The 230686-nt window shown below is 73.9% G+C and carries 152 protein-coding genes, 3 rRNA genes and 3 pseudogenes (2 of these 158 cut by a window edge); 66 read left to right on the top strand and 92 right to left on the bottom strand.

The features are described from left to right. Nucleotides 1–536 carry the 5' portion of an FMN reductase gene (locus Sdia_RS07395; protein ID WP_100452118.1) on the bottom strand. It extends 187 nt beyond the left edge of the window, so only the first 536 of its 723 coding nucleotides appear in the window; the start codon lies at nt 534–536; the stop codon falls past the left edge of the window. Then, nucleotides 533–1636 carry an LLM class flavin-dependent oxidoreductase gene (locus Sdia_RS07390; protein ID WP_100452117.1) on the bottom strand — a complete coding sequence of 368 codons (1104 nt, stop codon included), beginning with the start codon at nt 1634–1636 and terminating at the stop codon, nt 533–535. Before Sdia_RS07390 ends, Sdia_RS07395 begins: the two co-directional genes overlap by 4 nt. Nucleotides 1637–1865: 229 nt before the next feature. On the opposite strand from Sdia_RS07390, the gene Sdia_RS07385 reads away from it, so the two are divergent. The 3 genes from Sdia_RS07385 (at nt 1866) to Sdia_RS07375 (ending at nt 3434) form a co-directional block, all read left to right on the top strand. Further along, on the top strand, nt 1866–2297 hold the full coding sequence (locus Sdia_RS07385) for a GNAT family N-acetyltransferase (protein ID WP_100452116.1): 432 nt from the start codon (nt 1866–1868) through the stop codon (nt 2295–2297). Nucleotides 2298–2407: 110 nt separating this feature from the next. After that, nucleotides 2408–3181, top strand: a complete 774-nt coding sequence (locus Sdia_RS07380) for an SDR family NAD(P)-dependent oxidoreductase (protein ID WP_100452115.1) — start codon at nt 2408–2410, stop codon at nt 3179–3181. 7 nt (nt 3182–3188) lie between these two features. Further along, nucleotides 3189–3434 (top strand): hypothetical protein, encoded by a 246-nt coding sequence (locus tag Sdia_RS07375; protein ID WP_100452114.1) that lies wholly within the window; start codon nt 3189–3191, stop codon nt 3432–3434. Between the two features lie 27 nt (nt 3435–3461). On the opposite strand, the gene Sdia_RS07370 is transcribed toward Sdia_RS07375, so the two are convergent. Further along, entirely contained in the window at nt 3462–4895 is a 1434-nt protein-coding gene (locus Sdia_RS07370) for a SulP family inorganic anion transporter (RefSeq protein ID WP_100452113.1), read from the bottom strand. Nucleotides 4896–5275: 380 nt separating this feature from the next. Then, entirely contained in the window at nt 5276–6469 is a 1194-nt protein-coding gene (locus tag Sdia_RS07365) for an RtcB family protein (RefSeq protein ID WP_100452112.1), read from the bottom strand. Between the two features lie 271 nt (nt 6470–6740). On the opposite strand from Sdia_RS07365, the gene Sdia_RS07360 reads away from it, so the two are divergent. The 3 genes from Sdia_RS07360 (at nt 6741) to Sdia_RS07350 (ending at nt 10373) form a co-directional block, all read left to right on the top strand. Beyond that, nucleotides 6741–7679, top strand: a complete 939-nt coding sequence (locus Sdia_RS07360) for a hypothetical protein (RefSeq protein WP_189500174.1) — start codon at nt 6741–6743, stop codon at nt 7677–7679. 125 nt (nt 7680–7804) lie between these two features. Beyond that, the gene (locus tag Sdia_RS07355) at nt 7805–8614 is read left to right on the top strand and encodes a DUF3558 family protein (protein ID WP_100452110.1); all 810 of its coding nucleotides are present in this window, start codon (nt 7805–7807) and stop codon (nt 8612–8614) included. A gap of 304 nt (nt 8615–8918) precedes the next feature. Next, the gene (locus tag Sdia_RS07350) at nt 8919–10373 is read left to right on the top strand and encodes a DUF2637 domain-containing protein (protein WP_115068765.1); all 1455 of its coding nucleotides are present in this window, start codon (nt 8919–8921) and stop codon (nt 10371–10373) included. A gap of 87 nt (nt 10374–10460) precedes the next feature. Here the strand turns inward: Sdia_RS07350 and lysS are convergent, their stop codons facing one another. Beyond that, the gene (lysS, locus tag Sdia_RS07345; protein WP_100452108.1) at nt 10461–12233 is read right to left on the bottom strand and encodes a lysine--tRNA ligase; all 1773 of its coding nucleotides are present in this window, start codon (nt 12231–12233) and stop codon (nt 10461–10463) included. Between the two features lie 270 nt (nt 12234–12503). Here lysS and argS point away from each other — a divergent pair, with 270 nt between their 5' ends. After that, entirely contained in the window at nt 12504–14303 is a 1800-nt protein-coding gene (argS, locus tag Sdia_RS07340) for an arginine--tRNA ligase (RefSeq protein ID WP_115068767.1), read from the top strand. 29 nt (nt 14304–14332) lie between these two features. Here the strand turns inward: argS and Sdia_RS29975 are convergent. Both Sdia_RS29975 and Sdia_RS07335 read right to left on the bottom strand, forming a co-directional pair. Then, nucleotides 14333–14568 (bottom strand): annotated as a pseudogene (locus Sdia_RS29975) (PLP-dependent aminotransferase family protein); the annotation flags it as partial. A gap of 77 nt (nt 14569–14645) precedes the next feature. Beyond that, nucleotides 14646–16061, bottom strand: a complete 1416-nt coding sequence (locus tag Sdia_RS07335) for a transcriptional regulator (protein WP_189501130.1) — start codon at nt 16059–16061, stop codon at nt 14646–14648. A gap of 167 nt (nt 16062–16228) precedes the next feature. Between Sdia_RS07335 and Sdia_RS07330 the strand changes: the two genes are divergently transcribed. Then, nucleotides 16229–16930 carry a DUF4232 domain-containing protein gene (locus tag Sdia_RS07330; RefSeq protein ID WP_100452105.1) on the top strand — a complete coding sequence of 234 codons (702 nt, stop codon included), beginning with the start codon at nt 16229–16231 and terminating at the stop codon, nt 16928–16930. 128 nt (nt 16931–17058) lie between these two features. Here Sdia_RS07330 and hemB read toward each other — a convergent pair whose 3' ends face one another. The 6 genes from hemB to Sdia_RS07300 all read right to left on the bottom strand — a co-directional run bounded on the left by hemB (nt 17059) and on the right by Sdia_RS07300 (nt 23592). After that, nucleotides 17059–18051: a porphobilinogen synthase gene (hemB, locus tag Sdia_RS07325; protein WP_100453282.1), complete on the bottom strand. Its 993-nt coding sequence runs from the start codon at nt 18049–18051 to the stop codon at nt 17059–17061. 164 nt (nt 18052–18215) lie between these two features. Further along, nucleotides 18216–19880, bottom strand: coding sequence for a bifunctional uroporphyrinogen-III C-methyltransferase/uroporphyrinogen-III synthase (locus tag Sdia_RS07320; RefSeq protein ID WP_115068769.1), 1665 nt, complete (start codon nt 19878–19880; stop codon nt 18216–18218). After that, on the bottom strand, nt 19877–20848 hold the full coding sequence (gene hemC, locus Sdia_RS07315) for a hydroxymethylbilane synthase (RefSeq protein ID WP_100452103.1): 972 nt from the start codon (nt 20846–20848) through the stop codon (nt 19877–19879). The genes Sdia_RS07320 and hemC overlap by 4 nt, the downstream gene beginning before the upstream one ends. After that, nucleotides 20845–22251, bottom strand: coding sequence for a glutamyl-tRNA reductase (locus tag Sdia_RS07310; protein WP_189501129.1), 1407 nt, complete (start codon nt 22249–22251; stop codon nt 20845–20847). The genes hemC and Sdia_RS07310 overlap by 4 nt, the downstream gene beginning before the upstream one ends. Further along, nucleotides 22248–23006, bottom strand: coding sequence for a redox-sensing transcriptional repressor Rex (locus tag Sdia_RS07305; protein ID WP_100452101.1), 759 nt, complete (start codon nt 23004–23006; stop codon nt 22248–22250). Before Sdia_RS07305 ends, Sdia_RS07310 begins: the two co-directional genes overlap by 4 nt. Before the next feature lie 304 nt (nt 23007–23310). Continuing rightward, the gene (locus Sdia_RS07300) at nt 23311–23592 is read right to left on the bottom strand and encodes a glutaredoxin family protein (RefSeq protein WP_100452100.1); all 282 of its coding nucleotides are present in this window, start codon (nt 23590–23592) and stop codon (nt 23311–23313) included. Between the two features lie 194 nt (nt 23593–23786). Between Sdia_RS07300 and Sdia_RS07295 the strand changes: the two genes are divergently transcribed. From Sdia_RS07295 to Sdia_RS07285, 3 genes are all read left to right on the top strand, one after another. After that, nucleotides 23787–24752, top strand: coding sequence for an HAD family hydrolase (locus Sdia_RS07295; protein WP_100453281.1), 966 nt, complete (start codon nt 23787–23789; stop codon nt 24750–24752). 399 nt (nt 24753–25151) lie between these two features. Beyond that, nucleotides 25152–25958 carry an ECF subfamily RNA polymerase sigma factor, BldN family gene (locus Sdia_RS07290; RefSeq protein WP_100452099.1) on the top strand — a complete coding sequence of 269 codons (807 nt, stop codon included), beginning with the start codon at nt 25152–25154 and terminating at the stop codon, nt 25956–25958. Nucleotides 25959–26352: 394 nt separating this feature from the next. Further along, the gene (locus tag Sdia_RS07285) at nt 26353–27591 is read left to right on the top strand and encodes a DUF5667 domain-containing protein (RefSeq protein WP_100452098.1); all 1239 of its coding nucleotides are present in this window, start codon (nt 26353–26355) and stop codon (nt 27589–27591) included. 90 nt (nt 27592–27681) lie between these two features. On the opposite strand, the gene Sdia_RS07280 is transcribed toward Sdia_RS07285, so the two are convergent. The 12 genes from Sdia_RS07280 to Sdia_RS07225 form a co-directional block, all read right to left on the bottom strand. Next, the gene (locus tag Sdia_RS07280; RefSeq protein ID WP_100452097.1) at nt 27682–28668 is read right to left on the bottom strand and encodes a lysophospholipid acyltransferase family protein; all 987 of its coding nucleotides are present in this window, start codon (nt 28666–28668) and stop codon (nt 27682–27684) included. 13 nt (nt 28669–28681) lie between these two features. Continuing rightward, nucleotides 28682–29743, bottom strand: coding sequence for an NAD-dependent epimerase/dehydratase family protein (locus tag Sdia_RS07275; RefSeq protein ID WP_100452096.1), 1062 nt, complete (start codon nt 29741–29743; stop codon nt 28682–28684). 295 nt (nt 29744–30038) lie between these two features. Further along, complete coding sequence (locus tag Sdia_RS07270; RefSeq protein WP_003948845.1) at nt 30039–30137, bottom strand: 30S ribosomal protein bS22; 99 nt, start codon at nt 30135–30137, stop codon at nt 30039–30041. A 143-nt stretch (nt 30138–30280) separates the two neighbouring features. Further along, nucleotides 30281–30490 (bottom strand): helix-turn-helix domain-containing protein, encoded by a 210-nt coding sequence (locus tag Sdia_RS07265; protein ID WP_161499790.1) that lies wholly within the window; start codon nt 30488–30490, stop codon nt 30281–30283. Between the two features lie 128 nt (nt 30491–30618). Beyond that, nucleotides 30619–31470: a phosphatase gene (locus Sdia_RS07260; protein ID WP_100452094.1), complete on the bottom strand. Its 852-nt coding sequence runs from the start codon at nt 31468–31470 to the stop codon at nt 30619–30621. Between the two features lie 121 nt (nt 31471–31591). Beyond that, a complete protein-coding gene (locus Sdia_RS07255; protein WP_100452093.1) occupies nt 31592–32764 on the bottom strand; it encodes an acetoin utilization protein AcuC in 1173 nt (390 codons plus the stop codon). Beyond that, on the bottom strand, nt 32715–33953 hold the full coding sequence (locus Sdia_RS07250) for an MFS transporter (RefSeq protein WP_100452092.1): 1239 nt from the start codon (nt 33951–33953) through the stop codon (nt 32715–32717). The genes Sdia_RS07255 and Sdia_RS07250 overlap by 50 nt, the downstream gene beginning before the upstream one ends. A gap of 51 nt (nt 33954–34004) precedes the next feature. After that, nucleotides 34005–34658, bottom strand: a complete 654-nt coding sequence (locus Sdia_RS07245) for an HAD family hydrolase (protein ID WP_100452091.1) — start codon at nt 34656–34658, stop codon at nt 34005–34007. A 10-nt stretch (nt 34659–34668) separates the two neighbouring features. Further along, nucleotides 34669–35964 (bottom strand): hypothetical protein, encoded by a 1296-nt coding sequence (locus Sdia_RS07240; RefSeq protein ID WP_189501127.1) that lies wholly within the window; start codon nt 35962–35964, stop codon nt 34669–34671. Between the two features lie 322 nt (nt 35965–36286). Then, nucleotides 36287–36403, bottom strand: a 5S ribosomal RNA gene (gene rrf, locus Sdia_RS07235). A gap of 96 nt (nt 36404–36499) precedes the next feature. Beyond that, a 23S ribosomal RNA gene (locus tag Sdia_RS07230) occupies nt 36500–39621 on the bottom strand. 321 nt (nt 39622–39942) lie between these two features. Further along, nucleotides 39943–41469, bottom strand: a 16S ribosomal RNA gene (locus Sdia_RS07225). Together the 16S, 23S and 5S rRNA genes form the textbook arrangement of a ribosomal RNA operon. 829 nt (nt 41470–42298) lie before the next feature. Here Sdia_RS07225 and trpS point away from each other — a divergent pair. Then, the gene (gene trpS / locus Sdia_RS07220; protein ID WP_124287312.1) at nt 42299–43294 is read left to right on the top strand and encodes a tryptophan--tRNA ligase; all 996 of its coding nucleotides are present in this window, start codon (nt 42299–42301) and stop codon (nt 43292–43294) included. A gap of 51 nt (nt 43295–43345) precedes the next feature. On the opposite strand, the gene proC is transcribed toward trpS, so the two are convergent. From proC to Sdia_RS07200, 4 genes and pseudogenes are all read right to left on the bottom strand, one after another. Beyond that, nucleotides 43346–44155 carry a pyrroline-5-carboxylate reductase gene (gene proC / locus Sdia_RS07215; protein WP_003948858.1) on the bottom strand — a complete coding sequence of 270 codons (810 nt, stop codon included), beginning with the start codon at nt 44153–44155 and terminating at the stop codon, nt 43346–43348. Between the two features lie 98 nt (nt 44156–44253). After that, a complete protein-coding gene (locus tag Sdia_RS07210; RefSeq protein WP_189500724.1) occupies nt 44254–45027 on the bottom strand; it encodes an ABC transporter permease in 774 nt (257 codons plus the stop codon). Next, a complete protein-coding gene (locus Sdia_RS07205) occupies nt 45024–45824 on the bottom strand; it encodes an ABC transporter ATP-binding protein (RefSeq protein WP_100458076.1) in 801 nt (266 codons plus the stop codon). Before Sdia_RS07205 ends, Sdia_RS07210 begins: the two co-directional genes overlap by 4 nt. A gap of 119 nt (nt 45825–45943) precedes the next feature. Continuing rightward, nucleotides 45944–46796 (bottom strand): annotated as a pseudogene (locus tag Sdia_RS07200) (class I SAM-dependent methyltransferase). 189 nt (nt 46797–46985) lie between these two features. On the opposite strand from Sdia_RS07200, the gene Sdia_RS07195 reads away from it, so the two are divergent. Further along, on the top strand, nt 46986–47204 hold the full coding sequence (locus tag Sdia_RS07195) for a DUF4287 domain-containing protein (protein ID WP_100458074.1): 219 nt from the start codon (nt 46986–46988) through the stop codon (nt 47202–47204). Nucleotide 47205: 1 nt separating this feature from the next. Here the strand turns inward: Sdia_RS07195 and Sdia_RS07190 are convergent, their stop codons facing one another. The 6 genes from Sdia_RS07190 to Sdia_RS07165 all read right to left on the bottom strand — a co-directional run bounded on the left by Sdia_RS07190 (nt 47206) and on the right by Sdia_RS07165 (nt 54250). Continuing rightward, complete coding sequence (locus Sdia_RS07190) at nt 47206–47691, bottom strand: hypothetical protein (protein WP_100458073.1); 486 nt, start codon at nt 47689–47691, stop codon at nt 47206–47208. A gap of 333 nt (nt 47692–48024) precedes the next feature. Next, entirely contained in the window at nt 48025–49875 is a 1851-nt protein-coding gene (gene ilvD, locus Sdia_RS07185) for a dihydroxy-acid dehydratase (protein WP_100458072.1), read from the bottom strand. Nucleotides 49876–49994: 119 nt separating this feature from the next. Continuing rightward, entirely contained in the window at nt 49995–50633 is a 639-nt protein-coding gene (locus Sdia_RS07180) for a TetR/AcrR family transcriptional regulator (protein ID WP_100458071.1), read from the bottom strand. Then, entirely contained in the window at nt 50630–51466 is an 837-nt protein-coding gene (locus Sdia_RS07175) for a sugar phosphate isomerase/epimerase family protein (protein ID WP_100458070.1), read from the bottom strand. The genes Sdia_RS07180 and Sdia_RS07175 overlap by 4 nt, the downstream gene beginning before the upstream one ends. Nucleotides 51467–51593: 127 nt before the next feature. Next, nucleotides 51594–52445 carry an NmrA/HSCARG family protein gene (locus Sdia_RS07170; protein WP_189401436.1) on the bottom strand — a complete coding sequence of 284 codons (852 nt, stop codon included), beginning with the start codon at nt 52443–52445 and terminating at the stop codon, nt 51594–51596. An 872-nt stretch (nt 52446–53317) separates the two neighbouring features. Beyond that, entirely contained in the window at nt 53318–54250 is a 933-nt protein-coding gene (locus Sdia_RS07165) for a Ppx/GppA family phosphatase (RefSeq protein ID WP_100458068.1), read from the bottom strand. Between the two features lie 71 nt (nt 54251–54321). Between Sdia_RS07165 and Sdia_RS07160 the strand changes: the two genes are divergently transcribed. Next, nucleotides 54322–55185, top strand: a complete 864-nt coding sequence (locus tag Sdia_RS07160) for a DUF3109 family protein (protein WP_100458067.1) — start codon at nt 54322–54324, stop codon at nt 55183–55185. A gap of 347 nt (nt 55186–55532) precedes the next feature. On the opposite strand, the gene Sdia_RS07155 is transcribed toward Sdia_RS07160, so the two are convergent. Continuing rightward, entirely contained in the window at nt 55533–57269 is a 1737-nt protein-coding gene (locus tag Sdia_RS07155; RefSeq protein WP_189500726.1) for a sigma factor-like helix-turn-helix DNA-binding protein, read from the bottom strand. 267 nt (nt 57270–57536) lie between these two features. Here Sdia_RS07155 and Sdia_RS07150 point away from each other — a divergent pair, with 267 nt between their 5' ends. The 3 genes from Sdia_RS07150 to disA all read left to right on the top strand — a co-directional run bounded on the left by Sdia_RS07150 (nt 57537) and on the right by disA (nt 60865). Continuing rightward, nucleotides 57537–58112, top strand: a complete 576-nt coding sequence (locus tag Sdia_RS07150; RefSeq protein ID WP_100458065.1) for a dihydrofolate reductase family protein — start codon at nt 57537–57539, stop codon at nt 58110–58112. 43 nt (nt 58113–58155) lie between these two features. After that, entirely contained in the window at nt 58156–59574 is a 1419-nt protein-coding gene (radA, locus tag Sdia_RS07145; RefSeq protein ID WP_100458064.1) for a DNA repair protein RadA, read from the top strand. Between the two features lie 169 nt (nt 59575–59743). Then, on the top strand, nt 59744–60865 hold the full coding sequence (gene disA / locus Sdia_RS07140) for a DNA integrity scanning diadenylate cyclase DisA (RefSeq protein ID WP_010645237.1): 1122 nt from the start codon (nt 59744–59746) through the stop codon (nt 60863–60865). Between the two features lie 83 nt (nt 60866–60948). Here disA and Sdia_RS07135 read toward each other — a convergent pair whose 3' ends face one another. Next, nucleotides 60949–61743, bottom strand: a complete 795-nt coding sequence (locus Sdia_RS07135) for a DUF4232 domain-containing protein (protein ID WP_189500727.1) — start codon at nt 61741–61743, stop codon at nt 60949–60951. Between the two features lie 356 nt (nt 61744–62099). Here Sdia_RS07135 and Sdia_RS07130 point away from each other — a divergent pair, with 356 nt between their 5' ends. From Sdia_RS07130 to cseC, 6 genes are all read left to right on the top strand, one after another. Continuing rightward, on the top strand, nt 62100–62852 hold the full coding sequence (locus Sdia_RS07130) for a phosphatase PAP2 family protein (protein WP_100458063.1): 753 nt from the start codon (nt 62100–62102) through the stop codon (nt 62850–62852). Nucleotides 62853–62971: 119 nt separating this feature from the next. Further along, nucleotides 62972–64003 carry an HhH-GPD family protein gene (locus tag Sdia_RS07125; protein WP_371874237.1) on the top strand — a complete coding sequence of 344 codons (1032 nt, stop codon included), beginning with the start codon at nt 62972–62974 and terminating at the stop codon, nt 64001–64003. Nucleotides 64004–64262: 259 nt separating this feature from the next. Further along, nucleotides 64263–64802, top strand: a complete 540-nt coding sequence (locus tag Sdia_RS07120) for a SigE family RNA polymerase sigma factor (protein WP_189500728.1) — start codon at nt 64263–64265, stop codon at nt 64800–64802. Between the two features lie 36 nt (nt 64803–64838). Further along, nucleotides 64839–65513: a hypothetical protein gene (locus Sdia_RS07115; protein ID WP_100458081.1), complete on the top strand. Its 675-nt coding sequence runs from the start codon at nt 64839–64841 to the stop codon at nt 65511–65513. A gap of 133 nt (nt 65514–65646) precedes the next feature. Continuing rightward, complete coding sequence (gene cseB / locus Sdia_RS07110; protein ID WP_100458060.1) at nt 65647–66375, top strand: two-component system response regulator CseB; 729 nt, start codon at nt 65647–65649, stop codon at nt 66373–66375. A gap of 1 nt (nt 66376) precedes the next feature. After that, nucleotides 66377–67888 (top strand): two-component system sensor histidine kinase CseC, encoded by a 1512-nt coding sequence (gene cseC, locus Sdia_RS07105; protein ID WP_100458059.1) that lies wholly within the window; start codon nt 66377–66379, stop codon nt 67886–67888. Between the two features lie 60 nt (nt 67889–67948). On the opposite strand, the gene Sdia_RS07100 is transcribed toward cseC, so the two are convergent. Beyond that, the gene (locus Sdia_RS07100; protein ID WP_100458058.1) at nt 67949–68653 is read right to left on the bottom strand and encodes a M23 family metallopeptidase; all 705 of its coding nucleotides are present in this window, start codon (nt 68651–68653) and stop codon (nt 67949–67951) included. A 1170-nt stretch (nt 68654–69823) separates the two neighbouring features. Here Sdia_RS07100 and Sdia_RS07095 point away from each other — a divergent pair. After that, complete coding sequence (locus Sdia_RS07095) at nt 69824–70276, top strand: NlpC/P60 family protein (protein ID WP_100458057.1); 453 nt, start codon at nt 69824–69826, stop codon at nt 70274–70276. Nucleotides 70277–70368: 92 nt separating this feature from the next. On the opposite strand, the gene Sdia_RS07090 is transcribed toward Sdia_RS07095, so the two are convergent. Beyond that, nucleotides 70369–72891, bottom strand: coding sequence for an ATP-dependent Clp protease ATP-binding subunit (locus Sdia_RS07090; protein WP_100458056.1), 2523 nt, complete (start codon nt 72889–72891; stop codon nt 70369–70371). A gap of 431 nt (nt 72892–73322) precedes the next feature. On the opposite strand from Sdia_RS07090, the gene Sdia_RS07085 reads away from it, so the two are divergent. Continuing rightward, complete coding sequence (locus tag Sdia_RS07085) at nt 73323–73964, top strand: SCO3374 family protein (protein ID WP_219732205.1); 642 nt, start codon at nt 73323–73325, stop codon at nt 73962–73964. Here Sdia_RS07085 and Sdia_RS07080 read toward each other — a convergent pair. The 10 genes from Sdia_RS07080 to Sdia_RS07035 all read right to left on the bottom strand — a co-directional run bounded on the left by Sdia_RS07080 (nt 73895) and on the right by Sdia_RS07035 (nt 82883). Then, nucleotides 73895–74236 carry a histone-like nucleoid-structuring protein Lsr2 gene (locus Sdia_RS07080; protein WP_100458054.1) on the bottom strand — a complete coding sequence of 114 codons (342 nt, stop codon included), beginning with the start codon at nt 74234–74236 and terminating at the stop codon, nt 73895–73897. The genes Sdia_RS07085 and Sdia_RS07080 overlap by 70 nt on opposite strands. 246 nt (nt 74237–74482) lie before the next feature. Beyond that, complete coding sequence (locus Sdia_RS07075; protein WP_100458053.1) at nt 74483–75040, bottom strand: amino-acid N-acetyltransferase; 558 nt, start codon at nt 75038–75040, stop codon at nt 74483–74485. 99 nt (nt 75041–75139) lie between these two features. After that, on the bottom strand, nt 75140–75697 hold the full coding sequence (locus tag Sdia_RS07070) for a BlaI/MecI/CopY family transcriptional regulator (RefSeq protein ID WP_229831649.1): 558 nt from the start codon (nt 75695–75697) through the stop codon (nt 75140–75142). A gap of 290 nt (nt 75698–75987) precedes the next feature. Further along, a complete protein-coding gene (locus Sdia_RS07065) occupies nt 75988–76170 on the bottom strand; it encodes a hypothetical protein (RefSeq protein WP_100458051.1) in 183 nt (60 codons plus the stop codon). 196 nt (nt 76171–76366) lie between these two features. Then, on the bottom strand, nt 76367–76975 hold the full coding sequence (locus Sdia_RS07060) for a hypothetical protein (protein ID WP_189500732.1): 609 nt from the start codon (nt 76973–76975) through the stop codon (nt 76367–76369). Between the two features lie 186 nt (nt 76976–77161). Beyond that, nucleotides 77162–77959 (bottom strand): type III pantothenate kinase, encoded by a 798-nt coding sequence (locus Sdia_RS07055; RefSeq protein ID WP_100458049.1) that lies wholly within the window; start codon nt 77957–77959, stop codon nt 77162–77164. After that, nucleotides 77959–78978, bottom strand: coding sequence for a carboxylating nicotinate-nucleotide diphosphorylase (gene nadC, locus Sdia_RS07050; RefSeq protein WP_100458048.1), 1020 nt, complete (start codon nt 78976–78978; stop codon nt 77959–77961). Before nadC ends, Sdia_RS07055 begins: the two co-directional genes overlap by 1 nt. Before the next feature lie 106 nt (nt 78979–79084). Further along, nucleotides 79085–80833 carry an L-aspartate oxidase gene (locus tag Sdia_RS07045; RefSeq protein WP_124287322.1) on the bottom strand — a complete coding sequence of 583 codons (1749 nt, stop codon included), beginning with the start codon at nt 80831–80833 and terminating at the stop codon, nt 79085–79087. Then, nucleotides 80830–81867, bottom strand: coding sequence for a pantoate--beta-alanine ligase (gene panC, locus Sdia_RS07040; protein ID WP_100458047.1), 1038 nt, complete (start codon nt 81865–81867; stop codon nt 80830–80832). The genes Sdia_RS07045 and panC overlap by 4 nt, the downstream gene beginning before the upstream one ends. Then, a complete protein-coding gene (locus Sdia_RS07035) occupies nt 81864–82883 on the bottom strand; it encodes a Rossmann-like and DUF2520 domain-containing protein (RefSeq protein WP_189500730.1) in 1020 nt (339 codons plus the stop codon). The genes panC and Sdia_RS07035 overlap by 4 nt, the downstream gene beginning before the upstream one ends. Nucleotides 82884–83142: 259 nt before the next feature. On the opposite strand from Sdia_RS07035, the gene Sdia_RS07030 reads away from it, so the two are divergent. Next, nucleotides 83143–84381: a threonine aldolase family protein gene (locus tag Sdia_RS07030; protein WP_115068781.1), complete on the top strand. Its 1239-nt coding sequence runs from the start codon at nt 83143–83145 to the stop codon at nt 84379–84381. A 13-nt stretch (nt 84382–84394) separates the two neighbouring features. On the opposite strand, the gene Sdia_RS07025 is transcribed toward Sdia_RS07030, so the two are convergent. After that, complete coding sequence (locus Sdia_RS07025; RefSeq protein WP_100458044.1) at nt 84395–85084, bottom strand: response regulator; 690 nt, start codon at nt 85082–85084, stop codon at nt 84395–84397. A 166-nt stretch (nt 85085–85250) separates the two neighbouring features. Then, nucleotides 85251–86456: a sensor histidine kinase gene (locus Sdia_RS07020; protein ID WP_100458043.1), complete on the bottom strand. Its 1206-nt coding sequence runs from the start codon at nt 86454–86456 to the stop codon at nt 85251–85253. A 189-nt stretch (nt 86457–86645) separates the two neighbouring features. Between Sdia_RS07020 and Sdia_RS07015 the strand changes: the two genes are divergently transcribed. Continuing rightward, nucleotides 86646–87737: an SAM-dependent methyltransferase gene (locus Sdia_RS07015; protein WP_100458042.1), complete on the top strand. Its 1092-nt coding sequence runs from the start codon at nt 86646–86648 to the stop codon at nt 87735–87737. A gap of 113 nt (nt 87738–87850) precedes the next feature. Here the strand turns inward: Sdia_RS07015 and Sdia_RS07010 are convergent, their stop codons facing one another. After that, the gene (locus tag Sdia_RS07010) at nt 87851–88993 is read right to left on the bottom strand and encodes an NADH-quinone oxidoreductase subunit D (protein ID WP_100458041.1); all 1143 of its coding nucleotides are present in this window, start codon (nt 88991–88993) and stop codon (nt 87851–87853) included. A gap of 31 nt (nt 88994–89024) precedes the next feature. Here Sdia_RS07010 and Sdia_RS07005 point away from each other — a divergent pair, with 31 nt between their 5' ends. The 3 genes from Sdia_RS07005 to Sdia_RS06995 all read left to right on the top strand — a co-directional run bounded on the left by Sdia_RS07005 (nt 89025) and on the right by Sdia_RS06995 (nt 91885). Then, nucleotides 89025–89558 carry a PH domain-containing protein gene (locus Sdia_RS07005; protein WP_100458040.1) on the top strand — a complete coding sequence of 178 codons (534 nt, stop codon included), beginning with the start codon at nt 89025–89027 and terminating at the stop codon, nt 89556–89558. Next, on the top strand, nt 89555–91033 hold the full coding sequence (locus Sdia_RS07000) for a PH domain-containing protein (protein ID WP_371874232.1): 1479 nt from the start codon (nt 89555–89557) through the stop codon (nt 91031–91033). Before Sdia_RS07005 ends, Sdia_RS07000 begins: the two co-directional genes overlap by 4 nt. A 171-nt stretch (nt 91034–91204) precedes the next feature. Next, nucleotides 91205–91885, top strand: coding sequence for an NADH oxidase (locus Sdia_RS06995; RefSeq protein ID WP_100458039.1), 681 nt, complete (start codon nt 91205–91207; stop codon nt 91883–91885). A 32-nt stretch (nt 91886–91917) separates the two neighbouring features. Here Sdia_RS06995 and Sdia_RS06990 read toward each other — a convergent pair whose 3' ends face one another. The 5 genes from Sdia_RS06990 to Sdia_RS06970 form a co-directional block, all read right to left on the bottom strand. Then, the gene (locus Sdia_RS06990; RefSeq protein ID WP_100458038.1) at nt 91918–92529 is read right to left on the bottom strand and encodes a response regulator transcription factor; all 612 of its coding nucleotides are present in this window, start codon (nt 92527–92529) and stop codon (nt 91918–91920) included. 41 nt (nt 92530–92570) lie between these two features. Continuing rightward, nucleotides 92571–93836, bottom strand: coding sequence for a sensor histidine kinase (locus Sdia_RS06985; RefSeq protein WP_115068784.1), 1266 nt, complete (start codon nt 93834–93836; stop codon nt 92571–92573). Nucleotides 93837–93983: 147 nt separating this feature from the next. Beyond that, nucleotides 93984–96275 (bottom strand): TOMM precursor leader peptide-binding protein, encoded by a 2292-nt coding sequence (locus tag Sdia_RS06980; protein WP_100458036.1) that lies wholly within the window; start codon nt 96273–96275, stop codon nt 93984–93986. Further along, the gene (locus Sdia_RS06975; RefSeq protein WP_164494931.1) at nt 96272–96448 is read right to left on the bottom strand and encodes a hypothetical protein; all 177 of its coding nucleotides are present in this window, start codon (nt 96446–96448) and stop codon (nt 96272–96274) included. Before Sdia_RS06975 ends, Sdia_RS06980 begins: the two co-directional genes overlap by 4 nt. Nucleotides 96449–96690: 242 nt before the next feature. Then, nucleotides 96691–97638 (bottom strand): ArsR/SmtB family transcription factor, encoded by a 948-nt coding sequence (locus tag Sdia_RS06970; RefSeq protein WP_100458035.1) that lies wholly within the window; start codon nt 97636–97638, stop codon nt 96691–96693. A gap of 919 nt (nt 97639–98557) precedes the next feature. Here Sdia_RS06970 and Sdia_RS06965 point away from each other — a divergent pair. From Sdia_RS06965 to Sdia_RS06955, 3 genes are all read left to right on the top strand, one after another. Next, nucleotides 98558–99976, top strand: a complete 1419-nt coding sequence (locus tag Sdia_RS06965) for an aldehyde dehydrogenase family protein (RefSeq protein WP_100458034.1) — start codon at nt 98558–98560, stop codon at nt 99974–99976. Between the two features lie 30 nt (nt 99977–100006). Next, entirely contained in the window at nt 100007–100816 is an 810-nt protein-coding gene (locus Sdia_RS06960) for an alpha/beta fold hydrolase (RefSeq protein WP_100458033.1), read from the top strand. A 175-nt stretch (nt 100817–100991) separates the two neighbouring features. Beyond that, complete coding sequence (locus tag Sdia_RS06955) at nt 100992–101246, top strand: MbtH family protein (RefSeq protein WP_100458032.1); 255 nt, start codon at nt 100992–100994, stop codon at nt 101244–101246. A 63-nt stretch (nt 101247–101309) separates the two neighbouring features. Here Sdia_RS06955 and Sdia_RS06950 read toward each other — a convergent pair whose 3' ends face one another. Genes Sdia_RS06950 through Sdia_RS06940 form a run of 3 tightly spaced genes read right to left on the bottom strand, consistent with a single transcriptional unit; the run spans nt 101310 to nt 103491 of the window. After that, nucleotides 101310–102107 carry an ABC-2 transporter permease family protein gene (locus tag Sdia_RS06950; RefSeq protein WP_124287324.1) on the bottom strand — a complete coding sequence of 266 codons (798 nt, stop codon included), beginning with the start codon at nt 102105–102107 and terminating at the stop codon, nt 101310–101312. After that, the gene (locus Sdia_RS06945) at nt 102104–103123 is read right to left on the bottom strand and encodes an ABC transporter ATP-binding protein (RefSeq protein WP_100458030.1); all 1020 of its coding nucleotides are present in this window, start codon (nt 103121–103123) and stop codon (nt 102104–102106) included. The genes Sdia_RS06950 and Sdia_RS06945 overlap by 4 nt, the downstream gene beginning before the upstream one ends. After that, the gene (locus tag Sdia_RS06940; protein WP_100458029.1) at nt 103120–103491 is read right to left on the bottom strand and encodes a hypothetical protein; all 372 of its coding nucleotides are present in this window, start codon (nt 103489–103491) and stop codon (nt 103120–103122) included. The genes Sdia_RS06945 and Sdia_RS06940 overlap by 4 nt, the downstream gene beginning before the upstream one ends. A gap of 97 nt (nt 103492–103588) precedes the next feature. Between Sdia_RS06940 and Sdia_RS06935 the strand changes: the two genes are divergently transcribed. The 7 genes and pseudogenes from Sdia_RS06935 to Sdia_RS06905 all read left to right on the top strand — a co-directional run bounded on the left by Sdia_RS06935 (nt 103589) and on the right by Sdia_RS06905 (nt 172919). Further along, entirely contained in the window at nt 103589–104002 is a 414-nt protein-coding gene (locus tag Sdia_RS06935; protein ID WP_100458028.1) for a GntR family transcriptional regulator, read from the top strand. A 210-nt stretch (nt 104003–104212) separates the two neighbouring features. Further along, a complete protein-coding gene (locus tag Sdia_RS06930; RefSeq protein WP_229831648.1) occupies nt 104213–105316 on the top strand; it encodes a DUF1648 domain-containing protein in 1104 nt (367 codons plus the stop codon). A 232-nt stretch (nt 105317–105548) separates the two neighbouring features. Beyond that, entirely contained in the window at nt 105549–106925 is a 1377-nt protein-coding gene (locus Sdia_RS06925) for a serine hydrolase domain-containing protein (RefSeq protein WP_115068786.1), read from the top strand. A gap of 114 nt (nt 106926–107039) precedes the next feature. Continuing rightward, nucleotides 107040–124229, top strand: a pseudogene (locus Sdia_RS06920) (non-ribosomal peptide synthase/polyketide synthase); the annotation flags it as partial. Between the two features lie 85 nt (nt 124230–124314). Next, the gene (locus Sdia_RS06915) at nt 124315–137154 is read left to right on the top strand and encodes a non-ribosomal peptide synthetase (protein WP_191835339.1); all 12840 of its coding nucleotides are present in this window, start codon (nt 124315–124317) and stop codon (nt 137152–137154) included. Nucleotides 137155–137307: 153 nt separating this feature from the next. Next, entirely contained in the window at nt 137308–160479 is a 23172-nt protein-coding gene (locus Sdia_RS06910) for a non-ribosomal peptide synthase/polyketide synthase (protein ID WP_191835338.1), read from the top strand. A gap of 95 nt (nt 160480–160574) precedes the next feature. Next, nucleotides 160575–172919: a non-ribosomal peptide synthetase gene (locus tag Sdia_RS06905; protein ID WP_191835337.1), complete on the top strand. Its 12345-nt coding sequence runs from the start codon at nt 160575–160577 to the stop codon at nt 172917–172919. Between the two features lie 708 nt (nt 172920–173627). On the opposite strand, the gene Sdia_RS06900 is transcribed toward Sdia_RS06905, so the two are convergent. From Sdia_RS06900 to Sdia_RS06880, 5 genes are all read right to left on the bottom strand, one after another. Continuing rightward, nucleotides 173628–175217 (bottom strand): MFS transporter, encoded by a 1590-nt coding sequence (locus Sdia_RS06900; RefSeq protein ID WP_100455471.1) that lies wholly within the window; start codon nt 175215–175217, stop codon nt 173628–173630. A 269-nt stretch (nt 175218–175486) separates the two neighbouring features. Further along, complete coding sequence (locus tag Sdia_RS06895; protein ID WP_115068790.1) at nt 175487–176668, bottom strand: coiled-coil domain-containing protein; 1182 nt, start codon at nt 176666–176668, stop codon at nt 175487–175489. Nucleotides 176669–177076: 408 nt separating this feature from the next. Beyond that, nucleotides 177077–178066: an ABC transporter substrate-binding protein gene (locus tag Sdia_RS06890; protein WP_185393104.1), complete on the bottom strand. Its 990-nt coding sequence runs from the start codon at nt 178064–178066 to the stop codon at nt 177077–177079. Nucleotides 178067–178171: 105 nt separating this feature from the next. Then, nucleotides 178172–178936 carry an ABC transporter permease gene (locus tag Sdia_RS06885; protein ID WP_100455468.1) on the bottom strand — a complete coding sequence of 255 codons (765 nt, stop codon included), beginning with the start codon at nt 178934–178936 and terminating at the stop codon, nt 178172–178174. Continuing rightward, a complete protein-coding gene (locus Sdia_RS06880) occupies nt 178933–179649 on the bottom strand; it encodes an ABC transporter permease (RefSeq protein ID WP_100455467.1) in 717 nt (238 codons plus the stop codon). Before Sdia_RS06880 ends, Sdia_RS06885 begins: the two co-directional genes overlap by 4 nt. 254 nt (nt 179650–179903) lie before the next feature. Here Sdia_RS06880 and Sdia_RS06875 point away from each other — a divergent pair, with 254 nt between their 5' ends. The 6 genes from Sdia_RS06875 to Sdia_RS06850 all read left to right on the top strand — a co-directional run bounded on the left by Sdia_RS06875 (nt 179904) and on the right by Sdia_RS06850 (nt 184440). After that, a complete protein-coding gene (locus Sdia_RS06875; RefSeq protein WP_100455466.1) occupies nt 179904–181070 on the top strand; it encodes an ABC transporter ATP-binding protein in 1167 nt (388 codons plus the stop codon). Between the two features lie 115 nt (nt 181071–181185). Then, nucleotides 181186–182046, top strand: coding sequence for a dihydropteroate synthase (gene folP / locus Sdia_RS06870; RefSeq protein ID WP_115068791.1), 861 nt, complete (start codon nt 181186–181188; stop codon nt 182044–182046). A 69-nt stretch (nt 182047–182115) separates the two neighbouring features. Continuing rightward, the gene (locus Sdia_RS06865; protein ID WP_100455464.1) at nt 182116–182586 is read left to right on the top strand and encodes a nuclear transport factor 2 family protein; all 471 of its coding nucleotides are present in this window, start codon (nt 182116–182118) and stop codon (nt 182584–182586) included. A 243-nt stretch (nt 182587–182829) separates the two neighbouring features. Beyond that, nucleotides 182830–183189, top strand: coding sequence for a dihydroneopterin aldolase (gene folB, locus Sdia_RS06860; protein WP_229831562.1), 360 nt, complete (start codon nt 182830–182832; stop codon nt 183187–183189). Next, nucleotides 183186–183785, top strand: coding sequence for a 2-amino-4-hydroxy-6-hydroxymethyldihydropteridine diphosphokinase (folK, locus tag Sdia_RS06855; protein ID WP_100455462.1), 600 nt, complete (start codon nt 183186–183188; stop codon nt 183783–183785). The genes folB and folK overlap by 4 nt, the downstream gene beginning before the upstream one ends. Before the next feature lie 166 nt (nt 183786–183951). Next, entirely contained in the window at nt 183952–184440 is a 489-nt protein-coding gene (locus Sdia_RS06850) for a DUF3180 domain-containing protein (RefSeq protein WP_100455503.1), read from the top strand. 77 nt (nt 184441–184517) lie between these two features. On the opposite strand, the gene folE is transcribed toward Sdia_RS06850, so the two are convergent. From folE to dacB, 6 genes are all read right to left on the bottom strand, one after another. Further along, nucleotides 184518–185123, bottom strand: a complete 606-nt coding sequence (gene folE / locus Sdia_RS06845) for a GTP cyclohydrolase I FolE (protein WP_100455461.1) — start codon at nt 185121–185123, stop codon at nt 184518–184520. A 143-nt stretch (nt 185124–185266) separates the two neighbouring features. Then, nucleotides 185267–187291: an ATP-dependent zinc metalloprotease FtsH gene (gene ftsH, locus Sdia_RS06840; protein WP_100455460.1), complete on the bottom strand. Its 2025-nt coding sequence runs from the start codon at nt 187289–187291 to the stop codon at nt 185267–185269. Nucleotides 187292–187605: 314 nt separating this feature from the next. Then, complete coding sequence (gene hpt / locus Sdia_RS06835; RefSeq protein WP_100455459.1) at nt 187606–188145, bottom strand: hypoxanthine phosphoribosyltransferase; 540 nt, start codon at nt 188143–188145, stop codon at nt 187606–187608. Between the two features lie 111 nt (nt 188146–188256). Then, the gene (gene tilS, locus Sdia_RS06830; protein WP_100455458.1) at nt 188257–189462 is read right to left on the bottom strand and encodes a tRNA lysidine(34) synthetase TilS; all 1206 of its coding nucleotides are present in this window, start codon (nt 189460–189462) and stop codon (nt 188257–188259) included. 174 nt (nt 189463–189636) lie between these two features. Beyond that, nucleotides 189637–190839: an Rv3626c family coenzyme F420 biosynthesis-associated protein gene (locus Sdia_RS06825; RefSeq protein WP_115068793.1), complete on the bottom strand. Its 1203-nt coding sequence runs from the start codon at nt 190837–190839 to the stop codon at nt 189637–189639. 365 nt (nt 190840–191204) lie between these two features. Then, the gene (gene dacB, locus Sdia_RS06820; RefSeq protein WP_100455456.1) at nt 191205–192734 is read right to left on the bottom strand and encodes a D-alanyl-D-alanine carboxypeptidase/D-alanyl-D-alanine endopeptidase; all 1530 of its coding nucleotides are present in this window, start codon (nt 192732–192734) and stop codon (nt 191205–191207) included. A gap of 136 nt (nt 192735–192870) precedes the next feature. Here dacB and Sdia_RS06815 point away from each other — a divergent pair, with 136 nt between their 5' ends. Continuing rightward, complete coding sequence (locus tag Sdia_RS06815) at nt 192871–193359, top strand: inorganic diphosphatase (RefSeq protein WP_100455455.1); 489 nt, start codon at nt 192871–192873, stop codon at nt 193357–193359. A 229-nt stretch (nt 193360–193588) separates the two neighbouring features. After that, nucleotides 193589–195238, top strand: coding sequence for a threonine/serine exporter family protein (locus tag Sdia_RS06810; RefSeq protein WP_100455454.1), 1650 nt, complete (start codon nt 193589–193591; stop codon nt 195236–195238). 63 nt (nt 195239–195301) lie between these two features. On the opposite strand, the gene Sdia_RS06805 is transcribed toward Sdia_RS06810, so the two are convergent. Together Sdia_RS06805 and Sdia_RS06800 are read right to left on the bottom strand one after the other, a co-directional pair. Beyond that, nucleotides 195302–196003 (bottom strand): DedA family protein, encoded by a 702-nt coding sequence (locus Sdia_RS06805; RefSeq protein WP_100455453.1) that lies wholly within the window; start codon nt 196001–196003, stop codon nt 195302–195304. 84 nt (nt 196004–196087) lie between these two features. After that, on the bottom strand, nt 196088–196870 hold the full coding sequence (locus Sdia_RS06800; protein WP_189500434.1) for a MerR family transcriptional regulator: 783 nt from the start codon (nt 196868–196870) through the stop codon (nt 196088–196090). Between the two features lie 266 nt (nt 196871–197136). Between Sdia_RS06800 and wrbA the strand changes: the two genes are divergently transcribed. Next, nucleotides 197137–197763, top strand: coding sequence for an NAD(P)H:quinone oxidoreductase (wrbA, locus tag Sdia_RS06795; RefSeq protein WP_189500435.1), 627 nt, complete (start codon nt 197137–197139; stop codon nt 197761–197763). 18 nt (nt 197764–197781) lie between these two features. Here the strand turns inward: wrbA and Sdia_RS06790 are convergent, their stop codons facing one another. The 4 genes from Sdia_RS06790 to Sdia_RS06775 all read right to left on the bottom strand — a co-directional run bounded on the left by Sdia_RS06790 (nt 197782) and on the right by Sdia_RS06775 (nt 201768). Continuing rightward, on the bottom strand, nt 197782–198444 hold the full coding sequence (locus Sdia_RS06790) for a PadR family transcriptional regulator (RefSeq protein ID WP_100455450.1): 663 nt from the start codon (nt 198442–198444) through the stop codon (nt 197782–197784). Nucleotides 198445–198546: 102 nt separating this feature from the next. Beyond that, nucleotides 198547–199104 carry a DinB family protein gene (locus Sdia_RS06785; RefSeq protein WP_115068796.1) on the bottom strand — a complete coding sequence of 186 codons (558 nt, stop codon included), beginning with the start codon at nt 199102–199104 and terminating at the stop codon, nt 198547–198549. 162 nt (nt 199105–199266) lie between these two features. Further along, a complete protein-coding gene (locus tag Sdia_RS06780) occupies nt 199267–200778 on the bottom strand; it encodes an aldehyde dehydrogenase family protein (protein ID WP_100455448.1) in 1512 nt (503 codons plus the stop codon). Nucleotides 200779–200904: 126 nt separating this feature from the next. Then, entirely contained in the window at nt 200905–201768 is an 864-nt protein-coding gene (locus Sdia_RS06775) for a Sco1979 family transcriptional regulator (protein ID WP_100455447.1), read from the bottom strand. 273 nt (nt 201769–202041) lie between these two features. Here Sdia_RS06775 and Sdia_RS06770 point away from each other — a divergent pair, with 273 nt between their 5' ends. Further along, nucleotides 202042–202521 carry an ATP-binding protein gene (locus Sdia_RS06770; protein WP_100455446.1) on the top strand — a complete coding sequence of 160 codons (480 nt, stop codon included), beginning with the start codon at nt 202042–202044 and terminating at the stop codon, nt 202519–202521. 61 nt (nt 202522–202582) lie between these two features. Here the strand turns inward: Sdia_RS06770 and Sdia_RS06765 are convergent, their stop codons facing one another. Then, nucleotides 202583–202825 carry a DUF397 domain-containing protein gene (locus Sdia_RS06765; protein ID WP_100455445.1) on the bottom strand — a complete coding sequence of 81 codons (243 nt, stop codon included), beginning with the start codon at nt 202823–202825 and terminating at the stop codon, nt 202583–202585. Nucleotides 202826–203193: 368 nt separating this feature from the next. On the opposite strand from Sdia_RS06765, the gene Sdia_RS06760 reads away from it, so the two are divergent. Next, complete coding sequence (locus tag Sdia_RS06760; RefSeq protein ID WP_115068797.1) at nt 203194–203709, top strand: hypothetical protein; 516 nt, start codon at nt 203194–203196, stop codon at nt 203707–203709. Here the strand turns inward: Sdia_RS06760 and Sdia_RS06755 are convergent. Together Sdia_RS06755 and Sdia_RS06750 are read right to left on the bottom strand one after the other, a co-directional pair. Then, nucleotides 203696–205999 carry an FUSC family protein gene (locus tag Sdia_RS06755; RefSeq protein ID WP_189500436.1) on the bottom strand — a complete coding sequence of 768 codons (2304 nt, stop codon included), beginning with the start codon at nt 205997–205999 and terminating at the stop codon, nt 203696–203698. The genes Sdia_RS06760 and Sdia_RS06755 overlap by 14 nt on opposite strands. Before the next feature lie 125 nt (nt 206000–206124). Continuing rightward, nucleotides 206125–207381, bottom strand: a complete 1257-nt coding sequence (locus Sdia_RS06750) for a DUF2786 domain-containing protein (RefSeq protein ID WP_100455442.1) — start codon at nt 207379–207381, stop codon at nt 206125–206127. A 317-nt stretch (nt 207382–207698) separates the two neighbouring features. On the opposite strand from Sdia_RS06750, the gene Sdia_RS06745 reads away from it, so the two are divergent. Further along, complete coding sequence (locus Sdia_RS06745; RefSeq protein ID WP_100455441.1) at nt 207699–208958, top strand: esterase/lipase family protein; 1260 nt, start codon at nt 207699–207701, stop codon at nt 208956–208958. A 129-nt stretch (nt 208959–209087) separates the two neighbouring features. Here Sdia_RS06745 and Sdia_RS06740 read toward each other — a convergent pair whose 3' ends face one another. Further along, a complete protein-coding gene (locus Sdia_RS06740) occupies nt 209088–210272 on the bottom strand; it encodes a PP2C family protein-serine/threonine phosphatase (RefSeq protein ID WP_189500437.1) in 1185 nt (394 codons plus the stop codon). A 131-nt stretch (nt 210273–210403) separates the two neighbouring features. Between Sdia_RS06740 and Sdia_RS06735 the strand changes: the two genes are divergently transcribed. Then, a complete protein-coding gene (locus tag Sdia_RS06735) occupies nt 210404–212089 on the top strand; it encodes a bifunctional 3'-5' exonuclease/DNA polymerase (RefSeq protein WP_115068802.1) in 1686 nt (561 codons plus the stop codon). Nucleotides 212090–212267: 178 nt separating this feature from the next. Here Sdia_RS06735 and Sdia_RS06730 read toward each other — a convergent pair whose 3' ends face one another. Together Sdia_RS06730 and Sdia_RS06725 are read right to left on the bottom strand one after the other, a co-directional pair. Continuing rightward, nucleotides 212268–213200, bottom strand: a complete 933-nt coding sequence (locus tag Sdia_RS06730; protein ID WP_100455438.1) for a M56 family metallopeptidase — start codon at nt 213198–213200, stop codon at nt 212268–212270. Nucleotide 213201: 1 nt separating this feature from the next. Beyond that, the gene (locus tag Sdia_RS06725; RefSeq protein WP_100455437.1) at nt 213202–213597 is read right to left on the bottom strand and encodes a BlaI/MecI/CopY family transcriptional regulator; all 396 of its coding nucleotides are present in this window, start codon (nt 213595–213597) and stop codon (nt 213202–213204) included. A gap of 358 nt (nt 213598–213955) precedes the next feature. Between Sdia_RS06725 and Sdia_RS06720 the strand changes: the two genes are divergently transcribed. Further along, nucleotides 213956–214636, top strand: a complete 681-nt coding sequence (locus tag Sdia_RS06720) for a DUF4232 domain-containing protein (protein WP_100455436.1) — start codon at nt 213956–213958, stop codon at nt 214634–214636. A 411-nt stretch (nt 214637–215047) separates the two neighbouring features. Further along, entirely contained in the window at nt 215048–215461 is a 414-nt protein-coding gene (locus Sdia_RS06715) for a GNAT family N-acetyltransferase (protein ID WP_100455435.1), read from the top strand. 375 nt (nt 215462–215836) lie between these two features. On the opposite strand, the gene Sdia_RS06710 is transcribed toward Sdia_RS06715, so the two are convergent. Continuing rightward, on the bottom strand, nt 215837–216163 hold the full coding sequence (locus tag Sdia_RS06710; protein WP_124287331.1) for a hypothetical protein: 327 nt from the start codon (nt 216161–216163) through the stop codon (nt 215837–215839). 14 nt (nt 216164–216177) lie between these two features. Beyond that, nucleotides 216178–218298, bottom strand: a complete 2121-nt coding sequence (locus Sdia_RS06705) for a hypothetical protein (protein ID WP_189500438.1) — start codon at nt 218296–218298, stop codon at nt 216178–216180. A 385-nt stretch (nt 218299–218683) separates the two neighbouring features. Here Sdia_RS06705 and Sdia_RS06700 point away from each other — a divergent pair, with 385 nt between their 5' ends. From Sdia_RS06700 to Sdia_RS06685, 4 genes are all read left to right on the top strand, one after another. After that, nucleotides 218684–219349, top strand: coding sequence for a class I SAM-dependent methyltransferase (locus tag Sdia_RS06700; RefSeq protein WP_185393109.1), 666 nt, complete (start codon nt 218684–218686; stop codon nt 219347–219349). A 346-nt stretch (nt 219350–219695) separates the two neighbouring features. After that, nucleotides 219696–220091, top strand: coding sequence for a peptidase inhibitor family I36 protein (locus tag Sdia_RS06695; RefSeq protein WP_100455431.1), 396 nt, complete (start codon nt 219696–219698; stop codon nt 220089–220091). Beyond that, nucleotides 220085–221002 (top strand): hypothetical protein, encoded by a 918-nt coding sequence (locus tag Sdia_RS06690; protein ID WP_189400896.1) that lies wholly within the window; start codon nt 220085–220087, stop codon nt 221000–221002. The genes Sdia_RS06695 and Sdia_RS06690 overlap by 7 nt, the downstream gene beginning before the upstream one ends. Nucleotides 221003–221067: 65 nt before the next feature. Further along, entirely contained in the window at nt 221068–221580 is a 513-nt protein-coding gene (locus Sdia_RS06685; RefSeq protein ID WP_100455429.1) for a DinB family protein, read from the top strand. 203 nt (nt 221581–221783) lie between these two features. Here the strand turns inward: Sdia_RS06685 and Sdia_RS06680 are convergent, their stop codons facing one another. The 3 genes from Sdia_RS06680 to Sdia_RS06670 all read right to left on the bottom strand — a co-directional run bounded on the left by Sdia_RS06680 (nt 221784) and on the right by Sdia_RS06670 (nt 223196). Beyond that, nucleotides 221784–221993 (bottom strand): DUF397 domain-containing protein, encoded by a 210-nt coding sequence (locus Sdia_RS06680; RefSeq protein WP_189500439.1) that lies wholly within the window; start codon nt 221991–221993, stop codon nt 221784–221786. Nucleotides 221994–222153: 160 nt separating this feature from the next. Beyond that, nucleotides 222154–222363 carry a DUF397 domain-containing protein gene (locus Sdia_RS06675; protein ID WP_100455427.1) on the bottom strand — a complete coding sequence of 70 codons (210 nt, stop codon included), beginning with the start codon at nt 222361–222363 and terminating at the stop codon, nt 222154–222156. Continuing rightward, entirely contained in the window at nt 222360–223196 is an 837-nt protein-coding gene (locus tag Sdia_RS06670; protein ID WP_189500440.1) for a helix-turn-helix domain-containing protein, read from the bottom strand. The genes Sdia_RS06675 and Sdia_RS06670 overlap by 4 nt, the downstream gene beginning before the upstream one ends. Before the next feature lie 106 nt (nt 223197–223302). Between Sdia_RS06670 and Sdia_RS29970 the strand changes: the two genes are divergently transcribed. From Sdia_RS29970 to Sdia_RS06665, 3 genes are read left to right on the top strand one after another with little or no spacing between them, the layout of a single operon-like run. After that, nucleotides 223303–223494, top strand: coding sequence for a hypothetical protein (locus Sdia_RS29970; RefSeq protein ID WP_100455425.1), 192 nt, complete (start codon nt 223303–223305; stop codon nt 223492–223494). Then, nucleotides 223491–223613 carry a hypothetical protein gene (locus tag Sdia_RS29965; RefSeq protein WP_262417661.1) on the top strand — a complete coding sequence of 41 codons (123 nt, stop codon included), beginning with the start codon at nt 223491–223493 and terminating at the stop codon, nt 223611–223613. Before Sdia_RS29970 ends, Sdia_RS29965 begins: the two co-directional genes overlap by 4 nt. Then, complete coding sequence (locus Sdia_RS06665) at nt 223610–224077, top strand: hypothetical protein (protein WP_229831563.1); 468 nt, start codon at nt 223610–223612, stop codon at nt 224075–224077. The genes Sdia_RS29965 and Sdia_RS06665 overlap by 4 nt, the downstream gene beginning before the upstream one ends. Nucleotides 224078–224386: 309 nt before the next feature. Here the strand turns inward: Sdia_RS06665 and Sdia_RS06660 are convergent, their stop codons facing one another. The 3 genes from Sdia_RS06660 to Sdia_RS06650 all read right to left on the bottom strand — a co-directional run bounded on the left by Sdia_RS06660 (nt 224387) and on the right by Sdia_RS06650 (nt 226418). Then, nucleotides 224387–224782 carry a VOC family protein gene (locus Sdia_RS06660; protein WP_100455424.1) on the bottom strand — a complete coding sequence of 132 codons (396 nt, stop codon included), beginning with the start codon at nt 224780–224782 and terminating at the stop codon, nt 224387–224389. A 9-nt stretch (nt 224783–224791) separates the two neighbouring features. Next, a complete protein-coding gene (locus Sdia_RS06655; RefSeq protein ID WP_124287337.1) occupies nt 224792–225076 on the bottom strand; it encodes a hypothetical protein in 285 nt (94 codons plus the stop codon). Nucleotides 225077–225572: 496 nt separating this feature from the next. Further along, a complete protein-coding gene (locus Sdia_RS06650) occupies nt 225573–226418 on the bottom strand; it encodes a DUF4231 domain-containing protein (protein ID WP_238156428.1) in 846 nt (281 codons plus the stop codon). A gap of 98 nt (nt 226419–226516) precedes the next feature. Between Sdia_RS06650 and Sdia_RS06645 the strand changes: the two genes are divergently transcribed. Next, nucleotides 226517–227920: a hypothetical protein gene (locus Sdia_RS06645; RefSeq protein WP_147289603.1), complete on the top strand. Its 1404-nt coding sequence runs from the start codon at nt 226517–226519 to the stop codon at nt 227918–227920. 87 nt (nt 227921–228007) lie between these two features. Here the strand turns inward: Sdia_RS06645 and Sdia_RS06640 are convergent, their stop codons facing one another. Further along, nucleotides 228008–228994: a peptidoglycan-binding protein gene (locus Sdia_RS06640; protein ID WP_100455420.1), complete on the bottom strand. Its 987-nt coding sequence runs from the start codon at nt 228992–228994 to the stop codon at nt 228008–228010. A gap of 339 nt (nt 228995–229333) precedes the next feature. On the opposite strand from Sdia_RS06640, the gene Sdia_RS06635 reads away from it, so the two are divergent. The 3 genes from Sdia_RS06635 to Sdia_RS06625 all read left to right on the top strand — a co-directional run. Continuing rightward, complete coding sequence (locus Sdia_RS06635; RefSeq protein WP_100455419.1) at nt 229334–229981, top strand: DUF4232 domain-containing protein; 648 nt, start codon at nt 229334–229336, stop codon at nt 229979–229981. 145 nt (nt 229982–230126) lie between these two features. Further along, nucleotides 230127–230537: a DUF3224 domain-containing protein gene (locus tag Sdia_RS06630; protein ID WP_100455418.1), complete on the top strand. Its 411-nt coding sequence runs from the start codon at nt 230127–230129 to the stop codon at nt 230535–230537. A gap of 138 nt (nt 230538–230675) precedes the next feature. Then, a protein-coding gene (locus Sdia_RS06625; RefSeq protein WP_229831564.1) for a DUF5133 domain-containing protein crosses the window boundary here: on the top strand, nt 230676–230686 show its start. 271 nt of this gene lie beyond the right edge of the window; 11 of the gene's 282 nt are visible here — the first part of the coding sequence; the start codon lies at nt 230676–230678; its stop codon lies off the right edge, out of view.

Below are 230686 nucleotides of genomic sequence, written 5' to 3'. Positions count from 1 at the left end.
GGGACGACCACGGCCCGCAGGTAGGCGAAGAGCGGGCGCAGGGCGTGTTCGAGGGCGAGGGAGTGGCGGGCGGTGCCGCCGGTGGCGGCGATCAGCACCGGCTTGCCGGTCAGCGCGTCCTGGTCGACCACGTCGAAGAACGACTTGAACAGGCCGCTGTAGGAGGCGGTGAAGATCGGCGTGACGGCGATGACCGCGTCGGCGCCGGTGACCTGGTCGAGCGCCGCCGTCAGCTTCTCACCGGGGAATCCGGAGGTGAAGTGGTGGGCGATGTCGGTGGCCAGGTCCCGGAGTTCGACCGTGTCGACCCGCACCGGGAGTCCGCCCTCCCCCAGGTCGCGGGCGACGGCCTCGCCGAGGCGGTCGGCGAGCAGCCGGGTGGAGGAGGGCACGCTCAGCCCGGCCGAGACCACCGCGATCCGCAGCGGGGCGGACGGGGCGGCGGACCCGTCGGCACGGCGGCCCGGGTCGTCGGCCAGGTCGTCGGGGGCTTCGGCGGCGGGGCGCTCGCCGGACTGGACGGGGAACTCGGTCACTTGGTCACCGCCTCGGAATCGGCGCTCTCCCCCGCGCGGGCGCGCAGGGAGGCGTGGGTGGGGGCGTCGGGGACGTCGGCCGGGCGGCCCTTGGCGAACTCCTCGCGCAGGACGGGGACGACCTCCTCGCCGAGGATGTCGAGCTGCTCCAGGACCGTCTTGAGCGGGAGCCCGGCGTGGTCCATCAGGAACAGCTGGCGCTGGTAGTCGCCGACGTCCTTGCGGAAGCTGAGGGTCCGTTCGATCACCTGCTGGGGCGAGCCGACGGTCAGCGGGGTCTGGCTGGTGAACTCCTCCAGGCTCGGCCCGTGCCCGTAGACCGGGGCGTTGTCGAAGTAGGGGCGGAACTCGCGGACCGCCTCCTGGGAGTTCTTCCGCATGAACACCTGGCCGCCGAGGCCGACGACGGCCTGCTCGGGAGTGCCGTGTCCGTAGTGTGCGTACCGGTTGCGGTAGAGGCGCACCATGCGCTTGGTGTGCTCCATGGGCCAGAAGATGTTGTTGTGGAAGAAGCCGTCGCCGTAGTACGCGGCCTGCTCGGCGATCTCCGGGGAGCGGATCGAGCCGTGCCAGACGAACGGGGGCACGCCGTCGAGCGGGCGCGGAGTGGCGGTGAAGGACTGGAGCGGCGTGCGGAACTTGCCCTCCCAGTCGACCACGTCCTCGCGCCACAGCTTGTGCAGCAGGGCGTAGTTCTCGATGGCCAGCGGGATGCCCTCACGGATGTCCTTGCCGAACCAGGGGTAGACCGGGCCGGTGTTGCCGCGGCCGAGCATCAGGTCCACCCGGCCGTCCGCGATGTGCTGGAGCATCGCGAAGTCCTCGGCGATCTTCACCGGGTCGTTGGTGGTGATGAGCGTGGTCGCGGTGGAGAGGACGAGGTTCTCGGTGCGGGCGGCGACCCAGCCGAGCATGGTGGTGGGCGAGGACGGGACGAAGGGCGGGTTGTGGTGCTCGCCGGTGGCGAAGACGTCGAGGCCGACCTCTTCCGCCTTCTGGGCGATCCGCAGGATCGCCTTGATCCGCTCGGCCTCCGTCGGGGTCCGGCCGGTGGTGGGGTCCGGCGTGACGTCGCCGACGCTGAAGATCCCGAACTGCATGGCTGGTCACCTTCCGCAGGGTTGTTGATTGTTCAACTATACCTGTCCAACGGGAGGTGGGGCTGAGGTATTCCCCGGAACCCGAACACCCGCATACCCGCCCATTCCGACCCTCGTTCCAGTGTGCCAGGATCGCCCGTTCCCCACCTGGGGAGCCACCGCCCCACCGGCCCGTGCGGGGCCCGGGCCCGCACCCGGCCGCTCCCGTCCCAGCACTTACCGTGCTGCCATGAACATCATCGACCTGGACCCCGGCGACCCCCGCCTCACCACCGACGCCCTCCCGGTGCTGACCGAGCTGCGCCCCCACCTCACCGCCCGCCTGCTGGAGGAGATCTACGCCGCCGGCCACCCGCAGGGTCTGCGCTTCAGCGCCCTCTACGACGTCGAGGGCGGCTGCGCCGGTGTCGCGGGCTGGCGGGTGATCACCAACACCAGCGCCGTGCGCAAGCTCTACGTGGACGACCTGGTCACCGCCGAGGCGACCCGCTCCACCGGCGTCGGCCGGGAACTGCTCGCGTACCTGGAGGACCGGGCCCGCGAGCTGGACTGCCGGGTCCTGGACCTCGACTCGGGCACCCGGCGCACCGACGCGCACCGCTTCTACCTGCGCGAGCGGTTCTCGATCCGCTCGTTCCACTTCAGCAAGCCGCTGCGCTGAGGACCGCCTCGGCCGCCGCCCGGGCAGGGGCGGTGCCTATGCTGGCGGGAGGTTTCGGGGTCGTCCGGCCTCCGGAGCCGCCCCGCCGACCTTGACCGAGGAGCACCGTCATGAGCGCCGCGCCCACGCCCGGTAACCGGATCGCCGTCGTCACCGGTGCGAGCGGCGGCATCGGCGCCGCCACCGCACGCAAACTGGCCGAGGCCGGATACCGGGTGGTGCTGACCGCCCGGCGCAAGGACCGCGTCGAGGCGCTCGCGGCCGAGCTGACCGAGGCGGGCCACCGCGTCACCGCGTACCCGCTGGACGTGACCGACCGGGCGGCGGTGGACGAGTTCGCCACCGCCTTCCAGAAGATCGCGGTGCTGGTGAACAACGCGGGCGGCGCGCTCGGCGCCGACCCGGTGGCCTCCAGCGCGCCGGACGACTGGCGCCGGATGTACGAGACCAACGTCATCGGCACCCTCAACATCACCCAGGCCCTGCTGCCCGCCCTGACCGCGAGCGGTGACGGCACCGTCGTGGTCATCTCCTCCACGGCCGGCCTCGCCACCTACGAGGGCGGTGCCGGGTACGTCGCGGCCAAGCACGGCGAGCACGTCCTCGCCGAGACGCTGCGGCTGGAGATCGTCGGGACGCCGGTGCGGGTCATCGAGATCGCCCCGGGCATGGTCAAGACCGACGAGTTCGCGCTGACCCGCTTCCGGGGCGACGCCGAGAAGGCCGCCAAGGTCTACGCGGGCGTCGCCGAACCGCTGACCGCCGACGACGTCGCCGACACCGTCTCCTGGGCCGTGACCCGCCCCAGCCACGTCAACGTCGACCTGCTGGTGCTGCGACCCCGCGCCCAGGCGTCCAACTCCAAGGTCCACCGGGAGCTGTGATCCGCCCATGACCGCCTCCGCCACCGAGCCGGACACCCCGGAACCCGGCCCCCGGACCGACTCCGCCGCCGAGCCGCCCCCCGGACCGGTGCCGGCGCCACCCGAGCGCCCCACCGCCACCCCGCAGGAGCGGCGCCGGCTGGCGGAGGAGGCCAGGACCGAGAAGTACGTGTGGTGGTCGCTGGCCTACTTCTTCTTCGGCATCCACATCGTCGCCTTCGTGATGATCTACGCCGTCACCCACGCGCGCTGAGCGGGCCCGCCCCGCGGCCGGGCGGGCTCACCCGCGCTCACTGAGCCGGGTGTGCAGCTCGGCACCCGGGCCGGTCAGTCCGCTCACCTCGGCGTGCTTGCCGCGCTGCGCGTACTTGGCCGCGATCGCGTCGAGCACGGCGACCGCCGAGGCGTCCCAGAGCCGCGCCCCGCCGAGGTCCACGACGACCCGGTCCGGGTCCCCGGCGTAGTCGAAGCGGTCGGCGAGGCCGTTGGCGGAGGCGAAGAAGAGGTCGCCGGTGACCGCGTACCGCACGGCGGAGCCGTCCTCGGCGCGCGAGACGGCCAGCTCCGCCCGGCCCGCGACCCGGCGTGCGAAGACCCCGAGCGCCGCGAGGCACCCGGCGATCACCCCGACGGCCAGGTTGTGGGTGGCGACCACGCAGACCACGGTGACCGCCATGACCCCGGTCTCCCCCAGCGGCATACGGCGCAGCGTCGCCGGGGTGATCGAGCGCCAGTCGAAGGTGGTGAGGGAGACCATCACCATCACCGCCACCAGCGCCGCCATCGGGATCGCCGAGACGGCCGGGCCGAGGGTGAGGCAGAGCAGCAGCAGGAAGACCCCGGCGAGGAAGGTGGAGAGGCGGGTGCGGGCCCCGGCCGTCTTCACGTTGACCATGGTCTGGCCGATCATCGCGCAGCCGCCCAGCCCGCCGAAGAAGCCGGTGACGACGTTGGCGACGCCCTGCCCGACCGACTCGCGCCGCTTGTCGGAACGGGTGTCGGTGAGGTCGTCGACGAGCTGCGCGGTGAGCAGCGACTCCATCAGCCCGACCAGCGCCAGCGCGAAGGCGTACGGGGCGATCAGCGTCAGGGTGTCCAGGGTGAACGGCACGTCGGGCAGGCCGGGGGTGGGCAGCGAGGCCGGCAGCGCCCCCCGGTCGCCGACGGTCGGCACGGCGAGCCCGGCACCGACGGTGATCAGGGTGAGCACCACGATGGAGACGAGCGGCGCGGGCACCGCGGTCGTCACCTTCGGGAAGAGCACCATGAGCGCCAGCCCGCCGAGGATCAGCGGGTGGACCGCCCACGGCACGTCGCGCATCTCCGGGACCTGGGCGAGGAAGATCAGCACGGCGAGCGCGTTGACGAAGCCGACCATGACCGCCCGCGGGACGAACCGCATGAGCCGGGCCACCCCGAGCGCCCCCAGCACGATCTGGATCACCCCGCCGAGGATCACCGCGGCGATCAGGTACCCGAGGCCGTGCTCGCGGTTGAGCGGGGCGATGACCAGGGCGACGGCACCGGCCGCCGCAGAGATCATCGCGGGCCGCCCGCCGACCACCGAGATCACCACGGCCGTGGTGAACGAGGCGAAGAGGCCGACGGCCGGCTCCACACCGGCGATCACCGAGAAGGAGATGACCTCCGGGATCAGCGCCAGCGCGACGACCAGGCCCGCCAGCACCTCGGTCCACAGCCGCCGCGGCGGCATCCGGAAGGCTCCGCGGAGGCGTCGGCGGGCGCCGGGCGCGGCCACGGGCACAGGGGCGAGCAGGGAGGCGGGCGAAAGGGACAAGGGAACGCGGGACCTGTCGTACTAGGGCGCGCCCCGCACGAAGCGGACGGCACACATCTCGGCGAACACCCCCGCGAACACGCGACCGGGCACTCCCCCGACTGTACCGACCCCCAGCCCCCACGACCGCCGCCGCACACCGCCGGGCGACACCGGCCACCGCGTGAACCCTGAGCCCGGCCGGCGCCTGGGACCACGTCCCCAGCCCGGCCGGCGCCTGAGGCCACCCGGCCGAGGCGGAGCGGCGGGCCCGCCCCCCGCCGGAGGCGATCCCCTCGTCGGCCCGGCCGCAGGCGTCACCCCTTGACGCAGACCACCTGCTTGAGCTGAGCCACGACGGCGACCAGATCCCGCTGCTGGTCGATGACCTGCTCGATGGGCTTGTAGGCCCCGGGGATCTCGTCCACGACCCCGGAGTCCTTCCGGCACTCGACCCCGTGCGTCTGCTCGGCCAGATCGCGCACGGAGAACCTCCGCTTCGCCGCGTTCCGGCTCATCCGCCGCCCGGCGCCGTGCGAGGCGGAGTTGAAGGAGGCGTCGTTCCCGAGCCCCTTCACGATGTACGAGCCGGTGCCCATGGACCCGGGGATGATCCCGTAGTCCCCGCTGCCCGCGCGGATCGCCCCCTTGCGGGTGACGAGCAGGTCCATCCCGTCGTACCGCTCCTCGCTCACGTAGTTGTGGTGGCAGGAGATCTCCGGCTCGTAGGCGACCCGCGCCTTCTTGAACTCGCGGGAGACCACCCGCTTGAGCAGGTCCATCATCAGCGTCCGGTTGTACCTGGCGTACTCCTGCGCCCAGAACAGGTCGTTCCGGTACGCCGCCATCTGCGGGGTGCCCGCGACGAAGACGGCGAGGTCGCGGTCGACGAGGCCCTGGTTGTGCGGCAGGTCGCGGGCGACGCCGATGTGGTGGTCGGCCAGTTCCTTGCCGATGTTGCGCGACCCGGAGTGCAGCATCAGCCAGACGGCGCCCTCGGTGTCGGTGCAGACCTCGACGAAGTGGTTGCCGGAGCCGAGCGTGCCCATCTGGTGGGCGGCCCGCTCCCGCCGGAAGTGGACGGACGCGGCGACGGTGTCGAAGCGGTCCCAGAAGGCGTCCCAGCGGTGGGTGCCGAAGCCGTGCGTACGTGTCGGGTCGACCGGCCGCTCGTGCATCCCGCGCCCGACCGGGATGGCCTCCTCGATCTTGGAGCGCAGCCGGGAGAGGTCGCCGGGCAGGTCGTCGGCGGTGAGCGAGGTACGCACCGCCGACATGCCGCAGCCGATGTCGACGCCGACGGCGGCCGGGCAGACCGCGTCGCGCATGGCGATGACGGAGCCGACGGTGGCGCCCTTGCCGTAGTGCACGTCGGGCATGACGGCGAGGCCCTTGATCCACGGCAGCGTGGCGACGTTCTGGAGCTGGCGCATCGCCGCCTCCTCGACCCCCGCCGGGTCGGCCCACATGCGGATGGGCACCCGCGCACCCGGAATCTCCTGGTAAGCCATGTTCGTCTCGTTCCCCCGGTACGTCGGCCCCGCACCTCTCGGCGATGGCGGGCCGCTGGACGTCCACGCGCGAAATACCCGGCCGAATAACGGGACCGACGCCCGCATAAAGGGCGGCCGACCGGCGACCCCGGCGGCGCGTGCGATAGACATTGTGTCCATCGGCCGCCTGAGGGCGGCAACTGGATTTCCGGCGCGTCGCCGGTTCCGGCCGAGGGCCGGGCCCGCTCCCGGCGGCGGGCGACGAAGCCGTACGAGAGGAGCCCCGACCGTGGCGCGTAAGGCGTATTCCCGCAGGGCGCGGGTGACCGGCGCACTGGTGCTGCTGCTGGCCCTCGGCGCGGCGGGCTGCACCGGCGACCCGGCCGCCGACGACTCCCCCGACGCCAAACCGGCCGGCGAGGCGACCACCGCCCAGGCCGAGCCCGGCAGGTACCGGACGCTGCCGCAGCCGTGCCGCGCGGTGGAGACCGGCACGCTCGACACGATGCTGCCGGGGATCGCCGACCTCGACGAGGAGCAGCGGCAGAAGGCGTACGAGGGGACCTCCTCGGTCACCTACGACTCGGACCGGCGTACCGGGTGCCGCTGGAAGGTGGACTCGGCGGACGCCGGGCATCTGCTGCGGATCGACTTCGAGCGGGTCGTCTCCTACTCGGCCTCGCTCAGCGACGACGCCCGCGCGCAGGCGGTCTACGGGGACCGGATGAAGGAGGCGGACCTGCCGCTGCCCGTCGATCCCCGCGAGGAGCCCGTCGACAGCCGCACCGACGACGAGCCGAAGGCCGACCGCGACGAGACACGCGCCACGGCCCCGGCGGAGGACGCCGGCAAGGACGGCAAGGACGACGAGGGCGGTAAGGACGGCAAGGACGACGAGGGCGGGAAGGGAGGGAAGCCCGAGAAGTCCGGCAGGAGCGAGGAGCCCGGCGACGAGACGACCGACCCGTCCACTCCCGCCGAGGGCCTGGAGCCGCGCCTGCTGGACGAGCTGGCCGACGACGCCTTCATCGACGATCAGCTCACCACCTCCTCCTCCGGCACCGGACAGCGCACCGTCACTGTGGTGTTCCGCACGTCCAACGTGATCGTCACCGTCGAGTACGAGGCCCAGCCGAGGCAGGTCAGCGAGGTCCCCGACAGCGCGTCCATGCAGGAAAAGGCGCGTGAGTTGGCGGCCAGGCTGGCCGAGCGGCTGAGCGACGTGTGACCCCGCACGTCCTCGCGCGCACCCTCGGGACGGGTGGGTCGCACCGCCCCTTCGGCGTACGGTGACCCCTCGGACCACCCGGTCCGTCCGGTTCGGCCCGACCGCACGACTTGAGCGAAGGAACCATGCACCGACCAGCACAGCGACTGACCCGCATTCTCGCCTGCGCCGCCGTCCCGGTGATCCTCGTCGCCTCCGGCTGCTCCTCGGACGACTCCTCCGGGGCCGAGGACGCGCAGAAGGACAGGTCGGCCTCCTCGGCCGCGGCCTCCGCCCCGGCCGTGGAGAAGGCCGCGTACGGCACGCTTCCGGAGGCCTGCGACACGCTCTCCGAGAAGACGCTGAAGGACCTGGTCCCCGAGGCGAAGAGCCTCAAGGGCAAGACCGGCAAGTCCGACGACACCTCCTCGCGCGCCACCTGCTCGTGGAACAGCCTGGACAACAAGGGCGTCGACGGCTCGCAGTTCCGCTGGCTGCACGTCTCCCTGATGCGGTTCGACTCCGACGAGGCACTCGGCTCGGGCGAGCAGCGCGCCGAGAAGTACTACGCGAAGCAGCTCGCCGACGCCAAGGCCACCGAGGACGCCAAGGAGGTCGCCGCCGAGCCGGTCGCCGGGACGGGCGACACCGCGACGATGGTCTCGTACGAGCTGAAGAAGAAGGAAGGCACCTTCAGGCAGCAGTCGCTGGTGACCCGCGTGGAGAACGTCGTGGTGACCGTCGACTACAACGGCGCCGGCCTCGCCGGCCAGAGCTCCCCCAAGACCAAGACCCTGGTCGAGGGCGCCACCAAGGCCGGCCAGGAGGCCGTCGAGGCGGTCACCGAGGCCAACGCCGAGGGCGCGAAGGACTCCGGCAAGAAGTCCGGGAAGGACGCGGACGGCAAGGACTCCGGCGACAACGACGGCCAGGGCGCCGACCCGGGCAAGTCCTGACGGGCCGCCACCCCGCCCCGCGCCACTGCGCCGCGAAGCCCGGTCTCCCCGCGAGGCCGGGCTTCGGGCGTACCGGGAGGCCGGAAGCCGCCCGGTGAGACGGCCACGTCCCCGCCGTCCAGTCCCGCCGGCCACCGGATCGTCCCCGTCCCACCCCGCTCCGCGGAGCCCGGCCGGCCCCGGTGGGCCGCGCTCCCGCCCCACCCCGGCACAGCCGTCCGCACACATGTGCCAGTCTGTTGGGCGCAACAGAACGCGATCCGCAGGGCCGACGGACCCGCAGGACCAGGGAGAGGGAGCGCCAGTGGCGGCGACAGAGCTGACACGGACTCACCGCATACTCATCGGGGTGGTCGTGGCCGGTGCGGTGGTCATCGCGGCCATCGGCTTCGCCGGGTCGTACACGGCGGTGCGCGAACTCGCCCTCCAGAAGGGGTTCGGCACCTTCTCGTACTTCTTCCCGATCGGCATCGACGCGGGCATCTGCGTGCTGCTCGCGCTCGACCTGCTGCTGACCTGGATGCGCATCCCGTTCCCGATGCTGCGTCAGACGGCGTGGCTGCTCACGGCGGCCACCATCGCGTTCAACGGCGCCGCCGCCTGGCCCGACCCGCTCGGCGTGGGGATGCACGCGGTGATCCCGGTGCTGTTCGTCGTCGCGGTGGAGGCCGCCCGGCACGCCATCGGCCGGATCGCGGACATCACCGCCGACAAGCACATGGAGGGCGTGCGGATCACCCGCTGGCTGCTCTCCCCGCTGCCGACCTTCCTGCTGTGGCGCCGGATGAAGCTGTGGGAGCTGCGCTCCTACGAACAGGTCATCAAGCTGGAGCAGGAACGTCTCGTCTACCAGGCCCGGCTGCGTTCCCGCTTCGGCCGGGCCTGGCGCCGCAAGGCCCCGGTGGAGTCGCTGATGCCGCTGCGGCTGGCCCGGTACGGCGTCCCGCTCGCCGAGACCGCCCCGGCCGGCCTCGCCGCCGCCGGCATCGAACCGGCCCTGCTGCCCCCGGCCCCCGCGACCCCCGCCCGGCAGGAACTGGAGCGCGCGGGCGGGCCGGCCCCGGAGACGGCCCCGTCCCCCGCGCCCGCCACCTCCCTGGAGAAGCCCCGCGCGGACCGCCCCGCCGCCGAGGCGCCGCAGGAGCGGCAGGCGCCCCCGCCGGAGGGCAGCCCGTGGTTCGCGGGGCAGCCGGGCCCGGTGCAGTACGAGGGCACATACGACCCGCAGTACGAGCCGGACCCGCAGACGTTCGCGGAGTACCGGCGGTTCCAGCGGTTCGCCGCGCACGAGGCCCAGGCGGCACAGGCGGCCGAGGCCCAGCAGCAGGCCGCCGAGGAGGAGCGGAGGGACGGCGTGCAGGTCCCGTCGGGGCCGGGCCGTACTCGTCCGCTCGGCGGCGCCCCGGCGATCCCGGCCCAGCGCGAGGGCGGCCTGCCTGCCGAGGGCGAGGAGCCCGAGGAGTCGCGGCCGGCACCTCCGGAGAACCTTCCGGAGGACGAGGTCCCGCAGGTCCCCGGCGGCGGCGCGATCGACGAGGAGACCTTCTACGCGGCCTTCCGGCGGAACCTGGAGATCGACGGGAACTACCCGAACGCGCGCCGGTTCGGCCTCTACCTCCTCGACCATCACCAGGTCGGCAACGAGGCGGGCGGCCCGCTCCCCGAAGCGGAGCTGCGGCCGTACCTGCACCAGTGCCGCCGTCGCTACGAGCAGGAGCAGGCCCAGGCCGCTCCCGAGCCCGACTTCACCAGCGCTTGACCGCCCGGGGCACCGCCGTACGGCGAAGGCCGCCCTTCCCCGGTTCTCGGGGAGGGCGGCCTTCGCCGTACGTACGCCGTGGAGCGGTCAGGCGCCGAGCAGGCGGCGGACCCGGTCCTCGCCGACGGCGAGGAGGAGGGTGGGCAGGCGCGGCCCGGTGTCACGGCCGACCAGGAGCTGGTAGAGCAGGGCGAAGAAGCCGCGCTGGGCCGCCTTCAGCTCGGGGGTCGGCTTGGCGTCGGCGGGGAAACCGGCCTGGATCTTCGGCACGCCGTAGACCAGGGTGGTGAGCCCGTCGAGGGACCAGTGGCTGTCGAGGCCGTCGAGGAGGAGCCGCAGCGACTCGCGCGACTCGTCGCCGAGGGCGGCCAGCGCCTCGGTGTCGGGCTCGGCGCGCACGACGGTGCGGGCCTCGGCGTCGACGTAGGTGTTGATCCACGACTCGGCGCGGTCGAGCCGGGGGCGCACCTCGTCGAGCGAGGTGATCGGGCGGGCCGGGTCCAGCTCGCTGAGGATGCGCAGGGTCTGGTCCTCGGCGCCGGCGGTGATGTCGGCGACCGAGGCGAGGGTGCGGTACGGCAGCGGGCGCGGGGTGCGCGGCAGTTCCCCGGCAGCGGTGGCGGCGGCCCTGCTGTGGGCGGCGGCGTCGGCGGGGAGCGCGGTGCCCTCGGCGACCTTGGCCTCCAGCTTGTCCCACTCGTCGTAGAGCCGCTGGATCTCCTGGTCGAAGGCGATCTTGAAGGACTGGTTGGGGCGGCGGCGGGCGTAGAGCCAGCGCAGGAGCTGCGGCTCCATGATCTTCAGGGCGTCGGCGGGGGTGGGCACGCCGCCCTTGGAGGAGGACATCTTCGCCATGCCGGAGATGCCGACGAAGGCGTACATCGGGCCGATCGGCTGGACGCCGTCGAAGATCTCCACGATCTCGCCGCCCACCTGGAAGGAGGAGCCGGGCGAGGAGTGGTCGACGCCGGAGGGCTCGAAGACGACGCCCTCGTAGGCCCAGCGCATCGGCCAGTCGACCTTCCAGACCAGCTTGCCGTGGTCGAAGGTGGAGAGCTCGACCGTCTCGCCGTGGCCGCAGGCGCAGGTGTAGGTCAGCTCCGTCGTCTCGTCGTCGTAGGCGGTGACGGTGGTGAGGTCCTTGTTGCAGACCGTGCAGTACGGCTTGTACGGGTGGTAGCCGCCGGCGGCGGTCGAGCCGTCGTCCTCGGCGGCGGCGCCGGAGCCCTCGGCGGCCTCCAGTTCCGCCTCGTCCACCGGCTTCTGCGACTTCTTCCCGGGCGCCTTCCTGGTGCGGTACTGGGCGAGGATCGCGTCGATGTCGCCGCGGTGGCGCATGGCGTGCAGGATCTGCTCGCGGTAGGCGCCCGAGGTGTACTGCGCGGTCTGGCTGATCCCGTCGTACTCCACACCGAGCGCGGCCAGTGCCTCGGTCATGGCGGCCTTGAAGTGCTCGGCCCAGTTCGGGTGGGCGGAGCCGGCCGGGGCGGGGACGGCGGTGAGCGGCTTGCCGATGTGCTCGGCCCAGCTCTCGTCGATGCCCGCGACGCCGGCGGGGACCTTGCGGTACCGGTCGTAGTCGTCCCAGGAGATGAGGTGGCGCACGGTGTGGCCGCGGCGGCGGACCTCGTCGGCGACCAGGTGCGGGGTCATGACCTCGCGGAGGTTGCCCAGGTGGATGGGGCCGGAAGGGGAGAGTCCGGAGGCCACGACGACCGTGAGGGCGTCTTCGCCGGGTGCCTCGTCCGCCGTGCCGTCGGCCTTTTTCGCACCGGCTCGTCGCTCCGCCTCGGCGATGACCTCGTCCGCGTAACGGGAGACCCAGTCGGCGGTCTCTGTGCTCTGAGCCACGATCGGCACGTCCTTCTTTCTCATTCACCTACGGTGGCCGCCCGGGACTTCGGTCGCGGCCCACCGCCCATTGTCCCAGCTCGCCGCCCTACCACGAAAACCGCTTTTCACGGCGGTCGCGCCGAGTGGGATACTTGCCGGGACCTCAGGGGGTGCCTGGGGAATCCCGCGCGGCACCTGGGGCGCCCGGCACGCACTCCGCCGCACCGGACACCCCAGACACCGCACGGGATTCCCCAGGAACCCCCTAGCACCCCAAGGAGAACGGCACCCCACCCCATGGCCTCGGTCACCTCGCTCACCGCTTCCGTCCACCAGCGTCTCGCGGACGCCCTCGCGGCTGCCCTGCCGGAGGCCGGCGCCGCCGACCCGCTGCTGCGACGTAGCGACCGGGCCGACTACCAGGCCAACGGCATCCTGGCCCTCGCCAAGAAGCTCAAGGGCAACCCGCGCGAGCTGGCCACGAAGGTCGTCGACGCCATCGGCGCCGACGAGGTGATCCAGGACATCGAGGTCTCCGGCCCCGGCTTCCTCAACCTCACCCTCTCCGACGCCGCCATCACCCGGAACCTCGCGGCCCGCGCCGCCGACCCGGCGCGCCTCGGGGTGCCGCTCGCCGAGGCGCCCGGCACCACGGTGATCGACTACGCCCAGCCGAACGTCGCCAAGGAGATGCACGTCGGCCACCTGCGCTCCGCCGTGATCGGCGACGCGGTGGTGCGGATGCTGGAGTTCACCGGCGAGCAGGTGGTCCGCCGCCACCACATCGGCGACTGGGGCACCCAGTTCGGCATGCTCATCCAGTACCTGATCGAGCACCCGGGCGAGCTGGCCGCCACCGCCGAGAGCGTCGCCGTCGAGGCCGGGCAGGCCAGCGAGGAGGCCGGTGAGCGGGCCATGTCGAGCCTCAACCGGCTCTACAAGGCGAGCCGCGCCCTCTTCGACTCCGACGAGGAGTTCAAGACCCGCGCCCGGCGCCGGGTGGTCGACCTCCAGGCGGGCGACCCGGAGACGCTGGCGATGTGGCAGCGGTTCGTGGACGAGTCGAAGGTCTACTTCTACTCCGTCTTCAACAAGCTCGACATGGAGATCCACGACGCCGACGTGGTCGGCGAGTCCGGGTACAACGCCATGCTCGCGGAGACCTGCCGCCTGCTGGAGGAGTCCGGCGTCGCGGTCCGCTCCGAGGGCGCCCTCTGCGTCTTCTTCGACGACGTCAAGGGCCCCGACGGCCAGCCCGTCCCGCTGATCGTGAGGAAGTCCGACGGCGGCTTCGGCTACGCCGCCACCGACCTCTCCGCCATCCGCGACCGCGTCTTCCACCTCAAGGCCGACACCCTGCTGTACGTGGTGGACGCCCGGCAGTCGCTGCACTTCAAGATGGTCTTCGAGACGGCCCGGCGGGCGGGCTGGCTCGGCGAGGACGTGAAGGCGGTGCAGCTCGCCTTCGGCACGGTCCTCGGCAAGGACGGCAAGCCCTTCAAGACCCGCGAGGGCGAGACGGTCCGCCTGGTCGACCTGCTCGACGAGGCCGTGGAGCGCGCCACCGCCGTGGTCCGCGAGAAGGACGTCAAGGAGCAGCTCACCGAGGGGCAGATCGCCGAGCGCGGCGCCGAGGTGGGCATCGGCGCGGTCAAGTACGCCGACCTGTCGACCTCGGCCGCCCGCGACTACAAGTTCGACCTGGACCAGATGGTCTCGCTCAACGGCGACACCTCCGTCTACCTCCAGTACGCCTACGCCCGCATCCGGTCGATCCTGCGCCGGGCGGGCGAGGCGCGTCCGGCGGCCCACCCGGAGCTGGCGCTGGCCCCGGCCGAGCGGGCACTCGGGCTGCACCTGGACCAGTTCGGCGAGGTCGCCTCGGACGCCGCCGCCGAGTACGCCCCGCACAAGCTGGCCGCGTACCTCTACCAGACGGCGTCGCTGTACACGACCTTCTACGACCAGTGCCACGTGCTCTCCGCCGACAACGCGCCGGAGGTCGTGGAGAACCGCCTCTTCCTCTGCGACCTCACCGGCCGCACCCTTGACCGGGGCATGGCGCTGCTGGGCATCCGGACACCCGAGCAGCTGTAGGCGGTAGGCACCCGACGAGGGGGCGGGGCTCAGACGCTCGCCGCCGCGAAGCCCTTGTCCAGCCGCCGCAGCCCCTCGGCGTTCCCGTCCGGGGTCTGCGTCGCGAAGCAGAGCCGCAGCGTGCCGTGGTCGGGGCCGGTCCGCGAAGAACGGCGCGCCGGGGACCTACGCCACCGAAGCCGGCCACGGTACGCACCAGCGCGGCCGTGTCGTACCCCTCGGGCAGCCGCGCCCAGCCGAACACGCCGCCCTCCGGCCCGGTCCACGGCGCGTACTCCGTCCGCGCGGGGGCGGCCTCCCCCGTACTCCAGGAGCCCGGCATGTGGACACCCGGCCGGGGCGCTAACCCGGTTGGTGCGCGCCCCACTGGGAAGCACCGGGCGGGTAGTCGTACGCCGGACGGCCCACCGAGGCGCTGGTCCGGAACGGCCGCCCCCGGTCGTCCACCCGGAAGACGCCCTGCCGTCCCCCGCTCGACCACTCCACCTCCAGGTACCAGCTCACGTCCCGCCCCCCGGTGTGCGCGGTCACCCGGAACACCTCCGGATCGCTCTCACTGACCTTGTACGGGAACGGGCGCTGGCCGTCGGCCGGGCGGGCGGCGGGCCGGCCCTGGTCGAGGTCGACGTCGAAGGACCGCAGCGAGACCCCGCCGCCGCAGCCGACGCCCGTCCCGTAGTCGGTCCACGGCAGCGGCTCCCCGGTCCGCACCGTCCGGACGTGCAGCGCCTGGAGGACGACCGTCTCGCTCCCCGTCCCCTGCAGCGTCACCTCGACCACCTGCTCCCCCGCGGAGACCGCCCCCATCGCCGCCACCCACGCGGGCGCGTCCTGCTCGGCGGGCGGCGGCCGCACCTCGGCGGGCTCCCGGTCGACCAGATACCGCTGACTGCACGGGTCCTCCCAGGCGTGCGCCCTGACGGAGGCGTGGAAGGGGACGCCGGTCGGCGCGGGGCCGAGGGGTTTCCCGTCCGCCGGACTCCCGGAGGCGGCGCCCGGGTCCGCCGACGTGGATGCGGACGGGGACGGGGACGGCTTCTTCGAGGCGGAGCCGGTAGGGCTCGGAGCCGGGGACCCGGCCGCCTCCGGGGGTGCCTCCGGTCCGCGCGCGGCACCCGTCTTCTGCCCGGCGCCCGTCCCCGCGTCCTCGCCACCGAGCCGGCCGACCAGCAGGGCTCCGGTGACGGCCACCGCGACCACGCCGGCGGTCGCGGCGAGGACCAGGCGGCGCCGGGGGCGGGAGCCCGAGGCGGGCGGTGCCGGGGCCTGCGCCCCGGAGGAGACGGGGGCGGCCGGAATCTTCGGAGCCTGCGGGGTCTTCGAGGTCGCCGGGTCTTCCGGGGCCTCCCGGTCCTCCGAGGTCTTCAGGGTCTCCGGGCCCTCGGATGCGGGCGGGGCCCCGGGTGCGGCCGGAGCGCCGGACGTACCGGAGTCGAGGGTGTGCGTCCCGCTGCCGGCGGCCGGTGCCGTGCCCGGGCCGCCGCCCTTGCCCCGCTGCTCCCGGGCCGCGTCCGCGAGGATCCACCGCCGGTGGACCTCGACCAGCTCCTGCGGAGTGGCGCGGCAGAGGCGGGCGAAGCGGTTGAGGGGCGCGAAGTCGGCCGGGACGGCGTCCCCGTTGCAGTACCGGTGCAGTGTCGAGGTCGACAGATGCAGCCGCTTGGCGAGCGCCCCGTAACTGAGCCCCGACCGCTCCTTGAGCGTGCTCAGCAGCGCGGCAAGCCGTGCCGCCTCCCCTGTGGATTCTGCGGTCCCCACCCGTTCCCCATCCCGTGCAGCCGTTCCAGGGCACCCGCGTCCCCGCAGGTCATCCCCCGTTTCACCGTTCCAGCGTCCCGCCCCGGCGGCATTCTGTGGCGGCCGGGACGAAGTGCGCCGCAAGCTTCGGTCATCCAAGCACGCCGCACCGCTGAAAGGACGTCACCATGACCGCCACGCCCCGCTCCCGCCGCCTGCGCACCCTCGCCGCCGCCCTCCTCGCCACCGCCGCCCTCTCCCTCACGGCCTGCCAGACCGGCACCGCCGGCGCGACCGGAGCGGTCGACTCCACCCAGGCGCCGGCCCCCGGCACGGAGACCACCGGAACCCCCGCCTCGGACGAGCCCGCCGGGGAGCAGCCGTCCGCCGGGAAGGAGACGGGCGCCTCCGGGTCGTCCGGCGCCTCCGGGAAGGAAGCCACCAAGGCCGCCGACCGCAAGGTGGCCAGGACCGCCTCCTGCACCGCCGAGGACACCGAGGTGACGGTCGCCGAGGCCCCCCGCCCGATCAACCACCTCCTGATCACCGCCACCAACACCGGCGACACCGCCTGCCACCTCTACTACGCCCCCTACCTCCGCTTCGACCAGGCCCAGGCGGCCGTCCCCTTCATCGAGGACAGCAAGCCCCAGGCCGTCGTCACCCTCGCCCCCGGCGAGTCCGGATACGCCGGCGTCCTCACCTCCACCCCCGACGGCGCCCACCCCTACGACGCCACCTCGCTGACCCTCCACTTCGCCGCCCGTTCCGGCGAGGGCTCCACGGGCGCCCCGTCCCGCCCGGCCCTCCCCGGCGACTCGGTCCGCGTCGACAGCAGCAACGCCGTCACCTACTGGCAGACCACCGCGGCGGACGCCCTGATGTGGTGACACCGGCCCATGGCGGCACCCGAACGGCCCCGGCCCCCGCGGAGGGGGAGCCGGGGCCGTCGGGCCCGGAGAGCGGGCTCAGCCGCCACGCCGTACGTACGCCCCGGGTGCCGACCGGGCGTCGGGCCTCACCCCAGCTTCCGCGCCACCTCGGTCGCCCAGTACGTCAGGATGATCTGCGCCCCGGCCCGCTTGATCCCGGTCAGGGACTCCAGGACGGCCGGGTCGCGGTCGATCCAGCCGCGTTGGGCGGCGGCCTCGATCATCGCGTACTCGCCACTGATCTGGTACGCGGCGACGGGGACGTCGGAGGCCTCGGCGACCTTGGCGAGGATGTCGAGGTAGGGGCCGGCGGGCTTGACCATGACCATGTCGGCGCCCTCCGAGAGGTCGAGGGCGAGCTCGCGGAGGGATTCGCGGGCGTTGGCGGCGTCCTGCTGGTAGGTCTTGCGGTCGCCCTTCAGGGAGGAGCCGACGGCCTCGCGGAAGGGGCCGTAGAAGGCCGAGGAGTACTTGGCGGTGTAGGCGAGGACGGCGACGTCCTCGTGGCCCGTCCGGTCGAGGGCGTCGCGGACGACGCCGATCTGGCCGTCCATCATGCCGCTGGGGCCGACCACGTGGGCACCGGCGTCGGCCTGGACCTGGGCCATCTCGGCGTAACGCTCCAGGGTGGCGTCGTTGTCGACGCGGCCGTCGGCGGTGAGGACGCCGCAGTGCCCGTGGTCGGTGAACTCGTCGAGGCAGAGGTCGGACATGACCAGCAGGTCGTCGCCGACCTCGGAGCGGACGTCGCGCAGCGCCTGCTGGAGGATGCCGTCGGGGTCGGTGCCGGCCGTGCCGAGCGCGTCCTTCTTGGCCTCCTCGGGCACGCCGAAGAGCATGATCCCGGAGATGCCGGCGGCCACGGCCTCGGCGGCGGCCTTGCGGAGGGTGTCACGGGTGTGCTGGTACACGCCGGGCATGGAGCCGATCTCGACCGGCTCGGAGATGTCCTCGCGGACGAAGGCGGGCAGGACCAGGTCGGCCGGGTGGAGCCGGGTCTCGGCGACCATCCGGCGCATCACCGCACTGCTCCGCAGCCTGCGGGGGCGGCTCCCGGGGAACGTTCCGTACGCACTCACGACCACAACACCTACTCCGACGAATCCTGCGACCAACCGAGAACGGGACCGGCGACGCACGCGGGCGGGGCCGGGCGGGCGCGCGCGTCGGGCGTGGAACGCGGGAGCGGGCCCACCCCAAAGGGTAGGCCCGCTCCGTCACGTCCTGGTTCAGCGCCCCCGCCTCACGAGGAGGAGGCGGCCCTGCGGCGCCGGGCGCCGGGGCGCCGCTCGCTGGGCCTCGCGACGCTCTCCCCGGCCTCCAGCGCGGCCATCCGGCGCTCCGCGCCGAAGGCGGCCAGTGCCTCGGCCAGCTTGTGCACGGAGGGCTCGGGCGCCATCACGTCCACTCTCAGGCCGTGCTCCTCCGCCGTCTTGGCGGTGGCGGGCCCGATACAGGCGATGACCGTGACGTTGTGCGGCTTGCCGGCGATGCCGACCAGGTTGCGGACGGTCGAGGACGAGGTGAACATGACCGCGTCGAAGCCGCCGCCCTTGATCGCCTCGCGGGTGTCGGCCGGCGGCGGCGAGGCGCGCACCGTCCGGTAGGCGGTGACGTCGTCCACCTCCCAGCCCAGCTCGATCAGCCCGGCCACCAGGGTCTCGGTGGCGATGTCGGCGCGCGGCAGGAACACCCGGTCGATCGGGTCGAAGACCGGGTCGTACGGCGGCCAGTCGTCCAGGAGCCCGGCCGCGGACTGCTCGCCCGAGGGGACGAGGTCGGGCTTGACGCCGAAGGCGATCAGCGCGTCCGCGGTCTGCTCGCCGACGGCGGCGACCTTGATGCCCGCGAAGGCCCGCGCGTCGAGCCCGTACTCCTCGAACTTCTCCCGGACCGCCTTGACGGCGTTGACGCTGGTGAAGGCGATCCACTCGTAGCGTCCGGTGACCAGGCCCTTGACGGCCCGCTCCATCTGCTGCGGGGTGCGCGGCGGCTCCACGGCGATGGTCGGCACCTCGTGCGGCACCGCGCCGTAGGAACGGAGCTGGTCGGAGAGCGAGGCCGCCTGCTCCTTGGTGCGCGGCACCAGGACCTTCCAGCCGAACAGCGGCTTCGACTCGAACCAGGAGAGCTGGTCGCGGCGGGCCGGGGCACAGTGCTCACCGACCACGGCTATGACCGGACGGCCGCCTTCCGGCGAGGGCAGCACCTTGGCCTGCTTGAGGACCTGCGCGACGGTGCCGAGCGTGGCGTCCCAGGTCCGCTGGCGGGTGGTGGTCCCGGCGACGGTGAGCGTCATCGGGGTGTCGGGCTTGCGCCCGGCCGCCACCAGTTCGCCCGCGGTGGCCGCGGCCTGGTCGAGGCTGGTGGAGACGACGACGGTGCCGTCGCTCGCGCCCAACTCGGTCCAGCAGCGGTCGGTGGCGGTGCGGGCGTCGACGAAGCGCACGTCGGCGCCGACCTCGTCGCGCAGCGGGACACCGGCGTACGCGGGTACGCCGACCGCCTCCGCGATGCCCGGGACCACCTCGAAGGTGACGCCCTCGGCGGCGCAGGCGAGCATCTCGCGGACGGCCTCGGAGTCGAGCCCCGGGTCGCCCTGGACGGCGCGCACGACCCGCTTTCCGGCGCGCGCGGCCCCCATGACAAGATTGGCGGCGTCGCCGATTCGGCGGGTCTCCACGGGGGTTGACGCCTCGTCAGTGGACAGCTGCGGCATGTCCGCGCCCGCCCTGGCGTGCGCCCTGACGACGTCGAGCACCCGCTCCTCCGCGACCAGGACGTCGGCCGCGGCCAGCGCCTCGACGGCACGCAGAGTGAGAAGCCCCGGGTCGCCGGGACCGGCACCCAGGAAGGTGACGTGCCCATGGTCGGAGAACATTGAATTTACAGCGGTGGTGGGGCTCAAAGTGCTCGCTCCCCCATCAGACCGGCCGCACCCTTGGCCAGCATCTCGGCAGCGAGTTCGGTGCCGAGCGCGGCCGCCTCGTCATGCGTCGTGGGCACGGGACCGGTGGTGGACAGCTGCACCAGCGCGGAGCCGTCGGGCGAACCGACGACGCCCCGCAGGCGCATTTCCTTGACAATCTGCCCGTCGGCCAGAAGGTCGGCCAGCCCACCCACGGGTGCGCTGCAACCGGCCTCCAGGGCAGCGAGCAGGGCACGCTCGGCGGTCACGGCGGCCCGGGTGACCGGGTCGTCGAGTTCCGCGAGCACGGCGGCGACCTGCAGCCCGTCGGCCTCGTGGCCGGCGGCGCACTCGATCGCCAGTGCCCCCTGGCCGGGGGCGGGCAGGATCGTGTCGAACGGGAGGTACTGGGTCACCTCGTCGCTCCTGCCGACACGGTGCAGCCCGGCCGCGGCGAGAACCACCGCGTCCAGCTCACCGCTGCGCACGAACCCGATGCGGGTGTCGATGTTCCCCCGGATCGGCACGGTCTCGATCGCCATCCGGCGGCCGCGGGCGTACGCGTTGAGCTGCGCCATGCGCCGAGGCGAACCGGTGCCCACGCGCGCGCCCTCGGGCAGCTCCTCGAAGCGGAGCCCGTCGCGGGCGATCAGCACGTCCCGCGGGTCCTCGCGGGTCGGTACGGCGGCCAGCACCAGCTCGTCCGGCTGGGCCGTCGGCAGATCCTTGAGCGAGTGCACCGCGAAGTCCACCTCCCCACGTACCAGCACCTCGCGCAGGGCGGCGACGAAGACGCCGGTGCCCCCGATCTGCGAAAGGTGCTCGCGGGAGGTGTCGCCGTACGTCGTGATCTCCACCAGCTCGACGGGTCGCCCCGTGAGCCGGCGGACGGCGTCGGCCACCTGTCCGGACTGGGCCATGGCGAGCTTGCTGCGCCTGGTCCCGAGTCGCAATGCCTTCTCGGTCATGACCGGTCTCGATTCAGGTCGTCCGTGTGGATGCGGGTACTCGCGGCACTGTCGCCGCGCGCCCCTTGGTCGGCCCGGCTGACGGCCGCGACCGTCTGCGGGTCCAGGTCGAAGAGGGTCCGCAGGGCGTCGGCGTATCCGGCGCCCCCCGGCTCTCCGGCCAACTGCTTGACCCGCACGGTCGGAGCGTGCAGGAGTTTGTCGACGACGCGGCGGACGGTCTGGGTGATCTCCGCCTGCTCGCGTTCGCCGAGGTCGGGGAGGCGGCCGCGCAGCCGCCCCATCTCGCCGGCCACCACGTCGGCGGCCATGGTGCGCAGCGCGACCACGGTCGGCGTGATGTGGGCGGCGCGCTGGGCCGCGCCGAAGGCGGCCACCTCCTCGGAGACGAGGGTGCGGACCGCCTCCACGTCGGCGGCCATCGGGGCGTCGGCGGACGCCTCGGCGAGGGATTCGATGTCGACCAGGCGGGCGCCGGCGACGCGGTGCACGGCGGCGTCCACGTCGCGCGGCATGGCCAGGTCGAGCAGGGTCAGGGGGTCGCCCTCGGTGCGTCCGGCGACGGCGGCGGCGACCGCTTCGGCGGTGAGGACCAGGCCGGTGGCGCCGGTGCAGGAGACGGCGATGTCGGCGCGGGCCAGCTCGCCGCCGACCGAGGCCATCGGCACCGCGCGCGCGGCGAAGCCCTCGGCGGCGCCGGCCCCGCCGGGCTGGGCGAGGATCTCGGCGAGCCGCTCGGCGCGCTCCAGGGTGCGGTTGGCGACCACGACCTCCTGGACCCCGGCGCGGGCCAGGGTGGCGGCGGCCAGCGAGGACATCGACCCGGCGCCGATGATCAGCGCGCGCTTCTTGGCGGCCCAGTCGGCGACCTGCTCGTCCCCGGCCAGCTGCTCCAGGCCGAAGGTGACGAGGGACTGCCCGGCGCGGTCGATGCCGGTCTCGCTGTGGGCGCGCTTGCCGACCCGCAGGGACTGCTGGAACAGGTCGTTCAGCAGCCGACCGGCGGTGTGCAGCCGCTGCGCGGTGGCGAGGGAGTCCTTGATCTGCCCGAGGATCTGCCCCTCGCCGACGACCATCGAGTCCAGCCCGCAGGCCACCGAGAAGAGGTGGTGGACGGCGCGGTCCTCGTAGTGCACGTAGAGGTACGGCGTGAGCTCGTCGAGGCCGACCCCGCTGTGCCGGGCGAGCAGGGTGGAGACCTCGGCGACACCGGCGTGGAACTTGTCGACGTCGGCGTACAGCTCGATGCGGTTGCAGGTGGCGAGGACGGACGCCTCGGCGACGGGCTCGACGGCGAGCGCGTCCTGGAGGAGCTTGGCCTGCGCGTCGGCGCTCAGCGCGGCGCGTTCCAGGATGCTCACCGGCGCGCTGCGGTGGCTCAGCCCCACGACGAGAAGACTCATGCCGGCATCACGGCGGGAACGTCCCCGTCGGGTCCCTTGCGGGGGGTGGTGTGCGGCGGCACGGGCAGGTCGGCGGCGGGCGTGACGGCGTCCTCACCGGCCTTGCGCTGCTCGTGGAAGGCGAGGATCTGCAACTCGATGGAGAGGTCGACCTTGCGCACGTCGACGCCCTCGGGCACCGAGAGGACGGTCGGCGCGAAGTTCAGGATGGAGGTGACCCCGGCGGCCACGAGCCGGTCGCAGACCTGCTGGGCCCCGCCCGCGGGGATCGTGATGACGCCGATGGAGACGCCGTTCTCGGTGACGATCCGCTCCAGGTCGTCGGTGTGCGAGACGGCCATGCCCGCGACGGTGCGCCCGGTCAGCGCGGGGTCCTGGTCGAGCAGGGCCGCGACCCGGAAGCCGCGCGAGGCGAAGCCGCCGTAGTTGGCGAGGGCCGCGCCGAGGTTGCCGACGCCGACGATGACGACGGGCCAGTCCTGGGTCAGGCCCAGCTCACGGGAGATCTGGTACACGAGGTACTCGACGTCGTAACCGACACCGCGCGTCCCGTAGGAGCCGAGGTAGGAGAAGTCCTTGCGCAGCTTCGCCGAGTTGACGCCCGCCGCCGTCGCCAGCTCCTCGGAGGAGACCGTGGGGACGGAGCGCTCCGACAGCGCGGTGAGAGCTCGCAGGTAGAGCGGAAGCCTGGCGACCGTGGCCTCGGGAATTCCTCGGCTGCGGGTCGCCGGTCGGTGAGTTCGGCCAGTTGCCACGGTGCTCCTGCGGGTAGAGCGAGGCTGTGGGCGGCCGCGCCTGCGCAGACCGCCCCGTCCCGTGCAGGCTATGCCTTTGTGAACGCGTGCACAAAGATGGTGTCCTATTTGTCCACCCAAAGTGACCGGGGTCACGCGCACTTACCAGCCGGTCCGGGAACCGCCCGCACCGCCCCGCACGTCCCTGGAAAACCGCCGCGGACCTGCGCCTACGCGGCCCCGGAGCCGTTCACCGGGCCGTCACCGCCCGTCCGCGGCCCGGCCACCGGGCCGAAACACCCCTCCCGCACGATCACCCGCGCGCTCAGCTCAGCGCCTTGCGCAGCCGCTCCGGACTGACCCGCCAGAAGTCGTGCTGCTCGCCGTCGACGAGCACGACCGGGATCTGCTCCCAGTAGGCGTCGTGCAGCGCCTGGTCCTGGAGGATGTCCTTCTCCTCCCAGGCCGCGCCCACCTCGGCGCAGACGGCCGCGATCACCTCGCGGGCGTCGTCGCAGAGATGGCACCCGGGCTTGCCCACCAGGGTGACGACCCGCTCGGCGGGAGCCTTCTTCGCACGACGGAACACCGGACTCATACCGGCCATTGTGACCCCGTCCCTCCCGCGCCCCGCGCGCCGGGGCCCCCGTCGGCGCCTCCGGGCCGCACTCGTCACACCGCGGCCCCGAGGTGTTCACCGCTCCGCACCCTCCAGGGTCCGGGCGCGCTCCGGGGACTGACTATGCTCTCGACATGCCCCTCCCCACGCCCGACGGCAAGTCCGGCCGGAACCCGCTGAGGATGCGCCTCTCCTGGGAATGGCTGACCCCCCGCAGACGAGCCGCCACCGCGCGCAGCGTGCTGGCGGGCGAGGCGAGCGCCGAGGCCGCCCGCAAGACCTCCCGGGCGCCGGAGGAGGCACTGGGGGCCGGGGCCGCCGAGGTCGCCGCCCCCGCCGGGGAGGAGCCGGCCGAGCCGGAGTTCCCGGTCGCCGGGGACGAGCGCGCCGCCGCCTTCTTCGACCTGGACAACACGGTGATGCAGGGCGCCGCCCTCTTCCACTTCGGCCGCGGCCTGTACAAGCGGAAGTTCTTCGAGCGCCGCGAACTGACCCGCTTCGCCTGGCAGCAGGCGTACTTCCGGATCGCGGGCACCGAGGACCCGGCGCACATGCAGGACGCCCGCGAGTCCGCCCTCTCCATCGTCAAGGGCCACCGCGTCGCCGAACTCATGTCGATCGGCGAGGAGATCTACGACGAGTACCTCGCCGGCCGCATCTGGTCCGGCACCCGCGCCCTCGCCCAGGCCCACCTCGACGCGGGGCAGCGGGTGTGGCTGGTGACGGCGGCGCCGGTGGAGACCGCGACCATCATCGCCCGCAGGCTCGGCCTCACCGGCGCGCTCGGCACCGTCGCCGAGTCGGTCGGCGGGGTCTACACCGGCCGCCTGGTCGGCGAGCCGCTGCACGGCCCGGCCAAGGCCGAGGCGGTCCGGGCACTGGCCGCCGCCGAGGAACTGGACCTCGACCGCTGCGCCGCCTACAGCGACTCGCACAACGACATCCCGATGCTCTCGCTGGTCGGCCACCCCTACGCCATCAACCCGGACACCAAGCTCCGCAAGCACGCCCGCGAACACGACTGGCGGCTGCGCGACTACCGGACCGGGCGCAAGGCCGCCAAGATCGGCATTCCGGCCGCCGCCGGGGTCGGCGCGCTGGCCGGCGGTACCGCCGCCGCCGTCGCGATCCACCGCCGCCGCTCCTGACCCGACGTACACGGGGCCGCCCGCCCCCGGACCGGGGGGAGCGCCCCGTCGGCGCGCCGTTCGCGCCACCGCGCGCACCGGGCCGGGCCGACTACCCGACAAAACGGCGTTCTTACCCCGCCACGCCCCACGGCACGCACGTTCACCCGGGACGACCACAACCCGTCCCCCACACGGCCGGAAAACGGACTCTTCCGATCAGCCGTCGATCACTCTGTGCCAAGCGAACAGACTGATAAGGGCCACGGATCCGTCGCAATCGGTGATTTGAGCAACTCGGTGTAGCGCCGCCTTTACGAAGCGTTATTCTCCTCAGACGCAATTCCGGTGCCTCACACCGCCACATCGAGTGAACGGCGACGCACCGTACGTGATGGAAGCTCTGCCTCTGGGAGTCCCGTGTACCCACACGTCGGGGTTGACGCCTCGGGCCTGGCTACGCTGCGCGCGACGGTCGTCGACCGCCTGCGCAGCTTCGTCCCCACCGTTTACGCCGTCCCCGCCCTCGCCGCCCCCGCGCTCCCCTCACCCGGGTCCGCCGGCTCCGCCTACGCCCTCGCGGAAAGCGGCGCCGCCGTCGGCAGACGGGGCCGCGCCGGCTCCGCCCGCCGGGCCGGCGCGGGCACCGCCACGGCCCGCCGTCCCGCGGCCGACAGCGACAGCGCCCGCATGATGGAACTGGTCGAACGCGCCCAGAACGGGGAGGCCGAGGCCTTCGGCAAGCTGTACGACCAGTACAGCGACACCGTCTACCGCTACATCTACTACCGGGTGGGCGGGAAGGCCACCGCCGAGGACCTGACCAGCGAGACCTTCCTGCGCGCCCTGCGCAGGATCGGCACCTTCACCTGGCAGGGCCGCGACTTCGGCGCCTGGCTGGTCACCATCGCCCGCAACCTGGTCGCCGACCACTTCAAGTCGAGCCGCTTCCGGCTGGAGGTGACCACCGGCGAGATGCTCGACGCCAACGAGGTCGAACGCAGCCCCGAGGACTCGGTCCTGGAGTCCCTCTCCAACGCCGCCCTCCTCGACGCCGTCCGACGTCTCAACCCGCAGCAGCAGGAATGCGTCACGCTCCGGTTCCTCCAGGGCCTGTCGGTCGCCGAGACCGCCCGCGTCATGGGGAAGAACGAGGGGGCGATCAAGACCCTCCAGTACCGGGCGGTCCGCACCCTGGCCCGTCTCCTCCCGGACGACGCCCGCTGACCCCCCGCCGCACCACCGGCATCCGTCGCCACCCGTCCCACCGGTGCCGGCCATCCCTTCCCGGCCGGCCCCGACCGTCCCCCGCAAGCCCCGTCCCCTCCGGCCGGGAGCCGCCCCGCCCGCGTCCCACCGGAACCGCCAGGTCCGCCGCGTCCCGCCGACCGCCACGCACCGTGCCCGACAACTGGCCGTGCGTGGCTGTTCGCTGGGTTCCGCAGACCGATCGCGGCAGTTCCGTAACCAGGGGGCCGGGCCAGTCGTTGGGGGGATTGCAGACTTCCCCCGGATGCGCTTCAGCAGCCCCGCCCTCACTCGATCGGGTGGACGCCGCCGCGGTGCGGAACTCCCGGATCGCGCGGGAAGTCGACCGTCATGACGAGAGGAGGTGCCGCCCGTGATCGCGAATGTATCGGCACACCGGCGGGCGAACGCCTTCGCCCAGGCCCTGGAGGAGCAGACGCCCCCGGGCCAGGCGGCCGAGGACCGGCCACCGGCGGCGTCCGGCGAGCAGCCCGGCGCGGCTGACGCGGAGCACGCCGAGAAGAGCAGGATGCTCTCGCTGGCAGCCGAGCTCGGCGAGGTGCCCAGACCCGAACTGGACCCCGAGGTGCGAACCGTCCAGCGCGCCCAGTTGGTCGCCGCCATGGAGGCGATGGCCGGCTCCGCACCGGACCCTTCGGTGCCCGAGCAGCGCTCAGGCCGGGGCGCGCACCGGGCCAGCCCCTTGCGGAAACTCCGCCCCCGTTCCCGCCTCACCAAGGGCCTCGCCGCGGGCGGCCTCACGGTGGGCGTCGCGGCGGGAGCCTTCGGCGGCGTGGCCGCGGCCAGTTCCGACGCCCTCCCCGGTGACTCCCTGTACGGGCTGAAGCGCGGCATGGAGGACATCAAGCTCGGCATGGCCGGTGACGCGGCCGACCGCGGCGGGATCTACCTCGACCACGCCTCGACCCGGCTGAACGAGGCCCGCCGGCTGATGGAGCGCGGCCGCTCGGGCTCCCTGGACCACGAGTCGCTCGCCGAGATCCGCCGGGCGCTGGGCGGCGTGCAGCACGACGCCGCCCAGGGTCACCGGCTGCTCAGTGCCGCGTACCAGGAGGGCGGTTCGCTCAAGCCCATCCAGGAGCTGGCCGCCTTCTCCCGCTCGCACCGGGCCACCTGGACCTCGCTGCGCGAGCAGCTCCCGCCCACCCTGTTCGACGTGAGCGACCAGGTGAGCGAGGTCTTCGACGCCATGGAGCAGGAGATCGAGCCGCTGCGTGCCCTGCTGCCCGGCGCCCCTGCCCAGGACGACCGGCCGGGCGGTTCCCCGGCCCCGGGCCCGGGTTCGCCCACCGGTCCCGGCGCCGCCTCCCCCGGCGAGCCCGATCCGTCCGGCTCTGCCGAGCGCGAGGGCGGCGGCCAGGGCGGCACCGGCGAGAAGGACAGCCCGAAGCCGTCCACCGGCGAGCAGCCGGGCGAGGGTCTCCTCGGCGGCTCGACGGGCGGCCTGCTCGACCCGCCCCGGACCGGCCCGGGCACGCCGGCCCCCTCCCAGGAGCAGCGGGAGCCCGGCGCCGAGCCGGACGTCACCCTCCCGCCCCTCCTCCCGGGCCTCCTGCCCGGGCTGGGCATCGACACGGGCGAGCGGGACTGACCACACCGTTCCCCGTACGGCCGGAGGGCCCTCACCGTGCGCGGTGGGGGCCCTCCGGCCTGCTGGGGGTTCGTCTCCGGGGTTGTCTCCTCAGAAGAAGACCGACCGCCGCTGCACCAGCAGCTTGTACAGGGTGTGCTGGATCTGCTCGCGGACCTGGTCGGTGAGGTTGAACATCAGCATCGGGTCCTCGGCCGCCTCCGGCGGGTGTCCCTCGGTGGGGATCGGCTCGCCGAACTGGATGGTCCACTTGGTCGGCAGCGGCAGCGCGCCGAGCGGCCCGAGCCACGGGAAGGTCGGCGTCAGGGGGAAGTACGGCAGCCCCAGCACCCGGGCGAGGGTGCGGGCGTTGCCGACCATCGGGTAGATCTCCTCGGCGCCGACGATCGAGCAGGGCACGATCGGGACGCCCGCGCGCAGCGCCGTCGAGACGAAGCCGCCCCGCCCGAACCGCTGGAGCTTGTACCGCTCGCTGAACGGCTTGCCGATGCCCTTGAACCCCTCGGGCATCACCCCGACGATCTCGCCCGCCCCCAGCAGCCGTTCGGCGTCCTCGGCGCAGGCCAGGGTGTGACCGGCCTTGCGGGCCACCTCGTTGACGACCGGCAGCCGGAAGACAAGGTCGGCGGCGAGCAGCCGCAGGTGGCGCCGGGCGGGGTGCCGGTCGTGCACGGCGACCTGGAGCATCAGCCCGTCCAGGGGCAGCGTCCCCGAGTGGTTGGCGACGATCAGGGCGCCGCCGTCGGCGGGGATGTTCTCGATGCCCTTCACCTCGACCCGGAAGTACTTCTCGTACACCGGGCGCAGCAGCGACATCAGGACCTGGTCGGTGAGTTCCTCGTCGTAGCCGAACTCGTCGACCTCGTACTCGCCGGTGAGGCGGCGCCGCAGGAAGGCGAGGCCGCCCGCGATCCGCCGTTCCCAGCCGCTCGCGTCTCCGCCGGCCCCGAGGTCCGGCGCCCCGGCCTCCCCGGGCCGCGGCTGCGGCTGCTCCGGGAGCGGGCGTACGGGGGCGGGGGTGCGGGGGCGGCGACGGCGCGGCCCGTCGTCGAAGGGGAGGACCTTGGCGTCCGCCATGGTGCGGGGCTCCTTAGTCGGCGCTCGGTACGGGGTGGGCGGTACTCGGTGTCCGCAGGGCCTCGGCGGCCCGGTCCACGGCGTGGGCCACGGCCCGCGGCGGGAGGAGTCCGCTGCCCCGGGCGCGGGCGAAGTCGGCGAAGGTCTGCGCGGTGGTCCAGGCGGGGTGGAAGCCGAGGGTTTCGCGCATCTGGACGGTGGACACGACCCGGCCGTGGGTGAGCAGCCGGATCTGCTCCCGCGAGAAGTCGGTCACGCCCACGGTGCGCAGCGCCGCCCCGACCCAGGTGACCGCCGGCAGCAGCACGGGCACGGTGGGGCTGCCGAGCCGCCGGGCGCACTGGGAGAGCAGGACCACGCCGTCCCCGGCGATGTTGAAGGTGCCGCTGTTGAGCGTCCCGCGGGCGGGCTCGCCCGCGGCGACGCGCAGCACGTCCAGGCAGTCCTCCTCGTGGACGAACTGGAGGCGCGGGTCGTAGCCGAGGACGGTCGGCAGCACCGGCAGCGAGAAGTACTCGGCGAGCGGGGTGCCGGCGCCGGGCCCGAGGATGTTGGCGAACCGCAGCACGCAGACGGCCACGTCCGGCCGCCGCCGCGCGAAGCCGCGCACGTACCCCTCGACCTCGACGGCGTCCTTGGCGAAGCCGCCGCTGGGCAGCGCCTTGGCGGGGGTGGTCTCGGTGAAGACGGCCGGGTCGCGGGAGGCGGAACCGTAGACGTTGGTGGAGGACTTCACGACGAGGCGGCGCACGCGCGGTGCCTTCTGGCACGCGCCGAGCAGCTGGAGCGTCCCGATGACGTTGGTCTCCTTGACGGACGACCGCCCCCCGCCGCCGAGCGGCGTCCCGGAGACGTCGAGGTGGACGACGGTGTCGACGCGGTGCTCGGCCAGCAGCCGCGCGACGGCGGGCCGGCCGATGTCGGCCTGGACGAACTCGGCGTCCCCGAGCTGGTGCGCGGGCTCCACCGAGTCGACGGCCACGACCTTGTCGACGTCTTCGTCCCGCTGAATCCGCCGCACGAACCGCCCGCTCAACGGACGCGCGACTCCCGTGACGAGCACGACCCTGCCCAAGTCAGCGCCTGCCTTCCCCAGTCAGCTGTGCCCCGGCAACCCTTGCCACCTCACGGTAACGGCTCGGCATTGCCCCCCCGATGACACCGTGCCGCTTCCTCCACCCCTCCCAGCCAGGCCGACCAGAATCAGCCCGGCCGGCGCCTGAGGCCATCTCGTGCGCGCGCCTACGACCCGAAGCCAGCCGGACTCAGCCCGGCCGGCGCTTGAGGCCACCCACCGAGTGGCCGGGGACAAAGAACGAGGCCCTCCCGCCGACAGGCAGAAGGACCTCGTAAAGCACGCCGCTAGGCGCTTACTTCTTGTTGCGACGCTGCACACGCGTCCGCTTCAGCAGCTTGCGGTGCTTCTTCTTGGCCATCCGCTTACGCCGCTTCTTGATAACAGAGCCCACGACAACCCTCGCTCACTTCTCGGACAACCCCCGTGTTCACCGGGGGTCATTGGTGCGGGGCTGCATGGGCCCACACGACCTACGTCGGCTTAGCCTACCCGTCATGAGCCCGAGCCCGTAATCGAGGTCCCGCGGCCCGGCCGTCAGGCCGTCTCCACCCCCACGTAGGACTCGCGAAGGTACTCGTGAACCGCCTGTTCCGGGACGCGGAAGGACCTTCCGACCCGGATGGCGGGCAGATGACCGCTGTGCACCAGGCGGTACACGGTCATCTTGGACACGCGCATCACCGAGGCGACTTCCGCCACGGTCAGAAACTGGACCTCGTTGAGAGGCCGGTCAGCAGCAGCCATGTCACACCTGAACCTTCCGCACATGACGGGCACCGGCTTCCCCTCCGGTGACTCCTCGTCTCTGTGCGCTCACTCCCCAATGTAGGGGCGGGTGATGCGAGTGGGGAAGAGGAGCCCCTGCCGGGTCCCTACGGTGACAGACACGCCCGATTGAGTACATAGCGCGTCAGCGGCTCGTAGCAGGCCGACCGCACCGCGTCATCGAGCGGCACCGCCACCGCCACCCGCCCCTCGGCCTCACCGACGAACGGCGCGGGGTCGTCGGTGTCGGCCGGCCCGATCACCTCGAACCCGAGCTGACCTGCCCCGCAGGCCCAGCCGTGGTCGCCCACGACGAGCCCGGGCAGCGGCCCGCCGCGCTCCGCCGCCGCCTGGAGCACCACGCGTACGGGCAGCGGCGAATGGCAGTGTGCGCCCGGCTCACAAGCAGCTCCCCGGCCCGCGTCCGCTCTCACCAACGCGACGCCCTGTACGTAGTCGATCCGATGCGTGCGTAGACCGAACCGGGTCGTTATGTCGACACTTCGACCCTGCGCCGGGGTGAGGACGTGCCCTCCCGCCGCCGAGACGGCCCGCGCCAAGGCGGCGTAGAAACCGAGGAGACGGTGGGGGTGCCCGGTGCCGAAGAGGACCGGACGGCGTTCGGCCACCGCCTGTCCGAGCCGAGCGGCGAACCGGTCGAGGGCCCGCAGGGTCCGGTCCGGGTCGACGGTGTCGGCGCCCTCTCTCCGGCGCGGGTCGGCCGAGACGCCGCACCGCCGCGCCATCAGCGCCAGCACCTCGTCCTCGCGCCAGGTACCGACCGGGTCGAGGCCGAGCAGCACCCGGGGGTCGCGGGCGGCGAAGAGGCGGTAACTGCGCAGGCCGGCCTCCCGGGTGGTCGCCACCGGTCCGGCGATCCCGGTGGCGAGCAGATGGGCGCGCAGGGCCTCGCGGGAGGGCGCAGGGGCGCAGGAGCGGTCGGGCGGCGGGATGGACACGTGGCGATGCTGGCGCACCGTGGGCCCCGGCAGCCGGGTTCCCCGGAAATCCCCCCGGTCGGCCGAGCGTCCGCCAGGGCGCCGGGCGCCCCCGTCCAGCTCCCGACGCGGGCCGGGCCCCCTACGGCAGCAGCCCCCGCTGCGGGAACGCCGCCTTCCGGGTGGCCAGCACGGCCTGGTCGAGCCGGTCCGCCGGGTCGTATCCGCCCTGCCAGTCGCGGAAGCTGACCGGCCAGCGGCCGTCCGTCATCCGCATCGGGCCCAGCTGGCGGGTACGGGCGTAGACGAGCTGCTTCCACTCCTCCGGGATCATCGACTCCGGCGGGATGGGCCGGCCGGCGGCGACCGCCGCGAGGTGCGTCCAGGCGCGCGGGACGACGTCCACGACGGCGTACCCGCCACCACCGAGCGCCACCCAGCGGCCCTCGGAGTGGTCGTGCGCCAGGCCGTGGCAGGCGAGCTGCACGGCGCGCTGGGCGTCCAGGGAGATGGCGAAGTGCGCGAGCGGGTCCTCGAAGTGCGTGTCGGCGCCGTGCTGGGTCACCAGCACCTGCGGCCGGAACTCCGCCAGCAGTTCGGGCACGACGGCGTGGAAGGCCCGCAGCCACCCGGCGTCGCCGGTACCGGCCGGCAGCGGCAGGTTGACGGCGGTGCCCTCGGCGCCCGGTCCGCCGGTCTCCTCGGGCCAGCCGGTGTGCGGGAAGAGGGTGCGGGGGTGCTCGTGCAGCGAGATGGTGAGCACCCGCGGGTCCTCCCAGAAGGCCGCCTCGACGCCGTCCCCGTGATGCACGTCGGTGTCGACGTACGCGACGCGCTCGGCGCCCAGCTCCAGCAGCCGGGCGATGGCGAGGGCCGCGTCGTTGTAGACGCAGAAGCCGGAGGCGGCGCCGGGCATGGCGTGGTGCAGGCCGCCGGAGAAGTTCACGGCGTGCTCGGCCTCCCCGCTCCAGACCGCCTCGGCGGCGCCGACGGAGAGACCGGCGATGGCCGCCGACACCTCGTGCATGCCGGCGAACGCCGGGTCGTCCTCGGTCCCCAGGCCGTACGACCCGTCCGCCGACCCCGGGTCGGCGGAGACGGCCTTGACCGCGTCCACGTAGTCCTGCCGGTGGACCAGCCGCAGCGTGGAGTCCCCGGCGGGCTTCGCCCCGGTGACCCTGAGCTGCCGGTCCACGCCGTACGCCGAGATCAGGCCCCGGGTCAGCGCGAGCCGCACCGGGTCCATCGGATGGTGCGGCCCGAAGTCATAGCCGGTGACCGCCTCGTCCCACATCAGCTGCGCGCGCCCGCTCATGCCCGTCACCGTACCGGCCACCGGTTCCCCCGAACGAGCGGGCATACCCGACGGTCACCAGGACGAGCGCCATCGGCACCAGCATGGCCCCCCGGTAGCTCCACGCGTCACCGATGACCCCGACCAGGGGGGAGCCGATGAGGAAGCCGACGTAGTTGAAGGCGTTGAGCCGGGCCACGGCCGCGTCCGACCCGGCCGGCCCGCCCCTCTCGTAACCGATCCGGCCGGCCGCCGCGAAGGTCTGGGGCACCAGCACGCAGAGCCCGAGGCCGAGCAGGATGAAGCCGGCCATTCCGGCGGGCACCCCGGGCGCGCCCGCCACCAGCCCGAACCCCGCGGCCGCCAGCACCGCACCCGCCCGCACCACGGCCGCCGCCCCGAACCGCCGTACCCCGAGGTCCCCGAGCGTCCGCCCGAGCAGGGTCGTCACCATGTACACGTTGTAGGGGACGGTCGCCGTCCGCTCCGAGCTTCCCAGCACGTCCTGGAGGTACTTGGCGCTCCAGTTGGAGACCGTCGAGTCCCCGATGTACGCGAAGCTCATGACGAGGCAGAACGGCAGCAGCACGGCGAACGCCACCCCGCGCCCGCTGCCCGTTCCACCCGTCCCGGTGCCGGCGGGCCCGGCGTCCGCGTCCACGTACCAGCGGCCGGCGATCAGCACGAGTGGCAGCAGCACTGCGACGACCGGGGCGTACGACACCCCGAGCGTCCACCCGCCGTGCGCCCCGAGCCACGCCAGTGAGGCCCCGGCGATCCCGCCGAGACTGTACGCGGCGTGGAAACCGAGCATGATCGACCGCCCGTACGCCCGTTGGAGACTGACGCCGAGCATGTTCATCGAGGCGTCGAGCGCGCCCACCGACAGACCGAAGACGGCCAGCGCGAGAGCGACCTGGATCATTCCCCGACCGGCTCCGACCGCCAGCAGTGCGAGGAGGACCACCGGCTGGGCCCACCGCAGGACGAAGCTGGGTGCGGTCCGCCGGACGAGCCGCTCGGTGGTCACGCTGCCGACCCCCGCGAGGACCGGCACGGCGGCGAGGAAGGCCGGCAGCAGGGCGTCGGAGATCCCGTACCGGTCCTGGACCGCCGGGATGCGGGTGACGAGCAGCGCGAACGCCACCCCTTGCACGAGGAAGCTGAACGCCAGGGCAGCCCGCCCCCGCCGCACACGCGTGTCGGTCATGGCCGCAGAGCGTACGACCGCCCGCTACCCGCCGGTATCCCTTTGACCGGATCAGGTGGAACCCATGACCAGTCGCGGCAACTCGGCCATGGCCGCGAAGAGTTCGTCGGCGCCGGCCAGCCGCTCGGCGGGGGTCGTGGCGGTGAATCCGTACACGTCCATCCCGGCCGCCCGCGCCGCCTCCACGCCGAGTGGGCTGTCCTCGACCACGGCACACCGCTCGGGTGCCACCCCCATGCGCTCGGCCGCCCGCAGGAACAGGTCCGGCGCGGGCTTGCCCCGGCCGACGTCGTCAGCGCTGAAGACGTGCTCCTCGGGAAACCACGCGTGCATCCCGGTCCTGCGGTGCCCCACCCGGATGCGCTCGTGGCTCCCGGACGAGGCGACGCAGTACGGGACGCCCGCGGCCCGCAGCGCCCCCAGCACGTCGACGACGCCCGGCACGGGCTCCAGCTCCTGCCGGAACGCCTCGAAGACGCGCCTGTGGAACTCCTCGTCGAACGTGGCCGGGAGCCGCCGGCCCGACCTCTCCAGCACCAGGTCGTGGACGCGGTGCACCGCCCCGCCCATGTAGTCCCGCAAGGAGTCCTCGTAGCTGGTGGGGTGCCCCAGCTCGGTCAGATAGCCGGCGAGGATGGTGTTGGAGAGGGGCTCGCTGTCCACGAGCACCCCGTCGTTGTCGAAGACGACCAGGTCGTAGCGCATGGGCCCCACCCTATTGACCCGAAACAGCTTGGGTTTCGGGTCGTTGGTGGGGAGTTGGCACCTTCACGTTCATCTCGCCGCAGCCGACGCGTTTCGCTTCCGCCTTGACGTACGACGGCAGAACGGCAAGGGCGAGTGACCTGTCGTTGTGCGACTCGCTTTCCTCCCCCGGCTCATACGCCACAAACGCCACCCACCCGGACCGGCAGTCCGCCACGTAGACGCTCAGGCCGCCCGCGTAGGCGCCCTGCCCCTCACCACCCAGACGCGTGGCCCGGTTGCCGAGCACCTGGGAGACAACGCCGGCCAGCTCCGGGTCCGCCACGGTCATCAGCCGGAGCCTGCTCGGGCCGAAGGGCTGGCGCACGTCGCACGCCCAGATTCTGTCCGCAGAGGACGCGCCCGGCTTTGTGCCCGGCGTGGTGCCCACGACCTCCGCCTCGGGCCCTTCAGCCCATCCGGGCAGTCGCACGCCCTGGATCCCGCAGAGCCGGTCGGCCTCGACATCCGGCAGCTCGTCGCCCTCCGGGGCGCGGCGGAGCGTCGGCGGGTCGGAGTACGGGCCGTCGCAGCCGTATCGTTCCATGACCCCGTTGGCCAACCGCACGACCGCGCGGGACATCGCGTCGAGGCCCCGCCGCGCGTCGACCTCGTTCTGGCCCTCGGGGTCAGCCGCGTCCGAGGCGAGGGTGACCACCCGCAACGGCGGCTCCTCGCCCGACTCGTACGGCCATTCCTCACAGCTCGCGGGGAGCGCCACCCAAGCCCGGGTGGAGGAAGCCATGCCGGTGATTCCCTCGCCAAGCGGCGTCATACGGGAGGAGAGGTACTCCTCGATCCAGCTCCATGCCTGCGCGCCCCGCAACTCGCCCAGCGTCCGCACTGACGCTATGACCTCAGACTCCAGTTCGTCGGCCCCGAACGCCTGCATGCTGCACTCGGTCTGCATGTGGTCCTCCGTGGCCCGGCGCAGCGGCAGCTCACGGCTGCGGACGTCCGTGTCCGAGAACAGAGCGTGCACGACATCGGACGAGAGTGAACCCCAGCACACGTCCCGCGCCACGAGGGGAAGTTCATTGGAGCGCCATGCCATGACGCCAGCCCCCAGCAGCGCCCCGACGAGCGCGCCGATGATGGCGATGCCGCTCCGGCTACGGGACAACCGGTGCATCCGGCCCGGGCGCTCCGGCGCGGAAGGGCGAGGGGCGGGGGCCTTCCGTAAGGGCCCGTCCACCTCCGTGGTCTTCGGCCCGGAGTTGACCATCTTGGAGCTCTCCGGCCCCGTGCTCTCCGGTTCGTCCGGCATCTCGTCCTTCCTCTCAGGGGCTGTCCTGGCGATCCGCGCGGCCCAGCGGCCGGGCAACCGAGTCGTCGGGTGACGGTGGCGGGCCGCCTCCCCGCTCGCCACCGACGGTCCGAGGAGGTTACCTGCCGGGTAGACGCGTTCGGGGAGCAGGGCGGCCTCGCGGAGAGGGAGCGATGGCGATGCCCTGGACGAGAACCCCATCAGTTCTGATCAACAATTGCCCGACGTCTTCCGCTCACCGGGCCGAAAGGGTCATGAACGCAGAAATGCCTCGGGCCCGGAAAACCTTTGATCAGGTTTTCCGGGCCCGAGGCCACAAAGAGTTCGGCGGCGACCTACTCTCCCACAGGGTCCCCCCTGCAGTACCATCGGCGCTGTAAGGCTTAGCTTCCGGGTTCGGAATGTAACCGGGCGTTTCCCTCACGCTATGACCACCGAAACACTACGAAACACACCAGCAACCACAACCCACCAGAAGATGAGTGTGCGGTTGGTGTTCGTGGTTTCAGAACCAACACAGTGGACGCGAGCAACTGAGGACAAGCCCTCGGCCTATTAGTACCGGTCAACTCCACCCCTTACAGGGCTTCCATATCCGGCCTATCAACCCAGTCGTCTACTGGGAGCCTTACCCTCTCAAGGAGGTGGGAACACTCATCTCGAAGCAGGCTTCCCGCTTAGATGCTTTCAGCGGTTATCCCTCCCGAACGTAGCCAACCAGCCATGCCCTTGGCAGAACAACTGGCACACCAGAGGTTCGTCCGTCCCGGTCCTCTCGTACTAGGGACAGCCCTTCTCAATATTCCTACGCGCACAGCGGATAGGGACCGAACTGTCTCACGACGTTCTAAACCCAGCTCGCGTACCGCTTTAATGGGCGAACAGCCCAACCCTTGGGACCGACTCCAGCCCCAGGATGCGACGAGCCGACATCGAGGTGCCAAACCATCCCGTCGATATGGACTCTTGGGGAAGATCAGCCTGTTATCCCCGGGGTACCTTTTATCCGTTGAGCGACGGCGCTTCCACAAGCCACCGCCGGATCACTAGTCCCGACTTTCGTCCCTGCTCGACCCGTCGGTCTCACAGTCAAGCTCCCTTGTGCACTTACACTCAACACCTGATTACCAACCAGGCTGAGGGAACCTTTGGGCGCCTCCGTTACACTTTAGGAGGCAACCGCCCCAGTTAAACTACCCATCAGACACTGTCCCTGATCCGGATCACGGACCCAGGTTAGACATCCAGCACGACCAGAGTGGTATTTCAACGACGACTCCACACACACTGGCGTGCATGCTTCACAGTCTCCCACCTATCCTACACAAGCCGAACCGAACACCAATATCAAACTGTAGTAAAGGTCCCGGGGTCTTTCCGTCCTGCTGCGCGAAACGAGCATCTTTACTCGTAATGCAATTTCACCGGGCCTATGGTTGAGACAGTCGAGAAGTCGTTACGCCATTCGTGCAGGTCGGAACTTACCCGACAAGGAATTTCGCTACCTTAGGATGGTTATAGTTACCACCGCCGTTTACTGGCGCTTAAGTTCTCAGCTTCGCCACACCGAAATGTGACTAACCGGTCCCCTTAACGTTCCAGCACCGGGCAGGCGTCAGTCCGTATACATCGCCTTACGGCTTCGCACGGACCTGTGTTTTTAGTAAACAGTCGCTTCTCGCTGGTCTCTGCGGCCACACCCAGCTCAGAGTGCAAGACTCATCACCAGACATGGCCCCCCTTCTCCCGAAGTTACGGGGGCATTTTGCCGAGTTCCTTAACCATAGTTCACCCGAACGCCTCGGTATTCTCTACCTGACCACCTGAGTCGGTTTAGGGTACGGGCCGCAATGAAACTCGCTAGAGGCTTTTCTCGACAGCATAGGATCATCCACTTCACCACAATCGGCTCGGCATCAGGTCTCAGACTATTGCCAGGCGGATTTACCTACCTGACGTCCTACACCCTTACCCCGGGACAACCACCGCCCGGGATGGACTACCTTCCTGCGTCACCCCATCACTCACCTACTACCAGCTCGGGTCACCGGCTCCACCACTTTCCATTCCCCGAAGGGTCCGGAACGGCTTCACGGGCTTAGCATCACTGGATTCAATGTTTGACGCTTCACAGCGGGTACCGGAATATCAACCGGTTATCCATCGACTACGCCTGTCGGCCTCGCCTTAGGTCCCGACTTACCCTGGGCAGATCAGCTTGACCCAGGAACCCTTAGTCAATCGGCGCACACGTTTCTCACGTGTGAATCGCTACTCATGCCTGCATTCTCACTCGTGAACCGTCCACAACTCGTTTCCACGGCTGCTTCACCCGGCACACGACGCTCCCCTACCCATCACAGCGGGCGTTGGCCCTCATGCTGCAATGACACGACTTCGGCGGTACGCTTGAGCCCCGCTACATTGTCGGCGCGGAATCACTAGACCAGTGAGCTATTACGCACTCTTTCAAGGGTGGCTGCTTCTAAGCCAACCTCCTGGTTGTCTCTGCGACTCCACATCCTTTCCCACTTAGCGTACGCTTAGGGGCCTTAGTCGATGCTCTGGGCTGTTTCCCTCTCGACCATGGAGCTTATCCCCCACAGTCTCACTGCCGCGCTCTCACTTACCGGCATTCGGAGTTTGGCTAAGGTCAGTAACCCGGTAGGGCCCATCGCCTATCCAGTGCTCTACCTCCGGCAAGAAACACACGACGCTGCACCTAAATGCATTTCGGGGAGAACCAGCTATCACGGAGTTTGATTGGCCTTTCACCCCTAACCACAGGTCATCCCCCAGGTTTTCAACCCTGGTGGGTTCGGTCCTCCACGACCTCTTACAGCCGCTTCAACCTGCCCATGGCTAGATCACTCCGCTTCGGGTCTAGAGCGTGCAACTCAAACGCCCTCTTAGGACTCGCTTTCGCTACGGCTTCCCCACACGGGTTAACCTCGCTACACACCGCTAACTCGCAGGCTCATTCTTCAAAAGGCACGCAGTCACGACGCACCGAGCAAACTCGATGCGCGACGCTCCCACGGCTTGTAGGCACACGGTTTCAGGTACTATTTCACTCCGCTCCCGCGGTACTTTTCACCATTCCCTCACGGTACTATCCGCTATCGGTCACCAGGGAATATTTAGGCTTAGCGGGTGGTCCCGCCAGATTCACACGGGATTTCTCGGGCCCCGTGCTACTTGGGTGTCTCTCAAACGAGCCGCTGACGTTTCGACTACGGGGGTCTTACCCTCTACGCCGGACCTTTCGCATGTCCTTCGCCTACATCAACGGTTTATGACTCGTCCCACGGCCGGCAGACCGTGGAAGAGAGATCCCACAACCCCGCATGCGCAACCCCTGCCGGGTCTCACACACATACGGTTTAGCCTCATCCAGTTTCGCTCGCCACTACTCCCGGAATCACGGTTGTTTTCTCTTCCTGCGGGTACTGAGATGTTTCACTTCCCCGCGTTCCCTCCACACTGCCTATGAGTTCAGCAGCGGGTGACAGCCCATGACGACTGCCGGGTTTCCCCATTCGGAAACCCCCGGATCAAAGCCTGGTTGACGACTCCCCGGGGACTATCGTGGCCTCCCACGTCCTTCATCGGTTCCTGGTGCCAAGGCATCCACCGTGCGCCCTTAAAAACTTGGCCACAGATGCTCGCGTCCACTGTGCAGTTCTCAAACAACGACCAACCACCCACCACCCCGAGACCAAACATCCCGAGTTCACTGGGGCCGGCAACCGAAGAAACAGCCACAACATGGCCGCTCCCTCAGACACCCAACAGCGTGCCCGACCCAGCCGACCCATGACCCTGCGTTCCACGCCGAAGCAGTACTAGCAAAACCATCGAATCCACTGTGCCGAATAGTCAACGTTCCACCCATGAGCAACCAGCACCAGACGTTCGCTGATGAACTGGCCCCTGGACCACCAACCCGAAAGCTGGCAGCCAAGAAGTGCTCCTTAGAAAGGAGGTGATCCAGCCGCACCTTCCGGTACGGCTACCTTGTTACGACTTCGTCCCAATCGCCAGTCCCACCTTCGACAGCTCCCTCCCCACAAGGGGGTTGGGCCACCGGCTTCGGGTGTTACCGACTTTCGTGACGTGACGGGCGGTGTGTACAAGGCCCGGGAACGTATTCACCGCAGCAATGCTGATCTGCGATTACTAGCGACTCCGACTTCATGGGGTCGAGTTGCAGACCCCAATCCGAACTGAGACCGGCTTTTTGAGATTCGCTCCACCTCACGGTATCGCAGCTCATTGTACCGGCCATTGTAGCACGTGTGCAGCCCAAGACATAAGGGGCATGATGACTTGACGTCGTCCCCACCTTCCTCCGAGTTGACCCCGGCGGTCTCCCGTGAGTCCCCAGCACCACAAGGGCCTGCTGGCAACACGGGACAAGGGTTGCGCTCGTTGCGGGACTTAACCCAACATCTCACGACACGAGCTGACGACAGCCATGCACCACCTGTACACCGACCACAAGGGGGGCACCATCTCTGATGCTTTCCGGTGTATGTCAAGCCTTGGTAAGGTTCTTCGCGTTGCGTCGAATTAAGCCACATGCTCCGCCGCTTGTGCGGGCCCCCGTCAATTCCTTTGAGTTTTAGCCTTGCGGCCGTACTCCCCAGGCGGGGCACTTAATGCGTTAGCTGCGGCACGGACAACGTGGAATGTTGCCCACACCTAGTGCCCACCGTTTACGGCGTGGACTACCAGGGTATCTAATCCTGTTCGCTCCCCACGCTTTCGCTCCTCAGCGTCAGTATCGGCCCAGAGATCCGCCTTCGCCACCGGTGTTCCTCCTGATATCTGCGCATTTCACCGCTACACCAGGAATTCCGATCTCCCCTACCGAACTCTAGCCTGCCCGTATCGACTGCAGACCCGGGGTTAAGCCCCGGGCTTTCACAACCGACGTGACAAGCCGCCTACGAGCTCTTTACGCCCAATAATTCCGGACAACGCTTGCGCCCTACGTATTACCGCGGCTGCTGGCACGTAGTTAGCCGGCGCTTCTTCTGCAGGTACCGTCACTTTCGCTTCTTCCCTGCTGAAAGAGGTTTACAACCCGAAGGCCGTCATCCCTCACGCGGCGTCGCTGCATCAGGCTTTCGCCCATTGTGCAATATTCCCCACTGCTGCCTCCCGTAGGAGTCTGGGCCGTGTCTCAGTCCCAGTGTGGCCGGTCGCCCTCTCAGGCCGGCTACCCGTCGTCGCCTTGGTGAGCCACTACCTCACCAACTAGCTGATAGGCCGCGGGCTCATCCTGCACCGCCGGAGCTTTACACCATCCACCATGCGATGGACGGTCATATCCGGTATTAGACCCCGTTTCCAGGGCTTGTCCCAGAGTGCAGGGCAGATTGCCCACGTGTTACTCACCCGTTCGCCACTAATCCACCCCGAAGGGCTTCATCGTTCGACTTGCATGTGTTAAGCACGCCGCCAGCGTTCGTCCTGAGCCAGGATCAAACTCTCCGTGAATGTGTACCGGTAATCCGGTCAACAAGCACAAGAGCGGTACGACAAGGAGGAATAGTCCCTGCCGTACACAGCGTCCTCGCTGTTGTATTTCAAAGGAACCTCAACCAGCCAGAAACCTGGATGGTCGGGGTATCAACATATCTGGCGTTGACTTTTAGCACGCTGTTGAGTTCTCAAGGAACGGACGCTTCCTTCGTACTCACCCTCTCGGGCTTTCCTCCGGGCGCTTCCCTTCGGTATTTCGTGTTCCGACTCTATCAGACTCTTTCGCGTCCGATTTCCTCGGTGCCTTTCCGGTTCGAGCGCCGCGTTTCCGCTTCGCTTTTCCCTTTCGGCGGTTCCGACTCTATCAGATCCTTTCGGGCCTGATTCCCAGTCAGCGGGTTTCGCCTTCCCGGCCGTTGAGCCGTTCCGACGGGTGAGACTTTAGCGGATTCCCTTTCCCCGAGCTAATCGGGGGCGGCCCTGCCGGGACGCGGATTCCTCTTTCCGCAATACGCAACGGAACGAGCAGCGGAGACCGCTGTGCGTTCTGAAGAGGTCCTGCGGATCGGCTGCCCGGGGTCCGGTGGGAACCGGCGCTCACGTCGGGCAACTCGGTGGACCTTACGGAGAGGTCCCAGGGACTGTCAACTCGGTGCCGTTCGGGTCTAAGCTCCCCCCGTGACCACGCGTATGTACGACGGGCTCTGGTGGGCCGCCTGACGGCGGCCAGCCCTGACGTGCGCATTCAACGGCCGCCGCATCCGGCGGCCGTTGGTGTTTCTCTCCCCTGACGAGGAGCTGCCGGCCGGAGGGTGCGGGGCCCTCGGAGAGAGGCAGGAGAGCGATGACACGGGTATTCAGCGGGATCAAGCCGACCGGGCATCTGACCCTCGGGAACTACCTGGGAGCGGTCCGGCAGTGGGTGGAGCGTGACCAGCACCAGGCGGACGCGCTGTTCTGCGTGGTGGATCTGCACGCACTGACCGTCGAACACGACCCGGCGCGGGTGCGCAGACTCAGCCGGCAGGCGGCCACGCTGCTGCTGGCGGCCGGGCTCGACCCGGAGCGGTGCACGGTGTTCGTGCAGAGTCACGTCGACGAGCACGCACGCCTCTCCTATCTCCTGGAATGCGTCGCCACCGACGGGGAGATGCGCCGGATGATCCAGTACAAGGAGAAGTCGGTGCGGGAGCGGGAGCGCGGGGAGGGCGTGCGACTGTCGCTGCTGACGTATCCGGTGCTCATGGCGGCCGACATCCTGGCGTACCGGACGGACGAGGTGCCGGTGGGTGAGGACCAGACGCAGCACGTCGAGTTGACGCGCGACCTCGCGGAGCGGTTCAACCAGCGGTACGGGCAGGCGTTCGTGGTGCCGCGGGCGACCCATCCCCCCGTGGCGGCACGCGTCATGGACCTTCAGGTACCGGGCGCGAAGATGGGGAAGTCGCACGAGTCGGGTGCGGGCATCGTCTATCTGCTGGACGAGCCGGAAGCGGTGCGGCGGAAGGTGATGCGGGCGCTGACCGACAGCGGCCGCGAGGTGCGTCACGACCGGGAGCGGATGCCCGGGGTCACCAACCTGCTGGAGATCCTGGGGGCGAGCACGGGCGCCGATCCCCGGAAGCTGGCGTCGCGGTACTCCTCGTACGGCGCGTTGAAGAAGGACACGGCCGAGGCGGTGGAGGAGCTGCTGCGACCGGTGCGGGAGCGCCACGCCGCGCTGGTGGCCGATCCGGGCGAGGTGGACGCGGTACTGCGGCGCGGGGCCGAGCGGGCGCGGGCGATGGCGCGGCCGGTGGTGGACGAGGCCTACCGGGCGGTGGGGCTGCTGCCGGCCTGAGGGCGTGCGGGGCGGGGCGCGCCCGTGCGGGTGCCCCGCCCCGGGGACCGGTCAGCCCTTGCCGGAGGCCAGTTCGCGGCTGCGGTCGCGGGCGGCCTCCAGAGCGGCGATCAGGGCGGCGCGGACGCCGTGGTTCTCCAGTTCGCGGATGGCGTTGATGGTGGTGCCGGCCGGGGAGGTCACGGCCTCGCGGAGCTTCACGGGGTGTTCGCCGCTGTCGCGGAGCATCACGGCGGCGCCGATCGCGGCCTGCACGATGAGGTCGTGGGCCTGGGAGCGGGGCAGTCCGAGCAGGATGCCGGCATCGGTCATCGCCTCGACCAGGAAGTAGAAGTAGGCGGGGCCGGAGCCGGAGAGGGCGGTGGCGGCGTCCTGCTGGGACTCGGGGACGCGCAGGGTCTTGCCGACGCCGCCGAAGATCTCCTGGGCGATGGCGAGGTGCGCCGGGTTGGCGTGCGTACCGCCGGAGATCACCGACATCGCCTCGTCCACCAGGGCGGGCGTGTTGGTCATGACGCGGACCACGGGTGTGCCTGCGGCGAGGCGCTCCTCGAAGTACGCGGTGGGGATGCCGGCGGCGCCGCTGATGACGAGTCGGTCGGCGGGGACGTGCGGGGCCAGCTCCTCGACGAGGGCGCCCATGTCCTGCGGCTTGACGGTGAGGATCAGGGTGTCGGCGGTCTTGGCCGCCTCGGCGTTGGTGACCGGAGTGACGCCGTAGCGCTCGCGGAGGGTGTCGGCGCGCTCGGGGCGGCGGGCGGTGACGAGGAGGTCGGCGGGAGACCAGCCGGCGCGGATCATTCCGCTGAGCAGGGCCTCGCCGATCTTGCCGGTGCCGAGCACTGCGACTTTCTGGGTCATGTCGGGGTTCGCCCTCCGCGTGGTGCCGTACGTGCCGTTCCGCTCGTCATCCTCGCACCGGGGGGCCGTCGGGTGCGGGGGTGTCCGCAGGGCGGTCGTCAGGTGGTGCGGCGGCGCAGGGTGGCGGCGCCGAGGGCCAGGACGAGCAGGGCGCAGCCGGCGACGACGCCGATGTCGCGGACGAAGGTCGCGGTGACGCCCGTACGGGTGAGGACCTCGTTCATCGCGTCGACGGCGTACGACATCGGCAGGACGTCGGAGACGGCTTCCAGGGCGGGGTGCATGCGCTCGCGCGGGGTGAACAGGCCGCAGAGCAGCAGCTGCGGGAAGATCACCGCCGGCATGAACTGGACGGCCTGGAACTCGGAGGCGGCGAAGGCCGAGACGAAGAGGCCCAGAGCGGTGCCGAGCAGCGCGTCGAGGACGGCGACCAGGAGCAGGACCCAGGGGGAGCCGGTGACGTCCAGACCGAGGAGCCAGACGGAGAGCGCGGTGGCGAGGGCGGACTGGACGACGGCGAGGGCTCCGAAGGCGAGGGCGTAGCCGGCGATGAGGTCGGCCTTGCCGAGCGGCAGGGCGAGCAGGCGTTCCAGGGTGCCCGAGGTCCGTTCGCGCAGGGTGGCGATGGAGGTGACCAGGAACATCGTGATGAGCGGGAAGATTCCGAGCAGGGAGGCGCCGATGGCGTCGAAGGTGCGCGGGCTGCCGTCGAAGACGTAGCGGAGCAGCGCGGTCATCACGCAGGGCACCAGGAGCAGCAGGGCGATGGTGCGTGGGTCGTGGCGGAGCTGGCGCAGGACGCGGGCGGCGGTGGCGAGGGTGCGGGCAGCGGAGAAGGCGGTGGGGCGCGCCGGGGTGGCGGTGGATGTCACGGGGTGTGCTCCTCGGGGGTCGTCGCCGGGTGGCCGGCGGCGTCGACCAGGTGCAGGAAGGCTTCCTCGACCGTGTCGCGGCGGGTGCGGGTGCGCAGGGCCTCGGGGGTGCCCTCGGCGAGGACGCGGCCCTCGCGCATGAGGAGGAGGCGGTGGCAGCGTTCGGCCTCGTCCATGACGTGGGAGGAGACGAGGAGGGTGGTGCCGCGGTCGGCGGCGAGGCGGTGGAAGAGGTTCCAGAGGTCACGGCGGAGCACGGGGTCGAGGCCGACGGTCGGTTCGTCGAGGACGAGGAGTTCGGGTGCGCCGAGCAGGGCGACGGCGAGGGAGACCCGGCTGCGCTGGCCGCCGGAGAGCTGCCCGGCGAGGGCGTCGGCGTGCGAGGTGAGGTCCACGTCGGCGACGGCGCGGGTGACGGTCTCGGCGCGGCGGGCGGTGGCGCGGCGGCCCGGATCGAGGACGGCGGCGAAGTAGTCGAGGTTCTGCCGGACGGTCAGGTCGTCGTAGACGGAGGGTGCCTGGGTGACGTAGCCGATGCGGTGGCGCAGGCGGGGGTCGCCGGCCGGGTGGCCGAGGACGTCGAGGGTGCCGGTGGCCTTGGCCTGGGTGCCGACGACGGCGCGCATGAGGGTGGTCTTGCCGCAGCCGGAGGGACCGAGGAGGCCGGTGACCTGGCCGCGTTCCACGGTGAAGTGGAGGTCGTCCAGGACGGTGCGGGAGCCTCGGGCGACGGTGAGGGCGGTGGCGGTGACGGCCGGGGCGGGGGCGTCGCGGGGTGGAGGCTCCTTTTTATTCATCACTCGTTGAATACTCCTCCTGGTGCTGATCCGGGTCAAGGGACCAGGGGGAGGAGTACGCGAACGGCGCGCCGCCCGGCCCGGTGGGGTCCGGAAGGGCGGCGCGCCGGGCGGGGTGGTCAGGCGGAGGCCGGGCGGGTGGTCAGGACCAGGTCCACCACGTACCGCTCCTCGACGTGGCCGTCGGGGAAGAGCCGGAGCAGTCCGGCGCGCTCGCGATCCAGGAAGTCCTGGGCCAGGGCGGCGTCGGCGACCAGGAAGAGGGAGTGGCTGGCGAGGTTGGCCAGGTGGTCGTCGACGGTGAGCCGGCGGGACCAGGGAATCCGGTGGCTGAGCGGGGCGTCGGCCACCGGCTCGGGGTCGGGGGTGCCCGGTTGGGAGGGGGTCTTGGCCGGCGCCCCCACGGCCGGGTCCCCGACGGCGGGGGCGGCGTCGGCGCGGCCCGGGATGTGCGCGCCGTGGGCGGCGCCCTCCGGGCCGAAGTGGGCCCGCAGGCGGTCGGCCTGGTCCGCGACCCAGGTGTGCGAGGAGTCGGAGATGTTCCACCAGCGGGCGAGGACGCCGCCGGGGCGCAGCACGCGGTACGCCTCCGGCAGGGCGCGCTCGGGGTCGGTCCAGTGGAAGGACTGGGCGAAGATGACGAGGTCGGCGGTGGCGTCGGCGGGGGGGGAGGGCGTTGCCGTCGCCGCGGACCAGGGGGGTGCCGGGCAGGGTGCGGCGGAGTTCGGCCGCCATGCCTCCGCCGGGCTCGACGGCCAGGACGCGGGCGCCGCGTTCGTGGAGCTGGGCGGTGGCGATGCCGGTTCCGGCGCCGATGTCGGCGACGCGGGCTCCGGCGAGGGGACGGCCGAGCGCTTCCTCCAGGGCCTCGTACAGGGCCGGCGGGTAGGAGGGGCGGTACTCGGCGTAGTGGGCCGGGGCGGTGTTGAAGGAGGCGGCTCGGCGGGTGCGGTCGGCCAGGGGGTCGGGCATACGGGCTCCTGCGGGGTGGGCGGTGTTCAGGTCGTGGCTGTCACCTGGGGTGTTGTGGGGGGCCAGGATTGTCCGTGCCGGGCCGGGAAGTGCGCGCCCGGGGCGATGAGTTCGCGCGGGCCGGAGGGTCGTAGGGGTGACAGGTGGTGCGGTGCGCACGAGAAGTCGTCTCAGAAGGAGTGGTCCGTCATGGCGGAGAGCGTGAAGGGTCCGGCCAGTTACTTCCCGTCGATCGAGAAGAGGTACGGGCGTCCGGTGGCCCAGTGGCAGGAGATGATCCGTGCCTCGCCGCTGACCCGGCACCTGGAGCTGGTCGCCTGGCTCAAGGCCGAGCACGGGCTGGGGCACGGTCATGCCAACGCGCTCGTCGCGCACACCCTCGCCGAGGGGCGCGCCGCGCGGAGGTGAGTCAGCGCCCGGCCCGGCGCCCCGGGTGGCCGGTGCGCCGTGCGCGGCGGCGGGTCGCCCGGGCGACGGCCTCCTCGTACTCGGCGCGGTGCAGCCCCTCCCCCGGGGCCTCGCGCAGGCTGCGCACGGACCAGGCGACCAGGACCCCGAGGAAGCCGATGGCCATGAGGCCCCGCAGGGACTGACGGCGTTCGGGGTCCTCGCGCTTGGTGAAACTGCGCAGGGTGCGGCCGAAGGCGATGGCGGTGCAGATCGCGAACATGCCGACGACCAGGACGTTGATCAGCCGGCCGACCTCGGCGAGGGCCATGCCCTGGTAGCCGATGCGCAGCAGCACGGCACAGGCGACGGCGAGCGCGAGGGAGCCGGCCGCGACACCGGCGCGACGCAGGCCGTAGTGGCCGGAGTGGTCGAGCCAGGTGGTGCCGAAGAACCGGATCGGCTCGGGGTGGGGGCCGGGGGCGGTGGGGCGGGTCGAGTCGGTCACGGGGGCGATTGTCCCCTGTCCGGGGCAGGGGGGCGGGAAGGGCCCGGCGAGCGGGGTCGTCAGGCAGGCCGGGGCGGGGACGGCGGTCGCCCGTGGAGGCTGCGGATCAGGGCGGTCGGCTGGGTGTGCGGAGGGGGCGAGGGAGGCGCCCTCCTGGCGGCCGGCGAGTTCGGCCTCCCGGGCGTGGAGGACGCGGCCGGCGGCGGCCAGGTGGGCGAGGGCGGCGCCGGTCAGGACGAGGAGCTCGCGGCCGCCGCCCGCCGGGAGGCCGGGTACGCCTCGGCCCCGGCGCCCGCTGGTGGGGCGGCCGGGGCCGAGGGGTGCGTACGGGTGTCAGCCCAGCTTCGTCACGTCGCGGACCGCGCCCTTGTCGGCGCTGGTCGCCATCGCGGCGTAGGCGCGCAGGGCGGCGGAGACCTTGCGCTCCCGGGCGACGGGCTCGTAGCGGCCGCCCAGGGCCTCGCGGCGGGCGTCGAGGGTGGCGTCGTCCACCAGCAGTTCGATGGAGCGCTGCGGGATGTCGATGCGGATGCGGTCGCCGTCCTCGACCAGGGCGATGGCACCGCCGGAGGCCGCCTCCGGGGAGGCGTGGCCGATGGAGAGGCCCGAGGTGCCGCCGGAGAAGCGGCCGTCGGTGACGAGCGCGCAGGTCTTGCCGAGCCCCCGGCCCTTCAGGAAGGAGGTCGGGTAGAGCATCTCCTGCATGCCGGGGCCGCCCTTGGGGCCCTCGTAGCGGATGACGACCACGTCGCCGTGGGTGATCTCCTTGCGGAGGATCTTGTCGACGGCCTCCTCCTGCGACTCGCAGACGACGGCCGGGCCCTCGAAGGTCCAGATCGACTCGTCGACGCCGGCGGTCTTGACGACGCAGCCGTCGGCCGCGATGTTGCCGCGCAGCACGGCGAGGCCGCCGTCCTCGGAGTAGGCGTGCTCGACGGAGCGGATGCAGCCGCCGGCCGCGTCCGTGTCGAGCGAGTCCCACCGCTCGGACTGGGAGAACGCCTCGGCGGAGCGTCGGCAGCCGGGGGCGGCGTACCAGAGGTCCAGGGCCTCGGCGGACGGGGAGCCGCCGCGCACGTCCCAGGTCTTCAGCCACTCGTCCATGGTGGCGGAGTGGACGGTGTGGACGTTCTCGTTGAGCAGCCCGCCGCGGTACAGCTCGCCGAGGAGAGCGGGGATGCCGCCGGCGCGGTGCACGTCCTCCATGTAGTACGTGCCGCCGGGGGCGACGTTCGGGGCGACCTTGGCGAGACAGGGGATGCGGCGCGAGACGGCGTCGATGTCGGTCAGGTCGTAGCCGAGCTCGGCCTCCTGGGCGGCGGCCAGCAGGTGGAGGATGGTGTTGGTGGAGCCGCCCATGGCGATGTCGAGCGCCATGGCGTTCTCGAAGGCCTCGCGGGTGGCGATGTTGCGCGGCAGGACCGAGGCGTCGTCGTCCTGGTAGTACCGCTTGGCCAGCTCGACCACGGTGGCGCCGGCCCGCTCGTAGAGCGCCTTGCGGGCGGTGTGGGTGGCGAGGACCGAGCCGTTGCCCGGGAGGGAGAGGCCGATGGCCTCGGTGAGGCAGTTCATCGAGTTGGCGGTGAACATGCCGGAACACGAACCGCAGGTCGGGCAGGCGTTCTCCTCGATGCGGAGGATGTCCTCGTCGGAGACGGACTCGTCGACCGCGTCGCTGATCGCGTTGACCAGGTCGAGTTTGCGGACGGTGCCGTCGACGAGGGTGGCCTGGCCGGCCTCCATGGGGCCGCCGGAGACGAAGATCGTCGGGATGTCGAGCCGCAGGGCGGCCATCAGCATGCCCGGGGTGATCTTGTCGCAGTTGGAGATGCAGATCAGCGCGTCGGCGCAGTGCGCCTCGACCATGTACTCCACCGAGTCCGCGATGAGGTCGCGGGAGGGCAGGGAGTACAGCATGCCGCCGTGCCCCATGGCGATGCCGTCGTCCACCGCGATGGTGTTGAACTCGCGGGGCACCGCGCCCGCCGCCTTGATCGCCTCGGAGACGATCCGGCCGACCGGCTGGAGGTGGGTGTGCCCGGGGACGAACTCGGTGAAGGAGTTGGCCACGGCGATGATCGGCTTGCCGATGTCCTCGCTCGCTACCCCGGAGGCCCGCATGAGGGCGCGGGCGCCCGCCATGTTGCGGCCGTGGGTGACTGTGCGGGACCTCAGCTCGGGCATCGTCGCTCGCTCCTTCTGCGGGTGGGACTTGTTCGAGCGTACGCCTTCGGTGCCGGTTCGTGGACAGTTCGTCCACGCCGTGGGACGGGCGGGGCGGACGCGGCGCGCGACCCGGCGGGTCAGGCGCCGGCGGCCGGGACGGCGTCCGGGTCGGTCAGGTACCGCTGGAGGGTCGGGGCGACCGTGGCGATGACGGTCTCGACGTCGGCGGAGGCGAGCGGCTCCAGCTCCAGCACGTACCGGAGCATGGCGACGCCGATGAGCTGGGAGGCGGCCAGTTCGGCGCGGAGCGTGGGGCCGGGGACGGGGACCTGGGCGGCGACGTGCTCCAGCAGGTTGCGCAGGACGAAGCGGCGCATGATGTCGCGGGCCGCCTCGTGGGTGAGGGCGGAGCGGACCACCGCCAGCACGGGCCCGCGGGTCGCCGGGTCCTCCCAGAAGCCCAGGAAGAGGCGGGCGACGCGTTCGCCGACGCCGTCGGGGCCGTCGGCGAGGAGGGCGGGGAGGGCCTTGGCGGGGAGTTCCAGGGAGAGGTCGACGGCGGCGGCGAAGATCTCGTCCTTGGTGCCGAAGTAGTGGTGGACGAGGGCCGGGTCGACGCCCGCGGCCTGGGCGATCCGACGGATCGGGGTCCTGTCGTAGCCGCGGGCGGAGAACTCCTCGCGGGCGGCGGCCAGGATGCGGTCACGGGCGGCCGGAGTCCCGTCGGCCGTACGGCGGGAGGGGCGTCCCCGGCGGCGGGGGGCGTCCGGTGTCACCGGCCGGGGCCGGGGGTGCGCGGCGACGGGGTGGCGGCCAGGTGGAGGCGGGTGAAGGCCAGGGCCTCGGCGAGGTCGGCCTCGCGTTCGGCGCTGGACATGGCGCGCCGGGTGTTGACCTCGATGACGACGTGGCCGTCGAAGCCACGGGCGGCGAGCCGTTCCAGGGTCTCGGCGCAGGGCTGGGTGCCGCGTCCGGGGACGAGGTGCTCGTCCTTGTTGGACCCGGCGCCGTCGGCGAGGTGGAGATGGGCGAGGCGGTCGCCCATCCGGTCGACCATGTCGAGGGCGTCGGTGCGGGCGGTCGCGGTGTGCGACAGGTCGACGGTGAAGTGCCGGTAGTCGTCCTTGGTGACGTCCCAGTCGGGCGCGTAGGCGAGCATCTCGCGGTCGCGGTAACGCCAGGGATACATGTTCTCGACGGCGAAGCGGACGTCCGTCTCGTTCGCCATCCGCCAGATCCCGGAGACGAAGTCCTTGGCGTACTGGCGCTGCCAGCGGAACGGCGGGTGGACGACGACGGTGGACGCGCCAAGGCGCTCGGCGGCGGACTTGGCCCGCTGGAGCTTGGTCCAGGGGTCGGTGGACCAGACCCGCTGGGTGATCAGCAGGCAGGGGGCGTGGACGGCGAGGATCGGTATCCGGTGGTAGTCGGAGAGCCGGCGCAGCGCGTCGATGTCCTGGCTGACCGGGTCGGTCCAGACCATCACCTCGACACCGTCGTAGCCCAGGCGCGCGGCGATCTCGAAGGCCGTCGCCGTCGACTCCGGGTAGACCGAGGCCGTCGACAGGGCGACCTTCGCATCGGGGATGCGCACCGCTGGTTCTGCCACGTGGAACAGCGTAACGGGGCAGCCGGGGAGCGGCCCGGGGCCGGAGGGTGCGAAGGCTCACTCCCGGACCCGGGGCGGGAGGGCGTGCGCGGGGTACGGGATCCGGGCGCGGCCCGGCGGCGCACGGTCAGCGCTCCTCGGGCCAGTGCTGGGCCGCGGCCCAGTCGGCGTAGGTGGTCCACGGCACCCCGGGGAAGCGGGCGTGCAGGGCGGGGATGTCGACGTCGTAGCCGTGCTCGGCGAGGAAGCCCCACATGGCGCCCATGTCCGGGTCGGCCTCGCGGACCGCCTCCAGGGACGTGGAGCGGAACTCCAGCTCGCGGCCGGTGGCGGCGCCGATCGCGGCGGCCATCTGCGGCCCCGTGGGATCGTCTCCCGCCAGCTCGATCCGCTCTCCGGCCCAGGCGTCCGGGGCGGCGACGATCGCGGCGACGACATGGCCGAGGTCGTGGCGGGCGACCTGCTGGAGCCGGGTCTCCGGGCCGAGGGGCAGCGCCACGGAACCTGCCGCGACCCCGCCGCCGGGGCCGAGGGCGTTCTCGTAGAAGTAGGTGGGGGCGACGACGGTGGAGGGCACGTCGGCGACGGCGAGGAGGCGCTCGGTGTGCGCCTTGGTCTCGAAGTGCGGGACACCGGTGTGCTGGTCGGCCCCGGCGACGGAGGAGAGGACGAGGTGCGGCAGCCCCGCCCGCTCGGCGGCCCGGACCACGGCGGCGCCCTGCTCCTTCTCGGCCTCCAGGCCGTCCTGGAAGGGGGTGGTGACGGCGAAGGCGGCGCGGGTGGAGCGGAAGAGCGTGGTCAGCGCCTCGACATCGGTGAGGTCGCCCTCGACGAGGGAGACGCCCGCCCCGGCGAGGACCTGGGCGCGGACGCTGCCCGGGTCCCGCACCATGGCCCTGACCTGGTGACCTGTCCGCAGCAGGGCGGCGGTGACCGCACCGCCCTGACCGCCGGTGGCGCCGAGTACCGCGATGGTCATGAGTCGCCTCCTGGGCTGGGGTCGTGCCGGCACTGCGCCGGACCGGGATGCGGGGAGGGCAGTGCGGGCGAGGAGTGGGCCGCGGGGCGGACCTGGCGTTGCGCCCCGTATGTCCGTTCTCTTCTACTGCGTTCCCGTTGCGCGGCCCGCCAACCTTGCCGGGCGGGGGCGACTCGGCGCCCGGGCGGGACGGGCGTGTGGGGCGCGCGGGGCTCACGGGGCCCGTGGGGGCGCACACCACTTCATGATTCGCACATCTGTACGCCTGGGTGAGGCGGGTGCGGCCGGGCATGACCTCCTCGAACCGCCTGATCAGGGCGGGCGGGGCCAGACGACACCCGGCGGGGCGAGGCCGGCTGAGGACGAACGGGGGCGGGGCGGTGGTGGCGGTCGGCGTGGCGGTGGGAGTGCTGGGGACGTCTGGGGTGACGGCTGGGGGTGACCGGATGGGGGTGACGGATGGGGGGTGACGGATGGGGGGGGTGACGGATGGGGGGGTGCTGGTGGCTGGGCTGCCGACGAGGGTGGTCGGCCGGGCACGGGCGGTACGCGGCCGGCGGGGGCGCGCGGGGCCGGGGCCGGTTACGCCGGCCCGCTGCCGCGACCGGAGCGCCCCGGGCCCGCTCCGTCCCTCACCTCGCCCCTGACCGGGCCCGCGCCCGCCCGGAGCCCCGCCATGGCTGGGGGGGCCTTCAAGGTCCTGGGCGGTGTCCGCGGTGTCTGCGGTGTCCGCTGCGTGCTCTCGGCACGCCTGGCACAAGCTCTCGTACCGGACGTACTCGGGCTTTCGCCGGTGCGGCGAGCGTGCGTGCCGGGCGCCGTGGGCGCCGTGCGGGACTTGAGGAGGACCTCTCCTCCTCCTGCCCTCGGCCTCACTCCGCCGGCAGGTGGTCCAGATGCCGCAGGATGACGCCCTCGCGGAGTGCCCACGGGCAGATCTCCAGCGTCTCCACGCCGAAGAGGTCCATCGCCGCCTCGGCGACCAGGGCGCCCGCGGGGAGCTGGGCCGCCCTGCCCTCCGAGACGCCGGGCAGCAGCGCCCGCTCGGCGGCCGGCATGGCCACCAGCCGGGGCACCCACTCCTCCAGCGACTTCCGCTTCAGCTCGCGCTGGACGTACAGCCCGTCGGCGGAGCGTGCCGCGCCGGCCAGCCGCGCCAGTTGCTTGAAGGTCTTCGAGGTGGCGACGACGTGGTCAGGGGTGCCGAAGCGGCTGAACTCACCGACCACCCGCGCGATCTGCGTCCGTATGTCCTTGCGCAGCGCTCGTACGTCCTCGGCCTGCGGCGGATCCCCGGGCAGCCGTCCGGCCGTGAGCCGCCCGGCGCCGAGCGGCAGGGACGCGCAGACGTCCGGCTCCTCGTCCGTGCCGTAGGCGATCTCCAGGGAGCCGCCGCCGATGTCGAGGACGAGCAGCCGCCCGGCCGACCAGCCGTACCAGCGACGGGCGGCGAGAAAGGTGAGGCGGGCCTCGTCCTCGCCGGAGATGACCCGCAGCACGACGCCGGTCTCCTCGTGGACGCGGGCCAGCACCTCCTCGCCGTTGGCCGCCTCCCGGACCGCCGAGGTGGCGAACGGCAGCAGTTCCTCGACACCCTTGTCCTCGGCGGCGGCCAGGGCGTCACGGACGCCGGCGACCAGCCGCTCGACCCCCTCCGGCGCGATCGCGCCGGTCGCGTCCAGGAGCTGGGCGAGGCGCAGATCGACCTTGTGGGAGTGCGCGGGCAGCGGGCGCGCGCCGGGGTGGGCGTCGACCACCAGCAGATGCACCGTGTTCGATCCCACGTCGAGGACACCGAGTCTCATACGGGAAACGCTACTGCCCGCCCGACGTCGCACGGTCCTCGGCCGGCCCGGCTCCCGCTTAGGCTGGAAACGTGCCAAAGACGAAGAAGGCGAAGGACGGCCGCCCCGCCGAGGCGGCGGAAGCACAGGTCCGGGGGAAGAAGGGCAAGGTGAAGCCGGCGAAGGGTGCGCGGGAGGCGCGGGTCCCGGACGAGCAGGGACTGGACTTCGCCCGCGCCTGGGTGGAGTTCCCCGACCCGGCCGACGACGAACAGGTCTTCCGCTGCGACCTGACCTGGCTGACCTCACGCTGGAGCTGTGTCTTCGGCAGCGGCTGCCAGGGCATCCAGGCCGGCCGGGCCGACGACGGCTGCTGCACCCTGGGCGCCCACTTCTCCGACGAGGAGGACGAGGAGCGGGTGGCCGGCCATGTGGCGAGGCTCACGCCCGACATCTGGCAGCACCACGACGTGGGCACCGACTCCGGCTGGACCCAGGAGGACCAGGACGGCGACCGGCAGACCCGCCGTTGGCAGGGCTCCTGCATCTTCCAGAACCGCCCGGGCTTCGCCGGCGGCGCCGGCTGCTCGCTGCACATCCTGGCGCTGCGCGAGGGCCGCGAGCCGCTGGAGACCAAGCCGGACGTCTGCTGGCAGCTCCCGGTCCGCCGGACCTACGAGTGGATCGACCGCCCCGACGACACCCGCGTCCTCCAGGTCTCCATCGGCGAGTACGACCGCCGTGGCTGGGGCCCCGGCGGCCACGACCTGCACTGGTGGTGCACCTCCGCGACCTCGGCCCACGGTGCCGGCGACCCGGTCTACGTGAGCTACGCCCCGGAGCTGCGCGAACTCATGGGCAAGGACGGCTACGACCGCCTGGCCGAACTCTGCGAGGCACGCCTGGCCTCCCAGTTGCCGATGGTCGCGCCGCATCCGGCGGACCCCGAGGCGTAACAGCCGTAGCGGGCTCCCGGTGCCTGTCGGGGCCGGGAGCCCGCTACGGCCCGGTCGACCGCCGGGCGACCGTCCCCGGCCCGACAGGCACCGAGGCGTGCCGGAACTCGCGCCTCCGCCGTCGTCCCCGAGCGCTCATCCCCGTTCCTCGCCCGGGTGCCCGGGCGCTCACGCCCGCCCCCTCCTTCTCGGGGCCGACGACCATCATGTTGGCTGCCCACCCAGGCGCTCGTGCCCGCCCCCACCGCCCCGCTCATCGAGAACAACGAGCCGAAGGCGTCGCCTTCCACCCGCACACGGACTCCGGCCCGACGTACCGGCCCCGGTCAGGCTCGCGGACAGGCCCCCTACCCTCCCGTCTCTCCGTCCCCGGGGTCGGTCGGCCCCGGGTCCGGCGGGTCGGGCTCGGTCGGGTCCGGTGCGGAAGGGATCGGCCCCGGGTCGGAGGGCTCGGGGTCGGTCGGGCCGGGGTCGGTCGGGCCCGGGTCCGAGGGACCGGGGTCGGTGGGCCTCGGGGTGCCCGGGTCGGTCGGGCCGGGGGCGCCGGTGCCCGGTGGGGCGGTACCCGGCGGGCCGGGGCGGCCGGGGGTGCCGCCGTGGCCCCGGACGGTGACCACCGCTCCGTGCGGGCCGATGGCGATACGGGCGCTCCAGTGGCCGCGGGGCTCGCGCTCGGCGTGGACGAAGACCCGGAGAGTGACCGTTTCGCCAGGAGCCAGGGTGCCGGAGGTCCGGCTCAGCCCGAGCCAGGCCGAGCCCGCCCGTGCGGACCAGTCCACGGAGGTCCCGCCGGTGGCGGTGAGAGTGACGAGGGTGCCGCCGCGTGTGTGCCGGGCGTCGACGGTCAGGGCCCCCTGGTCCGGCCCTTCGGGCGGTACTCCGGGGACGGTGACCTCGACGGAGACGTCGGGGCGGTCGGTGGGACGGGTACTGCCGGTGTTCTCGTAGTGGCCGTCGGCACCGGGGCCGTGCGTCACGTCCGGGTCGCCGCTCTCACTGGCAGCCACCGGCCTCCCGTCCTGCACCTCGCCGGTGAGCGGCGCACCCCGGTAGGCCGCCCAGAGGGCGAGCACCGGCGCGGCGACGACCGTGGCGACCAGGGTGGTGGTGACCGCTCGGGCCCGCATCCGCTCGCGGCGGGCGGCGCGGTCCCTGGGATCCATCGGGAAGCCCGCGCGGTTGAAGCGGGGAGAGGTACGCACCACGCGGTACGGCCGGGCACCGGCGGGGAACGCGGCGGCCAGCGCGGACCGGTCGGGGGCGACCAACGGGAGCGGCCCCGGCACCGGCCGGGCGGTGCCGGGCCAGGGGGCGGCGGCCTCGGCGCGCTCGGCGGCCCGGCGGCACCGCGGGCAGTCGTCGACGTGGCGGACCAGTTCCGTGCGCAGGGCCGCGCTGAGCAGGACCCGGCGGTCGCCGGTGAGGCGGGCGACACTGGGGCAGGTGCCGCGCTCGACGACGCTGAGCGCGGCCCTGGTGCGCTCGACCTCGCAGAAGGCGGCGGCGAGCAGGGCGCGGGTGGCGCCCGGGTCGGCGCCGAGCACGGCGGCGATCTCCTCGGTGGTCAGGCCGTGGCGGACGGAGAGCTCCAGGGCCTCGCGCTGCTCGGGGCTGGTCCCGGCGGCCTCGGGCCAGGCCAGCCGCGCCAGTTCGGCGGCGCGCCGCCGGTCGGGGTCGCGGTGGTGCCCGCCCGGGCCCGCCGCGTCGGGCCCCCCCGCCGGGGTCGTGTGCCCGGCGGCGTGCGCCGGGGCGCGGCCGGCCTCCGCCTCGGCCAGTTCGCGACGGCACACCCAGCGGGCCAGGGCGTAGAGCCAGGCGCGGCGGCCGGCCGGGCCGCGGGCGGGGCGGGAGCCGTGCCGGGTGGCGAGGGCGACCACCTCCGCCAGGGCGGCGTGGGCGAGGTCGTGGTCGTGGAGGATGGCGAGGCAGTAGGTGAACAGGCCGTCCAGATGGGCGGCGTCGCCCTTCTCCTCGGCGGCGGTGACGGCGGCCGGGGCCTGCGTTCCGGCCTTCCGGAAAGCGGGGGCGCGGTGCGCCCTGGGCCCGCCGGCGGGGTGGGTGGGGCGATCGGTCCTGCTGCTCATCACCTGGATGACCGTAGGCGCGTTCGGCGAAACCCTCCGCCAGCTTGAACGCTTTTCATCCTTACGGGTGAACAGATCCCTCATAAGGGGACAGCAGATGAGGTTTCGACCCGCTGAACGCCTCATTCCCGGCGCCCCCGAACGCGCCCCCGGGGCACACTCCGCCGCCGCCTCGGCATGGCCGGATCCGTACGGCCCCGGCCGGTGCCCGGGAGAAAGTTCCGGCGGGGCCGATGAGCTTCGGGGCCCGCCCGGGTCGGGAGAGTCATGGGATACATCGCCTCAGGCATCTCCATGTCACTCGACGGCTTCGTCACCGGCCCCGGACCCACCCGCGACCGCCCGCTCGGCGAGCGCGGGGAGGTGCTGCACCGCTGGCTGGACGAGCCGATGGCGCCGAGCGACCGCGTCCACCTCGCGGGGATGCGCGGCCGGACCGGCGCCGTCGTCATGGGCCGCAACGGCTACGCCCCGTACGAGGGGACGGCCGCGGGCCCGCTCGGCACCACCCCCTGCGTCGTCCTCACCCACAGCCCGCCCAAGCCCGACGAGGTCGGCGCGCCCGAGCTGTTCACCTTCGTCACCGGCGGCATCGCCGAGGCGCTGGAGCGGGCCGGGGAGCTGGCGGGCGGCAAGGACGTCGTGCTGCACGGCGCCTCCCCGGTCCAGCAGGCGCTGCGCGCGGGCCTCGTCGACGAGCTGTACGTGAGCCTCACCCCGGTGATCCTCGGTTCGGGGACCCGCCTCTTCGACAACCTGGAGGGGGTCCACGTCCAGCTGGAGCGGCTCCAGGTGGTGATGTCGCCGGGCGTGACGCACCTGCGCTTCCAGGTCCGCCGGTAGCGGCCGGGCGGGGAGTGTCGGTGGGCGCCGCTACGGTGGGCCCATGGCTGCCCGTACGAAATCCGCCAAGGAACGGCCGTCCTACCGGTGCACCGAGTGCGGCTGGCAGACGGCGAAGTGGCTCGGCCGCTGCCCCGAGTGCCAGGCGTGGGGCACGGTCGAGGAGTACGGCGCGCCCGCCGTCCGTACCACCGCCCCGGGGCGGGTGACCAGCTCCGCGCTGCCCATCGCGCAGGTCGACGGCAGGCAGGCGACGGCCCGCCCGACCGGCGTGCCCGAGCTGGACCGGGTGCTCGGCGGCGGCCTGGTGCCCGGCGCCGTGGTGCTGGTCGCGGGCGAGCCGGGCGTCGGCAAGTCCACGCTGCTGCTCGACGTGGCCGCCAAGGCCGCCTCGGACGAGCACCGCACGCTGTACGTCACGGGCGAGGAGTCGGCCAGCCAGGTCCGGCTGCGCGCGGACCGGATCGGCGCGCTCAGCGACCACCTCTACCTCACCGCCGAGACGGACCTCTCCGCCGTCCTCGGCCATCTCGACGCGGTCAAGCCCTCGCTGCTGGTCCTGGACTCCGTGCAGACCGTCGCCTCCCCCGAGATCGACGGCGCGCCCGGCGGCATGGCGCAGGTCAGGGAGGTCGCCGGGGCGCTCATCCGGGCCTCCAAGGAGCGCGGCATGTCCACGCTCCTGGTCGGCCACGTCACCAAGGACGGCGCGATCGCCGGCCCCCGTCTGCTGGAGCACCTGGTCGACGTGGTGCTCCACTTCGAGGGCGACCGGCACGCCCGGCTCCGCCTGGTCCGCGGCGTCAAGAACCGCTACGGCACCACCGACGAGGTCGGCTGCTTCGAGCTGCACGACGAGGGCATCACCGGCCTCACCGACCCCAGCGGCCTCTTCCTGACCCGCCGCGCCGAGCCGGTCCCCGGCACCTGCCTGACGGTGACGCTGGAGGGCCGCCGCCCGCTGGTCGCCGAGGTGCAGGCGCTCACGGTCGATTCTCAGATCCCCTCCCCGCGCCGGACCACCTCGGGTCTGGAGACCTCCCGGGTCTCGATGATGCTGGCGGTGCTGGAGCAGCGAGGCCGCATCACCGCCCTCGGCAAGCGGGACATCTACTCCGCGACGGTCGGCGGCGTGAAGCTCTCCGAGCCCGCCGCCGACCTGGCGGTGGCGTTGGCGCTGGCCAGCGCGGCGAGCGACACCCCGCTGCCGAAGAACCTGGTGGCGATCGGCGAGGTGGGCCTGGCGGGCGAGGTCCGGCGGGTGACGGGCGTGCAGCGGCGGCTCTCGGAGGCGGCCCGGCTGGGTTTCACGCACGCCCTGGTACCGGCCGATCCGGGGAAGGTGCCGCCGGGGATGAAGGTGGTCGAAGTGGCGGACATGGGGGACGCGTTGCGTGTTCTGCCGCGGCGCCGCCGGGCCCAGAGCCCGGCAAGCCCCCAGGACGCGGAGGAGCGCCGGTAGACTTTTGCCAGGTCTCGCCGGTCCGGCAGGAGTCGTCGTACGGTCCGGACGCGCCGTGACCTGGTCGGCCGCGCCGGTGAGCCGCGGCCTCGGGGGCCGTGGCCCCCCGGCCCGACGGGCCGCGACCAGGGCGGTGCGGCAGAGGCAAACCCGCGACCGGAGGAGTGCAGTGGCAGCCAACGACCGGGCAACGGCCCCCGGCAAGTCCGGCGGGCCCGGTGCCGACGGGCTGATGCGTGCCTCGCTGAGCGCAGTCGCCCCCGGCACCCAGCTGCGGGACGGGCTGGAGCGGATTCTGCGGGGGAACACCGGCGGGCTCATCGTGCTCGGCTGGGACAAGACCGTCGAGTCGATGTGCACCGGCGGTTTCGTGCTGGACGTCGAGTTCTCCGCGACCCGCCTGCGGGAGCTGTGCAAGCTCGACGGCGGCATCGTCCTCGACAAGGACCTCACCAAGATCCTGCGCGCCGGAGTCCAGCTCGTCCCCGACCCGACCATCCCCACCGACGAGACCGGCACCCGGCACCGCACCGCCGACCGGGTCTCCAAGCAGGTCAACTTCCCCGTGGTCTCGGTGAGCCAGTCGATGCGGCTGATCGCGCTCTACGTGGACGGGCAGCGGCGGGTCCTGGAGGACTCCGCGGCCATCCTCTCCCGCGCCAACCAGGCCCTGGCCACGCTGGAGCGGTACAAGCTCCGGCTGGACGAGGTGGCCGGCACGCTGTCGGCACTGGAGATCGAGGACCTGGTGACGGTCCGCGACGTCACGGCCGTCTCGCAGCGGCTGGAGATGGTCCGCCGGATCGCCGCCGAGATCGCCGAGTACGTGGTGGAGCTGGGCACCGACGGACGCCTGCTGGCACTCCAGCTCGACGAGCTGATCGCGGGTGTCGAGCCCGAACGCGAGCTGGTCGTACGGGACTACGTGCCCGAGCCCACGGCGAAGCGTTCCCGCACGGTGGACGAGGCGCTGGCGGAGCTGGGCAAGCTCAGCCACACCGAGTTGCTCGAACTGCCCGTGGTGGCGCGGGCGCTCGGCTACACCGGCTCGCCGGAGGCGCTGGACTCGGCGGTGTCGCCGCGCGGGTTCCGGCTCCTCGCGAAGGTGCCGAGGCTGCCCGGGGCCATCATCGACCGGCTGGTGGAGCACTTCGGGGGCCTCCAGAAGCTGCTGGCGGCCAGCGTGGACGATCTCCAGACGGTGGACGGCGTCGGCGAGGCCCGCGCGCGCAGCGTCCGCGAGGGCCTCTCGCGGCTGGCCGAGTCCTCGATCCTGGAGCGCTACGTCTGACCCGGGAGCACCCTGCACAGGGGGAGCGCCGCCGCACAAGGTCCGTGCGGCGGCGCTCTCTCGTCCTCGTACCGGTGCGCGGGTCAGTCCTTGGCGAGGACGAAGGAGGTCTTGGCCGTGGCGCCGGGGGCCTTGGCCTCGGCGAGGTAGGTGCCGGGGCCCGCGCTGCCGGCCGGCGGGGTGGCGCACTTGTCGGCGCTGGCGCGGCGGTCCCAGGTGACGGTGTGGGTGGCGCTGCCCTGGGCCGGCAGCTTCAGCAGCAGGCTCCCGGCGGCGGGGCAGTGCTCGGAGGACCAGAGGGGCTTGTCGTCACCGGTCGCAGTGATCGTCAGCACGGCCGCCTCCGGCCCGAGATCGACCTTGCAGTCGGCCTTGGAGGTGTTCTCGGCCGTCAGGACGAGCTTGGGGTGCTGGCCGGGCTCGTAGGTGTTCCTGGTGGAGCGCAGGCTCATCTCCAGGGCGGACGCGGGGCAGTTGGGAAGTGCCGACCCCGCCGGGAGCTGCTCGCCGGTGGTCTCGCCGCCGCCCGGGCCGGAGCCGGGCCCCGCCCCTCCGCCGCCGGGCGCGTCCTCGTCGGAGCCGTCGTCCTCGCCGCCGGAGCCGCCCGTACCGCCCTCGTCGTCCTCGCCCGACTCGTCGCGTCCGCCCGGGTGTTCGCTGATCGCGGGACCGGAGGGGGAGTCACCGGGAGTGATGGAGGGAGCGGGGCTGTGGCCACCCGGACCGGAGGCCCCGCTCTTCTCCCCGCCTCCGCCGAGTGACACCACCGCCCAGGTGACGAGGAGGGCGAGCACCGCCAGGACGGACAGCAGGACGACCCTCCGTCGCCAGTAGATGGAGGAGGGAAGCGGCCCGATCGGATTGCGCAGAGATCCCACGCCCAAACCTTACGAGAGATCAGACGCGTCTCCGGCCCTACCCGCCGCTCGGAGCACATCTTTTCCGGATCATCATTCCACCGGACACCTGATCGACCCCGGCGGCTGCCCGCACCCGCCCACCACCTCCACGGAACGTCACCCGACGGTGACACGCGGTCAGTTCCGTGATCGCCGTGCGGCGGATGAGACGCACGCCGCACGGACGGCCGGGTTACGGCGGAACCACCGGTGTCGGTAAACCGTATGTACGGCGAGAGAATCATCTGCGCGGGGCGGCGCCGGCAGGCCGGGCACCGCCTCCCGACAACCGCAACCGCCCAGGACGGCCTGGACCGCTCGACAGCTTGGACGGCATGAACAGCATCTTGGAACCGGATCTCGTGACCGCCGCCGCGGCGGCGCACGCCGCCCCGCTCCCCGGCGAGAGCTCGGGGGAGGCCACGGGCGAGACCCTCGCCGCAGCGGGCGACCTGGGAGGGACCTCCGGTCTCTACCGGGACATCCTCGACTTCGCCCACTCCACCCCGACCTGGACCAAGGACGTCGCCGAGCTGTGGACGGAGCTGGGCCTGCTGGTCTTCGCGGCGCTGTTCCTGGCCGGCTGGTGGCGCTCGCGCCGGTTCAGCCCGCAGGCGACCGCCGTGGCGGTGCTCGCCCCGCTGGTCACCGGCGTCGCCTACGTACTGAGCGAGTCCTTCAAGTCGCTCATCCAGGAGGAGCGCCCCTGCCGCGCGGTGGCCGACGCCGCCGCCTCGCTGGTGCCCTGCCCGCCGTACGGCGACTGGTCGTTCCCCAGCAACCACTCGACCATCGCCGGGGCCGCGGCGATCGGCCTGGCGCTGGCCTGGCGCCGCCTGTGGCGGCTCACGGTACCGATGGCGGTCCTGATGGGGTTCTCGCGGATCTTCGTCGGCGTGCACTACCCGCACGACGTCGCGGTCGGCCTGGTCTTCGGCGGGCTGGTCGCCTGGGGCCTGGTCCGGTTGTGCACCAAGCCGCTCACCAGACTGGTGGTGACGATGCGCGGTTCGGGCTCCGAGGCCGTGGTGTGGCTGGCCGGACCGGGCGCGCCCCGGCACTCGGCCGGGGGCGACCAGGTGAGGTGACCGGCCGGCCGGCCCGACTCCAGCGGTGCGGTGCCCCGGCGGGGCGCCGCACCGCTGCGCGTGTCGCACGGGGTCCTCGTGGCAGGATCGAGAACGCCATGACTGCGTCGATGAAGCCCATGCCGAACACGCCCGCCCCCGACCGGCCGGAAGCCGTCCGCACCGCCACTCCGCCCACCACCCCACCGGCCCGCACCCCGCGGACGAACCACGAGCCGGCCGCCGAGCCCGCGCCCGGCGCCACCGTGCCGCGCCCGGCCGCCGGCGAGCCGCAGGCCGGGACCGATCTGCACACCCCGGTCATCGCCTGGTTCGAGCAGCACGCCCGCGACCTGCCCTGGCGCGATCCGGACGCGGGCGCCTGGGCCGTGATGGTCAGCGAGTTCATGCTCCAGCAGACCCCGGTCAACCGGGTCCTGCCGGTCTACGAGCAGTGGATGGCCCGCTGGCCGCGCCCCGCCGACCTGGCCGCCGAGGCCCCCGGCGAGGCGGTCCGCGCCTGGGGCCGCCTCGGTTACCCGCGCCGCGCGCTGCGCCTGCACGGCGCGGCCGTCGCCATAGCGGAACGCCACGGCGGCGACGTCCCGGCCGAGCACGCGCAACTGCTCGCCCTGCCCGGCATCGGGGAGTACACGGCGGCGGCCGTCGCCTCGTTCGCCTACGGGCAGCGTCACGCGGTGCTCGACACCAATGTGCGCCGCGTGCTGGCGCGGGCGGTGAGCGGCGTGCAGTACCCGCCGAACGCGACCACCGCGGCCGAGCGCCGCCTCGCCCGGGAGCTGCTGCCGGAGCGGGACGAGACGGCCGCCCGGTGGGCCGCCGCCTCGATGGAGCTGGGCGCGCTGGTCTGCACCGCGCGCAACGAGAGCTGCGCCCGCTGCCCGCTCGCCGCCCGGTGCGCCTGGAAGGCCGCGGGCAAGCCGCCGCACAGCGGCCCGGCCCGCCGCGGCCAGAGCTACGCGGGCACCGACCGCCAGGTCCGCGGCAAACTCCTCGCGGTGCTGCGGGAAGCGGTGGCGCCGGTTCCGCAGGCGGTGCTCGACCGCGAGTGGGACGACGCCGTGCAGCGGGCCCGCGCGCTGGACGGCCTGGTCGCCGACGGCCTGGTCGAACCGCTGCCCGACGGGCTGTACCGGCTGCCGCTGACCTGACCGAAACCGGCCGGCCCCCGCCACCCGGCAGCCCGGCAGCCCGGCAGCCCGCGTACGGAACCGGACGTCAGCCCTCCGCGCGCCCCGCTCAGGGCGCGCGGAGGGCTGTTACACAACCGACGTACATCTGTGCGCCCACCGCCGTCCCACGCGCCGAACGCCGTTACACCCCCGCCGTAGGTTCCTGTCCGTACCACCCCGCCGCTCCCGGGCGGTGTGCGGCGGAGCAGGGGATTCACGGGGTCGAGCGGAGGCGGACATGGCGCAGAACGAGGTGCTGGAGTTCGAGGAGTACGTCCGCACGCGGCAGGACGCGCTCCTGCGCAGCGCGCGCCGGCTGGTCCCCGACCCCGTCGACGCGCAGGACCTGCTCCAGACGGCGCTGGTGCGCACGTACCGGCGGTGGGAGCTGATAGCGGACAAGCGGCTGGCCGACGCCTACCTGCGGCGTGTCATGATCAACACGCGTACGGAGTGGTGGCGCTCGCGCAAGCTCCAGGAGGTCCCGACCGAGGAGCTGCCCGAGCCCGCGGTCACCGACGGCACCGAGCAGCACGCCGACCGCGCCCTGCTCATCGACGTACTGAAGATGCTGGCTCCCAAGCAGCGCAGTGTCGTGGTGCTGCGACACTGGGAGCAGATGTCCACTGAGGAGACCGCCGCCGCCCTCGGCATGTCGGCCGGTACGGTCAAGAGCACGCTGCACCGGGCGCTCGCCCGGCTCCGCCAGGAGCTGGAGAGCCGTGAACTGGAGAGCCGCGCGCCCGAGCATGAGGAGCAGGAGCGTTGCGCGGCCTGAGAGGTGAGGGGCTCCTGAGGCAGCCCCGGGGGGGCGGTGGTCTGCGCCGCCGTGGTCTCGCTCCTCCTCGTCGCCGCCCTCATGGCCTGTACCGCCACCAGCACCGGCACCCGCGACGAGGGGCCGGCCCGCAGCGAGCCGGTCGCCTCCTCCCCCACCGGCGCCGCCAGCCCCACGCCCCGGGTGCGGCGGGCCGACGCGGTCGAGCTGCTCAAGGCCGACCCCGAGGTCGACCCGGGCGTCAAGCGCGACCTGAAGCCCTGCGTGGGCGACGAGTACCCGGTCGACGTCAGCTACGGCGACCTGACCGGCGCCAAGGTCTCCGACATCGTGGTCAACGTGCTGACCTGCGGCGACGCCGTCGGGGTCGGCGCCTACGTGTACCGCGCCGCCTCCCAGGAGAAGGACGCCGGCCAGGCCACCCAGGGCTACGTCAACGTCTTCCGCAACGAGACGCCCCCGGTCTACGCCGAGATCGACCGGGGCGACCTCGTCGTGACCCGGCAGATGTACGACAAGGGCGACGCGGTCGCCTATCCCTCGGGCGAGGAGGTCGTCACGTACCACTGGAAGGACGGCACCTTCGCCGAGCTGTACCGGATGCACAACGACTACAGCAACACGGTCACCTCCGAGCCGCCGCAGGCGCTGGGCGGGAGCCCGGCGGCGGTCGGGGACGGGACCGGGAGCGGAGCCGCCCCCGGCGCCTGACACCATCGTCGGGGCGGTGCCCGCGCCACCCGCCCCGTGACCGCCCGCAGACCGGGCAGCCGCCCGCCGGGAGCCCCGCGCCCCGGACGCCCCCGCGGCAGCCCCGAGAACTGGAGAACAGAGGATCCGCCCGATGGCCGACCCCACCCATGTCCTGTTCGTGGAGGACGACGACGTGATCCGGGAGGCGACCCAGCTCGCCCTGGAGCGGGTCGGCTTCCGGGTGACCGCCATGCCGGACGGGCTCTCGGGGCTGGAGGCGTTCCGCGCGGACCAGCCGGACATCGCCCTGCTCGACGTGATGGTGCCCGGAATGGACGGGGTCAGCCTGTGCCGCCGCATCCGTGACGAGTCGACCGTGCCGGTGATCATGCTCTCGGCGCGCGCCGACTCCATCGACGTGGTCCTCGGCCTGGAGGCGGGCGCCGACGACTACGTCACCAAACCCTTCGACGGCGCGGTCCTGGTCGCCCGCATCCGCGCCGTGCTGCGCCGCTTCGGCCACGCGGCCGGCGCCGGAGCCGGGGCCGGCCGGGCAGAGGAGGAGCCCTCGGGCGGCCCGGCGGGGGCGGACGACGGGCTGCTCCGCTTCGGCGACCTGGACCTGGACACCGAGGGCATGGTGGTGCGGCGCGCCGGCACCCCGGTCGCGCTGACGCCGACCGAGATGCGGCTGCTGCTGGAGTTCTCGGCCGCGCCGGGCACCGTCCTCTCCCGCGACAAGCTGCTGGAACGCGTCTGGGACTACGGCTGGGGCGGCGACACCCGGGTGGTCGACGTGCACGTGCAGCGGCTGCGCGCCAAGATCGGCCAGGAGCGGATAGAGACCGTCCGCGGCTTCGGCTACAAACTGAGGGCCTGACGTGCTCGGGCCCTCGCGCCGCCGGCCGGCCCCCGACGGGCCCGCGGCGGCCCCCCGTACCAGCCCCGGCGGCGCGTCCCCAGCCGCCGGGGCCCACCCGGGTGGCTGGTGGACGCGGCTGCGCGACCGGCTGCGCGGGCATCTGCACACCGGGCTGCGCTGGAAGCTGAGCGCGGCCATCACCCTGGTCGGGGCGCTCGTCGCGCTCGCCCTCAGCCTCGTGGTGCACAACGCCGCCCGGATCTCGATGCTCGACAACGCCCGCGACCTCCAGGACGAGCGGGTCCAGTTCGCCCAGCGGATCTACGCGGGGACCGGCCGGCTCCAGTTCGGCGCCGAGATCGACGACCCGGAGATCCCCGACGAGTTGCGCGAGCGCGCCGAGGCGGGCCGCCGCGCCACCTTCATCCAGGAGTTCCGCGAGGGCGTCCCCGACATCTGGGGCGCCGTGCCCCTCGGTGACGGCCGCATCCTCTCCGTGCACACCCGGTTCAACGACCGCAGCTCCACGATCATGCGCGACCTCGACCGGGCCCTGCTGGCCGGCTCGGGCGCGGTCATCCTGGGCGGCTGCGCGCTCGGCGTGCTCATCGGCGGCCAGCTCTCGCACCGGCTGCGCAAGGCGGCGACCGCCGCGGGCCAGGTGGCCGAGGGCCGCACCGACGTCCGGGTGCGTTCGGCGATCGGCGGGGTGGTCCGCGACGAGACCGACGACCTGGCCCGGGCCGTGGACGCGATGGCCGACGCGCTGAAGCAGCGGCTGGAGGCGGAGCGCCGGGTCACCGCCGACATCGCCCACGAACTGCGCACCCCGGTCACCGGCCTGCTGACCGCCGCCGAGCTGCTGCCGCCCGGCCGCCCCACCGAGCTGGTGCGGGACCGGGCCCAGGCCATGCGGACCCTCGTCGAGGACGTGCTGGAGGTCTCCCGCCTGGACACGGCGGCCGAACGCGCCGAGCTCCAGGACATCGCGCTGGGTGAGTTCGTCACCCGCCGCGTCGGTGCCCTCGGCCCGGACGTGGAGGTACGCGTCCTCTACGACGCCGACGTGTCGACCGACCCGCGCCGCCTGGAGCGGATCCTCGGCAACCTGCTGGCCAACGCCGCCAAGCACGGCAGGCCCCCGGTCGAGGTCACCGTCGAGGGCCGGGTCATCCGGGTACGGGACCACGGGCCCGGTTTCCCGGAGACGCTGCTGGCCGACGGGCCGAGCCGGTTCCGCACCGGCAGCGCCGACCGGGCGGGCCGGGGCCACGGGCTGGGACTGACCATCGCGGCGGGCCAGGCGCGGGTCCTGGGGGCGCGGCTCACCTTCCGCAACGTCCGCACGCCCGGCGCCGCGCCCGAGGCCCCGCCCGAGGGCGCGGTCGCGGTGCTCTGGCTGCCGGACCACGCGCCGACCAGCACGGGGAGCTTTCCCGTGGTGCGGCTCCCGGACGAGAAGAGGGGCACCGGGGGCGGCCGCCGCTCGGGCCCGTGGTGGCGCGGCACGCCGAACGGCGGTGCGGGCTGAGAGCCCGCACCGCCGTCCAGGGGTGCCGTCCGCGCCGGGGCGCGCGGTGCTGTGACCGGGTCACAGACCCTTGCTGTGCAGGAACGCGGCGGGGTCGATGGCGGAACCGTAGTTGGGGCCGGTGCGGACCTCGAAGTGCAGGTGGGGGCCGCTGGAGTTACCCGTGTTGCCGGAGAGGGCGATCTTCTGGCCCTCCTTGACGGTCTGGCCGGGGCTCACGTTGATCTGCGACAGGTGGGCGTACTGGGTGTACGTCTTGTCGGCGTGCTTGACCACGACGGCGTTGCCGTAGGCCGGGCCGTCGCCGGCGCCGTTGCCGCCGGTCTTGACGACCGTGCCGCTGTGGGCGGCGTGGACGTCGGTGCCGACCGACACCGCGTAGTCCTGGCCGGAGTGCTTGTTGGTCCAGCGGTCACCGCCGGTGCCGTAGGTGGCGGAGATGGTGGCGTCGTTCACCGGGACGGTCCAGGAGGACTTCTTCTTCGCCGGCTTCTCGGCCTTCTTCTCCGCGGCCTTCTTGCTGTCCTGCTTGGCCTCGGGGGCTTCCTTCTTCGACTGCTCGACGGCCTGGGCGGCCTTCGACTGCGCGTCGGCCTGGGCGGCGACCGCACCGGCGGCAGCACCAGGAGCGGCATCCGCACCGGTCGCGGCGGACGCGACCCCGACCCCGAGCATCGCCGAGGCGCCGACACCGGCGGCCAGGACGGCGACCCGAGTACGGAGCTGGGGCGAGGCGAGGTTGAGGTTCATGGCGCGCTTCGACATACGGGGTGGACCTCCGTGAGGGGGAACGAGGGAGCCCGACGTTTCGCCGGTGCCTCACCTTGGTAACCCGCCACCCCAGCCCAGGACAAAGGGCTCATCTACTACCGGATCTCGTATATCGGAAGGGGGTAACCCACACCCTTGACAGTTCAAACGAACCCCCTCGAAACCAGCCGAATCACCCCACCGGAGCGGCCGAGGCCCCACATCGGGCCCGAAAGGAAGTGACCGCGCCGTCGAAGTGAAGCCGTTCACACGACGAACGATCCGCCCTGGTCGACAAACCGCCGCGTAAACATCCAAACCGGACGCGAATGCTCCTAGGGGGCGTAGTAGGGGCGAAACCCCCTGTGCCGCTTGTCACCCGGCACCCCTCTCGAAGCCCCCTCGAAAGTGGCCTGGGCCACCCCGTCGAGGCGTCCGACTCGCCCTTCCGGACGGCAGGACGAGGCCCTTCGGAGTGGCCCGGGCCACTCCGTGGAGGGGGTACTCGGGCCGAAAACGCCCGGCGACCCGCGGCACGGGGTGCGCACCGGCGTGTCTGAGGCTTCCGCAAGGGTCTTTGGAGCAGCCTCGGAGAGCCGGGAAGCGGGGCCCGCCGTGTGCGAGGAGGGAGCCCGGAACCTCGCCGATCGCCGCCCCGCAACCGCCGCCCGCCGACCGGCCGCCCCCGCTCCCACCCCGAGACCCGGCGCCCCGCTTGGCCGGAGGCTCGCCCGCGGCCTCCAAGCTTTTCCCTGAGCGCAACGGGGGGACGGAGGCGGGGCCGGGGCCCTCGGAGCACAGGCGAGAGCGCGGACGGCGCCGGTCTGCCCCCGCTGCACCGGCCTCGCCTGCCCTCGGAGCACAGGCGAGAGCGCGGACGGCGCCGGTCTGCCCCCGCTGCACCGGCCTCGCCCACGTGGCGCCGTCCTGGCAGCCGATTGCCCGGACCGGCCACAGCGCCGGGCGCGGAGCGGTGGTCCGCCGTTCGTCCTCACCCCGGTGCGGCAGACGGCACCGGCCCCACCAGGCCCTGGACGGGCCCTCCGGCCCCGCGCGACACCGGGAACCGGTTCCCGTCGAGCCCGCGTCCTCGCCCGCCCGCCCGGCCGTCGCCCACGCCCACGCCCACGCCCACGCCCACGCCCACGCCCACGCCCACGCCCACGCCCACGGCAGGATGGCCCCATGGACGGACTCCTGGCCGACCTCCCGGCCGACCTTTGGACGGTCCCGTACGTGGGCGCCCGCCACCCGGGCTCCCCCGCGACGGCCGCCCGCCCCGCGGCCGCCCACGGCGCCAACTGCCAGCTCTACGCCTACGAGGTGCTGCGCCGGTTCGGCCGCCGGGTGCCCCCGCTGCGCTCGGCCGAGCTGTGGGCCGACCGGACCGCCACGTTCCCCGTCCCGCACCCGGAACCGCTCGACCTGCTCCTCTTCAGCCCCGACGGCTCGGCGTACGGGGCGCACGTGGGCCTCTGGATGGCCGAGGACACGATCCTGCACCTCTGCCGGGAGGTGGGCAGGCCCGCCGTCTGGAGCAGGGCCGACTTCGCGGCCAGGGCCCGCTACCGGGAGCTGGTCGGGATCAAACGGGTACGGACGGCCGAGAGGGAGCCGGGCAGCCCCGCCCCGCCGTGAGACGCGAAAAGGCCGCCTCCCCGGCTCCGTTCCGTGGAACGGGCCCGGGGAGGCGGCCCAGCCTGGCGGCGCCCCGAGGGGACGCGCCGGCATTACTCCTTGCTCAGGTTCGGTCCGCCACCGGCGGCCGACTCGACCGGCGGGGCGTCGGGCAGCGCCGACTTCTCCTCACCCCGGAAGGTGAAGGTCCGGTCGTCGCCCTCGCCCTCGGTGCCGACGACCACGATGTGGCCGGGGCGGAGGTCGCCGAACAGGATCTTCTCGGACAGGGTGTCCTCGATCTCCCGCTGGATGGTGCGACGCAGGGGACGCGCGCCCAGAACCGGGTCGTAGCCCTTCTTGGCGAGCAGTTCCTTGGCCTCCTGGCTGAGCTCCAGGCCCATGTCCCGGTCCTTCAGACGCTCGTCCACGCGGCCGATCATGAGGTCGACGATCTGGAGGATGTCGTCCTGGCTGAGCTGCGGGAAGACGATGACGTCGTCGACACGGTTGAGGAACTCGGGGCGGAAGTGCTGCTTCAGCTCGTCGCTGACCTTCGCCTTCATCCGCTCGTAGTTGCTCTTGGTGTCGCCCTGGGCGGCGAAGCCCAGGTTGAAGCCCTTGGAGATGTCCCGGGTGCCGAGGTTGGTCGTCATGATGATGACCGTGTTCTTGAAGTCGACGACCCGGCCCTGGGAGTCGGTCAGGCGACCGTCCTCCAGGATCTGGAGCAGCGAGTTGAAGATGTCCGGGTGGGCCTTCTCCACCTCGTCGAAGAGGACGACGGAGAACGGCTTGCGGCGCACCTTCTCGGTCAGCTGACCACCCTCCTCGTACCCCACGTAGCCGGGGGGCGAGCCGAAGAGGCGGGAGACCGTGTGCTTCTCGCTGAACTCCGACATGTCGAGGGAGATCAGCGCCTCCTCGTCACCGAAGAGGAACTCGGCGAGCGCCTTGGACAGCTCGGTCTTACCGACACCCGACGGGCCGGCGAAGATGAACGAGCCACCGGGACGCTTCGGGTCCTTGAGCCCGGCCCGCGTGCGCCGGATCGCCCGGGAGAGCGCCTTGACGGCGTCCTTCTGGCCGATGACGCGCTTGTGCAGCTCGTCCTCCATGCGCAGCAGACGCGAGGACTCCTCCTCGGTCAGCTTGAAGACCGGGATGCCCGTGGCCGTGGCCAGGACCTCGGCGATCAGGTCCTCGTCGACCTCGGCGACGACGTCCATGTCGCCGGCCTTCCACTCCTTCTCCCGCTTGGCCTTGGCGGCCAGGAGCTGCTTCTCCTTGTCGCGGAGGGAGGCGGCCTTCTCGAAGTCCTGCGAGTCGATCGCGGACTCCTTGTCCCGGCGGACGCCGGCGATCTTCTCGTCGAACTCGCGGAGGTCCGGCGGCGCGGTCATCCGGCGGATGCGCATGCGTGAGCCGGCCTCGTCGATCAGGTCGATCGCCTTGTCCGGCAGGAAGCGGTCCGAGATGTACCGGTCGGCGAGGGTCGCGGCGGCCACCAGCGCGGAGTCGGTGATGGAGACCCGGTGGTGGGCCTCGTACCGGTCCCGCAGACCCTTCAGGATCTCGATGGTGTGCGGCAGCGACGGCTCCGCGACCTGGATCGGCTGGAAGCGGCGCTCCAGCGCGGCGTCCTTCTCCAGGTGCTTGCGGTACTCGTCGAGGGTGGTCGCACCGATCGTCTGGAGCTCACCGCGGGCGAGCATCGGCTTGAGGATCGAGGCGGCGTCGATCGCGCCCTCGGCGGCACCCGCGCCGACGAGCGTGTGCAGCTCGTCGATGAACAGGACGATGTCGCCTCGGGTGCGGATCTCCTTGAGGACCTTCTTCAGGCGCTCCTCGAAGTCACCGCGGTACCGGGAGCCCGCGACCAGCGCGCCGAGGTCCAGGGTGTAGAGGTGCTTGTCCTTGAGGGTCTCGGGCACCTCGCCCTTGACGATGGCCTGCGCCAGCCCCTCGACGACGGCGGTCTTGCCGACGCCGGGCTCGCCGATGAGGACCGGGTTGTTCTTGGTGCGGCGCGAGAGCACCTGCATGACCCGCTCGATCTCCTTCTCGCGCCCGATGACCGGGTCGAGCTTGGATTCGCGGGCGGCCTGCGTGAGGTTGCGGCCGAACTGGTCGAGGACCAGGGAGGTCGAGGGCGTGCCCTCGGCCGGACCGCCTGCCGTGGCGGCCTCCTTGCCCCCCGAGTAACCGGAGAGCAGCTGGATGACCTGCTGCCGCACCCGGTTCAGATCGGCGCCCAGCTTCACGAGGACCTGGGCGGCGACGCCCTCGCCCTCGCGGATCAGGCCGAGCAGGATGTGCTCCGTGCCGATGTAGTTGTGGCCGAGCTGGAGGGCCTCGCGGAGCGACAGCTCCAGGACCTTCTTGGCGCGAGGGGTGAAGGGGATGTGGCCGGACGGGGCCTGCTGGCCCTGGCCGATGATCTCCTCCACCTGCTGGCGGACCGCCTCGAGCGAAATCCCGAGGCTCTCCAGGGCCTTAGCGGCGACACCCTCACCCTCGTGGATCAGTCCCAGGAGAATGTGCTCGGTGCCGATGTAGTTGTGGTTGAGCATCCGGGCTTCTTCCTGAGCCAGGACGACAACCCGCCGCGCGCGGTCGGTGAACCTCTCGAACATCGTTAATCGCTCCTCAGAGCGGTCAGGCAGTAAGGGGTCGGTCCCCTCCCTGTCCTTCCGCAGCTTAGTCCCGCAAGCGGGGACCGCTCATTCCAACTGCCGACACCCGTCGATGGCCTCCTGACCCCGAACGCCGACAACTGCTCCAACCCGATGGTGCGAGACGATGTTCCCGCAGGCCAAGCTGTTACCCGCACTGCCACTACGCCGATGGCGAACGCGGGACGGCCGGACGAGGCGCTCGCCCCTCCCCACTAGGCATCTCTTACCCGCGACCACCGGCACTCCATGCCGATCCCCCCCTGTCCCTCAGCTACGGGCGAACAGCCTTGCGCCGCCGAATGCCGCGCAGACCCCGTACCGTGCGAACGCTTCGCACATCTTCCAGAACGCTCCGTGACCTCGGGAGGGTTCCCGGGGTTCTCCCCCACATGACACTTCCCGGCCACCACGGCACCCCGCCCGCCGCACCGGTACCGCGCCCGAGCCGACCGCGCCCGGCGGACGGGAGGTACGAGGCGTGGCGCGACTGGTACGCGCGGGTGCCGGGCTGGCAGGTGACGGACGGGGTGCCGCCACTGCTGCCGGCCGGGACCGCCTTCGACGCGCTCTCGCTCCCCGCGGCGGCGGGCCGGGAGGTACTGGACCGGTTGTCCCCGGCGACGCCCGTGGCGGTCGACGGACAGACCATGCACGTGCTGGTGGCGCCCGGCTCCGCGGAGGAGCTCCCGGGCCTGCTCGACTGGCTGGAGTGGGGCGCTCTCGTGCCGGAGCTGCGCGGGGTCGGGGAGGGCGGCCTGCTGGCGGCGCCCGCGCCACCGGGGCTGCGGACGCGGGGTGTGGCCGCGCGGTGGGTGCGGCCACCGCTGGCCGGCGGGCCGGGGCGCGCACCCGTCCTGCCCGGTCTGACGCGGCTGGGCGACGGCGGCGCCCCCGACCTCGTGCGGCTGGTGAGCGCGGCGGCGACGGCCTGCCACCGGCTCGGGCTGGGGCGGTGCGGAGATCAGCCGTTGGCCTTCTCGTACTCGGCGCGGATGTTGGCCGGGACGCGGCCACGGTCGTTGATGTCGTAGCCGTTCTCCTTGGCCCAGGCGCGGATGACCGCGGTCTCCGGGCCGGAACCGGCGGAGGTGGCGCGGGTCGCGCGGCCACGGCCGCCGGAGCTGCGGCCGCCGGTGCGCCGGCCGCCCTTCACGTACCGCTCCAGGAGCGAGCGCAGCTCCTCGGCGTGCTCGGCCTTGAGGTCGATCTCGTAGGACTTGCCGTCGAGCGCGAACGTCACGGTCTCGTCCGCCTCGCCGCCGTCGAGGTCATCGACAAGAAGGACCTGAACCTTCTGTGCCACGGTGATTTCCTTTCATCGATAACTTCAGGGCCGAGGCCGCAGCGGAGCCCGCTGATTCGCCATCCCTGTTATATGCAGTACGCCGGAAAGCAAACCGCTTTTCACCGGAAAACACAAACCCCCGGGGCGGACCGATGTGCGCAAGAGTCCGGGAAGAGGTCCGGAAACGTGCGCGTTTCGGACATAGCGAACCACAGCTGGGCCGTGTTCCGGAAATGGCGGCCGATCACCACGCGGGCACGCGTCCTAGAGATGCAGAAGCATGCGGCTGTTGCCGAGGGTGTTCGGTTTCACCCGTTCGAGCCCGAGGAACTCCGCGACACCCTCGTCATAGGAACGCAGCAGCTCGCTGTAGACGTCGTGGTCCACCGGCGTCTCACCGATCTCGACGAAGCCGTGGCGGGCGAAGAAGTCGACCTCGAAGGTGAGGCAGAAAACCCGCCGCACTCCCAGCCAGCGTGCGGTCTGAAGGAGCTTGCCGAGCACTTGATGGCCCACTCCCGCTCCCCTGACCTCGGGATTCACCGCGAGAGTACGGACTTCGGCGAGATCTTCCCACATCACGTGAAGGGCGCCGCAACCGACGACCTCGGCGTTGTCGTCGCGTTCGGCGACCCAGAACTCCTGGATGTCCTCGTAAAGGGTCACCGTCGCTTTGTCGAGCAGGATGCCCTTGCGTACGTAGGAGTCGAGCAGAGAGCGGACCGCGGGGATGTCGCTGGTGCGGGCGCGGCGGACACTGAGGGCTTTCGCGGGGGGTCCGCCTTTGGCGTCGGCCGCGTTCTCGGCGGCCCCTTCCGGCATCGCCGTACGGCCCGGTACGGACGCCTCCGGGGCGGCCGTGTGTTCTGACGCTGCTTCTGCGGAGTCGTCCGCCGACCCTGATGAGGACATACCGCGACGCTATCGCCCGGCACCGGCCTCCGGGGCACCGCCCTCCGATTCCGGGAGTTCGGACGCCGCCTCGGGCGTGGTGGGTCCGCCGCGGCCTTGTACGGGTTCTCGCGGGTCTTGCGCGTCTTCGGCTTCTTCCGGGGCTTCGGCCCGTTCCGCGTCTTCCGTGTCTTCCGCGCCTTCGGTGTCCTCCGCGCCTTCCGCGCCTTCTGACGGCCCGGGGACTTCTCGGGGTGCCTCGGAGGGGAGTTGGATGACGCGCATCGCGTCGCCGAGGGCTTCGCGTTGTTCGGGCGACATCATGCCGAAGAAGGCGACGAGTGCGGCGGCCTGGTTGTCGCTGCGCTGCCACGCCTCGTTCATCAGTGCGGCGGCGTACGCGGCCCGCGTGGAGACGGCCGTATATCGATAGGCCCGCCCTTCCGCTTCCCTTCGTACCCAGCCCTTCTGATAGAGATTGTCCATTACCGTCATCACGGTGGTGTAAGCGATCGACCGCTCCTGCTGGAGATCCTCCAGCACTTCCCGAACGGTCACCGGGCGGTTCCACTTCCACACGCGTGTCATGACGGCGTCTTCGAGTTCTCCCAAGGGCCGAGGCACAGGTGCACCTTAGTGCGGGAACAGGCGCATTCCCCGGCGGACATGGCGCGGCGCCCGAAAGGGGATCGTTCCCGGCCCCGCCGCCCACCGCCCCGGGACCCGGGAGGCCCCCGGAAACGCGGAAACCCCGCTCCGGCCGTGCGGGAGCACTGGCGGGCGGGGTGCGCGTCGGACAGGTCCAGCAGCCCCGGCACGGCGTACGGCGGGCGTACGGCGAGGGGCGCGGGCGTGCGGCGGGCCGTGACCGGGGCCGGTCAGGCCTCCTTCGCCGGAGCGGCGGCCTGGCGGGTGTGCTCGGCGCGGGAGAGGGCGGCGTCGACGGCCGCGTCCTCCTTGGCCTTGTTGGCACCTCCCTGGGTCTTCACGATGACCGTGATGAGCGCACCGAAGAAGATGGCCATCACCGTGGGAGGCAGAAGCGCGGAGACGTAGTCCATGGGACCAGGGTAGCCACCGGCCTCCCCGGCCCGCGCCCGGCCCCGGCCGTGTCGCCGCCGTGTGGAGGCCGCCTGCGGGCGGCCGGGAGGCGGCGGGTGGCGCCGGAGCCCGGGGACGCGTCGGCGCCGGGCGGAGGAGGCTCCGCCCGGCGCCGGGCTGTCCGGCCGGGACGCGAAGCGACGCTTCGCGTCCCGGTCAGCCTGCCGCGAGTTTCCTCGGGGGCTCCGGCGGGGCCGGTTTGCGCTTGGGCGGGAACACCTCGGCCGGGGTCGGCACCGGACGCTCGCGCTCCGGCTCGGGCGTGGCGGGCCGCCGGTCGGGGCCGGGACCGGGCGCCGCCGGCCGCTCGGCCGTGTCGCCGCCGCCGGGCAGCGCGTGCAGGCGGGCGCGGGAGGCGGGCACCGTGGCACGTGCGGCCTCGACGGGAGCCGGGCGGCCGGCCAGTTTCGCCCGGACCGCGCGCTCGACGAGGACCCGGCAGCGGGCGAGCAGATCGGCGGCGACGGCGTTGCCGCGCAGCGCCCTGAGGGCGGCGAGATCGTCGGGGACCGGCTGGTATCCGGCGCCGAGGGCTTCCTCCAGCAGGGGGAGGTACCCCGCGACCGTGCCCGGCAGAGCCGCCCGGTAGCGGGCGAGGTCGGCGAGGAGGAAGTCACGGAGCCGGGCACTCTCGTGGACCGCCTCGTCGACCGAGTGGGCCAGGCGCAGGCAGTCGGGGACGTCTGCGTCGTCGGCGGTGCTGGGATGGAGGGCGATGGCGAGGGCGCGTCGGAGCACACGCAGCTCGTCTGCGCTGAACGCCATGCCGCCGCGGAATCCGTATGGCGTGGGCATGGGCCGACGATACGCACAAACCAGACAAAATCCGCTTAACGTAAATGGGGTGGCGTGGTTCCGCACGTCAGGGCCCACCGAACGGCCCCGCCCGCTGCGCCGGAAGGGGCGGGCGGACGGGGCCGGGCGCCCCGGGGCGGCCACGAGGCGGCGCGGTCAGAGGCGCGGGCGGTTCCGCTCGTAGACCAGGCGGAGGCCGATGAGGGTGAGCCAGGGCTCGTGCTCGTCGATGACGGTGGCTTCCTTGAGGACCAGCGGGGCGAGGCCGCCGGTGGCGATGACCGTGACGTCCTCGGGGTCGTCGGCCAGCTCGCGGGACATCCGGGCGACCACACCGTCGACCTGGCCGGCGAAGCCGTAGATGATGCCGGACTGCATCGCCTCCACGGTGTTCTTGCCGATCACGCTGCGCGGCCTGGCCACCTCGAACTTGCGGAGCTGGGCGCCCTTCGCGCCCAGCGCCTCCACCGAGATCTCGATACCGGGGGCGATGACGCCGCCCACGTACTCACCACGGGCCGAGACGGCGTCGAAGGTGGTGGCGGTGCCGAAGTCGACGACGATCGCGGGGCCGTCGAACAGCTCGATGGCGGCGGCCGCGTTGATGATGCGGTCGGCGCCGACCTCCTTCGGGTGGTCCATCAGGATCGGCACGCCGGTCTTGATGCCCGGCTCGACCAGCACGGCGGGCACGTCGCCGTAGTACCGCCGGGTCACCTCGCGCAGCTCGTGCAGGACCGAGGGGACCGTCGAGCAGATGGCGATGCCCTCGACGCCGTCGCCCAGCTCCTCGCCGAGCAGCGGGTGGGTGCCCATCAGGCCCTGGAGCAGGACGGCCAGCTCGTCCGCGGTGCGCCTCGGGTCGGTGGAGATCCGCCAGTGCTCGACGATCTCGTCGCCGTCGAAGAGGCCGAGGACGGTGTGGGTGTTGCCGACGTCGATGGTGAGCAGCATCAGGCGCCCGCTCCCTCGACGGCGCCGAGGCGGGCCTCGCGCAGGTCCAGGCCGATGTCGAGGATGGGCGCCGAGTGGGTGAGGGCGCCCACCGCGAGGTAGTCGACGCCGGTCTCCGCGTAGGCGCGGGCGTTGTCCAGGGTGAGGCGGCCGGAGGACTCCAGCAGGGCGCGGCCGTCGGCCAGGGTGACGGCCTCCTCGGTCTCGACGGTGGTGAAGTTGTCCAGCAGGACCAGGTCGGCGCCGGCCTCCACCACCTCGCGGAGCTGGTGCAGGGTGTCCACCTCCACCTCGATGGGCACCTCGGGGAACCGCTCGCGCACCGCGCGGAAGGCGGCGGCGACGCCCCCGGCCGCCACCACGTGGTTGTCCTTGACGAGGGCGGCGTCGGAGAGCGACATGCGGTGGTTGACGCCGCCGCCGCAGCGGACCGCGTACTTCTCCAGGGCGCGCAGGCCCGGGGTGGTCTTGCGGGTGTCGCGCACCTTCGCCTTCGTCCCCTCCAGGGCGTCGGCCCAGGCGCGGGTGGCGGTGGCGATGCCGGAGAGGCGGCAGAGGATGTTGAGGGCGCTGCGCTCGGCGGTCAGCAGGTCGCGGGTGCGGGCGGTGACGGTCAGCAGCGGCTCGCCCGCGATGATCCGGTCGCCGTCCTCGGCGTGCCGCTCCACCTCGAACTCCTCGGTGGCCACGATCGACAACACCGCCTCCGCGATCCGGAGCCCGGCGACCGTGCCGTTCTCCCGCGCGGTGAAGTCGGCGGTGGCGACCGCGGCCTCGGGGATGGTGGCGACGGTGGTGACGTCCTCGCCGTCGGCGAGGTCCTCGGCGAGCGCCAGCAGGGCGACCTGCTCGACGTCGAACGGGTCGATCCCGGCGGCGGCGAACCCGGCGGCCAGCGCCGGGTCGATGGTCAGCTCGGTCTCCTCGGCCGAGTGCCCGCAGCCGCAGGAGTCACCGCAGCCGCCGCCCTCGTCCTGGGCGCCGATCCGGTGGAGGGGGAGGTCGGGGGTGCTGCTCACGGTCGGTGCTCCTGGGGAGGGTGGGGTCCGGGTGGTGGGAGGTGGTGCGCGCGGTCGGGCCGGGCGGCGGGGCGGTGGGCGGCCGGGAGGCGGCCGCCGGTACGGCTCAGGGTGTCCCACCGGGCGGGGCGGTGGCCGGGAGGCCCGGCCCGGCGGTGGTGTGCACGCTGAGCGTACGGTCCTGCGCCAGCCGCGTGACGAGATGGCGGCGCCAGTGGGCGTCGTCGCGGTCGGGGTGGTCCTCGCGCCAGTGGCAACCGCGGGTCTCGGTGCGGCGCCGGGCCGAGTCGACGAGGACCCGGGCGACGCAGAGGAGGTTGGTCGCCTCCCAGCTCTCGACGCCCGGCTCGGCCGGCTTGGCCTCGACGGGCGCGCCGTCGTCGGCCCGGTCCCCGGACTGCGCGCGGAGCGCCGACAGTGCCTCGGCCGCCTGGGCCAGCGAGGCTTCGGAACGCAGCACTCCGGCGCCGCGCGTCATGGTCCGCTGGAGCGCGAACCGCTGCTCGGGGGCGAGCAGCGGGACCGTCTCGGCCCGGGCGGGCTCCGCCGGTACGGGCGCCGGTCCGCCCGCCGGGTGGGCCGCGACGACGGCGTCCGCGATCCGCTCGGCGTAGACCAGGCCCTCCAGGAGGGAGTTGGAGGCGAGGCGGTTGGCGCCGTGGACGCCGGTGCAGGCGGCCTCGCCGCAGGCGTAGAGGCCGGGCAGTGTGGTGCGGCCCCAGCGGTCGGTGCGGATGCCGCCGGAGGCGTAGTGGGCGGCGGGGGCGACCGGGATCGGCTCGGTGACCGGGTCGATGGAGTGGGCGCGGCAGGCGGCGAGGATGGTGGGGAAGCGCTCGGCCCACATCCGGGCGCCGAAGTGGCGGGCGTCGAGGTACATGTGCTCGGTGTCCCGCTCCTGCATCCGGCGGGTGATCGCCTTGGCGACGATGTCGCGCGGGGCCAGCTCGGCCAGCTCGTGCAGGCCCACCATGAACCGGGTGCCGTCGGCGTCGACCAGGTGCGCCCCCTCGCCCCGGACCGCCTCGGAGACCAGCGGCTGCTGTCCCTCGGCGTCGGCGCCGAGGAAGAGGACGGTCGGGTGGAACTGGACGAATTCCAGGTCGGCGACCTCCGCCCCGGCGCGCAGCGCGAGGGCCACGCCGTCGCCGGTGGAGACCGCCGGATTGGTGGTGGCGGAGAAGACCTGGCCCATGCCGCCGGTGGCGAGGACCACGGCGGGGGCGTGCACGGCGCCGACGCCGTCGTGCCGCCCCTCGCCCATGACGTGCAGGGTGACACCGGCCGTGCGGCCCTCGGCGTCGGTGAGCAGGTCGAGGACGAGGGCGTTCTCGACGGTGCGGATCCCCTCGGCGCGCACGGCGGCGACCAGCGCGCGGGAGATCTCCGCCCCGGTCGCGTCGCCGCCCGCGTGGGCGATCCTGCGCCGGTGGTGGCCGCCCTCGCGGGTGAGCGCGAGGGTGCCGGCCGTGTCGGCGGTGTCGAAGACGGCGCCCGCGCCGATGAGGCGGCGCACGGCGTCGGGTCCCTCGGTGACCAGCAGGCGTACGGCCTCCTCGTCGCAGAGTCCGGCGCCGGCGACGAGCGTGTCGTCGAGGTGCTGCCCCGGGGTGTCGCCCTCACCGAGCGCGGCGGCGATCCCGCCCTGCGCCCACCGCGTCGACCCGTCGTCCAGCCGCGCCTTGGTGACGACGACCGCGCGCAGTCCGGCCGCCGCGCAGCGCAGGGCGGCGGTCAGTCCGGCCACGCCGCTGCCGACCACCACGACGTCGGCGGGCTCGGCCCAGCCCGGGGCGGGCGCGGGCAGCCGTATCGCCGTGCGGGCAGTGGTCTGCTCGGGGGGCTGGCCGGTCACGAGGCGGCTCCGTGCGGTGCGAAGTGGAGGGGGATGTTGTCGATGAGGCGGGTGGCGCCGGCTTTGGCGGCGACGGCGAGGAGGGCCTCCCCCTCGTGGTCCTCGGTGATCTCGGTGAAGGTGGCCGGGTCGACGAGGGCGAGGTAGTCGAGGACGAGCGGCGGCTCGGCGCGGCCCGCCTCCTCCAGCACCGCGCGGGCGGACTCGCGGACGGCGGCGGGGCCGGGCAGCCGGGCGTGGGCCAGGGCATGGGCGTCGGCGGCGAGCCGGGACTCGCCGAGCGCGTCGAGCGCCCCGGCGCGGGCGGCGTCACCGCCGGCGGCGTCGGCGCGCTCGCGCAGGGCCTCCTGGGCACCGAGCCGGTCGCGTCCGGCGAACAGGGCGCGCGAGAGGGCGAGGGCGGTGCGGCGCTCGGCCGGACTCAGGTAGCGGTTCCGGCTGGAGCGGGCCAGGCCGTCGTCCTCGCGGACGGTGGGGACGGCGACGATCTCGACGCCGAAGTCGAGGTCCTTGACCATGCGGCGGATCAGCGCGAGCTGCTGGGCGTCCTTCTGGCCGTAGAGGGCGAGGTCGGGCCGGGTGAGGTGGAGGAGCTTGGCGACGACGGTGAGCATGCCGTCGAAGTGGCCGGGCCGGGTGGCGCCCTCCAGCAGGCCGCCCATGGCGCCCGCGGTGATCCTGACCTGGGGTTCGCCGCCCGGGTAGACCTCGTCGACGGAGGGGGCGAAGACCAGGTCGGCGCCGGCCGCGCGGGCGGTCGCCAGGTCGGCGTCGAGGGTGCGCGGATAGCGGTCGAGGTCCTCCCCCGCGCCGAACTGGAGCGGGTTGACGAAGACGGTGACGACGACCTGCCCGTCCGGGCCCGCCAGCTCGCGGGCGGCGCGGACGAGCTGGGCGTGGCCCTCGTGGAGCGCGCCCATCGTCATGACCACGGCCCGCCGTCCGGGGAGCGGCGCCGCGCGCAGTTCGGCGGCGGTGCGCACGAGGGTGACGCCCGGGGTGCCGGTGGGCGCGGGCGGGGTGGGGTCGGTCATCGGTCCGTTCCGTCCTGGCCCTCGCCGTCGGGGCGCTCGTCGTCGGGGTGGTCGTCGTCGGGGTGGTCGTCGTCGGTGGGGGTGCCGGATGCCCGGCCGGGTACGGAGTCCTCGGCACGGTCGGCGAGCACCGCGAGGAGGGCAGCAGCGAGATCGGGCTTGAGCAGGCCCTGGTCGAGGGCGCGGTCGGCGGTGGCGCGGGCCATCGCGAGGTACCCGGGGACGGTACGCGGGGCGTGCGCGCGCAACTGCTCGACGTGGGCCGCGACCGTGCCGGCGTCGCCGCGGGCGACCGGGCCGGTGAGGGCGGCGCCGCCGGAGCGCAGGGCGTTGTCCAGGGCGGCGCCGAGGAGCGGGCCGAGCATCCGGTCGGGGGCGCCGACACCGGCCTCGCCCAGCAGTTCCATGGCCTCGGCGACCAGGGTGACCAGGTGGTTGGCGCCGAGCGCGAGGGCCGCGTGGTAGAGGGGGCGGGCCTCCTCGGCGATCCATTCCGGCTCGCCGCCCATCTCGATGACCAGGGCCTCGGCGGCCAGCCGCAGTTCCTCGGGGGCGGTGACGCCGAAGGAGCAGCCGGCCAGGCGCTGCACGTCGACGGCGGTTCCGGTGAAGGTCATCGCGGGGTGCAGGGCGAGCGGCAGCGCCCCCGCCCGGCGGGCGGGGCCGAGCACGCCGACGCCGTACCGGCCGGAGGTGTGCACCAGCAACTGGCCCGGGCGGACGGCGCCGGTGGCGGCGAGCCCCTCGACCAGCTCGGGCAGGGCGTCGTCGGGGACGGTGAGCAGGACGAGGTCCGCGGCGGCCAGCACCTCGGCGGGGGTGACCAGGGGGACGCCGGGCAGCAGGGCGTCGGCGCGGCGCCGGGAGGCGTCGGAGACCCCGGAGACGGCGACGGGGCGGTGCCCGGCGAGCTGGAGCGCCGCGGCCAGAGCGGGGCCGACGCGACCCGCGCCGACCACACCGACGGTGAGGCGGGCGGGGCGGGCGTGCGGGTCGGGCAGGGAGGGTGTGTTCACTCGGCTGGGGCCTTCCGTTCCAGTCCGCTGGGGGTACCGGACGATTTCCGTCATGCTAACGCGGCCCGTTCGGGCCGGTCCCGGGGTTGTCCACAGGCTGTGCATATTCGTACGACTGGCGGACCGAGTCCTTCCGTTTGATCTTTCCGCAAGCCGCGTCGGCGTGGCGGGCACCTCGGCAGAGAACCGGAGTTGACGCCTCCGCAGCCGTAGCCGAAGCACCGGCCACGCTGCTGGACGGCTGGGACATCATCGGGGCATGAACGAGAACGAGCGGGACCGACAGACGGTGACGGACCCGGCGGAGCCGACCGCGGACACGGCCCGGCCCCCGGAGGAGAGGCCACGGGGCGAAGGACCCGGCGGGGATGACCCGCACGCCCGCCGCGCGGCGGCCCTGCGGAGTGCGGAGCGGGTGCTCGCGCGCCACAGCACGGACGCCACCCTTCAGGAGCGCCTCGCCGCACTCTCCACGCAGGCCGCCTCCGTCCACGACCTCGCGGAGCCGGTGGACGTGTACGGCAACGGCGTGGTCGAGGCCCTGGAGGACCGGGTGGCCGACGTGCTCGGCACCGAGGCGGCCGCCTTCTTCCCCACCGGGACGATGGCGCAGCAGGTCGCCCTGCGCTGCTGGGCAGGGCGCTCGGGCAACCACACGGTGGCGCTCCACCCGCTCTCCCATCCCGAGGTGCACGAGGGCGGCGCGCTGGGCGCGGTGAGCGGGCTGCGCACGGTCCACCCGACGCGTGAGCGCCGGCTGCCCACGGCCGCCGAGGTCGCGGAGTTCCCCGAGCCGTTCGGCACCCTCATGCTGGAGCTGCCGCTGCGGGACGCCGGTTTCGTCCTGCCGGACTGGGCGGAGCTGACGGAGGTGGTGGCCGCCGCCCGCGAGCGGGACGCCGTGGTGCACCTGGACGGCGCCCGGCTCTGGGAGTGCGCCGCACACTTCGGCCGGGCCCTGCCGGAGATCGCCTCCCTCGCCGACAGTGTCTACGTCTCCTTCTACAAGTCGCTGGAGGGCATCGGCGGCGCCGCCCTGGCGGGCCCGGCCGACCTGGTGGACGAGGCCAGGGTCTGGCGCCACCGGTACGGGGGCCAGCTCTTCCAGCAGTTCCCCACCGCCCTCGCGGCCCTGCACGGCCTGGAGACGGTCCTGCCGCTGCTCCCCTCGTACGTGGCCAAGGCCCGAGAGGTCGCCGAGGCGATCGGCGAGGGGTTCGCGGCGGCCGGGGCACCCTGGTTCCGGATCCACCCGCGCCCGGTCCACACGCACCAGTTCCAGGTCTGGCTGCCCTACGAGGCCCAGGTGCTGGACGCGGCCGTCACGGAGCTGGCCGAGGAGACGGGCACGGCTCTGTTCCGCCGCTGGATGCCGGGGGACGCGCCCGGCGTCTCGGTGGCCGAGGTGACGGTGGCGGGGCCGGGACTGGCGTGGACGCCCACGGAGGTCGCCGAGGCCGCCGAGACGTTCGCCCGGCGGGTGGCGGCGGCCGGGTGAGCAGGCCGCCGCCTCAGCGGGCGGGTCCGCTCCCCCCGGAGCCGGCGCGGACCAGGCCCGTCTCGTAGGCGAGGACGACGACCTGGACGCGGTCGCGCAGACCGAGCTTGGTGAGGATGCGGCCGACGTGGGTCTTGACGGTGGCCTCGGAGAGGACGAGGTGGGCGGCGATCTCGCCGTTGGAGAGGCCCTGGGCGACGAGGATCATCACCTCGCGCTCCCGGCCGGTGAGCCGGTCCAGTCCGGCGTGCCGGGGGGCGGCGGCCGCGTCGGGGAGCATCGGCGCGAACCGGTCGAGGAGGCGGCGCGTGGTCGACGGCGCGACCACGGCGTCACCGCTGTGCACGGAACGGATCGCGGTGAGCAGTTCGGAAGGAGGAACGTCCTTGAGCATGAACCCGCTGGCACCGGCCCGGAGGCCGGTGAAGGCGTACTCGTCCAGGTCGAAGGTGGTCAGGATCAGCACCTTCGGCGGGTTCTCGGCGGCGCAGATCCGCCGGGTGGCCTCCACCCCGTCCAGGCGCGGCATCCGCACGTCCATCAGCACCACGTCGACGGCGGTGGACCGCAGCACCTCGATCGCCTCGGCGCCGTCGCTCGCCTCCCCGACCACCTCCATGTCCGGCTGGGCCGTGAGCACCATGCGGAAGCCGGTGCGCAGAAGCGTCTGGTCGTCCACGAGCATCACGCGGATCGGCGCCATGCGAATCCCTTCCCTGTCCTGTTCGGGTCCTGCGTCGTACTGCTGTCCCGCGCCGTACTTCCGGGACGGTGCCTGGCGGAGCCAGGCCGGGACCGGTCCTTCCCGGTGCCGGCGAGGGGCGGCCTCGCGGGCGGGGGCCGCTCGTCCGGGCGGTCCGCCGAGGATGTCACCCCGCCGGTTTCAGCGGGAGCAGGACGCTGATGCGGAAGCCGCCGCCCGGGCGCGGGCCCGCGTCCAGCGTGCCGCCGACCATGCCGACGCGTTCCCGCATCCCGATCAGCCCCTGGCCCTGACCGTCGGCGCCGCCCTCCCCGTACAGCTCGCGGGGGGCTCCGGCGCCGTCGTCCTCGACCAGGACACCGACGCCGTCGTCGAAGTAGACGAGCCGGACGCTGGCGCCCACGTCGGGACCGGCGTGCTTGCGGGTGTTGGTCAGGGCTTCCTGGACGATGCGGTAGGCGGTGAGGCCGACGCCGCTGGGCAGGGGGCGGGGCGAGCCCTCGACGCGGTAGTCGACGGTGAGCCCGGAGGCGCGAACCTGCTCGATCAGCTCGCCGAGCTGGTCGGCGTCGGGCTGCGGTACGTACTCGCCGGTGTCCGGCTGGCCGTCGCTGCGCAGCACGCCGAGCAGCCGTCGCATCTCGGCGAGCGCCTGCCGGCCGGTGGTGGAGATGGTCTCCAGGGCGGTCTTGGCCTGGTCGGGGGCGGCGTCGATGACGTACGCGGCACCGTCGGCCTGGACCACCATGACGGAGACGTTGTGGGCGACCACGTCGTGCAGCTCCCGGGCGATGCGGGCCCGCTCGGCGGCGACGACGATCTTGGCCTGCGCCTCGCGTTCCCGCTCCAGCCGGTCGGCCCGCTCCTCCAGCTGCGCGAAGTAGGCCCGGCGGGTGCGCAGCGAGTCGCCCAGCACCCACGCGAGGACGAACGGCACCGTCATCACGGCCGCCCAGAACAGCCGGGCCGCCGTACCCCCGCTCTCCAGCGGCCAGCGGGCCTGGGCGAGCGGCGCCGCGAGCAGCCCGCCGGCGAGCGCCAGCCGCGAGGACCACTTCGCGCCGTGCGCCGCGGCGGTGTGGATGACCACCAGCATCGCGAAGTCGGCCGGGATCACCGGCACGTTCAGCACGAGTTGGGCCACGCCTCCGGCGACGGCGAGGAGCAGCGTCCGCTCGGGCGCCTTCCGGCGCAGCGCGAGCGTCACGCAGAAGACACCGACGATCACGGCGTGCGGGACGAGGGGAATCCGTCGCGGGTGGTCCGGGTCGGCCGGCAGCAGCTCCATCGAGCTGACACCGAGCAGGACGACGGCCCAGAAGCAGTCGACCCACGTGGGGTGTCGGCGGATGAGATCGTAGAGACGCTGCACGTGACCCAGCGTAGGCAGGTCGCCGAAGCGCCCGGGTCAACCGGAGGTCCGATCCGTGTCCGCCGGGCGTACTCCCCTAGGTGGATGCCCGCCGCACACACCCCCTGGCCACGCCGCACGTCCCCGCCTTCCGCCCCCGGAGCGGAACCGCGGGCGGGGTGGGCCGCGGGAGTCTCTAGCCTTGGCCGGATGACGGGCGAGGACGAGTGGCGCGGGTGGCGGTCGGCGACGGAAGAGGCGCTGTACGGGCCGGGCGGGTTCTACGGGTGCGCGGCCGGTCCGGCCGGGCACTTCCGGACGTCGGTGCACGCCTCTGCGCTGTTCGCCCGGGCGGTGACCCGGCTGCTCGGCGCGGTCGACCGGTCGCTCGGCGGACCGCCGGAACTGGCCTTCGTCGACATGGGCGCGGGCCGGGGTGAGCTGTGCGCCGGGGTGCTTCGCGCGTTGCCTCCGGAGCTGGCGGACCGGACCAGGGTGGTCGCGGTGGAACGGGCCGTGGGCCGGCCGCGGGGCCTCGACCCGCGGGTCGAGTGGCGGGCCGCCCCGCCCGACGGCGTGACGGGGCTGCTCTTCGCCAACGAGTGGCTGGACAACGTTCCCGCCGAGGTCGCCGAGGTCGCTCCCGACGGGAGGGTACGCCTGGTGGAGGTCGCGCCGGACGGCACGGAGCGCCTGGGACCCGAACCGTCGGCCGGGGAGCGGGACTGGCTGCGGCGGTGGTGGCCGCTGGCCGGTGCCGCTCCCGGGACGCGCGCGGAGATCGGCGCGCCTCGGGACGCCGCCTGGGCCGCGGCCACCGGGACGGTGCGCCGCGGTGTCGCCGTGGCCGTGGACTACGCCCACGAGCGCGCGGCCCGGCCGCCCTTCGGGACGCTCTCCGGTTTCCGGGAGGGCCGCGAGACCCGCCCGGTGCCGGACGGTTCCTGCGACCTCACCGCACATGTGGCCCTGGACGCCTGTGCGGCGGCGTTCACCGCCACCCCCGGGGCCGCCGCCGGCCCCGGCCCCGCCCTGCTCACCCAGCGCGAGGCCCTCCAGGGCCTCGGCGTCCACGGCGGTCGCCCCCCGCTCTCGCTTGCCTCCACCGACCCGGCCGCGTACGTCCGGGCGCTGAGCGGCGCCGGTGAGGCGGCCGAGCTGACGGCCCGCGGCGGCCTCGGCGACTTCGGCTGGCTGCTCTGTCCCGTCGGCACGGAACTGCCGCCCCTCGGCTCGGAACCGCCGCCGCGCACCACGGAACCGCCGCCCCCCGGCACCGACCCGGGAGGCGGGGGCGGATGAGGCGGCTCCGGGCCCGGTGGCTGGACCGGGCACGGCGGGCCGCACGGGCCGCGCGGCGGTCGTCGGTCCGGTGGTGGAGGCGGGCCCGGAGTCTCCCGCGCGCCCTGTCCCGCCTACTTGTCGATGTCCCCGACCACGAAGAAGAGCGAGCCCAGGATGGAGACCATGTCGGCGACGAGGGTGCCCGGCAACAGGACGGCCAGCGCCTGGATGTTGTTGTACGAGGCGGAACGGAGCTTGAGCCGGTAGGGCGTCTTCTCCCCCTTGCTGACCAGGTAGTAGCCGTTGATGCCGAGCGGGTTCTCGGTCCAGGCGTAGGTGTGGCCCTCGGGGGCCTTCAGCACCTTGGGCAGCCGCTGGTTGACGGGGCCGGGCGGCAGCTCGGCGTACCGGTCGAGGCAGGCGTCGGCGAGGTCGAGGGAGTTGTAGGTCTGCTCCAGCAGGCACTCGAAGCGGGCCAGGCAGTCGCCCTCCTCCCGGGTGACGACCTCCAGGACGTCGGCGAGCTCCCCGTAGGCGAGGTAGGGCTCGTCGCGGCGCAGGTCGAAGTCGACGCCGGAGGCACGGGCGATGGGGCCGCTGACCCCGTAGGCGTGGACGTGCTCCTGGCTGAGGACTCCGATGCCCCGGGTACGGCCGCGGAAGATCTCGTTGCCGAGGACGAGCCGGTCGAAGACGTCCATGCGGGCCCGGACGCCGGCGACGGCGGCACGGGCACGCCCGGGCCAGCCCGCCGGCAGGTCCTCCTTGAGGCCACCGACCCGGTTGAACATGTAGTGCATCCGGCCGCCGGAGAGTTCCTCCATGACGGCCTGGAGCTCCTCGCGCTCGGTGAAGGCGTGGAACATCGGCGTGATGCCGCCGAGTTCGAGGGGGTACGAGCCGAGGAACATCAGGTGGTTCAGCACCCGGTTCAGCTCGGCCAGCAGCGTCCGCAGCCAGACGGCCCGCTCGGGCACCTCCATGCCGAGCATCCGCTCGACCGCGATGACCACACCCAGCTCGTTGCAGAAAGCCGACAGCCAGTCGTGGCGGTTGGCGAGCATGACGATCTGCCGGTAGTCACGCGCCTCGAAGAGTTTCTCGGCACCCCGGTGCATGTAGCCGACGACCGGTTCGGCCGAGACGACCCGTTCCCCGTCGAGCACGATGCGCAGCCTGAGCACACCATGGGTGGAGGGGTGCTGGGGGCCGATGTTGAGCACCATGTCGGTGCTCTCCGCGCCGCCGCCGATGCCGATCATCGTCTCCGTCATGGAGTCAGTCTCTCGCATCTAGGCTGGGGCCATGGAGACGGGGAGCGGGACTGCGGCGGGCGGAGCGGCGGCCGGCGGCACAGCACCGGAGGGCCCCTGCGGCGACCCGGCGTGGACCGCGCTGCCGCCGGGACTGCTGGTGATGCGCCGGCTGCTGCTGGTCGCCTGGTCGGTGGGGCTCGCCCTGGTGGCCGGGGTGGCGCTCGGCCTGCTGGCCGGTCCCGGCTGGGCCCTGTTCGCGCTGGTTCCCCTCTCGGTCCTGCCGTGGGGCTGGCCCCTGCTGGCCCGGAACTGGCGCTCGTGGCGGTACGCCGAGCGCGCCGACGACCTGCTGATCAGCCGGGGCGTGCTCTGGCACGAACAGACGGTGGTGCCGTACGGCCGGATGCAACTGGTCGAGGTGACCTCCGGCCCGCTGGAACGCCGGTTCGGCCTGGCCGGGGTGCAGCTGCACACGGCGGCCGCCGCGACCGACGCCCGCATCCCCGGCCTGCACCCGTCCGAGGCGGAACGCCTCCGCGACCGCCTCACCGAACTGGGCGAGGCCCGCTCGGCGGGCCTGTGAACGAGGCGTCGGGCCCGCCCCACGACGAGGCCGCCGAGGACGGGCCCCGGCGCACCGGGCCGGCCCGCGCCGCCGGGCCCGTGGGCGACGCCTCCGGCCAGGCACCCGTCTCCGCCGGCCGGCCCGGTTCCGGCGAGCGTCGTCTGCACCCCGTCACGCCGTTGCGGCGGGCCTGGGCGCCGGTGGCGCTCCTGGCGGGGTGGGCACTGCACGATCCGGGCAGCGCGTACCGGCATGTCAGTGATCTGGCGACCAGCACCTTGCTGCTAGGGCTCGGCGTGTTGTTGCCGGCCGCCGCGCTGTACGGCTTCCTCTCCTGGTGGGTGACCCACTTCTCGGTGACCGACACGGAGTTGCGCATCCGGACGGGAGTGCTGTTCCGGCGTACCGCGCACATCCGGCTCGACCGGCTGCAGGCGGTCGACGTGACGCAGCCGCTGCTCGCCCGCTTCCTCGGGGTGGCCAAGCTGAAGATGGACGTCATCGGCACCAGCAGCAAGGACGAACTGGCCTACCTCGGTGAGCCGGACGCGCGCGCCCTGCGGGCCGAACTGCTGGCGCGCGCGGCCGGGTTCGCCCCGGAGACGGCGGGCGAGGTCGGAGAGGCGCCGGTACGGCGACTGGTCCGGGTGGCGCCGCGTATGCTCGCCGTCTCCCTGCTGCTGACGGCGACCACCTGGCTGTCGCTGGTCGGCGCGTTGATCGTGCCGGGGTTCCTCTGGTTCGCCACCCACAACCTGTGGACGGTACTGGCCGCCGGCCTCCCGCTGCTGGGCGCCGCCGGGGCCACCAGCGCGGGGCGCTTCGTCCGCGAGTACGACTGGACGCTCGGTGAGTCCCCCGACGGGCTGCGGCTGGACCACGGGCTGCTCGACCGCTCGCACGAGACGGTGCCGCCCGGCCGGGTGCAGACGGTACGGGTCGTCGAGCCGTGGCTGTGGCGGCGGCTCGGCTGGGTACGCGTGGAGCTGGACGTCGCCGGTTCGCAGAACGGGGTGCTGCTGCCGGTGGCCGACCGCGCGACGGCGCGGGAGATCATCTCGCGGGTTCTCGCGGGCGCCGAGGTGCCCGAGGAGTTCCTCCCGCCGCCGGGCCGCGCGGCCTGGTGCGTACCGGCCTGGTGGCGGGGGTACGGCCTCGCGGTCACCGACCGCCTCTTCGCCGCCCGGCACGGCCTGTTCCACCGCACCGTCGCTCTCGTCCCGCACGCCAAGGTGCAGAGTGTCCGGCTGGAACAGGGGCCGTGGCAGCGCCACCAGGGCGTCGCCGACCTGCACGTCGACACCGGCGCATCCAAGACGGTCACCGCCCACCTCCGCGACGCCACCGAGGCGGCCGCGCTCCTCCGCGAGCAGGCCGACCGCTCCCGCACCAGCCGCCGCACGGCACACCCCGACCGGTGGATGACGGGTCCGGGAGCGGGAGCGGAAGAGGGGAACGGCGGCGGGACGGGCGCCGTCCCGTCTCCCGGGTGACGGCTCCGCCGGCGCGGCATATGCCGTGCGCGTGCTCCGATCAATCCGGCGCGCGGTGGCGCGGCCATGAAATCCGCATGTCTGATTGGTGATTCCCTCGCTGCCCGGCACAGCGGGCGACCCGGGATACTGGCGAGTAAACAGCTTGCACGCAACGGACCGAGGGGCAGCGTGAGAAAGGCGGACGGGCACAGCGCGATGCACCTCTGGTCCCTCGGTGAGGACATCGGCATCGAGGACGACGCCTCCGGTGACGGAATCGTCCTGACCGGGCCGAACGGCACCGACCGGGTGGCCGAGGCGTCCCCGCTGGTACGGGAGGCGCTGCGGCGGATGCAGCTCGGGCCCGTGCTGCTCGCCAACCTCGCCCCGGGGCGCCGCGAAGCGTCCGCGCCGCGGGGAGCGCTCCCGGTCGGCAGCGACGACCCCGCGCTGGCCCGGGCTCTGGGCGGCATCTCCCACCTCGTGGTGCGCACCCTGGCCATCGACGATCTGGGCGGACCGCTGCTTTCGGCCGTTCCCGTGGTCCGGCCCGCCCCGTTCGTCCCGGTCCGGCCGCCGCCCCGGCAGGCGATGCGGCTGATGGACGAGGTCTCACTGACCCCGGAGAGCGGCGGCTTCGCGCTGAGTTCGGCGGCCGCCTCGCACCGTGTCCTGCTGCACCGGCCGGAGGCGGCGTTGGTCGCCTCGCTGCTGGGCTGGCCCGTGACCCCGGAGGCCGCCGCCGACGTGCTGCCGGTACCCGGCGTGGTGCCCACGGGGGTGATCGGCTATCTGACCGCCGCCGGGATGGCCGCGCCGGTCCACGGGCCGCGCCCCGCCCCGGCGGGGGAGCCGCCGGCGGTCTCCTGACCCCAAAGCCCCCCGGCCGCCGCCGGGCGGCCTCACAGCAACCAGTCGGAGGCCTGCGCGATCCTGATCGCGTCCACCCGGTTGCGGGCGTTGAGCTTGGAGACCACCGTGGTCAGGTAGTTGCGGACCGTCCCGGCCGAAAGGTGCAGCTCCTTGGCGATCTCGCCCGGCTCCCAGCCCTGCGCGACCAGCCGCAGCACTTCCGTCTCCCGCTCGGTGAGCGGGCTGTCGGCGCCGTCCCACGCCGAGAGGGCGAGCTGGGGGTCGATGACCCGGTGGCCGGCCACCACCCGCCGTACGGCGGTGGCCAGTTCGTGCGGCGGGGCGTCCTTGAGCAGGTAGCCGGAGACGTGCGCCGAGAGGGCACGGCGCAGGGTGCCGGGACGCCCGAGATTGGTCAGGATCAACGTCCGGCACTCGGGCAGCGACTCGCGCAGCCGCGCCGCCGCGGTGAGCCCGTCGATCCCGGGCAGGTCGATGTCGATGATCGCGATGTCCGGCCGGTGTTCCAGCGCACTCGGCACGATGTCGTCGCCGCGGCCGACCTCGCAGACGACCTCCAGGTCGTTCTCCAGGTTCAGCAGGGCGACCAGGGCGCCGCGGACCATGTGCATGTCCTCGGCCAGCAGGATGCGTATCGCCATGGAGGCCGCTCCTCAGGTTCGTTCGGGGGTTGCTGGTGCGGTCAGGCGGTGGGGCCCTGGGCGTACGCCTCGGCCCTCCGGGCGGGGGCCCCGGGGGCCGGGTGCGCGGGTACCTCCGCGATGAGGGTGAAGGTCTCGTCCCCCGCCCGGGAGACGGAGAGCCGGCCGGAGACCGCCCCCAGCCGCGTCTCCAGGTTGCCCAGACCGCTGCCGCTGTGCGGCGAGACGTCGCGGTAGGAGGGGTCGACCCCGTCGTTGGAGATACGGAGCCGGACCACGCCGTCGTCCTGGACGGACGTGATGGCGCAGACCGAGGCCCGCGAGTGGCGCAGCAGGTTGGTGATCGCCTCTCGGGCGACCGCCGCCAGCACCGTGTCAACCTGCGGATCGATCTCGCCGAGCCGGATGTCGCTGTGGACCGTGACATCCGCGGACCGCAGCAGCGACTCGGCCGAGGCCAGCTCCTGCTCCAGCGACATCCCGCGCAGGCCGGCGGCGACCGAACGCACGTCGGCGAGGGATTTCCGGGAGACGGCGAGGACCTCGCCGACCTCCTCCATGGCCCGCTCGGGGTGGCTGGGCACCAGGCGGTGGATCAGCTCGCTCTTCAGAGTGATCACGGAGAGGCTGTAGCCGAGCAGGTCGTGCAGGTCTCGGGCGAAGCGCAGCCGTTCCTGCGTGACCGCCATCCGGGTCAGCTCGATCCGGGTGTCGTGCAGCGCCTTGACCAGTTCCGCCAGGCGCGAGAGCCCGTAGACCACCAGCCCGGTCAGCAGGCTGGACTGCGCCAGGTAGAACGCGTCGCGCAGCGGCAGGCCCTCCAGCAGCGGCGGGATCGCCATGGTCGAGCCGACGAGGCCGTAGGCGGGCCAGGCACGCCGCGGCGGCAGCAGGAGCAGCAGCGACCCGGCGAGGAAGCCGGCCATCGAGCCCCACTGGGACCGGAAGAAGATCAGCGGTACGTAGGTCAGCGCCGCCTGGCAGCCGAGGGTGACGCACCGCCCCCACAGCGGCGCGTGCCGGGCACCCGCGCCCGAATGGCGGATCTGGAGCAGGAAGACCCCGGCCTGGCAGACGAAGGAGAGCACCAGCGAGAACCGGGTGTGCGGAGCCGCGGCGAGGTTGATCGCGGTGACGCTGAGGTAGCCGAGCAGCACCACGACCAGGATGATCCGGGCCAGTCTCGGCGCCGGGAGGTACAGGTGGTCGGCCCGTGCTCCCGGTGTGGCGGCTTCCTCCTCGGTGTCCGGTCTCGCCTTCCCGGTCGACCCGGAATCCTCCAGTGGTTCGTCATCGCCCCGTCTCATCCGTACGCAGCCTTTCCCCCGTCGAACCTCCGTGCTACGCAAGGAGCGTAAGTGATCTGCGGGGAGACTGTGCCGGGATCATGGCGAGGCGTCGGCGCGCGGTGTCCGGGCGCCGGTGAGGCGGCACGCGTTCCGGGCCAACCGGAATCAGACGAAGAGGGGCGTCGGGTTCAGCTCCTCCAGCCTGCACGGCTCGGTCCGCAACCCCAGCTCCACCGGCGTGTCGTACAGCCTGCCGGGGGCGTACCGGGGCCAGAAGTGACGGAGTCCGGGTACCAGGACCTTGACAACCGGAAGTTCCAGGTCCGGTCTGGTCTGGTCCAGGACCAGCAGCTCCAGGCCGCGTGATCGCAATAGTTCCGTAATGGACCTGACGTCCTGGAGAAGATCACCGGCGGGGGTGTAGGACCAGTGGTCCGGGGTGCGGGCAGGGGCCGCCCGGTCCGGTCGTACGTAGGGGCGGTTGGCGGCGGTGGCGTGGCGCCACCAGTCGAGGGGTTCGGGGTCGGTGACCCGGTAGCCGCCTCCGTCGGCGGTCACCTCGCCGACCAGCGGCAGCAGTTGGCCCATCTCGGTCAGGGCCCGGCGCAGCGCCACCCGGGGGTCGAAGTGGGCGCCGAAGCCGAAGACGATGTCCTCGGCCGGTTTGTCGGTGCGCCGGGAGAGCGCGGCGACCACCGGGATGCCGAGGTCGCTGGTGAGGTCCAGCGCCCACACCTCGCGGCCCACCGACCGGTACCCGGCGCGCAGCCGCTCGATGTACGACTCGCCGAACGCGTCGAGGTCCACGGCGGGATGACGGGTGCGGTTGTACCACCACAGGGCGACGGCGTCCCGCTCGACCAGTTCCAGGAACCCCTGGACCAGCGCGTCCTCGGGGCTGCTGCCGGCGGCGTTGCCGTTGGAATCGGCCCACAGCCCGTCCGGCGCCTCGTGCTCGCCGAAGAAGAGCAACGAGGTCGGCAGCAGCCGGCGGCGCCGGTGGGTCAGCGACCAGACCGGGGTCCACTCGGTGGGGCTCTCCTCGTCGAACCGGCGCGGCACGTGGTGGAGGTGTGAGCCGCCTGAGTTCCAGCGGTCGCGGTCGGCGAACTGCCGCTCGTGGAAGAGCTGGCACGCGTTCGGGTGGACGGCCTCGTCGCCGAGCGCGCGGTAGGTCTCCCGCACCACCGGCTCGTCGCCCTGCCGGGTCCCGCTGTACCGCTCGACGGCCTCGCAGAGCGCGCTGGTCCGCGCCTCGGTGTCGCTGAGCCCCTTGCCACCGCTGAGCGAACGCAGCCCCGCCCGCAGTCCGGCGAGGGTGCCGCTGCGCATGGCGAGGTTCTGCCCGGAGAGATACGCGCTGATGAAGCCGGGGCTGCCCGGCGCCCGGCGGATCTCCTTGACGACGCCGGTGACGGGCCCGACCAGGTGGCCGTACCGCTCCAGCATCTGGGCGGGGGTCAGCGCCCGGTGGCCGTTGAGGTCTCCGGCGGCCTTGGGGCGGGAGGCGGGCACGAACGGCGCCTCGATCCGGCGGGCCGTCAGCCTCGGGTCGCCGCAGACCGCGCACTGCGGCAGCCGGGCGGTGGGGTGGGTGGTGGTGGCCAGCGTCACCGTGTCCAGGGTGGTCAGCCCGTCGTGGCTCGCGCCGCGGGCACCGGCCAGCCACTTGGCCGCCTCCAGGACGGCCAGGTGGGTGGCGACGGCGCGGCCGGCCGGGAGTGTGGCGTGCGGGCGGCGCACGGGGCCGTCCTGCCCCAGCGCGCGCTGGAGCGGCCACTCGGCGTGCCGGTGGCCGCGCAGCCGGGTGGCGAGGCAGTGCCAGCACGGGCCGTCGTGCGGACGCAGCACGGGTCCGAGCCAGAGCGCGGCCGACCCCAGCCGGACCGGCAGCCAGGGGGTGCCCGCGGTGCGCTGCCGGGCGTCGACCCCGGCGAGTTCCGGGTCGAGGTAGTCGTCGCACAGGACGAGGGAGAGGTCGGCCTCCTCGGCCGTGCCGGCCACCGTCAGGCCCGAGGCGCGGCACGCCTCGGCGACCCCGGCGGGGTCGGTGCCGGCGAGCGGGACGAGCGCCACCGCCGTCCCGGCCAGGGCGGCCAGGGCGTCGGGGGCGCCGGGTCCGGCGAGGTCCCAGTAGGCCTCGGTGGCCGGGTCGGCCGTCTCGGGGGTACGCACGCGGAGCAGGCCCGCCGCGTCGAGTGCGCGCAGCGAGCCGGCCGCCTCCTCGGCGGTCAGCTCGGGCCCGGCGTCGTTGATCACCGCGGCCTGGTCGCGGGTCCCGTCGAGCAGGGGGACCAGCACCTCGGCCGGGGTCCCGCGCAGCGCGGTGACCCCGCGCTGGGAGACCAGGTACGCCGCTTCGCCCGGTACCACGGTCGCCCGCAGATGACTCTTCAGGCCGATCGGCCCGACGCGGCCACCGGCGGGCTCACGGCCGCGTCCCCCGAGGACGGTCATGCCTGGTGCTGCTCGCGGGTGGCCGGGCCCGGCGCGGCCGGGGAGGCGGCGATGCAGATGGTGAAGAGGGCGGTGCCGTGCTCGGGCAGGGTCTCCAGGTCCTCGATGATCAGGGTGCGCGAGGAGGTGGCCGCGCCGTCGGAGCGCGGGGCGGAGAGCGTGGCAGAGCTCATGGTGGTGGTGTCCCTTTCATCCGTGGGGTGCGCCGGTTGTGTGCGGCGCCTCCCCCGATACCCCCGGATCGGGGTTCCGTTGCAGCGATTCTGTGCGACTCCGGTGAACGCCGGACAGCCCCGCGGGTCACCAAGGGGCCATGAAAATCTCATGGCGCGGTCACCCGCTTTCGGCAGGGCCCGAAACAACTGGCCGGTGGCGCACCGGGCCTGGAGGGTACCCGTACGGCGGCCGGAGTGGTTCAGGCGGCCGGGCTCGTGACGTGCAGCGGGGCCGGCGCGGGTGTGCGCAGCCGGCCGCCGAGGAGCGCCATGCCCAGCGGGGTCACCGAGTGGAGCGCGCAGTTGCGGACCCGGCGAGTGGTGATGAGCCCCGACTCCCGCAGTACCGAGGCGTGCTGGCTGGCGCTGCCCGGCGAGACACCGAGCCGCGCGGCGAGCTGGCTGGTGGTGCAGGTGCTGGTCAGCGCGCGCAGGGCGGCGGCGCGGGTCTGGCCGACCAGTGCCCGCAGGGCCTCCCCGCTGATCGCGTCCACCTCGTCGGTCGGGGCGAACAGCCGGGAGACGTCGGAGGGGACGGCGAAGACCAGCGCGGGCTGACCGCTGTCGCGTTCGGCGTGCAGCGCGCGGCCCACCAGACCCGGCAGGAAGGCGGAGGGGCTCAGCAGCAGGCCGCGCCCCTTGAGGTGGATGTCGCGCTCCGGGCCGTCGTGGATCTCCAGCACCGGCGGGTTCCACACGATCCTCGGGTGGAGGGTGGCGAGGAAGCGCTCCACACCGCCGGTCATCACGATCCGGCCGTGCTCGGCGCACTCGTGGTCGAGGTGCTCCAGGACGCGGTCCCAGTAGGGGGCGCCGCCCGCCCGCCACATGTCCACGGCCAGCCGGGTCACCTCAGTCCGGCTCAGGTGGAGCGCGGAGAGCGCCGAGGTGTCGGCCTGCGGCGAGGAGTCCAGGAGGAAGAGCAGGTCGTCGGGGGCGCGCAGCGAGCGGAGCAGGGGCAGCAGAGGACGGTTGAGGGAGTAGGTGTCGCGGAGCCTCGCCAGGGTCTCACCACGCCATCGGGCGTACTCCGCGTTACGTGAGTGGGCCAGCGCGCCGAGCGCGAAGATCCCCTCGGCGACCGGCCCGAGCGTGCTCTGTAGACGCGTGCGGGCCAGGTCAGCCGCTGAGAAGTGAATCCTCTGCATGTGTTTCCCCCGTTGATGAGTGGTGGACCCGAGCGCCAGGCGCGCGGCCGGTCCGCCTCCACCGGTTCACGGTGGAGCGCCGTACCGCTGCCCGCCCGGCCGGACGGTCTCCGGGGGAGGGCAGGTGCCGTGCGCGCGGATACCTCGCGGTGTTGGTGCCAGGGGCGCCCGCGTGCGGCCGCTCCTGTCCAGACTCATGCCAGACGGTGCCACGGCGGGTGGCGCGCGGACAGTGCCGCGTTCCTTGAGGCGCCATGGCCGATTCACCACGCCGATCATGAATTCTTCAGGTGCGGACCTCGTGAGGGACCGGGAAAGATCCCAGCCTCGTTCCCGGCTTTCCGTTTCAGCCGGGCGCGGCCGGGGACGGGGGCACCGGCACCCGGTGGCGTGGTGGCGCCATCACTACGTGTGACGAGGTTGGGCGCGTGGACCGGGGTCTCGGTGGAGCCTCCGCCCACTTCGCCCGGAGAGGGACTCGGCGGGCACGGGCCCGCCCGGAGGGGGCTGCCGGGGGGCGTGTCCCGGCCATCGCGGCGGTCCCGGACCGGTCGGGCCCCGGCGCCCGGCGGGGCCGTTCCGGTCGCTGCGGAAGGCTGCCCGTGGCTGGTTCTCACCGTTCCGTCGCCCCGCCCACGCGGTCGGCACGCGTGGCCTCGCACGCCGTCGGGGCCGGCGGCGGCCCCGTCCCGGCCCCGTCGGCAGCGGACCGGCCGGGCCGCCGCGTCCCCGCTCCCGACGGGGTTTGCCGAGGACCGAAACTGTGGCGGGGGGTGAATCGGCGGACCTACGCTGCGCCGGCAGGAACGTGAAGTTCTCTGCGGGAGCCCCGGGAGCCCCCCGGCGCCCCGAGACGAAGGCGCGTCCCCCGTGCACTCCAGGGAGACCGCTTCCCAGCGAGCGCCCTTGGGGGAGAGTCGTGATCAGGGAATCCGTGGAGGACGTGGTCCACCGGGCCAGAGCCGCCCAGGCCGAGATCGCCTCGTGGTCGCAGGCGGAGACCGACCGGGCCGTCGCGGCCGTCGGCTGGCACTGCTACCAGGAGGAGACGGCCGGCCGCCTGGCCCGGCTGAGTCACCGGGAGACCCGCCTCGGGGACGCCGAGGACCTGTACGCCCTCCAGCGCAGGCGGGTGCTGGGCATCCTGCACGACCTGCACGGCGCCCGCACCGTCGGCGTGGTCGAGTCGGACCCGGCACTGGGCCTGCTCAGGATCGCCAAGCCGCTCGGCGTGATCGCGGTGGCGAGCCCCGCGACGGCTCCGGCCCCCGGCATCATCTGCAACGCCCTGCCGATGCTGAAGACCCGCAACGCCGCCGTCTTCAGCCCCAACCCCCGGGCCCACCGCAGCGCGCGGGCCACGGTCGACGTGATGCGGGCCGCCCTCGCCTCGGTGGGCGCTCCCCCGGACCTGCTGATCTGCCTGCCCGAGGCGGGCCGGGAGGCGGGGTCGCTGCTGATGGCCGAGGCGGACTCGGTGGTCGCCATCGGCGGCTCGGGCACCGTACGCCGCGCCTACCGCAGTGGTACGCCCGCGATCGGAGCCGGGGTGGGCAACCCGACGGTCGTCGTGGACGAGACGGCGGACCTCGCGGCGGCGGTGGCGGCGGTGCACCACGGGGCCGGGTTCAACCACGGCACCTCGTGCTCCTCGGAGAGCAACGTCCTGGTCCACCACTCGGTGGCGGCGGCCTTCGAGCGCGGCCTGGTGGAGGCCGGCTCGCACCTCTGCGACGAGGCGGAGGCGGAGCGGCTGACCCGGGTCCTGTGGCCGGACGGCACCACCCTCGACCGGTCCCTGGTCGGCCGTCCGGCCGCCGAGCTGGCCGAGGCCGCCGGGATCGACCTGCACGGTCGGCGCGTCTCCGTCCTCGCCGTACGCTGCGCCGACCCGTCCCAGGACCAGCCGGTGCTGCGGGAGAAGATCTCGCCGTTGCTGACCCTCTGCGCCTACCGGGACTTCGGTGAGGCGGTCCGTCTGGTGCAGGCCATCGCGGAGCGGTGCGGCCTCGGCCACAGCTGCGCGGTGCACACCGCGCGCGAGGACCGGGTGCTGCGGCTGGCCGAGGCGGTCACCCACTGCCGGGTCGTCGTCAACCAGTCGACGATGACCAACACCGGCAGCCTCAGCGCCGGCGTCCCCTTCACCACCACGCTCTCCAGCGGCAGCTGGGGCGGCTCCAGCGTCGCGGGCAACGTCACCTGGCGCCACTTCCTCAACCACACGACGGTCTCCCGGCCGATCCCCGCCCGGGTCCCCGACGAGGCGGCACTCTTCGCCCCGTACCGCGCGGACCCTCCGGCACCGCGGCCCGCCCAGGTCCTGGGGCGTGTCTGACGGACCACGGAAGACGAAAGAAGGGCAGTTGTGCCGATCGCACACGTCAACGGAATCAGTCTCCACTACCAGGAGAGCGGCGACGGCGAGCCGGTGGTGATGGTGATGGGCTCCGGCGCCGGCGGCCGCTCCTGGCACCTGCACCAGGTGCCGGCGCTGCGCGCGGCCGGGTACCGGGTCGTCACCTTCGACAACCGGGGCATACCGCCGACCGACGTCTGCGCCGACGGGTTCACCGTCGACGACATGGTCGCCGACACGGCGGGGCTCATCGAGCACCTCGGACTCGGGCCGTGCCGCGTGGTGGGCACCTCGCTGGGCGCCCACGTCGCCCAGGAACTCTGCCTGGCCCGGCCCGAACTGGTCAGCCAGGTGGCGCTGTTGGCCACCCGGGGCCGGGACGACGCCATGCGCCGGGCGCAGGCCCGCGCCGAGCGGGAGTTCCACGACCAGGGCGGGGTGATGACCCCGCTGTACTCCGCGACGGTGCGGGCCGTCCAGAACCTGTCCCCCGCCACCCTGCGCTCGGACAAGGAGATCCGGGACTGGCTGGACATCTTCGAGATGGCCCCGCTCGCCCGGACACCGGGCCACCGGGCCCAGCTCGGCATCGACATGACCACCGACCGGCTGGCCGCCTACCGGCGGATCACCACGCCCTGTCTGGTCGTCGGCTTCGCCGACGACGTGCTCCTCCCGCCCCACCTGGGCCGCGAGGTCGCCGACGCCATACCCGGCGCCCGGTACCTGGAGGTGGCGGACGCGGGGCACTACGGCTACCTGGAACGCCCCGACCAGGTCAACAACGCACTGCTCGACTTCTTCGCGCGGCGCGCCTGATCCGGCAGGGGGGCCGGGGAACGCCTCCAGCGGCGTCCCCCGGCCCCACCGGACCGCACCAGCCTGGGCCGGTTCGACCCCAGGCGAAACACTTTGAACCGGTCGACACGGCCGGGAGACCATGCCGCGGGAACCGGGATCTGACCGGAACCCCAACATGAGGAAAGGGAAACTCATGGAGAACCCGTTCGACGACGACAACGGCGTCTTCTACGTCCTGGTCAACGACGAGAACCAGCACTCGCTGTGGCCCACGTTCGCCAAGGTGCCGGACGGCTGGACGGTCGTCTTCGGCGAGGACAGCCGCCAGTCCTGCCTCGACTACGTCGAGAAGAACTGGACCGACATGCGGCCCGCCAGCCTGATACGCGAGATGGACGGGGTCCCGGCCGCGCCCCAGGGCGCGGCCCAGACCGCCGTACCCGCCTGATCCACGGGCCAGTTCCGTCGCGGGTGTCCCGGAGTGCAGTCCGGGGCACCCGCTCCCGCTTGTTCAGAGCACGTCGCGGCGCATCGGCACCAGCACCGCCACCGCCGCGGCCACCAGGGCGTAACCGGCCAGCAGGAATCCGCCGCCCACCGGGGAGAGCAGCGAGACGGGGCTGGTGGCCAGTTCGCCGGCGACGGCGTCGGCGACGTAGGTGAAGCTGGTGAGGGAAGCCGTGGCACCGCCGGGCAGCAGCGGGTAGACCAGGTTGACGCCCGGGATCATCATGAGGATCAGCTCGCCCATGTAGAGGTAGCCGATGACCACGGCGAGGGCGACGGTCATGTTGCGGATGAGCGCCCCCATCGCGACGCCGAGCAGGGTGTAGGCCGCCATCGTCAGGGCCAGCCGCAGCAGCAGCGCCCACACGGTGCCCGCCGCCAGACCGGGCGTGACGCCGCGCGCGGCCAGCGCCCCGTACAACCCGGCGCCCGCGCTCACCGCCAGGACCAGCCCGTAGACCAGTCCGGCGCCGCCGAAGGTGACCAGCTTGGCGGTGAGCACCTGCCAGCGCCGGGGCGCGAAGAGGAAGGTGTACGTGGCGGTGCGGTGGCGGTACTCCGCGGTCATCGCCAGCGTGCCGAGCGCGGCCGGGACGAAGACGGTGAAGCCGAGCATCCCGAGGACGGAGAGCACGCCCTCCTCGGTGTGCATCCCGGGCATGGGCGGCGTGAAGTTCTCCGGCCCCACGGCCGCCATCAGGCCGACCAGGCCGCCGCCGAGCAGGACGGCCGTGAGCAGCGCCCACCGCCACATCCTGGTCGCCGTCAGCCGGCGGAACTCCGCCTTGATCAACGCGTTCACCGTGCTTCCCCCTCGTCGCGCCGGTTCTGCTCCGGCTGTTCGGTGCTGTCCTGGGTCAGGTCGAGGAAGAGCTGCTCCAGGCTGGTGCTGCCGGCGCTCAGCTCGTGCACCCGCAGTCCGGCGGCCGAGGCGAGGTCGGCGATCTCGGCGGCGGTCAGCCCGCGGACCCGCAGCGAACCGTCGTCGGCCGTGACCACTTCGGCGGCCGGACCCCGGGTGCCGTCGAGGATCAGCGTCCGCAGCCGCTCGGCGTCGGGCGAGCGCACCAGGACCGTGGCGGGCCGGTAGCGCTCGATGTCCGCCAGCGGTCCGGCGGCGACCAGCCTGCCGCGCCGGATCATCACGATGTCGTCGACGATCTGCTGGACCTCGCTGAGCACGTGGCTGGAGACGAGGACGGTGCGGCCCTCGGCCGCCAGCTCGCGCAGGAAGGTGCGGAGCCAGGCGATGCCCTCGGGGTCGAGGCCGTTGCTCGGCTCGTCCAGCAGCAGGACGCGCGGATCGCCGAGGAGCGCCGTGGCGAGGCTGAGCCGCTGCTTCATGCCGGTGGAGAAGGTGCGGGTGCGCCGGTGGGCGTGCTCGGCGATGCCGAGGCGGGTCAGCAGCTCGTCCACCCGGCTGTCCGGGTGTCCGCCCATGGCGCAGTAGATCCGCAGGTGGTCGCGGGCGGAGTGGTTGGGGTGGAAGGCGGAGGTGTCGAGGACGGCGCCGACCACGTCGGAGGGCCGGTCGAGTTCCGTGTAGCGGCGGCCGCCGACGGTGGCGGTGCCCTCGGTGGGGGTGACCAGGCCGAGGATCATGCGCATGGTGGTGGTCTTGCCGGCGCCGTTCGGCCCGAGGAAGCCGGTGACGACGCCCGGCTCCACGGCGAAGCTCAGTCCGTCGACGGCGGTGACCTCGCCGAACCGCTTGGTCAGACCGGTCACCTCGATCCGGGTGCCCGGGCCCGCCACCGGCCGCGTACCGGTCTCCTCGGTGGCGGCGCCCGGGCGGTCGTGGAGCGTGTTCTCGTTCATCGGTTCTTCCCCAGGTGGTGCGAGAGTTCCTCGGCGAGGCGGTCGGCGTCGTCGGCCGAGAGCACCAGCTCGTCGAAGTCCGCGGAGGCGGCCGCGCGGTCCAGCCGGACGTGCAGTCCGGGTGAGCCCCGGTAGGCGGCGACGAGCTGGCGCGGACCCTTGACCAGGCCCCAGGTGCCGACCTTGGCGAAGCCGGAGACCTGGATGCCGCTGCGGGTGCCGTGCGCCTCGCGGAGCGGGTCACGGACGGGCTCCACACGCCGCAGCGCCGCCAGCGGGACGGTCACCTTGTCGCGCTTGAGCCACATCCGCTCCCAGCCGCTGAAGGTCACGGTGAGGTCGGTGCCGGAGATCTTCATCAGTGCCATGGGGAACTTCCCCTCCCTCGGGGACCCCGTGGGTCCCGTGCGTCTTCTCTACGCTGGCTATCTGTTCTAGTAGTTGTATATCAGATATGTTGGAGCCGTGCAGCTACTACTCGATCTCGACAGCGAGGTCCCGATCTACCAGCAGATCCGGGACCGGGTGGTGGAAGCCATCGCGGACGGCACGCTGAAACCGGGCGAGTCACTGCCCTCCACCAGGCAGTGCGCCGTCGATCTCGCGATCAACTTCCACACCGTGAACAAGGCGTACGACCTGCTGCGCCGGGAGGGGATCATCCGCATCAACCGCAAGAGCGGCGCGGTGGTCCACCCGGACGTCGGCCGGCCGACGCCCGAACTGCGGGCGGGCGACGACTGGCGGCCCCGGCTGCGCGTCCTGCTCGCCGAGGCCGTCGTGAGGGGCGTGCCCGAGGCGGAGGTCGCGGCGTACGTCCGGTCGGCCCTCGACGGGTTCGCCCTCGGCCGGGCGGGAGAGGAGGAAGGAAGTGGATAGCCGGATGGTGGCAGAACCGCCCGGCGGGCGACGCGCATTCGGCGCTCGCCGAAGACCGTTGCCGGACGGGACGGCGGTACGGGAGGCTGCCGGAGGGTGTCGCGCGCGCGTCCGCGCGGCCGCGCACCGGGCGACGCCGCTCCCGCGAGGCCGCTCCCATGACCATGACTGCCATGACCATGACTTCGTCGGACGGATCAGGTGAACCCCGTGCTCGTCAGCCTCCTCGTCAATTCCGCGGTGCTCCTGCTCCTGGGTGCCGTCTTCTACGCCGCGCCGAGCCCGCAACTGAGCCCCCGTTCGGTGCCGTTCGGCGTCCGGGTGCCCCCCGGCCGGGCGGACGCGCCGGAGGTCCACCAGGAGCGCCGGCGCTACCGCGCCCTGCTCCTGCCCGCCATCGCCGTCCTCACCGCGGTCTCGCTCGGTCTCGGCGCCCTCACCGACAGCGCCCTGGTCGGCTCGGTCGCGGCGCTGGCGCTCTGCGGGGTCGCCGCCGTGCTGTGGTTCCGCGCCCACCAGGCGCTGACCCGCGCCAAGGAGGAGGGCGACTGGTACCGGGAGCTGCGGCAGGGCGCCGCCATGGACACCTCGCTGCGCACCGACCCGGTGCGGATGCCCTGGCTCTGGGTGGTCCCCTCGCTGCTGGTGTTCGCCGTCAGCGCCACCGCCGGGGCGTTCGCCTACCCTGAGCTGCCCGACACGCTGTTGCTGCCGGAGCGCTCCCCGTCGGGCACCGTCCACCGCGAGTTCGCCACCACCTTCTGGTCGGCCTTCAGCCTGGTCCTCGTCCAGCTGGCGGTCACCCTCACCATGGTCGGCACGGTCGCCGCGGTGCTGCGTGCCCGCGCCGACGTGGACGCCTCCCGGCCCCGCGCCAGTGCCGCCGAGTACCGCCGCAGGCTCTCCCTGATCGCCCGCTCCCTGCTGGGCGTGGGCGCGCTGATCAACGTGATGCTGCTCGGCCTCTCCGCGATGATGTGGACGGGCAGCCGCTCGGGCGCGCTGCTCGCGGTGGTCGTCGGGGTGCCGACGGTGCTGGCGCTGGCCGGCGCGGCCTACCCCTTCCTCCCGATGGCCCGGGGCGCGGCGACCGCCGGCGGCGAGGAGGACACCGGGCTGGTCACACGGGACGACGACCGGTTCTGGCGCGGCGCCGGCACGGTCTACCTCAACGCCGACGACCCGGCCGTGCTGGTCCCCAAGCGCGTCGGCATGGGCTGGACGGTGAACCTCGCCAACCGCCGCTTCCTGGCCGTGTGCGCCGTCCTGCTGGTGCTCGGCGCCGCGGCGGGCGTGGTGCTGGCGCTCGGCTGACGACAGGCACCGGGCGGACCTGGCCCGGTTCCTGTCAACTCCTCTCTGACCAGCGGCTTTCCGCTGCTGTCGAAGCTGATTGCGGTGGCACCCGCCGCACGGGAGTCTGGTGAGGCAGGCGAGGCATGTCCCGCCGCCCCCGAAGTCGACGCCGCACCGCGGCGTGTTCGCGCTGTGGTCCGCGCCGGGGCACGACGATCGCGTGAAGGGTCCGGTGGGTGCAGTGGGCGCAGTGGGTGCCGAGGAAGCGGTACGGGCCGGCGAGGCGGCCGGTGACGCGGCGGTGGGCGCGCTCTTCGAGGAGCTGGTCCGCGAGCACGGGGTGACCGGCGCGCAGCTCGCCGTCCACCGCGACGGCACCCTGAGCGAGTACGCCACCGGCCTCGCCTCGGTCCGCACCGGCGAGCCGGTGACGAGCCGGACGGGTTTCCCGTTCGGCTCGGTGACCAAGTTCCTCACGGCCGAGCTGGTGATGCAGTTCGTCTCCGACGGCGACCTGGACCTCGACGAGCCGCTCGCCGGGCTCCTGCCCGACCTGAAGCGCGCCGCCGTACCGGCCCTCGGCACGGCCACCGTCCGTCACCTCCTCAGCCACACCGCCGGGGTGGTGGACAGCCTGGAGCACCCGGAGATGCGCGGCCCGTCGTACCGGCGGTTCGCCGGGGTGTGCGCGCAGCAGCCGGCGCTCTTCCCGCCGGGCCGTGCCTTCTCCTACTCCAACACCGGCTACTGCCTGCTCGGGGCGGTGGTCGAGGCGGCCTCCGGCATGGACTGGTGGACGGCGATGGACAGCTGCCTGCTGCGGCCGCTCGGCATCGAACCGGCCTTCCTGCACGACCCGCGCCCCGGCCAGAACGGTGCCGCCCGGCCGGTGGCCGAGGGCCACGCGCTGCGGGCCGGCGGTGAGCGGGCCGAGCGCGTCGACCACATGACCTCGCTCTCCCTGGCCGCCGCGGGCGGACTGGTCGGCAGCGCCACCGACCTGGTCACGGCGGCCCGCCCGCACCTGGCCGACCGGGAGACCTTCCCCCAGCGGCACCTGCTCCCCGAGGACGCGGTCCTCGCCATGCGCACCTGCGTGCCGGACGCCGAACCGTTCGGCCTCGCCGACGGCTGGGGGCTGGGCCTGATGCGCCACGGCCACGGCGACGACGCCTGGTACGGCCACGACGGGGCGGTGGGCGGCGCCTCCTGCAACCTCCGGCTGCACCCGGGCCGTTCGATCGCGCTGGCGCTCACCGCCAACTCCACCGCGGGCCCCAAGCTGTGGGAGGCGCTGATCGCGCGGCTGCCCGAGGCCGGGCTGGACGTGGGCCACTACGCGCTGCCCGTCCCCGACTCCCCGCAGGGCGCCCCGCTCGCCGACTACCTCGGCACGTACGCCAACGGCGACCTGGCGCTGATGGTGGTCCGCGACGACTCCGGCGACCTCCTGCTGACCCGCGAGAGCTACACCGACTACCGCCTCTCCCTGCACGAGGACGACCTCTTCGTGGCCCGCAGCGGCGAGCCCGGCGCGCTCCCGATCACCGGCCGCTTCGTCCGGGAGCGGGCCGACGGCCCCGTCACCCTGCTCCAGTACGGCGGCCGGGCCATGTACCGGCTCTGACCCCTCGGGGCCGGACGGGCGCCGCCGCGGTGCGGCCGCCCGCGCTCCGGCCTTCCCTTCCCAGAGCCGTTGTGTCCGTGCGCCATCAGTTTCGAGAAATCCGGAGAGTCCACGATGTCCCAGGGTGAGCGGTCGATGCCGGCGGTCCAGCACGCGACGGTCGTGGAGGGGTTCGCGGCCCGCGTGGCGGCGCGTCCGGACGCGGTGGCCGTGGTGTGCGGCGGACGCACCCTGACCTACCGCGAACTCGACCGGCGCGCCGAGGGGCTGGCGCGAGGCCTGGTCGCGCGGGGCGTGGGCGCCGAGTCCCGGGTGGGACTGCTGCTGGCGCGCTCGGCGGACGTGGTCGTCGCGATGCTCGCGGTGCTGAAGGCGGGAGCGGCGTACGTCCCGCTGCATCCGGACGACCCCGAGGAGCGCACCCGCGCCCTGCTCACCCGGAGCCGCTCCTCGCTCGTCCTCACCGACCGGGACCGCTCCACCGTGGCCGGGCTCCCGGCGCTGCCGGTGGACCCGGACACCGCGGCGGGCAGCTCCCCCCTGCCCGCCGCGGCCCCCCGCCCGGCGTCGCTCGCGTACGTCATGTTCACCTCGGGCTCGACCGGCGTGCCCAAGGGGGTGGCCGTCACCCACGAGGACATCACCGCGCTGGCCGCCGACTCGCGCTGGCGCGGCGGGGCCCACGCGCACGTGCTCTTCCACTCGCCGCACTCCTTCGACGCCGCCACCTACGAGATCTGGGTGCCGCTGCTGAACGGCGGCACCGTCACGGTCGCCGAGGAGGGGATCAGCGGGCCGGTGCTGCGCCGGGCCGTGGCGGACGGGGTGCGGGCCGTCTTCCTCACGAAGGCCCTCTTCGACCTCCTCGCGGAGGAGGACCCGGAGTGCTTCACCGGCCTCAGCGAGGTCTGGACGGGCGGCGAGGCCGCCTCGCCCGCGGCGATGGCCCGGGTCCAGGAGGCCGTCCCGCGGCTCACCCTGGTCCACGTCTACGGTCCTACCGAGACGACCACCTTCGCCGTCTGCGGCCCCCTCTCGCCCGCCGACACCCGCGACAGCCACGTCCCGCTCGGCGTCCCCATGGACGACACCGGCGCCCACATCCTGGACGCCGCCCTGGCGCCGGTGCCGGAGGGCACCCCGGGCGAGTTGTACCTGGGCGGCGCCGGCCTCGCGCGCGGCTACGACGGCCGGCCCGACCTCACCGCCACCCGGTTCGTCGCGGACCCGCACCGGCCGGGCGGGCGCCTGTACCGCACCGGTGACCTCGTGCGGCGGCGCCCCGACGGCCGGATCGACTTCCTCGGCCGCACCGACGGCCAGGTCAAGATCCGCGGCCACCGCATCGAGCCGGGCGAGATCGAGGCGGCCCTCCTCGCCGACCCGGCCGTCACCCGCGCCTGCGTCGTCGCCCGGGCGGACCTCCCCGGCGCGAAGCGGCTCACCGCCTACCTGGTGGCCGCCACCCCGCAGGACCCGGCCGCCCTGCGCGCCCGGCTCGCCCGGACGCTGCCGGAGTACATGGTCCCGGCCGCCTTCGTCACCCTCGACGCGCTGCCGCTCACCCCCAACGGAAAGATCGACCACCGGGCCCTGCCCGCCCCCGGCACCACCGCGGCGGCCGCGTACGTGGCGCCACGCGGCAGCACCGAGCGCGCCCTGTGCGACCTGTGGGCCGATCTCCTCGGGATCGAACGGGCCGGCGCCGAGGACGACTTCTTCGCGCTGGGCGGGGACTCCGTCGCCGCCCTGAAGGCGACCTCGCGGCTGCGGCGCACGCTCGGCGCCGACCTGCCCGCCCGGGCCCTCTTCGACCACCCGACCCCGGCCCGGCTGGCGGCCGTGCTGACGCGGGAGGGCGCCGGTGGGGCCGTCGAGCCCGGCGGGGTGATCCCGGCCGTGCCCCGCGACGGGGCGCGGCTGCCGCTCTCCCCCGGGCAGGAACGCCTGTGGTTCCTCGACGAGTTCACGCCCGGCGGCGTCGAGTACAACACCGGTCTCGCGCTGCGGGTCGCCGGCGGGCTGGACCTGACCGCGCTGCGCACCGCGCTGGACGCCCTCGTCGCGCGGCACGAGCCGCTCCGGACCACCTTCGCCGAGGGCGCGCAGACCGTGCACACCGCGCTCCCACTGCCCCTGCGCGCCGTCGACGCCGACGGTGAGGAGGAGCTGCGGCGGGTGCTGGCGGCGGAGCAGGCCACCCCGTTCGACCTGCGCACCGGCCCGCCCGCCCGCGTCCTGGTGGTGCGGCTCGCGTGGGAGGGCGCCACCGTGCTGGTCCTCTCGATGCACCACATCGCCACGGACGGCTGGTCGATGGGGGTGATCACCCGCGAGCTGAGCACCCTGTACGCGGGGGCGGTACGCGGCGAGCGGGCCGAACTCCCGCCGCTGCCCGTGCGATACGCGGACTTCGCCGCCTGGCAGCGCGACCGGGTGGCCGGTGACGCCTTCGACGGCCAGCTGTCCTACTGGCGGGAGAAGCTCGCCGGGACCGAGCCCCTGGAGCTGCCGGCCGACCGGCCCCGCCCGGCCGTGCGCACCTCGGCGGGCGCCCTGCACACCTTCGAGGTCCCGGCGGAGCTGACGGCCCGGCTCACCGCGGTGGCGCGGGAGGGCGGCGCCAGCCTCTTCATGGCGCTGACCGCTGTCACCCAACTGGTCCTCTCGCGGTACACCGGCCGCCGGGACATCGCCCTCGGCACGGTGGTCTCCGGGCGTGAGCGGCCCGAGCTGGAGGACCTGGTCGGCTTCTTCGTCAACACCCTGGTGCTGCGGCAGCGGGTGGAGGAGCGGGTGTCGTTCGACGCCTTCCTGCGGCAGGTCCGCGCCACGGTGCTGGAGGCGTTCGCCCATCAGGAGGCCCCGTTCGACCGGGTGGTGGAGGCGGTCGGCGCCGACCGCGACCCGAGCCGCAGTCCCCTCGTCCAGGCTCTGCTGGTCCTCCAGAACTCCCTGGGCCTCGCCCCCGACTTCGCGGGCCGTCCTGCCCGGCGGCAGCCCGTGCCCCGGTCCTCCTCGCGGTTCGACCTCATGTGGGAGTTCTTCGCGGAGCCCGACGGGCGGCTCACGGCCGAGGTCGAGTACAACTCCGACCTGTTCGACGCGGCCACCGTGGACCGGCTCTGCCACCACTGGCTGCACCTCACCGAGCAGGCCGTACGAGCACCCGGGCTGCCGCTGGCCCGGCACGACATGCTGGGGCCGGCCGAACGCGCCGCCCTCCTGCCCCCGTCCGAGGCCGTACCGGAACCGGCGGCCTTCCGCACGGTCGTGGAGCTGGTCGCCGAGCGGACGGCGGCCGCGCCGGACGCGGTCGCGCTCCGCCACGGCGACACCTCCGTCACCTACGCGGAGCTGGGCCGGCGTGCCGACCAGCTCGCCCGCCACCTGCTCGCCCTCGGCGCCGGACCCGAGAAGCGCGTGGGCATCTCCCTGCCCCGCACCCCCGACCTGGTCGTCGCCGCCCTCGCCGTCCTCAAGACCGGCGCCGCCTACGTCCCGCTCGACCCCGAGTACCCCGCCGACCGCCTGGAGCACATGCGCGGCGACAGCGGCACCCACCTCACCGTGGACGCCGCCCTCGTCGAGGCGGCCCGCACCACCGACGACAGCCCCGTGCCACACCCCGCCGTCTCCCCGCAGAACGCGGCGTACGTCATCTACACCTCGGGCTCCACCGGCAAGCCGAAGGGCGTCGTCGTCCCGCACCACGCCATGGCCCGCCTCGTCGCCTGGGCCACCACCCTCGGCGAAGACACCTTCGCCCACACCTTCTTCTCCACCAGCCTCAACTTCGACGTCTCCGTCTTCGAACTCTTCGGCACCCTCGCCACCGGCGGCACTCTGGAGATCGCCCACAACATCCTCAGCCTCACCGACCACCCCGCCTGGGACGGCACACTCGTCTCCGCCGTCCCCTCCGCCTTCCAGGCGCTGGTGGCCGAGCCGACCACCCGACTGGACCCGAAGCTGCTGATCCTGGCCGGCGAGGCCTTCCCCACCACACTCCTCGACCAGGCGCGCCGCGCCCTGCCGCACACCACCGTCGCCAACATCTACGGCCCGACCGAGGCCACCGTGTACGCCACCGGCTGGTTCTCCCACGAGAACCCGGACCCGAAGGCCACCACGGTCCCCATCGGCCGTCCCCTGGCGGGCAAGAGCGCCTACGTCCTGGACGCGACCCTCAACCCCGTCCCGGCCGGTTCCTGGGGCGAGCTGTACCTCGCGGGCAGCCTCGCCCGCGGCTACATCGGCCGGCCGCACCTGACCTCGGAACGCTTCGTCGCCCACCCCTACGACCAGGGGGCCCGCCTCTACCGCACCGGGGACCTGGTCCGCCGCCACCTCGACGGCACCCTGGAGTACGCGGGCCGCAACGACCACCAGATCAAGGTCCGCGGCCACCGCATCGAGACGGGCGAGATCGAGACGGCCCTGCTCGCCCTTCCCGGGACCGGCCAGGCCGCCGTCGTCGCCCGCGAGGACCAGCCGGGGACCAAGTACCTGGTGGCCTACCTCGTCACCACCGGCCCGGAGCCGGCCGACCCGGCCGAGGTGCGGGCGCACCTCGCCCGCACGCTCCCGGACCACATGCTCCCCGCGGCCTTCGTCACCCTCGACGCGCTACCGCTCAACGCCGCCGGCAAGCTCGACCGGGCCGCCCTGCCCGCGCCCCAGGTCGAGACCGCCCCCGCCACCCACCTCGCGCCCCGCACCGGGACGGAGCGGCTCCTCGCCGAGATCTGGGCCACGGTGCTGGGCCGCGAACGGGTGGGCGTGGAGGACAACTTCTTCGACCTCGGCGGCGACTCGATCATCAGCCTCCAGGTGGTCTCCCGCGCCCGCCGCGCCGGACTCGCCCTCACCTCCCGCGACGTCTTCCTCCACCCGACCGTCGCCGCCCTCGCACAGGCCGTCCAGCCCGCCGAGGACGCGGCCGAGACCCTCGCCGAACAGGGCCCGGTGAGCGGCGAGGTCGTCACGACACCGATCCGCGAGTGGTTCTTCGCCACGCACCCCGTCGCGCCCCACCACTTCAACATGGGCGCCGGATTCCTCCTCCCGGCCGGTACGGACCTGGCCGCTCTACGGGCCGCCGTGGCGGCCCTGCTGGCGCGGCACGACGCGCTGCGTTCCGCCTTCACCCGGCTCCCGGACGGCCGGTGGGAGGGCCGGATCAGCACCGCCGTCGATGTGGACGCGGTCTTCACCGCCGTCCCCGACGAGGGCGACGCCGCCTGGGCGGAACTGGCCGCCCGGACGCACGCGGGGCTGGATCTCGGCACGGGCCCGCTGGTGCGCGTACTGGTGGGGACGGGCGCCCCCGAGGCGCCGGTGCGGGTCCTGATCGCCGCGCACCACCTGGTGATGGACGGGGTGTCGTGGCGGGTGCTCCTGGAGGACCTGGAGTCGGCGTACCGGCGGATCGCCGGGGGCGCCGAGCCGGAGTACGACCCGAAGGGGACCTCGGTCCGGCAGTGGGCCGAGCGGCTGGCGCAGCACACCGCCAACGGCGGTTTCGACGCGGAACTCCCCTACTGGCAGGACGTCTTGGCGGACGCCGGCACCCGGCTTCCGGTGGACCTGCCGGGCGGGGCGAACACCGTGGGCAGCGAACGCTCGGTCTCGGCCGGGCTCTCCGCGGAGGAGACCGACGCGCTGCTGCGCGCCGTCCCGTCCGTCTACCGCACCCAGCCCAACGACGTGCTCCTGGCGGCCCTGGCCCGCACGCTCGGGCCGTGGGCCGGATCGGGACGGCTGGCCGTGCACCTGGAGGGGCACGGCCGCGCGGAACTCTTCGACGAGGTCGACCTGACCCGTACCGTCGGCTGGTTCACCTCCCTCCACCCCGTCGCCCTCGACCTCCCCGGCGAGGCGGCCGGGGACTGGAGCGAGCTGCTCCCGGCCGTCAAGGAGCGGCTGCGGGCCGTCCCCGGGCAGGGAGTGGGATACGGCGCGCTGCGGTACCTGCGCGCCACCCACCCGGGCCCGGCCGGAGACCGGGCCCTCGGCCTCACCGAGGCCCCCGCTCCCGAGCTGGCCTTCAACTACCTCGGGCACTTCGGCGCGGCCGACGGCTCCGGCTGGGCCCGCTCCCTCGTGCTGAACCCCGGCGGCGAGCACCACCCGGGTGAGGCGCGCGGCCACGTCCTGGAGGTGGTCGGCGCCGTCCAGGACGGACGGCTGACCTTCACCTGGACGTACTCGGAGAACCTGCACGCGCGGGCGACGGTGGCGGCGCTGGCCGAGCGGTACACGGCCGAGCTGCGCGAGCTCCTCGCGCACTGCGCCCGGCCCGGCGCGGGCCGCTGCACCCCCTCCGACTTCCCCCTGGTGCGGCTCACCCAGGACGAGGTGGACCGGATCACCCTGTCGGGCGGCGAGCGGCGGCCGGGTGACGTGGTGGACGTGTATCCGCTGACGCCGCTCCAGTCGGGGATGCTCTTCCACGCGCTGAACGAGCCCGGGCGGGGCGCCTACCTGGAGCAGTTCACCTTCGTCCTGGACGGCGTGGACGACCTGGCGGTACTGGCCGGGGCCTGGCGGCAGGTGGTCGGCGCCTCGGACGCGCTGCGGGTCTCGGTCCGCTGGGAAGGACTGCCCGAGCCGGTGCAGGTGGTGCGCCGGGAGGTCCTGCTGCCGGTGGAGGTGCTCGACTGGACGGCGCGGACCGGGACGGAGCGCGAGGCGTCGCTGGCCGCGCTGCTCGCCGGGGACCGGGCCACGGGGATGGAGCTCTCCGGGGACGGGCCGCTGACCCGTGTGACGCTGGCGGCGCTGCCCGGTGAGCGGGTACGGGTGGTGTGGACCTTCCACCACCTGCTCCTCGACGGGTGGAGCAGCGCGGCCGTCGTCGCCGACGTGGTGGCCGCGTACGCCGCGGCACGGGCCGGGAAGCCGGCCGGACTCCCCGCGCGGGGTTCCTTCCGCGACCACCTGGTCTGGCTGGCCGGCCGGGACCGGGCGGCGGGGCTGGAGTTCTGGCGGGAGCGGCTGGCGGGCTTCGCGGAGCCCACCGCCCTTCCCTACGACCGCGCCCCGGGCGACGCCCACCGCTCCGGATCCACCGGCCGGCACACCGCCCGGCTCGGCCGCGCCGCCTCGGCCGCCGTCACCGCGGCGGCCCGCCGCCACCGGGTGACGCCCGGCACGCTGGCGCAGGCCGCCTGGGCGCTGACGCTGGCCGCGCACGCCGGTACCACGGACGTCGTCTTCGGGACGACGGTCTCGGGCCGTCCCGCCGACCTGCCGGGCGCCGAGTCGACGGTGGGCCTCTTCATCAACACCGTCCCGGTACGCGTCACCACCGGCCCCGGGGAGCGCGTCGGCCCGTGGCTGCGCGCGCTCGGCGCGGCGCAGGCCGAGGCCACCGAGTACGCCCATGTACCGCTGCACGAGATCCCGGCCGGACCGGCGACGGGGGCCGCGCTCTTCGACAGCCTGCTGGTGATCGAGAACTACCCGGTGACGACCGGCGAGGGGGCCGGCCACGGGGTGGGCGTCCGCGAGCTGGACGCCGTCGAGTCCACCAACTACCCGCTGACCCTCACCGTCCGGCCCTCCGACACCCTCGATGTCACCGTCGGCCACGACCCGGCGCTCTTCGACACCGACACCGTCGAGCGGCTGGCGGACGGCTTCCTGCGGGCCCTCACCGTGCTCGCCGAGGACACCGGGGACGGGCTGCTCGCGGCGCTGCCGATGCTCGGCGAGGCGGAGCGCGGGCGCGTGCTGGGCGAGTGGAGCGGGAGCCTGGGCGCGCCGGAGCTCCACACCTCCGTGCCGGAGGCGTTCGCCCGGCGGGTGGCGGCGGCCCCGGAGGCCCCCGCCGTCCGCTGCGGCGACCTCTCCTTCACCTACCGCGAGCTGGACGCCCGCTCCGACCGGGTCGCGGCGGCGCTGCGGTCCCGCGGCGTCGGCGCCGGGGCGCGGGTGGGGCTGCTGCTGAGGCGTTCGCCCGACGTGGTGGTGGCGATGCTGGCGGTGCTGAAGACGGGGGCGGCGTACGTCCCGCTCCACCCGGCCCATCCGGTGGAGCGGATGGAGCAGATCCTCGGCGGCGCCGGTGCCCAGCTCCTGGTGGCCGACGCCGCGGCCCCGCACCTGCCCGCCGGGGTCGGTGTGCTCCAGCTCTCCGAGGCCACCCGGCGGGCGTGGGCCCCGGCGGGGGTCCCGTCACCGTCGGTGCCGGCCGACGAACCGGCATACATCATGTCCACCTCCGGGTCGACCGGTACGCCGAAGGGGGTGACCGTCACCCACCGGGCGGTGGTCGCCCTGGCGGCCGACCGCCGGTGGCGGTCGCGTGCCCACCGGCACGTGCTGTTCCACTCGCCGCACTCCTTCGACGCCGCCACCTACGAGGTGTGGGTGCCGCTGCTGGGCGGCGGCTGTGTGGAGGTGGCCGAGGAGGACCTGTCGGCCGCGGTGGTGCGGCGCGCCGCCGGACGCGGGGTGGCGGCGGTCTTCCTGACCACCGCGCTCTTCGGTGCGCTCGCCGAGGAGGACCCGGCCTGCTTCGCCGGGCTCAGCGAGGTGTGGACCGGCGGCGAGGCCGCCTCCGCCCCCGCGATGGCACGGATGGCCGCACACTGCCCGGCGACCGAACTCGTCCACGTCTACGGTCCGACCGAGGCGACCACCTTCGCCCTCTCGGGCCCCGTCACCCCGGACGACACCGCCGGCCCCGGCCCCGTCCCGCTGGGCCGCCCCATGGACGACACCCTCGCCTACGTGCTGGACGGTGCCCTGCGGCCGGTCGGCGTCGGCGTCCCCGGTGAGCTGTACCTCGGCGGTCCCGGGCTGGCCCGCGGCTACGACGGGCAGGCGCCGCTGACCTCGGCCCGGTTCGTGGCGGACCCGTTCGGCTCGGGCCGGCGCCTGTACCGCTCGGGGGACGTGGTGCGACGCGGCCCCGACGGGCGCCTCGCCTTCCTCGGCCGTGGCGACGGCCAGGTGAAGATCCGCGGCCACCGCATCGAACTGGGCGAGATCGAGGCGGCCCTGCGCGCCCGGCCCGACGTGGGCGGCGTCGCGGTGGCGGCCCGCGAGACCCGCTCGGGAGCCAAGCGGCTGGTGGCGTACGTGGTCCCGGCGAGCGGCACGACGCTGGACGTGCCGGCGCTCCGCGAGGGCCTGGCGGACCGGCTGCCCGCGTACATGGTGCCCTCGGAGCTGGTCGAGCTGGCGGCGCTGCCGCTGACCGTCAACGGCAAGGTCGACCGGCGGGCGCTGCCCGCGCCCGGCGACGGGGACGGCGGTCCCGAGGAGGGCGCCGCGGAACACACGGCGCCCCTGCCGGGCACGCAGACGGTGGTGGCCCAGGTCTGGGCGGAGGTGCTCGGCGTCGAACGGGTCGGCGCGCACCAGGACTTCTTCGCGCTGGGCGGGGACTCCATCGCGGGGCTGAAGGTGGTCTCGCGGCTGCGGACCCGGCTCGGCACGGGGCTCTCGCCGCGGACCCTCTTCGACCACCCGACCGTGGCCACGCTCGCGGAGGCGGTCGACGCCGCCTCCGCCGGGGACCGCCCGGCCTCCGGGGGCCCGATCCCCCGGGCCCCCCGCGACACCGCGCCGCCGCTCTCCTTCGCCCAGGAACGCCTCTGGTTCCTCGACCAGTTCGCGCCCGGCTCCAGCGAGTACAACGTGGTCACGACGCTCCGGCTGACCGGCACCCTCGACCTGGCGGCGCTCCGTACGGCGGTCAGCGGCCTGGTCGCCCGCCACGAGGCCCTGCGCACCACCTTCACCCCGGTGGACGGCCGCGGCACGCAGACGGTCCACGACCGTCAGGACGTGCCGGTGCGGGTGGTGGAGCCGGGTTCCGCCGAGGAGGCGCGGGACGCCCTGCGCGACGAGGCGGCCCGGCCGTTCGACCTGCGTACCGGCCCGCTGGTCCGCGTCCTGCTGGTCCAGGACGCGCCCGGTGCCCGCGCCGACGGCGCGACGCTGATGGTCACCCTGCACCACATCGTCACCGACGGCTGGTCCATGGGAATCGTCGCCCGCGAACTGAGCGAGCTGTACGCCTGCGCCGTCCGCGCCACCGAGCCCCGGCTGCCGGCGCTCCCGGCGCACTACCCGGACTACGCGGCCTGGCAGCGGGCCCGCCTCACCGACGAGGCGCTGGAGCCGCATCTCGCCTACTGGCGTGACCAGCTGCACGACCTGCCCGTGCTGGAACTGCCCGCCGACCGGCCCCGTCCGGCGGTACGCAGCGGACGCGGCGCCCTGCACTCCTTCCCGGTGCCGCGCGAGGTGGCCACCGCGCTCGGCGAGGCGGCCCGGCGGCGGGGCGCCACCCTGTCGATGGCGTTGACGGCCGTCACCCAGCTGGTGCTGGCCCGGCACAGCGGCCAGCGGGACCTGGCCGTGGGGACCGCCGTCTCCGGCCGCGACCGTACCGAGCTCGAAGGGCTGGTCGGCTTCTTCGTCAACACCCTGGTGCTGCGCTCCCGGATCGACGAGACGGCGGGCTTCGGCGCCCTCCTCGACCAGGTGCGCGAGACCACGCTGGCCGCCTTCGCCCACCAGGACGTGCCGTTCAGCCGCCTGGTGGAGGAGCTGGACCCCGAACGCGACCCGAGCCGCACCCCGCTCGTGCAGGCCGCCGTCACCCTCCAGAACGCGCCCCGGGGATCGTTCGCGCTGCCCGGGCTGCTGGTCGAGGAGACGCTGCCGCCGGTGGAGACGACCCCGTTCGACCTGAACGTCGAGTTCGAACCGAGGCCCGACGACGGGCTTCTCGCCGTCATCTCCTACAGCACGGATCTGTATGACGCGGGGACGGTGGCCCGGATGGCCACGCACTGGCGGGAACTGGCCACCGGCCTGGCCACCAGCGACCCCGACCAGCCCCTGCGGAACCTCTCGATGCTCAGCCCCGCCGAACACGCCGAAGCCCTGACCGCCGCCCACGGCCCCACCACCGACACACCCCCCACCACCGTCACCGCCGCCTTCGCCACCCACGTCGCACAAACCCCCCACACCATCGCCCTCCACACCAGCACCGGCACCCTCACCTACGCCGAACTCGACACCCGCGCCGAACACCTCGCCCGCGCCCTCGCCGAACGAGGCATCACCACCGAATCCCGCGTCGCCCTCCACCTCAACCGCTCCGCCGACCTCATCACCGCCATCCTCGCCATCCTCAAAACCGGCGGCACCTACATCCCCCTCCACCCCGCCAACCCCGAAAACCGCACCCGCGACATCCTCACCCGCAGCCACACCACCCTCATCCTCACCGACCAGAACCACACCCACCTCTGCGGCACCCCCACCCTCCACGTCACCACCCCACCCACAACAGACCACCGGCCACCAGCCACCATCCACCCCGACTCACTGGCCTACGTCATGTACACCTCGGGCTCCACCGGCAAGCCCAAAGGCGTCGCCATCACCCACCACGACATCACCGCCCTCACCGCCGACACCCACTGGAAAAACGGCGCCCACCAACACCTCCTCCTCCACTCCCCCCACTCCTTCGACGCCGCCACCCACGAAATCTGGACCCCCCTCCTCAACGGCCACACCCTCACCATCGCCGACCACGACATCACCGCACCCACCATCCGCCAAGCCATCACCAACGGCGTCACCTCACTCTTCCTCACCAAAGCCCTCTTCGACCTCCTCGCCGAAGAAGACCCCACCTGCTTCCACGGCCTCCACGAACTCTGGACCGGCGGCGAAACCGCCTCCCCCACCACCATGAACCGCGTCCAGACCACCAACCCCCACCTCACCCTCGTCCACACCTACGGCCCCACCGAAACCACCACCTTCGCCATCAGCGGCCCCCTCACCCCCCACGACACCACCCACAACCCCGTCCCCCTCGGCCGCCCCATGGACAACACCCACGCCTACATCCTCGACACCAACCTCACCCCCACCCCCACCGGCATCCCCGGCGAGCTCTACCTCGGCGGCACCGGCCTCGCCCGCGGCTACGACCACCAACCCGCCCTCACCGCCACCCGCTTCATCCCCCACCCCCACCACCCCGGACAACGCCTCTACCGCACCGGCGACCTCGCCACCCGCCACCCCGACGGCCGCATCCACTTCCACGGCCGCACCGACACCCAAATCAAAATCCGCGGCCACCGCATCGAACCCACCGAAACCGAAACCACCCTCCTCACCCACCCCCACATCACCCAAGCCCACGTCCTCGCACGAACCACCCCCACCGGCAGCCAACACCTGATCGCCTACACCGTCGGAACCACCACCGACCCAGACGAACTACGCACACACCTCGCCACCACCCTGCCGGACTACATGATCCCGACCACCTTCATCCCCCTCGACACCCTCCCCCTCACCCCCAACGGCAAAATCGACCACCGCGCCCTCCCCACACCCAACCCCACCACCAACACCCCATACACCGCCCCCACCACCCCCACCGAACACACCCTCACCCACATCTGGACCAACGTCCTCAACACCCCCCACATCGGCATCCACGACAACTTCTTCACCCTCGGCGGCGACTCCATCACCAGCCTCCAAGTCGTCTCACGAGCGCGCCGGGCGGGGCTGACGCTCTCCTCGCGGGACATCTTCCTGCGGCAGACCATCGCCCAACTGGCCGCGTCGGTCGCCGAGGCGGCGCCCGACGAGGCGTCCCACGCCCCGCAGGGTGTGGTCAGCGGGCCGGTGGGCCCGACCCCGATCCGCGAGTGGTTCTTCGCCCACCACCCGGTGGCACCCGCGCACTTCGCCATGTCGATGGCGTTCGAACTGGCCCCGGGCTTCCGCACGGACGTGATGCGCACGGCGCTCACCGCGCTGCTGGGCCACCACGACGCGCTGCGCTCCACCTTCACCCGCCGCGCCGACGGCCGCTGGGAGGGACACCTCCGGCCGGCCGTCGCCCCCGACGCCGTCCTCACCGTGCACCGGCTCGCCCCGGACGGCGAGGAGGCCGCGTGGGAGGAGCTGGCGCGGGCCGCGCAGTCCGGCATGGACCTCGCCCGGGGCCCGCTCTTCCGCGCCCTGGTGGGCGACCGGGGGCCCGGCAGGCCGGCCTGGCTCTTCGTCGCCGCCCACCACCTGCTGGTCGACGGCGTCTCCTGGCGCGTCCTGCTGGAGGACCTGGGCCGCGCCTACGAGCAGGCGGCCTCCGGCGCCCCGGTGGATCTGGGACCGAAGACCGCCTCGGTGGTCCAGTGGGCCGACCGGCTGGCCCGGCGCGCCGCCGAGGGCGGCTTCGACGGGCAGCGGGAGTACTGGCGGGCCGTCGGCGAGGCGGCCTCGACCGGACTCCCCGTCGACCTGCCGGGCGGGCGCAACACCATGGCGGACCAGGCCACCGTGGAGGTCTCACTCGACGCCGGGGAGACCGCCGCCCTGCTCCACCGGGTCCCGGAGGTCTACCGCACCCGCACCGACGACGTGCTGCTGACCGCGCTCGCCCGGACCCTGCGCACCTGGACGGGGCGCGAGCGGACCGCCGTCGCCGTGGAGGGCCACGGCCGCGAGGAACTCTTCGACGACGTCGACCTGACGCGTACCGTCGGCTGGTTCACCTCGATCTACCCGGTGGCGCTCGCCCTGCCGGACGGCGACGACCCGGGCGCCGCGCTGAAGACGGTGAAGGAGCAGTTGCGGGCGGTGCCCGAGCGCGGCATCGGCTACGGAGTCCTGCGCCACCTCGTCTCCGGCGCAGACGGCTCCTCGCCCCTCGCCGGCCTCGCCGAACCCCGGATCAGCTTCAACTACCACGGCCGGTTCGACGCCGAGGCCGCCCCGGGCGCCGGCCCGGTCCGCGCCGCTCTCCCGCCGCTCGGGCAGGACCACCACCCGGACGAGGAGCGGGCCCACCTGATCGACGTGATCGGGGTCGTCGGCGGCGACGGCGTGCTCTCCTTCACCTGGACCTACTCGGCCGGACTGCACCACGCCGCGACCGTCCAGCGGCTGGCCCGCGACTTCACGGCCGAACTGCGGGCGCTCGTACGCCACTGCGCGCTGCCGGAGGCGGGCGGGCGCACCCCCTCGGACTTCCCGCTGGCCGGGCTCGACCAGGCCGGGGTGGACGCGCTGGCCGGGACCGGGCCGGCGGCCGCCGCCGTCGAGGACGTCTATCCGCTCACCCCGATGCAGAGCGGCATGTTGTTGCACACCCTGGCCGACCCCGGGGTCTACCTCGACCAGGCGTCGTTCCTGCTGGAGGGCGCCGGGGACCCGCTCCGCCTGGCCGCCGCCTGGCAGCGGCTGGTGGACGCCACCCCGGCGCTCCGCACCCACCTGGTCTGGGAGGACGTGCCCGAACCGCTCCAGGTGGTCCGCCACCACGCCCCGCTCACCGTCCGCCACCTGGACTGGACGGGTCTTCCGGAGGGGGAACAGGCCGGCGCGCTGACCGAGCTGGCCGAGGAGGAGCGGGCCGCGGGTGTCGACCTGGCGGCCGGTCCCCTGATGCGGCTCGTCCTGGTACGCGCCCGGCCGGACGCCGTACGGGTCGTCTGGACCTTCCACCACATCGTCCTCGACGGGTGGAGCACCACCCGGATCTTCGAGGACGTCTTCGCCCAGTACGCCGCCCTCGGCACCGGCACGGCCCCGGCCCCGCTCAGCCGCCCGCCGTTCAGCGCGTACGTGGAGTGGCTGCGGCGTCAGGACGGGCGGGCGGCCCGGGCGTACTGGACGCGGGCGCTGGCCGGGTTCGACGCCCCGACGCCGCTCCCCCACGACCGGCGCCCCGCGCCCGGCCACCGCGCGCACGCCGCGGCGCGCGTCCGCGTCGGGCTGACCGAGGAGCGGGCGAGGGCGCTGTCCGCGATGGCCGCCCGCCACCACCTCACCCTCAACTCGGTGGTGCAGGGCGCCTGGGCGCTCCTGCTCGCCCGGCACGCCGGGGAGGGGGACGTCTGCTTCGGCGCCACCGTCTCCGGCCGCCCGGCGGAACTGCCCGGCATGGAGTCGACCGTCGGCAACTTCCTCAACACGCTGCCCGTCCGGGTCCGCGCCGCCGAGGAGGGCGAGACGCTGCTCGACTGGCTGCGGCGCCTCCAGCGCGAGCAGGCCGAGGCCCGCGCCTTCGAGCACCTGGCCCTGCGGGAGATCCGGGAGGTCTCCGAACTCCCGGCGGGCGCCGAGCTCTTCGAGTCGCTGGTGGTCTTCGAGAACTACCCGGACAACGAGGCCGCGGCCGCCGTCCACGGCCTGTCGATCTCCGAGGTGTCGGCGGTCGACACCACGAGTTACGCGCTGGACCTCACCGCGTACACCGACGGCGACCGGCTGGCGCTGGACCTCGCCTACGACCCGTCCCTCTTCGGGGCGGAGCGGATCGGCCACCTCGCCCGCCACCTGTCGGTGCTACTGGCCGGGATGCCCGACCACGCCCAACTGCCGCCCGCCGCGCTCCCCTCGCTCACCGGCGAGCAGGAGCGGGAGCTGCTGGCGCCGGGCGGCTGGAGCGGAGCCCCCGTGCCGTACCCGCGCGAGGCCTGCCTGCACGAGCTGATCGCCGCCCAGGCCCGCCGCGCGCCCGGCGCCGAGGCGGTGGCCTCGGGCCCGGACTCGCTGACCTACGCGGAGCTGGAGGAGCGCGCCGGCCGGCTCGCCCACCACCTGGTCGCCCACGGCGTCGGGCCGGGCGCGGTCGTCGCGATCTGCCTGGAGCGCGGAGTGGAGCTGGTCGTGGCACTGCTCGCCGTCCTCAAGGCGGGCGGCGCCTACGTCCCGCTCGACGCGGCGCACCCGGCCGACCGGCTGGAGTACGTGCTGTCCGACAGCGGGGCCGTCCTCGTCCTCACCCGTGACGCGCTCGCCGCCCGCCTGCCCGCCGCGCGCGTGCCCGTGCTCTCCCTGGACGCGGAGGCGGACCGGATCGCCACCCGGCCCGCCCGGGTGCCGGAGACCGGGGTGACCCCGCGCGACCTCGCGTACGTCATCTACACCTCCGGGTCGACCGGCCGGCCCAAGGGCGTGCAGGTCGAGCACGGCAGCGTCGTGCACGGCGCCGCCTCGTGGGACACGGCGTACGGCTTCACGCCGGAGCCGGGGCGGGCGCCGGCGCGCCAGCTCAACGTCGCCAGCTTCTCCTTCGACGTGTTCGTCTCCGACCTGGTGCACGCCCTCTGCCACGGCGGCACCCTGGTGATCGCCCCGGCCGAGACGGTCGCCGACCCCGCCCGCCTGCTCGACCTGCTGACCGAGGCCCGCGTCACCCACCTGGACACGGTCCCGGCGCTGGTCACCGCGGTGGCCGACGAGGCCGAACGGCGCGGGGCGCGCCTGCCGGAACTGCGGGTCCTGGCGGCCGGCGCCGACCTGTGGCGCACCGACGACTGCCGCAGGCTGCTGGCCCGCACCGCCGAGGGGACCACCGTCCTCAACACGTACGGCGTGACGGAGGCGACCGTCGAGTCCTGCCTGTACCCGGTGGCGCCCGACGCGCTGCCCGACACCCCGGGCGTGCCGATCGGGCGGCCCAACCCGGGGGTGCGCATGTACCTGCTGGACGCGGCGATGCGGCCGGTGCCGGCCGGGGTCACCGGTGACCTGTACATCGGCGGGCCCAGCGTGGCGCGCGGCTACCGCAACCGGCCGGGGCTGACCGCCACCCGGTTCGTCGCCGACCCGTTCGGCGCGGAGCCCGGCGGCCGCCTCTACCTCACCGGTGACCGCGCCCGGTACCTGCCGGACGGCACCGTGGAGTTCGCGGGCCGTGCCGACCAGCAGGTGAAGGTCCGCGGTTTCCGCGTGGAGCCCGGCGAGGTCGAGACGGCCCTGCGCTCCCACCCGTCGGTGACGGCCGCCGTGGTCGCGCCGGGCCGCGACGCGCGCGGCGACATCCGCCTGGTCGGCTACGCCGTGCCGCGTGCGGGCCACCCCTTCGACCCGGCGGGGCTGCGCGCGCACCTCAAGGCCCGCGTCCCGGCGTACATGGTCCCGGCCGTCCTGGTCGAGCTGGACGCCCTGCCGCTCAACGCCAACGGCAAGGTGGACCGCCGGGCACTGCCCGAGCCCGACCCGGCGGAGCGGGGCGGCACCGAGTACGTCGCACCGCGTACGCCGGGCGAGGAGGCACTCGCCGGGATCTGGCGGGAGGTCCTCGGGCAGGACCGTGTCGGCGCCGAGGACGACTTCTTCGACCTGGGCGGCAACTCCATCCAGCTCCTCCAGGTCACCTCCCGCGTCCGGGCCGCCTTCGGCGTGGCCCTCTCCGTCCGCGACTTCTACGACGCGCCGACCGTCGCCGGGCTGACCGCCGCCGTGGAGGAGCGTGTCCTCCGGGAGCTGGAGGAGGCGATGCGGCAGTGAGCGACGAGGGAGCGGCACCGCCGCAGCAGACCGAGCAGACGCCGCAACACCCAGCACCGTGCAGGTACCAGCCCCAGGGGGATTCATGACCACGGCGTCCTCGCCGCACCGCAACTCCGCGCCCGCCCAGGCCACGGGCGAGGCGGGCCCGCCCGCGCGGGACGGCTCGCCGGTCCCGCCGGCCTGGACCACCGGCCCGCGCCCGGCCCCGGCCGCCACCGTGCTGGAGGCCGTCGCGGCCCGGGCGGCCCACGCCCCGGACGCGGTCGCCGTCGAGGAGCCGGCGGCCGGCCTCACCTACCGCCGGCTCCACGAGGAGTCGGCCCGGCTGGCCGGGCTGCTGCGCGCGCGCGGCGTACGGCGCGGGGACGCGGTCGGGGTGTGCGTGGACCGCTCGGCCGCCCAGGTCACGGCCCTCCTCGCCGTGCTGCGGGCGGGCGGCGTGTACGTCCCCGTCGACCCCGGTTACCCGGCCGACCGCATCGCCTACGTCCTCGGCGACAGCGCCCCGCGGGTGCTGCTCGTCCGCGACGCGGAGCGGGTCCCGGCCGGTGCCCACCCGGCCGGCGGCGTCCTGGAACTGGACCGGCTCACCGGCGCGGACGCACCCGGGACCGGCGGCAACGCGTCACCCGCGCCCGCCCCGGACGACGCGGCGTACATGATCTACACCTCCGGTTCGACCGGTCGCCCCAAGGGCGTCGTCGTCCCGCACGCGGGCCTGCCCGGTCTCGCCGCCGCCCACGTCGACGCGCTCGGCCTGGACGCCGGCAGCCGGGTGCTCCAGTACGTCTCGCCCAGCTTCGACGTGGCGATGGCCGACATCCTCATGACGCTCACCGCCGGCGCCACCCTCGTCCTCGCCGAGGGCCAGCCGATGGGCGAGGAGCTGCTGCGGCTGCTCGCCGAGGGCCGCGTCAGCCATCTGATGGTGCCTCCGGTCGTCCTCAGCACCCTGCCCGAGGGCGACCTGCCCGACCTGCGGACCCTCGTCATCGGCGGCGAGAGCTGCCCCGACGACATCGTGGCCCGCTGGTCGGCCGGCGGGCGCCGGGTCCTCAACGCCTACGGCCCGACCGAGGCCACCGTCTGCACCACCCTCAGCGCGCCGCTGCCGCCGGGCGCGACGGGCCCGCACCCGATCGGCACCCCCCTGCCCGGAGCCCGCACCCTCGTGCTCGACGAGGCGCTGCGCCCCGTCCCGGTGGGCGCCTGGGGCGAGTTGTACCTCGGCGGACCGCTGGCCCGCGGCTACCACGGGCGGGCCGGACTGACCGCCGCCCGTTTCACCGCCGACCCCTCCGGCTCCGGGGACCGCCTCTACCGCACCGGTGACCTGGTCCGCTGGCGCGCCGACGGCACCCTGGAGTACGGCGGGCGCGGCGACCACCAGGTGAAGATCCGCGGTCTGCGCATCGAGCCGGGGGAGATCGAGGCGGTGCTCGCCGCCCACCCGGACGTCCGCAGTGCCGTCGTCACCGCCCGGGAGGACCGGCCCGGCGCCAGACGGCTGGTCGCCCACCTCGTCGCGGAGCCCGGCCGCACCCTGGACCCGCGGTCGGTCCGCGCCCACGCCGCCGCCGGACTGCCGGAGTTCATGGTCCCGGCGGCCCTGGTGGTCCTGGACGCGCTGCCGCTGACCGCCAACGGCAAGCTCGACCGGCTCGCCCTGCCCGCCCCCGGCCCGGCCGACACCGACCGCGCCGACCGGCCCCGCACCGCGCCCCGGACCGCCACCGAGCGGGTCCTCGCCCGGATCTGGTCCGAGGTGCTGCACGCCGGGGAGGTCGGCGCGGACGACGACTTCTTCGACCTCGGCGGCGATTCGATCCTCGCCCTCCAGGTCGTCACCCGGCTGCGGGCCGCCACCTCCGTGGCGCTGCCCTGGCGCGCCCTCTTCGAGCGGCCGGTCCTCGCCGACCTGGCGGCCCTGTCCGACGCGCGGGCGCAGGAGGCCGGGGCCGCCGCCCCCGCCTCCGTCCCGCGCGCCGAGCGCGGCGCCGCGGTGCCGCTCGCCCCCGCCCAGCAACGCCTGTGGATCCTCCACGAGTTCGCGCCCGACAGCAGCGAGTACAACACCTCCGCCGCGCTGCGGGTCGCCGGGGAGCTGGACACCACCGCGCTGAACCGGGCGGTGGACGCGCTGGTGGCCCGGCACGAGTCCCTGCGGACCGTGTTCACCTCCGAGGACGGCCGCCCGGTGCAGGTGGTGCGCACGCCCGCCGCCGCGCCGCGGGTCCCCGTGGCCGAGCGGGACCTCGCCGGACTCGGCGAGCAGGAGCGGGCCGCCGCCCTCGACGCGGCGCTGGGGGCCGAGCACGCCGCCCCGTTCGACCTGCGCACCGGGCCGCTGCTGCGGGTCCTGGCGGTCCGTCTCGGCCCCGCCGAGCACGTCCTGATGGCCACGCTCCACCACATCGTCACCGACGGCTGGTCGGCCGGCGTCCTCGTCCGCGACCTGGGCGCCCTCTACGCCGCCGCGCTGACCGGCGCCCCCGACGCCGGGCTCCCCGCACTCCCCGTGCAGTACGCCGACCACGCCCTGTGGCAGCGCGAGGCCACCGCCGGGGACGCGCTGGACGGCCAGGTGGCGTACTGGCGTAAGCGGCTGGCGGGGCTGGAGCCGCTGGAGCTGCCCACCGACCGGCCGCGTCCCGCCGTGCGCACCCCCGCCGGGGCCGTGCACGCCTTCGACGTGCCGGCCGAGGTGGCCCAGGGGCTGGTGGCGCTCGGGCGCGAGGAGCGGTCCAGCCTCTTCATGGTGGTCACCGCCCTCACCCAGCTCCTGCTGGCCCGCTGGAGCGGCCGGACCGACCTCGCGGTGGGCACCGTCACCTCCGGGCGTGACCAGCAGGAGACCGCCGACCTGATCGGCTTCTTCGTCAACACCCTGGTGCTGCGCACCCGGGTCGACGAGTCCCGCTCCTTCGCCGGCCTCCTGGCGGAGGTCCGCGACACCACGCTGGCCGCCTTCGCCCACCAGGACGTGCCCTTCGACCGCCTGGTGGAGGCGCTGGCGCCGGAGCGCGACCCGAGCCGCACCCCCCTCGTCCAGGCCGCCGTCGTCCTCCAGAACGCCTTCGCCGACCTCACCTCCTTCGCCGGGCTGCCCGCCGAGCGGGCCCACGTCCCGCGCGACGCGGCCCGCTTCGACCTGACCTTCGAGTTCTGGGGCCGCGCGGGCGGCCTGAGCGCCGAGGTGGAGTACAGCACCGACCTGTTCGACCGGGCGACGGTGGAGCGGCTGGGCCGGCACTGGGTGGAGCTGGCCTCCGCCGTGGTCGGCGAGGGCGCGCGGCGCCCGCTGTGCCGGGTGGAGCTGGTCACCGGCCGCGAGCGGGAGGCCCTGCTGCGCGGATGGGGCGTGTCCCGTACCGGCGTCGGACAGACCCCGGTCACCCTGGGCGCGCTGTGGCGCTCCCGCGTGGCCGCGCGGGGCACCGCCGGCACCGCCGTGGTCTGCGGCGACGAGACCCTGTCGTACGCCGAGGTGGACGCGCGGGTGGAGCGGGCGGCCCGCCGGCTGGCCGCGGTGGGCGTCGGCCCGGAGGTCCGGGTCGGCGTCGCCCTGCCCCGGTCGGTGGAGTGGCTGACCGTGCTGCTGGCGGTCACCCGGCTCGGCGGCGTGTACGTGCCGATGGACCCGGAGTGGCCCGAGGAGCGGTTCGCCTTCGTCCGGGAGGACAGCGGCGCCGCCCTCGTCGTCACCCCGCGCACCCTGTGGGAGTGGCACGAGCAGCCGGAGCCGCCCGGCCCGGCGCCGGTGGCGGAGGTGCCGCTCGACGCCGGCGCCTACATGATCTACACCTCCGGGTCGACGGGCCGTCCCAAGGGCGTGCTCGTGACCCACCGCGGCATCGCCGCCTTCACCGCCGCCCTCGCCGAACGCTTCGGCATCACCAGCGACGCCCGCGTGCTCCAACTGGCCTCGGCAGGCTTCGACGCCTCCGTCATGGAACTCCTCATGGCCCTCTCCGCCGGCGCCACCCTCGTCATCCCCGACGACGGCCGCGCCCTGGCCGGCCAAGACCTCCACGACACCCTCGCCACCCGGCGGATCACCCACACCCTCATCCCCCCCACCGTCCTCGCCAGCATCCCCACCGACGCCCCCCACCTCCCCCACCTCGCCGTCCTCGCCACCGGCGGCGAAGCCCTCACCCCCGCCCTCGTCCAACGCTGGGCACCCGGCCACCGCCTGCTCAACGCCTACGGCCCCACCGAGATCACCGTCGCCGCCAGCATCAGCACCCCCCTCGACACCCGACGCGAGGGAACCCCGCCGATCGGCCAACCGGTCGCCGAGGCCCACCTCACCGTCCGCGACCGATGGCTGCGCCTGGTCCCCGTCGGCGTCCCCGGCGAGCTCCACGTCTCCGGCCCCGGCCTCGCCCGCGGCTACCACGAGCGTCCGGCACTGACGGCCGAACGCTTCACCGCCGACCCGCACCGCCCGGGCCAACGCCTCTACCGCACCGGCGACCTCGTCCGCTGGACCCCCGAGGGCGTCCTCGAATACCTCGGCCGCACCGACGACCAGGTCAAGATCCGCGGCCTGCGCATCGAACTCGGCGAGATCGAAACCGCCCTGACCGCCCACCCCGCCGTCGCCCAGACCACCGTCACCGTCCGCGAAGACACCCCCGGCACCCCCCGGATCGTCGCCTACACCGTCCCCGCCGAGCACACCACCGGCCCCGACGCGGACACTCTGCGCACCTGGCTGGGCGAGCGGCTCCCCGCCTACATGGTCCCCGCGGCCTTCGTCACCCTCGACGCGCTGCCCCGCAACTCCAGCGGCAAGCTCGACCGCCGCGCGCTGCCCGCCCCCGCCGAGGAGACCAGCGGCTACGTGGCACCGGCCACCCCGGCCGAGCACACCCTCTGCGCGATCTGGGCCGAGGCCCTGGGCCTGGAACGCGTCGGCACCCGGGACAACTTCTTCACCCTCGGCGGCGACTCCATCCTCAGCATCCAGGTCGTCTCCCGCGCCCGCCGGGCCGGACTCGAACTGACCTCCCGCGACATCTTCACCCGCCAGACCGTCGCCGCCCTCGCCGCCCACCTCACCGCCGCCGGAGCGACCGCGCCCCCGGCCGCGCGGGCCGAGCAGGGAGCGCTCAGCGGACCCGCCGCCACCACCCCGATCCGTGAGTGGTTCTTCGCCCACCACCCCGCCACGCCGCACCACTTCAACATGGCCGTGGAGTTCACCCCGGCCCCGGGCACCACGCCCGGGACGCTGCGGGACGCCCTCGCGGCCGTCCTGGCCCAGCACGACGCGCTGCGCGCCGTCTTCCGGCCGGACGGCCACGGCGGGTGGTCCGGCGAGCTGCTCGCCGAGGCCGACCTGGACGCCGTCTTCCGGGTGCGGGAACTGGCCGGGATGGCCGAGGGCGACGAGGAGCCCGTGGACGGCTGGGCGGCGTGGCACCAGATCACCGAGGAGACCCAGGCCGGGTTCGACCTGGCCGAGGGGCCGTTGGCCCGGATGGTCGCGGCGGTCCCCGCACAGGGGAGCGTCGGCGCCGGACCCCGGGTCGTGCGGGTCCTGTTCACCCTCCACCACCTGCTGACCGACGGCGTCTCCTGGCGCGTCCTGCTGGACGACCTGGCCACCGCCCACGAGCAGCTCCGGGCGGGCCGGCCGGTCGACCTGGGGCCGAAGACCAGCTCCGAGCGGCAGTGGGCGCGGCGGCTGGCCGAGCACACCGCCGCCGGGGGCTTCGACGCGCAGGTGCCGTACTGGCGCGAGGTCGTCGAGCGGGCCGACAGCGGGCCCCTGCCGCTGGACGACCCGGACGGCGACGCGACCGTGGGCGCGCAGGAGACGGTCTCCGTGGCGCTCGACGCCGAGCAGACCCGGGCGCTGCTCCAGGAGGTCCCGCCGGTCTACCGGACGCAGGTCAACGACGTCCTGCTGACGGCGCTGGCCCGGACCCTGCGCGGCTGGACCGGGCGCGACCGGCTCGCCGTCCACCTGGAGGGCCACGGGCGCGAGGACCTCTTCGCCGACCTCGACCTGACCCGCACGGTCGGCTGGTTCACCTCGATGTACCCGGTGGCGCTCGGCCTCCCGGAGGGCGACGCCTGGGGTCCGGCCGTCATGGCGGTCAAGGAGCAACTGCGGGCGATCCCCGACCGGGGGATCGGTTACGGCGCCCTGCGCCACCTGGGCGGCGCCCTCCCCTCCCACGCCGAGCCCCGGATCAGCTTCAACTACCTGGGCCGCCTCGACGGCCTCGGCGAACGGGAGCTGTACCGCGCGACGCGGATGAATCCCGGCGGCGAGTTCGGCCCGGCCGAGACGCGGCCGCACGAACTGGACGTGATCGGGGAGGTGCGCGACGGCCGGCTCGTGCTCACCTGGTCGTACTCCGGTGCCCGCCTGCGGCGGTCCACCGTCGAGGGGCTGGCCCAGGCCATGGCGGGTGAGCTGCGGACCTTCCTGCGGCACTGTGCCGAGCCCGGCGCGGGCGGGCGCACCCCGTCCGACTTCCCGCTGGCCGGCCTCGCCCAGGCCGAGGTGGACACCCTGCTCTCCCGTGCGGACGGTGCGGGGGCGGGCCGGGGCGTGGCGGACGTGTACCCGCTGACCCCGCTCCAGACCGGCATGGTCTTCCACGCGCTGGCCGAGCCGGACTCCCCCTCGTACCTGGAGCAGTTCTCCTTCACGCTGGACGGCGCCCGGGACCTGCCGGCACTCGCCGCCGCGTGGCAGCGCGCGGTGGAGGGGGCGGACGCGCTCCGCGTCTCCGTGGCGTGGCGTGATCTCGGCCGTCCCGTGCAGGTGGTGCACGAGCGGGCCGAGCTGCCGGTCCGCACGCTCGACTGGTCGGAACTGACGGCCGCCGCCCGCGAGGCCGCGCTGCGGGACCTCCTCGCGGACGACCTGGCCCGGGGCCTGGACCTGGAGGCGCCGCCGCTGATGCGGCTCACGCTGATCAGGTGCGCCGAGGAGAGCGTCCGGGTGGTGTGGACCTTCCACCACCTGCTCCTCGACGGCTGGAGCACCGCCGCCCTGCTCTCGGACGTCCTCACCGGGTACGCCGCGCTCACCGGAGCGCGACCCGCCCCACGCGCCGAAGCGGCCCGGAGCCGGGCGCCCTTCCGGGAGTACGTCGAGTGGCTGTCCGCGCAGCCGACGGCCCCCGGACTCGCCTACTGGAAGACGCGCCTGGCCGGTTTCGAGGAGCCGACCCCGCTGCCGTACGACCGCCCCTCCACGGGACGCGCCGGCCACGGCCAGTCGTCCCGGCACGTCGTACACGATCTCTCCGAGGCCCTGTCGTCGCGGGTCACCGCCTTCACCCGGCAGAACGGCCTGACCGTCAACGCCGTCGTGCAGGGCGCCTGGGCTCTGCTCCTCGCCCAGTACGCGGGTGAGGGGGACGTGGTGTTCGGGACGACCGTCTCGGGCCGCCCGGCCGAGCTGCCGGGGGCCGAGGAGATCCTCGGCCTGTTCATCAACACCCAGCCCGTCCGGGTGGGCGTCCCCCCGCGCGCCCGTGTCGCGGGCTGGCTGGCCGGCCTCCAGGCCGCACAGGTGGAGGCCCGCCGCCACGAGCACCTGCCGCTCAGCGCCCTGGAGACGGAACTGCCGCCCGGCACCCCGCTCTTCGACAGCCTCGTCGTCTTCGAGAACTATCCGGTCGACACCGAGGAACCGGGCCGCTTCGGCCTCTCCCTGCGGGACATCGAGGTCACCGAGACCACCAACTACCCGCTGGTGCTCACCGCGTACGACGGCGCCCGGTTCCGCTTCGACCTCGGCTACGACCCCGCGCGCTTCGACGCCGCCACCGTCCGCCGCCTGGCCGCCCACCTGGCCCACCTGTTCGACGCGCTCACCGCTGACGGGGACGCGGAGCTGGCGGCCGTGCCGGTCCTGCCGGAGACCGAGCGGGCACGCGTGCTCGGCGAGTGGGGCCGGGGCGCCGAGTCCGCGGTGGGGCGGTCGGTCGTGGAGGTGTTCGCCGAGCGGGTCGCCGCGACCCCGGACGCCGTCGCCGTCTCCACCGGGGACACCGCCGTCACCTACCGCCAACTCGACCGCCGCGCCGAGCGGCTGGCGCACGCGCTGGTGGAGCGGGGGGTGACCGCCGAGTCCCGCGTCGGCCTGCTCCTGGAACGCTCCGCCGACGTGGTCGTGGCCATGCTCGCCGTCCTCAAGGCCGGCGGCGCCTACGTCCCCCTGCACGCCGGCCACCCCGAGGACCGCGTCCGCGACATCCTCGACCGCAGCGGCACCACCCTGCTCCTCACCGACCGCGACCAGCCCTCCCCGGCCGGCGTCGCCACCCTCGACCCGCGCACCCTCCCGGAGGCTCCGGCGAGCGGCCCGCTCCCGCCGGCACACCCGAGCTCCCTGGCGTACGTGATGTTCACCTCCGGCTCGACCGGCGTCCCCAAGGGCGTCGCCGTCACCCACGCCGACATCACCGCCCTCGCCGCCGACCGGCGTTTCGCGGGCGGCGCCCACGACCGGGTGCTCTTCCACTCCCCGCACTCCTTCGACGCCGCCACCTACGAGGTGTGGACACCGCTCCTGACCGGCCGCACCCTCGTCGTCGCCACCGAGGACCTCACCACCACCACCATCCGCGAAGCCGTCGCCGACGGCGTCACCGCCCTGTGGATCACCGCCGCCCTCTTCGGCGTCCTCGTCGAGGAGGACCCGGAGTGCTTCACCGGCATCCGGGAGGTGTGGACCGGCGGCGACGCCGTCCCCCACCACGCCGCCCACACCCTCCTCACCCACCACCCCGACCTCACCCTCGTCAACGGCTACGGCCCCACCGAGACCACCACCTTCGCCGTCAGCGGCCCCCTGACCGCCGGCGACGTCGCCGCCGGCCCCGCTCCACTGGGCACGCCCATGGACAACATGCGCACCTACATCCTGGACGGTGCCCTGCGCCCCGTCCCCGTGGGCGTCCCCGGCGAGCTCTACCTCGGCGGCGCCGGCGTGGCACGCGGCTACCACGACCAGCCGCGCCTCACCGCCGAGCGGTTCATCCCCGACCCGCACCACCCCGGCGGCCGCCTCTACCGCACCGGCGACCTCGCCCGCTGGCGCACCGACGGGCGCATCGACTTCCTCGGGCGGACCGACACCCAGGTCAAGATCCGCGGCTACCGCATCGAGACCGGCGAGATCGAGACCGCCCTCCTCAGCCACCCCGCCGTGGCGCGGAGCTGCGTCCTGGCCCGCGAGGACCAGCCCGGCACCAAGTACCTCGCCGCCTACGTCGTCCTGGACCCGGACGCCGGCCACGGGCCGGACCGGAGCCCCGGCACGACCGCGGACGCCCTCCGGGCCCACCTCGCCGAGAGCCTGCCGGAGTACATGGTCCCGGCCGTCTTCACCACCGTTGAGGCGATCCCGCTGACCGTCAACGGCAAGGTCGACCGGCGCGCCCTGCCCGTACCCGAGTTCACGGCGCCCGGCGCGGCGTACACCGCGCCCCGCACCGAGACCGAACGCGCCCTCTGCGCCGTCTGGGCCGAGGTACTGGGGCTGGCCCGGGTCGGTGTGGAGGACGACTTCTTCGCCCTCGGCGGCGACTCCATCTCCAGCCTGAAGATCGTCTCCCGGGTCCGCACGGCCCTCGGTACGCATCTCACCCCGCGCGCCCTCTTCGACCACCCCACGGTCGCCGGGCTGGCGGAGGCCGTCGCCCCGGCCGCGCGGGAGACGGGCGTCGTCCCCGTCGCCCGGGACGGGGCTCCGCTCCCGCTCTCCTACGCCCAGGAACGCCTCTGGTTCCTGGACGACTTCGCGCGGGGCGGCGTCGAGTACAACGTGGTCACGGCGCTGCGCCTGACCGGGCGGCTCGACCGGGCGGCCCTGTCGGCGGCCGTCGACGGCCTGGTGGCCCGGCACGAGGCGCTGCGGACCACCTTCGAGGCGGTCGACGGGCGCGGCACGCAGGTCGTGCACCCCCGGCTGGACGTGCCGGTGCGCACGGCCGAGCTGGACGAGGCACTGGACCTCGCCGCCTCCGTCCCCTTCGACCTGCGGACCGGGCCGCTGCTGCGGGTGCTGCTCGCCCGGACCGCCGAGGACGCACACGTCCTGCTTCTCGCCATGCACCACATCGTCACCGACGGCTGGTCGATGGGGATCATCACCCGGGAACTGAGCGAGCTGTACGCCGCCGCCGTACGCGGCGAGGAGGCGGTCCTGCCGGCCCTGCCCGTGCAGTACCCGGACTTCGCCGTCTGGCAGCGCGACCGGCACGCCGGCGACGCGCTGGAGGCGGACCTGGCGTACTGGCGCGGGAAGCTGGAGGGGCTGGAGCCGCTGGAGCTGCCGACCGACCGGCCGCGTCCGGCGGTGCGGGACGCGGCGGGCTCGCAGTACGCGTTCGCCGTGCCGGCCGAGCTGACCGAGCGGCTGACCCGGGCCGGGCGCGACGGGCGGGCGAGCCTCTTCATGGTGCTCACCGCCGTCACCCAGCTCCTCCTCGCCCGCTACACCGGCCGCCGGGACATCTCGCTGGGCACCGTCGTCTCGGGCCGGGAGCGGGCCGAGACCGAGGGGCTGGTCGGGTTCTTCGCCAACACGCTGGTGCTGCGGTCCACGGTCGACGAGGCGCGGAGCTTCGGGGAGTTCCTGGCGGAGGTCCGGCAGACCGTGCTCGACGCCTTCGCCCACCAGGACGTGCCGTTCAGCCGCCTCATCGAGGAACTGGCCCCCGAGCGCGACACCAGCCGCACCCAGCTGGTGCAGGCGATGCTGGTCCTGCAGAACACGCCACCTGCCGCGCTGGAGCTGCCGGGCGTTCGGGTCGAGGAGTTCCTCCCGCCCCGCGACACCGCGCAGTTCGACCTCCACCTGGAGTTCCAGCCGGACGCGCACGGGGGTCTGGAGGGGCTCGCCGTCCACAGCGACCTCTTCGACGGTGCCACCGTCGCACGGCTCGTCCGGCACTGGCTGACCCTGGCCGACCGCCTGACCGCCGACCTCGCGGAAGCCGGTGAACGCCCGCTGCTCTCCTACGACTTCCTGGAGGCGGCCGAACGCGCACGGCTCCTGGGGCCCGCCGCGGCCACGGGCGCGCAGGACCCGTCCCGCCTCTCGCCGCTCACCATGTTCGAGGAGCGGGCCCGCCGTGACCCGGCCGCCCCGGCCGTCACCTTCGAGGGCGCCACCCTCACCTACGGCGAGCTGGACGCCCGGGCCGCCCGGCTCGCCGCGCATCTCGCCGGGCGGGGCGTCGGTCCCGAGTCCCGGGTCGGCCTGGTGCTGCCCCGGTCGGCCGAGCTGGTGGTGGCGATCCTGGCGGTGCTGAAGGCGGGCGGCGCGTACGTGCCGGTCGATCCGGCCTCCCCGGCCGACCGGATCGCGTACATCCTCACCGACAGCGCGGTGGAGCTGGCGGTCACCTCGCGGGCGGCCGGGCACGCCCTGCCCGGCGGTCCGGACGGCGCCCCCGCCGTGCGGACGGTGGTGCTGGACGCGCCGGAGACGCTGCGGGTCCTGGCCGAAGGCCCCGCCCGGCCGGCGCCGGTGGCCGTGGGGGCCGACTCGGCCGCGTACGTCATCTACACCTCCGGGTCGACCGGCCGGCCCAAGGGCGTGGTGGTCACGCACGGGAACGTGGCGCGGCTGCTGCACGCGACGGAGGAGGAGTTCGCCTTCGGGCCGGCCGACGTGTGGACGATGTTCCACTCCTACGCCTTCGACTTCACCGTGTGGGAGCTGTGGGGCGCCCTCGCCCACGGCGGGCGGCTGGTCGTGGTGGGGCTGGACGTGGCCCGGGCGCCGGAGGAGTTCGCGCGGCTCCTCGCCGACGAGCGCGTCACGGTGCTCAACCAGACGCCCTCCGCCTTCTACCGGCTGGCCGAGGAACTGGCCGCCGCCCCGGCCCTGCGCGCACGACTGGCCCTGCGGGCCGTGGTGTTCGGCGGCGAGGCACTCGACTGGGGCCGCATCGCCGAGTGGGTGGAGCGGTCCGGGAAGGGCGGGCCCGTCCTCGTCAACATGTACGGGATCACCGAGACGACCGTCCACGTCACCAGCCACCACGCCGAGCCCGGCTCCCTGGCTCCCGGTGCCAACAGCGTCATCGGCCGCGCCCTGCCGCACCTGCGCGCCTACGTCCTGGACGCGGCCTGCCGCCCGGTGCCCGCCGGCGTCAGGGGCGAGCTGTACATCGCCGGCGGCGGGCTGGCCCGCGGCTACCTGGGGCGGCCGGAGCTGAGCGCCACCCGCTTCGTCGCCGACCCGTTCGGCGGGCCGGGCGACCGGATGTACCGGACCGGCGACACGGCGCGGTGGACCGGCGCGGGCACGCTCGACTACCTCGGGCGCAACGACGACCAGGTGAAGATCCGCGGCTTCCGGATCGAACTCGGCGAGATCGAGGCACTGGTGGCCGGGCACCCCTCGGTGGCGCAGGCCGCCGTGGTGGTGCGCGAGGACCAGCCCGGCGACCGGCGGCTGGTGGCGTACGCGGTGCCGGCCGCGGGCGCGCCCGGCGGCCTCGACCAGGGCGTGCTGCGGGAGTCGCTGGCGGCGGCCCTGCCGGAGTACATGGTCCCGGCCGCCTTCGTGGCGCTGGAGAGGATGCCGCTGACCAACAACGGCAAGCTCGACCGGCGGGCCCTGCCCGCACCGGAGTACGGGGACGCCCGCGCCTACGTGGCGCCGGCCACGCCGACCGAGGAGGCGGTGGCCGAGATCTGGGCGGAGGTGCTGGGTCTCGCGTGGGACCAGGTGAGCGCCGAGGAGGACTTCTTCAGCCTGGGCGGAAACTCGGTCCTGAGCCTTCGCGTGATTGCTAGGGTCCGGACCATGTTCGACATCGACCCTTCTGCCCGCGTGATGTTTGATTTCCCGACCGTTTCCCGACTCTCCGGGAAAATCGAGGAACTGATTATCGCGGAGATCGAGAACGACGGGGACATGGCGTTCTAGAAGCCTCTAGCAACGCTGTGACCTGCTGAAGGGTCGAGCAACTCCACCGTTTCATGTGCGTGGGCGTCGACGGGCCGGGTGAAGTCCCCGGCCCGTCGACGGCGTTCGCGCGCCTTTTTCACCGCCTTTCCCTCTCACGAATGGGAGCCTTCCATGGACGCCGCGTCTTCGCGTGAGGCCCGGATCAGTTCGCTGCCGGAACACGTGCAGGAGAAACTCCGGAACCGCCTCGCCGGGCGCGGGACGGGCCGCAGCCGGAACGCCATCGGCCGCGCCGACCGGGACGGCACCCTCCCCCTCTCCTTCGCCCAGCAGCGGCTGTGGTTCATGGCGGAGTACGAGCAGGGGTCGGCCGGGAACAACTCGGGGCTGAGCCTGAGACTGACCGGCGCGCTGGACGTGGCCGCGTTCCGCGCGGCGCTGGACGCGGTCGCGGCCCGGCACGAGGCGCTGCGGACCACCTTCACCTCGGTGGAGGGCGTGGCCCGGCAGGTGGTGCACCCGGCCGTGCCGGTGCCGTTCCGGTACGTGGACCTGGTGGCGGAGCACGGTGAGGAGGCGGCCGAGGCGGCGTGCGACCTGCTCTTCGCCGAGGCGATGGCGGAGCCGTACGACCTTGAGCGCGGGCCGTTGGTCCGCGCCCTGCTGGTACGCACCGGCTCCGGGGACGGAGCGGAGGGGCCGGCCGGCGGCACGCACCGCTTCCTGCTGGGGATGCACCACATCGTCACCGACGGCGCCTCGATGGAGATCGTCGTCCGGGAGCTGAGCGCGGGGTACTCGGCCGGCCTGCACCCGGAGCGGGCGGCGGACGCGCCCGAACCGCTCGCCGTGCAGTACGCCGACTTCGCGGCCTGGCAGCGCGCCCGCTACTCCGCGGACGCCCTCGACCGCCACGCGGCCTACTGGAAGGAGCAGTTGGCCGGCATCCAGCCGCTGGAGCTGCCGACCGACCGGCCCCGCACCTCCTCGCGCGGCGAAGGGGGCGGCGCCGACGACGCGGGCGCCGTGCACACCTTCACCCTCCCCGAGGAGGTGGCCGACGGACTGCGGGCCCTGGGCCGCGAGCGCGGCGCCAGCCTCTTCGTCACGCTGACCGCGCTGACCCAGCTCCTGCTGGCCCGGCGTTCGGGCCAGGACGACATCGCGGTGGGCACCGCGGTGCCGGGCCGGGAGCGGGCCGAGGTGGAGCCCCTCGTCGGCTTCTTCATCAACGTCCTCGTCCTCCGTTCCCGCCTGGACCCCGGCCTCCCCTTCTCCGCCTACCTCGACCAGGTGCGGGAGACCGTCCTGGCCGCCTTCGAGCACCAGGACGTGCCGTTCGAGCGGCTGGTGGAGCTGGTCGCGCCGGAACGCGACACCTCGCGCACGCCGCTCATCCAGTCGATGGTGGTCCTGCAGAACACGCCGGCCGAGCCCTGCGCCTTCGAGGGCCTGCGCGTGGAGCGCGGCCAGCTCGCCCGCACCGACTCCCCCTACGAGGTGAGCTGGGAGTTCGAGGAGGGCGCGGCGGCCGGTACCGGCGGTGGACCCCTGCACTGCGCGATCGAGTACCGCACCGCGCTCTTCGACGCCGCCACCGTGGAGCGGATGGGGCGGCACTTCACGGCGCTGGCCCGCGCGGTCGCCGCCGACCCCGGCGTCCGGCTGGACGAGGCCGCGCCGGTCGCCCGCGCCGAACTGGCCGGGCTGCTCGCCGACGGCAGTGGCGGGGACCACCCGGCGGCGGCCCAGGGCTCGATCCCCGGCCGGTTCGCCGAGCAGGTCGCCCGCACGCCCGGTGCGCCCGCGCTGACCAGCGGCGACGAGCTGCTGACCTACGCCGGACTCGACGCCCGCGCCAACCAGTTGGCGCACCACCTGGTGAGGGCCGGGGTGCGCCGGGAGGACCCGGTCGCGGTCTGCCTGCCGCGTACCGCCGACCTGGTGGTGGCCGCCCTCGCCGTGCTGAAGGCGGGCGGGGCCTATCTGCCCGTCGACCCGGCGCTCCCGCGCGAGCGCGTCGCCTGGATGCTGGCCGAGAGCGGCGTGCGCACCGCCGTCACCAGCGGCGCCGTCGCCGCCGTGCTCGGCGGGCCGGGCCACGCGGCGGACGCCGCCGCCCCCTCGCGCACCGTCGTCGACCTCGACCTCGTCCGGGAGCGCACGGCCGCTCTGCCGACCACCGCCCCCGACGTCGCGCTCGGCGCCGACAACGCCGCCTACGTCATCCACACCTCCGGCTCCACCGGCCGCCCCAAGGGCGTCCTCGGCCTGCACGGCGGGCTGTTGAGCCGCTGGGCGTGGTTCGCCGACCGGTACCCCGGGTCGCGGTCCGCGGTGGTCTGCGCCAAGAGCTCCGTCAGCTTCCTCGACAGCGCCACCGAACTCCTCGGCACCCTCGTCCACGGCGGCCACGTCGTCCTCGCCTCGGACGAGGCGGCCAAGGACCCGTTCGCCCTGGCCGAGCTGGTCCGGCGCCACCGCGTCCAGCGCCTGACCCTGGTCCCCAGCCTCCTGGCGGTCCTCCTGGACGAGACCGACCCCGTGGCGCTGGCCTCCTGCACCACCTGGATCAGCAGTGGCGAACCGCTCAGCCGCTCGCTGGCCGCCCGTTTCCACGCGAAGCTCCCCCACGCCCGCCTGCTCAACCTCTACGGCTCCTCCGAGATCAGCGCCGACAGCCTCGCCTGGGAGGCGGACGGCCCGGACGTGCGGATCGGCTCGCCCCTCTGGAACACCCGCGTCCGTGTCCTGGACGCCCGCCTCAACCCGGTCCCGCGCGGCGTCCCGGGCGAGCTGTACGTGGCGGGCGCCGGCCTGGCGCGCGGCTACACCAACCGGCCCGGCGGCACCGCCGAGCGGTTCGTCGCCGACCCGTCCGGCTCCGGCGACCGCCTCTTCCGCACGGGTGACCTGGTGCGCTGGGCCGCCGACGGCGACCTGGAGCACCTGGGCCGCGCCGACGACCAGGTCAAGGTGCGCGGCTTCCGCATCGAGCCCGGCGAGATCGAGGCCGCGCTGCGGCACCACCCCGATGTCGCCGACGCGGCCGCCGCCGTCCGCGAGGACGCCGAGGGCACCGCGCGCATCGCCGCGTACCTGGTCCCGGCCGAGGGCCGCGCCCTGCCCACCGGCCGCGACCTGCGCGAGGCGGTCCGGCGCCGCCTGCCCGACTACATGGTCCCGTCCGCCTTCGTCCCCCTCGACGCGCTGCCCATGACCGCCAGCGGCAAGCTGGACCGTCGCGCCCTGCCCACCCCGGTGTGGGCCGAGTCCGCCGCGTACGTGGCGCCGCGCGATGGTACCGAGGCGGCCCTCGCCGCGATCTGGGCCGAGGTGCTGGGCGTCGAACGGATCGGCGCCGAGGACGATTTCTTCGCGCTCGGCGGCCACTCCCTGCTCGCCACCCGGGTGATCAGCCGGGTCCGCGGCGGCCTCGGTGCCGAGCTGACCGTACGCGACCTCTTCGAGGCACCCCGGCTGGCCGACCTCGCCGGTGCCGTGGACCGCGCGACGGCCGCCGCCGCGACACGGGGCGGCACCCCGCAGGGCGAACCGCCCGCCCACGAGCCGCTGGCCCCGGCCTCCCGCGAGGGCCGGCTCCCGCTCTCCTTCGCGCAGGAACGCCTCTGGTTCCTGGACGACTTCGCGCCCGGCGCCACCGAGTACCACGTCGCCGGCACCCTCCGCCTGACCGGCTCCCTCGACCACGCCGCGCTCACCGCCGCCGTCGCGGGCCTGGTCGCCCGGCACGAGGCGCTGCGCACCACCTTCACCGCGGTGGACGGGCAGGGCACCCAGGTGGTGCACGCCGCGATGGACGTCCCCGTCCGCACGGCCTCCGCCGCCACCGACGAGGCCCTGGACGCGCTCCTGCGCGCGGAGACCGCCGTCCCCTTCGACCTGCGCACCGGTCCGCTGCTCCGCGTGCTGCTGGTCGCCACCGCCGAGCCCGACACCCACACCCTGCTCCTGGTGATGCACCACATCGTCACCGACGGCTGGTCGATGGGGATCATCACCCGCGAACTGAGCGCGCTCTACGCGGCGGCCGTACGCGGCGAGGACGCCGCCCTTCCCGAGCTCGCCGTGCAGTACCCGGACTACGCCGTCTGGCAGCGCCGACGCCTCGCGGAAGCCGGCCTCGACGGCCAGCTCGCCTACTGGCGCGACCGCCTGGACGGTCTGGAACCGCTGGACCTGCCGACCGACCGGCCCCGCCCGGCGGTGCGCACCTCGGCCGGGGCTCAGCACGCCTTCGAGGTCCCGGCGGAGCTGGCACGCGAACTGAACGCCCTCGGCCGCGACCGGGGAGCCAGCCTCTTCATGGTGGTCACCGCCCTCACCCAGCTCCTGCTGGCCCGCTGGAGCGGCCGCACCGACATCGCGCTGGGCACCGGTGTCTCGGGACGCGAGGAGGCGGCGCTCGAAGGGCTGGTCGGCTTCTTCGTCAACACGCTCGTCCTGCGCACCGAGGTCGACGAGTCGGTCTCCTTCGAGGAGTTGCTCGCCCGGGTCCGCTCGACGGTCCTCGACGCCTTCTCCCACCAGGACGTGCCGTTCAGCCGCCTCATCGAGGAGCTGGCCCCCGAGCGCGACCCCAGCCGGACCCCGCTGGTCCAGGCGATGATCGTGCTCCAGAACACTCCGCGTGCCGAGTTCGACCTGCCCGGCCTGCGCGCGGAGGCCGTCTCCTCGGTCCGGGACGCCGCCCAGTCCGACCTGACCTTCTCCTTCGCCGAGCAGGACGGACGGCTGCTGGCGGTCGCCGAGTACAGCACCGACCTGTTCGACCGGGCGACGGTGGAGCGGCTGAGCCGGCACTGGGTGGAGCTGGCCTCCGCCGTGGCCGGGGAGGGTGCGCGCCGTGCGCTGTGCCAGGTGGAGCTGGTCGGCGGGCGCGAGCGGGAGACGCTGGTCGAGGGGTGGGGTGTGTCCGGCGTCGGCGCCGGACAGGCCCCGGTCACCCTGGGCGCGCTGTGGCGCTCCCGCGTGGCCGAGCGGGGCACCGACGGCACCGCCGTGGTCTGCGGCGACGAGACCCTGTCGTACGCCGAGGTGGACGCGCGGGTGGAGCGGGCGGCCCGCCGGCTGGCCGCGGTGGGCGTGGGCCCGGAGGTCCGGGTCGGCGTCGCCCTGCCCCGGTCGGTGGAGTGGCTGACCGTGCTGCTCGCGATCACGCGGGCCGGCGGGGTCTACGTGCCGATGGACCCGGAGTGGCCCGAGGAGCGGTTCGCCTTCGTCCGGGAGGACAGCGGCGTCGCGACCGTCGTCACCCCGGACACGCTGGAGCGATGGCGCCGGGAGCCGGACCACGGGGAGAACTCCGTCCACTCCCACGGCCACGTCCCGGTGGCGGAGGTGCCGCTCGACGCCGCCGCCTACATGATCTACACCTCCGGGTCGACGGGTCGTCCCAAGGGCGTGCTCGTGACCCACCGCGGCATCGCCGGCTTCACCGCCGCCCTCGCCGAACGCTTCGGCATCACCAGCGACGCCCGCGTGCTCCAACTGGCCTCGGCAGGCTTCGACGCCTCCGTCATGGAACTCCTCATGGCCCTCTCCGCCGGCGCCACCCTCGTCATCCCCGACGACGGCCGCGCCCTGGCCGGCCAAGACCTCCACGACACCCTCGCCACCCGGCGGATCACCCACACCCTCATCCCCCCCACCGTCCTCGCCAGCATCCCCACCGACGCCCCCCACCTCCCCCACCTCGCCGTCCTCGCCACCGGCGGCGAAGCCCTCACCCCCGCCCTCGTCCAACGCTGGGCACCCGGCCACCGCCTGCTCAACGCCTACGGCCCCACCGAGATCACCGTCGCCGCCAGCATCAGCACCCCCCTCGACACCCGACGCGAGGGAACCCCGCCGATCGGCCAACCGGTCGCCGAGGCCCACCTCACCGTCCGCGACCGATGGCTGCGCCTGGTCCCCGTCGGCGTCCCCGGCGAACTCCACGTCTCCGGCCCCGGCCTCGCCCGCGGCTACCACGAGCGTCCGGCACTGACGGCCGAACGCTTCACCGCCGACCCGCACCGCCCGGGCCAACGCCTCTACCGCACCGGCGACCTCGTCCGCTGGACCCCCGAGGGCGTCCTCGAATACCTCGGCCGCACCGACGACCAGGTCAAGATCCGCGGCCTGCGCATCGAACTCGGCGAGATCGAAACCGCCCTGACCGCCCACCCCGCCGTCGCCCAGACCACCGTCACCGTCCGCGAAGACACCCCCGGCACCCCGCGAATCGTCGCCTACACCGTCCCCACCGACGACGACACGGCGGGCGAGGCACCGGACCTCCACACCTGGCTGGCCGACCGGCTCCCCGCCTACATGGTCCCGACCGCCTTCGTCACCCTCACCGCCCTCCCCCGCAACACCAGCGGCAAGATCGACCGCAAGGCCCTGCCCGCCCCCGACCTCGCCGCCGCGACCGCCGACCACACCGCGCCCACCAGCGAGACCGAGCACACGCTGTGCCGGATCTGGGCCGAGACCCTGGGCCTGGAACGCGTCGGCACCCAGGACAACTTCTTCACCCTCGGCGGCGACTCCATCCTCAGCATCCAGGTCGTCTCCCGCGCCCGCCGGGCCGGACTCGAACTGACCTCCCGCGACATCTTCACCCGCCAGACCGTCGCCGCCCTCGCCGCCCACCTCACCGCCGCCGGAGCGACCGCTCCGGCCACCCAGGCCGAGCAGGCCACGCTCAGCGGGGCCGTCCCCACCACCCCCGTCCGCGAGTGGTTCTTCGCCCACCACCTGACCGCGCCCGAACACTTCAACATGGCGACCGAGGCCGAGCTGCCGGCCGGCACCGACCTGGCGGCCCTCCGCGAGGCGGTACGAGGTGTGCTGCTCCACCACGACGCGCTGCGGACGACCTTCTCCCGGGGCGCCGACGGCGAGCGCACCGCGTACTACGCCCCCGACGCCGACCTCGACGCGGTCCTCTCCGTCCACGACCTCACCGACGCCGCAGCGCCCGGCTGGCAGGAGCTGAAGAACGCCGCGCAGACCGGATTCAGCCTGGACGGCGGCCCGCTGGTCCGCGTGCTGGTGGGGACGGGCGGCGCGGGCACCCCCGTACGCCTCGTCGTCATCGCCCACCATCTGCTGGTGGACGGCGTGACCTGGCGCGTCCTGCTGGAGGACCTCCGGCGCGGCTACGCCCAGGTCTCCGCGGGCACCCCCGTCGACCTGGGGCGCAAGAGCTCCTCGGTGCGCCAGTGGGCCGACCGGCTCGCCCAGCACACGGCGACCGGCGGCTTCGACGCGCAGATACCGTACTGGGACTCCGTCATGGGCGGGGCCGACGCGTCGGTCCCGCTCGACGACCCGGCGGGCGACGCCACCACCGCGACCGCCGCCGCGGTCTCCGGCGGCCTCACCCGCGCCCAGACCGACCAGCTCCTCCAGCGGGTACCGGCGGCCTACCGCACGCAGATCAACGACGCGCTCCTCACCGCCCTCGCCCGCACCCTGCGCACCTGGACCGGCCGCGACCGCGTCCCGGTCACCCTGGAGGGCCACGGGCGCGAGGAGCTCTTCGCCGACCTCGACCTGACCCGTACGGCCGGCTGGTTCACCTCCCTCCACCCCGTGGCGCTGACCCTCCCCGAGGGCGACGACTGGGGGGCCGCCGTCACCTCGGTGAAGGAGCAGCTGCGGGCCGTCCCGGACCGGGGCGTGGGCTACGGCGCCCTGCGCCACCTGGGCGGTGCCTTCGCCGGCCACGCCGAGGCCCGGATCAGCTTCAACTACCTGGGCCGCCTCGACATGGCGGGCTCCACCCCGGACTCCGCGGGTGACGGCGCGGACTCCTGGTACCTGTCCTCCACCCTCAACCCGGGCGGCGAGCACAGCCCCCGCGAGCACCGCCCCCACCTCCTCGACGTGACCGCCGGCCTTCTCGACGGCCGCCTCGTCTTCACCTGGCACTACTCGGCGGGCGTGCACCGCGAGGAGACGATCCGCACGCTGGTGGAGGAGTTCGCCGCGCAGCTCGCCGCCTTCGTCGCCCACTGCGCGGAACCGGACGCGGGCGGCTGCTCGCCCTCGGACTTCCCACTGGCCGCGCTGGACCAGACCGAGGTGGACCGGATCGTCCGCGGCCACGCCGCCGGCCCCCGGGACGTCGAGGACGTCTACCCCCTCACCCCGCTCCAGTCCGGAATGCTCTTCCACGCCCTGGCCGAGCCCGACTCCCCGGCCTACCTGGAGCAGTTCGTCCTCACCCTGGACGGCGTCGCCGACACCGCTGTGCTGGCCCGTGCCTGGCAGCGGACGGTGGACCGCTCCGACGCGCTGCGGGTCGCGCTGGTCTGGGAGGGCGTCCGCGAGCCCGTGCAGGTGGTCCGCCGCCGGGCGGAGGTGCCGTTCACCTTCCTGGACAGGTCCGCGACCGGCGCCCTCTCCGAGGGTGAACAGGACGCCTTCCTGCGGGAGTTCCTGGCCGAGGACCGCGCGCGCGGCATCGACCTGGCCACCGCCCCGCTGATGCGGGTCGCGCTGATCCGCCTGCCCGGCGAGGAGTGCGTCCAGGTGGTGTGGACCTTCCACCACCTGCTCCTCGACGGCTGGAGCACCGCCGCCTTCCTCTCCGACGTCATGGCCGAGTACGCCGTGCTGACCGGCACCGCCACCGCCTCCCCGGCGGCCCGCGGCTCCTTCGGCGACTACCTGCGCTGGCTCGCCGAGCAGGACCAGGCCGCGGGCGCCGCCCACTGGCGCCGGGCGCTGGCCGGCTTCGAGGAGCCGGTGGCACTGCCGTACGACCGCGCACCCGAGCAGGTACGGCGCGGCCAGTCCAGCGCCCGCGTGCAGGTCGCGCTGGACGCCTCCGTCGCCGAGCGCGCCGGCGCCTTCGCCCGGGACCACCGGATCACCCAGAACGCCCTGGTCCAGGGCGCGTGGGCGCTCGTGCTCAGCCAGTACGCGGGCAGGCCCGACGTGGTGTTCGGCACCACCGTCTCGGGCCGCCCGGCCGACCTGCCCGGAGCCGAGGCGCTGCTGGGCCTCTTCATCAACACCCTGCCCGTCCGGGTGAGCGCCGACCCCGGCGTACGCGCCGCCGACTGGCTGCGCGGCCTCCAGGACCAGCAGGCCGAGTCGCGCCGCTACGAGTACGTGGCGCTCTCCGACGTGGAGACGGACCTGGCGCCCGGCGCCTCGCTCTTCGACAGCCTGGTCGTCTTCGAGAACTACCCGGTGGACGAGGCCGCCGCCGCGCAGCACGGCATCGGCGTCCGCGCGGCCGAGGCCGTCGAGTCGACCAACTACGCCCTGACGCTGATCGCGGCGGCCACCGGCGACCGCCTCGGCATGACGCTCGCCTACGACCCGGCCCTCTTCGAGCGGGGCACCGCCGAACGGCTCGCGGCCCAACTGGCCACGGCGGTGACCCGCCTGGTCGAACGGGCCGACGCGCCGGTCGCCGGGATCGAGCTGCTGACCGGCGCCGAGCGGGACCGCCTGATCGGCGAGTGGGGCAGCGGAGCGCGGACCCCGGTGGGCGGTTCGGTGGTGGAGGTCTTCGCCCGCCGGGCGGCCGCGGCCCCGGACGCCGTCGCGATCACCGCCGGGGGCACCTCGCTGACCTACCGTGAACTCGACCGGCGCACCGACCTGCTGGCGTACGCCCTGGTCGAGCGGGGGGTGACCGCCGAGTCCCGGGTGGGGCTGCTGCTGGAACGCTCCGCCGACGTGGTGGTGGCGATGCTCGCCGTGCTGAAGGCGGGAGGCGCCTACGTCCCGCTGCACGCCGGCTACCCCGAGGACCGCGTCCGCGACATCCTCGGCCGCAGCGGCACCACCCTGGTCCTCACCGACCGCGACCAGCCCTCCCTGGCCGGCGTCGCCACCTTCGACCCGCGCTCCCTGCCCGCCGGGACCGGCACCGGCACGGCCCTGCCCGCCGGGGCACGCCGCGACTCACTGGCGTACGTCATGTTCACCTCCGGCTCGACCGGCGTGCCGAAGGGCGTCGGGGTCACCCACGCCGACATCGTCGCGCTCGCCGCCGACCGGCGTTTCGCGGGCGGTGCCCACGAGCGGGTGCTTTTCCACTCGCCGCACTCCTTCGACGCGGCCACCTACGAGGTGTGGGTGCCGCTGCTGAACGGCCGCACCCTCACCGTCGCCACCGAGGACCTGACCACCGCCACCATCCGGCGGGCGGTCGCCGACGGCGTCACCGCGCTGTGGATCACCGCCGCCCTCTTCGGCGTCCTCGTCGAGGAGGACCCGGAGTGCTTCGCCGGGCTGGAGGAGATCTGGACCGGCGGCGACGCCGTTCCCCACCACGCGGCTCACACCCTGCTCGCCCGCCACCCGAATCTGACCCTGGTCAACGGCTACGGCCCGACCGAGACCACCACCTTCGCCGTCAGCGGCCCGCTCACCGCCGAGGACGTGGCCTTCGGCCCGGCGCCGCTCGGCACGCCGATGGACAACATGTACACGTACATCCTGGACGGGGCGCTGCGCCCCGTCCCGGTCGGTGTCCCCGGTGAGCTCTACCTGGGGGGCAGCGGCGTGGCGCGCGGCTACCACGACCAGCCGCGGCTGACCGCCGAGCGGTTCATCCCCGACCCGCACCACGCCGGCGGCCGCCTCTACCGCACCGGCGACCTCGCCCGCTGGCGGGCCGACGGACGCATCGACTTCCTCGGGCGGGCCGACACCCAGGTGAAGATCCGCGGCTACCGCATCGAGACGGCGGAGATCGAGACCGTCCTGCTCGCCCACCCCGAGGTCACCCACGCCGCCGTCCTCGCCCGGGAGGACGGGCCGCGCACCAAGTACCTCGCCGCCTACCTCGTCACCCGCGACGGACGCCCGCTCGACCAGGAGGCGCTCCGCCGCCACCTCGCGGACTCGCTGCCCGAGTACATGGTCCCGGCCTCCTTCACGGCCGTCGAGGCGATCCCGCTGACCGTCAACGGCAAGGTCGACCGGCGCGCCCTGCCCGCCCCGGAGTTCACCCCGGCCGGCACGGCCCACACCGCGCCGCGTACCGCCACCGAGCGGGCCCTGTGCGCGATCTGGGCCGAGGTCCTGGGGGCGGACCGGATCGGTGTGGACGACGACTTCTTCGCCCTGGGCGGCGACTCGATCTCCAGCCTCAAGGTCACCTCCCGCACCCGCGCCGCCCTCGGCACGGGGCTCTCCCCGCGCGCCCTCTTCGACCATCCGACCGTGGCGCGCCTCGCCGCCGAGATCGACGGCCGCGCGGCCTCGGGCGAGGAGGGCGCGGGGGTGGTACCGGTCCCGCGCGGCGGGCGGCTGCCGATGTCGCTGCCGCAGGAACGCCTGTGGTTCCTGGAGAACTTCACGCCGGGCTCCGTCGAGTACAACGTGGTCGCCGGACTCCGCCTGACCGGCACGCTCGACGTGGCGGCGCTCCACAGCGCGGTGACGGGCCTGGTCGCCCGCCACGAGGCCCTGCGCACCACCTTCGACTCGGTCGACGGCCGAGGCGTCCAGATCGTCCACGACACCCTCGACGTCCCGGTGCGGACCGTCGACGCCGACGGCACCGCCGAGGTCGACGCGGTGCTGCGGGCCGAGGCCGTCGAGCCGTTCGACCTGCGCACCGGCCCGCTGCTGCGGGTCCTGCTGGTCCGGGCGGCCCCCGGGGAGCACGTCCTGGTCGTGGCGATGCACCACATCGTGACCGACGGCTGGTCGATGGGGATCATCACCCGCGAACTGAGCGCGCTCTACGCCGCCGCGGTACGCGGCGAGGACGCCGCGCTGCCCGCGCTCCCGGTCCAGTACCCCGACTTCGCCGTCTGGCAGCGCGCACGGCACACGGGAGACACCCTCGACGCCCAGCTCGCGCACTGGCGTGAGCGGCTGGCCGGCCTGGAGCCGCTCGACCTGCCGACGGACCGCCCGCGCCCGCAGGTCCGCACGGCGGCGGGCGGCACCCGGGTCTTCACCGTCCCGGCCGCGCTGGCCGGCCGCCTGACGGAGCTGGGCCGCACCCGCGGGGCCAGCCTCTTCATGGGTCTGACGGCGGTGACGAAGCTCGTCCTGGCCCGCTACACCGGCCGGAGCGACATCGCCCTGGGCACCGCCGTCTCCGGGCGCGAGCGGGCCGAACTGGAAGGGCTGGTCGGTTTCTTCGTCAACACCCTCGCCCTGCGCACCAGGGTGGACGCCGCCGACCGCTTCACGGATCTGCTGGACCGGGTGCGGAGCACCACGCTCGACGCCTTCGCCCACCAGGACGTGCCGTTCAGCCGGCTCATCGAGGAACTGGCCCCCGAGCGCGACCCCAGCCGCACCCCGCTGGTGCAGGCCATGATCACGCTCCAGAACACCCCGGGCGGCAGCTTCGCCCTGCCCGGCCTCACCGCCGAGGAGTACGAGATCCCCCGTGCGGCCGCCCAGTTCGACCTGGGCCTGCACTTCCAGGAGACGGGCGACGGGGCGCTGGTCGGCGTCGCGGAGTACAGCTCCGACCTGTTCGACGCGGCCACGGTGGACCGGCTCTGCCGCCACTGGCTGATCCTCGCCGAGGAGGCCGTGAGCACTCCCGCGCTGCCGGTGGCCCGGCTGACCATGCTGGAGCCCGCCGAACGCGCCGCCCTCCTGCCGCGGCACCCGGACGGGCGCGGCGCTCCCGGCCCGTTCCGCACGGTCGTGGAGCTGATCGGCGACCGGGCCGCCCGGCGACCGGAGGCCGTCGCCCTGCTCCACGGCGACACCTCCGTCACCTACGCGGAGCTGGGCCGGCGTGCCGACCAGCTCGCCCGCCACCTGCTCGCCCTCGGCGCCGGACCCGAGAAGCGCGTGGGCATCTCCCTGCCCCGCACCCCCGACCTGGTCGTCGCCGCCCTCGCCGTCCTCAAGACCGGCGCCGCCTACGTCCCGCTCGACCCCGAGTACCCCGCCGACCGCCTGGAGCACATGCGCGGCGACAGCGGCACCCACCTCACCGTGGACGCCGCCCTCGTCGAGGCGGCCCGCACCACCGACGACAGCCCTCTCCCGGCCCCGGAACTGACGGCGGCCAACGCCGCGTACGTCATCTACACCTCCGGCTCCACCGGCAAGCCCAAGGGCGTCGTCATCCCGCACCACGCCCTGACCCGCCTCATCACCTGGGCCACCACCCTCGGCGAAGACACCTTCGCCCACACCTTCTTCTCCACCAGCCTCAACTTCGACGTCTCCGTCTTCGAACTCTTCGGCACCCTCGCCACCGGCGGCACCCTCGAAATCGCCCACAACATCCTCAGCCTCACCGACCACCCCACCTGGAACGGCACACTCGTCTCCGCCGTCCCCTCCGCCGTCACCGCCGTCCTCGACGACCCCACCACCCACATCGACCCCGACCTCCTCGTCCTGGCCGGCGAAGCCTTCCCCACCTCACTCCTCCACACCGCCCGCCGCACCCTGCCCGACACCACCATCGCCAACATCTACGGCCCCACCGAAGCCACCGTCTACGCCACCGGCTGGTTCTCCGACGACAACCCCCAACCACACGGCACCTCCGTACCCATCGGCCGCCCCCTCGCCGGCAAAAACGCCTACGTCCTCGACCACTCCCTCAACCCCGTACCCACCGGCGTCCACGGCGAGCTCTACCTCGCCGGCAGCCTCGCCCGCGGCTACCACCACCAACCCGCCCTCACCGCCACCCGCTTCATCGCCCACCCCCACCACCCCGGACAACGCCTCTACCGCACCGGCGACCTCGTCCGCCGCCACCCCGACGGCACCCTCGAATACGCCGGCCGCAACGACCACCAGGTCAAGATCCGCGGCCACCGCGTGGAAACCGGCGAGATCGAGACCACCCTCCTCACCCACCCCCACATCACCCGCGCCGCCGTCACCGTCCGCGAGGACACCCCCGGCGCCCGGCACCTGGTGGGCTACGTGGTCGTCACCGCCGAGGTCCCCGACGCCGACCTGCGGGCCCACCTCGCGGCGACCCTGCCGGAGTACATGCTCCCCGCGGCCTTCGTCACCCTCGACGCGCTACCGCTCAACGCCGCCGGAAAGCTCGACCGGGCCGCCCTGCCCGCGCCCCACTTCGATCCCCGGGCCGGCGCGTACACGGCACCCGGCACCGGGACGGAGCGGCTCCTCGCCGACATCTGGAAGGAGATCCTGGGCGTCGAACGCGTCGGCACCGAGGACAACTTCTTCGACCTCGGCGGCGACTCGATCATCAGCCTCCAGGTGGTCTCCCGCGCCCGCCGCGCCGGACTCGCCCTCACCTCCCGCGACGTCTTCCTCCACCCGACCGTCGCCGCCCTCGCACAGGCCGTCCAGCCCGCCGAGGACGCGGCCGAGACCCTCGCCGAACAGGGCGCGCTCTCGGGGCCGGCGCCCCTGCTCCCGGCGCACGGCTGGTTCTTCGAGACGCACCCGGTCGCGCCCGAGCACTTCAACTTCTCGGTCGCCCTCGCCCTCGCCCCCGCCTACGACCTGGACGCGCTGCGCTCCGCCGTGGCCGCCGTCGTCGGCCACCACGACGCCCTGCGCCTCACCTTCGACACCGCGGCAGGCCCGCGGCCCTCGGCCGCCTACCGGAGCGCGACCAGCGCCGACGCGGTCCTGGACGTCCACGACCTCACCGCCCCGGACGGCACGGCGGGCACCCCGGACGCCCGCTGGCGTGCGGCCGTCCTCGCCGCGCACTCCGGCTTCGACCTGGCCGAAGGGCCGCTGATCCGCTTCGTCGTCGGCCAGGAGGGCGCCGGGCGGCCCGCGCGGCTCGCCGTCGTCGCCCACCACCTCGTGATGGACGGCGTCTCCCTGCGCGTCCTCATGGAGGACCTGGCGACCGCCTACGAGCAGATCACCGCGGGCGGCACGGCGGACCTCGGCCCGAAGGGCACCTCGGTGCGCCAGTGGGCCGAGCGGCTCGCCGGACACACCGCCGCCGGCGGCTTCGACGACCAGATCCCGTACTGGCGGGCCGTGGAGGACCAGGCCGTGACCGCGCTCCCGGTCGACCTGCCCGGGGGCCGCAACACCGTCGCCACCCAGGAGGCGGTCTCCCTCGCCCTGACCACCGAGCAGACGGAGGCCGTGCTCCAGCAGGCGTCCGCGCTGTACCGCACCCAGGCCAACGACGTCCTGCTCACCGCCCTCGCCCGCGCCCTGCGCGCCTGGACGGGGCACGACCGGGTCGCCGTCACCCTGGAGGGCCACGGCCGCGAGGAACTCTTCGACGACGTCGACCTGACCCGTACCGTCGGCTGGTTCACCTCCCTCCACCCGATCGCGCTCAGCCTGCCCGAGCAGACCGCGGGCGAGGCGGACGGCGGCTGGGGCGACGCGGTCAAGAGCGTCAAGGAGCAGTTGCGGGCGATCCCGCGACGCGGCATCGGCTACGGCGCGCTGCGCCACCTCGCCGACGCCCCGGTGGGCCGTCTCGACCCGCAGATCAGCTTCAACTACCACGGCCAGTTCGACGTCTCCGGCGACGGCACCGAGGACGCCCTGTTCGGCCCGGCCCTCGCCCCGGTCGGCGGCGAGCACGCGCCCGCCGAACGCCGCACCCACCTGCTGGACGTGGTCGGTGCCGTCCAGGACGGCCGGCTGGTCTTCTCCTGGCTCTACTCCGCCGACACCTACCGCGAGGAGACGGTGCGCGGCCTCGCCGAGGGCTTCGCCGCCGAACTGGCCGCCTTCGCCGAGCACTGCGCCCGCCCCGACGCGGGCGGCTGCACCCCCTCGGACTTCCCGCTGGTCACCCTCGGCCAGGCCGAGGTGGACCGGATCGCCGGGAACGGCCGCACGGTCGAGGACATCTACCCGCTGACCCCGCTCCAGTCCGGCATGCTCTTCCACGCCCTCGCGGACCCCGCCTCCGGCGCCTACCTGGAGCAGCTGACCTTCACCCTGGAGGGCGTCAGCGACGTCGAACGGCTCGCCGCCGCCTGGCGCCGGGTCCTGGAGCGCGCCGACGCGCTGCGCGTCTCGCTGGTCTGGGAGCGGGTGCCCGAGCCTGTCCAGGTGGTGCACCGGCGGCTGGACGTCCCCGTACACATCGCCGACTGGTCGGCGGCGGCCGAGGCGGAACGGGAACTGCTCCTCGCGGACTTCCTCGCCGAGGACCGTGCCCGGGGCGTCGACCTGGCCGAGGGCCCGCTGCTGCGGGTGGCGCTGATCAGTCTCGGCGCCGAGGACGTCCAGGTCGTGTGGACCTTCCACCACCTGCTCCTCGACGGCTGGAGCAACGCGGCCCTGCTGGGCGACGTGGTCGCCGAGTACGCCGCCCTCGGCGGTGAGCCCGCCGCGGCCCCGGCCGTACGCGGCTCCTTCGGCGACTACCTGCGCTGGCTGGCCGCCCAGGACCAGGAGGCCGGGCGCGACTACTGGCGCCGGGCGCTGGCCGGGTTCGAGGAGCCGGTGGCCCTGCCGTACGACCGGGCTCCCCGCCAGTCGCGCGACGGCGCGTCGACCGCCCGCGTCGAGATCGCGCTCGACCCGGCGGCGGCGGCCCGCGCCGGCGCCTTCGCCCGCCGGCACCGCCTGACCCTCAACGCCCTGGTCCAGGGCGCCTGGGCGCTGGTGCTCGGGCAGCAGGCGGGCGTCGCGGACGTGGTGTTCGGCACCACGGTCTCCGGCCGCCCCGCCGACCTGCCGGGCGCGGAGTCCGTCCTCGGCCTCTTCATCAACACCCTGCCGGTCCGCGTCACGGTGGACCCGGCGCGGCCCGCCGCCGACTGGCTGGCCGGCATCCAGGCGGAGCTGGCCGAGGCCCGGAGCCACGAGTACGTCGCGCTCTCCGACATCACGGCCGACATCGTCCCCGGCACCTCCCTCTTCGAGAGCCTGGTGGTCTTCGAGAACTACCCCGTCGACAAGGCGAAGACGGGCCGGCACGGTCTCGGGGTCCGCTCCGTCAGCGCCGTCGAGTCCACCAACTACGCCCTCACCCTGGTGGCGTCGGCCGCCGACGACCGCCTGGAACTGGTCCTCGCCTACGACCCCGAGCTGTTCGACGCCGCCACCGTCGAGCGGCTCGCGGAGCGGCTGCGGCAGGCGGTCACCGCGCTGGCGGGCTCCGACGGGCTGCCCGTGGGGCGCCTCCCGCTGCTCGCCGAGGAGGAGCTGCGGGCCGTCGAGGCGGCCGGCGGCACCTTCGACCCGGCCGCCGCGCCGCGCACCGTGCCCGCCGCCTTCGCCGAGCGGGTGGCGGCGACCCCGGACGCGACCGCCGTGGAATGCGGCGGACGGGCGCTCACCTACGCCGAGCTGGACGCCCGCGCCGACCGGCTGGCCCAGCTCCTCGCCGAGCACGGCGTGCGTGCGGGCGCGGAGAGCCGGGTGGCGCTGCTCCTGGACCGCTCCGCCGACGTGGTGGTGGCGATGCTCGCCGTGCTGAAGGCGGGCGGCGCGTACGTGCCGCTCTTCGCCGGCTACCCGGACGAGCGGGTCCGCCAGGTCGTCGAGTCCAGCGGGGCGACGGTGATCGTCACCGACGCGTCCCTGCGCGACCGCGCGGCCCTCTCCGCCGTGCCGGTGGTCGAGGTGGGCGCCGCGCCCGCCGGGACCGCCCCGCTCCGGGCGGCGGCCCGCCCGGACTCGCTGGCGTACGTCATGTTCACCTCGGGCTCGACCGGCGTCCCCAAGGGTGTGGACATCACCCACGCCGACATCACCGCCCTCGCCGCCGACCGGCGTTTCGCCGGCGGTGCCCACGAGCGGGTGCTGTTCCACTCGCCGCACTCCTTCGACGCGGCCACCTACGAGGTGTGGGTGCCGCTGCTGAACGGCGGTTCCCTCACGGTCGCGACCGGCGACCTGACCACCGCCGCCGTCCGGCGGGCGGTCGCCGACGGCGTCACCGCGCTGTGGATCACCGCCGCCCTCTTCGGCGTCCTCGTCGAGGAGGACCCGGAGTGCTTCGCCGGGCTCCGGGAGGTCTGGACGGGCGGCGACGCCGTTCCGCACCACGCCGCCCACGCCCTGCTCACCCGCCACCCGGGCCTCACCCTGATCAACGGCTACGGCCCGACCGAGACCACCACCTTCGCCGTCACCGGCCCGCTGACCACCGAGGACGTGGCCTTCGGCCCGGCCCCGCTGGGCACGCCGATGGACGACACCCTCGCGTACGTCCTGGACGGCGCCCTGCGCCCGGTCCCCGTCGGCGTCCCCGGTGAGCTGTACCTCGGCGGCGCCGGCCTGGCCCGCGGCTACCACGGCCGGCCCCGGCTCACCGCCGAGCGGTTCGTGGCCGACCCGCGCCACGCGGGCCGGCGCCTGTACCGCACCGGGGACCTGGTGCGGCGGCGCACGGACGGGCGGCTCGACTTCCTCGGGCGGACCGACACCCAGGTGAAGATCCGCGGCTACCGCATCGAGACGGCGGAGATCGAGACCGCGCTCCTGGCCCACCCGGCCGTCACGCACAGCTACGTCCTCGCCCGCGAGGACCGGCCCGGCACCAAGTACCTGGCCGCGTACGTCGTCCTGGACCAGGACGCGGACGGCACGCCGGACCTGACCGGTGAACTCCGCGCCCACCTGGCGTGCGGCCTGCCGGAGTACATGGTCCCGGCGGCCTTCACCGCCGTCGAGGCGATCCCGCTGACCGTCAACGGCAAGGTCGACCGGCGCGCGCTGCCCGCCCCCGCCCCGGCCGCCGGGGCGACCGGGGCGTACACCGCGCCGGGCACCCCCACCGAGCAGGCCCTGGCCGCCGTCTGGGGCGAGGTGCTCGGCTCGGACCGGGTCGGCGCGCACGACGACTTCTTCGCCCTGGGCGGCGACTCGATCTCCAGTCTCAAGGTGACCTCCCGCATCCGCACGGCGCTGCACACGCACCTGACCCCGCGCGCCCTCTTCGACCACCCGACGGTGGCCCGCCTCGCCGCCGAGATCGACGCCCGGGAGGACGCCGCCGAGGCCGCCGTCACCCCGGCACCGCGCGACGGCTACCTGCCGCTCTCCTTCACCCAGGAACGCCTGTGGTTCCTGGAGAACTTCACACCGGGCGGGGCGGAGTACACCATCACCGGCGCGCTGCGGCTGACCGGTACCGTCGACCACGGCGCGCTGCGCACGGCGGTGGCGGGTCTGGTGGACCGGCACGAGTCCCTGCGGACCACCTTCGCCTCCATCGCGGGGCGCGGCGTGCAGGTGGTGCACGACAGCATGGCCGTCCCGGTGCGCACCGCCGCCCCGGCCGACGCGGACGAGCTGTACGCGCTGCTGCGCGCCGAGGCCGCCGAACCGTTCGACCTGACGGCCGGCCCGCTGGTCCGCGTCCTGCTCGCCGAGGTTCCGGCGGCCGGGACGGCCGGGGCCGCGGAGCGGGAGCACGTCCTGGTCCTCGCGATGCACCACATCGTCACCGACGGCTGGTCCATGGGGATCATCACCCGTGAGCTGAGCGCGCTCTACGCCGCCGCGGTACGCGGGACCGAACCGGCCCTGCCGCCGCTGCCCGTGCAGTACCCGGACTTCGCCGTCTGGCAGCGCGAGCGGCTCGAAGGAGAGGGACTCGACCGTCAACTGGACTACTGGCGGCGGAAGCTGGACGGCATCGAGCCCCTGGAGCTGCCCACGGACCGGCCCCGGCCGACGGTGCGCACCTCGGCGGGCGCGGTCCATTCCTTCCAGGTGCCCCGCGCTCTCGCCGACCGCCTCGCGGAGGTCGCCCGGACCGGGGGCGCCAGCCTCTTCATGGTGCTGACGGCGGTGACCCAGCTGGTCCTCGCCCGCTACACCGGGCAGCGCGACGTCGCGGTGGGCACGGTCGTCTCCGGGCGGGAGCGCACCGAGCTGGAGAACCTGGTCGGCTTCTTCGTCAACACGCTGGTCCTGCGCACCCGGATCGAGGCCGCCGCCTCCTTCGCCGAGCTGCTGGACGACGTTCGGACGACGACGCTGGACGCCTTCGCCCACCAGGACGTGCCGTTCAGCCGCCTCATCGAGGAGCTGGCCCCCGACCGCGACACCAGCCGCACCCCGCTGGTGCAGGCGCTGGTGGCGCTCCAGAACGCGCCCGGCTCCACCTTCGACCTGCCGGGGCTGCGGGTGGCGGAGCAGCCGATACCGCGCGAGGCCGCGCAGTTCGAGCTGAGCCTGCACTTCCAGCAGACCGGGGACGGGGCGCTGGCGGCGGTCGCCGAGTTCAACACCGACCTCTTCGACGCGGCCACCGTCGAGCGGCTCTGCCGCCACTGGCTGGTCCTCGCCGAGGAGGCCGTGGCCGCGCCCTCGGTCCCGCTGGCCCAGCTCACCATGGCGGACGAGGCCGAACGCGCCGCGCTCCGGCCGGCCCTCGGCACCCCGGCGGAGCCGTTCCGGTCGGTCGTCGCGATGATCGCCGACCAGGTCGCCCGCACCCCGCGGGCGGTGGCCCTGTCGCACGACGGCACCACTCTGACCTACGCGGAGCTGGCCAGGCGCTCGGACCAGCTCGCCCACCGTCTCCTGGAGCTGGGCGCCGGACCGGAACGCCGTGTCGGCATCTCGCTGCCGCGCACCCCGGACCTGGTGATCGCCGCCCTGGCCGTCCTCAAGACCGGCGCTGCCTACGTCCCGCTCGACCCCGAGTACCCCGCCGACCGCCTGGAGCACATGGCGGCGGACAGCGGCGCCCTCCTCACCGTCGACGGCGCGCTGATCGCGGACGCCCTGACCGCCGAGGCAGGCCCCGTCCCGCACCCGCTCCTCTCCCCGGAGAACGCGGCGTACGTCATCTACACCTCGGGCTCCACCGGCAAACCCAAGGGCGTCGTCATCCCGCACCACGCCCTGACCCGCCTCATCACCTGGGCCACCACCCTCGGCGAAGACACCTTCGCCCACACCTTCTTCTCCACCAGCCTCAACTTCGACGTCTCCGTCTTCGAACTCTTCGGCACCCTCGCCACCGGCGGCACCCTCGAAATCGCCCACAACATCCTCAGCCTCACCGACCACCCCGCCTGGGACGGCACCCTCGTCTCCGCCGTCCCCTCCGCCTTCCAGGCGCTGGTGGCCGAGCCGACCACCCGACTGGACCCGAAGCTGCTGATCCTGGCCGGCGAGGCCTTCCCCACCACACTCCTCGACCAGGCGCGCCGCGCCCTGCCGCACACCACCGTCGCCAACATCTACGGCCCGACCGAGGCCACCGTGTACGCCACCGGCTGGTTCTCCCACGAGAACCCGGACCCGAAGGCCACCACGGTCCCCATCGGCCGTCCCCTGGCGGGCAAGAGCGCCTACGTCCTGGACGCGACCCTCAACCCCGTCCCGGCCGGTTCCTGGGGCGAGCTGTACCTCGCGGGCAGCCTCGCCCGCGGCTACATCGGCCGGCCGCACCTGACCTCGGAACGCTTCGTCGCCCACCCCTACGACCAGGGGGCCCGCCTCTACCGCACCGGGGACCTGGTCCGCCGCCACCTCGACGGCACCCTGGAGTACGCGGGCCGCAACGACCACCAGATCAAGGTCCGCGGCCACCGCATCGAGACGGGCGAGATCGAGACGGCCCTGCTCGCCCTTCCCGGGACCGGCCAGGCCGCCGTCGTCGCCCGCGAGGACCAGCCGGGGACCAAGTACCTGGTGGCCTACCTCGTCACCACCGGCCCGGAGCCGGCCGACCCGGCCGAGGTGCGGGCGCACCTCGCCCGCACGCTCCCGGACCACATGCTCCCCGCGGCCTTCGTCACCCTCGACGCCCTGCCGCTCAACGCCGCCGGCAAGCTCGACCGGGCCGCCCTGCCCGCGCCGGGCTTCGAGGCGCCCGACCACGTGTACACGGCGCCCCGCACCGAGACCGAACGGGTGCTGTGCGAGGTGTGGGCGGAGGTGCTGGGACTCGGGCAGGTCGGCGTCGAGGACGACTTCTTCGACCTCGGCGGCGACTCGATCATCAGCCTCCAGGTGGTCTCGCGCGCCCGCCGCGCCGGACTCGCCCTCACCTCCCGGGACGTCTTCCTCCACCCGACCGTCGCCACCCTCGCAGCCACCGTCGACGAGAACGGCCAGGTGGCCGACGACGCCAGTGCCCAACAGGGAACGGTCCTCGGCGCGGTGGCCCCCACTCCCGTGCGGGAGTGGTTCTTCGCCACGCATCCGGTGGACCCCGGGCACTACACGATGTCCACCTCCTTCGCGCTGGAGCCCGGCACCGACCTCGGTGCGCTGCGCGCCGCCGTCGAGGCCCTGCTGACCCAGCACGACGCGCTGCGCTCCACCTTCACCCGCGCCGCCGACGGCACCTGGTCCGGGCGGATCGCCGCCGCCGTCGACCTCGACGAGGTCCTCACGGTGCACGAGCTGCCCGCCGGGCCCCAGGCGGAGGGGGCCTGGGTGGAGTTGGCGACCCGTACCAAGGCCGGGCTGGACCTGGAGCGCGGCCCGCTGTTCCGCGTCGTCGTCGCCCGGCCCGCGCCGGGAGCCGGACCGGAGGCGGCCGAGTCGCCGCTGCGGCTGCTGGTCACCGCCCACCACCTGGTCATCGACGGCGTGTCCTGGCGGATCCTCCTCGCCGACCTGGGACGCGCGTACGAGCAGGCCCTCTCGGTCGGCGCGACCGACCTGGGGGCGAAGTCCAGCTCGGTGCGGTACTGGGCCGAACGGCTCGGCCGGCACGTCCAGGAGGGCGGCTTCGCCGACCAGGTGGAGTACTGGCGGTCGGTCACCGAGGCGGCCGAGTTCGCGCTGCCGCTCGACACCCCGGACGGCACCAACCTCGTCGCCGACCAGGCCGCGCTCCAGGCCCACCTGGACGCCGACGAGACGCACGCGCTGCTCCACCAGGTGCCGGGCAGGTTCCGCACCCAGATCAACGACGTGCTGCTCGCCGCGCTCGCCCGCACCCTGCGGGAGTGGACCGGGCACGACCGGGTGGCGGTCAACCTGGAGGGCCACGGCCGTGAGGAACTCTTCGAGGACGTGGACCTGACCCGCACCGTCGGCTGGTTCACCTCGATCTACCCGGTCGCCCTCACCCTCCCGGAAGCCGGGGACGGCGACGCCGGGGACTGGACCGCCACCATGCGCTCGGTGAAGCGCCAGCTCCGGGCGGTCCCGGACCGCGGTGTCGGCTACGGCGCGCTGCGCCACCTGACGGGGGAGCTGGCCGGCGACCCCGATCCGCGGATCAGCTTCAACTACCTGGGGCAGTTCGGCGGCGAGGCGGGCGAGGGCGGACTGCTCGCCGCGGCTCTGCCCCCGGCCGGACCGGAGCACGGGCTGCGCCAGGAGCGCAACCACCTGATCGACGTCGTCGCGGCCGTGGACGGCGGCAGGTTCACCGTCACCTGGTACTACTCGGCCGCCGTCCACCGCGAGTCCACCGTCGCGGCCCTCGCCGAGGGCTTCACCGCCGCGCTGCGCAGCGCCTGCCGGAGCTGACCGCCCCGCTCCCGGCCCGCACCGGCCCCGTCGTCACGGACGGGGCCGGTGCCCCCTCCCCTCCACCTCGTCCACGTCCCACAGGGAGATTCCAGATGACCACGCCCTCGTCGCGGGAGAGCCGGATCAGCGCGCTGCCGGCGGACATGCAGGCACTGCTGCGCGCCCGCATGTCCGGGCAGGCGGTGGTCGCCGACCCGCACGCCATCCGCCCGGCCGACCGCACCGGCGAACTGCCCGCCTCGTTCGCCCAGCGGCGGCTGTGGTTCCTGGCGGAGTACAACCCGGGCGGGGTGGAGTACAACTCCGGTCTCGCGCTGCGTCTGACGGGCGCGCTGGACACCGGAGCGCTGGAGCGGGCGGTGGCGCGGGTGGTGGCCCGGCACGAGGCGCTGCGGACCACCTTCGACGCGGTCGACGGCAGGGTCGTGCAGATCGTGCACCCCGTGCTGGAGGTCCCGGTGGAGCAGGCGGAACTGCCGGCGGGCGAGGACGCGGACACGTTCCTGCGCGCCCGGCTGCTGACCCCGTTCGACCTGCGGAAGGGGCCGCTCCTGCGCGTCCTGCTGCTGCGGCTCGGCGCCGACCGGCACGCCCTGCTGCTCTCGATGCACCACATCGTCAGCGACGGCCGCTCCCTGGACGTCCTCACCGGTGAACTCGCCACCTGCTACGCCGCCGAACTGGACGGCTTCGAACCTTCGCTGCCCCCGCTCCCGGTCCAGTACGCCGACTTCGCCGCCTGGCAGCGCGACCGCCTGGCCGACGACACGGGGCCGGGCGAGGGGCTGGCGTACTGGAAGGAGCGGCTGGCCGGTCTGGAGCCGCTGGAGCTGCCCTGCGACCGCCCGCGTCCCTCGGTGCGGACCGGGACCGGCGCGGTCCACACCTTCGCCGTCCCGGCCGCGACCGCCACCGGGCTGGCCCGGCTCGGCCGGGAGCACGGCGCCAGCCTCTTCATGCTGCTGACCGCCGCCACCCAGCTGCTCCTCGGCCGCTGGAGCGGGCAGCGGGACGTGGCCCTCGGCACGGTCACCGCCGGCCGCGACCGGCCCGAACTGGAGGACCTCGTAGGCTTCTTCGTCCATACGCTGGTGCTGCGCGCCGACGTGGACGGCGCGGCCACGGTCGGCGACTTCCTCGCGGCGACCAGGACCACGGTGCTGGAGGCCTTCGACCACCAGGAGGTCCCCTTCGACCGGGTGGTGGACGCGGTCGCGCCCGAACGCGACCCGGGCCGGATGCCCCTCGTCCAGGCCATGGTGGTGCTCCAGGGCGCGACGGGATCCGCGCCCGTCTTCCCCGGTCTGGAGGCCGAGCCGCTCAGCGTCTCCCGCGACTCCCTCCCCTTCGACCTCATGTTCGAGTTCGAGGAGGCGGCGGACGGCACGCTGGTCGGCGCCGTCGAGTACAGCACGGATCTGTATGACGCGGGGACGGTGGCCCGGATGGCCACGCACTGGCGGGAACTGGCCACCGGCCTGGCCACCAGCGACCCCGACCAGCCCCTGCGGAACCTCTCGATGCTCAGCCCCGCCGAACACGCCGAAGCCCTGACCGCCGCCCACGGCCCCACCACCGACACACCCCCCACCACCGTCACCGCCGCCTTCGCCACCCACGTCGCACAAACCCCCCACACCATCGCCCTCCACACCAGCACCGGCACCCTCACCTACGCCGAACTCGACACCCGCGCCGAACACCTCGCCCGCGCCCTCGCCGAACGAGGCATCACCACCGAATCCCGCGTCGCCCTCCACCTCAACCGCTCCGCCGACCTCATCACCGCCATCCTCGCCATCCTCAAAACCGGCGGCACCTACATCCCCCTCCACCCCGCCAACCCCGAAAACCGCACCCGCGACATCCTCACCCGCAGCCACACCACCCTCATCCTCACCGACCAGAACCACACCCACCTCTGCGGCACCCCCACCCTCCACGTCACCACCCCACCCACAACAGACCACCGGCCACCAGCCACCATCCACCCCGACTCACTGGCCTACGTCATGTACACCTCGGGCTCCACCGGCAAGCCCAAAGGCGTCGCCATCACCCACCACGACATCACCGCCCTCACCGCCGACACCCACTGGAAAAACGGCGCCCACCAACACCTCCTCCTCCACTCCCCCCACTCCTTCGACGCCGCCACCCACGAAATCTGGACCCCCCTCCTCAACGGCAACACCCTCACCATCGCCGACCACGACATCACCGCACCCACCATCCGCCAAGCCATCACCAACGGCGTCACCTCACTCTTCCTCACCAAAGCCCTCTTCGACCTCCTCGCCGAAGAAGACCCCACCTGCTTCCACGGCCTCCACGAACTCTGGACCGGCGGCGAAACCGCCTCCCCCACCACCATGAACCGCGTCCAGACCACCAACCCCCACCTCACCCTCGTCCACACCTACGGCCCCACCGAAACCACCACCTTCGCCATCAGCGGCCCCCTCACCCCCCACGACACCACCCACAACCCCGTCCCCCTCGGCCGCCCCATGGACAACACCCACGCCTACATCCTCGACACCAACCTCACCCCCACCCCCACCGGCATCCCCGGCGAGCTCTACCTCGGCGGCACCGGCCTCGCCCGCGGCTACGACCACCAACCCGCCCTCACCGCCACCCGCTTCATCCCCCACCCCCACCACCCCGGACAACGCCTCTACCGCACCGGCGACCTCGCCACCCGCCACCCCGACGGCCGCATCCACTTCCACGGCCGCACCGACACCCAAATCAAAATCCGCGGCCACCGCATCGAACCCACCGAAACCGAAACCACCCTCCTCACCCACCCCCACATCACCCAAGCCCACGTCCTCGCACGAACCACCCCCACCGGCAGCCAACACCTGATCGCCTACACCGTCGGAACCACCACCGACCCAGACGAACTACGCACACACCTCGCCACCACCCTGCCGGACTACATGATCCCGACCACCTTCATCCCCCTCGACACCCTCCCCCTCACCCCCAACGGCAAAATCGACCACCGCGCCCTCCCCACACCCAACCCCACCCCGGGCACCCCATACACCGCCCCCACCACCCCCACCGAACACACCCTCACCCACATCTGGACCAACGTCCTCAACACCCCCCACATCGGCATCCACGACAACTTCTTCACCCTCGGCGGCGACTCCATCACCAGCCTCCAAGTCGTCTCACGCATCCGGGCGGCCTGCGCGGTGGAGCTGTCCCCGCGCGCCCTGTTCGAGCGACCGACCATCGCCGGGCTGGCCGCCACGGTGGCGGAGGCCACCGTGCCGGCCTTCGACGCCGGGGCCATCGCCCCGGCCCCGCGCGACGGCGACCTGCCGCTCTCCTTCGCGCAGGAACGCCTCTGGTTCCTGGAGGAGTTCGCCGGTTCCACCGTCGAGTACAACGTGGTGGAGGCGCTGCGGCTGACCGGCCCGCTGGACACCGACGCGCTCCGCGCCGCCTTCGCCGCCCTCGTCGCCCGGCACGAGGCGCTGCGCACCACCTTCGACTCGGTCGAGGGCCACGGCGTCCAGGTGGTGCACGAGGCGGCCGGCCCGCCCGTGGAGTTCCGCATCGTGGAGGCGCCCACCGGCGAGGACGGCGCGGCAACGCTCGCCGAGGCCGTACGCCACGAGGCCGCCCGGCCCTTCGACCTGCGGACGGGACCGCTGCTGAGGGTGCTGCTGCTCCGCGGGTCGGCGCGGGAGCACGTCCTCGTGCTCGCGCTGCACCACATCGTCACCGACGGCTGGTCCATGGGCGTGCTCACCCGCGAACTGGGCGCCCTGTACACGGCCGCCGTGACCGGCGAGGACGCGGCTCTGCCCGGACTGCCCCTCCAGTACCCGGACTACGCCGCCTGGCAACGCGGCCGCTCGGTGGCCGAGGACGAGGTGGCGCACTGGGCGAAGACCCTGGCCGGGCTGGAGCCGCTGGCCCTGCCCACCGACCGTCCCCGCCCCGCCGTCCGCACCAGCGCCGGTGCCCTGCACACCTTCGAGATCCCCGACGCCCTCGCGGCCCGGCTCCGCGCGGCCGGGCGCGGCGAGGGCGCCAGCCTGTTCATGGTGCTGACCGCCGTCACCCAGCTCCTGCTCTCCCGGTGGACGGGGCAGCGGGACGTGGCGGTGGGCACGGCCGTCTCCGGCCGTGACCGGGCCGAACTCGAAGGACTGGTCGGCTTCTTCGTCAACACCCTGGTGCTGCGCTCCCGGATCGACGAGCGGCTGCCGTTCTCCGGCCTGCTCGCCGGGGTGCGCGGGACGGTGCTGGACGCCTTCGCCCACCAGGGCGTGCCGTTCAGCGTGCTCGTCGACCGGCTCGCCCCGGACCGCGACACCAGCCGCACCCCGCTGGTGCAGGCGATGGTGAGCCTCCAGAACACCCCGGACGAGCAGCCGCTCGCCCTGCCGGGGCTCGACGTGGCCCCCCTGGAGGTGGCGCGGGACACCGCCCAGTTCGACCTCACCTTCGGGTTCCGCGAGGAGGGCGGCGCGCTGCTGGCGGGCATCGAGTACAACACCGGCCTCTTCGACGCGGCCACCGCCGCCCGGCTCTCCCGCTGGTGGCTGCGGCTGGCCGAGGCCGCCCTCACGGCGCCCGGCACCCCGCTGCTGGCCCTGCCCGCCCTCCCCGACGAGGCGGCGCCGGCCCCCGGGCCCGCGCCGCTGCCCGAGGTGCCCACGCTCAGCGCCCCGGCCCTCTTCGCCCGCCGGGTCGAGGCCACCCCCGACGCGCCCGCCCTGGCCGTGGCCGGGGGCGCCACCCTCACCTACCGCGAGCTGGACGAGCGCGCCGACCGCCTCGCCCGCCGCCTGGTCCGGGCGGGCGTCGGCACCGAGGCGCGGGTGGCGCTGCTGCTGCCCCGCTCGGTCGACCACGTCGTCTCGGTGCTGGCGGTGCTCAAGGCGGGGGCGGCCTTCGTGCCGGTCGACCCGTCCTATCCGGCCGACCGCACCGGCTACGTCCTCGCGGACTGCGGGGCCCGCGTCCTGCTGACCCACCGGGAGCGGGCCCGGGAACTGCGCGCGGCCGGGCGCCTGCCGGACCCGGCCCGGCTCTCCGTCGTCCTCCTCGACGAGCCCGACGCCTCCGCCGGCGCCGCCTCCCCCGCCCCGGACGGCGCCGCCCTGCCGGACGTCCCGCTCACGGCGGGGGCGTACGTCATCTACACCTCCGGCTCGACCGGCCGCCCCAAGGGCGTGACCGTCACCCACGCCGGGCTCTCCGCGCTGGCCGCCACCCAGGCGGACCGTCTCGGCGCCGGCCCGGGCTCGCGGGTCCTGCAGTTCGCCTCGCCCGGTTTCGACGCCTCCTGGTGGGAGCTGTCGATGGCGCTGCTGACCGGCGCGACCCTGGTCGTCGAGGAGCCGGAGCCGGGGTCGGCCACCACCGACTGGGGCAGCAGGCTCGGCCCCGTCGTCGCCGCCGCGGGCGTCACCCACGCGACGTTGCCGCCCGCCCTGGTGGCCGCGCTGGACCCGGCGGACCTGCCACCGGTGCTGGTGGTGGCGGGCGAGGCCTGCCCGCCGGAGACGGTGCAGCGTTACGCGCCGGGCCGCACCATGGTCAACGCGTACGGCCCGACCGAGACCTCCGTCTGCGCCACCATGAGCGCACCGCTCAGCGCCGGCCCCGCTACCCCGCCCATCGGCACCCCGGTGACCGCCGCCGAGGCGCACGTCCTGGACGCCTGGCTGCGCCCGGTCCCGGTCGGGGTGCCGGGTGAGCTGTACGTGGCCGGCAGTGGGCTGGCGCGCGGCTACGCGGACCGGCCCGGGCTGACCTCGGCCGCCTTCGTCGCCGACCCCTTCGGCGGCGGCGGGCGCCTGTACCGGACCGGTGACGTGGTGCGCCGCCGCGCCGACGGCGCGCTGGAGTACGTGGCGCGCGGCGACGACCAGCTGAAGGTGCGCGGATTCCGGGTGGAGCCCCGCGAGATCGAGAACGTCCTCGCCCGGCACGCCTCCGTGGCGCAGGTCGTGGTGGACGCCCGCCCCGGCGAGGGCCCCGCCGCGGGTTCGGTGCGGCTGGTGGCGTACGTCGTCCCGGCGGCGTCCGGCGCGGCCGACCCGGCGGTGCTGCGGGAGCACGCGGCGGCGGTCCTGCCCGAGTACATGGTCCCCTCGGCCTTCGTGGCGCTGGAGCGGCTGCCGCTCAACGCCCACGGCAAGACCGACCGGGCGGCGCTGCCCGCCCCGCCCGCGGCCGACTGCGCGTACACCGCGCCCCGGCCGGGACCGGAGACCGTCCTCGCCGACGTCTGGGCCGAGGTGCTGGGCGTCGAACGGGTCGGCGCGCACGACAACTTCTTCGACCTGGGTGGCGACTCGATCCTCTCCATCCAGGTGGTGGCCAAGGCACGCCGGGCAGGGCTCGACCTCTCCTCGCGGGACGTCTTCGCCCGCCAGACCGTGGCCGCCCTCGCCGCCGTCGCCGGAGCGTCCGGCGCCGACGCGGCGACGCGGGTGGCGGCCGAGCAGTCCACGGTGACCGGGCCGGTCGGCACCACCCCGATCCGCGAGTGGTTCTTCGCCCACCACCCGGTGGCCCCGGACCACTTCGCCATGTCGATGGCGTTCGAGCTGCGCGCCGGGACCGGTCTGGGGCACCTCCGCTCGGCGGTCGGTGCCGTCCTCGCCCACCATGACGCCCTGCGCACCGTCTTCACCGCGCCGGGCCCGGACACCGCCGCCACGGCGACGATCCTCCCGGACGCCGACCTGGACGCGGTCTTCCGGACGTACGACCTGACCGGCGCCGAGGACGTGGACGCCGCCTGGCGGGAGCAGGCCGCCCGGGTCCCGGCGGGGACCGGTCCCGCCGGGCCGCTCTTCCGTGTACTGATCGGCGTGGACGGTGACGAGCGGCCGCTCCGGGCGCAGTTCACCGCGCACCACCTGGTGGTGGACGGCGTCTCCTGGCGGGTCCTCCTCGCCGATCTGGAGACGGCGTACCGGCAGCTCGCCACCGGCCGGACGCCCGACCTCGGCCCGAAGACCACCTCCGTCGTCCAGTGGGCCGACCGGCTCGCGACCCATGTCGCGGACGGCGGCTTCGACGCGCAGGCCGCCTACTGGCGTACCGCCCTGGAGGGCGCGACGACCGAGCTGCCCCTGGACACCCCCGGCGGTTCCCGGACCGTCGGCGAGGAACGGACCCTCCTCGGCTCCCTCAGCGCCGAACGGACCACCGCCCTGCTGCGCCGGGTCCCGGCGGTCTACCGCACCCGTACCGAGGAGGTCCTGCTGACCGCGCTGGCCCGCGCCCTGCGTGGCTGGACCGGGCAGGACCGGGTGGCCGTCGCCCTGGAGGGCCACGGCCGCGAGGAACTCTTCGACGACGTCGACCTGACCCGCACGGTCGGCTGGTTCACCTCGCTCTACCCGTTCGCCCCCGCGCTGCCGCCCGGCGAGGACTGGAAGGAGTCGGTGCGGGCGGTCAAGGAGCAGCTGCGGGCCGTCCCCGACCGGGGTGTCGGCCACGGCGCCCTGCGCCATCTCGGCGCCGCCGGCACCGCCGCCGACGCGGTCCGCGAACTTCCCGAGCCGCGGATCTCGTTCAACTACCACGGCCAGTTCGACGTGGTGGCGCCGTCCAGCGCCGAGGGGGCGCCGTCCGCCCCGGCCGGGCTGTACGCCGCCGAGCTGCCGGACGCGGGCGGCGACCGGAGCGGCCGCGAGCGCCGCACCCACCTCCTGGACGTCGTCGGCGGCATCGAGGACGGCCGGCTCACCTTCGCCTGGACCTACTCGCCGGGTCTGCACCGCGAGGAGACGGTCCGCGCCCTCGCCGACCGCTTCTTCGCCGAACTGGAGGCGTTCGTCGCGCACTGCGTCGAGCCCGGCGCGGGCGGCTGCTCGCCCTCCGACTTCCCGCTGGTCGGCCTCGGCCAGGCCGAGGTCGACCGGCTGGCCGGCGACGGGCGGAACGTCGCCGACCTCTGTCCGCTCACCCCCCTCCAGGCGGGCATGCTCTTCCACACCCTCGACGGGCCCGGCACCGAGGCGTACCTGGAGCAGTTCTCCTGCGTCCTCGACGGGGTGCGCGACACCGGCGCCCTGGGCCGCGCCTGGCAGCGGGTGGTGGAGCGGTCCGACGCCCTGCGCTCGTCGGTCGCCTGGGAGGCGGCCGACCAGCCGGTGCGGATCGTCCACCGCGAGGTGGTGCTGCCGCTGGAGGTGGCGGACTGGACCGGGCGCACCGAGGACGAGCGCGCCGCCGCCCTCGCGGAGGTCCTCGCCGAGGAACGGCGCCGCGGCCTCGACCTGACCACGGCACCGCTCACCCGGGTGCTGCTGGCCCGCCTCGACGAGGACCGCGTGCAGCTCGTCTGGACCTTCCACCACCTGCTCCTCGACGGCTGGAGCAGCGCCGCCCTCCTGGCCGACGTGGTCGCCGAGTACGCGGCCCTGACCGGTTCCGGGCCGGGCGCCGCCCCGCGCGGCCCGTTCCGCGACTACCTCGGCTGGCTGGCCGGACGCGACCACGCCGAGGGCCGCGCCTACTGGCGCGAACGGCTGGCCGGTTTCACCGAGCCCGTGGCCCTGCCCGCCGACCGCCCGGTGCCGCGGGGGCACCGGGGCCGTTCCACGGCACGCGTCGAGGTCCCGCTGACCCCGGAGGCGGGGACTCGCGCGACCGCCTTCGCCCGGCGCCACCGCGTCACCCCCAACGCCCTGGTGCAGGGCGCCTGGTCGCTGCTGCTCGCCCAGCACGGGGGCGCCCGTGACGTGGTGTTCGGCGCGACCGTATCCGGGCGCCCCGCCGAACTGCCCGGCGCCGAGGAGATCCTCGGCCTCTTCATCAACACCCTGCCGGTCCGCGTCGACACCGCACCCGGCCTGCGGGTCGGGGACTGGCTCGCCGCGATCCAGCGGGACGCCGCCGAGGCGGGCCGCCACGAGTACGTCGCCCTGCGCGACATCGCCACCGAACTGCCGCCGGGCACCGCACTCTTCGACACGCTGCTGGTCTTCGAGAACTACCCCGTGGACGCCGACGGCGCCGCCCGCCACGGCGTCCACCTGCGCGAGGTCGAGGCGGTCGAGGCCACCAACTACCCGCTCACGCTGATCGCGGGCGCCGGAGCCGGCGCCGGCGCCGAGGGCACCGGCCTGAGCCTGACCCTCGCCTACGACCCGGAGTTGTTCGACGCGTCCACCGCCGACCGTCTGGCGGCCGGCCTGGCCCGCCTGGTCGAGGAGGTCTGCGCGGACCCGGACCGCGTCCTCGGGGAGATCCCCGCGGTCTCCGCCGAGGAGGAGCACGACGCCCGCCGGCGCGGCACCGGGCCCGCCGCGCGGCCGCCCGTCCCGCTCGGCACCTGGTTCGCCCGGCGGGCCGCGGCCCGCCCCGACGCCCCGGCCGTCCAGGCGGGCGCCACGGTGCTGTCGTACGCCGAGGTGGACGACCGCGCCGACCGGCTGGCGCGGTTGCTGCGCGGGCGCGGGGTCGGCGCCGAGACACGGGTGGCGGTGCTGCTGCCGAAGTCGGCCGCGTGGGCACCGGCCGTCCTCGGCGTGGTCCGCGCGGGCGGCGTGTACGTCCCCGTCGACCCGGCCTGGCCCGCCGACCGGCTCCGCCACGTCCTCACCGACTGCGGCGCCGCCCTGCTGCTCACCGACAGCGCGCACGCCGCGACCCGCGCTCCCGACGGCCCGCCCGTCCTCCTCGTGGACGACCCGGCGGTCACCGGAGAGCTGGCCCGGCTCCCCTCCGGCGCCCCCGGGGTCGTCGTGCCGGCCTCGGGTGCCGCGTACCTCATCTACACCTCGGGCTCGACCGGTCGGCCGAAGGGCGTCGTCGTCCCCCACACCGGGCTGACCTCGCTGGCCGCCTCCCTGACCGGCGCGGGCGGTGCGGTGGCCGGCGCCTCGGCCCGGGTGCTCCAGCTCGCCTCGCCCGGCTTCGACGCCTCCGTCCTCGAACTCCTGCTGGCCTTCGGCAGCGGCGGCACCCTCGTCCTGCCGTCCGCCGACGGCCCGCTGGCGGGCGAGGAGCTGGCCCGGGTGGTGGAGGAGGAGCGGGTCACGCACGCCCTGATCCCGCCGACCGTCCTCGCCAGCGTCCCGCCCGGCCGGATGCCCGGCCTCAGCACCCTGTTCACCGGCGGTGAGGCGTGCGGCCCGGAGCTGGTCCGCCAGTGGGCCGACGGCCGCGTCCTGGTCAACGCCTACGGCCCCACCGAGACCACCGTGGTCGCCTCGATGAGCGGCCGCCTCACCGGCGCCACCGACGCGCCGCCGCCCATCGGCGCCCCGGTCACCGGCGCCGCCGTCCGCGTCCTCGACGCCCGGCTCCGCCCGGTCCCGGTCGGCGCCCCCGGCGAGCTGTACGTGGCCGGTGCCGTCCTCGCCCGCGGCTACCTCGGCCGGCCGGCCCTGACCGCCACCCGCTTCGTCGCGGACCCGGCGGGCGGCGGCGGCCGCCTGTACCGCACCGGCGACCTCGTCCGGTGGCGCGCCGACGGCCGGCTGGAGTACGTGGGCCGCGCCGACGACCAGGTCAAGATCCGCGGCCTGCGCATCGAACTCGGCGAGATCGAGGCGACCCTCACCCGCCACCCCGCCGTCCGCCAGGCCGCCGTCACCGTCCGCGAGGACCGCCCCGGCGTCCGCCGCATCGTCGCCTACGTGGTGCCCGAGCCCGGCGCCGCGGCGGCACCGGACGCCGAGACCCTCCGGGCGTTCGCGGGGACCTCCCTGCCGGCGTACATGCTGCCCGCCGCCTTCGTCACCCTCGCGGGGCTCCCGGTCAACGCCAGTGGCAAGACCGACCGGCGCGCCCTGCCGGCCCCCGGCGACGAGGGCGGCCGGACCGCCGCCCACGTCGCCCCCCGCACCGAGACCGAGCGTGTCCTGTGCCGGATCTGGGCGGAGGTGCTGGGCGTCGACCGGGTCGGCGTGCACGACAGCTTCTTCGCACTGGGCGGCGACTCGATCCTCTCCATCCAGGTGGTCTCCCGGGCCCGGCGCGCGGGCCTGCACATGTACACCCGGGACGTCTTCGTCGGCCAGACCGTCGCCGGGCTGGCGGCCGAGGCGGATGCCGCCCGGGCCGCCGACACCCCGGCCGGGGAGGAGTCCGAGGCGGGCCCGCTGCCGCCCGTCCCGGTCGCGGAGTGGTTCTTCGCCACCCACCCGGAGGCGCCCGCCCACTTCGACATGACGATGTCCTTCACGCTCGCCCCCGGCACCGACCCCGCCGCCCTGCGCCTCGCGGTCGGCGCCCTCCTCGCCCGCCACGGCATGTTGCGGGCCGTCTACGCCCAGGAGCCCGGCACCGGCCGCTGGACCGGCCGGGTCCTGGCGGAGCTCTCCCCCGAGGCGGTCCTCACCGTCCACGACCTCACCACCGCCCCCGACCAGGAGGCGGCCTGGGAGGCCCTGCTCACCGACGCCCAGTCCGGCTTCCGCCTCGACTCCGGCCCGCTCTTCCGCGTCCTGTACGGCGAGCGGGGCGCCTCTTCGCAACCCTGGCTCAGCCTGGTCGCCCACCACCTCGTCGTCGACGGCGTCTCCTGGCGCATCCTTCTGGACGACCTGGAGGCGGCCTACGCCCAGGCGGCCTCCGGCAGCGGCCCCGTCGCCCCGCGCGAGCGGACCTCCTCTGTCCGCCAGTGGGCCGAACTCCTCGCCCGGCACGTCGCCGAGGGCGGCTTCGACGACCAGCTCGACCACTGGCGGGAGGCGAACGAGGCGGCCTCGGACCCCCTGCCCGTGGACCACCCCGGCGCCCCCAACACCGGCGCCGAACTGACCGGCACCGCCACCACCCTCTCCGCCGAGCACACCCACGCCCTGCTCAACCTGGCCCCGGGTCACTACCGCACCCAGATCAACGACCTCCTCCTCGCCGCCCTCGCCCGAGTCCTCGCCGACTGGACCGGCCGCCCGCGCACCGCGGTCGCCCTGGAGAGCCACGGCCGCGAGGACCTCTTCGACACCGTCGACCTCTCCGGCACCGTCGGATGGTTCACCGCCATCCACCCGGTGGTCCTGGCGGCCCCGGCCGCCACCGACTGGCCCACCACCGTCCGCGCCGTCAAGCGCCACCTGCGCACCGTCCCCGACCACGGCGTCGGCTACGGCGCCCTGCGCCACCTCAGTGCCCCCGACTCCCCTGCCCGCGCCCTCCTGGACGGCCCCGGCCCCCAGCTCAGCTTCAACTACCTCGGCCGCTTCGACCTCGCCGCCGGCACCCCCGGCTCCGGCCTCATCCACGCCGAACTCGACATCGCCGGACGCGACTTCGCCCTCGGCGAGACCCGGCCGCACCTGATCGATGTGGCCGCCGTCGTCCAGCACGGCCGCCTCACCACCACCTGGTCCTACTCCCACGCCCAGTACGACGCCCCCACCATCACCCGCCTGTCCACCGCCTACACCCGGGCACTGGAGGAGATCGCGACGAGCTGCCTGCCCGGCTGAGGGACGCGGTGGCGGGCCCTGACACCGGGCCCGCCACCGCGTCCCGGTGTCAGGGCCGGCTCCGCGCGGGGCGACCGGCACACGATCAGGCCCGCCTCCGGCGCTCCTTCGGCGACCGCGTCACCGGACGGTCCCGGGGCGACAGTCACCCGGGCGGCGGCCGGACACGCCGGTGGCCTCGCCAGGGCCGCCGGTCCGGCCACGGTCGTCAGGCGACCGAGGCCCGCTGCCGGGCGGCGGGTCCCGCACCGCCCGGGCCGAGGCCGGCGGCCGTCGTTCGAGGCCCTGGCGCGTGCAGTCACGGCCGCCCCGCGGGCGTAGGCGGTCCTTCCGCCGCCTCGTCCTCGCAAGAGCGGACCCGCGGCGGCGACGGCCGCCGCTCCCCCCGCCCCCGTCGCCCGGTCCCCTTCCGGCGCGGCGGCGCACACCCCTGCCCCGCTCCGCCGGTGATCGGCGCACCGGGAACTCCCGGTCAGGCAGAAGGCCGCGAGGTCCGCTTCGGTGTCCCCCGGCACCGCCACCAACTTTTGGCCTGCCGCGCCCTCCGCGCCCTCCGCGGCCTCGCTGTCCGAGCACCGGACCCGCCGTGCCCGGAAGGCCCGACCCCACTGTCCCGAGGGTCGAGCCTTCCGGATACGGCGGCATCCGCGCGCCGAGGCTGGAGGCTCGCCCCGTGCCGGGCGGGCCCCACCACTCGGCGGGCGGGGATCACACGCCGGCGGCCTCCGGCTTCTCGTCCTTCTCCGGCTCCGGGCCACTCGCCACCGCGATGCCGGCCTGGTCGGCCACCGGCGTCTCCGGGGCGACCGCCGGTGTGGCCCGCTCCGCGCGCCACAGCAGGAAGGCGGCCAGAGCCCCGCCGAGCAGGACGGCCACCGCGCCGAAGAGCTGGCTCGTCTCCAGACCGGAGGCGAAGCCGTCGGCGATCACGCGGCGTTCGGCGGCGGTGTCGGCCTCGGCCAGGACGCTGGGCAGCGAGGCGGCACCGACCGCGCCGGGGACGAGGGCGGCGAAGCGGGAGTTGAGGACGGCGCCCAGGGTCGCGACGCCGAGCCCGTTGCCGAACTCCCCGAGCGTGCCGTTGACCGCGGCCCCCACGCCCGCCTTCTCCCGGGGGATCGCGCTCATCAGCGCGTTGGCCATGGCGGGCGTGGCCAGCGCGATGCCGATGCCCATCACGACGAGCCCGGACACCATCCCGGTGTACGACGCGCTGCCGAACACGGCGATCACGGCGAGGCCGGCCGAGAGAAGGCCCATGCCGATGGCGATGGTCAGCGGCGTACCGATCTTCGGCAGCACCCAGGCGCCGATGCCGACGAGGTTGAGGACGACGACGCTGACCGCGAGCGGGGCGATCCGCAGCCCCGCCTCCAGCGGCCCGTAGCCGAGGACGAACTGGAGGTGCTGGGTGAGCAGGAAGAGCGAGCCTCCCATGCCGAAGGCGATCAGCACCGCGCCCGCCACCGCGCCGACGAACCGCCGGTCGCGGAAGAACCGCATGTCGAGCATGGGGTGCGGGGTGTGCAGCTCCCAGAGGACGAACACGGCCAGCACCGCGAGGCCGATCGCACCGGAGGCCGCCACGTACCCGGAGAGCCAGCCGTGCTCCGGGCCGGAGATGATCGCGTACACCACGCCGGTCATGCCGACCGTGGAGAGCAGTGCGCCGAGCAGGTCGGGCCGTTCGCCGTCCTTACTCTTCGACTCGGGCACCAGCGCCACCACGGCGACCAGGCCCAGCAGGGCGACCGGGATGTTGATGAGGAAGATGACGCCCCAGGAGAAGTGGTTGAGGATGACACCGCCGACCAGCGGGCCGACCGCGACGCCGAGCGCGTTGACCGTGGCCCACAGGCCGATCGCCCGGACCCGCTCCTGCTCGTCGAAGATCTGGACGACCACGGCGAGGGTGGTGGTGATCAGCAGCGCCCCGCCGACGCCCATGCCGGCGCGGGCCACGATCAACTGGGCCGAGGACTGCGCGAGTCCGGCCACCAGCGAGCCCACGCCGAACACGGCGAGACCGACGACCAGCATCTTCTTCCGCCCGTACCGGTCGGCGGAGCTGCCCGCCGTCAGCAGCAGCCCCGACTGCACCAGCGAGTAGGCGTTGATCATCCACTGGATGTCGGAGGTCGAGGCGCCCAGCTCCCGGGTGAGGGAGGGGATCGCGACGTTCAGCACCGTGTTGTCGAGCAGTACCGTCAACTGGGCCAGGCAGATGACGCCGAGGATGAGCCAGCGCTGTGGATGGCCCGTCGGTGCGGTACCGGCGTCAGTGGTCGTGGCCGCCATGGGTTCCTGCCCTTCGTTCACTTCTGTCCTGACGGGGGACCGTCGTGTCGGCAGGACCGGAAGGCGCCGCGGTCGCCGCACTCACGGCATTCCGCTCACCCTCACGGACCCCGTGGGGACGGACAAGAAGTTTTCGCACTGCCCGAAGCCCGGGCCCCGGGGGTCCCGGGCCACCGCGCCCCCGGCACACGGCAGCCCCGCGACCGGGCCACGTTCCGGTGCGGGGCTGTGCGGATCGGCGCGGCCGACCAGGTGCGGGGTGGGGGCCGTCAGGCCCGCAGGGCGGTACGCAGGGGGGCCACGTCGAGCTGTTCGGTCTCGTCGTGCTCGGTCAGGTCGATGACGTGGCCGACCTCGTCGCCGCGGCCGTGCGCTTCGCGCCGCGGGAAGGCGGTGTCGGCCCGGTCGTCGTCGGCGTCCTCGTCGGTGCTGCCGGTGGCGGCCTGCGACGGGGAGGACGGCTCGCGCACGTGCTTCGGCCCGGCGGCCCGGCCGCCCACCACGCCCTGCGGGGCGGAGGCGGGCCGGGTGGCGTCCTGCCGGTGGGCGGCGAGCGCCTCCTCGCCGACGACGTCCGCGAGGTCCTCGCGCTCCAGCGCCTCGGTGGGCGACTGCCCGGCGGTGCCGAAGAAGTCGAAGCCGCCGACGGTGCGGGGCGCCCGGGCGCGGGCCGGGTCGACGACGGTCGCGGCGACGGGCACCGAGGGGTACCCGCTTTCGATGGTGCCGGCGACCGGTCCGTACGCAGGGCGCTGCGGGGCGGCCGCCGGGGGCTTCCCCGCCGCCGGGTCCCCCTCCGCGGTGGTGGGCTGCGGGGCCTGCCCGCGCGCGAGGAGATCCAGCGCGGCACCGGCCCGCCGGAAGAGTTCGGGGGTGGGCTGCCGCGGCACCCGGTGGGCGCCGGGGGCGGGCACCTGGGCCTGCCCGGGCGCCGGTACGGGGGCGAGGCCGGCGGCCGGGACCGGGGTGGCGGCGGGCAGGGCGCGGGCCGGCGCGGCCGCCTCGACGGCGAGCCGGCGGCGGCCTTCCAGGGCGCGGGCCCGCCCGGTCTCGGCGTTGGCGTAGCGGCGCAGCAGGGCGGCGTGCTCGCCGCGCAGCCCGGCGATCTCGGTGCGCTTGGCCCGGAGCTTCTGCTCCAGCCTCGTGCGCAGTTCCCGGGACTCCTCGAGGTCCGCCTCCAGTTCGGCGACGCGCTCCTCGTGGCGCCACTCGGCGCCGGACCGGGTCCGGGTCAGCTCGGCGACCCGCTTGCCCGCCTCACGGTCCCAGCGCCGCATGAGGACGGAGCTGACCACGGCGGCGAGGGCCGCGGCGGCCACCAGCAGCCGCAGCACCAGCGGGTCGGGGAAGGCCCAGGCCAGTGCGGCGCAGGCCAGGGCGAGCGCGGCGAGGACCGTCGGCGGCAGCAGCCGGTGCAGCGGTGGGGAATGGCGATGACGTCCACGTGGCATGGCCAGAAACTTACCGCGCGTAGGCGCGCGAATGGAGCCCCGCCCGGAAATCTCCTCCGCCGGTACGAGGAGTCGCGCGGCACCCGCCGCCCGTTCCGCGACCGCCACCACGGGAGAACTCCCCCTGTCCCCAGGGGGCCTGTGCGCCGGCCACCGGGAGAACCGCCCGGAAGAGCGGCCGAGACCGCACGCCGGGGCCCCGGAGGGAGCTGGGAGTCCGGCTCCCGCGCACCGGCGGGCCGCCCGTATTTCAAGATCGTTCACGGCCACCTGTCCGCGCTCTCCGCGAACGCCGCCGCAGTGCCGAAGCCCACCGCGAAACGCCCCGGGCCCCGGCGGGCGCGGCCCGCTCACCGCAGACCGCACGCGGTGGCGGACCCGGCCCGCCGGAGGGGGAGCACCGCGGACTCAGGAGTCCAGCAGGCCCTTCTTCTCCAGGTAGGCCCCGGCGACGTCGGCCTCCTTCCGGCGCTCCTCGTCCACCTGGCGGTTCAGCTCGGCGAGGTCCTCGGTGGTGAGGGTCTTGGTGAGCTTGCCGAGGAGGTCGGCTATCTCCTTGTCCCCGGCGTCCTCGGTGTGCACGACCGGGAGGATGTTGTCGGCGTTCTGGAGCTTCTTGTCGTCCTCCAGCAGTACCAGGTCGTAGTTGGCGAGGGTGGCGTCGGTGGTGGTGGTCAGCACGAGCTGGTCGGTGCCGTTCTTCACCGCCTGCTTGGCCTGCGGGGTGCCGACGCCCTTCGGGTCGATCCCGGTCACGTCGATGCCGTAGGTCTTCTTCAGGCCCGGGGCGCAGAACGGGCGGCTCTCGCATTCGTCGCCCGCCGCGATCCTGACCTTCTCGCCGGACTCACCGAGATCCGAAAGCGTCTTCAGGCCGTGTTCGTCGGCGAATTCCCTGCTGACCGCGAAGGCGTTCTGGTCGACGGCCTCGCCGTGCGCCAGCACGGTGAGCCCCTTCGGCCCGGCGAACTTCTTCAGCTCGGCGACGGTGGCCTCGGCGTCACTGGAGGCGACCGGCTCGGCGTCGGGACCGTTCTTCTCCAGGTTGAAGAACTCGGTGAGCGTCGCCGCGTACTCGGGAACGACGTCGATCGTCCCCTTCTCCAGCTCCCTGGCGTAGACCTCGCGGTTCTGCACCGTCTTGACGTCCGTGTCGTAGCCGCCGTCGCGCAGGATCTGGGCGTACAGCTCGCCGAGCACCTTGGCCTCGGTGAAGCGGGCGGCGCCGACGACGAGCGAGCCCTTGCCGCCCTCACCCGAACCGGCCCCGTCCCCCTTCCCCTGGTCCTCCAGGCTCTCCCCGCCGCAGGCGGCGAGGGAGACGGCGAGGGCGGCCACGGCGAGCGCGGCACCGGACCTCCGGCCGAACCGCGAAGTCCGTCGCGTGTTGCTGTTCATGGGTCAACCACCATTCGTCAGGTCAGGCCAGGTCGGGACGGGGCACGTCGGCGCGCGTCGGGCCGGGCCGGGGCCGGGCCCCGGGGCGCGGTGCGACATGCCGGATCAGTACGAGGTGTCGGACGCCGGGCCCCGGGCCGGCGCACCGGCGTCCGCGCGAAGGCCGCCGCCCGGCGGACCGGCGGCCCGGCCCCGCGCCGCCCCCGCCACGCCACGGTCGGGCGCCGTCAGCCGGGTGACCATCACCAGGACCCCTTCGACCAGCACCGCCAGCAGGGCGACGAGGAACGCCCCGGCTATCACCTGCGGGGTGTCGCTCAGCCCGAACCCGGCGGTGATGATCCGGCCGAGCCCGCCCTCCCCGGCCATCGCGGCGAGCGTGGCGGTGGCGACGACCTGGACACCGGCGGTGCGCAGCCCGGTCATCAGCAGCGGCTGCGCCAGCGGCAGTTCGACCCGGCGGAACACCTGCCAGCCGCTCATCCCCATCCCCCGGGCGGCCTCCACCACGGGCCGGTCCACCTCGCGCATCCCGAGGTAGGCGTTGGTCAGCAGGGGCGGCACCGCGAAGAGCACCAGGGCGATCAGTGTCGGCACGCCCTCGTGGGCGCCGAGCGGGGTGAGGGAGAGCAGGATGAGCACGGCGAGGGTGGGCACGGCGCGGCCGACGTTGGAGATGTTGACCGCGAGGGTGCCGCCCTTGCCGAGGTGGCCGAGCCACAGGGCGAGCGGGAGGGCGACGAGGCTGGCGATCGCCAGGCAGACACCGCTGTAGTAGAGGTGCTCGCCGAGGCGGTTGCCCACGCCCTTCTCGCCCTGCCAGTGGGCGGCGGTGGTGAGCCAGGTCCAGGCGCCGATGAGGTCGTTCACGGGGTCGGGGCCGCCTTCCTCGCGGGGGCCGGGCCCGGCGCGGCGGCTCCCGGGCGCGTCCAGGGGGTGCAGAGCCGTTGCAGGCCGAGGAGGAGCAGGTCCGCGGTGATCGCGAGGACCACGCAGAGCGCCGAGGCGGCGAGCACCTGGGCGCGGAAGTCGGTGTCGAGGCCGTCGAGGATGAGGGAGCCGAGGCCGCCGTGGTCGACGATGGCGCCGACGGTGGTGAGGGCGACCGTGGAGACCGTGGTGATGCGCACCCCGGCGAGCAGCGCGGGCAGCGCGAGCGGCACCTCGACCTCCCGGAGCAGCCGCCACGGCCCGTACCCCATGCCGGTGGCCGCCTCGCGGACCTCCTGGGGGACGGCGTCGAGCCCCGCGAGGGTGTTCCGCACCAGGATCGTCAGCGAGTAGAGCACCAGCCCGGTGATCACCAGCGCCGCCGAGAGCCCGAAGAACGGGAGCAGCAGCGAGAACATGGCGAGCGAGGGGATCGTGTAGAAGAGCGTGGTCACCGCGAGGACCGGGGCCGCGAAGGCGCGCCTGCGGTGGGCGAGGACCGCCAGCGGGAAGGCGATCAGCACGCCGATCACGACGGCGGCCGCGGTGATCCCGATGTGCTGGAGGGTCGCGTCCACCAGGTCCTGGCCGCGCGTACGGAGGTACTCACCGCAGACCCAGTCGTTGGCCACCAGGCAGTTCTCTGCGCTCACCCCGCCCGCCTCCCCCGCTTCCCGCCGTTCACACCCCTGTTCGACGGTCCTCGTGCGAAAAGGCCCGCCATGCGCGACCCTTCCGGACAGGCCCGCGGAAACCGCCGCGGAACCATCCTTACCGAACAGGTGTCCACGACATTCTGCGACCCTAGCGCCGGGCACCGACAATCGCCGGGGTTCGCCCCTTTCCGGGGCGCACCCGCAACACAGCCTTCACACGCCCACCATCCACCGCCACCACAATGGGGACCATGATCCGGTTCGAGCAAGTCAGCAAGGTGTACGCGGACGGGACGACCGCGGTCGACGACCTCACCTTCGAGGTCGCGGCGGGAGAGCTCGTCACGCTGGTCGGGCCCTCCGGGTGCGGCAAGACGACGACCATGAAGATGGTCAACCGGCTCATCGAGCCGACCTCCGGCCGGATCCTCCTGGACGGTGAGGACATATCCGCCGCCGACCCGGTCGAGCTCCGCCGCCGCATCGGCTACGTCATCCAGCAGGTCGGGCTCTTCCCGCACAAGACGGTCCTGGAGAACACCGCGACCGTCCCGCACCTGCTCGGCTGGAAGCGCGAGAAGGCCCGCGCCCGCGCCGCCGAGCTGCTGGAGCTGGTCGGCCTCGACCCCTCCACGCACGGCGCCCGCTACCCGGAGCAGCTCTCCGGCGGCCAGCGCCAGCGCGTCGGGGTGGCGCGCGCGCTCGCCGCCGACCCGCCGGTGCTGCTGATGGACGAGCCGTTCGGCGCGGTCGACCCGGTGGTCCGCGAGCACCTCCAGAACGAGTTCCTGAAACTCCAGGCAGAGGTCGACAAGACCGTGCTGTTCGTCACCCACGACATCGAGGAGGCGGTCCGCCTCGGCGACCGCATCGCCGTCTACGGGCACGGCCGCATCGAGCAGTTCGACACCCCCGCCGCCGTGCTCGGCGCCCCCGCCACCCCGTACGTCGCGGACTTCGTCGGGGCCGACCGGGGCCTGAAGCGGCTCTCGGTCACCCCGATCGAGCCCGGTGACCTGGAGCAGCCGCCGGTGGTCCACCTCGACGACCCGCTGGCCGCCGCCGGGGAGCGGCTGCGCGCCGAGGGCGCCCGCTGGGCCGTGGTGCTGGACGGCGAGGAGAGGCTGCACGGCTGGATCTCGGCGGCGCTGGCCGAGGGCGCCGAGGGGACCGTCGGCGCCGAGGCGCGCCGGATGGAGGCGTGGCTGCCGGTCGGCGCGCCCCTCAAACGCGCCTTCGCCACCATGCTCCAGCACGACGCCGGGTGGATCGCCGTCCTCGACCCCGACGCGGACCACCGCTTCCTCGGCGTCCTCACCCCGGCCGCCCTCCACGAGGCCCTGCGCCGCTCCACGGCCGCCGACTCCCGCGCCGTACCGCGCCAGGACATCGCCCTGGAGTCGGTGCACGCCGTCTGACCCGATCCCGCCGGGCCCCGCGCGTCGCGAGCCGTGGCACGGCACGTGCGGGTGCCGCCCGGCTCCGGGGGGTCCGTGGGGTGGTGGGCCCCCCGCACGCCTCTAGGCTGGAGACATGAGTACGTCGTTTGGGCGCGGGCGCGTCGCAGGGCTTCCGGAGTGGGACCGCTGCGCGGTCATGGGTGTGGTCAACGTCACGCCCGACTCGTTCTCGGACGGCGGCCGCTGGTTCGACACCGAACGGGCGGTCAAGCGCGGCCTGGACCTGGCCTCGCACGGCGCCGACCTGATCGACGTGGGCGGCGAGTCGACCCGCCCGGGCGCGCCCCGGGTGGACGAGGCCGAGGAGCTGCGCCGGGTGGTGCCCGTGGTGCGGACGCTGGCCGCCGAGGGCCTGGTGGTCTCGGTCGACACGATGCGCGCCACCGTCGCCGAGCAGTCGCTGGCCGCCGGAGCCCTGCTGGTCAACGACGTCAGTGGCGGTCTCGCCGATCCCGCGATGATCCCGGTGGTGGCGGGCGCCGGAGCCCCGTTCGTGGTGATGCACTGGCGCGGCCTCAGCGAGACGATGGCCGGCCGGGCCGTCTACACCGACGTGGTCGGCGAGGTCACCGACGAGCTGCGGACACGGGTCGACGCGGCCCTCGCCGGAGGCGTCGCCCCCGACCGGATCGTCGTCGACCCGGGCCTCGGCTTCGCCAAGGAGGCCCCGCACGACCTGGCCCTCGTCGCCCACCTGGACCGGCTGCGGGCGCTCGGCCACCCCCTGCTGGTCGCCGCCTCCCGCAAGCGTTTCCTGGGCCGGGTGCTGGCCGGCCCCGACGCCGCCCCGCCGCCCGCCCGCGAGCGGGACGCGGCCACCGCCGCCGTCTCCGCGCTCGCCGCACAGGCCGGCGCCTGGGCCGTCCGCGTCCACGACGTCCGGCCGACCGCCGACGCCGTCCGCGTGGCCCGGGCGGTCGAGGCCGCCCGCTGACCGCCGGCCCGTCCCACCCCGCAGCCTTCCCCCCGCGCGCCACGGCGCGCCCCCGACGAACGGAGCCCGGTGACCCCCACCGAGATCGAGCAGGTCGAGCGTGCCAACGCCGAGTACTACGACATCGTGGAACGCGGGGACTACGCGGAGCTGGCCGCGCTCTGGCTGGACGAGGAGTCGCTCTCCTGCGTGCACCCCGGCTGGCCGGTCCTCAGCGGCCGGGGCGAGGTGCTCCGCTCCTACGCCGTGATCATGGCGAACACCGACTACATCCAGTTCATCCTGACCGACGTGCAGACCTCGCTGCTCGGCGCGACGGCGATCGTGACCTGCACGGAGAACATCCTCAGCGGCGGCCCGCCGCCGGAGGACGGCGAGCTGGGCCCGCTGGTGGGGCAGCTCGTCGTCGCCACCAACGTCTTCCGCCGCACCACCGAGGGGTGGAAGCTCTGGTCGCACCACGCCTCCCCGGTCCTCGCCGAGCTGGACGGGGAGGACGGCGACGAGGACGACGGGCCGGGTGAGGAATCCCCTGCCTGACGGCGGGCTGATCGGCGGGCGTTGTGGGTAGGGGCCTCTCGCCGTCCCTGCCCGGGGTGGGGGGACCGGCTCCGGGGCGGGTGCGGCCGTGTGCGTCATGTGAGGTTCCCCGGTTCTTCCCCGTGCCGTCCCCACCCCGTGGGAGGGCCGTGCCGGGGGCCACCGGTAGCCTCGGCGGAGGCCGGTGGGCGGGACCGCACGCGCGCACCACCGCCGACAACGACGAGAGCAGGAGTGATTCGCGTGGATCGTGTCGCGCTGCGCGGCCTGAAGGGCCGAGGGCACCACGGTGTCTTTCCCAAGGAGCGCGAGGAAGGCCAGACCTTCATCGTCGACCTCGTCCTGAGCCTGGACACCCGGCCCGCCGCCGAGGACGACGACCTGACGAGGACCGTCCACTACGGCGTCGTCGCCGAGGAGGTCGTGGCCGTGGTCGAGGGCGAGCCGGTGAATCTCATCGAGACGCTGGCCGAGCGCATCGCCCGTACCTGTCTGAAGACCGACGCGGTCCAGGAGGTCGAGGTCACCGTCCACAAGCCGGACGCCCCGATCACCGTCCCGTTCGACGACGTGACCGTCACCATCACCCGGAGCCGTGTATGAATCAGAACAGCAGCGACCCGACCGTACAGCCGGTCCCGGCCTCCGTCGTCGAGCAGGTGGACGCCGCCGACGTGACGCTCTCCAACCCGAAGACCGCCGTGATCTCCCTCGGCAGCAACCTCGGCAACCGCCTGGAGACCCTCCAGGGCGCCGTCGACGCGCTGGAGGACACCCCCGGTCTGCGGGTCAAAGCCGTCTCCCCGGTCTACGAGACGGCGCCCTGGGGCGTCGAGCAGGACTCCCAGCCCTCCTACTTCAACGCGGTGGCGGTGATCCGTACGACGCTGCCGCCCGGCTCCCTGCTGGAGCGCGCGCAGGCCGTCGAGGAGGCGTTCCACCGGGTCCGCGACGAGCGCTGGGGTCCGCGCACCCTCGACGTCGACATCGTCGCCTACGCCGACGTCGTCTCGGCCGACCCCCAGCTCACCCTCCCCCACCCGCACGCCCACGAGCGGGCCTTCGTCCTCGCCCCCTGGCACGACGTCGACCCCGAGGCTCAGCTGCCGGGCCACGGCTCGGTGGACGAGCTGCTGTCGGGCGTCGCCGGGGACGGCGTGACCCGCCGCGAGGACCTGGAACTCCGGCTCCCCGAGTAGACGTTTCCCCGGCGGAGCGGCTGGGCGTACGCCCCGCGCCCGGGGCAAGCTGGAGGCGGGGCCCCGCCCGCCTCCGGCACCCGGCAGGATGGCCGGACGCCCACCCGGCCGCCCCCAGTGACGTCGCGGGAGCCACCCGGGACGCGTGCGAAAGGACCTCACCTCCGTGAAGCAGCTCCGCGTCAGGACACTGGCCGGCCTCCTCGTGGTCGCCGCCGTACTGTCCTGGGCGGGTGCCCGGCTCTGGGACGCCCTCGGCACCCTGCCCGCGGTCCCGCTGTTCGCCCCGATCGTGCTGGCGGCCATCGCCGCCGTACTCCTGGCGACGGCCCTGGCGTTCCGCTCACGACTGCGCGCGCAGCGCGAGCGGCGCCCGGAGGCCAAGGGCGTCGACCCGCTGGTGGCCGCCCGCGCCCTGGTCTTCGGGCAGGCGAGCGCGCTGGTGGCGTCCCTGGTCGCCGGGTTGTACGGCGGTGTGGCGGTCTTCCTCCTCGGGTACCTGGAGGTCCCCGCCCGCGCCGACCAGGCGCTCTACGCGGGCGCCTCCCTGGTCGCGGGCGTCGGCGTGATCGCCGCCGGGCTCTTCCTGGAGCGGGTCTGCAAGCTCCCCGAGGACGGCGACGACGACACCCCGGGCGCCGCGCCCACCGTCTGACCGCCGCCCTCTCCTACGAGAAGGCCGGGCGCCCCGCGCGGGGCGCCCGGCCTTCGTACGTCGTGGCCCGGCCCGGGTCAGCGGGCCATGATCAGGCTCATCGCCTCGTTGCGGGTGGCCGCGTCGCGGAGCTGGCCGCGGACCGCCGAGGTGATCGTCTTGGCGCCCGGCTTGCGGACCCCGCGCATCGTCATGCACATGTGCTCGCACTCCATGACGACGATGACGCCGCGCGGCTCCAGGATCTCCATGAGGGAGTCGGCGATCTGCGTGGTCAGCCGCTCCTGGACCTGCGGGCGGCGGGCGTAGACGTCGACCAGGCGGGCCAGCTTGGAGAGTCCGGTGATCTTGCCGTCGGCCGAGGGGATGTAGCCGACGTGGGCGACGCCGACGAACGGCACCAGGTGGTGCTCGCAGCTGCTCTGCACCTCGATGTCCTTGACCAGCACCATCTCGTCGTGGCCGAGGTCGAAGGTGGTGGTCAGCACGTCCTCGGGCCTCTGCCACAGCCCGGCGAATATCTCGCGGTAGGCGCGGGCGACCCGCGCCGGCGTCTCGCGCAGGCCCTCGCGGTCGGGGTCCTCTCCGACGGCGAGGAGCAGCTCGCGCACCGCGTGCTCGGCCCGCTTCTCGTCGAACTCGCCGATCGCGCCCACCCCGTCCAGCGTCACCGGGTCGGTCATCTCTGCCTCGTTCCTGTGCGAATTACGCGTGTCACCTGCGGGCATACGAAACGGCCGCGCCCTCCAGGCTAGAACCTGGAGGGCGCGGCCCGCATTCCAGCCCCTGCCCGCCGTCAGCGGGTGTGGGGGCCGTCACGCGTCGTTCAGTCCTCGGGACGCTCCTCGGGGGAGGCGGCGGGCTTGGTGAGGTCCGGGCCGGTGCCGAGGGCGGCCGGGGAGCCGTTGGCGCCGTTGGTGAGGCTCAGCTCCTTGGGCGAGAGCACCGGCGGCCGCGTCGAGGGCGTACGCCGGGTGGAGCCGGTCCACGCCGGGCGGGCCGGGCGCTTGACGATCGGGGCGAAGATCTCCGCGATCTCCTCCTTGCCGAGCGTCTCCTTCTCCAGCAGTTCGAGGACCAGGTTGTCGAGGACGTCGCGGTTCTCGACCAGGATCTCCCAGGCCTCGTTGTGCGCCGTCTCGATGAGCTTCTTGACCTCCTCGTCGACGAGCGCCGCGACCTCCTCGGAGTAGTCGCGCTGGTGCGCCATGTCGCGCCCGAGGAAGGGCTCGGTGTTGTCGCCGCCGAACTTGATGGCGCCGAGCCGCTCGGTCATGCCGTACTGGGTGACCATCGCGCGGGCCGTACCGGTGGCCTTCTCGATGTCGTTGGCGGCGCCGGTGGTCGGGTCGTGGAAGACCAGTTCCTCGGCGGCCCGGCCACCCAGCATGTAGGCGAGCTGGTCGAGCATCTCGTTGCGCGTGGTGGAGTACTTGTCCTCCTCCGGCAGCACCATCGTGTAACCGAGGGCGCGGCCGCGCGAGAGGATCGTGATCTTGTGCACCGGGTCGGAGTTGGGCGAGGCCGCCGCGACCAGGGCGTGTCCGCCCTCGTGGTACGCGGTGATCTTCTTCTCCTTGTCGGACATGATCCGGGTCCGCTTCTGCGGGCCGGCCACCACGCGGTCGATCGCCTCGTCCAGCATGTGGTTGTCGATCAGCTTCTGGTCGCTGCGGGCGGTCAGCAGCGCCGCCTCGTTCAGCACGTTGGCCAGGTCGGCGCCGGTGAAGCCGGGGGTGCGGCGGGCGACGGCCGAGAGGTCGACGTCCGGGGCGACCGGCTTGCCCTTCACATGGACCTTGAGGATCTCCAGGCGGCCCTGCATGTCGGGGCGGTCCACGGCGATCTGCCGGTCGAACCGGCCCGGGCGCAGCAGCGCCGGGTCCAGGATGTCCGGGCGGTTGGTGGCGGCGATGAGGATCACACCGCCCTGCACGTCGAAGCCGTCCATCTCGACCAGGAGCTGGTTGAGGGTCTGCTCGCGCTCGTCGTGCCCGCCGCCCATGCCGGCGCCGCGGTGGCGGCCGACGGCGTCGATCTCGTCGACGAAGACGATCGCCGGGGCGTTCGCCTTGGCCTGCTCGAAGAGGTCGCGGACGCGGGAGGCGCCCACACCGACGAACATCTCGACGAAGTCGGAGCCGGAGATGGAGTAGAACGGCACGCCCGCCTCACCCGCGACGGCGCGGGCCAGCAGGGTCTTACCGGTGCCGGGCGGACCGTAGAGCAGCACGCCCTTGGGGATCTTGGCGCCGACGGCCTGGAACTTGGCCGGCTCCTGGAGGAACTCCTTGATCTCGTGGAGCTCCTCGACGGCCTCGTCCGAACCGGCCACGTCGGAGAAGGTCGTCTTCGGGGTGTCCTTGGTGATCAGCTTGGCCTTGGACTTCCCGAACTGCATGACGCGGGAGCCGCCGCCCTGCATCTGGTTCATCAGGAAGAGGAAGACCAGGACGATCAGGACGAAGGGCAGCAGCGAGAGCAGGATGCTCAGGAACGGGCTCTGCTTCGACGGCGAGACCGTGTAGCCCTCGGGGATGCTCTTGTCCTCGTAGCCCACCTGGAGCTTCTGGGCGAGGTCGAAGCCCATGTCGCCGATGTAGCTGGCCTGGATCTTCGAACTGCCGTCGATCTTCTGGCCGTCCTTCAGATCGACCTTGATCATCTGGTCGTCACCGGTGGTGAGACTGGCCGACTGTACTTTCTTGTCGTTGATCGCCTGGACGACCTGGCCGGTGTCGACCGTCTTGTGCCCGCCGGACGAACCGACGACCTGCATCAACACGACCACGGCGAGGACGGCCAGCACGATCCACATGACGGGCCCACGGAAGTATCGCTTCACGTCCATCCATACGGAGCGGTGCCGCCCCGTCCCTCCTGCCATCGCGAGATTGATAAAGGCTGTACTCGGGAGTGCTCTGCGGCTCGGCCACGTGCCCGCGCCCGACACTCCCGGGACCGCGGTGATCCGCGTGTCCAGGAGCCGTGCGCCGTAGAACAGTTCTGAGAATTGTTCTTCGGACGGTACCCCAGCATTGTCACCCGCGACCGCAGGGGACGGCCCGGAAACCGTCTTCCCCTCTCCAACGGCGCGCGGCGCACGAGGGTTCCCTCGCCGCCCCGCGTCCGTACGGGCCGGTGGCCGGTGGGCCGGGGCGGGGCTCAGCCGCCGTAGACGTGCGGGGCGAGGGTCCCGACGAAGGGCAGGTTGCGGTACTTCTCGGCGAAGTCCAGGCCGTAGCCGACGACGAACTCGTTGGGGATGTCGAAACCGACCCACTCGACGTCGATGGCGACCTTGGCCGCCTCGGGCTTGCGCAGCAGCGTGCACACCTTCAGGGAGGCCGGGCCGCGCGACCCGAGGTTGGAGATCAGCCAGGACAGCGTCAGGCCGGAGTCGATGATGTCCTCGACGATCAGGACGTGCTTGCCCTGGATGTCGGTGTCGAGGTCCTTGAGGATCCGGACCACGCCGGAGGACTGGGTGCCCGCGCCGTAGGAGGAGACCGCCATCCAGTCCATGGTGACGGGGGTGGAGAGCGTCCGGGCCAGGTCGGCCATGACCATGACGGCGCCCTTGAGGACACCGACGATGAGCAGGTCCTTGCCCGCGTACTCCTGGTCGATCCGCCCCGCCAGCTCCACCAGCTTGGCGTCGATCTCTTCCTTGGTCAGCAGCACCGACTCGAGGTCGGCACCCATGTCTTTCGCGTCCACCCGCACATCACTTTCGTCGTCGGCCGCGGCCGGGGGGCGGTGCTCCCCGGGCCGACGGCCGTCGTCCGAGCCGGCGTCCGAACCCTGCGGTCGGCGTCAGCCTTGCCGGAGGACAAGTCTGCCACCCTGCCGCCGGGCCTCGACCTTGCCCGGCAGGTTGATGGCCCGCTGGCCCCGCCAGCCGGTGATGAGCCGGTCGACCTCCTCGACGTGCCGGGCGAACAGGGAGCCCCCCGGCGCCCCGGCCGCGACCAGCGCGCGGCGCAGGATGCGGCGGCGCACGGCGGCGGGCAGGGCGTGCAGCCGGGCGCAGTCCAGCTCGCCGGCCTCGTCACGGACGGCGGCCTCCTCGCGGGCGGCCCAGGCGTCCAGGGCGTCCGCGTCGTCACGGGAGAGCTGGGCGGTCCGGGCCAGCGCCTCGACCACGCCCTTGCCGAGCGCCTTCTCCAGCGCGGGCAGCCCCTCGTGGCGCAGTCGGGAGCGGGTGTAGGCGGGGTCGGCGTTGTGCGGGTCGTCCCAGACGGGCAGGGACTGGGCGAGGCAGGCCGTGCGGGCGGTCTGCCGGTCGAGCTGGAGGAAGGGCCTGCGGTAGCGCCCCGAGTCGCCGGAGACGGCGGCCATGCCGGAGAGCGAGCGGATGCCGGAGCCCCGGGCCAGGCCCAGCAGGACGGTCTCGGCCTGGTCGTCGCGGGTGTGGCCCAGCAGGACGGCGGCGGCGCCGTGCCGCTCGGCGGCCTCGTCGAGCGCGGCGTAGCGGGCGTCCCTGGCGGCGGCCTCGGGGCCGACGCGGCGGGCCCCGCCGGCGTACGGAGCACCGTGCGCGGTCCGGTCGGAGGCGGCGGCCACGCGGACGGCGGCCGACTCGACCGGGTCGAGGCCGAGCGCGGTGAGCCGGGCGACGACGTCGGCGGCGCGGGCGTCCGAACCGTACTGGAGGCCGTGGTCGACGGTGATGCCGCCGGCGCGGATGCCGAGGCGGGGGGCTTCGAAGGCGAGGGCGGAGGCGAGCGCCATCGAGTCGGCGCCGCCGGAGCAGGCGACCAGCACGAGCGGGCCCTCGGTGTGCGGGGCGGGGGCCTCGCTGGGCGCGGGGACCTGGGCGGGGGCGCCCGAGCCGGCGCGGGCGCGGATCTGGCGGGCGCGGCCGGCGCGGGTGGCGCGGCCGACCCGTTCGAGCAGTTCGGCGCGGGGCGGGCGGCCCGCCGGCTGCTCGGCCAGGGGGTGGTGGTACTCGGTGAGGAGGTCGTTCAGGACGCGGCGGACCGCGAGGCGTATCGCCGCGACCGCTGGATGGGGACCCATGTCCGGTTCCCTTCATGAAATTCTCGGGGGGTGGGGCTCAGCTTCCGTCACTCAGCGTGCGTAGATGGTGACAGAGGCCGAGCGTTCCCTGAGCATCGCACGCCCGTGAGCCACCCCACGGTCCCTCGGACGGGTGATTAGGGGGGCGTACGCCTGTCGGGCCCGCGCGCCGGGTCACGGTTCGGGGCTGCGGTGCACCCGGGCGATCCACTCGGCGGGGCGGGTGATCTCGGCGGCCGTCGGCAAGGTGTTGGGCGAGGTCCAGACCCGGTTGAAGCCCTCCATGCCGACCTCGTCGACGACCGCGCGGACGAACCGCTCGCCGTCGCGGTACTGCCGCAGCTTGGCGTCGAGCCCCAGGAGCCGGCGCAGGATCTGGTCGAGGCGGTTGGCCCCGGCCGCGCGGCGGCGCTGGAACTTCTCGCGGATCTCCACGACGGTGGGGACGATCCGCGGCCCGACGCCGTCCATCACGTAGTCCGCGTGCCCCTCCAGCAGGGACATGACGGCGGTGACCCGGGCGAGGATCTCGCGCTGTGCGGGAGTCTGGACGAGGTCGATGAGGCTGCGGCCGTCGGTGTCGCCGCCCCGGGCGTCGGGCGCGGAGCCGGTGGGGTGCGCGCCGGAGCGCGCGCCGGGTTCGGCCTCCGTCCCCGTGGTGGCACTGTCGCCGCGGCGGCCGCCGGTGAACGCCTGGACGGCGTCGGAGAGCCGTTCCAGCAGCGTCCCGGCGTCGACGTCGGTCTCGGCGAGGAACGCCTGGATCTCCGCCTCCAGGTGGTCCCGGAGCCAGGGGACGGCGGTGAACTGGGTGCGGTGCGTCTCCTCGTGCAGGCAGACCCAGAGCCGGAAGTCGTGCGGGTCCACGCCCAGCTCCCGCTCGACGTGCACGATGTTCGGCGCCACCAGGAGCAGCCGGCCGCCGTCCTTCGGGGCGCCGGGCAGCTCCCGGGTGGCCGGGGCGAACGTCTCGTACTGGCCCAGCACCCGCGAGGACAGGAACGACAGCAGGACGCCCAGCTCCACGCCGGTGACCTTGCCGCCGACCGCCCCGGTGATCACACCGGCCGGGCCGCTGCCCCGGCGGGCGCGCATCTTCGTCATCAGGGGCTTCAGCAGAGAGCGGAAGCCGGCCACGTTGGCCTCGATCCAGCCCGGCCGGTCGACCACCAGCACCGGGGTGTCGTGCCCCTCCGCCGTGGTCATCCCGGTGAAGGCGCGCACATGCTCCTCGGCCGCCGCCGCGTGGGCGCGCAGCTCCGCCACGACCTCCCGGGCCTCCTCCCGCCCGATCTCCGGGCCCGGCCGGGCGAGCCTGCTCGCGGTCGCGACCGCGAGCTTCCAGTCGACCATCTCCACACCACCGATGCTCGTCATGCGTCAACCGTACGTGCTCAGGGGGCCTGGCGGCCCCCGGTGGAGCGGGGTCCTGGCCCGGCTGGGCCTCCCTCGGGGCCGTGTGCCCGGCCGGGGTGTCCTCAGGCGCCGGACGGCTTCGGTGGCCCGGCTGCCGGGGCGGAGCGGGGTCCCCTCGAACGCCGGACGGGCTTGGAAGATGCCCTCGAACGCCGGACGGGCTGGAGATGTGTCCTCGCGCCGGACGGGCAGTGTCCTCAGGCGCCGGACAGGCAGAGCAGGCACCTCCACGCCCCGGCCGGCCGGGCGCTCCGGCAGCCCGGCACGCGGTGGCCTCGGCCGGGGCGCCGAGTCGGCGCGGGCGGTGCTTCCGGGCGGGTGGCGGGTCAGCAGCCGCAGCGGGCCAGGGTGGTGGCCAGGTGGTCCAGGGTCGACTGGGCGGTCGCGGGGTCGGTGGTGGAGCCGGCGAGGAAGGAGAAGGCGAGGAGGCGGCCGTCGGCGTCGACGACGGTTCCGGCGAGGCTGTTGACGCCGGTGAGCGTGCCGGTCTTGGCGCGGACGACCCCGGTGCCGTCGGCCGCGTCCTGGCCGGAGTACCGCCCGGCCAGGGTCCCGCTGAACCCGGCCACGGGCAGCCCGGTCAGCACGGGCCGGAGTTCGGGGTGATCGGTGTGGGCGGCGCGGGCTAGTACGGAGGTCAGCAGGCGGGCCGTGACCCGGTCCGCCCGGTCGAGCCCGCTGCCGTCGGCGAACCGGGTGCCGTCCAGGGGCACGCCGAGCCGGTCGAGGGCGCGGCGCGTCTCGCGTTCGGCACCGGCGAAGTCGGCCTCGGCCCCGGCGGCGAGGGCGGTCTGCCGGGCCAGCGCCTCGGCGATGTCGTTGTCGGAGTGCGTCAGCATCCGCTCGACCAGGGCGGAGAGGGGGGCCGAGCGGACGTCGGCCAGTTCCTCGGCCTGGTCGGTCGCGGTGGCCTGGCGTACGGCTCCCTCGACCGTGACACCCCGGTCGGCGAGGAACCCGGCGAAGGCGTCGGCGGCGTCCTGGGCGGGCCGGGCGGTGCGCGGGGCGGGCCCGCTGCGGGAGGTGTCGAGCCGCCCCTCGTCGGCCATCAGGGCGCTGACCGGTGCGATGTTCTCGTTGGGGCCGATCGGGTGCAGGGCCGGCCCGCTGTAGGCGGAGGTGTCGTAGGCGAGCCGGACGGTGCGGGCCCCGCGCTTCTTGAGGACGGCGGCGGCGCGGTCGGCGAGGGTACGCAGGGAGGCGTTGCCCCCGGCCTCGGCGCGCGCGGTGAGCGTGGGGTCGCCGCCGCCGACCAGGACGATCCGCTCGGGCGGCGCCCCGTCCTCGTAGCCGGGGGCGGGTTCGGCGACCACGGTGGTGCGGATGCGGTGATCGGGGCCGAGGACGCTGAGGGCGGCGGCGGCGGTGGCGATCTTGACGGTGGAGGCGGGCACCATGGCGGTCTTCGCGCCGCTCCCGTAGAGCTCCTGGCCGGTGGCGGCGTCGACGACGGAGGCGGTGGCGCCGGGCCCGAGCCCCCGGGCCTTCAGGAGGGGCTCCAGAAGGCCCTTGAGCGCGGTCGTGGTGGGCGGCGGTGCCTGCCCGGCCGCCGCCTCGCGCGCGCCCTGCCCGGTGCGCGGCGCGAGCCCGCCGGCCTCCAGCGGGGCGAGCACGGCGGGGGCCTCGGGAGTGATCTGGCCGGAGCCGGCGGGGAGCGGACGCCCCGCCTCCGTACGGTGATCCGCGTCACCCGTGCCCGTACCGGAAGCGGCCCGGCGGCTCTCGGCCGTACGCTGACCGCCGGAGTCCCAGGGACCGGCGGCGGCCGCGGCCGCGCTCGCCAGGGCCAGGCCGGCCACGGCGGCTGCCGCCGTGAACTGCCAGGTCTTGAGCTGCCACCCACCGCGCCCGGACACCCCGCACCAGCCCCTTTCGCGAACACACACCTGCGTGAGGGACACTTAACCACTGCGTCTTGCCGCGAGCATGGCAGCCCGTCTGCCCGGGGGAGGACCGCAGATCACTCGTTGTATGAGCATGGAGGAGCCACCGGTGGAGTTCGACGTCACGATCGAGATTCCGAAGGGTTCGCGGAACAAGTACGAGGTCGACCACGAGACCGGCCGGATCCGTCTGGACCGTCGCCTCTTCACCTCGACCAGCTACCCGGCGGACTACGGCTTCGTCGAGGACACCCTCGGCGAGGACGGCGACCCGCTGGACGCGCTGGTCCTGCTGGACGACTCGACCTTCCCGGGCTGCCTCATCTCCTGCCGCGTCATCGGCATGTTCCGCATGACCGACGAGGCCGGCGGCGACGACAAGCTGCTCTGCGTCCCGGCGGGCGACCCGCGCGTGGACCACCTCAAGGACATCCAGGACGTCTCGGAGTTCGACCGCCTGGAGATCCAGCACTTCTTCGAGGTCTACAAGGACCTGGAGCCCGGCAAGTCCGTCGAGGGCGCCGACTGGGTCGGCCGCGCCGAGGCCGAGGCCGAGATCGAGCGCTCGTACCAGCGGGCCAAGGAAGCCGGTCACTGAGCCGTAGGGGGGCCGGATGAGCGGCCCTTCCGGCGACGGGCGGCGCTCTCCTCGCGGGAGGAGCGCCGCCCGTCGCCGTGTGCGCGGTCGCGGGTTTCGCGGCGGCGGGCCAAGGTAGGAGCCCCGTGGGTGCGCGCGCCGCTTCACGGCACGCACACGGAAGATCACGGACACGACACCGCTGGGGTGGTGGGCCGGTCCGGCAGGACGCGAGGAGCGAGGCGGACAGGTGACGGAGGACGCGGACGACCGCAAGCCGCAGTCGGACGAGGCACGCAGCGCCTTCACTCCTCCGCAGGGCGTCCCACAGGCGCCGCCCGCCGAGAACGAGTCGCAGATCACCTCGGAGTTCGCCCTCCCCGAGGGGCTGGCCGCGCCCCCCGCCGGTGAGGAGGCCGAGCGTTCGGCGTTCACCCCGCCGGCCACCTACGACGCGCGCAGCGCGCCGCCCGCCTTCACGCCCGCCCAGGGCATACCGATGGTGCGGCTGGCCAAGAACAGCCCCTGGCAGGACCGGATGCGGGCGATGATCCGGCTGCCCGTCGCCGAGCGCCCCGCGCCCGACCTCACCCAGAAGACCGACGACGCCGGTCCGGCCGTCCCGCGCGTCCTCGACCTGACGCTGCGTATCGGTGAGCTGCTGCTCGCCGGGGGCGAGGGCGCCGAGGACGTCGAGGCGGCGATGTTCGCGGTCTGCCGGAGCTACGGCCTGGACCGCTGCGAGCCGAACGTCACCTTCACCCTGCTCTCCATCTCGTACCAGCCCTCGCTGGTCGACGACCCGCTGACGGCCTCGCGGACGGTGCGGCGGCGCGGGACGGACTACACACGCCTCGCGGCGGTCTTCCGGCTGGTGGACGACATCAGCTCGGACGACGCGGACGTGTCGCTGGAGGAGGCGTACCGGCGGCTGGCGGAGATCCGCAGGAACCGGCACCCGTTCGACACCTGGGCGCTGACGCTGGCGGCCGGTCTGCTGGCCGGTGGCGCCTCGATGCTGGTCGGCGGCGGCATCCCGGTCTTCGTGGCGGCGGCGCTCGGCGCCATCCTCGGTGACCGGATGGCGTGGGTCTTCGCCGGTCGCGGGCTGCCGGAGTTCTACCAGTTCGCGGTGGCCGCGATGCCGCCCGCGGCCATAGGGATCGCCCTCCAGCTCGCCCATGTGGAGGTACGCGCCTCCGCGGTCATCACCGGTGGCCTCTTCGCGCTGCTGCCCGGACGGGCGCTGGTCGCGGGCGTGCAGGACGGCCTGACGGGTTACTACATCACCGCCGCCGCCCGCCTGCTGGAGGTCATGTACCTCTTCGTCGGCATCGTGGTCGGCGTCCTGGTGATGCTGTACGTGGGCGTGCAGCTCGGCGCGCAGCTCCAGCCCCGGGAGGCGCTGCTGTCGGTGGAGCGGCCGCCGATCCAGATCATCGCGGCGATGGCGCTGACCCTGGCCTTCGCCGTCCTGCTCCAGCAGGAGCGCTCGACGGTGCTGCTGGTGACGCTCAACGGCGGCGTCGCCTGGACGGTCTACGGCGCCATGCATTTCGCCGGGGGCATCTCCCCGGTCGCCTCGACCGCGGTCGCCGCCGGCCTGGTCGGCCTCTTCGGCCAGCTCCTGTCGCGCATCCAGTTCGCCTCGGCGCTGCCGTACGTGACGGCCGCGATCGGGCCGCTGCTGCCCGGTTCGGCGACGTACTACGGGCTGCTCGGCATCGTCCAGGGCGACGTCAGCACCGGCCTCTCCTCGCTGAGCACCGCCATCGCGCTGGCCATGGCCATCGCCATCGGGGTGAACCTCGGGGGCGAGACGGCGCGGCTCTTCCTGCGGGTGCCCGGCGGCCCGGAGGCGGCCACCCGCCGCGCGGCCAAGCGGACCCGCGGCTTCTGACCCGCGGACGGGGCGAGCGGGGCGCCCGGGTCCCGGGCGCCCCGCTCGTCCCGTCCCGCTGGGTCAGCGCTTGGCGTGGCGGCCCCGCTGCGGCGGCGCGGGCGGCGGGGTGGGGCCGGCGCCCGGCCCGGCCGCGGCGGCGCGCTTGCTCTGGCCGCGGGCCTTCACGAACTCGATGATGATCGGCACGATGGAGATGAGCACGATCAGGATCAGCATCGCCTCGATGTTCTCGCGGACGAAGGCGATCCGGCCGAGCCAGGCTCCGAGCAGCGTCACCCCGGCGCCCCAGACGATGCCGCCGACGATGTTGAAGGTGATGAACGAGCGGTACCGCATGGAGCTGACGCCCGCGATGATCGGGGTGAAGGTCCGCACGATCGGCACGAAGCGGGCCAGGACCAGCGACTTGGGGCCGTGCTTCTCGAAGAACTCGTTGGCCTTGGTGACGTTCTCCTGCTTGAACAGGCGAGAGTCCGGCCGCTTGAAGAGCGCGGGCCCGACCTTCTTGCCGAAGAGGTATCCGGCCTGGTCGCCGACGATCGCCGCGACGCAGATCAGCACGATGGCGAGCCAGAGCGGGAACTTCAGCTGGGCGGTGGTGATCAGCAGCCCGGTGGTGAAGAGCAGCGAGTCACCGGGCAGGAAGAAGCCGATGAGCAGGCCCGACTCGGCGAAGACGATGAGCAGCAGGCCGTAGATGCCGAACTGGTTGAGCAGGTAGTCCGGGTCCAGCCAGCTCGGGCCGAGCGCAAGCGTATTCACTGTTCCGGACTCCTGGGGTGGGCGGGGCGGGACGGTACAGCCGACCAAACTACCAACGCCACGGACCGTCCCGGCGCCGCGCCCTTACTGTTCCTTTACTCCATGCGGCTGCTCCGCGCGGCGGGCGTTGGCGTGGATCGCGTCGTGCAGGTACCGGGCGAGGCCCGGACGGACGGCCTCGTACGTGGCGGTGAAGCGCGGGTCGGCCACGTACATGTCGGCCAGGCCGGTGTGCGTCCGCACGTCGCAGGGGTAGTGGGCGCTGTCGATGTACCGGCGGTGCTCCTCGGCGGCGTCCATCGCCTCGGGGGCGCCGGCGGGCACGCCGCGCTCCAGCAGGCCCGCGACGCGGGCGTGCAGCGCGTCGAACTCGTCCTTGAGCCGCTGCCAGTCGGCCTTCGTGTAGGCGGCCGTGCGGCGTTGCGACGCGCGGTAGGCCTCCGTGTGGCCCCAGCGCTGCTCGGCCTCGTCGGCGTACCGGACGGGGTCGAAGCCCTCGAAGACCTCGAACTTCTCCTCGGGGGTCAGGTTGATGCCCATCTGTGCTGCCTCCATGGCGGCGGCGACGGCGTCGGCCATCCGCCGCAGGGTCTCGATGCGGTCGGTGAGCAGGGCGTGCTGGCGCCGCAGGTGGGCGCGGGGGTCGGCGGCGGGGTCGTCGAGCAGTGCGGCGATCTCGTCCAGCGGGAAGCCGAGGGCCCGGTGGAAGAGGATGCGCTGGAGCCGGTCGAGGTCGCGGTCGCCGTAACGGCGGTGCCCGGCCCTGCTGCGGCCCGAGGGGGAGAGCAGGCCGACGGCGTCGTAGTGGTGCAGGGTGCGCACGGTGACGCCGGCGACGGCGGCCACCTCTCCGACGGTGTGTTCCACGGCCTCGTTCCCTCACATGACGTCCTGGGCGGCCACCGGACGGCGACCGCTTCCGCCAGCGTGCCGCCTCACGTCGCGTGAGGAGCAAGCCGACGGGCAGGCGGAGGGCACGGACCGGCGTTCCGCGCTGCGCGACCACGGAGACGGGAGGGCATGATGTCGGGTATGTCCGCCATGCCGGCTCGTCGCCGGTGGCGTACGCCTCGCGCGGCCCCGGACCGCCGGCCCCGCTTCCGCCCGACCCCGCACACGAAGGAGATGTCCCCATGCCCGGCACCGTGAACGTGGCCGTCGTCTACTACTCCTCCACCGGCACCGTCGCCCGCATCGCCGACGCCATGGCGACCGCGGCCGCCGAGGCGGGAGCCCACGTCCGGCTGCGGAAGGTGCGCGAGCTGGCGCCGCGGGCCGCGATCGACTCCAACCCCGCCTGGGCGGCCAACGCCGAGGCGACCGAGGACCTGCCCGAGGCCGAGCCGGACGACATGGTCTGGGCGGACGCGGTGATCTTCGGCTCACCCACCCGGTACGGCAACGTCGCCGCCCAGTTGAAGCAGTTCATCGACACCCTGGGCGGCCTCTGGGCCGAGGGCCGGCTCGCCGACAAGGTCTACAGCGGCTTCACCTCCAGCAGCACCGCCCACGGCGGCCAGGAGTCGACCCTGCTGGCGCTCTACCACACCGTCCACCACTTCGGCGGCATCCTGGTCGCCCCCGGATACACCGACCCCTCGAAGTTCGTCGACGGCAATCCGTACGGCACCTCCCACGTCTCCGGCCAGGGCGACCTGCCGGTCGACGAACGGACCCTGACCGCCACCAGGGTGCAGGCCGAGCGGGTCGTCCGGGTGGCCCGCGCCCTCAAGGAGGGCGGGCTCACCGGCGGCGCGTGAGACCCGGCCGCCCGCCGCTCACTCGGGGCGTGCGGCGGGCGGCGCGCCCTGCCCGTACGGGTTGCCCTCGGTCGCGTACGGGTTGGGCTGACCCTCGGTGAGCACGCCGACGAAGGGCTCGCCCTCCCCGGCGAAGGTGTAGGCCCCGGCCTCGACGCGGGCGATGAGGCCGCGGGTCCACTCGGCGCCGGTGTCGGCGGAGTGCACCCAGAGGTTCATGATCTCGCCGATGTGGCCGATCGACTCCGGTCCCGCCTCCGGCGTGTAGTACTCGGTGACCGAGCGGCGCCACTCCTCGATGGAGCGCAGCCGCTCGCGCAGCAGCGCCACCGCCTCGTCCCGCTCCAGGTCGACGAGGAAGCCGAGGGCGGCGGCGAGCAGGTCGGGCTTCTGGTCGTAGCCGGTGAGCGCGGCACGCAGCAGGCGGAAGAACTCCTCCTCGCCCTCCCCGGTGACCGAGTACTCGGTGCGCGGGGGGCCGCCCGCCGTGGACGGCGCCGTCTCGTGGGCGAGCAGCAGACCTTGCCGGGCCAGTTGCTTGAGCGCGTGGTAGATCGAGCCGGGTTTGGCGTTGGACCACTCGTGGGCGCCCCAGTACTCCAGGTCGTTGCGGACCTGGTAGCCGTGGGCGCGCCGGTGCTGGCGCACCGCGCCGAGCACCAGCATCCGGATCGCCGACATGAGCGGCACCGCCTCCCGCAGAGCCCGGACCCGGTCCGGCCTGGTCGATGCCGACCAGGGTACGGGAGGGGCGTACGGGAAGGCAGACCGGCGCCGCCCCTGTCAACCACCCCACTTCTGGCCGCGTTCCCTCGCCACCAGCTCGTAGGCGACGGCGCCGTCCAGGGTCTCCCGGATGATGTCGGCGTGGCCCGCGTGCCGGGCCGTCTCGGTGATGAGGCGCAGCAGCAGCCACCGCAGCGAGACCCGCTGGCCGACGGGGAACCAGGGCGCGTCGGGGAGCGGGAAGGTGGCGTCCAGGGTCTCGGCGGCACGGACGAACTCCTCGGTCCTGCGGGCCACCTCCGCCCAGGCGGCCAGTTCGGCGGCGACCGTCTCCTCGCCGACCAGTGCGAAGCCGTGCTCGTGGTCGGCGTACGTCTCCCCCTCGGCCGGCTGCGGGGCGGCGCCCATGGCCTGGGCCAGCCAGCCCTGCTCGGTCAGCCGGACGTGCTTGAGCAGCCCGGAGAGGGAGAGCTCGCCGGCGGTCGGCCTGGTCGCCGCCGCCTCCTCGCCGACCCCGAGCAGGGCCCGGCGGACGCCGCCCCGCTCCGCGTCGAGGAAGGCGAGCAGCGCGCCCCGCTCGTCGCCCCGTGCCTCGGGGTCCACGTGCACCACCATGAGCAACCGCCCTTCCCAGCGCCCGGCCCCGTCCCGTACGGGGCTGCTGCGGACACCTCCATCGTGGCGGGCGACGCGGACAGGTACGGTCCGCGTGGGCGGCCGGCCTCGCGTGGACCCACCGTCGGGCGGAGCGGGACGGGAGCAGAGGGGAGGGGCGGGTCAGAAGGGGAAGTCGGTCCGGCCGTGCTGCACGGAGATCCACTTCTGGGTGGTGAAGGCTTCCACGGTCGCCTCGCCGTTGAGCCGGCCGAAGCCGCTGGCCTTCTCACCGCCGAAGGCGACCTGCGGGTCGTCCTGCACGGTCGAGTCGTTGACGTGGAACATCCCGGTCTCGACGCGGTGGGCGAAGTTCACCCCGCGTTCGGCGTCGGCGGTGTGCACGGCGCCGCTCAGCCCGTACGGCGTGTCGTTGGCGATGCGGACCGCCTCCTCGTCGCCGTCGAAGGGGACCAGCAGGACGACGGGGCCGAAGATCTCCTGGTGGAGCAGGGGCGAGTCGGCGGGCAGCCCGGACAGCACGGTCGGCTCGACCAGGTTGCCGAGGGTCCGGCCGCGGACCAGCGCGGTGGCGCCCTCGGCCAGCGCCCGGTCGACCATGGCGCTCAGCGCGTCGGCCTGGAAGTCGCTGATGACGGGACCGAGGTCGGTCTCCGGTTCGCGCGGGTCGCCGGTCCTCAGCGCCCGTACCCGGGCGGTGAACCTCTCGGTGAACTCGGCCTCGACCGCCCGGTCGACCAGGATGCGGTTGGCGGCCATGCAGACCTGCCCCTGGTAGACGAAGCGGCTGAAGACGGCGGCGTCCACGGCGTAGTCGAGGTCGGCGTCGGCGAGGACGACGAGGGCGCTGTTGCCGCTCAGCTCCAGCACGGTCCGCTTCAGATGGCTCGCGGCGACCGCGCCGACGTGCCGCCCGACCCGGTCGGAACCGGAGAAGGAGATGACCCGGGGCACGGGGTGGGCGATGAGGGCGTCGCCGATCTCGGCGATGTCGGTGACGACGATGTTGAGGAGCCCGGCGGGCAGCCCGGCCTCCTCGAAGATGCGGGCGATGAGTCCGCCGCCGACCACCGGCGTGTTCTGGTTGGGCTTGACGACGACCGCGTTGCCGAGCGCCAGCGCGGGGGCGACCGTCTTCAGCGCCACCAGGAAGGGGAAGTTGAAGGGGCTGATGACCCCGATCACCCCGGCGGGCAGCCGGTAGACGCGGTTCTCCCGGCTGCGCTGCGAGGCCGGCACGATGACGCCCTCGGGGCGCACCGTCAGCCGGATCGCCTCGCGCAGGAACTCACAGGCCAGCTCGACCTCGTGGCGGGCCTTGGAGCGGATCGCGCCCTGCTCCTCGCACATCGCCGCCACGATCTCCCCGGTGTGCTCCTCGGTGAGGCGCAGGGCCTTCTCCAGCACCGTCCGGCGGGCGTGCGGCCCGGCGGCCGCCCACGGCTTCTGGGCGCGCTCGGCGGCCCGGTACGCCTCGTCCACCTCGGAGACGGTGGCCACGGTGATCGCGGCCAGCTTCTCACCGTTGAACGGGTTGAAGTCGATGATGTCCCAGGAGCCGGTGCCGGTCCGCCACCGCCCGTCGATGTACTGGTGGGCGAGCCGGCCGAAGTCGGCGAAGCCGGGTCCGGGGCCGGGTGCGGCGGCCCCTGCGAGGGGGGTGGAGTCGGACATGTGATCCCTATCCGCTGACGCGAAGTTCACCGGGCCCGCTGGTCGTGCGGGGGGCCGGTCGTGCCCAGTGCCGGTGTGCGCCGCCGGACGCCGCCCGGGGCACACGCGGCACATGGTACGGGCGTGTCAAGTGAGTTGGACCAGACCGCGCAGCAGATCGCGGGTGCGGCCGGGGTCCGGGCTGTCCCGCTGGAGCCGTTCCATGGCCCGTTCGTACTGGGCGACCTCCTCGCGCTTGTCGAGGTAGAGGGCGCTGGTCAACTGCTCCAGGTAGACCACGTCGGAGAGGTCCGACTCGGGGAAGCGCAGCAGGGCGAAGGCTCCGCTCTCGCCCGCGTGGCCGCCGAAGCTGAACGGCATCACCTGGAGGGTGACGTTGGGCCGCTCGCTGATCTCTATCAGGTGCTCCAACTGCTCGCGCATCACCGCCCGGTCGCCGTACGGGCGGCGCAGCGCGGCCTCGTCGAGGACGACGTGGAAGCCGGGCGCGCGCTCGGAGACGAGGAGTTTCTGCCGCTCCAGGCGGAGCGCGACCCGCCGGTCGATCTCGGCGGCGCTCGCGCCGGGCATACCGCGCTCGACCACCGCGTGGGCGTACGCCTCGGTCTGGAGCAGGCCGTGCACGAACTGCACCTCGTAGACCCGGATCAGCGAGGCGGCGCCCTCCAGGCCGACGTAGGTCTGGAACCAGCCGGGCAGGACGTCGGAGTAACTGTGCCACCAGCCGGCGACGTTGGCCTCGCGGGCCAGGTCGAGCAGGGCGGCGCGCTCGGCGCCGTCGGCGACCCCGTACAGGGTCAGCAGGTCCTCGACGTCCCTCGCCTTGAAGCTCACCCGTCCCAACTCCATGCGGCTGATCTTCGATTCGGAGGCACGGATCGAGTAGCCGGCCGCCTCCCGGGTGATGCCACGTCCCTCTCGTAGCCGCCTCAGCTGCGACCCGAGCAGGATCCGCCGCACCACCGAGCCTCCGGACTCGCCTGCGGTCACCTCTCAGCCCTCCCCATCGTTCAGGGTTCCGCAGTCTGCCACTAAAACCTCCGGGGTGTACGCGTTCGGTTACGGAAACGGACAAGGGCGAGGAGGCTCCACGCGGGGAGCGCGAAACAGTCACGGGAAGAAATGGTGGACAACGCACACAGGAACCCCGAATCCCGGCGCGTGCACGTGCATCTGCCCTTGCATCTGCTCCCCGCATTCGCAACCATGGCTCGCGCACCACCGCCATATCGCTACGCACCGCGAAACCGGGGAGTGCCTCGCATGGGGACGTATGGATCGACCATGCTCGCGCCGTTAAGGCAGGGGCTTCCCCCACTCGACCCCGCGAACGTCCGGTACGCCGCCTCCTGCGCGCTTCCCGCCCGTTACGAAGCGGTGCGCAGCGCGCGGGCGTTCGCCCGGCGGACCCTCGCGGAGTGGGAGAACGACGCCCGGTTCGACGACATCGCCCTGGTCGTCTCCGAACTCGTCACCAACGCCCTGCGGCACGCGCTGCCCGCCGACACCCCGCGCCCCGACGACCCGCCGGTCCGGCTGCACCTGATGGCCTGCGAGAGCCGTCTGGTGTGCGCCGTGCGCGACCCCAGCACGGGGACGCCTGCGGCCCGGCCGCCCGGGGACTGCGACGCGGAGTCGGGGCGGGGGCTGTTCCTCGTCGACTCCTTCAGCGACGCCTGGGGCTGGCACCCGCTGGCGGGGCAGCTCGACGGGAAGGTCGTCTGGGCGCTGTTCAAGGTGTGAGGTGCGGCGCGGCACCCGCTCACCGGGCTCCGGCACGCTCCGGCCGGAGCCGCCGGTCCGCTCAGGTCCCGGCGATCAGGTGGTCGAACTCGCCGTCCTTGACGCCGAGCAGCATCGCCTCGATCTCGGCACGCGTGTAGACCAGAGCCGGGCCTTCGGGGTGCCGGGAGTTGCGCACGGCGACGCCGCCGCCGGGCAGCTTCGCGAACTCGACGCACGAACCCTGCGAGTTGCTGTGCCTGCTCTTCTGCCAGGCAACGCCGTGGAGTTCGCTGGCCGCCATGCCGTTGTACACGTGGTGCACTGGATCGCTCCCCCGTGGCGCCTCGGCTCGGCCCGGGCCGGTGGTGAGGCGGTCGTGAACTGGTCGGGTACGCCGTCGCGGACGCGGTCGTGATCGGTTCGGGATGGGCGGCTCGCGACACCCTCGTAGGGTCTGACTCCTTGGGATCATAGCGGTGTTCACCTGCGGATGCATGGGCAGATGCACGTGCACGAGGTGTGGTGCCCCGGTTACGGAACCGTCCCGCCCGCGCAACGAACACCCGGACGGCCGGGGTTCCGGCTTGACGCCGCGCCCGGCCCCGGTGGACGCTCCCGGATGTCCGGTACCGGACGGGGGCCTACCCCGACGGGCCGTCATCACACCGCCCACCAGGGGGAAAACGTCACATGTGGAAACCGCTCCGGATCTCCGCCGCCGCCTCGGCGGCCGCCCTGCTCCTGCTCACCGGCTGCGGCAGCGACGGTGACAGCTCCGGCTCCGGCACCGGCAAGCACAAGGGCGGCGGCCACGGCTCGGACGCGGGCGACGACGACCAGGGCGGCACCGGCGGCGAGAGCGCCGCGCCCGGTTCCGCCGACGGCGCCTGGCAGGCCACGGTCGACGGCAGGTCGTACTTCCTCACGATCACCCGCGACCAGGCCGCCACCATCGGCGAGGCGACCTGCGCGGGCACCTTCCAGGACCAGGCGCTCGCCCTGAAGTGCGCCGACGGCAGCACCGACCGGGCCCGGGGCAAGGCCGAGCTGGGCGCCGACGGCAAGACCCTGACGGTCTCCTGGGAGGGGGCGGGCGAGGACACCTTCGCCCGTGTCGACCCGGGCGAGCTGCCGACGGACCTGCCCTCCTCGCTCCCCACCGAGCTGCCGTCCGGCCTGCCCACCGGTGAGGTCACGACCCGGTAGCGGAGGTGGGCGGCCCGTCCGCGGCGGGCCGCCCGGCGCGGGACTCGGCGAACGGCGGGGACTCCTCGACCGCCTCGGAGACCTGCTCCAGCGCCGCCAGCAGCATCCCCGCGCCCCGGCGCACCACCCGGTCCGGCACACCTTCCGCGTCCCAGGCCGCGAGCGCCGCCCGCACCTCGTCCCACTGGGGCACCCGGCGGTCCCTGAGTTCCCGCGCGCCCTGCTCCGTGGTGGTGCGCAGGGCCTGTGCGAGCCGCTGGGCGCCCGGTACGGGGGCGGCACCGCGCTCCGGCAGGTGGGCCTCCATGAGCATGGCGGCCCGGGAGAACGCCCCGATCGCCTCCTCCGCGTCGTCGGCCGAGGTCCTCGACAGGCCCCGGCTGCGTACCGGCTCGTGCGCGGCCCGGGCCAGCGCCTCCTGCCAGGCGGTGTGCGCCGCCCGGGCCTCCAGCAGCGCCTGGCGGACCCGGGTGTCGTCGGGCCCGGCCGGGGTGGCGTACCGCTCGACCACCTCGGCGGCGTACCGTCCGGCGGCGGCCAGCCAGTCGGCGAGGCGGGTCCGCAGCCGCGGGGTCTCCCAGGCCGGGAAGACGGCGTACGAGGCCATCGCGAGGAGGCCGCCGATCAGGGTCAGTACGACGCGCTCGGGGACGGTCTGGGTCCACTCCTCGCCGCCCATGCCGAGCAGGAGGACCACGTAGGCGGAGACGAAGAACTGGCTGACCGCGTAACCCGTGCGCATCAGCAGGTACATCAGGGCGGCGCAGGCCACCGCGAGCAGCGCGGAGACGCGCACGCTCGGCTCTGTGAGCTGGAGGACGCCGGTGGCGGCGAAGACCCCGAGGAGGGTGCCGCCGAAACGGGCCACGGCCCGGGAGTACGTACGGGAGAAGTCCGGCCGCATCACCATGACGGCGGCCAGCGGTGCCCAGTAGCCGTGGCCGAACGGCAGCAGCGTGCCGATCAGGTAGCCGAGCAGCGCGACGGCGGTGACCCGGACGGCGTGCCGGAGAACGGCCGAGTCCCCCCGCAGCTCCTCGCGCATACTGCGGGCCACCACCGGCACCAGGCCGACCAGGCCGGGCCGGTGCATCACGGGGGCGGCGACGGGCGGTTCGGCGGGTGCCACGGGACGGGGCGGTGCGTCGGGGCCGGACGGGGCCGCGTGGGCGCCCGGGGCGGGCGGCTCCCCGGCGGCGCCGGGTTCCTGGGTACGGGCGAGGGTGGCGCGGGTGGCCTCCGCGCGGACGGCGTCGGCGCGGGCGGCGGCCTGCGGGTGCGCGTCGGGGGCGGTGGTGGAGCGGCCGGCCGGATCGGCGGTCTCGATGACGTCGCCGAGCAGCGCCTTGAGCCGGAGCGCGGCGCGGCGTACGGGCCCGGTGAGCACGTCGCCGGTGTCGGGGGTGCGCAGCGTGGCCACCGAGGGCGCGTCCAGGGACAGCGGCGTGCCCCGGCGCACCGCGCGGGCGGCGGCGTCGAGCACGGCCGCCGCGGCGGCGAGCAGTTCGCGGACCCGGTCCCGCTCGATCCCCTCGGCGGGTGCGCCGAGCGCCGGGTCGGCGAGGGAGGCGAGGACGGGGCGGATGCGTTCGGCCAGGCCCCGGGCGCCGGAGAGTTCGGCGGGCCGGCGGCGGTGCTCACGCGGGGTGAGCTGGGCGGCCTCGCGGGCGGCCATGAGGGGTTCGGGGTCGAAGTCGGCGTGCGGGTCGTGGCGCAGCCTGCGGGCGTAGTCGGCCTCGGCGGCGAGCGCGTCGGCGAGGGCGTCGCGGTGCGGTCGCCAGCGGCGGAAGGGGAACAGCACGAGCAGCGCTGCCTGCACCAGCCCGCCGAAGAGGCTCATCGCGGCGTGCTCGGCCGCCTCCGCCACGGAACCGGGCAGGGTGATGGTGATGAGCATGATGGCCACGTTCGAGGAGGCCATCACGCCGACGGTCGGCCCGGCGGCCCAGCTCAGCCCCGACAGGAAGGCCCAGGCGGCCAGCAGGGCGAGGAAGAGGACCAGGTGGGAGGCGGAGAGGTAGCCGAGGAAGGTGCTGATGCCGAGGGTGGCGCCGGAGACCAGGGCGAGCTGCGGACGCGGCCGCCAACTGCGCTGGTAGGTGGCGATGGCGGCCTGGTAGGCGCCGAAGGCGGAGCTGGCGGCGACGGCCGGGGAGAACAGCCAGAGGCTGACCCCGATGACGAAGGCGAGCCCGGCGGCGCCGCGCAGCGCGCCGAGCGGCTCCAGCCTGCGCCGCTCCACCACGAACGCTGCGCGCGCGGTGTGGCCCAGCGCCGAGAGCCAGCTCATGCGTCCGAGCGTAGGCGCACCGGATGCGGTCCGCCCGGAACGGCGCGGGGACGTACGCGGCGCAGGCGGGGTCGATGCGGGGCGCTTCGGCTCGGCAGGAGGTCCACGCCCGGCCGCTTACCCGGTCAGCCCCGGTCGACACGCCCCCGGTGCCCGTCGACCCCGGCCTGGTCGGCTGCGCGCGTGCCGTCGTCCCAGCCTGCCCGGTCGTCGGCGCCGCGCACGCGGGTGGTGGTGGTGCGGGGGAAGAGGCGGCGGGTCTCCTCGGCGACGGCGAGGTCGCGGGTGGCGAGCACGGGCAGCAGGTCGGCGGCGGCCAGGTGGGCGGTGGCGGCGCGGGCGGTGTCGGCGAGCCGGTCGCCGAGGCGGTGGGCGTAGGCCAGCATGAACGACTGACGGAACGTCTTGGTCCGCTTGCGCCCCCCGGCGCGCTGCGCCGCCTCGGCGCGGCTCATCGCGGTGGCCGCCTGCACCAGCAGTGAGGTGTAGAGCAGTTCGGCTGGTTCGAGGTCCGCCTCGTGGCCGACCACGGTGGAGAAGGCCAGCTCCTCGTTCCACACGGCCTGGCAGCGGTTGGCCCGCGCGACGGCGTCCAGCAGGATCGCCTTGGCCGTCTCGTAGGGCGGGTCCACCGAGATCCGGCGCGCGCCCGGCGCGTCCGCTCCGCCGGCCCGGCCTGCCGACAGGTGGGCCTCGTCGACGCTGTGCCGCGCCATCAGTTCCTGGGCCTTGGCGGTCAGCGCCTCGGCCTCGGACGGGTAGCCGGTCGCCTCGGCCTTGGCGAGCAGGGCGCGGATCCGGCCGAGCACGCGCTCCTCGGGGCCGGCTGCGGCGGTACGCGGTGGTGAGGCGGGCCGGTCGGACGGACGGCTCCCCGGGGGCGGGCCGAGAGGTTCGATCGCGGGCAGCCGGAGCAGCAGGCGGAGCGCCTGGAGCACGGCGGTGGCGCGGCCGAACCGGTCCCGGCCGCCGGTCCCGGCCCAGGCGGGGGCGGCCAGGTCGGCGAGCCGGCGCCGCCAGGCGGGGGCGAGGCCGTTGCCGTAGCGGGCCAGTTCGGCGGCGGCCAGCTCGGCCAGCACGGTGCGGGCGGCGGGGTCGAGGCCCTGACGGCGGGCCTCCCGGTCGAGGTCGGCGGGGAGCCAGCCACGCTCCCAGGCCCGGCGGACGTACTCCTCGCCGCGCCGCAGCAGTTCCCGCCCCGCCGCCTCGGGGTCGGCGGCGGCCAGCAGGGAGGCACCGGTGTCCAGGGCGCCGTCGTCGTCGGTGTCGCTGTAGAGGGCCGCGGCCAGGGCGCGGGCCACGGGGCTCGGCGACTCGGCGCCGGAGCGGCCACCGTCCCGCGCCCCGCCGCCGCCGTGCCTCGCGCTGCCGCTGCCGCCCATGGCCGTGCTCCACCTCGTCCGCGCGCTCTCCCGCCGGTCGGGGGCGTACGGGGTCCATGGTCCCAGAGGGACGGTGGCGCCGGGGTCCCCGGCCGCGAGGTCGCGGCGAGGGCGCGCCCCATCGGCGCCGGGGCGCGCACCGCCTCCGCTCCGGGCGCGTACGGCCAAACCCGAGTGCCCCGTTTTCCACCGATCCGGTGGACCCGGGAACGAAGAGGGATGAGGGCCGCCGAGGCCGCACAGGATCTCGCTGAACGATCACCGCACAACCGTGCGAACCAGGTCGCACGGCCCGGACGCGCGGAGAGGAGACCCCTTTGAGCGAGCAGAGCGCCGAGCAGTCGGAGCAGGCCGTCGGCACCGTGGGCCTGATGCGCCCCCTGGGCGCGGCCGTCCCGCCGGCCGCGCCCGCCCCCGACGAGACCTGGCAGTTCGGACAGGTCCTGAAGGAGGACGCCGACGGCCACCCGGTCTTCGAGGCGACCGCCTGGGTCTACCACGGCGAGGGCAACAGCTCCCTGGTCCGCCCCGTCCTGCTGGCCGACGGCTTCGACTCCGGTCACAGCTCGCTCGACGGACTGTACGACGGCCTCCAGAACGGCGCGTACCCCTTCCTCGGCGAGCTGCGCCGCCGGGGCCGGGACGTGATCATCCTCGGCTGGGGCGACCGCAGCGCCTCCGTCCTCCAGAACGCCCGCTTCGCGAGCGAGGCGATCCTGCGCGCCATCGCCGGGCGCCTGGGCGACGAGCCGCTGGTCGTCGGCGGCTTCGGCATGGGCGGCCTCGTCACCCGGTACGCCCTGGCCAGGCTGGAGCACCAGCGGATCGACCACCGGACGGGCACCTACTTCTCCTGGGACACCCCGCACCGGGGCGCCTGGGTGCCGGTCGGCCTCCAGGCGTTCGGGCACTACCTGAAGCAGATCGACCCGTACAACCGGGCTCTCTCCGACCTGCTCGGCAGTCCCGCCGCCAAGCAGATGCTCTGGCGTCACCTCGACTCCGTGCGGGGCACCGCCGAGATGACGACCGAGCGCGAGGAGTTCCTCGCCGAGCTGGACCGGGTCGGCGGCTGGCCGCGCAGGCCCCGTCTGCTCGCCGTGGCCAACGGCCGGGGCGACGGCAGCGGGAACGGCGCCGAGCCCGGTGTCCCCGCCCTGCGCTCCACCGGCACGGTCCTCCCGCGCACCGTGCTGCACACCCAGCAGGAGGGGGCGGGCGCCGTCGTCGCCGAACTCCGCGCGCTCCTCGGCAAGCACGAGACGGTCACCACCGACGACCTCCCGGAGTTCGACGGCGCCCCCGGCGGCACCCTCGCCTCCTTCGGCATCGCGGCCGCCGCGCTGAACGCCCTGCCCCTGGCGAGCGCGGAGGCCCCGGTCGCGGAGGTCTGCTTCGTCCCCGCCGTCAGCGCCGTCTCCGTCCGCGACCTCGACACCACGCAGTCGCTCCACACCGACATCGACAAGACCGATCCCGAGGAGAGCGACGTCGACGACTACCTCTGCGCCTCGGAGAACGAGCCGCACACCAGGATCACGGAGGAGTTGGGGGCGTGGTTGCTCGACCGGTTCTGACCCGGGGCCGGCCCATTGCGGGCCGGCGCCCGTCCGTCCCGTTCGTCCCCCACGCGCGCAGGCCGGCGACCGGGCGGCAGGCCCTTGCCCCGCACATGGGTGGTCCGGGCCGCCCGGCGGCGGCGTACGTCACCGCCGGCCGTCGGGGCAGCCGTCGGGGCCGTACCAGTCCAGGCACAGCACGGTGGCGTCGTCGGCGAGCCGTCCGCCGCTGGCCTCGTCGACGGCGGCGGTCAGGGTGCGGACCACCTGGCGCGGGTGCTCGCCGGCGGTGGCGAGCAGGAGGGCGGCCAGGTCGACGCTCTCGGCCCGGCGTTCGCGCATGCCGTCGGTGTAGAGCACCAGGCGGTCGCCGGGGCGCAGGTCGAAGTCCTGCACCCGGTGGGGGTCGGCCTGGGCGACGCCGAACGGCATGTCGACGGCCGGGTGCACCTCCTCGACCCGCCCGTCGCGCAGGCGCAGCGGCCAGTGGTGGCCCGCGTTGACGAACTGCACGCCGGTGCCGTCGAGGGCGAGGCGGAACAACAGGCCGGTGGCGAAGGTGCCGCCCCCGTGGTCGAGGAGGGCCTGGTGGGTGCGGCGGGCCTGTTCGGCGAGGCCGGCCCCGGCACGGCGGGCGCCTCGGGAGGCGCTGACCAGCAGGGTGGCCATCAGCGAGGCGTCGATGTCGTGGCCCATGGCGTCGGTCACGGACAGGTGCAGGGTGTCGCGGTCCAGGGCGTAGTCGTAGGTGTCGCCCGCGATGTTGTCGGCGGGCACCAGGGCCGCCGCGAGGGTGAACTCGGGCGCCTCGCAACAGGCGGACGCGGGCAGGAGCTGGCGCTGGATCTCGGCGGCCAGGCTGACCGTGGTGGTGCGCTGGCCCCAGTGGTAGAGGTCGGTGTAGCGGCGGTCGGCGACGAGGATGTAGGCCAGCGCGTGAGCGGCCTCCGCGAGCCGCTCCCGCACGCCCGCCGTGACGCCGTGGAGGAACAGCTCCAGCACGCCGAGAGTGTCCCCGCGGTGGGTGACGGGGACCAGCACGCGCGACCCGTGGGCGCCGTCCGGCAGCTGGGCGGTGCGCTGGGTACGCAGCACCTCCTCGTACCTGGAGCCGCCCAGCGGGATCCAGTCGACGTGGTCGTCCTGGCCGGCGGCGGTCTCCTCGGTGACCCGCACCATCCTGCGGCCGACGGCGTCGAGGAAGAGGAACGACACGTTCCGGGCATCGAACCGGTCCCGCAGGTCCCGCGCCACCACATCGAGGGACGCGACCGGCGCGGCGGACTCCGCCGCCCGCAGCAGCGCCGCGACTCCGATACGGTCCCGTGTCACGATGCCTCCCTGGTTCCCGGCCCGGGTGCCCGGCCGCGCCGGGCGAACGGGGTCCTCCTTCCCAGGTTCGCCGCCACGGCCCTTCGGCGCGCCACGAGACGCTGTCGGCCCCTGCTGCAAGAATCGCACGTATGAGCGAGCGGTGGGCGGTGGTGGAGACCGACGACGGCGGGGCCGAGGTGGCGCCGCTCGCCGCGGACGGCTCGCTCGCCGGGCCGGTGGTCCGGGAGGCCGGGCCGGTCGAGGCGGTCCGGTCGAGGCCCGGGGTGGGCCGGTGGGTCTGGCGGGCCACCGCCGGGATCTACCCGCGCCTGCTGGCCGCGGGTGTCCGGGTGGAGCGGTGTTACGACGTGGAGGCCGCCGAGACCCTGCTCCTCGGCCACGAAGGGCGGCTGGGGGAACCCCACTCGGCGGCGGCCGCCCTCGCCCGGCTGCGGGGCACGGCGGTGCCGCCCGATCCGCCGACGCGCGCGGCCGAGCCCGGCGCCGGGGCGCAGTCCTCCCTCTTCGAACCCCGGCCGGTGCCGGTGGGCCTCGCCGGCCTCACCGAGGTCTACGCCGAGCAGCTCCGCCGCCACGAGACCGCCGCCCACCCCGGGCGTATGCGGCTGCTGACCGCCAGCGAGTCGGCGGGGGCGCTGGTCGCCGCCGAGATGACGGCGGCCGGCCTGCCCTGGCGGGCCGACACCCACCGCGAGGTGCTGCGCGAACTGCTCGGCGAGCGGTACGGCGGCTCCGGCGAGCCCCGGCGGCTCGCCGAGCTGGCCGACGAGGTCTCGGCGGCCTTCGGCCACCGGGTGCGGCCCGACCTGCCGGCCGACGTGGTGCGGGCCTTCGCCCGCGCCGGGATCAAGGTCACTTCCACGCGCCGCTGGGAGCTGGCGAAGATCGACCACCCGGCGGTCGCCCCGCTCCTCACCTACAAGAAGCTGTACCGCATCTGGGTGGCGCACGGCTGGCAGTGGCTGGCCGACTGGGTGCGGGACGGGCGGTTCCGCCCCTCCTACCTGCCGGGCGGCACCGTCAGCGGGCGCTGGGCGACCAACGGCGGGGGCGCCCTCCAGATCCCGAAGGTGATCCGCCGGGCCGTCGTCGCGGACCCGGGGTGGCGGCTCGTCGTCGCCGACGCCGACCAGCTGGAACCGCGCGTCCTCGCCGCCGTCTCCGGCGACCGGGCCCTGATGGAGGTGGCCTCCCGCCCGGACGACCTCTACCAGGCCGTCTCCGACCGGGCCTTCCGCGGCGACCGCGACCTCGCCAAGCTGGCCGTGCTCGGCGCGGTCTACGGCCAGACCTCCGGCGACGGCCTGAAGAACCTGGCCGCCCTGCGCCGCCGCTTCCCCGCCGCCGTCGGCCACGTGGACGAGGCGGCCCGCGCCGGTGAGGAGGGCCGCCTCGTCCGCACCTGGCTCGGCCGCACCTGCCCGCCCGCCACGGCACCGGGTACCGGCACCGAGGAGGCGGGCATCCCCGACGCGCTTCCGGAGCAGCAGCCGGGCGGCTGGACCTCGGCGACCTCGTCCGGGGCCCGCGCCCGGGGCCGCTTCACCCGTAACTTCGTCGTGCAGGGCAGCGCCGCCGACTGGGCCCTGCTGCTCCTCGCCGCCCTCCGCCGGTCCCTCGCCCCGCTCCGCGCCGAGCTGGTCTTCTTCCAGCACGACGAGGTGATCGTGCACTGTCCGGAGGAGGAGGCCGCGGCGGTGGTGGCCGCGGTCGCGGCGGCCTCCGAGCGGGCCACCGAGGTGTGCTTCGGGGACGTGGCGGTGCGCTTTCCGTTCACCACGGCCGTGGTGGGGTGCTACGCGGATGCCAAATAGGGCCTTGATCGGCCTCAAGCGCCGGCCCGGCCGGGTCCGCGCCCGAGCTCCTCACCCGTGCCGGTCACCGCTCGGCCGCGGACGCCGACCGGGGCCGGGGTGCGGTCGGCGAGGGGCCGGTGGCTGCTCTCACGTCCCGCACCGTGCCCATGGGGCCGTGCGGGGGGTGAGAACCCGGCTAGAGGGGGGTGGCGGCCTTGAGGACGAGGAGGAGGGTGAGGGCGGCGTTGGCGGAGGAGGCGGCGGAGGCCGCGGCCCCCGTGGTGGCCATCAGGAAGGCGAGCCCGGGCCGGGTCATGGCGGGCGGCAGCCGCCGGGGCGAGGGAGCGGGCCCCAGCAGCGCGGCGACCCGGCGTGGCACGGGCCCGGGCGCGGCCTCGGCGAAGGCCAGCCCGAGGGCGGGCCCGGACCGGGAGCTGAGGGCGGCCCGGCCGACGGCGCGGGCGGTGAGACGGCGGTCCCCGACCGCCATCGCGGCGTCCTCGTCGGCCCACCGCTCGGCCCCGTAGGCGACGGCGGCGCGCAGCGGGCGCAGCAGGGGGTTGAGGCAGGCGGCGAGGCGGACGGCGAGCAGCAGCCGGTGGTGGCGCCCGTCGAGGTGGGCCTGTTCGTGGGCGAGCAGGGCGTCCCGTTCGGCGGTGTCGAGGCTTTCCAGCATGGCCTGGGAGACGACGATGCGGCCGGGCCGCCCGGGCAGGGCGTAGGCGTAGGGCTCGGGGTCGGGCAGGACGACGGGGTGCGCGCCGGGGAGCCCGGCCAGCGCGCCGCGGGTGCGCAGCCGCAGCCGGGCCTCACGGACGAGGGCCAGCGTGCAGGCGGTGAGCGCGGCGAGCAGGGCGAGGAGGGCGGCGCTGCCGGTGACCTCGTCGTAGGGGACGACGGCGCGGACCTCGGGGGCGGCCCAGGCGTCGGGGAGGGGGTTGCCGGGGAGGCGGGCCGTTCCGGCGACGACGAGCAGGGCGAGGCAGAGGGTGCTGCACACGGCGAGGACGAGGCTGAGCGCGGCGAGCAGCCGGGTGCCGGTGCGCGGGTGGAGGTGCTGCTCGGCGAGGCGGGCTATGGGGTGCGCGGTGAGCGGCAGGATCAGTGGGAGGAAGACGAAGAGTCCCATGTCAGCCGCCGTCTGCGTCGCCCCGGGCGCTCTTCAGCAGGGCGCGCAGAAGCCGCTCGTCCTCGCCGGAGAGCGAGGAGACGAAGCTGGTGAGGACGGCGTCGCGGTCGCGTTCGCCGTCCAGGACGCGCCGCATGCGCAGGGCGGCGAGTCCGGCCTCGTCGGCGGCGGCGGTCCACAGGAAGGCACGGCCGGAACGCTCACGGGTGACGGCGTTCTTGGCGCCGAGCCGCGAGAGGATGGTCATGACGGTGGTGTACGCGAGATCGCCGCCGAGGCGTTCGCGGACCCAGGCGGCGGTGACGGGCTCCTCCGCGGTGTGCAGCACGGCGAGCACCTGCGCCTCCAGCTCGCCCTGGCCGCGGCGCCTGCCGCCCTGTGCGTTGACCTCGGCCATGCGGCCACCTCCTGTTGTCCGAGCCGTCGGCCTCCATTCTCCGCGATGGGCGGGAGTGACGGGTACGCGTCAGCGAACACCGGCCTCCTCGCCGCTCCCCCGCCGCCTCCGCCCGGGCTCGTTCCGGGCGCCTGCCGGGCGTCCGCGGACCGGCGGGCACTCTTCGGTCACCGGCCTGACAGGCACTCACCACACCATCCGCACACATGGAGGGGCAACCTTCGCGCTGAGACAGGACCCGGACATCCACAGGATCATTTGGCCATCGATCCGCCCCTAGTGTCCTTCGAGTCAGCGGGGAAGTACCCGCGGCACCGCAGCACGCAAGCACCGCACTCGGAAGCCGCTGGAGATCATCATGCGCACACGTCTCACCGCCCGTTCCGCCCGTCTCGTCCTGGCCGCCGCCGCGGTGACCGCCCTCGCCGCGACCACCGCCGCCTGCGGCCCCGAGGACAACGGCCCCGCGCCCGCCGCCGCCTCGTCCGGCGGTTCCGCCGAAGACTCCGGCGGCGCGGAGCCGGGCTCGGACGCGGAGGCGGGTTCCGGCGGGGCCACCTCGCCCTCGGGCGCCGGGGGCGAGGGCACGGGCGGCGGCGAGCAGCGGGAGGGGAAGGAGAAGGACGGGTACGGCCAGTCCTGCGGGACCAACGATCTGGAGTTCGCGCTCACCCCCAAGTCGCAGGCGGGCGGCTACTACCAGGTGACGGCCAAGGCCAAGTCGGGCATCACCTGCTACCTGGACGTGAACACGCCGAGCGTCTCCTTCGGCTCCCGTCCGGACGGGGTCGCCTCCCCGGTCGGGCAGGGCGGGGAGGACCCGATCAAGCTGACGGGCTCCGCCGTCGCCTACACCGGGATCAGCCCCAAGACGACCAAGGGCGACGCGGGCGTCGAGTTCGAGCACGTCATCATCGCCGTCACCGAGGACGACCCCGACCCGGAGCAGCTCGAGCTTCCGGAGCCGGCCGTGGTGGAGAAGCCCATCGTCACCAACTGGTCCACCAAGCCCTCGGAGACCGTGCCGGTCATCGTCTGAGCCCGGGCGGGTCCCCGCCGGCCTGTCCGGCCCGCGGGGGGAGTGCGGGCCGGACAGGCCGGCGGGGACCTCGTCCTGGTCATGATCGAGGTCCCCGCCGGTGGTCCCGCAGACGGAATGCGGGACCGGAGGGGCGCCGGGGACCACGGCCGGGTGGCCGCCGTCAGAAGGTCCCTGGCGCCGGGTCGCGGGACCGGGCGGAGCGGTGTCCGCGCCCTGCGGTGGCGGACGCGCTCCGTCGGTCCGAAGCTGGAGACGGCGCCGCCGGGGCAGCACCGAGGGGGCACAGGTCCGGTTCGCGGCCCTGACCCACGTCAGCCTCTACAGTAATGTAGAACTCACGTCGGTCGGCAAGTGGCCGCCGCATTCCCCGGAGACGGGCCACCTCCGGGCCGAGGCCGGGAGCCGTCCGTGACGCGAGACCCCCGCTCCACGAGACCCGAGTCGGGCGCCGGCCCGGCCTTTCACGCCACCTCCGCGGGGCATCCGGCGGGTCCGCGCGAACTCGTCATCCGGGACGGCGCGGACCGCGAGATCGGGAAGATCGAGTTCCGGATCTGCCGCGCCTGCGGCGCCGGCCACGTCGACTCGGTCACCGTCGCCCCGTCCTGGCAGGGCCAGGGCCTGGCCCGCGAGGCGTTGCACCGCATCCTCCCGGACGATCTCGCCCTCGCCTGGACCACCTCGCGCCAGACCGGTGAGGGCCGCGCCTTCTTCGCGGCGGTCACGGAGGAGACGGGCATCGGCTTCCCGGCGGGGCAGCCGGGGTGCGTCCACCTGCGGGGCGGGGGCCGAGCCGGCACTCCGCCGTCGGACCGCCCTTGAGGAGCCGTGGCGGGCGATGCCGGACCGTGGGTTCGCCGTACGGGGTTCTGGCTGTGGTGTTCCTCGTACGTCGCCTGGGCGCCTTCGTCCCGCTCGCCCTCGGGAACGGTCCGGGAGGTGGCGCCGACGGCGGACAGGTCCCCCCTGCCGGGCCGCCGCGAGGTTCCAGGGCACCGTGGCCCGTGGCCGTGGCCGGCACGATTCCGCCGACCGCGCCCCGGGCGGCTGCGAAGCTCACCCGCCGCACCCGGCGGCGCCCGGAACCTGAATCGGCGGGCGGCAGCCAGGAGACCCGCCGCCCGCTCAGCACCAGGCAGAGCCCGGCCGCGACCAGACAGGCGGCGGCCGACAGGGCCGCGGCGGGGCGCAGTCCGATCACCGGGAGGAAGGGCTCGGCGGGAGTCTGTTCCTCGGCTCCGCCGACGTGGGCGAAGGTTCCGGCCACCGCACCGGCGACACCGAGCCCCGCGGCCCGGAGCAGGCTCCCCCGGCCCCGGCCCCGGCCGCGAGCACCAGCACAGCCGCCAGAGGCCAGAGGAACACCCACCAGGGGACGCCCCCGAATTCCTCGCCGAGGACCCGCCCGGCCAGCGGCGAGACCGCCGCCGCCACCAGCAGCACGACCGCCGCGCCGAACAGCCCGGCACCCCACCACCAGTGCCCTGCCCGCTCCTGCGGCTCCTCGCCGGAACGCTCGCTCATGTTGCCCTCCATGCTCAGGGGGTGGTCAGGGAGTTGAGGCCGACGGCGGTGGCCTTGGTCCGCTGCCCCGTGGTGCACCAGGTGAGGAGTTTCTCCCCGGCCCGGTCCACCGCGAGGTCGCGGGTGCCCTCGCAGGGACCGGCGGCCTTCGGGAGCTGGGCGTAGAGAGTGAGGTCGCGGTCGAGGACCTTGCCGGGGTCCGCCTGCTGTTCCAGGGCCAGGACGGTGCCGGACTCGGTGACGGCGTAGACCAGCAGGGCGCGTTCCAGGTCGTGGATGCGGGGGTGGGTGAATGTCGCGACGGCCTGGAGCGGCTCATCGCCCGTGTGGAGCGTGCGGGGCTTCACCGCGTGGTACCTGGTCCCGCCCTCCTCGTGGACGACTTTGCCGTCCGTCTCCGACGGCAGGGCGTGGAGACTGCCGCCGCTGAGCCAGACGGTGTGGTAGTCGTCGCCCAGGACGGTCAGCTCGGTGACCGGGCGCAGGGGCAGCTCGGTGTCCTCGGGCAGCTCGACCACTTGCACTTCGCGGACCCCGGCGTTGGTGAGCAGCAGCTTGCGCTGGTCGTCCCCGGACCCGCACCAGAGGCCGGCCACAGCGTAACTCTCGCCGCTCACCCGGAAGTCGGTGACGAAGGGGTCCCGTTCGCAGGCGAGTGTGGGGAGGGTGGTGGAGGCAGGCACCGGGACGCGCTGGAGCGAGTCGTACTCCTTGGCGTCCCGGCCCTCCCCGGTCTCCCGGCTCGGGGGCGCGGTGATCTCCGTGTAACGGGGGGTGCCGCAGGAGTGGGTGAGCAGGTGCGGGGTGGCGGGGATCCGGAGGGACGTGTCCGCGCTGGTCACGGTGGAGGCGGTGAGGAGGTCACACCGCTGGTCGGCGTCCATGGAGACGAGGTGGCCGGTGGCCTGGTCGATCTCCGCCACGAAGCTGCCCCTGTTGAGGAAGACGTGCTGGTCCCTGCCGAGTCGCACCACGGGCGGCTGCTGCCGTGGGCCGACGTGGCCGGCGCGTTCGGCGGCGCCGGTCACGAAGGACCAGCCGCGCGGGTCGCCCCCGGAGCGCCGGGAACCCCGGGGCAGCCCCGCCTCGTTCAGCACCTCTCCGGAGTTCCCGTCGAGGGTGACCAGAGTGTTTGCCGTGGCCACGACGTGCACGGTGCAGAAGTCGGAGACGCCCACCTGTCCGAGGCGGCCGCCGGTGTGGGAGACGTCCTTCCCACCCCGGGTTCCTTCGTACCGCACGGTGTACCGCCACCGCTCCTTGCCGTCCGCCGGGTCGTGGCCGACCACCGCGCCCCAGCCGTGCCCCCACTCGACCGCGACCAGGGTGGAACGGACGGTCACCGGGTCGTTGTCCTTCGGACGCCGGGCTCCTCCGTCCTCGTCCACGGGCGGCCCGCTGAGGCGGCAGGTGGTCAGGGCGGCGGGGCCGGGCAGTTCCTTCTCCCAGACGACCTTGGCGGGTTCGCCGTACAGGGCGGGGGCGTGGTGTTCGCCATGCGTCACCTCGATGCCCTCATCCCGCTCCTCCTCCGGGACGGTCCGGGAGGTGGCGTCGAACGTGAGGGGGCCGACGCGCGTGCCCGCCTCGAAGGCGAGGGCCGCGTACCCGGTGCCCGTGGACAGGACGAGTCCGCCGACCACGCCCCAGGCCGTGGCGGCCGTCAGCAGCCGGGCCCGGTGGATCCGGGAACCGGCCACGGCCGGAGGCACCCGGTCCGCCGCGATCCGGTGCAGCAGCACGCAGAGCCCGACCGCGGCCAGGCAGAGTCCGGCGGCGAGGAGGGCGGCGGCCGGTCGCTCGTCGGCGGGCGCGGGGAGGAAGGGCCCCGGCACGGGCTGCGCCTCGGCCCCGGTGGCGTAGGCGCCGATGCCGGCCGGCGTCCCCACGAAGGCGAGACAGGCGGCCCACCGCACACTCCGCGGGGCCCCGGCCCCGCCCAGCAGGAGGAGCCCGGCCGCCAGCGGCCACACCACCACCCACCAGGGCACCCGCCCGAACTCCTCGTCGAGGACCCGCCCGGCCAGCGGCGAGCCCGCCGCGAGCGTCAGCAGGGTCAGGGCGGAGCCGAAGAGGGCCGGCCCCCACCACCAGCGGTCCCACCACTTCAGCGGCACCTCGGCGGTTCTGGGCATGGCGTCGCTGTCGGCACGGTCCGTCACTGATTCCCCCGGTGATGATGCTTACGGGCGCGCGATCACACCCCTACGCCCCGGCACCCGCCTGCCCGCCTGAGGGTGAACCAAACTCCTTACTACGTTGCCCAGTTCGGCCACCGCGCGGGTTCTCCCTCTCCCGCCCGCACACCGCGTGAGGCATTCCCTCCCTCCGGTGCGGCACAGCTCAGGTGGTGCCCGGGAGCCGGCACGGGGGCGTTGCCGCCCCGACCCGCTCCTTCCGTTGCCGGGGCGTCCGAGGTGGGCGTCCGCCCGGCACGACACCGACGGGCACTTGCCGCGTACCCACGCTCGGCCGGCGGCAGGGTCCCCTGGCCTCACGCCCCGCGCTACGGTCCCGGGTATGACCGCACCCGACTCGCTCACCGCCACCCGTGCCGCCTACGACGCCGCCGCCGACACCTACGCCCGGCTCTTCCGCGACTCCCTGCGCGACGCCCCCTTGGACCGGGCCATGCTGACCGCCTTCGCCGAGGCCGTGCGCGGGGCCGGAAGGGGCGCCGAGGTGGCGGACCTGGGATGCGGACCCGGCCACGTCACGGCCCATCTGGAGGGCCTGGGCCTGGTGGCGCGTGGTGTCGACGCCTCCCCCGCGATGATCGGCCTGGCCCGCCGGGCCCACCCCCGTCTGCGGTTCGACGTCGGCTCGATGGCCGAGCTGGACCTCCCCGACGCCTCCCTGTCCGGCGTGCTGTCCCGCTGGTCCGTCATCCATACTCCGCCCGCGGAACTCCCGCCCGTCCTGTCGGAGTTCGCTCGCGTCCTGGCCCCGGGCGGCCATCTGCTGATCGGATTCTGGGCCAGCGAGTCCCCCGCCCACCGGACCCAGGTCTTCGACCACGCGGTGGCCCCCGCCTACCGCTGGTGCCCCGACCACCTCTCCGCCCTGCTGGGCGAGGCCGGGCTGACGGAGACGGCCCGCATGACCCGCGAGCCCCTCCCCACCGACCGCCGCCAGTTCCGGGAGATCCACCTCCTCGCCCGCAAGGCCCCGGCGGCGACCGACTGACCGCACCCGCGCCCACCCGGAGGCCGCGGTGCGGGCGCGACGGCCCGGCACCGCCCGCAGGGTGCCGGGCCGGACCGGTCCGGGCGGGGTGGGCCCGGTCCGGGCGGGGTGGGGACCGGCCCTCCGCCCGACCCACCCGAGGTGCGCCGCTCCCTCCCGTCCCACACCCGGAGCACACACATCCTTCACGGAACGGGGAAAGCGCAGGTCAGAAGCTTGTGAGCAGAGATCCGACCCAAGATCCCCTCACGCCGCGGTCCCCCCGCGCCAAGGCTGCGAGCCTTGCTCCGTCCCGCGGCGACAGGCCCCGGGGCGAGAGACGTGTCATCGACGGAGGGGAATCACCATGGGTCGAGTCAGAGCAGTACGCACGAAGATCGGGCTCACGGCGGGGGCGACGCTGATGGCCGGGCTCGGACTGGGCGCGATCAGCACCCCGGCGCAGGCGGCGTGGCCGGCCTGCGACCCGGGCGCGCTCTGCGCCTTCACCTCGCGGATGGGTGGCGGCAGCCCGGGCCGCGTGTACGGCGACAACAAGAACCTGCGCGTCTACGACAAGTTCGCGCGGGCCCGCTCGGTCTTCAACAACGGCACCCAGTGCAACGTGCGGATCTACGCGGGCACCAACTACTCCGGCAAGAGCTACTACCTGCTGCGCGGCGCCCGCCTCATCGACACCCACGAGGCGTCGAGCGCCGGGGGCGTCTTCCGCAACGGGGTCGGTTCCAACAAGTGGTGCTGACCCCCGTGCGTGCCGCGCTGCTCACCCTGGGCGCGGCGCTCTTCCTGGTGGCCGGGTGCCAGTCGCCCGGCCACCGGGCCGCCACTCCCGCACCGCCCGACCCCCGCCCGCTGGACGGCGTCCTCACGTACGCGGCGGCGGACGAGGCGGCCCTGTGGCAGGCGGAGGAGAGCGCCGTGCGGGCCTGCATGCGCGCACGCGGACACGCGTACCGGGTGGGTGAGGAGGCGGCCGACCGGCGCGCGGCGGGCGACAGCCCGTTCGCGCTGCTGCGACCCGACGAGGCGAGGAACGACGGCTACGGCCTGACCTCCGCCCACCTGGCCGGCAGGCCACCCGACCCCAACGCCGAGCACCTGGCCACCCTCACCGCGAAGGAGCGGCGGCACTGGCGCGACGCACTCCTCGGCGAGGAGGAGAACCACCGCACCGTGGAGCTGCCCGGCGGCCTGGTGATGAGCCACGACCCCGGCTCGTGCGTGAGCCGCGCCCAGACCGAGGTCTACGGCGAGCGGTGGCCCGAGCTGTACTACACGGTGCAGGAGTTGAGCAACGCCGTCATCGGGGCGACCCAGGAGTCCGCCGCCTTCCGGCGGGCGCAGCGGGAGTGGGCCGGCTGCATGGAGGAGCGGGGCCACCGGTACCGCGCCCTGGACGACCCCCGGCAGGAGATCCGCGCCCTGCTGGAGGACGAGGGCGAGACCGGGGACGAGGAGTCCCTGCGGACGGTCGGCCTGCGCGAACTGGAGCTGGCCGGAGCCGACGTGGACTGCCAGGTGGAGAGCGGACTGCACCAGGTGGTGGAGGCGGCCGCGAAGGAGGCGGGCCGCCCGCTCGTCGAGGAGTCCCGGGCCGAACTGAAGCGGTACGAACGGGCCAGGAAGGCGGCCTTGTCCGCCCTCGACCGCTAGGGGGGCCTTCGCGGTGGCGCGGGGCCCGGCCGCCGAGGGCCTCGGCCGCCGGTGATAATCGCTCGATGAGCGACCTCGAACGTCCCATGCCGCCCCTGAACGCCGATGAGCGCACCACACTCGAAGGCTGGCTCGACTTTCATCGCCGCACGCTCGCCATGAAGTGCGAGGGCGTGGACGACGGGCAGGCCGCCGTCGCGTCCGTGCCTCCGTCCGGCTTCACGTTGACCGGCCTCGTTCAGCACATGGCGGAGGTGGAGCGGAATTGGTTCCGCCGCGTGTTCGCCGGGGAGCAGGCCCCGCCGATCTACGACCCGCGGGCCGATCCGGGTGCCCCCGACGGCGGCTTCGAACTGGCGGAGGGCGCCACCCTGGGCGATGCCCTCGCCACCTGGCAGGCGGAGATCGCACGCGCCCGCGCGTGCTGCGCCGACCGCGCCCTCTCCGACACCGGCCGCTTCATGGGCCAGGACGTCAGCCTCCGCTGGGTCTACGTCCACATGATCGAGGAGTACGCCCGCCACAACGGCCACGCCGACCTGGTCCGGGAACGCCTCGACGGCGCCACCGGCGTGTAGCGGCGGATCGCGCCGGCTCGGTCGGGCTCCGGGCGGCGGACGGCAGGTCATGCGCGGTCGGCTCCGACTTCGCGATCCGCGCGGTCCGACGCCGCTCGTGCAGCGTGAAGGGCCCGGGCCGGCCGGCCGCCTCGGGACCGCACGCGCTCGCGGCGGGCGAACGGCCAGGCGGCTCCATCCGGGAGGGCCAGGGATGCCACCGCTCACATCGAGCGGAACGCACCCGTCTTGACGCCGTTCACGAACGACGAGAAGGCGCCTGCGGGGACATCGAGCACCGGGCCGCCCACGGCCTTCGAGTCACGGACGGGGACAGTGCCGTGCGAGGCGGCGAGGTTGGTGGCGACCTCGACGCACTGGCCACCGTTGTCGCTGTAGGAGGACTTGCACCAGCGGGGCGAGGCGTTCGACATGGACGTACCCCTTCGCGGACGGCGGCTCGTGCGCCGAGCGTAGGTCGCGCGACCGCCCCGCGCGAGGGCGCCTTCCGGACCTGGCCGAGAACAGCGAGGAGCCCCGCCACCACTCCCGGAGACGAGGTGGGCGGGGCTTCCTTCCACGCTGTCCGCTCGGTCAGACCGAGCGGAACTCGCCCGCCTTGACGCCGTCCACGAAGGACGAGAAGGCGCCTGCGGGGACATCGAGCACCGGGCCGCCCACGACCTTCGAGTCACGGACGGGGACAGTGCCGTGCGAGGCGGCGAGGTTGGTGGCGACCTCGACGCAGTCGCCACCGTTGTTGCTGTACGAGGACGTGAACCAGCGGGGGGATGCGGTCGTCACGGGGTGCCCTTTCGTAACTGGTTGATCAGGGCCACGGAGGCGGCTTGCGACAGTGCCTCGGCCTGGAGTTGATGGTACTCCGTCAGCATGCTGATGACCGAGGTTCCTTCACGCTCCAAATGGCCTTGCGCCTGCGACTCGGCGTAGCAGATCACAGAGCGATCCGGCAGAGTCAGGATGTTGACCGGCAGATCGAACGTGCGGCGTTCGCCTATCTCGAAAGGCGCGACCTGAAGCACCGTGTTCGGCAGCTCGGCAAACGCGATCAGACGCTCCAGCTGTCGCTTCATCACGGCAGGCCCACCGATGGGACGACGGATACAGCTCTCGTCCATGGTCACGAACACCATGGGTGGACGATCCCTGGCCAACGCAGCTTGCCGCTCCGCCAGAAACTGTACCCGCTCGCTTCCCTGTTCTGCCGTGATACTGCCGCGCCGAACAGCACTTTCAGCCAGCACCTTCGCGCACTCAGGAGCCTGAAGCAGGCCGGGAATGATCCCAATGTTGTACAGGCGGATCTCCACCGCCCGCGCCTCGTACCCCACGTACTCCGGGAAGCCTTCCAGCAGGCTGCCCTGCTTCAGGTCGCGCCACATACGCTCGAAGGAGCCGCCTCGCTCGGATATGCCGAAAACGCGATCCAAACGGCGCGACAGACGCAAGGTCGGAGACTTGCGACCAGTTTCCACGGCCGACATATGCGAACTGGCATATTCGACCCTGTCCGCTACTTCCTGCTGTGTCCAGCCAGATCCCTCTCTCAACTTGCGCAAATGCGCACCATAAGCCGCCTGCGGGCTGCTTTCCGGGTTCAGCTCCTTGCGGTTCAAGGAGGCATCACCAACCTTCCGTGCTCACCTGTCACGTTGATCGCGGTTCGACTCTAGGTCAGCCTGAGTGCTCCCGGTAGCGGAACGGCTACAGAGAGGAACACCCATGCCTGGAATGAACGTTGCGCCGGACGGAGACGGGTCGCGGGCACGTGGGGACTGCCGCGCCTGCGAGGAGTTCCGGCTGGCCGAGGCGGTGGCGAGGGCCGAGCACGACCTGAGCAGGGCGACCGACTGCCGCGTCCTGCTCAGACGCCACCGGAGTACGGCGGAATGCGCGGCCCGGGGGCCCGCGTGAGCACGCCGGACCCGCCGCCGGAGGACGAACCGGGCGAGGACTCCCCGCTGTTGCGGTGGCTGAGGGGCCGTATGGCCGAGGAGAACCGCCTGCGCCGCTGGCTCCGGCGCGCCACGTGAGCGGAGCCTGCCCGGCGGCGGGGGTCGAGTACCTCGCCGAGGTCCACGGGGGTGCGGCCGCCTCCTCCGTGTTCCTCGGCGGGGTCGTCGCCCCGACCCGGCGCCTCGCGCTGCGCTGGCTGCGCCGTCAGGCGCACCGCCTCGCCGACGCCCTCGACCCCGACCCGCGCACCACCCGCCTGCCGCCGGGGGCGCTGCGCCCGGTGGTGCGGCCCGCCGAGCACGCCCCCTCCCAACTCCGCCTCTGGGCAGCCGACCCGGCCTACGGCGAGGAGACCGTCGACCGCCTCGCGACCGGCTTCCCGTACCGCTTCACCGCCCGCGAGGGAGGGGCCTGGTACCAGCTCACAGCCCGCCCCCTGCTGATCCCGAGAATTACGTCCGTCCGTCGGCGTGACGGCGACGGCCGGGCGTCGTTCCTTAACCGAGGAGATACGCGTGACCCCGCCGAACGTACGCCCTGAGGACGACCACCCCGACCCGCCGCGCCCCGCCGCACCGGAAGCCACCGAGCCAGACCTGAAACCCGAAGCCCCCGCCGCTCGTTACGTCCGTTGCCCCATGCTGGCGTGCGGCAGACTGCACGAGATCGCCGACCCGTGGTGACGCGGCACGTCGCCGTGACCGTCGCGGCCCCCGCCTGGCCGGCGTCGGTCGCCGTCCCCACCGCCCGCGCACAGCGGGCCTCTTGACCCCGCCCGGCTGCCTCCTTGGACGGTCAGCAGCCGGGCGGCCCAGCCCCGGACCCGTGCTTTGATCGGGCCCGGGGCTTCTCACGTGCCACCGCCCCCGCCGCTGGGGGCGTGGCTCAGGTCGACCACGCAGAAGATGTTCCCGTCCGGATCGGCGAGGACCACGAAGTCGGGCTCGGGCGGGTACAGATCCCAGTCGACGCGGCGCGCGCCGAGCCCGACCAGCCGCCGCACCTCGGCCTCCTGCTCCTCGGCCGAGTCCGTGAACAGGTCCAGGTGGAGGCGGGGGCGCGGCTCGGGCGGGGAGTCGCTGACCATCAGGGCGAGAGCGCGCCCCGAACCGTCGGCGCGGTCGAGCGTCCGCCAGGTGCCGGAGCGCCACTCCTCGGTCGCCACCAGGTCCAGGGCCTCCGACCAGAAGGCCACCGCCCGGGGCAGATCCGTGACGCCGATGACGGGGAAACCGAGTCGCAGCATGGCACGACCCTAGGGGGCCGGCCCGGCGCGGTCGGTGCGCAAAGGGCGCGAGTCCAGGCACAGCAGCGCGACGGCCGTGGTCGTCACCGCGCAGCCGAGGACGGCGAGCGCCGGGCCCGCCAGGTCGGCGCCGGCTCCCAGGACGTGGTGCGTCAGCAGCAGGGCCGGGCGCTGGAGGACGAACGACAGGGCCCGCGCCCGGGACAGGCGGTCCTCCGGTGCGACCGAGCACCGACGGCGTGATGTGCGCGGCGCGGATCCCGCTGCCGACGGCACGACGGAACCGGCTGCCACGGCACCGGACGCGCCCGGCGTCAGCCCGGGCCCCGGCGGCCCGGCCCCCACCGACCCGAGCCCGCCCGCCGCCATCCGCCCGGGACGCCCGAACGGGCCCCGCACGACGACCGCGAGGGTGACCACCACCGTCCCGGCGCCGCGCCCCGCGCCCCCACGACCATCGCGGTCACGGCCGCGCCCCACCGCTCCTCCCGCGCCGGCGACGGCGGCAGCAGCGACGCCACGGGCAGCGGGAGCGCCGCCGCCCCGGTGAGCAGCACCCCGGCCGCAGCACCGGGTGCGCGAACGCCGTCCGCAAGCCGTCCCGCGCCCGCCCTCTCATCCGGCGGGCCGGGCCCCCCGGGGCGGTGGGGACCACGAGGGCGGGTGCGGGCGGATACAGCCCCCGGTCGACCAGGCGGGCACCGACGCCGGTGGGTGCCGCACCTCCGCCCGCCTCCCCGGGCCGGAATCCGGCCGGCGACGAGCGGCCCGGCCTCCCCCGCCCGAGGGCCTACTCACCGAGCCACTTCGCCTGCCACCCCTGGTTCTGCGCGGCTATGACCCGCTCGCATCGTTCGACGAAGGCGTCGTCGGTGGCGGGGTCGGCGGCCTGAGCGCGCCGGACCGTGAGACCTTCCAGTTCCGCGGCGGTACGGGAGAAGTCCATCTCCTGGTACGCGTACCGGGAGGCCGCGGCGTGCGCGGTGAACGCGGCGGCCACAGTCGTGACCGTCGCGATCCACGCGACGGGCCACTCGTCGCCGAAGGCGCCGGACGCGGCTCCCAGCAGCGCCGCGCCCACGGCCAACGCCAGCTCCACCCGGCGGACGCGGGCACCCCGTCGGCTCATGTACGCCGCCCGGGGCCGGTAGTAGCCCGCGATCTGGTCGGCGACCCGCAGCCTCAGGTAGGAGCCGACATCGGTGACGAGGGGGAGCGCGCGCCGACGCGGAGTGAGGCCGACGGTGTGGCCGGCGAGGTCGGAGGCGTCCGCGAGCGCCCGCTCGGCACGTTCCAGGAGGAGCTGGGAGGCGTCAGCCTCCCGGTAGGGAACGACGTGCGCGAGGTACACGTGGACCTCGCTCTTGAGCTCCTCGCTGAGCGAGCGCAGCCTGGTCCACTCGCGGACCTGCTGGGGACCCGCGTTCCTGGTGGCGAGCGGAACGAGCCCCACCGCGACGGCCGCCAGGAAGGCCAGGCTCTTCCCCGCCTCCTCGCTCCACCCCATGACCTGGGCGGCCGCGGTGCCGAGGCACGCCCCCGTCACGCCCAGCACGAGCCCGGCTCTCCTGGCCCGTCCGATCGAGCGCTTGGCCTGGTCCGCGGCCTGTGACCAGACGCTCTGCCGGTCCCACACCCACCGCACGGCCGAATCGCCTGAATCCCCCACAACTCACGCCCTCTCAGCACTACCGTGAGGAAGCCAGCGTCCCCGACTCGACAAGGCGGAGCAAGATGGCGGAACTGCGAACCGACAGCACAGCGCCGCCCAGACCGAGACGCCCGCCCCGTCAGGCCGCCGTGATCGCCCAGTCCGAGCGCCAGGGCCGCCGTCTGAGTACGGCGGGGTGGATCGCACTGACCCTGGGCGCCGGAGGCATCGGATTCGCCTACGGGACCGCCTCGGCCTGGGCGACCTGGGGGATCTTCGCGGCCAACGCGCTTCTGGTGGTGGCCGGCATCTGGGCGGTGCTGCGGGGGCGGATGCATCTGACTCCCGTCCTGACCAGCATCCAGGGCCTCCCCGCGGACGAGCGGATCGTGGTGTTCCTCCGGTCGTTCAAGGACGACGCCGGCTTCTCCCGGGTGGCCGCACGGCGATGGTTCCGCCTGCTGTTCACCTTCATGCTGCCCACACCCGCCCATCTGCGGACCGAAGAGGACCAGGTCGGCCGCGCGTTCGCACCGTTCGGCCGGATGGTGGCGCTCGGCAGTACGACCGACCGGCTGCCGCACCTCGGCGCCCAGCGCCATTACGCCTCGGACGGGACGTGGTGGAACGAGGTGGTCGCCGCGCTCGACCGCTCCGCCCTCGTCGTGCTGGCCGCGGGGGCGGGCAGGAATCTCGGCCGCGAGGTCAGAGAGCTGGTGAGGCGCGACGACCCGACCCGTCTGGTCCTCCTGGCCGTCCGGGACCACGACCAGTACACGCGGTTCCGCGCGGCGCTGGAAGGCGAGTTCCCCAAAGGACTGCCCGACTACCCGCCGAAGCGCATCCGCCACCGTCTCCTGCGAGGACGCTATGTTCGCGCGGCGATCTGGTTCGACCGCGACTGGACACCGCACTGGGAGATGCTGGACGGCAGGTTCCCCCTGCTCGGCGTCGCACGTCGTACACAGCGGGCTCTGCCGCGCGCCTTGCAGCCCGTCTATCGGCGGGCGGGCGTTCCGGCGCGACTCAAGCCCAGGACGCGGCGCCCGTGGGCGGTGAAGGTGAGCGTGCTGGTGATCGCCACGTTCTGGCTGGCGCCGCTGACACTGCCCCTCCTGCTCGCGGGCCTGGTCCTCGCCGTCGGGGACATCCTCCCGCCCGAGGTTCCCGACCTCTCCCGCGGCTTCGACCCCGGCGCTCTCCTCTCCCTCTACACGAGTTGGCCTCTCCTGCTGTGGTTGCTGGTGGTCGCCGTCTGCGGGTACCGGCTGTGGCGCGGGGGCCCGTACGCCGTCATGATCAGCCGCATCCAAGGCGTCTTCTTCCCCGTGCTGCTGCTGGCAGCCGTGCTGGGGAAGCTGCCCGCTCCGGGCAGGGTGCTGTTCGTCGCCTTCGTCCTGCTGTTGCTGATCGTCCTGAGCATGCCCGTGGCCGCCCTGCTGCTCGTCCGCCGGGATGTGCGCGACTGGGTCGACTCGCGCCTGTAGCGATGCGACCCGCGGTGTCCCCGCCGGTGTCGGGCCGCCCGGGCCCGGTCGCCGGCACCTCACCGGCGACCGGGCCCGTCGGCCGGGTCAGCCCACCAGCGCCTGCCAGGTCACCGGGCCCGCCTCGCCGTCCACGACCAGGCGGTTCAGGCCCTGGTAGGCGCGGACGGCGGTCGTGGTGACGGAACCGAAGGTGCCGTCCACCGCGAGACCCGCGCTGCGCCGGTTCAGGGCGGTCTGGAGGGCGCTGACGTGCTGGCCGCTGCTGCCCTGGCGCAGGGTGTACACGAGCTTGGGCCAGGTCGCGGGGCCGACCTGGCCGTCCGCCACCAGCCCCTTGGACGCCTGGAACTTCTTGACGGCGGCGACCGAGACCGAGCCGTAGTTCCCGTCGGCGACCAGCTTGTGACCCCGCTGCGTCATCAGCCGCTGGACGACGACGACCGTGGCGCCGGACGCGCCCGCGTCCAGCCGGGGCCAGCCGCCGCCCAGGTCCACACCGCGAGCCGTCATGAAGGTGACCGGGTTGGTGATGCTGCCGAGGCCGCCGGAGTGCGTCTCGAAGTGCAGGTGCGGCCCCGTCACGTTGCCGGTCGCCCCCATGTCGGCGATGCGCTGCCCGGCCTTGACCTTGGCGTTGAGCGCGACCCGGTAGGCGCTGAGGTGGCCGTAGTACGTGTACTGGTTGCCGCCGTGCGAGATGACCAGGGCGTTGCCGGTCCGGCCGCCGAGGCCACCGCCCCACGAACGCCGGATGACGGTGCCGGCGGCCGCCGCGTAGACACCCGTGCCGGTCGAGTTGGTGATGTCCTGCCCGGCGTGCGCGGCGCCGCCTCGGGGGGCTCCGTAGTGGCCGCCCTGGGGGAAGTAGCCGAGCGCCGGGTTGGCCCAGGCGCCGTTCTTCGCCGAGGCCGCCGACGCGGTCGAGGCGCCGGTGGTGAGGCCGATGACGGAGAGGCCCAGTCCGGCGCCGAGCCCGGCGAGCAGGCCGCGCCGCGACAGGCCCCCGCGCCGCACCGCCTCCTCGTCCGCCGCGAGTTCCTCGACCGCCGGTGTCGCGCAGGATTCGCACATCGTTCTCTCCTCACAGGAAGGGGACAGCACAGGCAGGAGCGGCACGCGTGAGCGAGCCATGACAATCTCGCGGCCACGCCCCCGTGCGTCACGCGTCCGCGCCGCCCATCGGGACGGACCCTAGGGACGCCGGCCGCGCCCGGCCAGGGCCCCGGACCCTGGGTCCCTGGACCCACGAGCCGACACGCCGCGGGCCGACCCGGTAACAGGAACTGTTCACGTGTAACAGCCATGCAAGAAGATCCGTCCGGGCGGAACGGCGCGGGCGGTCCGGCGGGTCCACATGACCAGCAAGGCTCGCTCCCGGCGAGCACACATCACGACCGCCAAGGACGACCGATGCGCGCTCACAAGATCACCCTCGCCACCCTGGCCCTCGTCACCGGCCTCTCCCTCACCGCCTGCCAGGGCGACGACACCGCCGCGAGCACCGGCGACACCGACGCCGCCGCCCCCGCTTCCTCTTCCTCGCCCTCCGGCAAGGGCGGGGACGCACAGGAGGGCGGAGCGGGTGAGGAGAGCGGGAACACGACCGGCGGCGACTCGGCGACAGACGCCCCCGGCAGCGGCGGCGGCACGATCAACACCGGCCCCTGCGAGACCGCGAACCTCGACATCAGCAGCGCCCACGGCATGGGCGAGGGCACCCTGCACATCGCCTTCAAGAACACCGGCGACGCCTGCTTCCTCAAGGGCTTCCCGGGTGTCGACCTCAAGGCCGACAGCGGCCCGGGCGGCGTCAACGCCAACCGCAGCGACCTGGCGACCCCGACCGTCGTCCTCAAGACCGGCGAGACCACCCGCGCCACCCTCCACTACCCCGCCAACCACTCCGGCGGCTCCGGCGTCGACATCACCCGGCTCGTCGTGACCCCGCCCGAGGAGACCCGCTCCAAGACCATCCCGACCGAGATCAACGTCCCCGTCTCCGACAGCTCCACCTCGGAGGGCGTCGTGATCGACCCGGTCGGCACCGGCAAGCAGTGAGGCCCCTTCCCGGCCGGCCCCCGCGCGCCCCGGGCCGCCCGCGGAGGTCTCCCTCCGGGGCCCCGGGGCGCCGCCCGTCCGGCCGGTCCGCACCGAGCCTGTCGATGTCCTGCGCCCGACCGGAGCGCACGGCTAGGCTCGCCGCATGAGAGCTACAGGAACCTTCACCGTCAGCGGTTTCGCCCCGGCCGATCTGGCGCCCGCCCGGGCCGTGGCGACCGGGACCCCGGCGGGGGTGGCGACGATGCAGAAGCGGTTCGAGGGAGAGATCACCGGCCACTCGGCCACCTTGTTCACGTACGCGCTGGACCACGCGACCAACGTGGGCGGATATGTGGCCATGGAGTCCTTCGAGGGGGCGCTCCACGGTCGTACGGGGACCTTCAACTTCACGCACTCGGCGACGACCTCGGGCGACGACCGCAAGGACGAGTCCTTCGTCATCATCCCGTCCAGCGGCACCGGCCAGTTGACCGGCATCACCGGTACCGGCGGACTGACCGACGAGAGCGACGGGAGCCACAGCATCTGGTTCGACTACGACCTGCCCGCATAGCCGGCCCGCGGCAGGCCCGCCTCGTCCCCGCACGCACCCAGCGGCCACACACGATCACCGAGTGTGATTCTTTAGGCATGGATGCCGCGCGCGGGGACATATGTACAGGAGAGTCCTCCCGACGAAAGGACGCTCCGCGTGCCCACCCC

Source organism: Streptomyces diastaticus subsp. diastaticus (genome assembly GCF_011170125.1).
Lineage (GTDB): Bacteria > Actinomycetota > Actinomycetes > Streptomycetales > Streptomycetaceae > Streptomyces > Streptomyces diastaticus.
This window is presented reverse-complemented; position numbering and strand designations above follow the sequence as displayed.

What these genes read in the sequence shown, in the direction of transcription:
- Sdia_RS07245 (WP_100452091.1), bottom strand. Translation starts at nt 34,658, where the DNA reads ATGCGCTACGACCTGGTCGTCTTCGACAACGACGGGGTGCTCGTGGAC.
- panC (WP_100458047.1), bottom strand. Translation starts at nt 81,867, where the DNA reads ATGACCGACCCCACCCCGCCCGCGCCCACCGGCACCCCGGGCGTCACC.
- Sdia_RS06985 (WP_115068784.1), bottom strand. Translation starts at nt 93,836, where the DNA reads ATGAGACGGGGCGATGACGAACCACTGGAGGATTCCGGGTCGACCGGG.
- Sdia_RS07370 (WP_100452113.1), bottom strand. Translation starts at nt 4,895, where the DNA reads ATGCCGCCGCGGCGGCTGTGGACCGAGGTGCTGGCGGGCCTGGTCGTC.
- Sdia_RS06875 (WP_100455466.1), top strand. Translation starts at nt 179,904, where the DNA reads ATGATCCGGTTCGAGCAAGTCAGCAAGGTGTACGCGGACGGGACGACC.
- Sdia_RS07030 (WP_115068781.1), top strand. Translation starts at nt 83,143, where the DNA reads ATGAACGAGAACGAGCGGGACCGACAGACGGTGACGGACCCGGCGGAG.
- Sdia_RS06940 (WP_100458029.1), bottom strand. Translation starts at nt 103,491, where the DNA reads ATGGCACTGATGAAGATCTCCGGCACCGACCTCACCGTGACCTTCAGC.
- Sdia_RS07365 (WP_100452112.1), bottom strand. Translation starts at nt 6,469, where the DNA reads ATGGCTTACCAGGAGATTCCGGGTGCGCGGGTGCCCATCCGCATGTGG.
- Sdia_RS06685 (WP_100455429.1), top strand. Translation starts at nt 221,068, where the DNA reads ATGAGCGACCTCGAACGTCCCATGCCGCCCCTGAACGCCGATGAGCGC.
- Sdia_RS07205 (WP_100458076.1), bottom strand. Translation starts at nt 45,824, where the DNA reads ATGAATAAAAAGGAGCCTCCACCCCGCGACGCCCCCGCCCCGGCCGTC.
- Sdia_RS07065 (WP_100458051.1), bottom strand. Translation starts at nt 76,170, where the DNA reads ATGGACTACGTCTCCGCGCTTCTGCCTCCCACGGTGATGGCCATCTTC.
- argS (WP_115068767.1), top strand. Translation starts at nt 12,504, where the DNA reads ATGGCCTCGGTCACCTCGCTCACCGCTTCCGTCCACCAGCGTCTCGCG.
- radA (WP_100458064.1), top strand. Translation starts at nt 58,156, where the DNA reads ATGGCTGCCCGTACGAAATCCGCCAAGGAACGGCCGTCCTACCGGTGC.
- Sdia_RS07195 (WP_100458074.1), top strand. Translation starts at nt 46,986, where the DNA reads ATGGCGGAGAGCGTGAAGGGTCCGGCCAGTTACTTCCCGTCGATCGAG.
- Sdia_RS07300 (WP_100452100.1), bottom strand. Translation starts at nt 23,592, where the DNA reads ATGGCCGGTATGAGTCCGGTGTTCCGTCGTGCGAAGAAGGCTCCCGCC.
- Sdia_RS06900 (WP_100455471.1), bottom strand. Translation starts at nt 175,217, where the DNA reads ATGGCGGCCACGACCACTGACGCCGGTACCGCACCGACGGGCCATCCA.
- Sdia_RS07250 (WP_100452092.1), bottom strand. Translation starts at nt 33,953, where the DNA reads ATGACCGACACGCGTGTGCGGCGGGGGCGGGCTGCCCTGGCGTTCAGC.
- Sdia_RS06770 (WP_100455446.1), top strand. Translation starts at nt 202,042, where the DNA reads ATGGGGACGTATGGATCGACCATGCTCGCGCCGTTAAGGCAGGGGCTT.
- ftsH (WP_100455460.1), bottom strand. Translation starts at nt 187,291, where the DNA reads ATGGACGTGAAGCGATACTTCCGTGGGCCCGTCATGTGGATCGTGCTG.
- wrbA (WP_189500435.1), top strand. Translation starts at nt 197,137, where the DNA reads ATGCCCGGCACCGTGAACGTGGCCGTCGTCTACTACTCCTCCACCGGC.
- Sdia_RS06630 (WP_100455418.1), top strand. Translation starts at nt 230,127, where the DNA reads ATGAGAGCTACAGGAACCTTCACCGTCAGCGGTTTCGCCCCGGCCGAT.
- Sdia_RS06710 (WP_124287331.1), bottom strand. Translation starts at nt 216,163, where the DNA reads ATGAGCGAGCGTTCCGGCGAGGAGCCGCAGGAGCGGGCAGGGCACTGG.
- Sdia_RS07165 (WP_100458068.1), bottom strand. Translation starts at nt 54,250, where the DNA reads ATGAGACTCGGTGTCCTCGACGTGGGATCGAACACGGTGCATCTGCTG.
- Sdia_RS06720 (WP_100455436.1), top strand. Translation starts at nt 213,956, where the DNA reads ATGCGCACACGTCTCACCGCCCGTTCCGCCCGTCTCGTCCTGGCCGCC.
- Sdia_RS07085 (WP_219732205.1), top strand. Translation starts at nt 73,323, where the DNA reads ATGACACTTCCCGGCCACCACGGCACCCCGCCCGCCGCACCGGTACCG.
- Sdia_RS07090 (WP_100458056.1), bottom strand. Translation starts at nt 72,891, where the DNA reads ATGTTCGAGAGGTTCACCGACCGCGCGCGGCGGGTTGTCGTCCTGGCT.
- Sdia_RS06645 (WP_147289603.1), top strand. Translation starts at nt 226,517, where the DNA reads ATGGCGGAACTGCGAACCGACAGCACAGCGCCGCCCAGACCGAGACGC.
- Sdia_RS07100 (WP_100458058.1), bottom strand. Translation starts at nt 68,653, where the DNA reads ATGTCGAAGCGCGCCATGAACCTCAACCTCGCCTCGCCCCAGCTCCGT.
- Sdia_RS06945 (WP_100458030.1), bottom strand. Translation starts at nt 103,123, where the DNA reads ATGAACGAGAACACGCTCCACGACCGCCCGGGCGCCGCCACCGAGGAG.
- Sdia_RS06730 (WP_100455438.1), bottom strand. Translation starts at nt 213,200, where the DNA reads ATGGGACTCTTCGTCTTCCTCCCACTGATCCTGCCGCTCACCGCGCAC.
- Sdia_RS29970 (WP_100455425.1), top strand. Translation starts at nt 223,303, where the DNA reads ATGCCTGGAATGAACGTTGCGCCGGACGGAGACGGGTCGCGGGCACGT.
- Sdia_RS07255 (WP_100452093.1), bottom strand. Translation starts at nt 32,764, where the DNA reads ATGAGCGGGCGCGCGCAGCTGATGTGGGACGAGGCGGTCACCGGCTAT.
- Sdia_RS06750 (WP_100455442.1), bottom strand. Translation starts at nt 207,381, where the DNA reads ATGGGCGGCAGCGGCAGCGCGAGGCACGGCGGCGGCGGGGCGCGGGAC.
- Sdia_RS07155 (WP_189500726.1), bottom strand. Translation starts at nt 57,269, where the DNA reads ATGAGCAGCAGGACCGATCGCCCCACCCACCCCGCCGGCGGGCCCAGG.
- folK (WP_100455462.1), top strand. Translation starts at nt 183,186, where the DNA reads ATGAATCAGAACAGCAGCGACCCGACCGTACAGCCGGTCCCGGCCTCC.
- Sdia_RS06910 (WP_191835338.1), top strand. Translation starts at nt 137,308, where the DNA reads ATGGACGCCGCGTCTTCGCGTGAGGCCCGGATCAGTTCGCTGCCGGAA.
- proC (WP_003948858.1), bottom strand. Translation starts at nt 44,155, where the DNA reads ATGACCCAGAAAGTCGCAGTGCTCGGCACCGGCAAGATCGGCGAGGCC.
- Sdia_RS06790 (WP_100455450.1), bottom strand. Translation starts at nt 198,444, where the DNA reads ATGTCGGCGATCCGGATGCTGGTGCTCGGCGCGGTGCGCCAGCACCGG.
- hpt (WP_100455459.1), bottom strand. Translation starts at nt 188,145, where the DNA reads ATGGGTGCCGACCTCGAGTCGGTGCTGCTGACCAAGGAAGAGATCGAC.
- Sdia_RS07375 (WP_100452114.1), top strand. Translation starts at nt 3,189, where the DNA reads ATGACCGCCTCCGCCACCGAGCCGGACACCCCGGAACCCGGCCCCCGG.
- Sdia_RS07355 (WP_100452110.1), top strand. Translation starts at nt 7,805, where the DNA reads ATGCACCGACCAGCACAGCGACTGACCCGCATTCTCGCCTGCGCCGCC.
- Sdia_RS07005 (WP_100458040.1), top strand. Translation starts at nt 89,025, where the DNA reads ATGGAGACGGGGAGCGGGACTGCGGCGGGCGGAGCGGCGGCCGGCGGC.
- Sdia_RS06955 (WP_100458032.1), top strand. Translation starts at nt 100,992, where the DNA reads ATGGAGAACCCGTTCGACGACGACAACGGCGTCTTCTACGTCCTGGTC.
- Sdia_RS07025 (WP_100458044.1), bottom strand. Translation starts at nt 85,084, where the DNA reads ATGGCGCCGATCCGCGTGATGCTCGTGGACGACCAGACGCTTCTGCGC.
- Sdia_RS06695 (WP_100455431.1), top strand. Translation starts at nt 219,696, where the DNA reads ATGGGTCGAGTCAGAGCAGTACGCACGAAGATCGGGCTCACGGCGGGG.
- Sdia_RS07015 (WP_100458042.1), top strand. Translation starts at nt 86,646, where the DNA reads ATGACGGGCGAGGACGAGTGGCGCGGGTGGCGGTCGGCGACGGAAGAG.
- Sdia_RS07095 (WP_100458057.1), top strand. Translation starts at nt 69,824, where the DNA reads ATGGACGGACTCCTGGCCGACCTCCCGGCCGACCTTTGGACGGTCCCG.
- Sdia_RS06990 (WP_100458038.1), bottom strand. Translation starts at nt 92,529, where the DNA reads ATGGCGATACGCATCCTGCTGGCCGAGGACATGCACATGGTCCGCGGC.
- Sdia_RS07330 (WP_100452105.1), top strand. Translation starts at nt 16,229, where the DNA reads ATGACCGCCACGCCCCGCTCCCGCCGCCTGCGCACCCTCGCCGCCGCC.
- Sdia_RS06915 (WP_191835339.1), top strand. Translation starts at nt 124,315, where the DNA reads ATGACCACGGCGTCCTCGCCGCACCGCAACTCCGCGCCCGCCCAGGCC.
- Sdia_RS07170 (WP_189401436.1), bottom strand. Translation starts at nt 52,445, where the DNA reads ATGACCATCGCGGTACTCGGCGCCACCGGCGGTCAGGGCGGTGCGGTC.
- trpS (WP_124287312.1), top strand. Translation starts at nt 42,299, where the DNA reads ATGACACGGGTATTCAGCGGGATCAAGCCGACCGGGCATCTGACCCTC.
- Sdia_RS07390 (WP_100452117.1), bottom strand. Translation starts at nt 1,636, where the DNA reads ATGCAGTTCGGGATCTTCAGCGTCGGCGACGTCACGCCGGACCCCACC.
- Sdia_RS06735 (WP_115068802.1), top strand. Translation starts at nt 210,404, where the DNA reads ATGAGCGAGCGGTGGGCGGTGGTGGAGACCGACGACGGCGGGGCCGAG.
- Sdia_RS07295 (WP_100453281.1), top strand. Translation starts at nt 23,787, where the DNA reads ATGCGCCTCTCCTGGGAATGGCTGACCCCCCGCAGACGAGCCGCCACC.
- cseB (WP_100458060.1), top strand. Translation starts at nt 65,647, where the DNA reads ATGGCCGACCCCACCCATGTCCTGTTCGTGGAGGACGACGACGTGATC.
- Sdia_RS06705 (WP_189500438.1), bottom strand. Translation starts at nt 218,298, where the DNA reads ATGCCCAGAACCGCCGAGGTGCCGCTGAAGTGGTGGGACCGCTGGTGG.
- Sdia_RS06905 (WP_191835337.1), top strand. Translation starts at nt 160,575, where the DNA reads ATGACCACGCCCTCGTCGCGGGAGAGCCGGATCAGCGCGCTGCCGGCG.
- Sdia_RS06825 (WP_115068793.1), bottom strand. Translation starts at nt 190,839, where the DNA reads ATGACGAGCATCGGTGGTGTGGAGATGGTCGACTGGAAGCTCGCGGTC.
- Sdia_RS07150 (WP_100458065.1), top strand. Translation starts at nt 57,537, where the DNA reads ATGGGATACATCGCCTCAGGCATCTCCATGTCACTCGACGGCTTCGTC.
- Sdia_RS07075 (WP_100458053.1), bottom strand. Translation starts at nt 75,040, where the DNA reads ATGCCGGAAGGGGCCGCCGAGAACGCGGCCGACGCCAAAGGCGGACCC.
- tilS (WP_100455458.1), bottom strand. Translation starts at nt 189,462, where the DNA reads ATGGGTCCCCATCCAGCGGTCGCGGCGATACGCCTCGCGGTCCGCCGC.
- Sdia_RS06975 (WP_164494931.1), bottom strand. Translation starts at nt 96,448, where the DNA reads ATGAGCTCTGCCACGCTCTCCGCCCCGCGCTCCGACGGCGCGGCCACC.
- Sdia_RS07125 (WP_371874237.1), top strand. Translation starts at nt 62,972, where the DNA reads ATGCCGAACACGCCCGCCCCCGACCGGCCGGAAGCCGTCCGCACCGCC.
- Sdia_RS06700 (WP_185393109.1), top strand. Translation starts at nt 218,684, where the DNA reads ATGACCGCACCCGACTCGCTCACCGCCACCCGTGCCGCCTACGACGCC.
- Sdia_RS06660 (WP_100455424.1), bottom strand. Translation starts at nt 224,782, where the DNA reads ATGCTGCGACTCGGTTTCCCCGTCATCGGCGTCACGGATCTGCCCCGG.
- Sdia_RS06890 (WP_185393104.1), bottom strand. Translation starts at nt 178,066, where the DNA reads ATGAACAGCAACACGCGACGGACTTCGCGGTTCGGCCGGAGGTCCGGT.
- folP (WP_115068791.1), top strand. Translation starts at nt 181,186, where the DNA reads ATGAGTACGTCGTTTGGGCGCGGGCGCGTCGCAGGGCTTCCGGAGTGG.
- Sdia_RS07130 (WP_100458063.1), top strand. Translation starts at nt 62,100, where the DNA reads ATGAACAGCATCTTGGAACCGGATCTCGTGACCGCCGCCGCGGCGGCG.
- Sdia_RS07380 (WP_100452115.1), top strand. Translation starts at nt 2,408, where the DNA reads ATGAGCGCCGCGCCCACGCCCGGTAACCGGATCGCCGTCGTCACCGGT.
- Sdia_RS06895 (WP_115068790.1), bottom strand. Translation starts at nt 176,668, where the DNA reads ATGCCACGTGGACGTCATCGCCATTCCCCACCGCTGCACCGGCTGCTG.
- Sdia_RS06970 (WP_100458035.1), bottom strand. Translation starts at nt 97,638, where the DNA reads ATGCAGAGGATTCACTTCTCAGCGGCTGACCTGGCCCGCACGCGTCTA.
- Sdia_RS07010 (WP_100458041.1), bottom strand. Translation starts at nt 88,993, where the DNA reads ATGACGGAGACGATGATCGGCATCGGCGGCGGCGCGGAGAGCACCGAC.
- ilvD (WP_100458072.1), bottom strand. Translation starts at nt 49,875, where the DNA reads ATGCCCGAGCTGAGGTCCCGCACAGTCACCCACGGCCGCAACATGGCG.
- Sdia_RS06760 (WP_115068797.1), top strand. Translation starts at nt 203,194, where the DNA reads ATGTGGAAACCGCTCCGGATCTCCGCCGCCGCCTCGGCGGCCGCCCTG.
- Sdia_RS06680 (WP_189500439.1), bottom strand. Translation starts at nt 221,993, where the DNA reads ATGTCGAACGCCTCGCCCCGCTGGTGCAAGTCCTCCTACAGCGACAAC.
- Sdia_RS07280 (WP_100452097.1), bottom strand. Translation starts at nt 28,668, where the DNA reads ATGGCGGACGCCAAGGTCCTCCCCTTCGACGACGGGCCGCGCCGTCGC.
- Sdia_RS06640 (WP_100455420.1), bottom strand. Translation starts at nt 228,994, where the DNA reads ATGTGCGAATCCTGCGCGACACCGGCGGTCGAGGAACTCGCGGCGGAC.
- Sdia_RS06980 (WP_100458036.1), bottom strand. Translation starts at nt 96,275, where the DNA reads ATGACCGTCCTCGGGGGACGCGGCCGTGAGCCCGCCGGTGGCCGCGTC.
- Sdia_RS06635 (WP_100455419.1), top strand. Translation starts at nt 229,334, where the DNA reads ATGCGCGCTCACAAGATCACCCTCGCCACCCTGGCCCTCGTCACCGGC.
- Sdia_RS06780 (WP_100455448.1), bottom strand. Translation starts at nt 200,778, where the DNA reads ATGTCCGACTCCACCCCCCTCGCAGGGGCCGCCGCACCCGGCCCCGGA.
- Sdia_RS07385 (WP_100452116.1), top strand. Translation starts at nt 1,866, where the DNA reads ATGAACATCATCGACCTGGACCCCGGCGACCCCCGCCTCACCACCGAC.
- Sdia_RS06755 (WP_189500436.1), bottom strand. Translation starts at nt 205,999, where the DNA reads ATGAGCTGGCTCTCGGCGCTGGGCCACACCGCGCGCGCAGCGTTCGTG.
- Sdia_RS07060 (WP_189500732.1), bottom strand. Translation starts at nt 76,975, where the DNA reads ATGGCGTTCAGCGCAGACGAGCTGCGTGTGCTCCGACGCGCCCTCGCC.
- hemC (WP_100452103.1), bottom strand. Translation starts at nt 20,848, where the DNA reads ATGACCGAGAAGGCATTGCGACTCGGGACCAGGCGCAGCAAGCTCGCC.
- Sdia_RS07055 (WP_100458049.1), bottom strand. Translation starts at nt 77,959, where the DNA reads ATGCTGCTCACCATCGACGTCGGCAACACCCACACCGTCCTCGGCCTC.
- Sdia_RS07265 (WP_161499790.1), bottom strand. Translation starts at nt 30,490, where the DNA reads ATGGCTGCTGCTGACCGGCCTCTCAACGAGGTCCAGTTTCTGACCGTG.
- folE (WP_100455461.1), bottom strand. Translation starts at nt 185,123, where the DNA reads ATGACCGACCCGGTGACGCTGGACGGGGTGGGCGCGATCGGCGAGTTC.
- Sdia_RS06785 (WP_115068796.1), bottom strand. Translation starts at nt 199,104, where the DNA reads ATGGTGGTGCACGTGGACCCCGAGGCACGGGGCGACGAGCGGGGCGCG.
- Sdia_RS07310 (WP_189501129.1), bottom strand. Translation starts at nt 22,251, where the DNA reads ATGAGTCTTCTCGTCGTGGGGCTGAGCCACCGCAGCGCGCCGGTGAGC.
- Sdia_RS07240 (WP_189501127.1), bottom strand. Translation starts at nt 35,964, where the DNA reads ATGCCGGACGAACCGGAGAGCACGGGGCCGGAGAGCTCCAAGATGGTC.
- Sdia_RS07070 (WP_229831649.1), bottom strand. Translation starts at nt 75,697, where the DNA reads ATGACACGCGTGTGGAAGTGGAACCGCCCGGTGACCGTTCGGGAAGTG.
- Sdia_RS06725 (WP_100455437.1), bottom strand. Translation starts at nt 213,597, where the DNA reads ATGGCCGAGGTCAACGCACAGGGCGGCAGGCGCCGCGGCCAGGGCGAG.
- Sdia_RS07120 (WP_189500728.1), top strand. Translation starts at nt 64,263, where the DNA reads ATGGCGCAGAACGAGGTGCTGGAGTTCGAGGAGTACGTCCGCACGCGG.